Annotated in this window: 225 protein-coding genes and 3 pseudogenes (2 of these 228 running past the window's edge); 140 read left to right on the top strand and 88 right to left on the bottom strand. The window is 67.2% G+C overall.

Translation table 11 applies throughout. From position 1 onward, the window contains the following. Positions 1–138, bottom strand: partial view of a TetR/AcrR family transcriptional regulator gene (locus ACNO8X_RS19615; protein ID WP_043986752.1) — the 5' end (the start) only. It extends 519 nt beyond the left edge of the window; the window shows 138 of its 657 coding nt (coding positions 1–138); it begins with the start codon at positions 136–138; the stop codon falls past the left edge of the window. A 175-nt stretch (positions 139–313) separates the two neighbouring features. Here ACNO8X_RS19615 and ACNO8X_RS19610 point away from each other — a divergent pair, with 175 nt between their 5' ends. Further along, positions 314–1,021 carry a dienelactone hydrolase family protein gene (locus tag ACNO8X_RS19610; protein ID WP_043986751.1) on the top strand — a complete coding sequence of 236 codons (708 nt, stop codon included), beginning with the start codon at positions 314–316 and terminating at the stop codon, positions 1,019–1,021. Between the two features lie 34 nt (positions 1,022–1,055). Continuing rightward, positions 1,056–2,426 carry a cytochrome P450 gene (locus tag ACNO8X_RS19605; protein WP_418002351.1) on the top strand — a complete coding sequence of 457 codons (1,371 nt, stop codon included), beginning with the start codon at positions 1,056–1,058 and terminating at the stop codon, positions 2,424–2,426. A gap of 12 nt (positions 2,427–2,438) precedes the next feature. On the opposite strand, the gene ACNO8X_RS19600 is transcribed toward ACNO8X_RS19605, so the two are convergent. From ACNO8X_RS19600 to ACNO8X_RS19585, 4 genes are all read right to left on the bottom strand, one after another. Further along, positions 2,439–4,568: an Rv1355c family protein gene (locus tag ACNO8X_RS19600; protein ID WP_418002350.1), complete on the bottom strand. Its 2,130-nt coding sequence runs from the start codon at positions 4,566–4,568 to the stop codon at positions 2,439–2,441. Continuing rightward, the gene (locus ACNO8X_RS19595) at positions 4,555–4,863 is read right to left on the bottom strand and encodes a hypothetical protein (protein WP_418002349.1); all 309 of its coding nucleotides are present in this window, start codon (positions 4,861–4,863) and stop codon (positions 4,555–4,557) included. The genes ACNO8X_RS19600 and ACNO8X_RS19595 overlap by 14 nt, the downstream gene beginning before the upstream one ends. A 35-nt stretch (positions 4,864–4,898) precedes the next feature. Further along, a complete protein-coding gene (locus tag ACNO8X_RS19590; RefSeq protein ID WP_418002348.1) occupies positions 4,899–6,770 on the bottom strand; it encodes a putative bifunctional diguanylate cyclase/phosphodiesterase in 1,872 nt (623 codons plus the stop codon). Between the two features lie 151 nt (positions 6,771–6,921). Further along, positions 6,922–7,089 (bottom strand): hypothetical protein, encoded by a 168-nt coding sequence (locus tag ACNO8X_RS19585; RefSeq protein WP_197063757.1) that lies wholly within the window; start codon positions 7,087–7,089, stop codon positions 6,922–6,924. A gap of 245 nt (positions 7,090–7,334) precedes the next feature. On the opposite strand from ACNO8X_RS19585, the gene ACNO8X_RS19580 reads away from it, so the two are divergent. From ACNO8X_RS19580 to dprA, 3 genes are read left to right on the top strand one after another with little or no spacing between them, the layout of a single operon-like run. Beyond that, positions 7,335–7,691: a YraN family protein gene (locus tag ACNO8X_RS19580; protein WP_418005963.1), complete on the top strand. Its 357-nt coding sequence runs from the start codon at positions 7,335–7,337 to the stop codon at positions 7,689–7,691. Continuing rightward, positions 7,691–9,199 (top strand): YifB family Mg chelatase-like AAA ATPase, encoded by a 1,509-nt coding sequence (locus ACNO8X_RS19575; RefSeq protein ID WP_133762477.1) that lies wholly within the window; start codon positions 7,691–7,693, stop codon positions 9,197–9,199. The genes ACNO8X_RS19580 and ACNO8X_RS19575 overlap by 1 nt, the downstream gene beginning before the upstream one ends. Further along, the gene (gene dprA / locus ACNO8X_RS19570; RefSeq protein ID WP_418002347.1) at positions 9,196–10,353 is read left to right on the top strand and encodes a DNA-processing protein DprA; all 1,158 of its coding nucleotides are present in this window, start codon (positions 9,196–9,198) and stop codon (positions 10,351–10,353) included. The genes ACNO8X_RS19575 and dprA overlap by 4 nt, the downstream gene beginning before the upstream one ends. Before the next feature lie 15 nt (positions 10,354–10,368). On the opposite strand, the gene ACNO8X_RS19565 is transcribed toward dprA, so the two are convergent. From ACNO8X_RS19565 to ACNO8X_RS19540, 6 genes are read right to left on the bottom strand one after another with little or no spacing between them, the layout of a single operon-like run. After that, entirely contained in the window at positions 10,369–11,559 is a 1,191-nt protein-coding gene (locus ACNO8X_RS19565) for a cytochrome P450 (RefSeq protein ID WP_418002346.1), read from the bottom strand. A 50-nt stretch (positions 11,560–11,609) separates the two neighbouring features. Further along, positions 11,610–13,262: a bifunctional 3-(3-hydroxy-phenyl)propionate/3-hydroxycinnamic acid hydroxylase gene (locus ACNO8X_RS19560; RefSeq protein ID WP_418002345.1), complete on the bottom strand. Its 1,653-nt coding sequence runs from the start codon at positions 13,260–13,262 to the stop codon at positions 11,610–11,612. Then, positions 13,259–15,136, bottom strand: a complete 1,878-nt coding sequence (locus ACNO8X_RS19555; protein ID WP_418002344.1) for an acyl-CoA synthetase — start codon at positions 15,134–15,136, stop codon at positions 13,259–13,261. Before ACNO8X_RS19555 ends, ACNO8X_RS19560 begins: the two co-directional genes overlap by 4 nt. Next, the gene (locus ACNO8X_RS19550; RefSeq protein ID WP_418002343.1) at positions 15,133–16,071 is read right to left on the bottom strand and encodes a fumarylacetoacetate hydrolase family protein; all 939 of its coding nucleotides are present in this window, start codon (positions 16,069–16,071) and stop codon (positions 15,133–15,135) included. The genes ACNO8X_RS19555 and ACNO8X_RS19550 overlap by 4 nt, the downstream gene beginning before the upstream one ends. Next, on the bottom strand, positions 16,068–17,201 hold the full coding sequence (locus ACNO8X_RS19545) for a VOC family protein (RefSeq protein WP_418002342.1): 1,134 nt from the start codon (positions 17,199–17,201) through the stop codon (positions 16,068–16,070). Before ACNO8X_RS19545 ends, ACNO8X_RS19550 begins: the two co-directional genes overlap by 4 nt. Then, positions 17,198–18,955 carry an FAD-dependent monooxygenase gene (locus ACNO8X_RS19540; RefSeq protein ID WP_418002341.1) on the bottom strand — a complete coding sequence of 586 codons (1,758 nt, stop codon included), beginning with the start codon at positions 18,953–18,955 and terminating at the stop codon, positions 17,198–17,200. The genes ACNO8X_RS19545 and ACNO8X_RS19540 overlap by 4 nt, the downstream gene beginning before the upstream one ends. A 172-nt stretch (positions 18,956–19,127) precedes the next feature. On the opposite strand from ACNO8X_RS19540, the gene ACNO8X_RS19535 reads away from it, so the two are divergent. From ACNO8X_RS19535 to ACNO8X_RS19505, 7 genes are all read left to right on the top strand, one after another. After that, positions 19,128–19,733, top strand: coding sequence for a TetR/AcrR family transcriptional regulator (locus tag ACNO8X_RS19535; protein ID WP_418002340.1), 606 nt, complete (start codon positions 19,128–19,130; stop codon positions 19,731–19,733). After that, complete coding sequence (locus ACNO8X_RS19530; protein WP_418002339.1) at positions 19,734–20,804, top strand: hypothetical protein; 1,071 nt, start codon at positions 19,734–19,736, stop codon at positions 20,802–20,804. It abuts the gene before it with no gap. Positions 20,805–20,841: 37 nt separating this feature from the next. After that, on the top strand, positions 20,842–21,687 hold the full coding sequence (locus ACNO8X_RS19525) for a siderophore-interacting protein (protein ID WP_418002338.1): 846 nt from the start codon (positions 20,842–20,844) through the stop codon (positions 21,685–21,687). A 71-nt stretch (positions 21,688–21,758) separates the two neighbouring features. Further along, a complete protein-coding gene (locus ACNO8X_RS19520) occupies positions 21,759–22,922 on the top strand; it encodes a lactate 2-monooxygenase (protein WP_418002337.1) in 1,164 nt (387 codons plus the stop codon). 471 nt (positions 22,923–23,393) lie between these two features. Further along, complete coding sequence (locus tag ACNO8X_RS19515; protein ID WP_418002336.1) at positions 23,394–24,644, top strand: hypothetical protein; 1,251 nt, start codon at positions 23,394–23,396, stop codon at positions 24,642–24,644. A 36-nt stretch (positions 24,645–24,680) separates the two neighbouring features. Further along, positions 24,681–25,043: a hypothetical protein gene (locus ACNO8X_RS19510; RefSeq protein ID WP_418002335.1), complete on the top strand. Its 363-nt coding sequence runs from the start codon at positions 24,681–24,683 to the stop codon at positions 25,041–25,043. Positions 25,044–25,192: 149 nt separating this feature from the next. Beyond that, on the top strand, positions 25,193–26,620 hold the full coding sequence (locus ACNO8X_RS19505) for a HEPN domain-containing protein (protein WP_418002334.1): 1,428 nt from the start codon (positions 25,193–25,195) through the stop codon (positions 26,618–26,620). A gap of 30 nt (positions 26,621–26,650) precedes the next feature. On the opposite strand, the gene ACNO8X_RS19500 is transcribed toward ACNO8X_RS19505, so the two are convergent. Further along, on the bottom strand, positions 26,651–27,391 hold the full coding sequence (locus tag ACNO8X_RS19500) for a hypothetical protein (RefSeq protein ID WP_418002333.1): 741 nt from the start codon (positions 27,389–27,391) through the stop codon (positions 26,651–26,653). 230 nt (positions 27,392–27,621) lie between these two features. After that, a complete protein-coding gene (locus ACNO8X_RS19495) occupies positions 27,622–27,744 on the bottom strand; it encodes a hypothetical protein (protein WP_418002332.1) in 123 nt (40 codons plus the stop codon). Between ACNO8X_RS19495 and ACNO8X_RS19490 the strand changes: the two genes are divergently transcribed. Beyond that, entirely contained in the window at positions 27,743–28,516 is a 774-nt protein-coding gene (locus tag ACNO8X_RS19490) for a hypothetical protein (RefSeq protein WP_418002331.1), read from the top strand. The genes ACNO8X_RS19495 and ACNO8X_RS19490 overlap by 2 nt on opposite strands. Before the next feature lie 259 nt (positions 28,517–28,775). Here ACNO8X_RS19490 and ACNO8X_RS19485 read toward each other — a convergent pair whose 3' ends face one another. Then, positions 28,776–29,402 (bottom strand): hypothetical protein, encoded by a 627-nt coding sequence (locus ACNO8X_RS19485; protein WP_418002330.1) that lies wholly within the window; start codon positions 29,400–29,402, stop codon positions 28,776–28,778. Between the two features lie 253 nt (positions 29,403–29,655). Between ACNO8X_RS19485 and ACNO8X_RS19480 the strand changes: the two are divergent. Continuing rightward, positions 29,656–29,796, top strand: a pseudogene (locus ACNO8X_RS19480) (alpha-hydroxy-acid oxidizing protein); the annotation flags it as partial. Between the two features lie 68 nt (positions 29,797–29,864). Further along, positions 29,865–30,761 carry a tyrosine recombinase XerC gene (locus ACNO8X_RS19475; protein WP_418002329.1) on the top strand — a complete coding sequence of 299 codons (897 nt, stop codon included), beginning with the start codon at positions 29,865–29,867 and terminating at the stop codon, positions 30,759–30,761. A 56-nt stretch (positions 30,762–30,817) separates the two neighbouring features. On the opposite strand, the gene ACNO8X_RS19470 is transcribed toward ACNO8X_RS19475, so the two are convergent. Then, complete coding sequence (locus ACNO8X_RS19470) at positions 30,818–31,312, bottom strand: M23 family metallopeptidase (RefSeq protein WP_418002328.1); 495 nt, start codon at positions 31,310–31,312, stop codon at positions 30,818–30,820. Positions 31,313–31,598: 286 nt separating this feature from the next. Between ACNO8X_RS19470 and rpsB the strand changes: the two genes are divergently transcribed. Both rpsB and tsf read left to right on the top strand, forming a co-directional pair. Then, complete coding sequence (rpsB, locus tag ACNO8X_RS19465) at positions 31,599–32,420, top strand: 30S ribosomal protein S2 (RefSeq protein WP_418002327.1); 822 nt, start codon at positions 31,599–31,601, stop codon at positions 32,418–32,420. A 1-nt stretch (position 32,421) separates the two neighbouring features. Next, positions 32,422–33,237: a translation elongation factor Ts gene (gene tsf / locus ACNO8X_RS19460; protein ID WP_043393608.1), complete on the top strand. Its 816-nt coding sequence runs from the start codon at positions 32,422–32,424 to the stop codon at positions 33,235–33,237. Between the two features lie 90 nt (positions 33,238–33,327). Here tsf and ACNO8X_RS19455 read toward each other — a convergent pair whose 3' ends face one another. Beyond that, positions 33,328–33,612: an FmdB family zinc ribbon protein gene (locus tag ACNO8X_RS19455; protein WP_418002326.1), complete on the bottom strand. Its 285-nt coding sequence runs from the start codon at positions 33,610–33,612 to the stop codon at positions 33,328–33,330. Between the two features lie 126 nt (positions 33,613–33,738). Here ACNO8X_RS19455 and fmdA point away from each other — a divergent pair, with 126 nt between their 5' ends. Then, a complete protein-coding gene (gene fmdA / locus ACNO8X_RS19450; RefSeq protein WP_043393610.1) occupies positions 33,739–34,992 on the top strand; it encodes a formamidase in 1,254 nt (417 codons plus the stop codon). A gap of 61 nt (positions 34,993–35,053) precedes the next feature. On the opposite strand, the gene ACNO8X_RS19445 is transcribed toward fmdA, so the two are convergent. Beyond that, on the bottom strand, positions 35,054–35,512 hold the full coding sequence (locus ACNO8X_RS19445; protein ID WP_418002325.1) for a MarR family winged helix-turn-helix transcriptional regulator: 459 nt from the start codon (positions 35,510–35,512) through the stop codon (positions 35,054–35,056). Positions 35,513–35,669: 157 nt separating this feature from the next. Between ACNO8X_RS19445 and ACNO8X_RS19440 the strand changes: the two genes are divergently transcribed. Beyond that, the gene (locus ACNO8X_RS19440; RefSeq protein ID WP_418002324.1) at positions 35,670–36,764 is read left to right on the top strand and encodes a substrate-binding domain-containing protein; all 1,095 of its coding nucleotides are present in this window, start codon (positions 35,670–35,672) and stop codon (positions 36,762–36,764) included. A 50-nt stretch (positions 36,765–36,814) separates the two neighbouring features. On the opposite strand, the gene ACNO8X_RS19435 is transcribed toward ACNO8X_RS19440, so the two are convergent. Next, positions 36,815–38,548: a purine-cytosine permease family protein gene (locus ACNO8X_RS19435; RefSeq protein ID WP_418002323.1), complete on the bottom strand. Its 1,734-nt coding sequence runs from the start codon at positions 38,546–38,548 to the stop codon at positions 36,815–36,817. Between the two features lie 289 nt (positions 38,549–38,837). On the opposite strand from ACNO8X_RS19435, the gene ACNO8X_RS19430 reads away from it, so the two are divergent. The 4 genes from ACNO8X_RS19430 to ACNO8X_RS19415 all read left to right on the top strand — a co-directional run bounded on the left by ACNO8X_RS19430 (position 38,838) and on the right by ACNO8X_RS19415 (position 42,690). After that, the gene (locus tag ACNO8X_RS19430) at positions 38,838–40,244 is read left to right on the top strand and encodes an amidase (RefSeq protein WP_418002322.1); all 1,407 of its coding nucleotides are present in this window, start codon (positions 38,838–38,840) and stop codon (positions 40,242–40,244) included. A gap of 208 nt (positions 40,245–40,452) precedes the next feature. Beyond that, entirely contained in the window at positions 40,453–41,058 is a 606-nt protein-coding gene (locus ACNO8X_RS19425; protein ID WP_418005962.1) for a hypothetical protein, read from the top strand. Beyond that, entirely contained in the window at positions 41,058–42,221 is a 1,164-nt protein-coding gene (locus tag ACNO8X_RS19420) for a glutathionylspermidine synthase family protein (protein ID WP_418002321.1), read from the top strand. The genes ACNO8X_RS19425 and ACNO8X_RS19420 overlap by 1 nt, the downstream gene beginning before the upstream one ends. A gap of 19 nt (positions 42,222–42,240) precedes the next feature. Then, the gene (locus tag ACNO8X_RS19415) at positions 42,241–42,690 is read left to right on the top strand and encodes a DUF350 domain-containing protein (RefSeq protein WP_418002320.1); all 450 of its coding nucleotides are present in this window, start codon (positions 42,241–42,243) and stop codon (positions 42,688–42,690) included. A gap of 6 nt (positions 42,691–42,696) precedes the next feature. On the opposite strand, the gene ACNO8X_RS19410 is transcribed toward ACNO8X_RS19415, so the two are convergent. Further along, complete coding sequence (locus tag ACNO8X_RS19410) at positions 42,697–43,122, bottom strand: MarR family winged helix-turn-helix transcriptional regulator (RefSeq protein WP_418002319.1); 426 nt, start codon at positions 43,120–43,122, stop codon at positions 42,697–42,699. Between the two features lie 45 nt (positions 43,123–43,167). Between ACNO8X_RS19410 and ACNO8X_RS19405 the strand changes: the two genes are divergently transcribed. The 4 genes from ACNO8X_RS19405 (at position 43,168) to ACNO8X_RS19390 (ending at position 46,266) form a co-directional block, all read left to right on the top strand. After that, entirely contained in the window at positions 43,168–43,866 is a 699-nt protein-coding gene (locus tag ACNO8X_RS19405) for a class I SAM-dependent methyltransferase (protein WP_418002318.1), read from the top strand. Positions 43,867–43,980: 114 nt separating this feature from the next. Then, on the top strand, positions 43,981–44,736 hold the full coding sequence (gene pyrH / locus ACNO8X_RS19400) for a UMP kinase (protein WP_418002317.1): 756 nt from the start codon (positions 43,981–43,983) through the stop codon (positions 44,734–44,736). A gap of 68 nt (positions 44,737–44,804) precedes the next feature. After that, positions 44,805–45,362, top strand: a complete 558-nt coding sequence (gene frr / locus ACNO8X_RS19395) for a ribosome recycling factor (RefSeq protein ID WP_418002316.1) — start codon at positions 44,805–44,807, stop codon at positions 45,360–45,362. Between the two features lie 31 nt (positions 45,363–45,393). Continuing rightward, a complete protein-coding gene (locus tag ACNO8X_RS19390) occupies positions 45,394–46,266 on the top strand; it encodes a phosphatidate cytidylyltransferase (protein WP_418002315.1) in 873 nt (290 codons plus the stop codon). Here ACNO8X_RS19390 and ACNO8X_RS19385 read toward each other — a convergent pair. Next, positions 46,157–47,122, bottom strand: a complete 966-nt coding sequence (locus ACNO8X_RS19385; protein ID WP_418002314.1) for a DMT family transporter — start codon at positions 47,120–47,122, stop codon at positions 46,157–46,159. The genes ACNO8X_RS19390 and ACNO8X_RS19385 overlap by 110 nt on opposite strands. Before the next feature lie 82 nt (positions 47,123–47,204). Here ACNO8X_RS19385 and rlmN point away from each other — a divergent pair, with 82 nt between their 5' ends. Further along, entirely contained in the window at positions 47,205–48,302 is a 1,098-nt protein-coding gene (gene rlmN / locus ACNO8X_RS19380; protein ID WP_043393645.1) for a 23S rRNA (adenine(2503)-C(2))-methyltransferase RlmN, read from the top strand. On the opposite strand, the gene ACNO8X_RS19375 is transcribed toward rlmN, so the two are convergent. Together ACNO8X_RS19375 and ACNO8X_RS19370 are read right to left on the bottom strand one after the other, a co-directional pair. Beyond that, the gene (locus ACNO8X_RS19375; protein ID WP_418002313.1) at positions 48,299–48,850 is read right to left on the bottom strand and encodes a TetR/AcrR family transcriptional regulator; all 552 of its coding nucleotides are present in this window, start codon (positions 48,848–48,850) and stop codon (positions 48,299–48,301) included. The genes rlmN and ACNO8X_RS19375 overlap by 4 nt on opposite strands. A gap of 25 nt (positions 48,851–48,875) precedes the next feature. After that, positions 48,876–50,216 carry a hypothetical protein gene (locus ACNO8X_RS19370; RefSeq protein ID WP_418002312.1) on the bottom strand — a complete coding sequence of 447 codons (1,341 nt, stop codon included), beginning with the start codon at positions 50,214–50,216 and terminating at the stop codon, positions 48,876–48,878. A 146-nt stretch (positions 50,217–50,362) separates the two neighbouring features. Between ACNO8X_RS19370 and ACNO8X_RS19365 the strand changes: the two genes are divergently transcribed. Genes ACNO8X_RS19365 through ACNO8X_RS19350 form a run of 4 tightly spaced genes read left to right on the top strand, consistent with a single transcriptional unit; the run spans position 50,363 to position 53,632 of the window. Further along, positions 50,363–50,740, top strand: coding sequence for an ArsR/SmtB family transcription factor (locus tag ACNO8X_RS19365; RefSeq protein ID WP_418002311.1), 378 nt, complete (start codon positions 50,363–50,365; stop codon positions 50,738–50,740). Beyond that, entirely contained in the window at positions 50,737–52,374 is a 1,638-nt protein-coding gene (locus ACNO8X_RS19360) for a SulP family inorganic anion transporter (RefSeq protein WP_418002310.1), read from the top strand. The genes ACNO8X_RS19365 and ACNO8X_RS19360 overlap by 4 nt, the downstream gene beginning before the upstream one ends. A gap of 36 nt (positions 52,375–52,410) precedes the next feature. Next, the gene (locus ACNO8X_RS19355; RefSeq protein ID WP_418002309.1) at positions 52,411–52,839 is read left to right on the top strand and encodes an FHA domain-containing protein; all 429 of its coding nucleotides are present in this window, start codon (positions 52,411–52,413) and stop codon (positions 52,837–52,839) included. Positions 52,840–52,894: 55 nt separating this feature from the next. Next, complete coding sequence (locus ACNO8X_RS19350) at positions 52,895–53,632, top strand: YoaK family protein (RefSeq protein ID WP_418002308.1); 738 nt, start codon at positions 52,895–52,897, stop codon at positions 53,630–53,632. A gap of 65 nt (positions 53,633–53,697) precedes the next feature. On the opposite strand, the gene ACNO8X_RS19345 is transcribed toward ACNO8X_RS19350, so the two are convergent. After that, positions 53,698–53,952 carry a DUF2631 domain-containing protein gene (locus ACNO8X_RS19345; RefSeq protein WP_418002307.1) on the bottom strand — a complete coding sequence of 85 codons (255 nt, stop codon included), beginning with the start codon at positions 53,950–53,952 and terminating at the stop codon, positions 53,698–53,700. A 276-nt stretch (positions 53,953–54,228) separates the two neighbouring features. Between ACNO8X_RS19345 and ACNO8X_RS19340 the strand changes: the two genes are divergently transcribed. The 10 genes from ACNO8X_RS19340 to ACNO8X_RS19295 all read left to right on the top strand — a co-directional run bounded on the left by ACNO8X_RS19340 (position 54,229) and on the right by ACNO8X_RS19295 (position 65,168). Then, a complete protein-coding gene (locus ACNO8X_RS19340) occupies positions 54,229–54,735 on the top strand; it encodes a histidine kinase (RefSeq protein ID WP_418002306.1) in 507 nt (168 codons plus the stop codon). Between the two features lie 44 nt (positions 54,736–54,779). After that, complete coding sequence (locus ACNO8X_RS19335) at positions 54,780–55,580, top strand: DUF4097 family beta strand repeat-containing protein (protein WP_418002305.1); 801 nt, start codon at positions 54,780–54,782, stop codon at positions 55,578–55,580. A 65-nt stretch (positions 55,581–55,645) separates the two neighbouring features. Continuing rightward, positions 55,646–56,827: a 1-deoxy-D-xylulose-5-phosphate reductoisomerase gene (dxr, locus tag ACNO8X_RS19330; RefSeq protein WP_418002304.1), complete on the top strand. Its 1,182-nt coding sequence runs from the start codon at positions 55,646–55,648 to the stop codon at positions 56,825–56,827. Continuing rightward, positions 56,824–58,059 (top strand): M50 family metallopeptidase, encoded by a 1,236-nt coding sequence (locus ACNO8X_RS19325; RefSeq protein ID WP_418002303.1) that lies wholly within the window; start codon positions 56,824–56,826, stop codon positions 58,057–58,059. Before dxr ends, ACNO8X_RS19325 begins: the two co-directional genes overlap by 4 nt. A 9-nt stretch (positions 58,060–58,068) precedes the next feature. Beyond that, complete coding sequence (ispG, locus tag ACNO8X_RS19320; protein ID WP_418002302.1) at positions 58,069–59,235, top strand: flavodoxin-dependent (E)-4-hydroxy-3-methylbut-2-enyl-diphosphate synthase; 1,167 nt, start codon at positions 58,069–58,071, stop codon at positions 59,233–59,235. A gap of 73 nt (positions 59,236–59,308) precedes the next feature. Further along, positions 59,309–60,163, top strand: coding sequence for a GNAT family N-acetyltransferase (locus tag ACNO8X_RS19315; protein WP_418002301.1), 855 nt, complete (start codon positions 59,309–59,311; stop codon positions 60,161–60,163). A gap of 145 nt (positions 60,164–60,308) precedes the next feature. Beyond that, positions 60,309–62,123 (top strand): penicillin-binding transpeptidase domain-containing protein, encoded by a 1,815-nt coding sequence (locus ACNO8X_RS19310; protein WP_043986188.1) that lies wholly within the window; start codon positions 60,309–60,311, stop codon positions 62,121–62,123. A gap of 91 nt (positions 62,124–62,214) precedes the next feature. Beyond that, entirely contained in the window at positions 62,215–62,796 is a 582-nt protein-coding gene (locus ACNO8X_RS19305) for a DUF1707 SHOCT-like domain-containing protein (RefSeq protein ID WP_043986187.1), read from the top strand. Between the two features lie 25 nt (positions 62,797–62,821). Further along, positions 62,822–63,679, top strand: coding sequence for a type I methionyl aminopeptidase (gene map / locus ACNO8X_RS19300; protein ID WP_418002300.1), 858 nt, complete (start codon positions 62,822–62,824; stop codon positions 63,677–63,679). Position 63,680: 1 nt separating this feature from the next. Continuing rightward, positions 63,681–65,168, top strand: coding sequence for a cobyric acid synthase (locus ACNO8X_RS19295; RefSeq protein WP_418002299.1), 1,488 nt, complete (start codon positions 63,681–63,683; stop codon positions 65,166–65,168). On the opposite strand, the gene ACNO8X_RS19290 is transcribed toward ACNO8X_RS19295, so the two are convergent. The 4 genes from ACNO8X_RS19290 to ACNO8X_RS19275 all read right to left on the bottom strand — a co-directional run bounded on the left by ACNO8X_RS19290 (position 65,169) and on the right by ACNO8X_RS19275 (position 69,813). Then, positions 65,169–66,749 (bottom strand): amino acid permease, encoded by a 1,581-nt coding sequence (locus ACNO8X_RS19290; protein ID WP_043393683.1) that lies wholly within the window; start codon positions 66,747–66,749, stop codon positions 65,169–65,171. A gap of 103 nt (positions 66,750–66,852) precedes the next feature. Further along, positions 66,853–67,782, bottom strand: coding sequence for a TAXI family TRAP transporter solute-binding subunit (locus ACNO8X_RS19285; protein ID WP_418002298.1), 930 nt, complete (start codon positions 67,780–67,782; stop codon positions 66,853–66,855). Beyond that, entirely contained in the window at positions 67,779–69,152 is a 1,374-nt protein-coding gene (locus ACNO8X_RS19280; protein WP_418002297.1) for a sensor histidine kinase, read from the bottom strand. Before ACNO8X_RS19280 ends, ACNO8X_RS19285 begins: the two co-directional genes overlap by 4 nt. A gap of 1 nt (position 69,153) precedes the next feature. After that, positions 69,154–69,813, bottom strand: coding sequence for a response regulator transcription factor (locus ACNO8X_RS19275; protein ID WP_418002296.1), 660 nt, complete (start codon positions 69,811–69,813; stop codon positions 69,154–69,156). Positions 69,814–70,068: 255 nt separating this feature from the next. On the opposite strand from ACNO8X_RS19275, the gene ACNO8X_RS19270 reads away from it, so the two are divergent. The 4 genes from ACNO8X_RS19270 to ACNO8X_RS19255 all read left to right on the top strand — a co-directional run bounded on the left by ACNO8X_RS19270 (position 70,069) and on the right by ACNO8X_RS19255 (position 74,488). Beyond that, positions 70,069–70,218 carry a hypothetical protein gene (locus ACNO8X_RS19270; protein WP_418002295.1) on the top strand — a complete coding sequence of 50 codons (150 nt, stop codon included), beginning with the start codon at positions 70,069–70,071 and terminating at the stop codon, positions 70,216–70,218. 32 nt (positions 70,219–70,250) lie between these two features. After that, entirely contained in the window at positions 70,251–70,595 is a 345-nt protein-coding gene (locus ACNO8X_RS19265; protein WP_418002294.1) for a hypothetical protein, read from the top strand. A gap of 43 nt (positions 70,596–70,638) precedes the next feature. After that, positions 70,639–71,184, top strand: a complete 546-nt coding sequence (locus tag ACNO8X_RS19260) for an alpha/beta hydrolase (RefSeq protein ID WP_418002293.1) — start codon at positions 70,639–70,641, stop codon at positions 71,182–71,184. Between the two features lie 67 nt (positions 71,185–71,251). Then, positions 71,252–74,488: an SNF2-related protein gene (locus ACNO8X_RS19255; protein WP_418002292.1), complete on the top strand. Its 3,237-nt coding sequence runs from the start codon at positions 71,252–71,254 to the stop codon at positions 74,486–74,488. A gap of 96 nt (positions 74,489–74,584) precedes the next feature. Here ACNO8X_RS19255 and ACNO8X_RS19250 read toward each other — a convergent pair whose 3' ends face one another. From ACNO8X_RS19250 to ACNO8X_RS19235, 4 genes are all read right to left on the bottom strand, one after another. Continuing rightward, positions 74,585–75,724: a HoxN/HupN/NixA family nickel/cobalt transporter gene (locus ACNO8X_RS19250; protein ID WP_418002291.1), complete on the bottom strand. Its 1,140-nt coding sequence runs from the start codon at positions 75,722–75,724 to the stop codon at positions 74,585–74,587. 159 nt (positions 75,725–75,883) lie between these two features. Then, positions 75,884–76,213: an ArsR/SmtB family transcription factor gene (locus tag ACNO8X_RS19245; protein WP_418002290.1), complete on the bottom strand. Its 330-nt coding sequence runs from the start codon at positions 76,211–76,213 to the stop codon at positions 75,884–75,886. A gap of 70 nt (positions 76,214–76,283) precedes the next feature. After that, positions 76,284–77,660: a mycothione reductase gene (gene mtr, locus ACNO8X_RS19240; RefSeq protein WP_418005961.1), complete on the bottom strand. Its 1,377-nt coding sequence runs from the start codon at positions 77,658–77,660 to the stop codon at positions 76,284–76,286. Positions 77,661–77,664: 4 nt separating this feature from the next. Continuing rightward, positions 77,665–78,726 (bottom strand): alpha/beta hydrolase, encoded by a 1,062-nt coding sequence (locus tag ACNO8X_RS19235; RefSeq protein ID WP_418002289.1) that lies wholly within the window; start codon positions 78,724–78,726, stop codon positions 77,665–77,667. A 114-nt stretch (positions 78,727–78,840) separates the two neighbouring features. Here ACNO8X_RS19235 and mqo point away from each other — a divergent pair, with 114 nt between their 5' ends. The 11 genes from mqo to ACNO8X_RS19180 all read left to right on the top strand — a co-directional run bounded on the left by mqo (position 78,841) and on the right by ACNO8X_RS19180 (position 92,044). Further along, positions 78,841–80,337, top strand: a complete 1,497-nt coding sequence (gene mqo, locus ACNO8X_RS19230) for a malate dehydrogenase (quinone) (RefSeq protein ID WP_418002288.1) — start codon at positions 78,841–78,843, stop codon at positions 80,335–80,337. 15 nt (positions 80,338–80,352) lie between these two features. After that, positions 80,353–80,814 (top strand): GNAT family N-acetyltransferase, encoded by a 462-nt coding sequence (locus ACNO8X_RS19225; protein WP_043393698.1) that lies wholly within the window; start codon positions 80,353–80,355, stop codon positions 80,812–80,814. A gap of 5 nt (positions 80,815–80,819) precedes the next feature. Further along, on the top strand, positions 80,820–82,697 hold the full coding sequence (locus ACNO8X_RS19220) for a magnesium chelatase subunit D family protein (RefSeq protein ID WP_418005960.1): 1,878 nt from the start codon (positions 80,820–80,822) through the stop codon (positions 82,695–82,697). A 24-nt stretch (positions 82,698–82,721) separates the two neighbouring features. After that, positions 82,722–83,336 (top strand): cob(I)yrinic acid a,c-diamide adenosyltransferase, encoded by a 615-nt coding sequence (gene cobO, locus ACNO8X_RS19215; RefSeq protein WP_043986179.1) that lies wholly within the window; start codon positions 82,722–82,724, stop codon positions 83,334–83,336. Between the two features lie 76 nt (positions 83,337–83,412). Then, complete coding sequence (locus ACNO8X_RS19210; RefSeq protein ID WP_418002287.1) at positions 83,413–84,789, top strand: cobyrinate a,c-diamide synthase; 1,377 nt, start codon at positions 83,413–83,415, stop codon at positions 84,787–84,789. Further along, positions 84,786–86,012: a uroporphyrinogen-III C-methyltransferase gene (gene cobA / locus ACNO8X_RS19205; RefSeq protein ID WP_418002286.1), complete on the top strand. Its 1,227-nt coding sequence runs from the start codon at positions 84,786–84,788 to the stop codon at positions 86,010–86,012. The genes ACNO8X_RS19210 and cobA overlap by 4 nt, the downstream gene beginning before the upstream one ends. A gap of 55 nt (positions 86,013–86,067) precedes the next feature. Next, entirely contained in the window at positions 86,068–87,603 is a 1,536-nt protein-coding gene (locus ACNO8X_RS19200) for an MFS transporter (protein ID WP_418005959.1), read from the top strand. Between the two features lie 32 nt (positions 87,604–87,635). Further along, the gene (locus ACNO8X_RS19195; protein ID WP_418002285.1) at positions 87,636–89,048 is read left to right on the top strand and encodes an alpha/beta hydrolase; all 1,413 of its coding nucleotides are present in this window, start codon (positions 87,636–87,638) and stop codon (positions 89,046–89,048) included. A gap of 58 nt (positions 89,049–89,106) precedes the next feature. Further along, on the top strand, positions 89,107–89,523 hold the full coding sequence (locus tag ACNO8X_RS19190) for a hypothetical protein (protein ID WP_418002284.1): 417 nt from the start codon (positions 89,107–89,109) through the stop codon (positions 89,521–89,523). 107 nt (positions 89,524–89,630) lie between these two features. Beyond that, a complete protein-coding gene (locus ACNO8X_RS19185; protein ID WP_418005958.1) occupies positions 89,631–90,287 on the top strand; it encodes a VOC family protein in 657 nt (218 codons plus the stop codon). A gap of 11 nt (positions 90,288–90,298) precedes the next feature. Further along, a complete protein-coding gene (locus ACNO8X_RS19180; protein ID WP_043393715.1) occupies positions 90,299–92,044 on the top strand; it encodes a proline--tRNA ligase in 1,746 nt (581 codons plus the stop codon). A gap of 81 nt (positions 92,045–92,125) precedes the next feature. Here the strand turns inward: ACNO8X_RS19180 and ACNO8X_RS19175 are convergent, their stop codons facing one another. Then, positions 92,126–92,593: a ferritin-like domain-containing protein gene (locus tag ACNO8X_RS19175; RefSeq protein ID WP_418002283.1), complete on the bottom strand. Its 468-nt coding sequence runs from the start codon at positions 92,591–92,593 to the stop codon at positions 92,126–92,128. Further along, positions 92,590–93,207: a hypothetical protein gene (locus ACNO8X_RS19170; RefSeq protein WP_418002282.1), complete on the bottom strand. Its 618-nt coding sequence runs from the start codon at positions 93,205–93,207 to the stop codon at positions 92,590–92,592. Before ACNO8X_RS19170 ends, ACNO8X_RS19175 begins: the two co-directional genes overlap by 4 nt. 78 nt (positions 93,208–93,285) lie before the next feature. Here ACNO8X_RS19170 and rimP point away from each other — a divergent pair, with 78 nt between their 5' ends. From rimP to ACNO8X_RS19135, 7 genes are all read left to right on the top strand, one after another. Next, positions 93,286–93,840 carry a ribosome maturation factor RimP gene (gene rimP / locus ACNO8X_RS19165; protein WP_418002281.1) on the top strand — a complete coding sequence of 185 codons (555 nt, stop codon included), beginning with the start codon at positions 93,286–93,288 and terminating at the stop codon, positions 93,838–93,840. Further along, positions 93,837–94,901 carry a transcription termination factor NusA gene (gene nusA, locus ACNO8X_RS19160; RefSeq protein WP_418002280.1) on the top strand — a complete coding sequence of 355 codons (1,065 nt, stop codon included), beginning with the start codon at positions 93,837–93,839 and terminating at the stop codon, positions 94,899–94,901. The genes rimP and nusA overlap by 4 nt, the downstream gene beginning before the upstream one ends. A 26-nt stretch (positions 94,902–94,927) precedes the next feature. After that, positions 94,928–95,275, top strand: coding sequence for a YlxR family protein (locus tag ACNO8X_RS19155; RefSeq protein ID WP_418002279.1), 348 nt, complete (start codon positions 94,928–94,930; stop codon positions 95,273–95,275). Between the two features lie 133 nt (positions 95,276–95,408). Continuing rightward, positions 95,409–98,258: a translation initiation factor IF-2 gene (gene infB / locus ACNO8X_RS19150; RefSeq protein WP_418002278.1), complete on the top strand. Its 2,850-nt coding sequence runs from the start codon at positions 95,409–95,411 to the stop codon at positions 98,256–98,258. Positions 98,259–98,261: 3 nt separating this feature from the next. After that, positions 98,262–98,744 carry a 30S ribosome-binding factor RbfA gene (gene rbfA / locus ACNO8X_RS19145; RefSeq protein ID WP_418002277.1) on the top strand — a complete coding sequence of 161 codons (483 nt, stop codon included), beginning with the start codon at positions 98,262–98,264 and terminating at the stop codon, positions 98,742–98,744. Further along, complete coding sequence (locus tag ACNO8X_RS19140) at positions 98,713–99,720, top strand: DHH family phosphoesterase (protein WP_418002276.1); 1,008 nt, start codon at positions 98,713–98,715, stop codon at positions 99,718–99,720. The genes rbfA and ACNO8X_RS19140 overlap by 32 nt, the downstream gene beginning before the upstream one ends. Before the next feature lie 88 nt (positions 99,721–99,808). Beyond that, on the top strand, positions 99,809–101,134 hold the full coding sequence (locus ACNO8X_RS19135; protein WP_418002275.1) for an MATE family efflux transporter: 1,326 nt from the start codon (positions 99,809–99,811) through the stop codon (positions 101,132–101,134). A 53-nt stretch (positions 101,135–101,187) separates the two neighbouring features. Here ACNO8X_RS19135 and ACNO8X_RS19130 read toward each other — a convergent pair whose 3' ends face one another. Next, positions 101,188–101,937, bottom strand: a complete 750-nt coding sequence (locus tag ACNO8X_RS19130; protein WP_418002274.1) for an enoyl-CoA hydratase — start codon at positions 101,935–101,937, stop codon at positions 101,188–101,190. Between the two features lie 71 nt (positions 101,938–102,008). Here ACNO8X_RS19130 and ACNO8X_RS19125 point away from each other — a divergent pair, with 71 nt between their 5' ends. After that, positions 102,009–102,275 (top strand): DUF2277 domain-containing protein, encoded by a 267-nt coding sequence (locus ACNO8X_RS19125; protein ID WP_418002273.1) that lies wholly within the window; start codon positions 102,009–102,011, stop codon positions 102,273–102,275. Continuing rightward, on the top strand, positions 102,272–102,820 hold the full coding sequence (locus ACNO8X_RS19120; RefSeq protein ID WP_418002272.1) for a DUF1802 family protein: 549 nt from the start codon (positions 102,272–102,274) through the stop codon (positions 102,818–102,820). The genes ACNO8X_RS19125 and ACNO8X_RS19120 overlap by 4 nt, the downstream gene beginning before the upstream one ends. Here ACNO8X_RS19120 and ACNO8X_RS19115 read toward each other — a convergent pair. Then, on the bottom strand, positions 102,809–104,455 hold the full coding sequence (locus tag ACNO8X_RS19115; protein WP_418002271.1) for a CocE/NonD family hydrolase: 1,647 nt from the start codon (positions 104,453–104,455) through the stop codon (positions 102,809–102,811). The two genes, ACNO8X_RS19120 and ACNO8X_RS19115, sit on opposite strands and share 12 nt — an antisense overlap. Before the next feature lie 59 nt (positions 104,456–104,514). Next, complete coding sequence (locus ACNO8X_RS19110; RefSeq protein WP_418002270.1) at positions 104,515–105,096, bottom strand: DUF3558 domain-containing protein; 582 nt, start codon at positions 105,094–105,096, stop codon at positions 104,515–104,517. A gap of 164 nt (positions 105,097–105,260) precedes the next feature. Between ACNO8X_RS19110 and ACNO8X_RS19105 the strand changes: the two genes are divergently transcribed. From ACNO8X_RS19105 to ACNO8X_RS19090, 4 genes are read left to right on the top strand one after another with little or no spacing between them, the layout of a single operon-like run. Continuing rightward, on the top strand, positions 105,261–106,202 hold the full coding sequence (locus ACNO8X_RS19105; protein WP_418002269.1) for a metallophosphoesterase family protein: 942 nt from the start codon (positions 105,261–105,263) through the stop codon (positions 106,200–106,202). A gap of 31 nt (positions 106,203–106,233) precedes the next feature. Beyond that, positions 106,234–106,899: a 4'-phosphopantetheinyl transferase family protein gene (locus tag ACNO8X_RS19100; RefSeq protein WP_418002268.1), complete on the top strand. Its 666-nt coding sequence runs from the start codon at positions 106,234–106,236 to the stop codon at positions 106,897–106,899. Next, entirely contained in the window at positions 106,896–107,795 is a 900-nt protein-coding gene (gene truB / locus ACNO8X_RS19095) for a tRNA pseudouridine(55) synthase TruB (RefSeq protein ID WP_418002267.1), read from the top strand. The genes ACNO8X_RS19100 and truB overlap by 4 nt, the downstream gene beginning before the upstream one ends. A 6-nt stretch (positions 107,796–107,801) precedes the next feature. Then, on the top strand, positions 107,802–108,779 hold the full coding sequence (locus tag ACNO8X_RS19090) for a DUF2804 domain-containing protein (RefSeq protein WP_418002266.1): 978 nt from the start codon (positions 107,802–107,804) through the stop codon (positions 108,777–108,779). Positions 108,780–108,850: 71 nt separating this feature from the next. Here the strand turns inward: ACNO8X_RS19090 and mntR are convergent, their stop codons facing one another. Then, positions 108,851–109,567 carry a manganese-binding transcriptional regulator MntR gene (gene mntR, locus ACNO8X_RS19085; protein WP_418002265.1) on the bottom strand — a complete coding sequence of 239 codons (717 nt, stop codon included), beginning with the start codon at positions 109,565–109,567 and terminating at the stop codon, positions 108,851–108,853. 80 nt (positions 109,568–109,647) lie between these two features. Between mntR and ACNO8X_RS19080 the strand changes: the two genes are divergently transcribed. The 4 genes from ACNO8X_RS19080 to ACNO8X_RS19065 all read left to right on the top strand — a co-directional run bounded on the left by ACNO8X_RS19080 (position 109,648) and on the right by ACNO8X_RS19065 (position 114,942). Next, positions 109,648–110,622: a bifunctional riboflavin kinase/FAD synthetase gene (locus ACNO8X_RS19080; RefSeq protein WP_418002264.1), complete on the top strand. Its 975-nt coding sequence runs from the start codon at positions 109,648–109,650 to the stop codon at positions 110,620–110,622. A 91-nt stretch (positions 110,623–110,713) separates the two neighbouring features. After that, positions 110,714–110,983, top strand: coding sequence for a 30S ribosomal protein S15 (rpsO, locus tag ACNO8X_RS19075; protein ID WP_043393753.1), 270 nt, complete (start codon positions 110,714–110,716; stop codon positions 110,981–110,983). Positions 110,984–111,314: 331 nt separating this feature from the next. Continuing rightward, positions 111,315–113,603: a polyribonucleotide nucleotidyltransferase gene (locus tag ACNO8X_RS19070; protein ID WP_418002263.1), complete on the top strand. Its 2,289-nt coding sequence runs from the start codon at positions 111,315–111,317 to the stop codon at positions 113,601–113,603. A 52-nt stretch (positions 113,604–113,655) separates the two neighbouring features. Next, the gene (locus tag ACNO8X_RS19065; protein ID WP_418002262.1) at positions 113,656–114,942 is read left to right on the top strand and encodes a M16 family metallopeptidase; all 1,287 of its coding nucleotides are present in this window, start codon (positions 113,656–113,658) and stop codon (positions 114,940–114,942) included. A 48-nt stretch (positions 114,943–114,990) separates the two neighbouring features. Here the strand turns inward: ACNO8X_RS19065 and ACNO8X_RS19060 are convergent, their stop codons facing one another. Together ACNO8X_RS19060 and ald are read right to left on the bottom strand one after the other, a co-directional pair. After that, entirely contained in the window at positions 114,991–115,530 is a 540-nt protein-coding gene (locus ACNO8X_RS19060; protein WP_418002261.1) for a DUF4334 domain-containing protein, read from the bottom strand. A gap of 120 nt (positions 115,531–115,650) precedes the next feature. Continuing rightward, positions 115,651–116,757 carry an alanine dehydrogenase gene (gene ald, locus ACNO8X_RS19055; protein ID WP_418002260.1) on the bottom strand — a complete coding sequence of 369 codons (1,107 nt, stop codon included), beginning with the start codon at positions 116,755–116,757 and terminating at the stop codon, positions 115,651–115,653. Between the two features lie 89 nt (positions 116,758–116,846). On the opposite strand from ald, the gene ACNO8X_RS19050 reads away from it, so the two are divergent. Beyond that, positions 116,847–117,371 (top strand): Lrp/AsnC family transcriptional regulator, encoded by a 525-nt coding sequence (locus ACNO8X_RS19050; RefSeq protein ID WP_043393762.1) that lies wholly within the window; start codon positions 116,847–116,849, stop codon positions 117,369–117,371. Here the strand turns inward: ACNO8X_RS19050 and ACNO8X_RS19045 are convergent, their stop codons facing one another. Further along, the gene (locus ACNO8X_RS19045) at positions 117,372–118,274 is read right to left on the bottom strand and encodes an NAD-dependent epimerase/dehydratase family protein (RefSeq protein ID WP_418002259.1); all 903 of its coding nucleotides are present in this window, start codon (positions 118,272–118,274) and stop codon (positions 117,372–117,374) included. A gap of 36 nt (positions 118,275–118,310) precedes the next feature. Between ACNO8X_RS19045 and dapB the strand changes: the two genes are divergently transcribed. From dapB to ACNO8X_RS19025, 4 genes are all read left to right on the top strand, one after another. Beyond that, positions 118,311–119,045: a 4-hydroxy-tetrahydrodipicolinate reductase gene (gene dapB / locus ACNO8X_RS19040; RefSeq protein ID WP_418002258.1), complete on the top strand. Its 735-nt coding sequence runs from the start codon at positions 118,311–118,313 to the stop codon at positions 119,043–119,045. Between the two features lie 10 nt (positions 119,046–119,055). Further along, positions 119,056–119,526: a hypothetical protein gene (locus tag ACNO8X_RS19035; RefSeq protein WP_418002257.1), complete on the top strand. Its 471-nt coding sequence runs from the start codon at positions 119,056–119,058 to the stop codon at positions 119,524–119,526. After that, positions 119,523–119,972: a flavodoxin family protein gene (locus tag ACNO8X_RS19030; RefSeq protein ID WP_418002256.1), complete on the top strand. Its 450-nt coding sequence runs from the start codon at positions 119,523–119,525 to the stop codon at positions 119,970–119,972. Before ACNO8X_RS19035 ends, ACNO8X_RS19030 begins: the two co-directional genes overlap by 4 nt. Positions 119,973–120,118: 146 nt before the next feature. Continuing rightward, positions 120,119–120,598 (top strand): hypothetical protein, encoded by a 480-nt coding sequence (locus tag ACNO8X_RS19025; protein ID WP_418002255.1) that lies wholly within the window; start codon positions 120,119–120,121, stop codon positions 120,596–120,598. Here ACNO8X_RS19025 and ACNO8X_RS19020 read toward each other — a convergent pair. Continuing rightward, the gene (locus ACNO8X_RS19020) at positions 120,592–121,509 is read right to left on the bottom strand and encodes an HpcH/HpaI aldolase/citrate lyase family protein (protein WP_043393772.1); all 918 of its coding nucleotides are present in this window, start codon (positions 121,507–121,509) and stop codon (positions 120,592–120,594) included. The genes ACNO8X_RS19025 and ACNO8X_RS19020 overlap by 7 nt on opposite strands. Before the next feature lie 44 nt (positions 121,510–121,553). After that, complete coding sequence (locus ACNO8X_RS19015; RefSeq protein WP_418002254.1) at positions 121,554–122,294, bottom strand: dienelactone hydrolase family protein; 741 nt, start codon at positions 122,292–122,294, stop codon at positions 121,554–121,556. A 74-nt stretch (positions 122,295–122,368) separates the two neighbouring features. On the opposite strand from ACNO8X_RS19015, the gene ACNO8X_RS19010 reads away from it, so the two are divergent. The 3 genes from ACNO8X_RS19010 (at position 122,369) to ACNO8X_RS19000 (ending at position 124,544) form a co-directional block, all read left to right on the top strand. Next, positions 122,369–123,169, top strand: coding sequence for a thymidylate synthase (locus tag ACNO8X_RS19010; protein WP_418002253.1), 801 nt, complete (start codon positions 122,369–122,371; stop codon positions 123,167–123,169). Positions 123,170–123,238: 69 nt separating this feature from the next. Further along, a complete protein-coding gene (locus ACNO8X_RS19005) occupies positions 123,239–123,703 on the top strand; it encodes a dihydrofolate reductase (RefSeq protein ID WP_418002252.1) in 465 nt (154 codons plus the stop codon). A gap of 37 nt (positions 123,704–123,740) precedes the next feature. Then, positions 123,741–124,544 (top strand): transglutaminase-like domain-containing protein, encoded by an 804-nt coding sequence (locus ACNO8X_RS19000; RefSeq protein WP_418002251.1) that lies wholly within the window; start codon positions 123,741–123,743, stop codon positions 124,542–124,544. Between the two features lie 21 nt (positions 124,545–124,565). On the opposite strand, the gene ACNO8X_RS18995 is transcribed toward ACNO8X_RS19000, so the two are convergent. Then, a complete protein-coding gene (locus tag ACNO8X_RS18995; protein WP_418002250.1) occupies positions 124,566–126,707 on the bottom strand; it encodes a DNA gyrase subunit A in 2,142 nt (713 codons plus the stop codon). 12 nt (positions 126,708–126,719) lie between these two features. Beyond that, a complete protein-coding gene (locus ACNO8X_RS18990) occupies positions 126,720–128,753 on the bottom strand; it encodes a toprim domain-containing protein (RefSeq protein ID WP_418002249.1) in 2,034 nt (677 codons plus the stop codon). Positions 128,754–128,894: 141 nt separating this feature from the next. Between ACNO8X_RS18990 and ACNO8X_RS18985 the strand changes: the two genes are divergently transcribed. Continuing rightward, a complete protein-coding gene (locus ACNO8X_RS18985; protein ID WP_418002248.1) occupies positions 128,895–130,091 on the top strand; it encodes a winged helix-turn-helix domain-containing protein in 1,197 nt (398 codons plus the stop codon). A 6-nt stretch (positions 130,092–130,097) separates the two neighbouring features. On the opposite strand, the gene ACNO8X_RS18980 is transcribed toward ACNO8X_RS18985, so the two are convergent. The 4 genes and pseudogenes from ACNO8X_RS18980 to ACNO8X_RS18965 all read right to left on the bottom strand — a co-directional run. Further along, complete coding sequence (locus tag ACNO8X_RS18980) at positions 130,098–130,502, bottom strand: histone-like nucleoid-structuring protein Lsr2 (protein WP_071285247.1); 405 nt, start codon at positions 130,500–130,502, stop codon at positions 130,098–130,100. Positions 130,503–130,703: 201 nt separating this feature from the next. After that, a complete protein-coding gene (locus tag ACNO8X_RS18975) occupies positions 130,704–131,105 on the bottom strand; it encodes a VOC family protein (protein ID WP_418005956.1) in 402 nt (133 codons plus the stop codon). A gap of 19 nt (positions 131,106–131,124) precedes the next feature. Further along, entirely contained in the window at positions 131,125–132,534 is a 1,410-nt protein-coding gene (locus tag ACNO8X_RS18970) for an APC family permease (protein ID WP_418002247.1), read from the bottom strand. Positions 132,535–132,611: 77 nt separating this feature from the next. Continuing rightward, positions 132,612–133,481 (bottom strand): annotated as a pseudogene (locus ACNO8X_RS18965) (proline iminopeptidase-family hydrolase); the annotation flags it as partial. A gap of 105 nt (positions 133,482–133,586) precedes the next feature. Here ACNO8X_RS18965 and ACNO8X_RS18960 point away from each other — a divergent pair. The 5 genes from ACNO8X_RS18960 (at position 133,587) to ACNO8X_RS18940 (ending at position 138,384) form a co-directional block, all read left to right on the top strand. Next, on the top strand, positions 133,587–134,354 hold the full coding sequence (locus ACNO8X_RS18960) for a FadR/GntR family transcriptional regulator (RefSeq protein ID WP_418002246.1): 768 nt from the start codon (positions 133,587–133,589) through the stop codon (positions 134,352–134,354). Between the two features lie 72 nt (positions 134,355–134,426). Further along, positions 134,427–135,329, top strand: a complete 903-nt coding sequence (gene dapA / locus ACNO8X_RS18955) for a 4-hydroxy-tetrahydrodipicolinate synthase (protein ID WP_418002245.1) — start codon at positions 134,427–134,429, stop codon at positions 135,327–135,329. Then, the gene (locus ACNO8X_RS18950) at positions 135,326–137,005 is read left to right on the top strand and encodes a ribonuclease J (protein ID WP_418002244.1); all 1,680 of its coding nucleotides are present in this window, start codon (positions 135,326–135,328) and stop codon (positions 137,003–137,005) included. The genes dapA and ACNO8X_RS18950 overlap by 4 nt, the downstream gene beginning before the upstream one ends. Positions 137,006–137,180: 175 nt before the next feature. Next, on the top strand, positions 137,181–137,786 hold the full coding sequence (locus tag ACNO8X_RS18945) for a TetR/AcrR family transcriptional regulator (RefSeq protein ID WP_418002243.1): 606 nt from the start codon (positions 137,181–137,183) through the stop codon (positions 137,784–137,786). Then, a complete protein-coding gene (locus ACNO8X_RS18940; RefSeq protein WP_418002242.1) occupies positions 137,779–138,384 on the top strand; it encodes a TetR/AcrR family transcriptional regulator in 606 nt (201 codons plus the stop codon). The genes ACNO8X_RS18945 and ACNO8X_RS18940 overlap by 8 nt, the downstream gene beginning before the upstream one ends. On the opposite strand, the gene ACNO8X_RS18935 is transcribed toward ACNO8X_RS18940, so the two are convergent. Together ACNO8X_RS18935 and ACNO8X_RS18930 are read right to left on the bottom strand one after the other, a co-directional pair. After that, positions 138,370–139,764 carry an ABC1 kinase family protein gene (locus tag ACNO8X_RS18935; RefSeq protein ID WP_418002241.1) on the bottom strand — a complete coding sequence of 465 codons (1,395 nt, stop codon included), beginning with the start codon at positions 139,762–139,764 and terminating at the stop codon, positions 138,370–138,372. The two genes, ACNO8X_RS18940 and ACNO8X_RS18935, sit on opposite strands and share 15 nt — an antisense overlap. Further along, positions 139,757–140,209 (bottom strand): helix-turn-helix domain-containing protein, encoded by a 453-nt coding sequence (locus ACNO8X_RS18930; protein ID WP_418002240.1) that lies wholly within the window; start codon positions 140,207–140,209, stop codon positions 139,757–139,759. The genes ACNO8X_RS18935 and ACNO8X_RS18930 overlap by 8 nt, the downstream gene beginning before the upstream one ends. Positions 140,210–140,785: 576 nt before the next feature. On the opposite strand from ACNO8X_RS18930, the gene ACNO8X_RS18925 reads away from it, so the two are divergent. Then, positions 140,786–141,454, top strand: coding sequence for a hypothetical protein (locus tag ACNO8X_RS18925; RefSeq protein WP_418002239.1), 669 nt, complete (start codon positions 140,786–140,788; stop codon positions 141,452–141,454). Positions 141,455–141,483: 29 nt separating this feature from the next. After that, a complete protein-coding gene (locus ACNO8X_RS18920; RefSeq protein ID WP_418002238.1) occupies positions 141,484–142,161 on the top strand; it encodes a hypothetical protein in 678 nt (225 codons plus the stop codon). Here ACNO8X_RS18920 and ACNO8X_RS18915 read toward each other — a convergent pair. Genes ACNO8X_RS18915 through ACNO8X_RS18905 form a run of 3 tightly spaced genes read right to left on the bottom strand, consistent with a single transcriptional unit; the run spans position 142,158 to position 144,203 of the window. Further along, positions 142,158–143,030, bottom strand: a complete 873-nt coding sequence (locus ACNO8X_RS18915; protein ID WP_418002237.1) for an SAM-dependent methyltransferase — start codon at positions 143,028–143,030, stop codon at positions 142,158–142,160. The two genes, ACNO8X_RS18920 and ACNO8X_RS18915, sit on opposite strands and share 4 nt — an antisense overlap. Before the next feature lie 31 nt (positions 143,031–143,061). Beyond that, the gene (locus ACNO8X_RS18910; protein ID WP_418002236.1) at positions 143,062–143,880 is read right to left on the bottom strand and encodes a mycofactocin-coupled SDR family oxidoreductase; all 819 of its coding nucleotides are present in this window, start codon (positions 143,878–143,880) and stop codon (positions 143,062–143,064) included. Positions 143,881–143,882: 2 nt separating this feature from the next. After that, the gene (locus ACNO8X_RS18905) at positions 143,883–144,203 is read right to left on the bottom strand and encodes a putative quinol monooxygenase (protein WP_418002235.1); all 321 of its coding nucleotides are present in this window, start codon (positions 144,201–144,203) and stop codon (positions 143,883–143,885) included. Positions 144,204–144,384: 181 nt separating this feature from the next. Between ACNO8X_RS18905 and ACNO8X_RS18900 the strand changes: the two genes are divergently transcribed. The 3 genes from ACNO8X_RS18900 (at position 144,385) to ACNO8X_RS18890 (ending at position 148,745) form a co-directional block, all read left to right on the top strand. Continuing rightward, the gene (locus ACNO8X_RS18900; RefSeq protein ID WP_418002234.1) at positions 144,385–147,030 is read left to right on the top strand and encodes a DNA translocase FtsK 4TM domain-containing protein; all 2,646 of its coding nucleotides are present in this window, start codon (positions 144,385–144,387) and stop codon (positions 147,028–147,030) included. A 109-nt stretch (positions 147,031–147,139) separates the two neighbouring features. Then, on the top strand, positions 147,140–147,646 hold the full coding sequence (locus tag ACNO8X_RS18895; RefSeq protein WP_418002233.1) for a DUF4282 domain-containing protein: 507 nt from the start codon (positions 147,140–147,142) through the stop codon (positions 147,644–147,646). Between the two features lie 109 nt (positions 147,647–147,755). Beyond that, the gene (locus ACNO8X_RS18890) at positions 147,756–148,745 is read left to right on the top strand and encodes an IS481 family transposase (protein ID WP_418002232.1); all 990 of its coding nucleotides are present in this window, start codon (positions 147,756–147,758) and stop codon (positions 148,743–148,745) included. Positions 148,746–148,838: 93 nt separating this feature from the next. Here ACNO8X_RS18890 and ACNO8X_RS18885 read toward each other — a convergent pair whose 3' ends face one another. Next, the gene (locus ACNO8X_RS18885) at positions 148,839–149,360 is read right to left on the bottom strand and encodes an amino-acid N-acetyltransferase (RefSeq protein WP_043988194.1); all 522 of its coding nucleotides are present in this window, start codon (positions 149,358–149,360) and stop codon (positions 148,839–148,841) included. Positions 149,361–149,415: 55 nt separating this feature from the next. Here ACNO8X_RS18885 and pgsA point away from each other — a divergent pair, with 55 nt between their 5' ends. The 4 genes from pgsA (at position 149,416) to pspM (ending at position 152,251) form a co-directional block, all read left to right on the top strand. Beyond that, positions 149,416–150,000, top strand: a complete 585-nt coding sequence (pgsA, locus tag ACNO8X_RS18880; protein WP_043394027.1) for a CDP-diacylglycerol--glycerol-3-phosphate 3-phosphatidyltransferase — start codon at positions 149,416–149,418, stop codon at positions 149,998–150,000. 115 nt (positions 150,001–150,115) lie between these two features. Next, positions 150,116–150,439: a transcriptional regulator ClgR gene (gene clgR, locus ACNO8X_RS18875; RefSeq protein WP_043393801.1), complete on the top strand. Its 324-nt coding sequence runs from the start codon at positions 150,116–150,118 to the stop codon at positions 150,437–150,439. Between the two features lie 153 nt (positions 150,440–150,592). Continuing rightward, positions 150,593–151,402 (top strand): phage shock protein PspA, encoded by an 810-nt coding sequence (pspA, locus tag ACNO8X_RS18870; protein WP_020101883.1) that lies wholly within the window; start codon positions 150,593–150,595, stop codon positions 151,400–151,402. A gap of 24 nt (positions 151,403–151,426) precedes the next feature. Then, a complete protein-coding gene (pspM, locus tag ACNO8X_RS18865; protein WP_418002231.1) occupies positions 151,427–152,251 on the top strand; it encodes a phage shock envelope stress response protein PspM in 825 nt (274 codons plus the stop codon). A gap of 3 nt (positions 152,252–152,254) precedes the next feature. Here the strand turns inward: pspM and ACNO8X_RS18860 are convergent, their stop codons facing one another. After that, the gene (locus ACNO8X_RS18860; protein ID WP_260939424.1) at positions 152,255–152,698 is read right to left on the bottom strand and encodes a DUF5313 domain-containing protein; all 444 of its coding nucleotides are present in this window, start codon (positions 152,696–152,698) and stop codon (positions 152,255–152,257) included. A gap of 21 nt (positions 152,699–152,719) precedes the next feature. Next, positions 152,720–153,157 carry a limonene-1,2-epoxide hydrolase family protein gene (locus ACNO8X_RS18855; RefSeq protein WP_418002230.1) on the bottom strand — a complete coding sequence of 146 codons (438 nt, stop codon included), beginning with the start codon at positions 153,155–153,157 and terminating at the stop codon, positions 152,720–152,722. 121 nt (positions 153,158–153,278) lie between these two features. On the opposite strand from ACNO8X_RS18855, the gene ACNO8X_RS18850 reads away from it, so the two are divergent. From ACNO8X_RS18850 to recX, 7 genes are all read left to right on the top strand, one after another. Beyond that, positions 153,279–154,454 (top strand): glycosyltransferase, encoded by a 1,176-nt coding sequence (locus ACNO8X_RS18850; protein WP_418002229.1) that lies wholly within the window; start codon positions 153,279–153,281, stop codon positions 154,452–154,454. 9 nt (positions 154,455–154,463) lie between these two features. Next, complete coding sequence (locus tag ACNO8X_RS18845) at positions 154,464–154,658, top strand: DUF3046 domain-containing protein (protein WP_043393813.1); 195 nt, start codon at positions 154,464–154,466, stop codon at positions 154,656–154,658. Positions 154,659–154,777: 119 nt separating this feature from the next. Further along, entirely contained in the window at positions 154,778–156,133 is a 1,356-nt protein-coding gene (locus tag ACNO8X_RS18840; protein ID WP_418002228.1) for a WS/DGAT/MGAT family O-acyltransferase, read from the top strand. Continuing rightward, a complete protein-coding gene (locus ACNO8X_RS18835; protein WP_418002227.1) occupies positions 156,130–156,924 on the top strand; it encodes an SDR family NAD(P)-dependent oxidoreductase in 795 nt (264 codons plus the stop codon). The genes ACNO8X_RS18840 and ACNO8X_RS18835 overlap by 4 nt, the downstream gene beginning before the upstream one ends. 17 nt (positions 156,925–156,941) lie before the next feature. Further along, entirely contained in the window at positions 156,942–157,721 is a 780-nt protein-coding gene (locus ACNO8X_RS18830) for an SDR family oxidoreductase (RefSeq protein WP_418002226.1), read from the top strand. A gap of 147 nt (positions 157,722–157,868) precedes the next feature. Beyond that, entirely contained in the window at positions 157,869–158,918 is a 1,050-nt protein-coding gene (recA, locus tag ACNO8X_RS18825) for a recombinase RecA (protein WP_418002225.1), read from the top strand. Further along, positions 158,887–159,420, top strand: a complete 534-nt coding sequence (gene recX, locus ACNO8X_RS18820; protein ID WP_418002224.1) for a recombination regulator RecX — start codon at positions 158,887–158,889, stop codon at positions 159,418–159,420. The genes recA and recX overlap by 32 nt, the downstream gene beginning before the upstream one ends. On the opposite strand, the gene ACNO8X_RS18815 is transcribed toward recX, so the two are convergent. Then, a complete protein-coding gene (locus tag ACNO8X_RS18815) occupies positions 159,417–160,277 on the bottom strand; it encodes a hypothetical protein (protein ID WP_418002223.1) in 861 nt (286 codons plus the stop codon). The two genes, recX and ACNO8X_RS18815, sit on opposite strands and share 4 nt — an antisense overlap. A gap of 186 nt (positions 160,278–160,463) precedes the next feature. Beyond that, positions 160,464–161,219, bottom strand: a complete 756-nt coding sequence (locus ACNO8X_RS18810) for a 3-oxoacyl-ACP reductase family protein (RefSeq protein WP_071285277.1) — start codon at positions 161,217–161,219, stop codon at positions 160,464–160,466. Between the two features lie 119 nt (positions 161,220–161,338). Here ACNO8X_RS18810 and ACNO8X_RS18805 point away from each other — a divergent pair, with 119 nt between their 5' ends. Next, entirely contained in the window at positions 161,339–161,959 is a 621-nt protein-coding gene (locus ACNO8X_RS18805) for a TetR/AcrR family transcriptional regulator (RefSeq protein WP_418002222.1), read from the top strand. On the opposite strand, the gene ACNO8X_RS18800 is transcribed toward ACNO8X_RS18805, so the two are convergent. The 4 genes and pseudogenes from ACNO8X_RS18800 to ACNO8X_RS18785 form a co-directional block, all read right to left on the bottom strand. Then, a complete protein-coding gene (locus ACNO8X_RS18800) occupies positions 161,926–162,807 on the bottom strand; it encodes an amino acid ABC transporter permease (RefSeq protein ID WP_418002221.1) in 882 nt (293 codons plus the stop codon). The two genes, ACNO8X_RS18805 and ACNO8X_RS18800, sit on opposite strands and share 34 nt — an antisense overlap. Further along, positions 162,807–163,481 carry an amino acid ABC transporter permease gene (locus ACNO8X_RS18795; protein WP_231575545.1) on the bottom strand — a complete coding sequence of 225 codons (675 nt, stop codon included), beginning with the start codon at positions 163,479–163,481 and terminating at the stop codon, positions 162,807–162,809. Before ACNO8X_RS18795 ends, ACNO8X_RS18800 begins: the two co-directional genes overlap by 1 nt. A gap of 39 nt (positions 163,482–163,520) precedes the next feature. Further along, a pseudogene (locus tag ACNO8X_RS18790) lies at positions 163,521–164,276 on the bottom strand (glutamate ABC transporter substrate-binding protein); the annotation flags it as partial. Positions 164,277–164,344: 68 nt separating this feature from the next. Further along, positions 164,345–165,073, bottom strand: coding sequence for an amino acid ABC transporter ATP-binding protein (locus ACNO8X_RS18785; protein ID WP_260939801.1), 729 nt, complete (start codon positions 165,071–165,073; stop codon positions 164,345–164,347). 162 nt (positions 165,074–165,235) lie between these two features. Between ACNO8X_RS18785 and ACNO8X_RS18780 the strand changes: the two genes are divergently transcribed. Both ACNO8X_RS18780 and ACNO8X_RS18775 read left to right on the top strand, forming a co-directional pair. Continuing rightward, complete coding sequence (locus ACNO8X_RS18780; RefSeq protein WP_418005955.1) at positions 165,236–166,816, top strand: MiaB/RimO family radical SAM methylthiotransferase; 1,581 nt, start codon at positions 165,236–165,238, stop codon at positions 166,814–166,816. Continuing rightward, positions 166,804–167,400: a hypothetical protein gene (locus ACNO8X_RS18775; protein ID WP_418002220.1), complete on the top strand. Its 597-nt coding sequence runs from the start codon at positions 166,804–166,806 to the stop codon at positions 167,398–167,400. The genes ACNO8X_RS18780 and ACNO8X_RS18775 overlap by 13 nt, the downstream gene beginning before the upstream one ends. A gap of 4 nt (positions 167,401–167,404) precedes the next feature. On the opposite strand, the gene ACNO8X_RS18770 is transcribed toward ACNO8X_RS18775, so the two are convergent. Next, a complete protein-coding gene (locus tag ACNO8X_RS18770; protein ID WP_418002219.1) occupies positions 167,405–168,733 on the bottom strand; it encodes a DUF349 domain-containing protein in 1,329 nt (442 codons plus the stop codon). 142 nt (positions 168,734–168,875) lie between these two features. Between ACNO8X_RS18770 and ACNO8X_RS18765 the strand changes: the two genes are divergently transcribed. Genes ACNO8X_RS18765 through hflX form a run of 4 tightly spaced genes read left to right on the top strand, consistent with a single transcriptional unit; the run spans position 168,876 to position 172,817 of the window. Then, positions 168,876–169,571: a hypothetical protein gene (locus tag ACNO8X_RS18765; protein WP_418002218.1), complete on the top strand. Its 696-nt coding sequence runs from the start codon at positions 168,876–168,878 to the stop codon at positions 169,569–169,571. Continuing rightward, on the top strand, positions 169,568–170,482 hold the full coding sequence (gene miaA / locus ACNO8X_RS18760; protein ID WP_418002217.1) for a tRNA (adenosine(37)-N6)-dimethylallyltransferase MiaA: 915 nt from the start codon (positions 169,568–169,570) through the stop codon (positions 170,480–170,482). Before ACNO8X_RS18765 ends, miaA begins: the two co-directional genes overlap by 4 nt. 4 nt (positions 170,483–170,486) lie before the next feature. Beyond that, positions 170,487–171,377, top strand: a complete 891-nt coding sequence (gene dapF, locus ACNO8X_RS18755) for a diaminopimelate epimerase (protein ID WP_418002216.1) — start codon at positions 170,487–170,489, stop codon at positions 171,375–171,377. 27 nt (positions 171,378–171,404) lie between these two features. Then, on the top strand, positions 171,405–172,817 hold the full coding sequence (gene hflX / locus ACNO8X_RS18750; RefSeq protein WP_418002215.1) for a GTPase HflX: 1,413 nt from the start codon (positions 171,405–171,407) through the stop codon (positions 172,815–172,817). A gap of 1 nt (position 172,818) precedes the next feature. On the opposite strand, the gene ACNO8X_RS18745 is transcribed toward hflX, so the two are convergent. Further along, positions 172,819–174,432, bottom strand: a complete 1,614-nt coding sequence (locus ACNO8X_RS18745; RefSeq protein ID WP_418002214.1) for a PE-PPE domain-containing protein — start codon at positions 174,430–174,432, stop codon at positions 172,819–172,821. A gap of 408 nt (positions 174,433–174,840) precedes the next feature. On the opposite strand from ACNO8X_RS18745, the gene ACNO8X_RS18740 reads away from it, so the two are divergent. From ACNO8X_RS18740 to ACNO8X_RS18730, 3 genes are all read left to right on the top strand, one after another. Next, the gene (locus ACNO8X_RS18740) at positions 174,841–176,220 is read left to right on the top strand and encodes a DEAD/DEAH box helicase (protein ID WP_418002213.1); all 1,380 of its coding nucleotides are present in this window, start codon (positions 174,841–174,843) and stop codon (positions 176,218–176,220) included. 167 nt (positions 176,221–176,387) lie between these two features. Then, on the top strand, positions 176,388–177,545 hold the full coding sequence (locus tag ACNO8X_RS18735) for an acyl-CoA dehydrogenase family protein (protein WP_418002212.1): 1,158 nt from the start codon (positions 176,388–176,390) through the stop codon (positions 177,543–177,545). A gap of 174 nt (positions 177,546–177,719) precedes the next feature. Then, positions 177,720–179,948: a hypothetical protein gene (locus ACNO8X_RS18730; protein WP_418002211.1), complete on the top strand. Its 2,229-nt coding sequence runs from the start codon at positions 177,720–177,722 to the stop codon at positions 179,946–179,948. A 66-nt stretch (positions 179,949–180,014) separates the two neighbouring features. Here ACNO8X_RS18730 and lexA read toward each other — a convergent pair whose 3' ends face one another. Next, positions 180,015–180,704 carry a transcriptional repressor LexA gene (gene lexA, locus ACNO8X_RS18725; RefSeq protein ID WP_418002210.1) on the bottom strand — a complete coding sequence of 230 codons (690 nt, stop codon included), beginning with the start codon at positions 180,702–180,704 and terminating at the stop codon, positions 180,015–180,017. Between the two features lie 251 nt (positions 180,705–180,955). Between lexA and ACNO8X_RS18720 the strand changes: the two genes are divergently transcribed. After that, positions 180,956–181,429: a LysM peptidoglycan-binding domain-containing protein gene (locus ACNO8X_RS18720; RefSeq protein WP_418002209.1), complete on the top strand. Its 474-nt coding sequence runs from the start codon at positions 180,956–180,958 to the stop codon at positions 181,427–181,429. Positions 181,430–181,540: 111 nt separating this feature from the next. Then, positions 181,541–182,005, top strand: coding sequence for a transcriptional regulator NrdR (nrdR, locus tag ACNO8X_RS18715; RefSeq protein ID WP_043393836.1), 465 nt, complete (start codon positions 181,541–181,543; stop codon positions 182,003–182,005). A gap of 6 nt (positions 182,006–182,011) precedes the next feature. Here nrdR and ACNO8X_RS18710 read toward each other — a convergent pair whose 3' ends face one another. Then, positions 182,012–183,034 carry an alpha/beta fold hydrolase gene (locus tag ACNO8X_RS18710; protein WP_418002208.1) on the bottom strand — a complete coding sequence of 341 codons (1,023 nt, stop codon included), beginning with the start codon at positions 183,032–183,034 and terminating at the stop codon, positions 182,012–182,014. A 45-nt stretch (positions 183,035–183,079) separates the two neighbouring features. Continuing rightward, positions 183,080–184,021 carry a proteasome assembly chaperone family protein gene (locus tag ACNO8X_RS18705; RefSeq protein WP_043986289.1) on the bottom strand — a complete coding sequence of 314 codons (942 nt, stop codon included), beginning with the start codon at positions 184,019–184,021 and terminating at the stop codon, positions 183,080–183,082. 244 nt (positions 184,022–184,265) lie between these two features. On the opposite strand from ACNO8X_RS18705, the gene ACNO8X_RS18700 reads away from it, so the two are divergent. Next, positions 184,266–185,066, top strand: coding sequence for a trypsin-like serine peptidase (locus ACNO8X_RS18700; RefSeq protein ID WP_418002207.1), 801 nt, complete (start codon positions 184,266–184,268; stop codon positions 185,064–185,066). Here the strand turns inward: ACNO8X_RS18700 and sthA are convergent. Next, complete coding sequence (sthA, locus tag ACNO8X_RS18695) at positions 185,063–186,478, bottom strand: Si-specific NAD(P)(+) transhydrogenase (protein WP_043394046.1); 1,416 nt, start codon at positions 186,476–186,478, stop codon at positions 185,063–185,065. The two genes, ACNO8X_RS18700 and sthA, sit on opposite strands and share 4 nt — an antisense overlap. Before the next feature lie 171 nt (positions 186,479–186,649). Here sthA and ACNO8X_RS18690 point away from each other — a divergent pair, with 171 nt between their 5' ends. Then, the gene (locus ACNO8X_RS18690) at positions 186,650–187,714 is read left to right on the top strand and encodes a DUF4192 domain-containing protein (RefSeq protein ID WP_418002206.1); all 1,065 of its coding nucleotides are present in this window, start codon (positions 186,650–186,652) and stop codon (positions 187,712–187,714) included. Between the two features lie 38 nt (positions 187,715–187,752). Here the strand turns inward: ACNO8X_RS18690 and ACNO8X_RS18685 are convergent, their stop codons facing one another. The 3 genes from ACNO8X_RS18685 to ACNO8X_RS18675 all read right to left on the bottom strand — a co-directional run bounded on the left by ACNO8X_RS18685 (position 187,753) and on the right by ACNO8X_RS18675 (position 190,154). Then, the gene (locus ACNO8X_RS18685) at positions 187,753–188,442 is read right to left on the bottom strand and encodes a metal-dependent transcriptional regulator (RefSeq protein ID WP_260939393.1); all 690 of its coding nucleotides are present in this window, start codon (positions 188,440–188,442) and stop codon (positions 187,753–187,755) included. 188 nt (positions 188,443–188,630) lie between these two features. Next, a complete protein-coding gene (locus ACNO8X_RS18680) occupies positions 188,631–189,590 on the bottom strand; it encodes a sigma-70 family RNA polymerase sigma factor (protein ID WP_043393846.1) in 960 nt (319 codons plus the stop codon). Positions 189,591–189,758: 168 nt separating this feature from the next. Continuing rightward, positions 189,759–190,154 carry a DUF3099 domain-containing protein gene (locus tag ACNO8X_RS18675; protein WP_071285291.1) on the bottom strand — a complete coding sequence of 132 codons (396 nt, stop codon included), beginning with the start codon at positions 190,152–190,154 and terminating at the stop codon, positions 189,759–189,761. Between the two features lie 50 nt (positions 190,155–190,204). Here ACNO8X_RS18675 and ACNO8X_RS18670 point away from each other — a divergent pair, with 50 nt between their 5' ends. Further along, positions 190,205–190,441 carry a DUF3039 domain-containing protein gene (locus tag ACNO8X_RS18670; RefSeq protein ID WP_029105322.1) on the top strand — a complete coding sequence of 79 codons (237 nt, stop codon included), beginning with the start codon at positions 190,205–190,207 and terminating at the stop codon, positions 190,439–190,441. A gap of 10 nt (positions 190,442–190,451) precedes the next feature. Here ACNO8X_RS18670 and ACNO8X_RS18665 read toward each other — a convergent pair whose 3' ends face one another. Continuing rightward, a complete protein-coding gene (locus tag ACNO8X_RS18665; RefSeq protein ID WP_418002205.1) occupies positions 190,452–191,414 on the bottom strand; it encodes a YihY/virulence factor BrkB family protein in 963 nt (320 codons plus the stop codon). Positions 191,415–191,477: 63 nt separating this feature from the next. After that, positions 191,478–191,666 carry a DUF7455 domain-containing protein gene (locus ACNO8X_RS18660; RefSeq protein ID WP_133761845.1) on the bottom strand — a complete coding sequence of 63 codons (189 nt, stop codon included), beginning with the start codon at positions 191,664–191,666 and terminating at the stop codon, positions 191,478–191,480. Between the two features lie 154 nt (positions 191,667–191,820). Between ACNO8X_RS18660 and ACNO8X_RS18655 the strand changes: the two genes are divergently transcribed. From ACNO8X_RS18655 to ACNO8X_RS18645, 3 genes are all read left to right on the top strand, one after another. After that, positions 191,821–192,204 carry a DUF952 domain-containing protein gene (locus ACNO8X_RS18655; RefSeq protein WP_418002204.1) on the top strand — a complete coding sequence of 128 codons (384 nt, stop codon included), beginning with the start codon at positions 191,821–191,823 and terminating at the stop codon, positions 192,202–192,204. Between the two features lie 113 nt (positions 192,205–192,317). After that, on the top strand, positions 192,318–193,898 hold the full coding sequence (locus ACNO8X_RS18650) for a histidine phosphatase family protein (RefSeq protein WP_418002203.1): 1,581 nt from the start codon (positions 192,318–192,320) through the stop codon (positions 193,896–193,898). A 278-nt stretch (positions 193,899–194,176) separates the two neighbouring features. Then, on the top strand, positions 194,177–195,628 hold the full coding sequence (locus ACNO8X_RS18645; RefSeq protein WP_418002202.1) for a histidine phosphatase family protein: 1,452 nt from the start codon (positions 194,177–194,179) through the stop codon (positions 195,626–195,628). A gap of 56 nt (positions 195,629–195,684) precedes the next feature. Here the strand turns inward: ACNO8X_RS18645 and ACNO8X_RS18640 are convergent, their stop codons facing one another. The 3 genes from ACNO8X_RS18640 to ppgK form a co-directional block, all read right to left on the bottom strand. Further along, positions 195,685–196,188, bottom strand: a complete 504-nt coding sequence (locus ACNO8X_RS18640) for a DUF664 domain-containing protein (protein ID WP_418002201.1) — start codon at positions 196,186–196,188, stop codon at positions 195,685–195,687. A 430-nt stretch (positions 196,189–196,618) separates the two neighbouring features. Beyond that, complete coding sequence (locus ACNO8X_RS18635; protein ID WP_418005954.1) at positions 196,619–198,040, bottom strand: RNA polymerase sigma factor; 1,422 nt, start codon at positions 198,038–198,040, stop codon at positions 196,619–196,621. A gap of 191 nt (positions 198,041–198,231) precedes the next feature. Then, positions 198,232–199,020 carry a polyphosphate--glucose phosphotransferase gene (ppgK, locus tag ACNO8X_RS18630; RefSeq protein ID WP_418002200.1) on the bottom strand — a complete coding sequence of 263 codons (789 nt, stop codon included), beginning with the start codon at positions 199,018–199,020 and terminating at the stop codon, positions 198,232–198,234. Positions 199,021–199,091: 71 nt separating this feature from the next. Between ppgK and ACNO8X_RS18625 the strand changes: the two genes are divergently transcribed. After that, complete coding sequence (locus ACNO8X_RS18625) at positions 199,092–199,943, top strand: inositol monophosphatase family protein (protein ID WP_418002199.1); 852 nt, start codon at positions 199,092–199,094, stop codon at positions 199,941–199,943. Between the two features lie 10 nt (positions 199,944–199,953). On the opposite strand, the gene cei is transcribed toward ACNO8X_RS18625, so the two are convergent. Further along, positions 199,954–200,604, bottom strand: a complete 651-nt coding sequence (cei, locus tag ACNO8X_RS18620; RefSeq protein ID WP_071285299.1) for an envelope integrity protein Cei — start codon at positions 200,602–200,604, stop codon at positions 199,954–199,956. A gap of 162 nt (positions 200,605–200,766) precedes the next feature. Here cei and ACNO8X_RS18615 point away from each other — a divergent pair, with 162 nt between their 5' ends. After that, positions 200,767–201,069, top strand: a complete 303-nt coding sequence (locus ACNO8X_RS18615; protein ID WP_029105318.1) for a DUF4193 domain-containing protein — start codon at positions 200,767–200,769, stop codon at positions 201,067–201,069. A gap of 92 nt (positions 201,070–201,161) precedes the next feature. On the opposite strand, the gene ACNO8X_RS18610 is transcribed toward ACNO8X_RS18615, so the two are convergent. Further along, positions 201,162–201,653: a DUF3093 domain-containing protein gene (locus ACNO8X_RS18610; protein ID WP_043394059.1), complete on the bottom strand. Its 492-nt coding sequence runs from the start codon at positions 201,651–201,653 to the stop codon at positions 201,162–201,164. A gap of 25 nt (positions 201,654–201,678) precedes the next feature. On the opposite strand from ACNO8X_RS18610, the gene dut reads away from it, so the two are divergent. Both dut and ACNO8X_RS18600 read left to right on the top strand, forming a co-directional pair. After that, entirely contained in the window at positions 201,679–202,143 is a 465-nt protein-coding gene (dut, locus tag ACNO8X_RS18605) for a dUTP diphosphatase (protein ID WP_418002198.1), read from the top strand. Next, the gene (locus ACNO8X_RS18600; protein ID WP_260939380.1) at positions 202,143–202,886 is read left to right on the top strand and encodes a DUF3710 domain-containing protein; all 744 of its coding nucleotides are present in this window, start codon (positions 202,143–202,145) and stop codon (positions 202,884–202,886) included. Before dut ends, ACNO8X_RS18600 begins: the two co-directional genes overlap by 1 nt. Here ACNO8X_RS18600 and ACNO8X_RS18595 read toward each other — a convergent pair. After that, positions 202,873–203,583, bottom strand: coding sequence for an alpha/beta hydrolase (locus ACNO8X_RS18595; RefSeq protein WP_418002197.1), 711 nt, complete (start codon positions 203,581–203,583; stop codon positions 202,873–202,875). The two genes, ACNO8X_RS18600 and ACNO8X_RS18595, sit on opposite strands and share 14 nt — an antisense overlap. A gap of 185 nt (positions 203,584–203,768) precedes the next feature. Here ACNO8X_RS18595 and ACNO8X_RS18590 point away from each other — a divergent pair, with 185 nt between their 5' ends. Beyond that, positions 203,769–204,140 (top strand): OB-fold nucleic acid binding domain-containing protein, encoded by a 372-nt coding sequence (locus ACNO8X_RS18590; RefSeq protein WP_418002196.1) that lies wholly within the window; start codon positions 203,769–203,771, stop codon positions 204,138–204,140. A gap of 119 nt (positions 204,141–204,259) precedes the next feature. Next, on the top strand, positions 204,260–204,853 hold the full coding sequence (locus ACNO8X_RS18585; RefSeq protein WP_418005953.1) for a DUF3159 domain-containing protein: 594 nt from the start codon (positions 204,260–204,262) through the stop codon (positions 204,851–204,853). Here the strand turns inward: ACNO8X_RS18585 and ACNO8X_RS18580 are convergent. Both ACNO8X_RS18580 and ACNO8X_RS18575 read right to left on the bottom strand, forming a co-directional pair. Beyond that, a complete protein-coding gene (locus ACNO8X_RS18580) occupies positions 204,850–205,509 on the bottom strand; it encodes a potassium channel family protein (protein ID WP_043393866.1) in 660 nt (219 codons plus the stop codon). The genes ACNO8X_RS18585 and ACNO8X_RS18580 overlap by 4 nt on opposite strands. Before the next feature lie 9 nt (positions 205,510–205,518). Beyond that, positions 205,519–206,193: a potassium channel family protein gene (locus ACNO8X_RS18575; RefSeq protein ID WP_133761856.1), complete on the bottom strand. Its 675-nt coding sequence runs from the start codon at positions 206,191–206,193 to the stop codon at positions 205,519–205,521. Positions 206,194–206,297: 104 nt separating this feature from the next. Between ACNO8X_RS18575 and ACNO8X_RS18570 the strand changes: the two genes are divergently transcribed. Beyond that, a complete protein-coding gene (locus tag ACNO8X_RS18570; protein WP_418002195.1) occupies positions 206,298–208,292 on the top strand; it encodes an APC family permease in 1,995 nt (664 codons plus the stop codon). Between the two features lie 13 nt (positions 208,293–208,305). Further along, positions 208,306–209,493, top strand: a complete 1,188-nt coding sequence (locus ACNO8X_RS18565) for a class I SAM-dependent RNA methyltransferase (RefSeq protein ID WP_418002194.1) — start codon at positions 208,306–208,308, stop codon at positions 209,491–209,493. A gap of 4 nt (positions 209,494–209,497) precedes the next feature. Here ACNO8X_RS18565 and ACNO8X_RS18560 read toward each other — a convergent pair whose 3' ends face one another. Continuing rightward, complete coding sequence (locus tag ACNO8X_RS18560; protein WP_418005952.1) at positions 209,498–209,941, bottom strand: GbsR/MarR family transcriptional regulator; 444 nt, start codon at positions 209,939–209,941, stop codon at positions 209,498–209,500. A 120-nt stretch (positions 209,942–210,061) separates the two neighbouring features. Between ACNO8X_RS18560 and ACNO8X_RS18555 the strand changes: the two genes are divergently transcribed. From ACNO8X_RS18555 to dxs, 5 genes are all read left to right on the top strand, one after another. After that, complete coding sequence (locus ACNO8X_RS18555; protein WP_418002193.1) at positions 210,062–210,943, top strand: ABC transporter ATP-binding protein; 882 nt, start codon at positions 210,062–210,064, stop codon at positions 210,941–210,943. Beyond that, on the top strand, positions 210,940–211,650 hold the full coding sequence (locus tag ACNO8X_RS18550) for a fluoroquinolone transporter permease (RefSeq protein WP_418002192.1): 711 nt from the start codon (positions 210,940–210,942) through the stop codon (positions 211,648–211,650). The genes ACNO8X_RS18555 and ACNO8X_RS18550 overlap by 4 nt, the downstream gene beginning before the upstream one ends. A 2-nt stretch (positions 211,651–211,652) precedes the next feature. Then, on the top strand, positions 211,653–212,411 hold the full coding sequence (locus ACNO8X_RS18545) for an ABC transporter permease (RefSeq protein WP_418002191.1): 759 nt from the start codon (positions 211,653–211,655) through the stop codon (positions 212,409–212,411). A 104-nt stretch (positions 212,412–212,515) separates the two neighbouring features. After that, entirely contained in the window at positions 212,516–213,799 is a 1,284-nt protein-coding gene (gene nhaA / locus ACNO8X_RS18540; protein WP_418002190.1) for a Na+/H+ antiporter NhaA, read from the top strand. Positions 213,800–213,835: 36 nt separating this feature from the next. Continuing rightward, the gene (dxs, locus tag ACNO8X_RS18535) at positions 213,836–215,734 is read left to right on the top strand and encodes a 1-deoxy-D-xylulose-5-phosphate synthase (protein WP_418002189.1); all 1,899 of its coding nucleotides are present in this window, start codon (positions 213,836–213,838) and stop codon (positions 215,732–215,734) included. On the opposite strand, the gene ACNO8X_RS18530 is transcribed toward dxs, so the two are convergent. Continuing rightward, positions 215,735–216,283, bottom strand: coding sequence for a hypothetical protein (locus ACNO8X_RS18530; protein WP_418002188.1), 549 nt, complete (start codon positions 216,281–216,283; stop codon positions 215,735–215,737). Between the two features lie 61 nt (positions 216,284–216,344). Further along, entirely contained in the window at positions 216,345–217,043 is a 699-nt protein-coding gene (locus ACNO8X_RS18525; protein WP_418002187.1) for a hypothetical protein, read from the bottom strand. Between the two features lie 268 nt (positions 217,044–217,311). Between ACNO8X_RS18525 and ACNO8X_RS18520 the strand changes: the two genes are divergently transcribed. Further along, positions 217,312–218,241: an alpha/beta fold hydrolase gene (locus ACNO8X_RS18520; RefSeq protein ID WP_418002186.1), complete on the top strand. Its 930-nt coding sequence runs from the start codon at positions 217,312–217,314 to the stop codon at positions 218,239–218,241. A 67-nt stretch (positions 218,242–218,308) separates the two neighbouring features. Beyond that, entirely contained in the window at positions 218,309–218,761 is a 453-nt protein-coding gene (locus ACNO8X_RS18515) for a lipoprotein LpqH (protein WP_418002185.1), read from the top strand. 196 nt (positions 218,762–218,957) lie between these two features. Here ACNO8X_RS18515 and ACNO8X_RS18510 read toward each other — a convergent pair whose 3' ends face one another. Beyond that, positions 218,958–220,205, bottom strand: coding sequence for an HRDC domain-containing protein (locus tag ACNO8X_RS18510; protein WP_418002184.1), 1,248 nt, complete (start codon positions 220,203–220,205; stop codon positions 218,958–218,960). 4 nt (positions 220,206–220,209) lie between these two features. Next, positions 220,210–220,842 (bottom strand): DUF3000 domain-containing protein, encoded by a 633-nt coding sequence (locus ACNO8X_RS18505; RefSeq protein ID WP_260939793.1) that lies wholly within the window; start codon positions 220,840–220,842, stop codon positions 220,210–220,212. Between the two features lie 65 nt (positions 220,843–220,907). Here ACNO8X_RS18505 and hemE point away from each other — a divergent pair, with 65 nt between their 5' ends. The 3 genes from hemE to hemQ are packed head-to-tail and all read left to right on the top strand — an operon-like array spanning position 220,908 to position 224,024. Next, positions 220,908–221,957: a uroporphyrinogen decarboxylase gene (hemE, locus tag ACNO8X_RS18500; protein WP_418002183.1), complete on the top strand. Its 1,050-nt coding sequence runs from the start codon at positions 220,908–220,910 to the stop codon at positions 221,955–221,957. An 8-nt stretch (positions 221,958–221,965) separates the two neighbouring features. Beyond that, complete coding sequence (locus ACNO8X_RS18495) at positions 221,966–223,318, top strand: protoporphyrinogen oxidase (protein ID WP_418002182.1); 1,353 nt, start codon at positions 221,966–221,968, stop codon at positions 223,316–223,318. Positions 223,319–223,322: 4 nt separating this feature from the next. Then, positions 223,323–224,024, top strand: a complete 702-nt coding sequence (gene hemQ, locus ACNO8X_RS18490; RefSeq protein WP_133761868.1) for a hydrogen peroxide-dependent heme synthase — start codon at positions 223,323–223,325, stop codon at positions 224,022–224,024. Positions 224,025–224,027: 3 nt separating this feature from the next. On the opposite strand, the gene ACNO8X_RS18485 is transcribed toward hemQ, so the two are convergent. Further along, positions 224,028–225,407 carry a DUF2252 domain-containing protein gene (locus ACNO8X_RS18485; protein WP_418002181.1) on the bottom strand — a complete coding sequence of 460 codons (1,380 nt, stop codon included), beginning with the start codon at positions 225,405–225,407 and terminating at the stop codon, positions 224,028–224,030. Positions 225,408–225,438: 31 nt separating this feature from the next. Then, positions 225,439–225,792, bottom strand: the 3' portion of a protein-coding gene (locus ACNO8X_RS18480) for a VIT1/CCC1 transporter family protein (protein ID WP_418002180.1). Its footprint extends 726 nt past the window's final position; only the last 354 of its 1,080 coding nucleotides appear in the window; its start codon lies beyond the right edge, outside the window; its stop codon occupies positions 225,439–225,441.

The following is a 225,792-nucleotide window of genomic DNA, read 5'->3' as shown; positions in this document are numbered from 1 at the left end:
TTCGGCGATCATGCGGAACGACGCGGCGGTGATGCCGTGCTGCGCGTACACCGTCAGTGCCGCGTCGAGGATCTTTTCCTCGGTGGATGGTTCTGGGGGTGCGGGCGGCTTGTACGGAAATAGCCGGGTCTCTGCCACACATCGACCATACAGCTATCTTGTGGAAGAATATAGCCGTATCGGTGAGCAGCATATACATACTGCTCCTGTCGAATTTTGAATATCCCCAAGAATGGAAGGGCTCCGAGCGATGGCGGCGTGGCAAACAGCGTGTAACCAGGCCTCCGCCGCCGGCCAATCCCGGTAGCGGACCATGCCCGACATTGTTTATGAGGATGGCACCGGTGGCCCGGTACCCGCTTACCTCGCAGTACCGGGCAACGCCGGTCCTTGGCCGGGCGTGGTGGTCGTACAGGACGTCCTGGGGATGACCGCCGACCTGCGTCGAACGGCCGACCGACTCGCTGAGAACGGCTATCTGGCCCTGGTCCCCGGCCTCTACGGCCGCGGTCCAAAGATCAAGTGCATGATCAGCACCATCTACGCCGCCGTGGTAGGCCGGGGCGGCGCCCAGCAAGCCCTCATCGCTGCTCGCGATCACCTTCTTGCCGACGGGCGCTGCACGGGAAAGGTTGGGCTGGTTGGTTTCTGCATGGGTGCCCAATTCGTCGTCCACCTCTCGCCAGGTGGACTTTTCGATGTCAGTGCACCGAACTACGGTGTCCTCCCGCGTGACCTCGAACCGCTGAAGGAATCGTGCCCGGTGGTCGCCAGTTTCGGCGCCAACGACCGCATCGTGGCCCGCGGCAGCGCGGCCAAGCTTGACGCCGCGCTGGCCCGTGGTGACGTACCGAGGGACATCAAGGAGTATCCGAACGTCGGACACAGCTTCATGAATGATTGGCGGTTGCCCCCGGCGATGCGCAAGATCGAAAGCGCGGTCGGGTTGTCCTACTTCGCCGACGAATCCGAAGACGCCTGGAAACGTATGACAGACTTTCTCGAAAGGCACCTGGCATAGCTCCCGTCTCCGGCTGAAGGGCACTTGCACGGCAATGGCCGATCTCAACGACGCTCTGCCCGATCCTGGCCAGCTGCCCCTGGTTCCCATGAACCCACTGCCGGTGGGCGAACGACTGAAATGGGCCCGCCAGAACCACCACGGGCAGGTCGTACTGCGTGAGGCCGGTGGCAGCATCACGCGAGTAGGGCTTGGACCACGCTGGCTCGGCCCCAGCATCGTGTTCGTCATGACGCCCGAAGGTGCGCGTGATGCGCTGGCGCGCAACAACGACGCATGCGATCGAACGCTCGTCCATCACGAGATGCGGCGGCTGCTCGGGGACAATCTCGCCGATCTGCCCAACGCGCCCTGGCTGTCCCGCAAGAGGACGCTGCAACCCGTATTCACGCGACACAGTGTTGCCGCATTCGGGGCGCACATGTCCGGGGCGGCCGCGACGATCAGCGGCAGTTGGCCCGACGGAGCCCAAATCGACCTGGACGCCGAAGCGCGTCGGCTCACCATGCGAGTCCTCGGACGTTCGGTGCTCGGACTTGACTTGGATGATCGCGCCGAAGCCCTGGCCGATCCCCTCAACGTCGCCCTGGCATACGTCGCCGATCGGGGCATGCGGCCCGTCCGCGCCCCCTGGTGGTTGCCCACCCCGGCGCGACGTCGCGCCCGAGCCGCCACGGAAACGCTCCGCCGGCTCGCCATGGACGTCCTCGAATCCTGCCGCGCTGACCCGACCCGCGATGCGCCCCTGGTACACGCACTGATTGCCGCCACCGATCCCGAGACCGGCAACGCGCTCTCTGACCTGGACATCTGCAACGATCTCGTTGCGTTCATGGTCGCCGGCCACGACACCACGGCCACCACCATCGCGTACGCCCTGTGGGCGCTGGGGCGACACCCTGAAATTCAGGACAAGGTGGCCCAGGAAGTCACCGCCATCGGAGGTCATGACCTGACTCACGAGGATGCGCCCCGACTCGAATACACCACGCAGGTCCTGCGCGAGGCTCTGCGCCTGTGCCCGCCCGTGGTGGTCGCGGGACGGACCGCCCTGCGGGATATCGCCGTCGACGGCTACAAGATCGAAGCGGGCAGCATGGTCCTGGTCGGCATCTTCGGCATGCAGCGCGACCCGAAACTTTGGGCAGACCCACTGCAATTCGACCCCGGCCGGTTCAGCCCGGAGAACATCAACGATCGCGACCGTTGGCAGTACATCCCATTCGGTGCGGGGCCACGAACGTGTATCGGAGATCACTTCGCCGTACTGGAAGCCACCCTCGCGCTCGCCACGATCGTGCGCGCCGTTGAAATCAATTCTCTGACAACGGACTTCCCGCTTGCCGTGCCCTTCACGATGGTCGCGGGCGCGCCGATCCCGGCGCTGACGCGTCGGCGGCGATGAGCCCGGCGATATCTATTCGGATAGCCGGACTCGGGTGACGCTGCGCCGGCTGGTTACGGCCGGCGGTGGGGCGGTGCTCAGCCGCAGGATCAACGCGATCCTTTCGTCGACACAAACGCCGGCGAGGTCGATGAACTCGCGTTGCAGTCTGCCGAGTTCGTCGGCGAACCTGCCGGACAGTTTCTCGAGGTCGGCAGGGTCATGCGCAAACAGCCAGACCGGCGAGATCGGTTGTACGGCCAGGCCGCGCTGCTGCGCGTGTACCCAGACCGACTCAGCGGCCGATCCACCGACGGCATAGTCCCGCAGCGAGCCGCCGGTGACGGTGACGACGGCCAGTGCCGAGCTGCCGGTGACGCGGCTGCGCATCTCATCGCCGAGCGCGTCGCCGGCGTTCCAGTCGGCCAGCTGGGCCATCACTTCGGGCCGGCGCAGCAGTTCGAGCATGACCAGACCGCCATCGTCGAAGCCGAGGCTGTGCACATCGATCCCGGCGTCCGGATCGGGATCGCCAGGCCAGCGCAGCTCGGCGATCATCTCCTGATGCAGGTGCGGGGTGAGGAAGCGGATGCGGTCGGAGGTACCCAGAATCTCTGCGGCCGAAGCCAAATCGGCGGAGTCAGTGATGAGCCGCAGGTGCCCTCCCTCGCGGTCAGCGGCGGCAGTCAAAGCCCCAGCCAGGTCGTCGGTGATCGGCGTGGGAATGCCCTTGTCCCGATTGGTCTCGCGGACCAGCACCGCTCCGTACAGGTCCGCGAGGTCCTGTGAGCCGCCGGCGCCGTACCAGAGTGTGGCGTGCAGTGGTGACCACGACCCGCTGGGATGCTCGTCGACGGTCACGGGTCCAAGGATGCCGTGGTGGGCGGCGGCCACCCGCGCGTTGAAAACAGCCGCTCCCACGGCGACAGCACTGCCCCGGAACCCGACGTCGATTGTCGGGCTGTACTGCGGGGCAAGGCAAATGGCGATCTCGTCCTCGCCGGCTTCGATCAACCACGGCTGAACGTTGCCGCCCGACGGGGCGCGCATCGCGGCGACCGCGACCAGACCTGTGACGCTGGAGGCGACGAGTGGTTGTTCCGGCGGCGAGACGGGTCGGGGTGCGGCCATGACCGGTTCTGCCAACTGGTCGAGGCACGCCCCGATGTCGATGCGGCACCGCCCCGAGCGCAGCTCCTCACCAAGCCCGATGCGGCGCACGGCTTCACTGACCGCTGACGCGCCAATGATCACCTCGGAGGCCACCTGCGGCCAGGTGGCCAGGGTGCGTTCGAGTTCGATCAGCGACGCCGCCGTGCGCGGCGAGAGCTTTTCGGCTTCCAGGTGACGCAGGATGTGGGGAATCTTGTCCTTGCTGCTCATCCCGGGCAACAGTCCGATGTCGAGCGGCCCCAAGAGGCCGTGCAGGATCGGGCGGTTGGGCTCGTCGTCGAACCTCTCGACGTCGACGATGCCGCGGTCACTGGTGGCCATCAGTACCGGAATGCGTCGGTGCTTGGCTGCGACGCGCACGATCGCCTTGATATCGAGCGAATCACACTCTTCGACAAGGACATTCAGTCCGTCGAGGAAGTCATCGACGGTGTCGGTGGTCAGACCTCCGAGGAATACCTCGACCGGTAGATAGGGGTCGAGTTCGGAGATGCGGCGGGCCGCGGCGACTGCCTTGTTGAGGCCGATGTCGAACACGGTGGCCGGTATCCGGTTGAGGTTGGACAGTTCGATGCGATCGAAATCTGCCAGTCGCAGGCGCCCGCAGAGACCTTGGGCGGCCAGGGTGTGAGCGATCACGTGTCCGACGCTCAGGCCGGCGACGCCGACGGTGAGTTCGGCCAGGCGAGTCTGTTCTTCGACGGTGATGCTGTTTCGGTTGCGGTCCAAGCGCAGTGCCTTGAAGCCGACCGGACCCAGGATCGAGACGAGGCTTCGCCGCCACGGGTACCAGGCCCAGCGGCCGGGTTCGTCCAGGAGCGCCGCAGCGGGGTTGGGGCGTAGCCGGCGCAGGTTCTCCAACTCGGTGCCGTGGTGGTCGAGGACCTGGATGTACGGTTCGGATCGAAGTCGACCCAGAGTGGCCGCGTCCGCCGCGTTGGTCGGATCGAGCAATTGCGGGCGGTATTCGTCCGTGTCAGATGGTTGCATTGTCGACTCTCAATTCAGCGCAACGCCCGTCAGCAATGTTCGGGTCGGCTATCCGGTGCGGAGCGGGCCGGACGGGCATTTCATCGGTGTCACCGACCAGCCAGAGGAGAAACGCGTTGATGTGCGCGTTCAAGCACGAATCGACTTGTCCTGCAGCCTCGATCGCCCGCTTGCGCAGTGTTTCGTCGGCGCGATAAATACCGGCAGGCACTCGATGCTGGCTCGGCATTTCCTCACTATTGCATAGGTGGATATCCACCGTCGAGACCGAGAAACGCCAACGCTGCACCACCACTCGGCAGGCTCAACTGCCTGAGGTCTCCGCAGGCTTTACGGGTGTGCACCGGCGCGCATCGGCTGCCGCAGTGTCGGTTTCTTCAAGAGTGCTTCCGTGGCGTCCGCGTCCAGCGGGCCTGACACCAGCGGTCCTTGCGCGTGGCGGTAACCCATGGTGACCAGTCGTTGCGCCGCGGACTCGGTTTCCAGTCCATCAGCGGTCAATTCGAGGCCGAATGCATCGGCCAGGGCGGCGATCGACCGCACGAACAGTTCATTCTCGCCACCACGATCGAGCGTGCGCACAAATTCGCGACCGACCTTCAACGAGTCGATGGGCAGCTCTTTCAAGCTCGGCAGGAAGCTGTATCCGGTTCCGAAATTGTCCAAAGCCAACCGAACCCCAATGCTCTTGAGCGCCAGCAGAATTTGGCCACAGCGCTGTGCCTCGGCGACCAGCAGGTCTTCGGGCAGTTCCAAGCACAGCGCGGCCGCAGGAATGTCGAATTCCGTAAGCGTCGCGGTGAGGTGTTCGGTGAAGCCGTCGGTCACCACCTGGGCGGGAGACAGCTTCACCCGCAGCATCGTCTCATGCGCCAGTCCCGCGCGGCGCCAGCGCTGGAACTGCGCGCAAGCCAGCCGTAAGACCTCGCGCCCCACGGCGCCACCGAAGTTGGTGGCTTCAGCGATCGGCATGAACTCCTCGCGCAGCAGTGGTCCGCGGGTGGGGTGGTTCCACCGCACCACGGCCTCCACCGCTGCAAGTTCTCCACTCTGCAGATCGACCTCGGGCAGATAACGCAGGAACAGCGCGCCGCTCTCTACGCAGTCATGCAGGTGCACTTCGATGTCGGTTTGGAGCGAATATCGTGCCGCCAGCTCGTCGCTGAACGCGATCACCGTGTTGCCGCCGGCGGTCTTGGCAGCAGTCAACGCATGTTCGGCATACCTGAGCAGGTCGGACACCGAGTCGGTTCCCGGAATCCCCACGGCCACGCCGATGCTCACTCGGTGTCGGATGTAGGTCGAGCCCAGCAGCAGCCGTGCTGCCAGCATCTGGCGCAGCTCTTCGGCGTACTTGTAGGCGTCCGCGAGCGTGGTGGGCGCGTTGAGCACCGCGATGATCTCGTCGCCGCCGAGGCGAGCCAGGAATGCCACGTCCGCGGTGTGCTCGCGCAATCGCTGCGTGAGTTCGACAAGAACCCGGTCCCCGGTCTCGTGACCGAGCAGATCGTTGACCGCTTTGAGTTGATCGGGATCGATGTAGAGCGCCGCGACAGGGGCAGGCTGGCCCGCCGCAAGCCGATGCTCGAGGTGGTCGAGCAGACTCCGGCGATTGCGCAGGCCGGTCAGGTCATCGTGCTCGGCTAGGTGCCTGGTGGATTCTTGCGCTTCGACTCGCGCCTTGACGTGAGCGAACATGGTGGCGATGACTTTCAGCGCCGTGATCTCGTCGTCTGTCCACGCAAGGTCGCCGTACTTGATGAAGCCCAGTGTGCCCGTTGTGATGAAGCCGTCGGACCCCTCGGTCGTATCCGCAACGTTCATCGGCACGGCGGCTATCGAGACGACGGGGACGGTGGTGCCTTCTTCGATGCGCTGCTGGAATTCATCCGGCTCGGCGCCCGGTCGCAGGATCACGGGCTCTTCGACATGCTCGGCCAGCGCGAAGACGGGATCGGCGTCCTTGAAGTAGACCGTTCCGATCGGATCAGGGTCCGGGATGTAGGTCCTGATCGGATATTGCGCGATCAGGATTGTCGCTCGAATGGCGTGATCGTTGTGCCGCAGGAACGCGACGTCCAGCCCGAAATGCGCCGCCACGTCGGTCAGAACCTGCTCGCTGGCAGCGACGTAGTTGTCCGCGTCGGCGGCCATCAGGGTATGGGCCACCCCCTCGACAAGGTCGTTGAGGGCGGTCAGCACTTGATCACGGTAACCAACGAATCGGGTTTACACCCGTCAATTTCGTTCGGTCTCACTGCTTCCGCTGGTAAACCTGCTCAACCCGGGGTCAGGGACACCGGACACAAAAAACGGGGCGCCCCGAGTGGGGCGCCCCGAATCTTGTTGCCGGTCAGCGGCTCTGGTGCACGCTGCTGTCGACCTGCGGCGCCTCGGCCCGCGGGTGGATGTCGTTGACCCAGTCGTGGTGCGAGTAGTCCGCCGACGCGGGCGCGGCCAGTCCGAGCACCGCGGCCACCATTCCGTTTGCCACCAGTGCGGCCAGTCCGAGCTTCTTCATTGTCCCCAACTCCTTGTATCTGAAGCTTTGATGCCTGGTTCAACGGGACGGGGGGTGGGGGTATTTCTGCAGATGGGGTGTTGGCAGCAATTGATCGTTTCTCGGCAGTAATCAGTCGGTAACACGCCCTGTGGATGAATCACGCACTGTGGATAACTGGCTGCCGGGCGCCGGATCCGGGGTTGAGGGCGCCCCGTTCTGTCGGTGCCCTTGGCCACGGTTGCGGCATGAACACACCACCACGCATGACCCGGGCCGAGATCGGTGCGCTCGGCGAACAACTCGCGGTCGACCACCTGATCTCACTCGGGATGACGGTCCTGGCCCGCAACTGGCGCTGCCGGTGGGGTGAACTCGACATCATTGCTACCGAAAAGGGCCACGGTGCAGTCGTTTTCGTCGAGGTGAAGACCCGCACCACCACGGAGTTCGGTGGTATCGAGGAAGCAGTGACGCCCGAGAAGGCCCGTCGCCTGCGCCGGCTGGCCAGTGTGTGGCTCGCCGAGCAGAACGCCCACTGGCCCGACATCCGGATCGATGTGGTCGGCGTGCGCCTCGGCGGCCGGGAGCCGGAGCTGGTGCACCTGAAGGGCATCGGCTGATGGCGCTCGGACGGGCCTACTCGGTGGCCATCCGCGGGCTCGACGGGGTCATGGTCGAAATCGAAGCGGACATCACCTCGGGGCTGCCGGGGGTGCATCTGGTCGGCTTGCCCGATGCGGCGTTGCAGGAATCGCGGGATCGGGTCCGGGCGGCGATCACCAACTGCGGCAACAGCTGGCCGATGTCACGGCTCACTCTCGGGCTGTCGCCGGCCACCTTGCCGAAAGGCGGGTCGATGTACGACCTGGCCATCGCGGCTTCGGTGCTGTCGGCGCATTTGAAGATGCACTGGGCACGGCTCGAAAAGACGGTCCTGCTCGGCGAATTGGCGCTCGACGGTCGGGTGCGCCCGGTCAAGGGGGTACTACCGGCCGTCATGGCTGCCAAGCGCGAGGGTTGGCCGTCGGTGGTGGTGCCCGCCGAGAATCTCGCCGAAGCCAGTCTGGTCGACGGCATCGAGGTGTGGGGCGTCCGCACTCTCGGGCAGATGCAGGCGTGGCTCAACGGGAAGGCGGGGCTGGACGAGCGGGTCGACACAACGGCGCCGGCCGCTGACGACAGCGTCGACCTCGCCGACGTGGTGGGGCAGACCCAGGCCCGGTGGGCGGTCGAGATCGCCGCCGCGGGCGCCCACCACCTGATGCTGACCGGGCCGCCCGGGATCGGCAAGACGATGCTGGCTCAACGGCTTCCGGGGTTGCTGCCCGACCTGACCGACGACGAGGCGTTGGAGGTCACCGCCATCCATTCGGTGGTGGGCCTGCTCACCGGCGATACGCCGCTGATCACCCGGCCGCCGTTCGTCGCGCCGCACCACACGTCCAGTGTCTCGGCGTTGGTCGGCGGTGGTTCGGGGATGGCGCGGCCCGGCGCGATCAGCCGGTCGCACCGCGGCGTCCTGTTCCTGGACGAATGCGCCGAGATCGGGGTCAGCGTGCTCGAAGCCCTGCGAACCCCGTTGGAGGAAGGACAGATTCGGCTGGCGCGCCGCGACGGCGTGGCGTGCTATCCGGCCCGTTTCCAGCTGGTGCTCGCGGCAAACCCCTGCCCGTGCGCGCCGCCGAACCCGAGGGACTGCGTGTGCCCGTCGGCCGACCGTCGCCGGTATCTGGGCAAGCTCTCCGGACCGTTGATGGACCGGGTCGATCTGCGGGTCGACATGCATCCGGTACTTGCCGGGGCGTTCGGCGACCACGCTGCGGAATCCACCAGTGATGTCCGTGCTCGCGTCGCGGCGGCCCGCGCGGCTGCGGCCGAGCGCTGGCATGACGTCGGGGTGCGGACCAACGCGGAGGTGCCAGGGCCGCTGCTGCGCCGCAGATTCCGGCCGAGCCGGGATGCCATGGCGCCACTGCGCAAGTCGCTCGATTCCGGGCGGCTGAGTATCCGCGGCGTCGATCGCACTTTGCGGGTCGCGTGGTCGTTGGCGGATCTGGCCGGCCGAGATTCACCGAACCTCGACGACGTCAGCACGGCATTGAGCTTCCGCGAGGGGGATGCACGATGAGTGCCGACGATGCGGAACGACGTGCGTGGGCGTACCTGTCGCGAGTGGCCGAGCCGCCGTGCCCTCGGTTGACGACGCTGGTGGCCGACTGCGGTCCGGTGGAGGCGGCGGACACGATCCGTCGCGGACAGGAGGACAAGGACCTCACCGGGAGCGTGGCTGCCCGGCGAGAGGTCGATTGTGCCGCCCGGGATCTGGAGATTCTGGACCGCCGGGGTGGGCGGCTGATCACGCCCGACGACGATGAGTGGCCGTACCTGTCGTTCATCGCTTTCGCGAACCGAGCGGTGATGGATCGGCCGTCCGGCTATCCGCCCATGGTGCTGTGGGCGTTGGGCCCGGCTCGGTTGGATGATGTCGCCGAACGTGCGGCGGCGATCGTCGGCACCCGGGCGTGCACGTCGTACGGCGAGCATGTCACCGCCGAGATCGCGGCGGGACTCGTCGAACGCGACGCCGCGGTGGTGTCGGGCGGGGCCTATGGCATCGACGGAGCGGCGCACCGTGCCGCACTGGCGTCAGACGGAGTCACTGTGGCGGTGCTGGCCGGTGGTGTCGATGTGCCGTACCCCTCCGGGCATTCCGCGCTGTTGCACCGGGTCGCCACGTCCGGGCTGCTGCTCAGCGAGTATCCGCCGGGGGAGCGGCCGACGCGGTACCGGTTCCTGACCCGTAACCGGTTGGTGGCGGCCTTGTCCGGCGCGACAGTGGTCGTGGAGGCGGGTCTGCGCAGCGGCGCGGCCAACACGGCAGCCTGGGCGCGCGCGATGGGCCGCGAGGTGTGTGCGGTGCCGGGCCCGGTGACCTCGGCTGCCTCGGCGGGGTGTCACGTCCTGCTGCGTAGCGGTGCGACCTTGATCGACCGGGCGGAGCAAGTGGTCGAATTGATCGGCCGGATAGGCGAACTCGCCGACGAACCCGACCATCCCGACACACCGCTGGACGATCTGACCCCTGACCAGCTCCAGGTCTACGAGGCGCTGCCGGCGCGCGGATTCCGCAGCCTGGAACAGATCTCGGTCGGCGCGGCGCTGCCTCCCGAACGCGTACTCGGACCGCTGGCACTGCTGGAGATCAGTGGTCTGGTCGAGAAGCAGGACGGGCGGTGGCGGATCAGGAGGGATATCGGTGGCAGCGCCAAGACGGTCCGCTGACCCGGCTACGCGCGGCTAAGCGGCGATCAGCTTGAGCGGCAAGCGTTCATGGCGGCGGATGATGTTGTTGACCGCCCACTCGGGCGTACCGGTCAGCTCTATCCGGTCTACGCGCTCGAGCAGCGCGTGCAACATCGCGGTTGTTTCCAAACGTGCCAGGCCCTGTCCGGCGCAGGCGTGGGCACCGTGTCCGAAACCGACGTGACGGCCGGCGTCACGTCGGATGTCGAATACCGCTGGGTTTTCCCATTCGCGTTCGTCGCGGTTGGCGGAGGCATAGATCACCAGGACTCGTGCGCCCGAGGGGATTTGCACTCCAGCGATTTCGGCCTGTTGCGCCGCGCACCGCGCGAAGGCGCGCAGCGGTGGCTCGTAACGGACGATTTCATTGACGGCGTTCGCCACGAGGCCGGGCTCGTCCTTGAGCAGTTGCCATTGGTCGGGGTGGCTGGCGAAGAGACTCAACGCGTTGGATATAGCGCTCATCGTGGTATCGATCGACGGGGCGATGTAGTCGACGAGCAACGGCGGGCATTCGTGGTGTGCCAGTTTGCCTTCGTCTGCGGCGGCGAGTAGCTCATCGGCCATGCTGGCCTCGATGACGTTGCGCTCGCGAACCACGCGCCGGGCGAAGCGCAGCATGAGCATAGTTTTGGGTACGGCTTTGATCGCCTGCCTGTTGAGCGGGCCGAGGACATCGAATGTTGCTCCGGCCCAAGCAATCAGGTGATCGCGTTGATCGCGCGGCCAACCGATGAGGTCGGGGACGACGGCCAACGGGAGAGCGGCCGCGAGGTCGTTGACACCATCGATCTCCCCCTTGCCGAGCGCCGCTTCGACGACACTGCGGGCCGCGTCATCGACAGTGCCACTGATCGCGCGCAGCGCACGCGGCAGCATGCGGTGCGCGACGCTCTTGCGGCGTTGTTCGTGCTCGACACCGTCGCTGTTGAGCGTGGTGCCGTGCGACATCCGGTTGGTGATCGGATTGAGTGCCACACCGTGACCCGACAGAAAGTTCTTGTCGTCGCGTAGCACCGCTTTGCACTCGGCGTACCGCGGCAGCGCATACGCCCGTTGCTTCGCCAGCCATACCACCGGGCCGAGGTCACGCAATCCCTGGTAGTGGGGGTAGGGGTCGGTGATGCCGTCGACAGAGTAGATGTCAGGTTCGTAGATGGGTAGGCCAGCAGGTGGGCGTCGCATTGATGTTCCTCTCATGCTTCAGGTGGTGGACGAATGAGTGCGGGCGCGCTTCAGCTGGGCGTTCCGGGATCGGCACCGCGAACCTGCAGTTCGGTGTCCGTGCGGGACGTGGGCGGGTGGGTAGCGCGCGCCCAAGTACGCCGAGTGGACGGCGAAAACCCCGGGATGGCCGCACACAGGTTCCAGACATGTCGCCCTGCACACATCACCGTGCGATCAGGACGGATGATGGCGACGGTCGCACGACCGCGGCGTAACCACCGCTCCAGTTCGCCTCCGGGTTCGGCGACGTGCACGACAATGCCGTGCTCGTCGAGCGCCGCGAGCTGAAATGCCAGCGGGCGCGTCGTGGTGACCACACCGAAGCCATTGCCCAGCAAGGTGTCCAGGCGCCTGCCGTCGACTACAACGGGATTGGGGCAGAGGGTTCCAGCCAGGTGCCGCGGCTTCCGGCTTTTGATTACCAAGGCAGACTGATGCAACCGCGGGGTGGTGCCGTTGGTGAGCTTGTCACGAAGCCCCGGAATCCACTGCAGGCGAGGTGCGACGGCGCGCCGCACCAGGTTTCCGACCTGGCCGCCGGCCGTCATCGCCCATCCCATGCCCAACGCCAGGCCGATCATGGTGCGTGCGTGCGGCTTTCGTTCTTGTTCGTAGGTGTCCAGCAGGGCGGCGGGCATGTCCGCGTTGATGACAGCGGCGATTTTCCACGCGAGGTTCATCGCGTCGCGTAGGCCCGCTCCCATGCCTTGTCCGATGAACGGCGGCGTGAGGTGCGCGGCGTCACCGAGAAGGAAGACTTGGCCGTCCCGCCATTTGTCGGCGAGCTGGGCGCGAAAGGTGTACTCGGTGACCCGTACCAGCTCGAGTTCGTCGTCACCGACGTCGCTGATCCACGGAACGATCAGGGGTCGAAGGGTTTTCAACGTGCTGAAGTCGGCGGCGACCTCCGACGGCAGCAGACGGAATTCCCAGCGGTAGCGGTTGTGCCCGATCCGCATGTACGTCGCGGCTCGAACGGGATCGCACACTTGGTGCACGCCATCCCACTGATCGAGCTGGGCGTCGGTGACCACATCGGCCACCAGCCATCGCTGCTCGAATCGCAGGTCGTCCATCTCTGCGCCGATGGATGCGCGCACGATGCTGTTGGCCCCGTCGCAGCCCAAGACATAGCTGGTTTCGATGGCGTGCTGTGTTCCGGCATCGCGGTCGGTGTAGGTGACCCGGACGCGGCCGGGCTCAAGCTGAGTGACGGCGGTGACGTCCACATTGCCGCGCAACTGCACATTCGGGCGCTTGGTTAGGTTCGCGCGCAGCAGCAATTCCAGCTCGGGCTGGTCGAACATGTTGGCCTGCGGGTAGCCGTGCCTGCTGCGGCTGGGGTCGCGGTCGAACTGCGCCAGCGTGTAATGGTTCTGGTCGAGCAGCCGCAAGCCGAGCGCCGGCCGAGAGATCGCGCGGAACTGCTCGGCCACGCCGATGCGGGCGAGGATGCGATGAATCTCGTCGTCGAGGTGGACTGCCCGTGGCTGGGGATAGACCGATTTCCATCGGTCGAGAACCAGCGTCGGTACACCGACGTCGGCCAGCAGGGTCGCCGCGGCGACGCCGGTCGGCCCCGCTCCGACGACGACAACGGGGACGGATTTTGTTACAGGGTAAGGAATCTGCGCCGACGACGTCGAGACGGGAGCAGTCATGATCGTTCCTTGATGCCCCAGGTGAGTGCATACCGTCCGAGGATCGCAGTGATCGTGTCGGTCTCGGTGTCGGTGCCGACGGTCACGACGATGGAGCCGTCGTCGACTGTGGCTTCGACATCCGCGACGCCGGGCACGCCTGCCAGCGCGTCCATGATCGCGCGGCGGGCGGCGTCGGCGCGCAGCGCGGGCTTGTACGGCTTCCCGACAGCGGTGAGCGGGATGGTATCGATCACGGTCACCGATTTCGGTGCGGCGGCGGCCTCGGCGACCCGCCCGACGGCCCACTGGCGCAACGACTCCGGAGTGACTGTTGCTTCGGGACGCACTGTCACATAGGCGACTGGCACCTCACCGGCGTGGACATCGGGACGGCCCACCGCGGCGACGCCGGTCACGTCGGGATGGGCCAGCAGGACATCTTCGATCATCGCCGGGTCGATGTTGTGCCCGCCGCGGATGATCAAATCCTTGGCACGTCCGGACAGGTGCACGAAATCGTCGTCGTCGATCCAGGCGAGATCGCCGGTGTCGAGCCAGCCGTCGACGAGTTTGCCGTTGCCATCGATCACGAAACCATCGGCGCTGCGGCCGGTGACGTAGCCCGGGAACACGGTGGGCCCGCCGATCGCCAAGGTGCCGATGTCGCCGGGCGGCAGTTCGTGCCAGTTGCCGTCATCGTCGATGCGGACCGTTTTGAGCTGCTGGTAGGGGAGTCTCTGTCCGGCTGACCCAGGCCGGGGGTGGTCGGGAAAGCTGCGCGCGCTCGCGCAGGTCGCCTCGGTCAAGCCGTAGCCCTCCAGTAGGGGTACGCCCGTGTGCGATTCGAAATCGCCGCGCACCGCGTCGGGGAGCGCGGAGGCGCCGACGATCGCCAGCCGCATGCTGGAGATGTCGGCATCGACCGGGAGCTGGCTGAGCACGGAGTACACCGTGGGGACGGCGCTCATCGTGGAGATCTGGTAGCGCTCAACGATCTTCCAGAAGTTCCCGTACAACCCCATGTCCCGGTAGCCGAGCGGCCCGGCCCAGAGCACCTGCTGCCCACGCAGCAGCGGGGCCAGCACGGTCACCACGAGAGCGTTCACATGGAACAGCGGCAATGCCGCGAACAACACCGCAGTTTCGTCGAGCACCGTGTTGGCGGCGATCATCCAGGCGTCGGTTACTTCATTGGCATGGGTGTGCGCGGCCAGTTTTGGTGCGCCGGTGGTGCCACCTGTGTGAAACAGTGCCGCCAGATCGCTGGATTGCGGTGCGTCGCCACGGAATTGCGCGCCGTCGTAATCTGCGGCCAGCCGGGCCAGAGAGCCCACCTTCGCGCCTACGACAGTGGGGATGGCGATCGGGTCAGCACCGGTCGGCCCGATCAGCAGGACGGTGTCGATGAGGCCGTCGGCCACCAGGCGTTCGGCAATCGCCCACGCCGATGCGTCGAGTTCGGAATCGGCGGTGATCAGTATTCGGGCACCGGACCGCCGCACCAGTTCGCTGATGTGCTCGGGCGAGAGTGCGCCATTGATCGGGGCGGCGATACCGGCCAACTGGGCCGCCAGCGTCGCGGTGATGAGCTCGTCGCAATTCGGTGCGATCAGCGCGACCGCGTCGCCGCGCCGAACACCCAAGTCGTGCAACAGGTTGGCGGCTTGGTGCACGTCGTGCAGCAGCTGGCCGAAGGTACGGTGAACCGGCCGCTCCCAAAGCGCGCCGCCGGGCAGGACACTGACTGCGCTCCGGCCCGGCCACAGTTGGGCAGCCCGGACCAGCATCGCGTACGTCGAGTCGGGCAGGCCGCGGTCGGACAGCGGCACCGCCTCGATTTCGGCCAGATCGGTTGGTTCAGAATATTTGGGCCACAACGGGTTCGAGCTCACGCATACCTCACGGTGTTGTGTTGGGCGCCGAGGTCGATCGCGCCGTCGTCGGTGGCGACGGTCGCCTCGACGACGTCGCCGTCGTGCAGATACTTGGGGTTCTTCGCCTGGCTCTTGAAGAAGGCCTTCCACTTCACGGCCGGTGGCAGCAGCGACGCGATGAGTTGGATCGGTTTCGGCGGTGCGCTCAACGCGGTGCCGACGGGCGTTCCAGTCAGGATCAGGTCTCCGGCGCTCAGATCCTGAAAGCGGGTCAGCGACTGCAGCGCCTGCAGCGGCGAATGGATCATGTCGCCGGCGACGAGCATGTCTTGCCGCAGTTGGCCATTGACGCGTAGCTGCAGACGCAGATCGCCGAAGCGCTTGAGCTCGGCCGCGGTCAGCAGCACCAGCGCCGGCCCTACGGGGGTGAACGAGGGGTACGACTTGGCTTCGTAGAACTGAGTCTGCGGCAGCTGGATGTCGCGAGCGGACACGTCGTTGGTCACCACCAACCCGGCCACGTAATCGGACAGGTTGGACTCGTCGATGGTGCTGCCCACCGGGATGTCCGTCCCGATGACCAGGCCGATCTCCACCTCGTAGTCCAGGAACCGCACGTGGCTGGGTTTGACGATCGTGTCGACCGGGCCGGTGATCGACGCCGACGACTTGCGGAAGAAGGTCAGCGGAATCGAGGCCGGTTCCATCCCGGCGTCCCTGACGTGTGAGGCGAAGTTGGTCATCTGGGCCACGACGCGGCACGGTGCGGTCACCGGGGAGAGCAGATCGAGGCTGTCGACCGGCACTGTGCTGGTGTCGGAGGCGGCGGCCTCGATGGCGGCGCGGTCGGCCAGCAGCGCACCGGTCGTGGTCGCGTCGGTCGCGATCTTGGTTGCGCCGGTGGCGGTGTACACCCACCAGGCGTCGGCGGTGCGCAGAACGGAGATGGTCATGACTTGGCAGCTTTCAGTAGGCCCATGAGGCGGTGGATGTCGAATTCGTTGTGGCCGCGTAGAGCGGTGAGCAGTTCGCGGACCTCGCCGCGCGCGTGCCGGGGACTGGTGCCGAGGAAGTCGGCGGTCGCGGGCGGTCCCCATTGCGCCAGGCCAGAAGCGGTGAACTGCGCCCATCCGGGTTCGAGCGTGCTGTCGAACATGTCGCCGTCGGTGAAGTGCTCGACCATGAACCCGTCGGGGTCGCGCCAGTAGTCGAAGATCTGGCTGCCCTGGATGTGTCGCCCGATGCCCCAGGACCGTTGGTAGCCATGGTCTTTGAGGTACTCGCCGCCGGCGGCGAGGGCGTCGAGATCACTGACCTGGTAGGCCGAATGCACGTAGCGGTTCGCGGGCCCCAGCGCCAACGCCAGGGTGTGATGGTCGGTCGGGATCGAGCCGCGGTCGCAGCGGATGAAGCTCATGGTGGGCCCGCGTTCGCGCTGTCCCGGGAAGTACAGGAAGTCGCTGACGATCAAGCCGAGCGTGTCGAGGTACCAGTCCAGTGCCGCACGGTATTTGGTGGTCTGCATGACGACGTGGCCGAGTCGCTGCACGGTCGTCGGTACCCGCGGCGGCCGCTGCATCGCGTTGATCCGGACGACGTCGTCGCCGAAGTTGAGGATGTGAGGTACCTGCGATGGCAGCGGGCTCAGCGGATGGGTGCCAGACACCACGTGTACCGGGATGCCGCTGGGGTCGGTCAATTGCACACCCAGTCCGCCGATCGATTCCGGTAGCGCGGTGACCCGGGAGCCGGTCTTGTCGGCCAGTCGCACCAGGTCTGCGTCGCCCGCGGCGACGAACGCCAGCCCGCGGAACCGGGTCCGCGGGCCACGCCGGATGAGGACGCACGGTGCGTCGGGATCGCTACCGCGCAAGTGCAATTCGGTGTCGGTACGGAGTGCGGTCCCGAAGCCGAACGCATGGGCAAAGGCCTCGGCGCGCGCCAGATCGGGTTTGTCGAACTCCAGCCACGCGACGTCGACGACCTTGGTCAGCGGGTTGCGGGAGCGGCCCGGGTGCTCGCCGCTGAGGGCTCCCTCTGCGCTGTGCAGACCGTTATGCGCACCGATCGTGTTGTTGCTCATCGTGAGTGCTCCTTTCGCGGAGTCAGAATCGAGGCGCCGACCGCGCCGCGGAGCCGGTCGATCACGGCCGCCGCGTCGGTGGGGCCGCTGTTCCCACGCCATGCCACGTGCTGATCGGGACGGATCAGCACCAGGTCACGCTCGTAGAGCTTCCGGGTATGCGCGTCGCGGACATCGACGACGGTCAGCGGGACGCCGCGATCCTCTGCCTCAGCGACCAGTTCCGCGACGTCGACCTCGGCGAAGCGCAGCAGCGTGAATCCGGACCCGAACAGGTCGAACAGTGCCGTGCCGTCCGGCAGGAAGACACTCGGCGGCCGGGCACCAGGCCTGGTGCCCGGGAGGTACCGGTGCGAGGGAATACCAGGGGGATTGCCGGGTTCGGCACAGATGACCGGTGAGTTGTCGTAGCGGTAGCCGTGCTCGATTCCGTCGGCTTCATTTTCCAGGTTGCCGAGATCGAGAATCTCGCGTCCCAGGCGCGCGCGATCACGTTCACCCGCCCAGCCCTCCCCGGAAAGCGATGCGCGGTTTGCCATTTGGATGGCCAGGCGCACCAAAGTGTGCCGGGCGGAGGCATCCCGATTGGCGACCCCGACGGCGCGCCGTTCGGCCGCGTACGCACTGAGCAGGCGGGGGCCGCCCCAGCCGTTGACGACCGCGCCCAGCGCCCAGCCCAACCCGACCGCGTCGCCGACGCCGGTGTTCATGCCGTAGCCGCCGTTGGGTACCACCTGGTGGGCCGAGTCGCCGGCCAGCCACACCCGCCCGTGCCCGTACGAGTCGGCGAGTGAGAGCCGGGGTCGCCACTCGTTGGCAACGATGATGTCGCAATCGAATTCGATTCCGAGCCGGGCGAACAGGAACCGCTTCGGATCGATCTCCTCGGTCTTGACGCCCATGCCGATCAGGGTGTGCAGCGTCCAGGTGTCGCGGTCGTTCTGCGCGATCAAGGTCCAGCCCTCGGGGGACTGGGTATGCCAGGTGGTGCCGAATCGCTCCAGCACCTCGCGCGCGGGGGATGTGAAGTGCACCATGTACACGCGGCCGTCCATCGGTGTCTGTCGTTGTTCTACGAACGCCCGCACCGTCCCCGCGACCACCTTGCGCAAACCGACTTTCCGCGCGGCCAGGCGGCGGATATCGATGTCGTGCAACACAATTCCCAATTCGCGGCGCACGATGCTGCCGGCCCCGTCGCAACCGGCCAGGTAGTCCGCCCGCACGGTGCGGGTCTCGCCAGTCGCGCTGCAATTGATCACCGCGTCGACGCCGTCGGCGTGCTGGCGGAAGGACTGCAGGGCCCACCCGTATCGGACATCGGTTCCCGTCCGCGTCTCCAGAATCGCCTTGAGTGCCGGTTCGAGAATCGCTTGGGAAACCCGCATCGGCGGTTCCAACGTCATGGTGCCGTCGGTACACGCACGGATGGTCTGGCGGCGCTCGGCGACGCCGGGGTAGCGGAACCGAGCCAATTCCCAGCCGCTGAGCTTGGTGACCCAGGCAACGTCGAACGGATGGTCTTCCGGCACAGCCACTTTGCGCAGTTCGTCAGCGATACCGAGCTGCCGGTACAGCTCCATGCTGCGGCCGTTGGTGATGTCCATCTTGGGGTGCGTGGTGGTCGACGGATTGCGTTCGACGAGCAGTGCCTGCACACCGTGTCGCGCCAAGGTGAGCGCCAGCGTGAGGCCAACCGGCCCACCGCCGGCGATCAGTACCGGGACCCGGACAACCGGTGCAGCCTCGTTCATCGCTGATCCCTTCTGATGTAAACAACTATGTACTGAATTGAACAGAAGTGTTCAACACAAGTCAAGAGTGTTTCTTGAACATGCTTGTTCAGAATTGTCAGAGGTTGTGCAAACGGGGCTGCTACTGTTGTGGATTGAACAGGTGATGCAGGATGGTTCGGGGGGCGGTGCCATGACCACGACTGACGACCGGATTGTGACGGCGGCGGTACGGCTCTTCGTCGAGAAGGGCACCACGCAGGTCAGCATCAGCGAGCTGGCTCAAGAGGCCAACGTCGCCCGCGGCACGCTCTACCGAAATGTCGGGTCGATGGACGACTTGTTCGATCGCGTCGTCGGTGAGATCACCGCTGATCTGCATCAGCGGGTCTCGGCTTCCTTTGGGGCGATCGATGATTCCGCTGCGCGGTTGGCCACCGGGATTCGGATGTGGGTGCGCTACGCGCATGAAAATCCGCAGCTGGGCAGGTTCGCCGTCAAGTTCGGCCTCAGCGAGGAAGCGCTGCGTCGGTGGATGGCCGGACCGCCGAGCCACGACGTCGACACCGGGGTAGCGGCAGGCCGCTACATGTTGGGTGACGTGAGTGTCGATAGCGTGGCATCGCTGGTCCAGGGCGCCACGGTCAGCGCGATGTGGATGGTGCTGGAAGGTCATCAAACCTGGCGTGAGGCAGGCACGTCGACGGCAGAACTTGTCTTGCGCGCCTTGGGCATCGACGCCGATGAGGCGCACCGGATCGCGACCGAGCCGCTGCCCGCGCTGCAGCCGTCCGCCTGAATGCCCGCTGTCATGGCCGGCCGCGTGCGCCGCTGCTTCGGGCGGCTCGCTGTCGTCATCATGCTGGCCGGCGCGCTGTCGATGGGCGGCTGCCTATGGCTGCGCTCGTCGCCGATGGCGGTGCCCGTGGTGCCTGAGGGCGGTTACGGTTTCAGCGTCGGCGCTCCTCAATCCTGGATGAGCGACGCAGACGCCGACCGCGAACTCGACGCCGTGGCCCGCACCCGAGCAGAGTGGATGCGGGTGCTGATCGACTGGCACATCGTCGAACCCGTCAAGGGTCAATACAACTGGCACTACGTCGATCACTGGGTGAACGGTTCCGCGAAGCGGGGGCTGAAGGTACTCGGGCTGATCGCCTACAGCCCCACCTGGGCGCGGGCTCCGGGTTCGTATTTCAGTGCGCCACCGGTGAATCCGGCCGACTACGCCGCCTTCGTCACCGCCGTCGTGCAGCGCTACGGCGACCGGGTCGCCAACTGGGAGATCTGGAACGAGCCGAACCTGCCGCTGTTCTTCGGGTTCACCACCAACAGGGCCGCCGTCTATACCGAATTGCTCAAAGCGGCCTACCCCGCGATCAAAGCCGTTCAGCCCGACGCCACCGTCATCGCCGCCGGGCTGAGCCGCGCCACCGGCCCGGACGCACCGACGAAATTCCTCGCCGACATGTACGCCAGCGGCGCGCGGAAGTTCTTCGATGCCACCGCGATGCATCCGTACGTGTTTCCGGGTGGCATCGCCGAGGACGGCGACAACGGCTGGTCGGATCTGGTGCGCGTGCACGACTTGATGACCGTCAACGGCGACGGTGACAAGAAGGTGTGGATGACAGAACTGGGCGCCTCGACGTGCGCGCCGCAGGCCCGCGGCGTCAGCCAGGACGAGCAGGCGCGTCAGATTCTGCAGGTGCTGTCCGGGGTCGCCGGGGCCGGTTGGAGCGGACCGGCGTTCATCTTCGCGGTCCGCGACACCGACACCGCCAAGCGCGACGACCTCGAATCCAACTTCGGCGCGTTGCTGACCTCGGACTGGAAGCCCAAGTTCACCGCGGCGGTGCTGGCTCGGTAGCCCACCACCGCGGGCGCGCCGCTCGTATAGTCGAGGCGTGGCAGGCCGTCCGATTCATACGTTCGAAGTACTCCGCACCCAGCGCCTGACCCCGCACATGATTCGTGTTGTGTTCGGCGGCAACGGGTTCGACACTTTCAGTCCGAAGGAATTCACCGATTCCTACGTCAAGTTCGCCATCGTGCCCGCGGGTGTACAGGTGGCTGGCCTGCCGGAGCCGCTGACCCTGGACAGCTTCGAGGAGCTGCCGGCGGACCAGCGCCCGACCGTGCGGACCTACACCGTGCGGCGCGTCGACGTGGAGCAGCGCGAACTCACCGTCGACTTCGTCGTGCACGGAGATACCGGAGTCGCCGGACCGTGGGCGGCGTCGTTGGCGCCCGGCGACCCGGCGTATCTCATGGGGCCCAACGGGGCCTATTCGCCGAACCCGGCCGCCGACTGGCACCTGCTGGCCGGCGACGAAGCCGGGTTGCCGGCGCTGACCACCGCGTTGGAAGCGTTGCCGCCGGGCGCAATCGGCCAGGCCTTCATCGAGGTCGACGGACCCGACGACGAGCTCGACCTGACCGCGCCCGCGGGCGTGAAGATCCAGTGGATCCATCGCGGCGGCCGCGCGGACCTGGTGTCCGACGATCAGGCCGGGGACAACGCGCCACTCGTCGCAGCGGTGCGGGCGGCTGACTGGCTGCCCGGCCAGGTCCAGGTGTTCGTCCACGGCGAGGCGCAGGCCGTCATGCACAACCTGCGGCCGTACCTGCGCAAGGAGCGCGGCGTCGGCGCCGAATGGGCGTCCATCTCCGGTTACTGGCGCCGGGGTCGCACCGAAGAGACGTTCCGGCAGTGGAAGGCTGAATTGGCCAAGGCCGAAGCCGAGGCATAGCCGAAAGCCGAGGCGCGGGCCGACGCTAGTGTGCGATTCTCAGCCGAAGTTGCAACAGAAGGGCGGGCCCGATGGCGTTCGGTGACTACCAACTCGAGATCTACCTGCAGGGTCTGGGCGGTGTCGTCCCAACGCTGCCGATCTCGTTCGCGGAGCTCGAGGAGCGCGCCCAGGCCGCGATGCCGCCGTCGATCTGGTCGTACGTGGCCGGCGGCGCCGGTGACGAGCGGACGCAGCGCGTCAACGTCAGCGCCTTCGACCGCTGGGGCCTCATGCCGCGCATGCTGGTCGGGGCCACCGAGCGCGACCTGACGATCGATCTCTTCGGCCTGAAGCTGCCCTCGCCGCTGTTCCTCGCGCCGATCGGCGTCATGGGCATCTGTGCCCGCGACGGCCACGGTGACCTGCACGCCGCGCGTGCCGCCGCCCAGACCGGCGTCCCGATGATGGTCTCGACGCTCACCAGCGATCCGTTGGAGGCCGTCGCCGCCGAATTCGATGACACCCCAGGCTTTTTCCAGCTGTACACCCCGAAGGACCGGGACATGGCGGCCAGCCTCATCAGCCGGGCCGAAGCTGCCGGGTACCAGGGCATCGTCGTCACCCTCGACACCTGGGTGCCCGGGTGGCGCCCCCGCGACCTGTCGACGGCCAACTTCCCGCAGCTGCGTGGCCACTGCCTGTCCAACTACACCAGCGACCCGGTCTTCCGGGCCAAGCTGCCCGCGCCGCCCGAGCAGAATCCGCAAGGCGTGGTGATGCAGTGGGTGCAGGACTTCGGCAACTCCCTGACCTGGGACGACCTGGCCTGGCTGCGGTCGCTGACGAAGCTTCCGCTGTTGGTCAAGGGCATCTGTCATCCCGACGATGCGCGGCGCGTGCGGGACGCCGGGGTCGACGGCATCTACTGCTCCAATCACGGCGGTCGCCAGGCCAACGGTGGCATTCCGGCCATCGACTGCCTGCCAGGCGTGGTCGCGGCCGCTGACGGCCTGCCCGTGCTGTTCGACTCCGGCGTCCGCAGCGGCGCCGACGTGGTCAAGGCGCTGGCTCTGGGGGCAACGGCTGTCGGCATCGGCCGGCCGTACGCGTATGGCATGGCACTGGCCGGCACGGCCGGCGTCGTGCATGTGCTGCGGTCCTTGCTGGCCGAGACCGACCTGACCATGGCCATCGACGGTTACCGCTCACTGGCGGACTTGACCCCGGACGCGCTGCGCCGCGTCGACGTCTGACTGCGCGCGACGGAACCCTCTTTCATCGCTCAGCACTCGTGATGCCGACGTGAATGTGGAACATCTGACTTTCCACGGCGACAAGCGCCTCTACGTGCCGTACCGGATTGGTTCTGCCGAATCCGCGCCGGAATTGGGCCCGGAATGCCCATATGCTGGGGCACGGGGACTTTCAGGGGGAAGCAAGATGGCGGATGTAGTCAGAGTCGATGCGGCGGGTCTGCACACGCTGGCCGGGAAATGCGACACGGCCGCTACGGCTCTGACTGGTGCACCGCGACCGGCGGTCTCCGGGTCTCTTCACCAGGCCACGACCGCTGCTGTCGAACACGGCCATGCTCTCGTGCAGGCCGCAGCTGCATCGCTGGCAGGCCGCGCGACGGCAACCGGGACCAAGCTCCGTGCCGCATCTTCCACGTACGCCAGCACCGACAACGCATCGGCTCAGAGCATTCGCGCCATCGAGATCTGATGTCCGGCGTCAGCGGAGTTGGAACGCCAACCCGGTCGCAGATCGAGAGCTGGGACGTCGGCCACCTGGAGTCCGCTGCGACCCACTGGTCGACCACTGCCGAGCAGTGGGAGGGCCACTTCGACAGCATCCAGCAGGGCACTCTTCGCCCCGGCGGCACGACCTGGGAGGGCCACGCAGCCGACGCCGCGCAGGACCGGGCCTGGGCTGATCTTGTGAAAGTGCGTGGCCTCGCCGATGGGCTGCACTCAGCCTCAGGGTTCGCCCGCAACGGTGCAGACGACATCGCCTGGGCTAAGCGACAGGCAGTCAGCGCGATCAACGAGGCCGAGGAGGCCGGGTTCACCGTCGGTGAAGATCTCTCCGTCACAGACCGCTCCGTGCCGTCGCTGCTGCGTGACAGCCAGGACCGGCAGACGCAGGCCAAGGAATTCGCCCACGACATCCAGAGCAAGGCACACACCCTCGCCGCGATCGACAAGGAGGTGGCCGGGAAGATCACCGGCGCATTGGCACCGCTGGGCGAAGTCACCTTCACCGAGACCGTCGAACACCCGGTACACAAGGACCACGATGGCGCGGCGCAGGCAGTCGACTACCACCGCTTCAAAGAATCCCCGCCCCCTCCACCCGGACCCAACGCCGCCGACATCCGCAACGTGCTCGAACAGCTCCCCAAGGGGTCAACCGACGACATCCGCGAGGTGCGCTCGCCAGAAGACCTGCAAAAACTGCAGAAATGGATGACCCAGGACGGCACAGACGGATTCAACCGCTACCGTGACCCCGCCAAGGGCGCGTGGAAGGACCTGCCCGATGGAAGCAAGGTCGGCGAGCGCTTCGCGGCCAACTCCACCGGCAAGTCCGCGCTCGACATCGATCTGCAAAGCCCGGACGGGGCCGAGCACTGGAAGGTTCACATCAATCCCCAGACAGGCGGCGAACCGAACATCCCCGCTCCTAGGACAGCTCCGGTAGAGCCGCCCAAGGCACCGCAAGCCGAACCCCAGGCCCCCAAACCCGCACCGCCCCAGGCAGGTCCAGCAGAACCACGGCCAGCGCCGCCGGTCGAGCCTGGACCCGCAGCCAGGCCCGGACCTGCGGTGCCGATCGAGGGCTGGGGCGGACCGTCCGCTCAACCGTTCGGCCCGCAGCCGGTGCACCCGCCCGGCACGATCAACCACCCGTTCCCGATCCTCGGGGAAGACAACCCTGGCGAGAACCCGCGCGACTTCGAGGGGCACCACTGAGATGATGGCCGTACCAGATAACAGGAGCACGAGGCGATGACCGAACCCACGACAACGGCGCAGGACCTGCTGCGCGCCGACATCCTGGCGAGCGGTCGCGACGACTTCGTGTCCATGGCCGACGTGCGAGGCCGCATCAATCGCCGCAAGCTGGTCACTACCGACTCCGAGCGGCAACAGCTCATGGTCGCCACAATCCGATCGCTGCTCGAAGACGGCCTCGTTGAGGTTGGAGACATCCCCGGTCCGAATGACCCTGGATTTCTGGTGTGGCCGGGCGAGATTGACGCCATCATGGTTGAGCTGACCAAGCGGATCGTCGACCAGTGGGGCGACCCCGACTTGTGGGAGTACTCGACGTGGCTCAACCTCACCGCAGCCGGGCAGTCGGCCGGTTAGCCGCACCTTCAGCCCCACTGGTGCGTCACGCGCTGCGCAGGGGCCATGGGCGTCCCTGCGGGCCGACCTGCTCCAGGTGGGTTGGCCCTTGCCGCTCGGCTTGACCGCGCCTCCGTCACCCCATTCAGGTGCGACGGTAGCGTTCGGCTATGCCGGACAAGGACTTCCAGGGATATTGGTGGATTCCAGGTACCAATCCTGAGGCAAAGGTGCCCGGAGTGCTCACCATCGAGCACAGCGGACGTTCGGAGCTTGCGTTAATTGGCGGGTTCCACGGCGAGCCAGCTGCGGAAATGCGCGGTGGGGTGTTGATCGATCCTGGTGCTGAACAGCTGCGGGAGGTGCCCCTGATCATCGGGACAGCTACCGATGGGACCGAAATCACCTTGGCGGAGTCATTGGTCGTCCAGAGCGGCCGAAATCACCAGCTCGTCCGCGTTGGTCGTGTGCTCGAAGGCGTCCACCTCGAGCGATCGGACGCCGAGGATTTCAAATCCGCGCGCGTGAGGATTGAGAACTTGGACGTCTGGACCAACTTTTTGGCATTTGCCCGCCCCGACCTTCCCGATTGCACAGACCCGACGGCCAGATTGCTGCCCCAGGATCCGGTGGAATTCACTGATGGTGGATTCCAGTTTCGACTCCGGCCCGTCGTTCGCCCCTTTGGTTACGATCTCACCCGTAGTGGTATCGATGTCGTGAGCCACTCGCTGCTGGTCTTGGAGATCGAACCGGCTAAGCCGATTGCATGCGACGCCTTCGACGAAGTCGTGTCGTCGTGGGTGGATCTGGTGTCGTTCGCCACCGGCGAGTCATGCGCGATCACATCGTTCCGGCTCGTGCACCGCGAGCCAAAGGTTCTTCGTGTGCCGCGTCATTCGGTGCAAGAGGATGGCACTACGAAGCGGGACATCGAGACCCTCCAGTTCGATCGAGATGTCATCATGCGGGCGCATTGGAACAAGGTGCCAGACGACTCGCCGGGGCGTGCTTTGAACCAACGCAATTTCACAATCGCCGCAGGGGACAGGCCACTGGACCAGTGGTATGCCGCATGGATGCACCTTCGCAGGCGAGCCAAAAATGCGTTGGATATCTTGCTGAGCCTGACGTACGGCAACAACACATTCCTCCAATCCGACTTGCTGGTGGTTGCCTTGGGCGCTGAGACCTTGCACCGCGATCTGTGGCCAGGCTGCCTGGGGACTTACCCCAGAGACTTCGCCCTCATGATCGAAACCGCCGTCAAAGGCTTGGACGAGGACGACGCCGCGTGGATCCGGGGGGCACTGCGGAACGAACCGTCGTACGCCCAGCGGTTACGCGATCTGGCAAGCATTCCTGCCCAGTCCGCCGTGGAGTTCGCGATCCCAGATGTCGAGGCTTGGGCTCAGCGGCTCGCTACATCGAGAAACGGTTTGGCGCACGGCCTTCGGACAAACGATGTGCAGGTGGAGGAGATGTATAACCTGATGAAGCGAACCCGGTTGTTGTTGGAGCTGGTGGTCATGCAGGAGATCGGGGTGTCTGTCCAGGACCAGACGAACTACGCCGTCGAGCATCAGGTCACAGGCTGAGCGGAGGCGAGCTGCCTCGGGCCAGGGGCGTTAAGTCTTCCAGGTGAATGGCTGTGTTGATCGTGGCCAGGTGCCATCGGCATGCGGCACAAGAACTTTGATCGCGACGTTGTCGGGCCATCGTGCAAATCGTGCGAGTCCGACCCGGCTGCCACCCTCGTAACGCGCGAGCTGCCCGACGTGGTTTCCCTGGACATACATGTCGGCACCTAGACGCCCCTGGTCATCGGCGGGTACGAATTCGCAATCAAATAGTTGCGACTCATCGGCATCTCCGACAGCCGCTGAAATCTGATCTTGGTGGGCGAACTGGCGGCCAGGTTTGATCCAGTCGAACTCGAAGAACGTGGTACCCCGAACCTCTGGCGGGAGGCGTAACCACGCCCTCAGGTCCGCGCCCTCCGAGAAACGAACCAGAAGCTTGAGCAGTGAGCGGTCGGTGCGGGTCTTCGCCGACGCCGAGATGATGAACCCGGCTCTATTGGCTTCGACCACTGCTGGAAAGAGTCTCGCTGAAAAGGCCGCAGGCAGGTAACCCACACGGACGCCATCAACGTCCAACGCGAGCGCCGTGTGGTCATGGGGATTCCCCGGCTCGGGCACAACCTCGACACTGAATTCTGAACCAAGCGGCAGACCTTCAAGAACTTCTACGTTCTCCCATCCGGTTTTTGCGTCCCACGACGTGGTGCCGTCCAGCCGCAGCGGGATAGCTGGTCGGACGTAGTCACTGGCCCGGCGTCGATAATGCCGTTCGTCAGACGAGGTCACGCTCGCAGACAGTACCGCCCGTCAAGTGGCGCGCTGATCGCCGTGCGGCCGCGATTCCGCCCTGATCGCGTTGGGAGGCAGCCACAGCGTCGCAGTCAGCGACGAACGCTGATTGCCGCTGCGGGCGGTGAGTTCAACGACCGCGATCCACGAGCCATCACCTCGCCTGACCCAGGCGATTTGTCGTGCGGGCGTCTCGTAGTCGACGCGCAGGCCCCCCCGGATTTGATTCACATGGCCAGCTTGTCGCGGCGAGTGCCCGATGGTGGCAACCAGCTCGTGTTGACGATCGCCGGCCGGTCACAGCGAAACAGCGTCGAATAGCCGTCGATATCCTCCGACGCTTCGAACATGCGTTTGATTATCGCAGCTGTCATACCCGAATGGGACGATCAGGCAACGTCGAACTGTGAGGCACATAAGGAGAACGACTCGATGAGTGGCCGCGCCGAGTACCGCATGCTCGAAAAGTCCGCTGACGCGCTGGTGCTCTCCAAGCCAGGAACGATTCGGTGGGCATCGGGTCATCCCAATGGCCCGCGATCGGCGACATGGGAGGTGATAGGCGCAGCGACTAAGGACGATGTTTACCTCGGAGCGCGCGCGATGATGGGCACGATGAAACTGAGCCTGCACGAATCAAATGTCTGGCGATTAGCACTCACCCAACCCGTCGCACAAAAGTATCTGAAGCCAGGCGAAGACTCCTTGATCACGCGATATACGCCGACCGCGCCGTTGGCACCGGGCTGGCACTACGCCGCGCGCATCTGCACGCCGTCCACCACATTCGGTCCCGCATTCGCCGAAAGCCGACCCAAGGACCGTCAACCAATCATCTTCGTCAAGTCGCCTTACGAGCTGCTGCATCTCGAATATCACGTGTTGCTCGGCGATAGCGACGCGCCGATGGTGAAGATGAGATACACGAGAACAGTGGGCAGAATGACGTTAACGTCGGGCAAGCAGGTGTTGATCACCGCCAGCCTGCGCAAGATGTCTGCAGCTGTTCAGCAGTTCATAAGCGCGGCCCGATCTGCGGGACAAGTACCAGCAGGAGCACATGGATGGGCCGCAGGTGACGGGGATGGCGTCCCCTTCTTCGTCGATGTATCGGTCCCATAGGCGTTGATCTGGCCCATCTTGGGGGTGGGTAGATCACCTGGATGCTCCGCTATACGGCGAGCGCGTCGTTCGACCACTGGCCGGAACCCGTAGCTGCTACTTGCGGCGCTTGTGCTGTCGGAGCTGACGCTCCGCAGCTCGGCGCTCAGCGCGATTGCTCGCGCCATGTGCAGCCGGTGCGCCCGGCGGGGGTTTCGGTAGACCGCCTCGACGGTCACGTCTTCGTCGTCGATCTGGTCGGCTGTCACGTGCGGCCCCTTCATCGCGTTGTGCGCGGTCGTCCAGACGGTGGGACATAGAGCTTGTCGATGTGCTCGACGCTATCCGCCGACTTCCCAAGTGCGACAAGGTAGCTCTTCACAAAATCCACGTCGTACCCGGCGTTCATCAGGATGTCGATCGGCGGGTAGTACTTTGCAGCGAAGAATCTTTCACGCTGGCGCGCGTAGCCGTTGTATCCCGCGCGATGCAGGTCATTCAGCGCATCGGCTATGTCGTCCGGTACGCCTGGGTGCCGCACGCCGGTTGCAGCATCCAGAGCCCTTGTCGCTGCTACCCATCCGGCAACCTCATGCGGGTGGGCTGTTACGACGCCGAACAGCTGTCCCTCTGCCACTCGCAGTCCGAGTTCCAGCAGCTTTAGCGGCGGGTCAACCGCGACGACTGGGCCGCCACGCTCTGGTTGCTTGCCGCGCGCGAGTCCGATGTTCTTGTTGGAGCTGTAGCGCTGGTGGTAGGCCTCGCCACGCACTGATCCGTGCGGTAACAGCAGCGCACGCTGACCCCAGTTCTTCGAGTGCTCGCGGATGTATTCCTCCACAGCGCCGAAGGAATTGCCAAGACCGCTCTCGCTGCCGTCCGACCACACGTTGTCACTTGGTGCCACGTCTGCAAGTGTCCCAGTCGGCACTGACACCTACGACCTTGGCGGTCAGCATCTCCAATTTGGTATGTCGTCGAGCTCGGGAAATTAGATGTGGGCCGCGAACGATCGTAGACAAGGCCATGACCCTACCCGGCTTCGGGATTTGGATGCGCTAAAAGTGTTGGGGCAGAAACCTATTCATCTTCATCAACACGCTTTACTAGCCCGACCTGCAGACTCTCGATGAGCCAGTCGTTGAAGTTGAACTCGCCGAGGCATGGCACTGGCCGGCACGGCCGGCGTCGTGCATGTGCTGCGGTCCTTGCTGGCCGAGACCGACCTGACCATGGCCATCGACGGTTACCGCTCACTGGCGGACTTGACCCCGGACGCGCTGCGCCGCGTCGACGTCTGAGGTCACAGCTCGGCCACTGAGGGGTGGCGCGACAGGCGCTGGGGTGGCGGTTCTGGGACCGTAGGGGAGTGCACCAGACGGTCCTCTCGGAGTTCGACCAGTACCTCGAACTCGAATGCGGCCGTTCCGAGCACACCCGCCGCGCCTACCTCGGCGACCTGCGGTCGTTGGGGGAATTCCTCGGCGACGACGCGACCATCGGCGACCTGGACCTGATGACACTGCGGTCGTGGCTCGCCGAACAGGCCGGCAACGGCGCGGCCCGGACCACGCTGTCCCGTCGGACATCGGCGGTGAAGACCTTCACCGCCTGGGCGGTGCGACGCGGCCTGCTCGAGACCGACCCGGCGGTGCGACTGCAAACCCCCAAGGCCCGTCGTTCCCTGCCCGCCGTCCTCCGTCAAGACCAGGCCGTCGATGCCATGTCCGCAGCGAATTCCGGTGCGGAGCAAGGTGATCCGATGGCCCTGCGGGACCGGCTGATCGTCGAGATGCTGTACGCCACCGGTATCCGCGTCAGCGAGCTGTGCGGCCTGGACATCGACGACGTCGACCAGAGCCGCCGCGTGCTGCGCGTCCTGGGCAAGGGGGACAAGCAGCGCACCGTGCCTTTCGGTGAGCCGGCCTTTCACGCGCTACGGGCCTGGCTGTCCGACGGTCGCCCCGCGCTGGCGGTCGCGATCTCCGGCCCGGCGCTGCTCCTCGGGGCGCGGGGGCGTCGCCTCGACCCGCGCCAGGCGCGGACCGTCGTGCACCAGACGATCTCGGCAGTGGACGGTGCCCCGGACATCGGGCCGCACGGCCTCCGCCACAGCGCGGCCACCCATCTCCTCGAGGGCGGCGCCGACCTGCGCGTGGTTCAGGAGCTGCTGGGGCATTCGTCGCTCGCGACCACTCAGCTCTACACGCACGTGACGGTGGCCCGGTTGCGTGCCGTGCACGATCAGGCCCATCCCCGGGCGTAACTCCCCGCCGAAGCTGAGCTTGTGTGCGAAATTTTCGCAATTTTTGGCACACAAGCTCATGTTCGAGGTGAGGTGAGGGGCTTGAGCCGGATCGGGGTGGTGGCGAGCAGGCCGAGGGGATCGACGTAGTCGGCATCGGACGACGCGCCCCACATCGCGCCCCAGTGCAGGCAACTGCTGCAGCCGGGATGCCCGGCCACCAGCGTGCCGAGGGCACTACCGGCGGCGACGACGGCGCCGGGACGTACCGCGGCACGCACCGGCTCATAGCTGGTGCGCAGCCCGCCGGGATGCGCGACCGACACCACAGGCCGGCCCGCGAGCTCCCCGGCGAACACCACCGTGCCGGGAGCTGCGGCATACACCGGCTGACCGGCCGAACCAGCCAGGTCGACGCCGCGATGCCCGCGCTGCCAATTGGGTTGCGGTGCGTCGAATGTGCGCACGACGGCCGGCCGCGGCCGCAACGGCCAGTCCAGTCGGCCGTCGGTGGCGTGCGCCACGCCGGTCGAGCAGACCGCGGCGATCACCACCAGCAGGACGATGCGCATCACCCCAGTTCAGCGCGTCGGCGCCGGCTTCGGTAGCCCGAGAACCCCGATCTGTGGATAACCAGCGCTCTGTGGACAAGAGCACCCTGCAAAGCGTGTAAACTTCCCCCTGCAATCCGCATTCGTGGGTTGACTTCGCGCGCCTGCACAGCGGCTCGATCTCGGGTCGCAATCGCATGCCGGGCGGTCCCACCTCGGACAACCGAGTTGGGTCCGGCACGCAGCAGGCGTCAGGGTCCGGCATCACCCGATACCGGACGACAACCGAAACAAGTGAGGCACAACCATGGCCGTAGTGACCATGCGGCAGCTGCTGGATAGCGGCGCGCACTTCGGGCACCAGACCCGACGCTGGAACCCCAAGATGAAGCGGTTCATCTTCACCGACCGCAACGGCATCTACATCATCGACCTGCAGCAGACGCTGACCTACATCGACAAGGCGTACGAGTTCGTCAAGGAGACCGTCGCCCACGGCGGCACCGTGCTCTTCGTCGGTACCAAGAAGCAGGCCCAGGAGTCCATCGCTGACGAGGCCACCCGAGTCGGCATGCCCTACGTGAACCAGCGCTGGCTGGGCGGCATGCTCACCAACTTCTCGACCGTCCACAAGCGCCTGCAGCGCCTGAAGGAACTCGAGTCGATGGAGCAGACCGGTGGCTTCGAGGGTCGCACCAAGAAGGAAATCCTCATGCTGACGCGTGAGAAGAACAAGCTCGAGCGCAGCCTCGGCGGTATTCGGGACATGCAGAAGGTTCCGTCGGCCATCTGGGTCGTCGACACCAACAAGGAGCACCTGGCCGTCAGTGAGGCCATCAAGCTCGGTATCCCGGTCCTCGCGATCCTGGACACCAACTGCGACCCCGACCAGGTCAACTACCCGATCCCGGGTAACGACGACGCCATCCGCAGCGCAGCGCTGCTGACCAAGGTGATCGCTTCCGCGGTTGCCGAGGGTCTGCAGGCCCGCTCGGGTGCCAAGACCGAGGCCGAAGGCGCCGAGCCGCTCGCCGAGTGGGAGCAGGAACTGCTCGCCGGAGCTACGACAGGAACCGAGACCGCGTCTTCTCCGGAAGCCGCCACCGAAACCACCACCACAGAAAGCTGAGATGGCTAACTACACCGCTGCTGACGTAAAGCGACTGCGGGAGCTCACCGGCTCCGGCATGCTCGACTGCAAGAACGCACTGGTTGAGACCGAGGGTGACTTCGACAAGGCCGTCGAGGTGCTGCGCATCAAGGGTGCCAAGGACGTCGGCAAGCGCGCGGAGCGCGCCACCGCCGAGGGCCTGGTCGCCGCCAAGGACGGCGCCCTGATCGAGCTGAACTCCGAGACTGACTTCGTCGCCAAGAACGCCGAATTCCAGGCTCTCGCGGATCAGATCCTCACCGCTGCTGTCGCGGCCAAGGCCAACGACGTGGAGACCCTCAAGGCCGCCACCGTCGACGGCACCACCGTCGAGCAGCTGGTCGCGGACCTGTCCGCGAAGATCGGCGAGAAGCTAGAACTGCGTCGTGCCGCCTACTTCGACGGCACCGTCGAGACCTACCTGCACAAGCGTGCCGCGGATCTGCCGCCGGCCGTGGGCGTGCTGGTCGAGTACAACGGTGCTTCGGAAGAGGCCGCTCACGCCGTCGCGCTGCAGATCGCCGCGCTGAAGGCCAAGTACCTCACTCGTGAGGACGTGCCCGCCGACCTGGTCGCCAACGAGCGTCGCATCGCCGAGGAGACCGCCAAGGAAGAGGGCAAGCCCGAGGCCGCGCTGTCGAAGATCGTCGAAGGCCGCGTCACCGGCTTCTACAAGGACGTCGTGCTGCTGGACCAGCCGTCGGTGTCCGACAACAAGAAGACCGTGAAGGCGCTGCTGGACGAGGCCGGCGTCACCGTGACCCGCTTCGTGCGGTTCGAGGTCGGCCAGCAGTAAGAACTTGAGCAGCCCACCCGTTGCTCTCTGACAAAACCCCGCGCACAAACCCGGCGATCCCGGAGTGCGCGGGGTTTTGCTTTGTCCGGGTCAGGGCCGGGGGAGCTTGCGATGCAACGGATTCGCGGTCACCGGCGCGCGACGGCGGCTCGCAGGCAGGCTTCCGACGACACCGGGGCGGTCGGCCGTGGCGCGGGTGGCGTCCTGGATCCGCATCCCCGGCGAGCTGCCGGCACCTAGCGCCGGCGCTCCGATTCGGCGTTTGGCCTGGCTGCGGCAGCTCGGGCAGGGGACGTCGTCGGGCACGACGGCCATCGGATGCTGTTCGGTGAAGTCCGGGCAACCCTGTCCACACCGGAATAAGTAGGTAGGCACAACGACACCATAAGCCCTCTGCGTCAACGTCATCCGGATGTAACTTGCCCGAACCGCAGACGAGACACCCTCACTATTGAATACTTCCATTCGGAAGCAAGTGTTTGTGTCGCTAGGAGGGTCACCGTGCCGGAACTGCTGTTCCCCTTGGATTCAACGAAGAAGTTCACCGACCAACAGCTCGTCGGCCACAACCGATGGCACCCGGACATCCCGCCGGCGGTCACCGTCAAGCCGGGGGACAGCTTCCGGGCGCATTGCCGGGAGTGGTTCGACGGCGCCATCCGCAATGACGACTCCGCCGAGGACATCCTCAACGCCCCGCTCAAGGGCGTGCACTGCCTGTCCGGACCGTTCGCGATCGAGGGCGCCGAACCGGGTGACCTGCTGATCGTCGACATCCTCGACGTCGGCCCGATTCCGCAGGAAGACTCGGGGCCGCTGGCGGGACAGGGCTGGGGGTACACCGGCATCTTCGCCAAACAGAACGGTGGCGGATTCCTCACAGATCAGTTCCCCGATGCCTACAAGGCGATTTGGGACTTCTCCGGCCAGACGGCGACCTCACGGCACGTGCCCCGGGTGAAGTACACCGGCATCGTGCATCCCGGCCTGATGGGCACCGCACCGTCGGCGGCCCTGCTGGCCAAGTGGAATGCCCGCGAGGGTGCGTTGATCGCCACCGATCCCGACCGCGTGCCGCCGCTGGCATTGCCACCCGAGCCGCAGGACGCGATCCTCGGTTCGTTGCAGGGCGACGCCTTCGCCAAAGCGGCCGCCGAGGCGGCCCGTACTGCGCCACCGCGCGAGAACGGCGGAAACCAGGACATCAAGAACCTCACCAAGGGCAGCCGGGTGTTCTATCCGGTGTTCGTCCCCGGTGCGAACCTGTCGTTCGGCGATCTGCACTTCTCGCAGGGCGACGGCGAGATCACGTTCTGTGGGGCCATTGAGATGGGCGGGTTCATGGACCTGCACGTCGATCTGATCAAGGGGGGCATGGACACCTACGGCGTGCATGAGAACGCAATATTCATGCCGGGCAACACCGACCCGCAGTACTCGGAATGGCTCGCCTTCTCCGGCACCTCGGTGACACTCGATGGCGAGCAGAAGTACCTCGACTCGGATCTGGCTTACCAGCGCGCCTGTCTGCACGCGATCGACTACCTCACGAAATTCGGGTACAGCCCGGAGCAGGCCTATCTGCTGCTCGGGTCCGCCCCTATCGAGGGGCGGCTCTCCGGAGTGGTGGACATCCCGAATTCCTGTGCGACGGTGTACATCCCGACGGCCATCTTCGACTTCCCGGTGGCGCCGTCGGCGTCCGGGCCGTACCAGATCGATCCCGGTATGGGCGCGCCGCACGCCAGCTTTTGATCCCGCAGCCGACAGCCAGTTCCTCGATTTGCTTGGGGGACTGGCTGTTTGGTGGGTTCAGTCAGCCGCGGAGATCCGCTGGGCAGGCCGGCACCTGTAGGGCGCTCAAGAGTTCGGTCAGCGTGTCTGCCGGCAGTGAGCTTGCCGTGCACAGCGCGGTCAGCTGCTCGGACTTGCCCAGCCGCTCGCGAATCTGGCGGTACAACGAACCGCCCCGGCGGGTCTGGTAGACCAACACCCGTCGGCGATCCACCACATCGGCCTTGCGCAGCACCAGATTGTCGTCGACCATCCCGTCGACGAGCCGCGTCAGACTGGGTCCGGGCAACAATGTCGCCTCGGCCAACGCGGTCATCGGCTTTCCGACACCGCCCTCGAGCGCGGCCAGCACGTGCCACTGACGCACCGTCAAACCGGCCAGCTGCTCGGTCACGACGCGGTCGAGTTCGAAGGCGACCGACTTCACCAATCGAGCGAGTTCCTCGATGGTGTCGGCACGGCCGCTGGGCTTGATGTCCATGGTGGCGCCCAGCCTACCGCGATCGGAGCTGTCGTCTCGCCGTGAAACAGCGCTGATCGGCAGGTATGTTCAAATGAATTCTGGTCACCCGGGCGATGGACGTCGTGGTCGTCGCGATCGGTGTGGCGTAGCTGGGTCGGTGTCCCGAGGTGAGGTGATGGTGGATCCGAGTTTTGCGACGATTCCCGTGCGCGCCGACCGGGATGTGGTCGATATCGCGCTCGTGGTGCCGTTGAGCGGGCCGGCCGGGATGTTCGGACCTTCGTGCGAGGCAAGCGCCGAGCTGGCCGCCGAGGACATCAACGCGGCCGGCGGCATCCTGGACCGGCCGGTCCGGATTCATCCGGTCGATGCCGGGGCGCCATTGAGTGATCTGGCCGACGAGCTGGGCCGCCTGGTTGCCCAGGAGCGGATCGACGCCGTGGTGGGGTGGCACCTGTCGAATGCGCGGCGGGTCATCACCCCGCAGACGGCCGGACGGGTGCCCTATGTGTACACCACCTTCTATGAGGGCGGGGAGAGCACCGACGGTGTGTACATGGTGGGGGAAACCCCAGAGCAGCAACTGTTTCCGGCGTTGACGTGGTTGCGCGAGCACCTCGGGCTGAAACGCTGGTGCATCGTCGGAAACGATTACATCTGGCCCCGGCAGACAGCCCGAGTGACCAAGGAGTACATGTGGCGATCGGGCTTCGAATTCGTCGGTGAAGCCTTCGTTCCCTTGGGCGGGCGGGATTTTCGGCCGATGCTCGACGTCATCCGCAGCTCGGAGGCCGACGGTGTGTTGGTGTTGATGGTGGGTGCGGACAACGCGGCATTCAATCGCGCGTTCGCCAGAGCTGGTCTGGACCAGAGTGTCGTCCGCCTGTCGCTGATGATCGGTGAGGACGTGTTGTGCGCCAGCGGACGTGGGGCTACCACCGGCCTGTACACGGCATGCGGCTATTTCGAGAGCCTGCCCACCGAGGTGAACATGGGGTTCGGCTCGCACTATCAACAGCGGTTCGGCGGCGCGGCCCCGGCGTTGAACAACATCGGTGAATCCTGTTATGAGGGACTGTTGTTGCTGACGGCGTTGGCGCAGACGGCCCGCAGCCTGGAGGTGGCCGCGATCGACCGGGCGCGCTCCAATGTCGCGTACCAGGGGCCGCGCGGTGAGGTGGTCATGCGTGGTGCTCATACCCGTCAACCGGTGTACCTCGCCAGCGCCGACGAACTCGAATTCAACGTGATCGTCGAGCTGACTCCATGACCGACGGTCATGACCCCGTCCGGCCAAGCGGGCGGGGTCATGACGGTTCATCAGCTCGACTGTGGTGTCGTGGCGGTTTTCAGTAGATCCACGCTCACCGAATCGTCGTATTCCTCCTTCTTGCACATGTCATGGCAGTCCTTGGTCAGGGTGCAGGTCAGCGAGGACACGGTGCCGTGATGAAAAGGACAGTCGTGCACCATATCCGGCAGCTCGTACCGCTTCTGGTCGACCACGTCCAGCAGTGTCTGGCCCGCCCACAGCGGCTCCTTCTCGATCTCCTCGCGAAGCGGATTGCGCCGCGCCAGGTAGTACTTGCCCTTGGTCGCGATACAGATCACCGGGGAGAGCACGAACGCCAACGTCAGTGCCAGGTACGGCGACCAGGCCGCGAGGAAATCACCGAAAGCGTGATAGAAGGCCATGATCGAGAACACCGAACCCACCAGCATGGAGACGAATCCGACCGGATTGATGCTGTAGAGATAGGCACGCTTGAATTCGACGTAGGACGGGCTGAGCTTGAGCAGCGGCTTGTTGATCACCAGGTCGGCGACGATCGCGCCGACCCAGGCGATCGCGACGTTGGAGTAGAACCCCAGGATGGTGTTGAGCACGGTGAACATGTCGCTGAGCATGAGCGCCAGCGCGATGGCGATGTGCAGACCGAGGTACACCACCCGGCCTGGGTGCACGTGCAGAACCCGGCTGAAGAAGTTCGACCACGACAACGAGCCCGAGTATGCGTTGGTGACATTGATCTTCACCTGGGACAGCAACACCATCAGCGTCGCCAGTGCGAGGGCGGCGACGTCGCTGTGGATGACCGAACCGAACCCGCCGAGGAACTGCTCGATGGGTTCTGTCGCGGCGGCGAATCCGACCTTGCCCGCGACGTAGAAGGCCAGGAAGGCGCCGCAAATCTGTTTGGCCGCACCGAGGATCACCCAGCCGGGTCCGGCCGCGAGGACCGCGCCCCACCATCGCAGTGGCGGTGTTTCCGACTTCTCGGGCATGAAGCGCAGATAGTCGACCTGCTCACCGATCTGGGCGATGAGCGACAGTGCCACGCCGGCACCCGCACCGACTCCGATAGCGGTCACCTGCTCACTACCGCCATTGCCTGCCCAGCTCAGGAACCCGTGGAAGCCTGCGGGATCCGCGGTCGCGATGAAGGCGATCGGAGCGACGAACAGGATCAGCCACAACGGCTGGGTCCAGAGTTGAAACTTCGCCAGCGCTGTCATGCCGTAGAGCACGAGCGGAATGATGATCAGCGAGCCGATGATGTAGCCGACCGCCAGTGGAAGGCCGAACGCCAATCTCATCGCCTGCGCCATGATCGCGCCCTCGAGCGCAAAGAAGATGAAGCAGAAGCTGGCGTAGATGAGGCTGGTCAGGGTCGAACCGAAGTACCCGAAACCGGCTCCGCGAGTGAGCAAATCCATGTCGATGTTGTATTTGGCGGCGTAGTAGGCGATCGGGATGCCGGTCAGAAAGATGGTGACGGCGGCAACCAGGATCGCGACGACTGCGTTGGCCGCACCGTGGGTGACGGCGATCGAGGCCCCGATGGAGTAGTCCGCGAGATAGGCGATGCCGCCCAGGGCGGCCACGGCACACGCCATCGGTGACCATTTACGAAAAGACTTGGGCGCGTAGCGAAGTGAGAAGTCCTCGATGTTGTCTTGGCTTGCCCAGGTGGCGAGGCGGGACCACGGGCCGACGCGCGCCCCGGCTATCGGATGGTCCTGAACTTCGTCTATGGATTGCTCGGTAGTCATGAAGCATGTCCTGTCGAATCCGTCGTAATCGCCAGTGCTGCAAGGCATCAGGCAAACAGGTCGAATGCGGGCGCCGATGACCGGACCGGTCCGCGACCTGTAGCAGCCGGGTCGGACGAAAGCTAACACCAATTACTTCCATATGGCACTAGTTCAAATGGAAAGTTACGCCGGGGAAACTAGGCGTTTACGCAGCGCGTTCAATGGTGCGTGAAGTCGGTGTCCGGACTCACAACGTGAAATCTGGGGGTAAGGCAGACTGGCGGTACTGCTTGGTACCGTGGGTGCTATGACACGCATCAGCACATTCGGTGACGACGCCCTCGGTGACCTCGACGCGGTCGGTGTCGCCGACGCGATCCGCGGCGGTGCGGTGTCGGCGGTCGAGGTGGTGCAGGCGGCGATCGCCCGTACCGAGAAGGCGCAGCCCGAACTGGGTGGCATGTCGTACGAAGCGTTCGAGCAGGCAGTCGAGAAGGCAAGCGCACCACGACCGTTCGGAGGCTTCTTCGACGGTGTGCCGACGTTCATCAAGGACAACGTCGCGGTCCGCGGCTGGCCGACCATGCAAGGCGCCGACGCGTGGACGCCCAGGCCGATGCCGGCGGACGGGGATTGGGCGCGCCTGTATCTGTCGACAGGGCTGGTGGCGCTCGGCAAGTCGCAGTTGTCGGAGTTCGGCTTCAGCGCCTCGGCGGAGCACCCTCGTCTCGGCCCGGTGCGCAATCCGTGGGACACCGCGGTGACTGCGGGCGCGTCGTCGTCCGGGTCGGGCGCCTTCGTCGCGGCCGGCGTGGTGCCCATCGCGCACGCGAACGACGGTGGCGGTTCCATCCGAATTCCGGCTTCCTGCAACGGATTGGTCGGTCTCAAGCCCACGCGTGGCCGGCTGCCGCTGGACCGCGAGACCCGGATGCCGTTGCAGATCGTCGCCAATGGTGTCCTGACCCGCAGTGTCCGGGATACCGCGGCGTTCTACCGGGAGGCCGAGCGCGTCTACCGGAACCCGAAACTGCCGGCGATCGGCGACGTCACCGCGCCCGGGCAGCGCCGGCTACGCATCGCCGTGTGCACCAGCTCGATCGGCCGCGACGCCAGCCCCGAGATCCGGGAGCTGACCATGCAGACCGCGGCCCGGTTGGAACAGCTCGGCCACCGGGTCACCGAGATCGGCAACCCGGCGCCGGAGCGGTTCCGCGACGACTTCCTCTTGTATTGGGCCTTCCTGGCCTTCGCTTTGGTCCGCGGCGGAAAACACACCTTCGGGCCCAGCTTCGACCGCGCCAAGCTGGACAACCTGACCCTGGGGCTGGAACGGAAGGCGGCCCGCAACCTGCATCGGGTGCCGGCCGCCATCGCCCGGCTGGCCGCGTCGCGGCGCATCCCGGCGCGGCTGGCCCGAGACTATGACGTGGTGCTGACCCCGACCCTCAGCGAGGTCACGCCGCCGATCGGACACCTGGACCCGACCGCCGACTACGACCAGATCATCTCGCGACTGATCGACTGGGTCGGCTTCACGCCGCTGCAGAATGCCAGCGGAGCGCCGGCGGTTTCGCTGCCACTGACCCAGTCCGCCTCCGGATTGCCCGTCGGCATGATGTTCGGCGCGGCAGCGGGGCAGGAGGCCACGCTGCTGGCCTTGGCTTTCGAGCTCGAGCGGGAGATCGGATGGCCGTCGCTCGCGGCGCGCTGACCGTGCGCGGCGGACGGCGGCTACTTTTGCAGTAAGGAAGCAGCGCCAACGGCCGCCTCGCCGGCCAGCCAGCCTTATGCTGTCTCACAGGTTGCGTCAATTGGGGGTGTGCATGACTGTCGGGCCCGAGGATGGGGCGCAGAGGCAGCCGTGGAAAGCGTCGGCGCCAGGTACTGGGCCCGACCCCGTCCCGGGGGCCGGACCGAGCATGCCGCCGGCCGATCCCACGCCGAATCCGACTCCGGCATTTCAGCCGAGTCCGCTACCGGAAGATCCCCAGGGTTCGGTCCGCTGGCAGGACCCGGCCACTGCCAAGCCGAGGCAGCCGACCATCGGCGAGGCACGGGCCCGAGACAAGGCGCAGAAGGCGCGCGAAGCCGAAGAAGAGATCGAGCGGGTGAAGGCCGAGAAGGCCCGCAAGCGCGCGGCCACCGGCAAGAAAGTCCTGATCGGTTCGGCGGTCGGCGTCGGTGTGGTGGCTGTCGTCGCCGCCGGCTATGCGATCTTCCACCGCGACGATCAGATCAGCGCGTCATGCGTCAAGGACGGCAGCAACGAAGTGGTGCCGGACAGTTACTGCAGCAGCGGCACGAACTACGGCGGCGGCAGCACGTTCTTGTATATGGGATCGCCGTACCGCTACTACTACGGCGGCTCCAACAGTGGCGTCGGCAGCATCGCGCGCGGGGGCACCCTGACTCTGCCGAAAGGCACTACGGCCACCACGAAATCCGGCACCTCCATCTCGAAGTCCGGCTCATCGGTGTCGCGCGGCGGCTTCGGTTCGTCGAGCCACGGAAGCTCCGGAAGCTGATGCGGCGCGAACGTCACGCCCCGCGGCCGGGGTGGCAGCAGATCATTGCCGGTCAGGGCATGTGCTTCGACACCCCTGCCACCGATGCGCACGGTAATGCCCGCCCATACTGGGACGAGTCGGTGCATTACGTGTTCGACATGGACGAGGTGCTCTCGATCGAGGCCTCGGTCGAGGTGCTGCACTCGATGTGCCTGGAAGCCGTAGAGAACATCGTGCTGACCGAGCGCTACCGCGACTTCGGGTTGCCGGAGTGGAGCTGGCCGCACATCGAAAAGTCTTGGCGGCGTAGCGATCCGCACCTGTACGGCCGCTTCGATCTGCGCTACGACGGCAGTCGGCCGCCGGTGCTGCTGGAGTACAACGCCGATACCCCGACGTCGCTGCTCGAAGCCGCGATCCTGCAGTGGTACTGGAAGACCGACGTCTTTCCCGCCGACGACCAGTGGAACTCGCTGCACGAGAAACTGGTGGAACGGTGGAAGGAGATCCAGGATCAGTTGCCCGGCAGCGAAGCCCACTTCACCTGGTCGTCGGCCGACACCAGCGGCGAGGACAACGTGACGCTGGCCTACCTGCAGGAGTGCGCCGCCGAGGCCGGACTGCACACCGTGGGCCTGGCCATCGAGCAACTGGGCTGGGACAGGGATCTGAATCGGTTCGTCGACCTGGAAGAGGCGCCGATCACGACGCTGTTCAAGCTCTATCCCTGGGAATGGGTCCTCGATGACGAATTCGGCAAGTACGCAGCCGAATCCCTGCCCGAGACCATGTGGATCGAGCCGCTGTGGAAGTCGCTGCTGAGCAACAAGGCCATCCTGGCGGTGTTGTGGGAGATGTACCCGGGGCACCCGAATCTGTTGCCGGCGTACATCGATGACCCGCATGAGCTGACCGAATACGTCCGCAAGCCCAAGCTGGGGCGTGAGGGCGCGAACGTCACGATCGTCGGCGCCGGATACGAAACGCAGACCGGCGGCGTGTACGGCGAAGAGGGCTACGTCTACCAGTTGCTCGACCCACTACCGCAATTCGACGACATGCGCCCCGCGTTGGGCGCGTGGATCGTCGGCGACGAATCGGCTGGACTCGGTATCCGAGAGACCTCGGGTCTGGTCACCGACAACGGCGCAGCCTTTGTGCCCCATCGCATCCCGCAGTGACCGGAAGGAAACGAACTTCATGACCCTCACCGCACTTGGCAACGACTACTGGTCGATCGTCGGGCATGGCGCATCGGCGATCGCGCTGTACGCGATCGTCGGCGGTGCGCTGATGATCCTCGGCTTCTTCGTGATCGACTGGACCACGCCGGGGCCGCTGCGTGAACTGGTGCGCACCGGCCGGCCCAACGCCGCGGCGGTGGCCGCCTCTGGCGTGGTGTCGATGGCCTTCATCGTGGTGCTCGCCATCTACAGCTCGTCGGGTGACCTGGCGAGCGGCCTGATCAAGACCGTGGTCTTCGGCCTCGTCGGCATTGCCGCGCAGGCACTTTCGGTGCGCCTGATCGGCGCCGTCAAGGGTCTCGACATCGGCGAGATGCTCCACGAGGAGAAGTTCTCCCCGGTCGTGCTCGATGTGGCGGCCTCGTATCTGGCGTTCGGCCTGATCGTCGCTGCCGCGATTCTCTGATCGCCGCTATTCGGGCGGTACCAGGCTGGTCAGCGTGTCGCGGAACTGCCGGCGCTGGGTCGGGCTCAGGTCGGCCAGCAGGGCGTCCTCGGCTGCGCGGATTCCGGCGACGGTCTTGCCCAGCAGGGTGCGGCCGGACCGGGTCAGTTCGGTGGGCCGGGACCGTCCGGCGGCGACGGTCGACGGCCGGGTGATCAGCTCGCGGTCCTGCAGCGCACGCACCACGATGTTCATCGCCTGTGGCGATACCCCGACGAACCGTGCCATCTCGGCGTTGGACATGCCGGGGCGGTTGTCCACCATCCGCAGGCAGACGAACTGCGGGAACGTCAGGCCAAGCGGGTCAAGAACATTGGTGGTGATCTCGGCGCGCAGCGCACTGGCGACTCGGTTGAGCAGATAGCCCAGGGGAGCGTCTTCACCTTCGAACATGTCAACTATATTGACATATATCAACAGCATTGATAAACCGGAGGTATGACCAGACCGACTGATGCCATGTTCGAAAGCGCGTACCGCGGCGAGGCTCCCGAGATGGGCGCCCGGCCACCATGGAGCATCGGAACGCCACAACCCGAGATCGCCGCGCTGATCGAAGCGGGCAAGGTGCACGGCGAAGTACTCGATGCCGGCTGCGGCGAGGCCGCCACCGCGATCTACCTGGCCGAGCGCGGCTTCACCACGGTCGGCCTGGACCAGTCGGCCACCGCCATCGAACTGGCCCGCGACGAAGCCGCCCGGCGCGGCGCGCACAGCGCCAGCTTCGAGGTCGCCGACATCAGTGACTTCACCGGATACGACGGCCGCTTCGACACCATCATCGACAGCACGCTGTTCCACTCCATGCCCGTCGAGCTCCGCGACGGCTACCAGCGCTCGATCGTGCGGGCAGCCGCGCCTGGCGCCACCTACATCGTCCTCGTCTTCGACCGCGGCGGCATGCCCGCCGGCCCGGCCAACCCGGTGACCGAGGACGAGCTGCGCGATGTCGTCGGCAAGTACTGGGTGATCGACGACATCTCCCCGGCCCGTATTCACGGCAACATGCCGGCGGGCTTCGCGGCGCCCGGCGCCGACTCGGCACCCGGCGCAGGCTTCGCCGCTCTCGACGTGAGGGACGAGCCGAGCGGACTCAAACCGGTTCGCGCGTGGTTGTTGCAGGCGCACCTGGGTTAGTCCGCACGCCGTCGGGTTCCACCCTCCTTGCCTCCGGCCCGATCGTCATGAGGCAGGATGGAGCCGCTGCCGATCGCGGGGGCAGCTGTGACGTGTGGGGACCGAAGGAGTCTGATGGCCAGCCCAGACAACGAGGCAGACAACGGTGGCCAGGGTTTGATCCGGCCGGCTTATCAGCGGGTGCTGCTCAAGCTCGGTGGCGAGATGTTCGGTGGCGGTGCGGTGGGTCTGGACCCCGATGTCGTCGCTCTGGTCGCCCGGCAGATCGCCGAGGTGGTCCGGGCCGGCGCCCAGGTTGCGGTCGTCATCGGTGGCGGCAACTTCTTCCGCGGTGCGCAGTTGCAGCAGCGCGGTATGGAGCGCACCCGCAGCGACTACATGGGCATGCTCGGCACCGTGATGAACAGCCTTGCGCTGCAGGACTTCCTGCAGAAGGAAGGCATCGACACCCGCGTGCAGACCGCCATCACCATGGGGCAGGTCGCCGAGCCGTACATCCCGCTGCGCGCACGCCGGCACCTGGAGAAGGGTCGCGTGGTCATCTTCGGCGCCGGCATGGGCCTGCCGTACTTCTCCACCGACACCACCGCCGCGCAGCGCGCGCTGGAGATCGGTGCCGAGGTCGTCCTGATGGCCAAGGCCGTCGACGGTGTGTTCACCGCGGACCCGCGCCAGGTGCCCGACGCCCAGATGATCACCAGCATCACCCATCGCGAGGTGTTGGAACGCGACCTCAAGGTCGCCGATGCCACCGCGTTCAGCCTGTGCATGGACAATGGCATGCCGATGCTGGTCTTCAATCTGCTGACCGAAGGCAACATCGCGCGCGCGGTCGCGGGTGAGAAGATCGGAACGCTGGTCTCCAGCTAGGGCTGGGTGGCCGGGCGAGGCACGGGCGAAGATGTCCGGGGCGAGCGGTAGCGACGGGAGAAGATGAAGTGATCGAGGAAACCCTCTTCGATGCCGAAGAGAAGATGGACAAGGCCGTCGCGGTGGCCCGTGATGACCTGGGGTCGATCCGGACCGGCCGGGCCAACCCCGGCATGTTCAACCGGATCAACATCGAGTACTACGGCTCGATGACGCCCATCACCCAGCTGGCGAGCATCAACGTCCCCGAGGCGCGCATGGTGGTCATCAAGCCCTATGAGGCCAACCAGCTCAGGGCCATCGAGGACTCCATCCGGAACTCGGACCTCGGCGTCAACCCGAGCAACGACGGCAGCATCATCCGCATCTCCATCCCGCAGCTGACCGAGGAACGCCGCAAGGAACTCGTCAAGCAGGCCAAGAGCAAGGGCGAGGACGCCAAGGTGTCGGTGCGCAACATCCGTCGAAAGGCGATGGACGAGCTGTCCCGGATCAAGAAGGACGGCGAGGCCGGCGAGGACGAAGTCGCGCGCGCCGAAAAGGATCTGGACAAGACCACCGCCACCTACACGACTCAGATCGACGAGTTGGTCAAGCACAAGGAAGGCGAGCTGCTGGAGGTCTGACGACCTTCCAGCTGTCCGCATCCACACAGTCGTGGCCACCGAAACCGCCCCCACCGGGGAGCCCAAGAAGTCCTCGCGCGCCGGGCGCAACCTGCCCGCCGCCATCTCCGTCGGCGCCCTCCTGGGCGGCACCGTCATCGCCACCCTGCTGTTCGTCCCGCAGCTGTGGGTGGCACTGGTGGCGCTCGCCGTCGCCCTGGCCACCCACGAGGTGGTGCGCCGGCTGCGCGAAGGCGGTTACGCCGTCCCGGTGATTCCGCTGCTGATCGGTGGGCAGGCGATGATCTGGCTGACCGTGCCCTTCCGGGAAGCCGGGGCGCTGGGTGCGTTCGGCGCCACGGTCGCGCTGTGCCTGATCTGGCGGCTGCTGTCGGGCGGTCTGAAAGCCGCGCCGGTCAACTACACGCGCGACGTCTCGGTGACGATCTTCCTGGCCGCCTGGGTGCCGCTGTTCGGCGCCTTCACGGCGCTGCTCATCTACCCGCACCAGGGCGGCTACCACGAAGGCGCCATGCAGGTGTTCTGCATGATGCTGGGCGTCGTGGCCTCCGATATCGGCGGTTACACCGCGGGCGTGCTGTTCGGCAAGCACCCGATGGTGCCGGCGATCAGCCCGAAGAAGTCCTGGGAGGGCTTCAGCGGATCACTGGTGTTCAGCATCATCGTCTCGGTGCTGTCGGTGCACTACCTGGCCGACCGGCCGCTGTGGGTCGGCGTGCCGCTCGGCATCATGCTCGTCATCACCGGCACTCTGGGCGACCTGGTCGAATCGCAGGTCAAACGGGACCTCGGGATCAAGGACATGGGCACTCTGCTGCCTGGTCACGGCGGTCTGATGGACCGGATCGATTCGATTCTGCCGTCTGCAGTGGCGGCGTGGCTGGTGCTGGAGTTGCTGGCCTGACGGTCCGCGCCACGGCGCGCGAATTGAGCCAGCAGGCCAGCGCGCCGAGCACCAGGCCGACCACTACACCGAGGTCGGGCCGCTGGCCCAGCAGCAGCCAGGACAGCACGCCGGCGATCGCCGGGATGACGGCGAACAGCATGGCCACCGCGGCGGCGCCGTAGTGATCGATCGCCCGCACGTACAGCGTCATGCACAACGTGGCGTTGAACAGCACCACTGCGCCGACCGCGAGGACGGCGGTGTGCAGGTTGGTCACGGTCCACGGCATGACGGCGGCCAGGACCGCCACGGGAAGCAATGACGCCGCGTTCTGCAGCGCCGCGGTGGCGCGGAAATCCACGCCACGGCAGAACCGCTGCTGATAGACACCGCCTGCGGCCAGGGCCAGCAGCGAGATGACCAGCAGCACGATCACCGCGTCGACCCCGCCGACCATCAGCAGCCGCTGGGCACACGCGGCGAGCACCGCCAGCGCACCCAGGACCAGCGCGACGACGCGCATCGGCGTCAGCCGTTCGCCCAGGAACACGGCAGCGAGCAGGGCCGTGGCGACGGGGTTCATCGAGATGACCACGGCGCCCAGCACCGCGGGAGCGCCGTGCATCAGTGCCAGGTACAGGCAGATGAATTGCACGGCCTGGGTGAGCAGACCACTGATCACCACGTGCACCAGCCGGGTACCAGTGGGCCATTTCACATGCGCCGCCAGTGCCCACGTGGTCAGGATCGCGGCCGCCAGGCCGAACCGGAAGACCAGCGTCGCCATGGGGGTCAGGGCCGAAACGGCAAGGGCGCCAATGGGATAACCCAATGCGTAGACGAAGGCCAGAAGCGACGCGGGGCGGGGTGGCATGGGGCCATGGTGAGTGGTCGGCGGCGCCAGGTCCAATGATTTTCGTCCGCAGGGGCGAGTCGGTGCGATACTGAAGCCCGTTATGGCCGTTTCCCTTCCTCTGGTTTTCGAAGCACCGCGCCGCGGCATGCCGCCGCGGCACCTTGCCGACCTCGACGCCGACGGCCGCGCCTCGGCCGTCGCCGAGCTGGGATTGCCGAAATTCCGGGCCAAGCAGCTGGCCAATCAGTACTACGGCCGGCTGATCGCCGACCCGCACGAGATGACCGATCTGCCCGCCGCGGTGCGCGATCAGGTGGCCTCGGCGCTGTTCCCCGACCTCATCTCGCCGGTGAAACAGATCCAGTGCGACGCGGGGGAGACGCGCAAGACCCTGTGGCGCGCGGTCGACGGCACGACGTTCGAGTCGGTCCTGATGCGCTACCCGCAGCGCAACACCGTCTGCATCTCGTCGCAGGCCGGCTGTGGCATGGCCTGCCCGTTCTGCGCCACCGGACAGGGCGGTCTGCAGCGCAACCTGTCGACCGCCGAAATCCTGGAGCAGGTGCGCGCGGCGTCGGCCGCGATGCGTAACGAGCACGACGGCCGGCTGTCCAACATCGTCTTCATGGGCATGGGGGAGCCGCTGGCCAACTACAACCGGGTGGTGGCCGCCGTCCGCCGGATCACCGCAGCACCGCCGGAGGGTTTCGGTATCAGTGCCCGCTCGGTGACGGTCTCGACCGTCGGGCTGGCGCCGGCGATCCGCAAACTCGCCGACGAGAAGCTCGGTGTGACGCTGGCGCTGTCACTGCACACCCCCGACGACGAGTTGCGTGACACCCTGGTGCCGGTCAACAACCGGTGGAAGGTCTCCGAAGTCCTCGACGCCGCACGGTATTACGCCGACGTGACCGGTCGCCGGGTGTCGGTGGAGTATGCACTGATCCGCGATGTCAACGATCAGCCTTGGCGGGCAGACCTTTTGGGCAAGAAGCTGCGTAACAAGCTGGGCCCGTTGGTGCACGTGAACCTGATCCCCTTGAACCCGACCCCGGGCAGCGAGTGGGACGCGAGTCCGAAGCCCGTCGAGCGGGAGTTCGTGCGTCGGGTGCAGGCCGCCGGTGTGTCATGCACAGTGCGCGACACCCGCGGTCGTGAAATCGCCGCTGCGTGTGGCCAATTGGCGGCTGAAGGCTAGCTGCTCGGCTCGCGCAGGCCGACGGCATGGCGCAGTTGCGCCAGCAGCTGGTCGGTGTCGTCACTGCGGACCAGGTAATGCGATATCGCGATCCGGATGGCGGTGGCCGCCTTCAGTTCGGCGTTCGGTCCGGAGAGCAGTTTCTGCAGGCGGTTCCGCATGATCGGGAGGACGTTCGGCAGCTGGGCGAGCACGACTTCGGGTTCGATGTCGATGACTCGCACACCGGAATAGGTCTTCTGGTACCGCACGATGAATTGCAGTGCGGCATCGAGCTTTTCGTTGCCCCGCAGCCCTTCGGTGGCCGCGCTCATGCCGTCGACGAACAATTCGCGTTCGTACCGCCCGAATGATTCGAGCAGCGCCTCCTTGGAAGCGAACCAGCGGTACAGCGTGGGGCGGGAAACCCCCGCCTGCATCGCGACCTCGGACAGGCTGAGCTTGGCTTGTCCCTGACGGGCAAGCACTTCCGCGGTCGCCACCAGGATTCGGCTCGGGGTCGAGGCGTCCTCGACGGAGCCGCCCTCGGGGATCGCGGTACTGTCCACGATACCGATGGTACTACCCGGTAACTTAGTCGACGGTTCCGGTGAGCCCGAGTTCGGCCAGCGCCTTGCGGGTGGAATCTGCCAGTGCCGCTTTGGTGTTCGTCTCGCCCGGTTCCCACGCGGTGACCGTCACGATCATCGACGTCGGGGTCTGGCACAACACCAGGAACAGGTGACCATTGAGTCGTTCGAGGTCCACCGGCGTCAGTCCCGGTTCGACCAGGCGGGCGTGGAAATTGTCGGCGTCGGTGCCGTCGGGCCGGTTGAACGCGGGGGGGAACAGGCCCAGGTTCGAGCAGCCGATGGGCTTGCCGACCTTGAGCACCATCTTCTCCAGCCGTCGCACCGCGAACTTCGGCACCAGGGGAGTGAGTGGAAGGGGCGTGAGCATCATCCGGGTCCACTCGTCGACACCGGCGAGTTCGTGCTTGATCTCGCCCCGCAGTTCGCTCAGGTCGGTGCTGACCTTCTCGGGGTCCGCCATCACGGTGATGGTGCTGAGCGCGTTGCCCCGGGTGTCGCCCTCGGTGCGGATGTTGACGGGGAACGAGAGCATGGCTCGGCCGTCGTCGCCCAGTCGTCCCACCACCTGCCCGACCCGGGCGCCGAGGGCGGCGAACAGCACATTGCTGGTCCCGCCAAGGGCTTTCGCGCGCTGGTGCCACTCGTCGATATCGATGTGGATGGTGACGAACGGCGGCGTCACCGGCGTGGTGATCCCGCTGGACACCGCCGCCGTCACCGATTTGGCCGACGCCGCCAGGTCGCCCTTCTGATCGCGGGCGATCTTGGCGGCCCCGACCACGGCCGTGAACCAACTGGGTACCGAGCGCATTGTCTGGCGGAGATCTTCGCGCAGGGCCTCGCGTCGGGTCCGGGATGCGGGTATCGGGTAGCCGAGGTCGCGGGGTTCGCCGTTGACCGCGTCGGCGACGGCTTCGGCGATGGCCAGGCCGTCCCCGACGGTGTGCGACACCACGAGCGACACGGCCGCGCCGCCGCCTTCGAGCTGCTGCACGCCGAGGTGCCACGGTGGGCCATGCTCCGGGTCCACCGGAATGTAGCCGCGTTCGTTGACCCAGTCGTTCAACTCGGCGACGGGCCGTGTCCCGGTGCCGATGTCGAGACCGAGCGGTCCGGTCGAGCGGACCCACCGGTGCCGCCCGAACGGCAGCGGCGACCGTTCGATCCGGCGGCCCAACAGGCCGCCGCTACCCAGATTGCGGTGCAGGCGACGCAGGCCATCCAGGTCGACAGGATGTTCGTAGATCCAGGTGTATTGGATGAGCGGGCCGCGGCCCAGCGCCCGTAAGCCGGTGAAGGAGGCTTGGTCTCCCAGATCGATTGTGTTGTCGGCTACGGCCATGGCGCGAATGTTACCGAGCCCACAAACTTTCGCTTCGCGAGCCTGTGCGTTGTCTGGCAGAAGCTGATCTGGTGAATCTGCCGGACGGGACTCGCGCGCTATGATGGATTGAGAATTTTCTCAATCCATCAATTAGGGGGCGGCAGATGGTCGACAGCGTGCTCGATGGTCCCGAACGGCCGCTGTACGAGATCAAGGCGAACCTCTTCAAAGCGCTCGCGCATCCGGCCCGCATCAGGGTGTTGGAGATCCTGTCGACTTCCGACGGCCCGACGCCGGTGAGCGACATCCTCGCGGCCAGCGATATCGAACCGACGCTGCTCTCGCAGCATCTGGCCGTGCTCAAGCGGCATCACGTGGTCAGTGGGTATCGGGCCGGCAACGCGGTGTACTACACGTTGGCGCATCCGAAGATCGCCGAACTGTTGCTCATCGCGCGGACGTTCCTCGCCGATACCCTTGCCGCGCAACGCGATCAGCTCGATGCCGTCGGCGCACTGCCGCCGATCGGCACCAGCCGATGACCACGGTCGCCGGCGACCGCATCACCCGGTTGCTGCCGTCGCGCCAGGACTATGCCGGCCTGAGTCGCTCGTGGCGGCGTGACGTCCTCGCCGGGGTGACGGTCGGGGTGGTCGCATTGCCGCTCGCGCTGGCGTTCGGAATCAGTTCGGGTGTCGGCGCGGCTGCCGGTCTGGTCACCGCAGTCGTGGCTGGGCTGGTGGCCGCGGTGTTCGGCGGATCGCATGTTCAGGTATCGGGGCCGACCGGGGCGATGACGGTGGTACTGGCGCCGATCGTGGCCCAGTACGGACTGGGCAGCGTCGCCGCGGTGACCATCCTGGCCGGGGTCATCGTCGTGGTGGCCGGCATCACCGGCATGGGGCGCGCGGTGACCTTCATTCCGTGGCCGGTCATCGAAGGATTCACCCTCGGCATCGCCGTCATCATTTTTCTGCAGCAGGTCCCGGCCGCATTCGGGCAGGCGGCACCCGCCGGGCGGTCCCCGCTGGTGGCCGCGGGCCTGGTCGTCTCGCACCTCGACGTGGGGGCGGCACGGCCGGCCCTCCTCGTCACGGTGCTGGTGGCGGTGTTGATGATCGGGCTGCCCAGGCTGCACCCAGCGGTGCCGGCGTCGTTGGTGGCGGTTGTAGCGGCTACGGCCATCGTCGTGGGCACTGGATTGCCGGCGGCCCGGATCGGGGCGCTGCCGTCGCGATTGCCCACGCCGGTATGGCCGCACGCTGATCTGGCGGTGCTGCACTCTCTGTTCGGTGCGGCACTGGCGATCGCCGCACTGGCCGCGATCGAATCACTGCTGTCGGCACGGGTCGCGGCGACGATGTCCCCGACCGGGCCCTACGACCCGAACCGGGAACTGGTTGGGCAGGGACTGGCTTCGGTCGTTTCTGGGATGTTCGGTGGCATGCCGGCGACCGGGGCCATTGCCCGCACCGCGGTCAACGTCCGGTCCGGCGCGCGGACCCGCGTCGCGGCGATCGTGCACTCGGTGGTGCTGCTGGCCGTGGTGTACCTGATCAGTCGACTGGTGGGGACCATCCCACTGGCGGCGCTGTCCGCGGTGTTGATGGTGACGGCGTTCCGGATGATTTCACCGCACACGGTGACGCGGATTCTGCGGTCCACGCGTTCGGACGCGGTGACTTTTCTGCTGACCGCAATTGTCACTGTCTGTTTCGACCTGATCCAGGCCGTCGAGATCGGTATCGCGGCAACGGCGTTGTTTGCGCTGCGCGCGCTGGCCCGGCGCAGCAGCGTCACACGCGAGGAGCTGCCCGGTCCCTATGTGCCCGGCGACGAACGTATCGCCCTGCTGCGGCTCGACGGGGCGATGTTTTTCGGTGCGGCCGAACGGATTTCGACCGCCATCACAGACGGCAACCACCCTGATACGTCGGTGGTGATCATTCGGCTGTCGCAACTCGGCATGCTCGACGCCACGGGCGCGCACACGCTGACGCAAATCGTCGAAGACCTGGAGGAGCGGGGCATCACCGTGATCATCAAAGGTGTCCGGCCCGAGCACCGAGACCTTCTCGCGGGTGTCGGCATCATCGACTCCCTGCGTCATGAGAACCATCTCATCGAGACGCTGGACGATGCCGTCGCCCATGCCCGCAGCCACACCATCAAGTAGCGCTTCGAAAACTCAGACAGGCAAAGGAAACCCGATATGAATCTGGCCGATCACGCGCGCCTCGGCGACGACGTCACCGTCCACACCACCGCGATCCACCGCGTAATCGGCGAAGGTGCCAAGGGGCATGCCGGGCACCAAAGGGTGTCCGAGGTACACCCGGGCTCGGGGGTCCTGGCGATCACCGGCGGCCCCGGTCCTGGCGGCCAGTTCCTGCTGGTCGACGATGTTGTCGCCGCCGGTCGGCACCCCGACAGTGCCGTGTTTCTCGACGACATCACCGTCAGTCGTCATCATGCTGAAATCCGTTGGCTCGATGGCGAATACTGGATCGTCGACGTCGGCAGCCTGAACGGCACGTCTGTGAACGGAGTCCAGGTCCCGTCGCTCCCGCTCACCAGCGGTGACGAAATCCAGATCGGCAAGTTCCGGCTCAGCTTCACCTGCCGGCCGCAAGGCCGGTGACCGCGCTGGGACCGATCTGAGCCGTCCGTCGACCCGCGCCGTACATAATGTGCCGGTGGATCAGCAGTCACCCGACAGGGTTGTGAGCAAGGAAGACGCCATCGGACCGGAGGCGCGGTTGTCGTGGCTGCTGTCGTGGTTGGCCGGCATGATCGGTGCGGTCGCGTTCCTGCATAGTGCCGGATACTTCGTCACCTTCATGACGGGCAATACCGAACGGGCCGTGCTCGGCTGGTTCGACGTCGCGGAACGGCAGAAGGTGTCCGGAGCGGGGCCGCTGGCGGCGTTGTGGTTGATGGCCTGCTTCCTGGCGGGGGTCTTCGTGGCGTCATTCCTGCGGCGCAGGTACTGGCAGAACCATCCGCACGGTGCCACCGCGCTGGTCACCATCGGCTTGTTGGTGGCGTCCGTGGTCGAGCTGTACGAGGACGGCTGGTACTACGAGGACGTCAACTTCACGGGCATCCTGATCATCTGTTTCTCGGTGGGCGCGTTGAACACGAGCTTCGTCAAGCGCGGCGAAGTGGCGGTGCCGCTCAGCTACGTCACCGGAACGGTCGTCAAACTGGGCCAGGGGCTCGAGCGCCACATCTGCGGCAGCGGCACTGTCTACGACTGGCTGGGCTACCTCGCTTTGTTGTCGTCGTTCATGATCGGCGCGGCCGTGGGTGGTGGGCTGGCCGACCGGATCACCGGCCCGCAGCTCATTGGCACGGTCGGCTTGATCTGCGGCGCAACGACACTCGTCACGTTCTTCCATTCGGACCGCCGGCACCGGGAGCCCACCGCCTGAAAACCCGGCAACGACAAAGGCCACGAACTCGAAAGAGTTCGTGGCCTTTGTCGTAAGGACTTAAGTCAGCGGATCCAGCCGCGACGACGCAGCCACCAGCCGCGGATGACGATGGTGAACAGCAGGATGGAGAACCCGATCAGCCAGACATCCTCGACGTGGCCGACGTGGTTACCGCGGAGCATCACCAGCAAGAAGATGGCGGACAGGATGCCACCGACCTGAACCACGCCGCGGTTCATCTTGGACCAGCCCCACTCTGCCGAGGGGACGTCCTCGACATCGACGCCGGTGCTTCGTTCGACCTCGGTGGTGGCCACGGCTACTCCTTAACGATCCGATGGATTGCGGTCATTCTTGCATACGACGCTCGGTCGTAGTCGCGCGACGATCTAGCGGCGAGGGACGAGCCGCGTTGAGGAGTGCGACAAATCGGCTGTAGTCGCGCGACGATCTAGCGGCGAGGGACGAGACGCGTTGAGGAGTGCGACAAGTCGGCTGTAGTCGCGCGACGGGCAGCAGGTGGCGTGCGGTCGGCCAAGTGTGGCGTCATCTTGACGCTTGCGGTGACACCATAGTGATGTCATAGTGGTGTCATGGACCTGCAACCCTACGTCGACGGAGTACGGATCGAGCTGGAGATCGCCGCGGCGGCCGGTGGTGCCGAGGCGGCTGAACTCGCCGAGCGGCTCAGCGCACCGCTCGATTCCGCTCTTCGCCTGGCGTTGCTCGAGGCGCTCTCCGAGGCAGCCGAACACATCACGCGTGAGTTGGCGCCGGCGTCGGTCGACGTGCGATTGCGCGGCCGCGACCCGGAATTCGTCGTGACCGGGACCCCGGCCGACGCGGACCCTGAACCGCCGGTCGCCGCCGATGCGGACCTGGCCGACGGCGCCGTCAGCGCTCCGGCCGGCGACGACAGCGGTACCTGGCGCGTGACCCTGCGGTTGCCCGAGGCTCTGCGCGGCGGTGTGGACGCCGCGGCGCGGCGCGACGGGCTGTCGGTCAACGCCTGGTTGGTTCGCGCCGTCGGTGCCGCGCTCGGCGGGCCGGCGCCACGCGATCGAAAACACGGCAACACCATCAGCGGCTGGGTCCGCTGACGAAAACAGCAGACAAGAAACCCCACCACCGACAGGAGAGCACCATGCGAACGTTTCCGACGTCAGACCCCATCACCGCCACGATCGAACTCGCGGCCGGCGCTGTACGCATCGCCGCCGCCGACCGGACCGACACCGAGGTGCGTGTCACGCCACGTGACCCGATGCGGGCCGCCGACGTCCGGGCGGCCGAGCAGGCAAACATCGATTTCTCGAACGGTGCGCTGACGGTGATCGTCGGCAGAAAGCTGCTGTCGCTGTCCCGCGGCGCCGTCAACGTCGACATCGCGTTGCCGGCGCTGTCCAGGCTCTCGGTCTCGGTGTCGTCTGCTGATCTGCAGGTCGATGGCCCGGTCGCGGACTGCCGGTTCAACGCCGCCAGCGGCAGCGCTGTCCTCGACTCTGTACAGGGAAATATCAAGGCCGCCACGGCATCCGGTGACATCGCTGCCCGCCGGGTGCTGGGGCACGCCACGGTATCCACTGCCTCGGGGGACCTGTCGATCGACGATCTGGACGGCAACCTGAAGTTTCAGGCAGCCAGCGGCTCGGCCACCGTCGGGGCATTGCGCGGAGCCGTGCACAGCCGGACCGCGTCCGGATCGCTGACTGTGGCAGGCGCCGAGTCGGGATCGGTATCGGTGGCCACTGCCAGTGGCTACGTCGAGGTCGGCGTGGCCGAGGGGACCGCGGCGAACCTCGATCTGGACAGCCGGTCCGGGAAGGTGCACAGCGATCTGACCCCCGCCGCCGGCCCCGAAGGCGACGACCGTCGGTTGGCCGTGCATGCCCGGACCGCCTCGGGTGACATCGCCATCCGGCGCGCCACAGCAGTGCCCGCCTGACGCGGATCGCCGGTTGGTTCCGTCGCCGCTGATCCCGATGTGCCACCACCGACGCCGAAGGCCGGGTGGGGCGGCACAATAGAGAGGTGAGTGAGCGGCTACGAGTCCTGGTGCTCGGCAGTACCGGGTCGATCGGTACCCAGGCCCTGGAGGTGATCGCCGCCAACCCCGACCGGTTCGAGATCGTCGGCCTGGCGGCCGGCGGCGGCAATGCCGAACTCCTGGCGCGGCAGCGCGCCGAGACGGGCGTCACCAATATCGCGGTGGCCGACCTCGCCGCGGCCGAGCGCATCGGCGACGTCACCTACGCGGGCGCCGACGCGGCCACCCGGCTCGTCGAGGACACCGAGGCCGACGTCGTCCTGAACTCGCTGGTCGGGGCGCTGGGTTTGAAGCCGACGCTGGCCGCGCTGCATTCGGGTGCTCGGCTCGCACTGGCGAACAAGGAGTCGCTGGTCGCCGGTGGGCCGCTGGTGCTCAAGGCCGCACAGCCCGGGCAGATCGTGCCCGTCGACTCCGAGCATTCGGCGCTGGCCCAGTGCCTGCGCGGCGGCACGGGTGACGAAGTGGCCCGGCTGGTGCTCACCGCGTCGGGCGGCCCGTTCCGCGGTTGGGCGGCCAAGGACCTGGAGGACGTGACCCCCGAGCAGGCCGGCGCCCACCCGACGTGGTCGATGGGGCCGATGAACACCCTGAACTCGGCGTCGCTGGTCAACAAGGGGCTGGAACTCATCGAGACCCACCTGCTGTTCGGCATCGACTACGACCGCATCGACGTTGTGGTGCACCCGCAGTCCATCGTGCATTCGATGGTCACGTTCACCGACGGTTCGACGCTGGCGCAGGCCAGCCCGCCCGACATGAAGCTGCCCATCGCGCTGGCGCTCGGCTGGCCGGCCCGGGTCCCGGGTGCCGCCCTGGCCTGCGACTGGACCAAGGCCTCGACCTGGGAGTTCGAGCCACTGGACGACGACGTCTTCCCGGCGGTCCGGCTGGCCCGCGAGGCCGGAACCCGCGGTGGTTGCCTGACCGCGGTGTACAACGCGGCCAACGAAGAGGCAGCGGCAGCGTTCCTCGACGGGCGCATCGGGTTCCCGGCGATCGTGCGGACCGTGTCCGACGTGCTGGGCGCTGCGGATCAATGGGCCGCCGAACCCGCTACCGTGGAAGACGTACTTGATGCGCAGGATTGGGCCCGGGACCGGGCGCGGCGCACCATCGCACAGGAGGTTGTGCCCGCCCGATGATGTTCGTGATCGGTATTGCGCTCTTCGCGCTGGCCATTCTGGTGTCGGTGGCCCTGCACGAGTGCGGCCACATGTGGGTGGCCCGGGCCACCGGGATGAAGGTGCGGCGGTACTTCGTCGGCTTCGGCCCGACGCTGTGGTCCACGTACCGGCCCAACCGGCTCGGCACCACCGAATACGGCCTCAAGGCCGTGCCGCTGGGCGGCTTCTGCGATATCGCGGGCATGACGTCGGTCGACGAGATCGCTCCCGCGGATGAGCCGTACGCGATGTACAAGCAGAAGGTGTGGAAGCGCGTCGCCGTGCTGTTCGCCGGACCTGCGATGAACTTCATCATCGGACTGGTGCTGATCTACGGCATCGCGGTGACGTGGGGCCTGCCGAATCTGCACCAGACGACGACCGCGGTGATCGGTGAGACCGCTTGTGTGGCCCCGCAAATTGCCAAGACGGGCGACAACCCGTTCGGTCCGTGCCCGCATCCGGGGGCCGGTCCCGCCGCCGCGGCCGGCTTGAAGGCCGGGGACACCGTGGTGAAGGTCGGCGACAAATCGGTGAGCACGTTCGAGGAGATGGCGAAGGCCATCCGCGGCCTCAGCGGCACTGTGCCGGTTGTCTACCAACGCGGCGGCCAGACGTTCACCACCACCGTCAGCGTCGAGCAGACCCAGCGATTCACGGTCAAGGACTCCGACACCGCGGCGACCGTCGGCGCCATCGGCGTCACCGCGGCGGCGCAGCCCGGACCGACGCAGTACAACGCATTGACCGCCGTGCCCGCGACCTTCACCTTCACCGGTGACCTGGCCGTCGAGCTGGGCAAGTCGCTGGCGAAGATCCCGACCAAGGTGGGTGCGCTGATCCACTCGATCGGCGGCGGCGAGCGCGACAAGGAAACCCCGATCAGCGTGGTCGGCGCGAGCATCATCGGCGGCGACACCGTCGACCACGGGTTGTGGGTGATGTTCTGGTTCTTCCTGGCGCAGCTGAACTTCGTCCTGGGCGCGGTGAACCTGCTGCCGCTGCTGCCGTTCGACGGCGGACACATCGCGGTCGCAGTCTTCGAGAAGCTGCGCAATATGATTCGCGCGTCCCGCGGCAAAGTCGCCGCGGCTCCGGTGAACTACCTCAAGCTGATGCCGGCCACCTATGTGGTCCTGGTGGTGATCGGCGGCTACATGCTGCTGACCGTCACGGCAGATCTTGTGAACCCCATTCGAATCTTCCAGTAGGAGACCGTGATGACCTCCATCGGTTTGGGTATGCCGGGCGTCGGCAGCGAGCCCCCGGCCCCGCCTACCCTGGCGCCGCGCCGTCAGACCCGACAGCTGATGGTGCGCGGCGTCGGCATCGGTAGCGACTACCCGATCGCGGTGCAGTCGATGTGCACGACCAAGACGCACGACGTGAACTCCACGCTGCAGCAGATCGCCGAGCTGACCGCGTCGGGCTGTGACATCGTCCGCGTGGCCTGTCCGCGGCAGGAAGACGCCGACGCGCTGGCCGAGATCGCCCGGCACAGCCAGATCCCGGTGATCGCCGATATCCACTTCCAGCCCAAGTACATCTTCGCGGCCATCGACGCCGGTTGCGCCGCGGTACGCGTCAACCCGGGCAACATCAAGGAGTTCGACGGCCGGGTCAAGGAAGTCGCCAAGGCCGCCGGCGCCGCGGGCATTCCGATCCGCATCGGCGTCAACGCCGGTTCGCTCGACCCGCGACTGCTGGAGAAGTACGGCAAGGCCACCCCGGAGGCGCTCGTCGAGTCGGCGCTGTGGGAGGCCTCGCTGTTCGAGGAGCACGGCTTCGGCGACATCAAGATCAGCGTCAAGCACAACGACCCGGTGATCATGGTGGAGGCCTACCGCCAGCTCGCCGCCAAGTGCGACTACCCGCTGCACCTCGGCGTGACCGAGGCCGGTCCGGCGTTCCAGGGCACCATCAAGAGCGCCGTCGCGTTCGGCGCGCTGCTTAGCGAGGGCATCGGCGACACCATCCGGGTATCGCTGTCCGCACCGCCGGTCGAAGAGGTCAAGGTCGGCAACCAGATCCTGGAGTCGCTGAATCTGCGGCCCCGCGGCCTGGAGATCGTGTCGTGCCCGTCGTGCGGCCGCGCCCAGGTGGACGTCTACAAGCTGGCGAACGCGGTGTCGGCCGGGCTCGACGGGCTCGACGTGCCGCTGCGCGTCGCCGTCATGGGCTGCGTGGTGAACGGCCCGGGCGAGGCGCGTGAGGCCGACCTCGGGGTGGCGTCCGGTAACGGCAAGGGCCAGATTTTCGTCCGCGGCCAGGTGATCAAGACGGTCCCCGAATCTCGGATCGTCGAGACCCTGATCGAAGAGGCGATGCGAATCGCGGCCGAGTCCGGCACCGATGCGAGCGGTTCGCCCGTCGTAACCGTAAGCTGAGCACAGCCTTGTGATCGCGGTCACGGGCAAGCCTCAACAGTAGATCAGGTCACACTCGCAAGAAGGTCGGTGAATGTCGGCACCTCCACTTTTCCGGATCGCAGATGCGCGCCGGATATCAGTGGTGCGCGAAGTCGCCCAGGTGCAGCAGGTCTTCGACGAGGATCCGGTGGGCACCTGCATGGTGGCCGCCCGGGTGGCTGACCACGGCCTCGATCCGGTGGCCATCGGCGGCGAGCTGTGGACCCGCAGCCAGGCCACCGAGTCGCTGTGCTTCGCCGGGGTGAATCTGATCCCGATGCGGGGGACCGCGGCCGACATGATGGTGTTCGCCGACAAGGTGATGAGTGCTCCGCGCCGGTGTTCGTCGTTGGTGGGCCGCGCGGAGTTGGTGCTGCCGATGTGGCAGCAACTGGCGCAGGTGTGGGGCCCGGCCCGCGAGGTCCGGGACTGCCAGCCGCTGCTGACGCTGTCCGATGCCCCGCAGTGCACGCTCGATCCCGCGGTGCGTCCGGTCCGGATGGACGAGTTGGACGCGTATGTCGTTGCGGCAGTGGACATGTTCATCGGCGAGGTCGGTGTGGACCCGCGTCTTGGCGACGGTGGCCGCGGCTATCGTCGCCGGCTGGCGGGGTTGATCGCTGCCGGCCGGGCGTGGGCGCGGATCGAGGACGGCCAGGTGGTGTTCAAGGCCGAGATCGGGGCGCAGACGTCGCGGGTCGGTCAGATCCAGGGTGTGTGGGTGCATCCGGACTGGCGTGGCCGCGGTCTGGGTGCGGCGGGCACCGCGACCTTGGCGTCCGCGGTGCTGCGCACCGGCCGGACCGCCAGCCTCTACGTCAACGATTTCAACGGTCCGGCCCGCGCGATCTACCGGCGCATCGGGTTCACCCAATTGGGTACGTACGCCACGGTGCTGCTGGACTGACCGCTCGTGCGCGGACATGAATGTCCGCGAAATGCGGCGTGCCGCGGGATATCTGCGTGCGCTCGCGGATCTCACAAAACTGTCACGGTTGCGTCTCGGTGTGCCTCCCCGAGACCGGCTTGTCACACTTCTAACATCAGTCCCAATGGCAACGCACACATCATCCGTTTCACGCTCGGCCGCGTTGTTGTCGGTCGTGGCGGTCGCAGGAGCGATGACGGCCTGCACCCCGAAGCCCAACGGCCCCGAGCCGACCGCGCAGGCGTTCTTCGCTGCCCTCGGCCGCGGGGACACCGGTGCTGCCGCCGACCTGTCCGACAAACCCAACGACGCACGTACCGCGATCAACCAGGCCTGGTCCGGTCTGCAGGCGACCAAGCTCGACGCGCAGGTGCTCGGCTCCAAGTACACCCAGGACACCGGCAAGATCACCTATCGGTACACCTGGCACCTGCCGAAGGACCGCACCTGGGCCTACACCGGGCAGCTCAACATGATCCGGCAGGACGGCCGCTGGCAAGTCCGTTGGGGCAGCACGGATTTGCATCCGAACCTGGGGGAGCACCAGAGCTTCCAGCTGCGGGCCGACCAGCCCGTCCGGGCCTCGGTCAACGAGCTCGGCGGCACGAACGTTCTGGTACCTGGGTACCACTACAACTATGCGCTCAATGCCCGTTCCGCCGCCGGTGACCTCATGCGGACCTCCCGTGTGGTCGCCGACGTGCTGCGGCAGTTCGACAACACCATGGACGCCCAGCGGCTCGCCGAACAGGCCAGCTCGTCCACCGGACCGCTGAACCTGATCACCCTGCGCCGCGAGGACAACGACAAGGTGTCGGGGGCCCTCGGTCATCTGCCCGGCGTGGTGATCACCCCGCAGCCGGAGATGGTGCCCACCGATCCCCGGTTCGCGCCGGCCATCGTCACCGAGGTCAAGAAGCAGGTGGCCGACCAGCTGATCGGCCAATCCGGCTGGCGCGTGGTCAGCGTCAACCAGAACGGCGCGGACATCGACATCCTGAACGAGGTTCAGGGCAAGCCGGCCCCGTCGATCACCATCAGCCTGGACCGCAACGTGCAGAATGCCGCCCAGGATGCGGTGAACATGGTGGGCCGCAAGGCGATGATCGTCGCGATCAAGCCGTCCACCGGGGAAATCCTGGCCGTGGCGCAGAACGCGGCCGCCGATACCGACGGCCCGACCGCCACCATGGGCCTGTACCCGCCGGGGTCGACCTTCAAGATGGTCACGGCAGGCGCCGCCATCGAATCGGACATGGCCGGACCCAACACGCTGCTGGGCTGCCCCGGCACCATCGACATCGGGCAGCGGACCATCCCGAACTACGACCGGTTCGACCTCGGCGTGGTCCCGATGTCCAGGGCCTTTGCGAACTCGTGCAACACCACCTTCGCCGAGCTCGCCAGCCGGATGGCGCCGCGCGCCCTCACCAACGCCGCGGCGCAGTACGGCATCGGCGCCGACTATCAGGTCGCCGGGATCGATACCGTCACCGGAAAGGTGCCGCCCACCGTGAACCTCGCCGAGCGCACCGAGGACGGCTTCGGCCAGGGCAAGGTCCTGGTCAGCCCGTTCGGGATGGCGCTGGCGGCGGCGACCGTCGCGGCCGGGAAGACCCCACTGCCGCAGCTGATCGAGGGCCGCCCGACCACGGTGTCGGGCAACAGCGGGGCGATCAGCCCGAAGATGCTCGACGGCCTGCGACCGATGATGCAGCTGGTGGTGACGAACGGCACCGCCAAGGATCTGCGGGGCAGCGGCGATGTGCGCGGGAAGACCGGCGAGGCCGAATTCTCCGGCGGCTCGCATGCCTGGTTCGCCGGCTACCGCGGTGACATGGCCTTCGCCGCCCTGATCGTCGGCGGCGGCGGGTCAGAGACCGCGGTCCGCATGTGCCGCGACATGTTCAAGGGCTTGCCGCCCGACTACCTCGCCTGACCCGGGTCGCTCCGCTCCTGCCCACCGCACCTCGCCTGACCCGGGTCGCTCCGCTCCTGCCCACCGAATCCGGCCTGAGTAGCCTGTTTGGATGACCAACGGCGACGAGATCGCGGTCCTGCGCGTCTCTGACGCGGACCGCAACGGCACGCTCCGGCGGCTGCACAACGCGGTGGCGCTCGGGCTCATCGACATGAACGAGTTCTCCGAGCGTTCCGCGCTGGTTGCGATGGCTCGGCAACAGGGCGAGCTGGCGGTGCTGGTCGGTGACCTGCCCGCGCCGAACGCCATCGTCACGGGCTCGGCGGATCGCGTCGAGCTGCGCGGGGTCATGGGGTCGCTGAAGCGCCAGGGTGAATGGGTCGTGCCGACCCGGCTGGCGCTGGTCCGCCGCGTCGGCTCGATCGACCTGGACCTGACCCGCGCCCGGTTCGGTGGGCCCATCGTGGTCATCGAGCTCGATCTCAAATTCAGCTCCCTGGACCTCCGGCTGCCGGAGGGCGCCAGCGCGTCCATCGACGACGTCGAGGTGGCCGTGGGCAGCGCGACCGACCACCGCAAGGACGCGCCCGCCGACGGGACCCCGCACGTCATCCTGACCGGGCGAGTGGTCTTCGGGTCGGTCGACATCCGCGGGCCGCGCCGGACGTGGTTCGGGCGCGGAGACCGCTAGTTCCGGCGATCGCTAAGCTGGGACGATGTCTGTTCGTACCGCGCTTCGCCCCGGCGAGGTGTCTGCCACCCTGCCGGTGCCCAAGTCGATCCCGCGTCCGGAGTACGCGTGGAAGCCGACGGTGCGCGAAGGCAGCGAGCCTTGGGTGCAGACCCCTGAGGTGATCGAGAAGATGCGGGTCGCCGGCCGGATCGCGGCCCAGGCACTCGCCGAGGCCGGCAAGGCCGTCGCACCCGGGGTCACCACCGACCACCTGGACCGGGTGGCGCACGAGTACATGCTCGACCATGGCGCCTACCCGTCGACGCTCGGCTACAAGGGATTTCCCAAGTCCTGCTGCACCTCGCTGAACGAGATCATCTGCCACGGCATCCCCGACTCGACGGTGATCGAGGACGGTGACATCGTCAACATCGACGTCACCGCCTACCTCGACGGCGTGCACGGCGACACCAACGCCACCTTCCTGGCGGGCGACGTGTCGGAGGAGCACCGGCTGCTGGTCGAGCGCACCCACGAAGCCACCATGCGGGCCATCAAGGCCGTCAAGCCGGGGCGGCAGCTGTCGGTGGTCGGCCGGGTCATCGAGTCGTACGCAAACCGGTTCGGCTACAACGTGGTTCGCGACTTCACCGGCCACGGCATCGGTGAGACGTTCCACAACGGCCTGATCGTGCTGCACTACGACAAGCCCGAGGTCGACACCGTGCTGGAGCCGGGCATGACCTTCACCATCGAGCCGATGATCAATCTCGGTTCGTTGGACTACGAGATCTGGGACGACGACTGGACCGTCGCGACCGTGGACAAGAAGTGGACGGCGCAGTTCGAGCACACCCTCGTGGTGACCGACGACGGCGCCGACATCCTGACCCTGCCGTGACGTGACCGGCGCACTGCTGGTTGCGGGCACCACGTCGGACGCCGGTAAGTCGATGGTGGTGGCCGGGCTGTGCCGGTTGCTGGCGCGCAAGGGCGTGCGGGTAGCGCCGTTCAAGGCGCAGAACATGTCCAACAACTCGGCCGTCACCGTCGAAGGCGGTGAGATCGGCCGGGCCCAGGCGATGCAGGCGCGTGCGGCCGGGTTGGCGCCGAGTGTGCGGTTCAACCCCATTCTGCTCAAACCCGGTGGGGACCGGACCTCGCAGCTCGTGGTGCGCGGCGTCGTCGCCGGTACGGTGGCGGCGGGGGACTACTTCACCCGGCGGACCCAGCTGGCCGGCGTCGTCGCCGACGAATTGGCCTCGCTGCGAAGCGAATTCGACGTGGTGATCTGTGAGGGCGCGGGCTCGCCCGCCGAGATCAACCTCCGCGCCACCGACGTGGCCAACATGGGCCTGGCACGGGCCGCGGATCTGCCGGTGGTCGTGGTCGGCGACATCGACCGGGGCGGGCTGCTGGCGCACCTGTACGGCACGGTGGCGGTGCTCGAGCCCGAGGATCAGAAACTGATCGCCGGGTTCCTGGTCAACAAGTTCCGGGGCGACCCGACGCTGCTGGAACCCGGTCTGCGGCAACTGGAATCGCTGACCGGACGCCCGACCTACGGCGTGATTCCGTACTGCGACGAGCTGTGGCTCGATGCCGAGGACTCGCTGTCGGTGACGGCGCGCGGACAACTGGGCCGGCCCCCGGCGCCGCGGGGTGCTGAAGCACTGACCGTCGCCGCGATACGGCTGCCACGGATCTCGAATTCCACCGACGTCGAGGCCCTGGCGTGCGAGCCCGGCGTGCACGTGCGCTGGGTCGACACCGCCGCGGAGTTGGCCGGCGCCGACGTGGTCGTGCTGCCCGGCAGCAAGGCGACGGTCTCCGACCTGAACTGGCTGCGCGACCGCGGACTGGCGGAGGCCGCCACGGCACATGCCCGGTCCGGCCGGGCTGTGCTCGGCGTGTGTGGCGGATTCCAGATGCTGTGCACGACGATCCACGACACCGTCGAATCAGGGGTGGGCCGGGTACCGGGGCTGGGCCTGCTCGACGCGGACATCGAGTTCGACGCCGACAAGACCCTGAAGCACTGGGATACCCCGTTGTACGGCTACGAGATTCACCACGGTCGCGTCGCGCGTTGCGCGGAACCGGACTGGCTGGGCGTGGGCATCCGGCGGGGGCAGGTGTACGGCACCCACTGGCACGGGCTGCTGGACAACGACGCCGTGCGCCGGACCTGGCTCGCCGAAGTGGCGACGGGCTGCGGCAGGGACGGCTTCGTGGTGGCCGACGATGTCAACGTCGCGGCGCTGCGCGACGCTCAGCTCGACGTGATGGCCGATCTGCTTGCCGCACATGTGGATATCGACGCGGTGCTGAAGCTCGTCGAATCCGGTGCGCCGCAGCGGCCGATCATCGTCAACAGTCTGCTGCCGTGATCAGCCGGGCTCGGCCACCGGCTCTACTGACGCCACCGGCTCCTCGACCTGCTTGATGGGACCGGTGAACCAGTTCTTCACCGACACGTGCCAGTAGATGTACAACAGCAGCAGGACGCCACCGACCAGCAACGGTGTGTAGTTGACGAACTTCCATTCGAAACTCGGGTCCCACGGCACCCCGCCCAGCGACGTCGGGAACATCGCGATGATCGAGGTGATCGTGATCTCGGCCAGTGCGACAGGTGCCATCCACCGGTGGTGGCCGCGCAGATTCCAACTGCCCGTTTCGAATTCGTCGCCGGCACGCCAGCGGTAGTAGATCGGCACCGCAAAGCACAGGTACACCCCGACCACTCCGATGGAGACCACGGCGTAGAACGCCACCGGGGTGGGTGTGCCGTTGATGTCGACCTTGACCAGCGCCGGCAGGGTCAGTGCGGCGGCCACGACGGCGGTGATGGTGACGCTGTGCGTCGGCACCCGGTGCTTGTTGACCTCAGACCACCACCGATGGCCGGGTACCGCGCGGTCCCGGCTGAACGCGAACAACATCCGGGACGCGCTGGTCTGACAGGCGACGGCGCAGAAGAACTGACCGGCCGTCGAGATGAACAGCACCACCACCGCCCACTTCGAACTCATCGCCTGGTTGAAGATGGCGGCCACCGCGCCGCCGCCCTTGGATACCGCGTCGGCATCCTGGACCGCGAACAGGAAGGCCAACAAGAGAATCCAGCCGCCGACGGCCGAGTAGAAGATGGACCGCCAGATACCCTTGGCGGCCGCGCCGGCCGCGCTCTTGGTTTCTTCCGACAGGTGTGCCGACGCGTCGTAGCCGGTGATGGTGTACTGCGTGAGGATCACCGAGATCGGCAGCACGACGAACAGCCAGCCGGCGCCCGAGGTGGCGCCGCCGAACATGCCGCTGTTGTTGATGGTCTTGGCGAAGACGTCCGAGAAACTCGCGTGGTGGCTCGGCACGAAGATCAGAATCCCGATGACGGCGGCCGCGCCGAAGACATGCCACCACACCGAGACGTTGTTGATGATCGCCAGCAGGTGGCTGGAGAAGATGTTGATCAGCGCCGAGATGCCCAGGATGCCCACGAAGATGACGAACGTCCGCGTGAGGCTGTACCCGGCCAACCAGTCGGCGCTGAGGGTGCCCAAGGTGAGGTCGATGAATGTCGCGCAGCCGTAGGCCACGGACGCCAGGATGGCCACCAGGCCGATCAGGTTGAGCCAGCCCGCATAGAAGCCGGCCTTCGCTCCGCCGAGTTTTGCTGCCCACCAATAGATTCCGCCGGAGGTCGGGAAGGCCGATACCAGTTCGGACATACAGAGGCCGATGACGAGGATGAAAGTCGCAACGATCGGCCAGCCCCAGGCGATGGCGGCGGGTCCGCCGTTGTTCCAGCCCAGGCCGAACGACGTGAAGCATCCCGACAGGATGGAGATGATGGAGAACGAGATGGCGAAATTGCTGAAACCGGACCAGGAGCGCTGCAGCTCCTGGCTGTAGCCGAGCTTGGCCAGTAGCAGCTCGTCTTCGGTAAGTGCTTCGTGTCCTTCTGGCACTGCGGCCTCCTTAGGCGCCCCGGATGCTGAAGAACAATAGGTTGCCTCCGGGGTTCGCGCTGGCCAACTGGCGCGGTCGATTCGACGACGCAACGGTGCGCGCTCAGCCGTGCAGAACGCGATATTCCTCGATGGCGCCGGGGTGCAAGGGGATTCGGCCGGTCTGGACCATCGACGGCGGTTGCAGGTACTGCAGGCCACGCACTTCGGGTGGCATGAGCTGCGTTGCATCCGTTGCCAATACGTCGACTGCGGCGGCCGCCAACGAGTTCGGCAGGTCGGGTCGGCACAGCAGCAGGTCGGGCGTGCCGATGGTGTTGACATCCGCCGGCACATAGGCGCCGGCGGGCGCGCGCTGCAGCAGATACGGGTAGGACGCCATTTCCGACATCGCGGTGACCCACGGCGTCAGGTCGAGAATGCGCAATGGCAGCGTGGCATTGAGTTCGGCGAGGGCCGGTGTCGGTATCCCACCCGACCAGACCATGGCGTCGATGCTGTGGTTGCGCAGTGCGGCGATGGCGTCGCCCAGTCGCAGGTCGACCCGGAGGATCCGGTCGGTCAACTTCGCCGCGTCGAACAGCACCTTGGTCACGGCCGCGACACCGGAACCCGATGGTCCTGTTGAGACTCGCAGTCCCGCAAGGTCGTTCAGCTGACGAACGTGGCTGTCTGCGGGCACGACCAGCTGCACGTAGTTCTCGTAGACTCTGGCCACCGCGAGCGGCGCGCCGGCGGGGGGTTCGGCTCGCAGATATTGCTCGATGACGTCGGCCTGGGCCAGTCCCATGTCGGCCTCGCCCGACTTCAGTCGATTGATGTTGTCGACGCTGCCCGCGGTCGACTGCACCGTGACAGTGATGCCGGGATAGCGGACCCGCAGGCGCTGAGCGAACAACTCGCTGACCGCCAGATACAGTCCGCCCCGGTCGCCTGCGGCCAGCCGGATGGTGCCCTGCGTGCTGTTCGGCAGGCAGCCCGCCGCGACGGTCGCGGCCGCGGAGGCGAGGAACGCGCGTCGGGTCAGCATCATGATGCGCTCGCCGGCAGGTGGTAGTGGACCGCGAGGCCGCCGTCAGGGGACCGGGTGACCGACGCCAGTCCGCCGTGCGCGGCGGCGATCTCGGTGGCGATGGCCAGTCCCAATCCGGTGCCCTGACTGTCGGTGTGCCCGCGCCAGAACCGGGTGGCGGCATGGGCGATGGTGTCGGCGGGCAGGCCCGGGCCGTCGTCGCTGACGGTGAGATCGATGCCGCTGTCGGTGGGGACCGTCGACACCGTGACGGTGGTGCCGGTACCGGAGTAGCGCAAAGCGTTGTCCAGCGCGATGTCCAGCAGTTGTTCCACATCGTGGCGCGGCATCTGCACCGCCAGATGCGGGTGGGCCGTGTCGAAGCGCAGCCGCTGATCATTGCGGTCGGCGGTGGCCTGCCAGAAGTCCAGCCGCTGCTCGGCGACGCTGTCCAGATCCGTCGAATCATGAACTGCCGCAACCAGACCGGACTTGTGGCTGTGGCTGGCCTGCTCGGCGCGCGCCAGCCGGAGCAACTGGGCCAGCAGATTCTCGAGACGGTCCAGCTCGGCCGACAGCGAATCGTAGGTCGGTCGTCCGGATTCGGCGACGTGGTCTTCGAGGGTGTCGGCGCGCAGGCGGATGGCGGCCAGCGGGTTGCGCAACTGGTGGGAGGCGTCGGCGATGAGTCGGCGTTGGTGATCGAGCGAGGCGTGCACCGCCTGCGCCATCGCGTTGAACGCCGACGTGAACCGGCGCAGCTCAGGCGGTCCCGACACCTGAGCCGGTTGGCCGGCGATGCCGCCGGCCATGTCCTCGACGGCGCGCTCGAGCCCGACCAGCGGCCGCAGCACCCACCGGGTCAGGCTCTGGGCGGCGACGGCCGCGAGCCCGAGCAGCACGATGCAGCCCGCCGCGATCCACAACCAGTCGGTGGTGATGTCGCGCGCGGCCACGGTCGGGTCGACGTTCAGCACCACGGCGCCGACCAGCTCACCGTTGCGCCGAATTCCCTTGGCTTCCAACATCGACCGCCGGTCCCACGGCATGATCCGCGCCCGGGGCGCGTCGGGCGCGTCGGACAGCGCGCGCTCGGCGGCAGTCGTCACCCCCGGATCAGTGGCGGTCAGCCCGCTGGCGGCCATCGTGCGGCCGTCCGCATCGACGATCAACGCGCCTTCGCCGTACACCTGGCGGTAGCGGTCGACCAGCTCCGTATCGGGTGCGTCCGTGGTGGCGGCGATGTCGGCCAGCGTCGCCAGTTGTCGCTCGCGTTCGGTGTGCAGGACGTTGGTGCGGTGATCGGCCAGGCTCAGCGCCAGCGGGATCGCCAACGCCGCCGTCGCGATGAGCAGCAGCGTCATCAGCAGCGCACGAACCCGCAGCCCCACGTCAGCGGTCCAACCGGTACCCGAAGCCGCGCACGGTGTGCAGCGGTATCCCGGTCAACTTGGCCCGAATCTGGCCGACGAAGAAATCCAGCGACCGCGACCGGCCCACCATCGCGGTGCCCCAGCACTCCAGCATGACCTCTTCGCGGCTGACCGCCTCGCCCTGACGGGCGGCCAGCGTGGCCAGAATCTGGTACTCGGTCTTTGTCAGCGGCTGCACCTGGCCCCCGACGGTGACCTCGTGGCGGTCGCGGTCGATCGTCACCGGCCCGGCAGCGACGGACGGGTGGGCGACCGGACCGGCACCGCGCTGTACCCGCCGCATGACGGCCTCGATCCGCGCCAGGAGCACGGCCTTGCGCACCGGCTTGACCAGGTAGTCGTCGGCCCCGGCGCGTAGCCCCAGCACCACCGCGCCGTCGCTGTCGCGGGCCGTCATGATGATCACCGGCGCCGTCGACGCCCGGCGCAACGTGCGCAGCACGTCCAGCCCATCCATGTCGGGCAGGCCCAGATCCAGTAACACCAGGTCACAGCCCTTGACGCGATTGAGCGCGTCGTCGCCGCGCGTGGTGTGCGTGACGGTGAGCCCGGTCTGTTCCAGCAGCTCGACGAGGGCAGCCGCGACACCCTGGTCGTCCTCGACGAGCAGCACGCGCATGCGCCTGATGGTAGGTGGCCAGGTCCGGGAACTGCCGACTTCGCCATGAATCTGAGGATCGTGCGAGGAAAGACCCGGCGCGGGCCGAGCCCCATTCCCGTCCGCTCGGTGCAGCGAAAACATGTGCTCATCAACAGAACTGAGGAGGTCACGATGTACCCGAACACCTATTTCACCCGGGCGACGGTCTCCGTTATGGCAGCCGCCGTGGTCGCTCTCAACCCTCTCGGGTCTTCCTGGAGCGCAACTGAATTCATGCCTGCGTCAGACGCCGTGGCGACCGGCCATTCCTGCGATGTCGCCGTGATGGCGAACACGCAGTGCCAGGACGGGCAGCACCGGCACGGGACAGCGCCGACGGTCGGCCGGGCGTACCGAGACCTGACCTCGCGGCCGACGGCCTGAGCGACGAGAGAGACGAGAGAACGGAGCAGATGATGAACGCTGTACTCGCGGTCGATGCGACCGAATTGGCGACAAACGCCGGCGAGCAATCGTCCTGGATTCCGATGCTCGTGTGCTTCGCGGTCGTGGGGATCATCGTCGGAATGGCCATCCTGATGGGCCGGCGACAGCCCGCCCGTCGCGCGGGCACGCGGCGTCGGGCGGGGATGGCCGGTGGCGCGGGCTACGGCTACGCCGGCTCCGGTGACGGCGGCTGGGGCGCCGGTGGGTCCGGATGTTCGGACGGCGGTGGCTCCAGCAGCTGCGGGGGTGGCTCCAGTGGCTGCGGCGGCGGAGGTTGCGGCGGTGGCGGGGGCTGTGGCGGAGGCGGCTGCTGAATATCGGTACCTCCGGTCCCGCCGCGTTCGCTACGGTGGCGTCATGCCAATCATCCCGACCGTCGACGGCTTCGGCGCCACCGTCGACGTGTCCGGCCCCGACAACGCCACGACCGTCGTCATGCTCGTCACGAAGCAGGCAACGGCCGGCCACGGAGCCCTTTGCGAGTTGTTGCACACCGCGTCACTGCGCACCGTGGTGATCGAGGCCGACGACCGGCTCACCGTGAATTCGGTTGTCGACATTCTGGATACGCTCGGGGTGAAGTGGGCCCTGCTGTTCGCCGCCGGCGGCGCGGGCGAGCTGGCCTGGCGGCTGGCAGCCACCCGACTGGACCGGTTCACCGCCCTGGTCGCGATCGACGGCAGCCATCCGCGAGCCACCGAGGAGACGGGCGACGTGTGCCCGCCGGTGGAGATCAACACCACCGTGGTGGTGACCAGTGCCGATGCCCGGGCGCGGGCACAGGCCGGACAGCGCTTCATCTACGGCGAATTCCGGCTGTCCGAGCTGGTGGGCAGACGCAGCGCCGACGAGTTCACCGCGCAGGTGGCCAACGAGATCGTGCTGCGCAGCAGCACCTGGTGAAGGGCCGCTCGGGGCGAGCGAAACGACGGGAGAGGCCCCTGTCGGTCCTGGCCGTTATCGTGACGAGATGGACGGCACGGACTCGACGGCCGGGCTAGCGCTCGCGCCACACGAGTTGCTGCGTGCGTTCAACGCACAGACGCTGGCCCGCGGCGAGACCTATGCGAACCAGGGGCGCGTCGTCACGGCCAGGTACGCCCCCCTCGACGGGACGCTCACCGGCTCCTGCTTGGGCTCGACATCCGAGTACTACGAGGTCGAAGTGGCGCTGTCCGGTGCCCACACCAGCCTGGAGATCGAGTACGCGGTCTGCACGTGCCCGGTGGGGCGCTACTGCAAGCATGCCGTTGCCCTGTTGTTGGCGGCGATTCCGCGCGCACCCGACCGGGCGGCCCCGCAACGCTGGCAAGTGGTGCTCGGTTCGCTGCTGGACGAGATGACCGACACCGATACCGACACCACCGGCAATCCGTTGGCCCTGGAGTTCGGGATGCTACCGGCCGGGCGGTACCACACGACGCCCATCGCGACGCTGCGGCCGCTGACGGTCGGCAAGCGCGGCAATTGGATCAAAACCGGGATCACCTGGCGGCGCCTGTTCGATACGGCTGACCCGGGCGAGTTCGACCGAGGGCAGTACAGCGCGCTGCGAGCGCTCGTCCTCGGCGTGCCCGGCTACTACCCGTACAGCAGTGACCAATTGGTGCTTTCCGGTGTGGGGCAAAGCTTTTGGGGTGACCTGGACCTCGCGGTGGCGGCCGGCCTCACCGTGCTGCCCGGCGCCGGGATCAGGGCCGTGCAGATCGCCAAGGACGTCCAGTTGCGGCTGGACTTCACCGTCTCCGACACCGGTGGCGCGCAGATGTCAGCGGTGCTCGTCGTCGACGGCGAACCGCGGGCGCCCGACGGCGTCGGGCTGGTGGGCACACCCACACCGCATGGCATCCATCAACTGGTGGACGGCATCCTGCATCTCGGGGCCTTCGCGCCGGTGCCCGGTCCCACACTGCTCAAGCTGATCGCGAACGACGAGAAAGTGCAGATTCCGCCCGAGGCATTGTCCGACTTCGCGGTGGACATGTTGCCGCGGCTGCGCCGGACCGTCGCCGTCGACATGGTGGAGGGACTGTTCGCGGAGCCGGACATCATGGGGCCGATCCCGGTACTGACTATCACGGCCGATGAGATCGATGGCCTCGTGAAGTGGCGGACCCGGTACGAGGTCAACGGGCAGCGTCAGGAATTCGACGCGGTGGGCGTCACGCGCACGAGCGGTATCCGGGACACCGCCGCCGAGGATGCGATGTGGCGGGCGGTCGCGCCGGCGCTGGAAGCGGTGTCCGGACTGTCCGCGGCGGACGACCCGCTGGCCTCGCTGCTGCTGTCGCGCCGGCTGTCCCTGACCCAGATCGCGGTGCTGTGCCACGAGGTGCTGCCGCAGCTCGCTGATTACGAACAGCTGGTCATCGAAATCGACGAACGGGTCGCGACGTTCCGGCGCTCGGTTGCCGGAGCGCAACTGGGGTTCGGTACCGCGTCCTCCGACGAGGCGCCGGCGCAGGACTGGTTCGACCTGCACATCGCCATCGATGTCGACGGCTACCCGGTGGCGCTGTCTGCCGTCATCGCCGAATTGGCTTTGGGCGCAACACACATGCTGCTGTCGAACGGGGTGTACTTCCGGCTCGACACCCCCGAACTGCTCAAGCTGCGGGCCCTGATCGAAGAGGCCCAGGCGCTGGGAGAGCTCGACGGCGACCGGGTGAACGCGTCATCCATGAACGCGACGTTGTGGGACGAACTGTTGGGCCTCGGCGTCGTCGACCGTGAACTCGCGCAGTGGCGGGACAACATGGCCCGGCTGGCTGCGGCGCAGCCTCCCGTTCCGGTACCCACGCCTGCCGGACTGCGGGCCGAGCTGCGCGACTACCAGCGCGACGGGCTCAATTGGCTGGCGTTCCTGTGGGACAACGGGATCGGCGGTGTGCTGGGTGATGACATGGGTCTGGGTAAGACGGTCCAGACCCTGGCTCTGATCAGCCGCGCGGTGGAGCAGGGCGCGGGCAAGTTCCTGGTGGTGGCGCCGACCAGTGTGGCCGGCAACTGGGCCGCCGAATGCGCGAAGTTCGCACCCGGCCTCACCACGGTCGTGGTGTCGAGCACCGAGGCCCGTGGCGCGGTGCCCATCGCCGAGCAGGTCGCCGCGGCCGACATCGTCGTCACGACCTACACACTGCTGCGTATCGACAACGACCGATATCGGGAAATCGCCTGGGCCGGAATGATTCTCGATGAGGCGCAATTCGTCAAGAATCATCACAGCAAGACGCACCAGTGCGCGCGTCGCCTCGACGCGCCGTTCAAGCTGGCCATCACCGGCACCCCGATGGAGAACAACCTGATGGAACTGTGGTCGCTGTTGTCGATCACGGTGCCCGGTCTGTTCCCCAGCCCCAAGATTTTCGAGCGCTACTTCCGCAAGCCCATCGAGTCCGACGGCGAACCGGGGCGCCTGGCGGTACTGCGGCAGCGGATCAAGCCAGTGTTGTTGCGCCGCACCAAGGATCAGGTGGTCAAGGAGCTGCCGCCCAAGCAGGAACAGGTGCTGGCCATCGAACTGTCGGCCAAGCACCGGAAGATCTATGACACCCGGTTGGCGCGGGAGCGGCAGAAGGTGCTCGGGCTGCTGGGGGAGTGGGAGAAGAACCGCTTCCAGATCTTCCGGTCGCTCACCCTGCTGCGCCAGCTCAGCCTGCACCCAGGGTTGGTCGATCCCGACGCGATGGAGGCCGGTTCCACCAAGGTCGAGTTCCTCATCGAACAACTGGACCAGTTGGTCGCCGAGGACCACAGCGCGCTGGTGTTCAGTCAGTTCACCGGATTTCTGGCGGTGCTGCGCGAGCGTCTGGATGCCGCCGGCATCGCGTACAGCTACCTGGACGGGTCGGTGGACGCGCGCAGGCGGGCGGAGGCCATCGACGACTTCAGCTCAGGCCGGACGCAGGTCTTCCTCATCAGCCTGAAAGCCGGTGGCTTCGGGCTGAACCTCACCGCCGCCGACTACTGCTTCCTGTGCGACCCGTGGTGGAGCCCGGCGGCCGAAGCGCAGGCCGTCGACCGCGCGCACCGCATCGGCCAGCAGCGCCCGGTGAACGTCTATCGGCTGGTGTCCGAGAACACCATCGAGGAAAAGGTGATCGCGCTGCAGGAGCGCAAACGCGCCCTGTTCGCCGCGGTGATCGACGACGGCGACATGTTCGGCACCGCCATCACCGCCTCCGACATTCGCGAACTGCTGGGCTGAGTCGGCGGGCTTTCAACCTTTCAACACTGACCGGCCGCGGGCGGGGTACCCGGGGAAGGTTGCGATCCCCGGCGACGCCGGAAGCCGCCGATGTAGCTAACTGGTGAGTCGTGCCGACCAGCGCGCCTCGACGTTGCCGAATCGCCACACGCCCAGCGCGGTGAGCCATGAGACGACGAAGAGGATGACGATCCCGTAGCCGACGAAGTCGAGGTTGACGTTGGCGATCCAGGCCAGGGGCCCGGTTTCGATTCCGAGGCGTCCGGCGATGACACCGACGAGTTCGATGGTGCCGATCACCAGTGCGACGGCGACGGAGATGGACGTGATGGTCAGGTTGTAGAAGACCTTGCGCACGGGTTTGGCGAAAGCCCAGCCGTAGGCGTAGTTCATGAACACGCCATCGGTGGTGTCCATCAAGCACATTCCGGCAGCGAACAGGATCGGCAACACCAGGACGGCGTAGAAGGGCAGGTTGAACGCTGCAGCGCCACCGGCGAGCACGAGCAGGCCGACTTCGGTGGCGGTGTCGAACCCGAGTCCGAACAGCACACCGATGGGGTAGATATGCCAGGGTTTGGTCACGGATTTCGTCAATCCACCGAGGAAGCGGTTCATGAATCCACGGGAGTTGAGGTGCTTTTCCAGCGCCGCCTCGTTGTAGTGGCCGTGGCGCATTTCCCGGAAGACTTTGATGATGCCCAGCAGGGCAATGAGATTCAGGATGCCCAGTATCCACAGAAAGACGCCCGAGACTGTCGGCCCGATCATGCCGGTGATGGTGTGCAGCGTGGACTGTTCGTCTTCGACGGGCCCGACCAGAGCCTTGACGCCGAGCGCCAGCAGGAGGGACAGGGCAAACACGATGGTCGAGTGGCCGAGGGAAAACCAGAACCCTACCGAGAGCGGTTTGCGATCCACACCGTCGTCGAGGTTGTCCGAGATCAACTTGCGGGTGGTGTTGTCGACCGCGGCGATATGGTCGGCGTCAAATGCATGCCGTAGGCCGAGTGTGTAGGCCAAGATTCCCACACCCACCGTGAAGACCGGATGGTCGCCGCCCAAGTGGTAATTGTTGGGCACGACGAACTCGAACAGCACGACGAAACCCACCACGTGCAGTGTGACTATCAACCCGTACATCCCCCACAGGGATGTACGGTCGGCCCGTGACAGACTCCGGCGGAATTGGGTGAGTCCAGGTGCGGATTGGTCGTTCACATCGCTGACGGTCATCTGGGCGTTCCTCGTCGCGGTAGCTTCTCAATGCGGGCGCCGTCGGGTGGGGCCGCACCGGACCGCTCGGTCTTTTTTTGCGGGTAAACCAACAGGAGCACGTGCAGGTGAGGCTATCCGCCACCTGTTCATCTGTCCACATGAACAGGTGTTTCGGAATCAGCCGTGCTGCGCGCCGAGCCAGTGCAGCAGCTCGTGCACGGTGTCATCGTCCAGGCGGTAGCTGACGGTGCGCCCGACTCGGGTGGCTGTCACCCAATGCTGGCTGCGTAGAACGCGCAATGCCTGGGAAACCGAATTCTCAGATCGGCCGACCGCGGCGGCGAGATCGCCCACGCAGATTCCGGGAACGCGGTGCAGCGCAAGCAGGATGTCCAGCCGGTGTGGATCTGCGAGGAGCTCAAACCGTAGCGACCAGGCCGCCGTGTCGACGTCGACACGAGCAGACTTGGCCGAATCGACCTTCGCGGCTGCATCTGGGTCGCTCATCGGCACAATCTAGCCATTCTGTTCACCGGCGGGGATTGACTTCACCGGCGGGGATTGACTCGGCCCACGGCTAAACCAGTCCCAGCAGCGCGTTTTCGATGACCTCGGACAGTGCCGGATGAATCCAGTACTGGCCGCGGGCCACGTCCTGCGCCGTCTGTCCGAACGACATGGCCTGGATCAGCGGCTGAATCAGGGACGAGGCCTGATAGCCCATGAGGTGTGCGCCCAGAATCTTGCCGGTGCCGCGCTCGCCGATGAGTTTGACCACGCCGGTGGTGTCTTCCATGGCCCAGCCGTAGGCGGTGTCGCCGTAGTCCTGCACCTTGACCACGACGTCGAAACCGGCTGCCCGCGCCTCGGCTTCGTTCATGCCGACCATCGCGACCTGCGGGTCGGTGAACACCGCGGCGGGCACGAACCGGTGGTCGCTGGCGACCAGCTCGCTGTCCCAGTCGCGCAGCAGGTTTTCTTTCACGGTGCGGGCCTCGTGGTTGGCCACGTGCTTGAGCTGATGGTGCGACGACACATCACCGAGGGCGAAAATCCCACGCGCCGTGGTGCGTTGGTACTCGTCGACCACGACGTAGCCGTCGTCGTCCAGCTCTACGCCGGCCAGATGCACATCGAGCAGGTCGCCGTTCGGCACCCGGCCCGTCGCGACCAACAGGGCGTCGGCCGTCAGGGTTTCGCCGTCGTCGAATTCCAGCACGACGATGTCACCGTCCTGGCGGGCGCCGACCACGTTCTCATGGGTGCGCACGTCCCATTTCTTGGAGACGACAGCGCCGAAGCGCCGGCAGATCTCTTCGTCGCAGCGCTTGAGCAGCCGGTCGCCGCGCAGCACGATGGTCACTTTCGACCCGAGCGCCGAGAACACATGCGCGAACTCCACGGAGATGAAGCCGCCGCCGACGATCACGAGATGTTCGGGCAGCGACGGGATTCGCATGATGTCGTCGCTGGTGAAGTAGGGGGCGCCGGAGTCGGCGATGGCCGGGGGAATCGAGCTGCGCGAGCCCGCGGCGATGACCACCCGGTCGGACGTGAACTCGTCGCCGGCGGCGGTTCGCAGCGTGTACCGGCCGTCGGGCAGGGTCGGGCCGAAGCGAGTGTGGCTGCCGTACACCGTGATGTTCGGCAGGCTGCGGCGATAGTGCTCGCCGCCCGACGCGATCGGATCGATCCTGCCGAAGACCCGCTTGACGATGTCCGGCCAGCGCACGCCGTCGATGTGGGAGTCGACGCCGTAAGTGGCGCTGTGCCGGATGGTCTGGGCCACGTCGGCGGCGTAGACGAACATCTTGGTGGGGATGCAGCCGACGTTCAGGCAGGTGCCGCCGAACGTGCCCTGTTCGCAGATCGCGACCTTGAGGTCGTCGTACCGCTCGTCGAGAACGCTGTTGCCCGAACCGGTTCCGATGATGGTCAGGTCGTAATGCTGCATGACGTCAGGCCTGTTCATGTTGCGTGGTGGAGGAGACCGACCGGGTGAGGTACCCGTCCAGCCAGTGGTTCAGCTCATCGAACGCGACGGCGCGCGGCGCCGGCAGCGACAGGAACACATCGTGTTTGGCGTCGGTGACCGGGACGATGGTGCTGCGGTTGCCGACGCAGCCGGCCCACCGGGCGATCTGCTCGACGTCCAGCACGGCGTCACCGCGGTCCATCCCGGCGCCGGTGGTGGTCTCGGCCACCGTGTGGTCCGACCGCAGGATCAGGTTCGGCACCCCGACGTCCAGCCCGCGGTGCAGCCGCAGCTGGCCCTGCCGGATGGCGTTGATCCAGCCGATGGTGACCGGGAAGCCGCCCAACGGTTTCCAGTCCAGGTTGTAGTCGAACTCCCCGCCGTGATCGCGATGCAGGCTCGTGCCGTAGCCGCCCTCGGTCGGCTGCCGGATCACCGCCAACTTGCGATACCGGGCCAGCGCCCGCAGCGCGCCTGACACCGGCGCCGACCGCAGGACCGCCGGCCCGTGCAGATCGAAGAACGGGCTGTTGAGAACGAGGCCGGTGACATGGTGGGACGCCAGCGCGCCGGCGCTGCGCAGGTGGTCGGCGAACAACGTCGCGATCAGCCCGCCCGCGGAATGGCCGTACAGGCATACCCTGGCGCCGGCAGTGTCCGCGGCGATCAGCTGCAGGGCCCGACGCAGCTCCTCGTAGTACGACGCCAGGTCCGTGGTGAAGTGCGGGGTCTGCCCGGGGCGCCGCGACCGTCCGCATTTGTGCAGGTCTATCGCGTAGAACGCGATACCGCGTGCGGCGAAATGGTCGGCGAGCTCGGTGTGGAAGAAGTAGTCGGTATAGCCATGAACGACCAAGACCGCGTGCGCGACCCGCCCGGGCTGCCCGCGCCGCACGACGGTGGCGACCAGGTCGCCCTCTCCGTCGGGGTCGGGACCCAGTGCGATGGTCTGCTGCCAGTACCCGGGCAGCACGTCCGGCTGCCACTCGGGTTGTCCCTGTGGCTCCTGCGGCGTCACAGGCTCAACCCTAACTGCGACGAACATCATGGTCGATGGGAGGAGATAGCGCGTCAACGGCGAAGTCGGTCGCGATAACCTTGAGCACCGAGCATCCGTCAATACCGGCGGGTAACCCGAGTGCGAAGGACGAGCGATCACGTGTCGAATGCAAACGTAGCTGGGAGCGCACAGACCGACGTCGTCCTCGTGGGCGCGGGAATCATGAGCGCCACCCTCGGGGCCCTGATCCGGCTGCTGGAGCCGGAGTGGTCCATCACCATGATCGAGCGTCTCGACGGAGCCGCCGCCGAGAGCAGCGACCCGTGGAACAACGCCGGCACCGGCCACTCGGCGCTGTGCGAGCTCAACTACACGCCACAGAACGCCGACGGCACCATCGACATCACCAAGGCCGTCCACGTCAACGAGCAGTTCCAGGTGACCCGGCAGTTCTGGGCGTACGCCGTGGAGAACGGCGTGCTGCCGGACGTCAAGAGCTTCCTGAACCCCATCCCGCACGTCAGCTTCGTGCACGGCGCCGACAGCCTCGACTACCTGCGCCAGCGCCGTGAGGCGCTGGTCGCCAACCCGCTGTTCTCGACGATGGAGTACATCGACGACAAGGACGAGTTCGCCCGTCGGCTGCCGTTCATGGCCGAGCAGCGCGACTTCGCCGAGCCGGTCGCACTGAACTGGACCACCGACGGCACCGACGTCGACTTCGGTTCGCTGTCCAAGCAGCTCATCGGGTTCGCCGCACAGCGGGGCATGACCACGATGTTCGGGCACGAGGTGACCAACCTCAGCAAGCAGTCCGACGGCAGCTGGAAGCTCAACGTGGTCAACCGGCGCAGCGGCGACCGGCAGAAGATCAACGCCAAGTTCGTGTTCCTCGGCGCCGGTGGCGGCGCGCTGCACCTGCTGCAGAAGGCCGGCATCCCGGAGGCCAAGGGCTTCGGCGGGTTCCCGGTCGGCGGCGCCTTCCTGCGTACCGACAACCAGGACCTGACGGTGGCGCACCAGGCCAAGGTGTACGGCCAGGCGTCGGTCGGTGCCCCGCCGATGTCGGTGCCGCACTTGGACACTCGCATCATCAACGGCCAGTCGTGGCTGCTGTTCGGTCCGTTCGCCGGCTGGTCGCCGAAGTTCCTCAAGCAGGGCTCGATCACCGATCTGCCGCTGTCGGTCAAGCCCAACAACCTCGCGTCGATGCTCGGCGTCGGCGTCACCGAACTGGGCCTGGTGAAGTACCTGCTCGAGCAGCTGGCCCTCAGCGAGGGCGAGCGGGTGGATTCGCTGCGTGAATTCGCCCCCAGCGCAGTCGATTCCGACTGGGAGCTGGACGTCGCCGGCCAGCGCGTGCAGGTGATCCGCCGTAAGGGCATCGGTGGCGTGCTGGAGTTCGGCACCACGGTCCTGACCGCGGAGGACGGCCGCATCGCCGGTCTGCTCGGTGCGTCGCCGGGTGCCTCCACCGCGGTGCCGGCCATGATCGAGGTGCTGGAGCGTTGCTTCGGTGACCGCTACCAGGCCTGGCTGCCCAAGCTCAAGGAGATGGTGCCCTCGTTGGGCGTCGACCTGTCCGGTGAACCCAAGCTGTACCGCGAGGTGTGGGACTGGGGAACCAAGGCGCTCAAACTCGACCAGCCGGCCTGATCCGCAGGTGGTCGCGTGAGCGTCGCGCCGAGGCGCAGCTGGGCCAAGGATCTCGATGCCGCAACGCTCTACGAGCTACTGAAGTTGCGGGTCGAGGTCTTCGTGGTGGAGCAGGCCTGCCCGTACCCCGAACTCGACGGCCGCGACCTGCTGGCCGAGACCCGGCATTTCTGGCTGGAAAGCCCTGACGGGCAGGTCATTTCGACACTGCGCCTGATGGAAGAGCATCCCGGCGGGGAGAAGGTGTTCCGGATCGGCCGGGTGTGCACGAAACGCACCGCCCGCGGTCAGGGGCACACCACCCGGCTGATGCAGGCGGCCCTCGCCGAGGTTGGCAGCTACCCCTGCCGAATCGACGCCCAGACCTATCTCGAGGAGATGTACACCCGGCTCGGATTCGTCCGGGACGGTGAGGAATTCCTCGAAGACGGTATTCCCCATGTGCCGATGGTCCGGCACGGATCGGAGAGTCGGTGAGTGCCGTGACGGCGCCGTACCCGTTCAGTGCCCTCGTCGGGCAGGACCGGCTGCGGCTCGCGCTGGTGTTGTGCGCCGTGCGCCCCGACATCGGCGGTGTGCTGATTCGCGGCGAGAAGGGCACGGCCAAATCGACTGCGGTGCGCGGTCTCGCCGAGGTGCTGGCGGCCGTGGATGCCGATGCCCGCCTGGTCGAGTTGCCCATCGGTGCGACCGAGGACCGCGTGGTCGGCTCGATCGATCTGCAGAAGGTGTTGCGCGACGGCGAACATGCCTTCTCGCCGGGCCTGCTGGCCCGCGCGCACGGCGGCGTCCTCTACGTCGATGAGGTGAACCTGCTGCACGACCACCTGGTCGACGTGCTGCTCGATGCCGCCGCGATGGGCCGGGTCCACATCGAGCGCGACGGTGTTTCGCATTCGCACGAGGCCCGATTCATGTTGGTGGGCACCATGAATCCGGAAGAGGGCGAGCTGCGTCCGCAGCTGCTCGACCGGTTCGGCTTGACCGTTGACGTCTACGCCTCCCGGGACGTCGATGTCCGGGTCGAGGTGATCCGACGCCGGATGTCCTATGAAGCGGACCCTGCCGGGTTCAGCGAGCGGTACGCCGCCGACGATGTCGAACTGGCCGGCCGGATCGCCAAAGCCCGCGCCGCGGTGGCCACAGTGTTGTTGCCCGACAACGAGTTGCGCCGGATCGCGGCCTTGTGTGCGGCGTTCGACGTCGACGGCATGCGCGCCGATCTGGTGGTGGCCCGCACGGCCGTCGCACATGCCGCGTGGCGCGGCGCGACCGGGGTGAGCGAAGCGACGGGGAATGACCTGGTGGTGACCGAGGAAGACATCCGGGTCGCGGCCGAACTCGCGCTGCCGCACCGGCGCCGGCGCGATCCGTTCGACGACCCGGGCCTGGACCCGCAGCAGCTCGACGACGCGATGGCCCAGGCCGATGCGCAGGCGCAGACCGACCCTGAGCCTGATCCCGATCCGCCAGGTGGCGGGGTCTCCGCGGAGGGCTCGGAAGAGGCCGCACCGCAAGGAAACTCGGCCGGACCCGGCAGCGCGTCGCGGCCCAGCGCCCCACCGTCGGCGACGTTCCGGACCCGGGCGCTCGTCGTACCCGGGGTCGGGGAGGGCGCCCCGGGCCGTCGGTCCCGGGCCCGCAACCGGACGGGCACCCCGATCTCGGCCACCGACGATGCCCAGGCCGGGCACGGTGTGCACGTCTTCGGCACCCTGCTGGCCGCGGCGGACCGTCGTCCGCAGCCGGGCCGCCTGCAGGTGGCGCCGACCGATGTCCGGCACGCGATTCGCGAAGGGCGCGAAGGCAATCTGGTGATCTTCGTGGTCGACGCCTCAGGCTCGATGGCGGCACGGGACCGCATGTCAGCAGTCAGTGGCGCGACGCTGTCGCTGCTGCGCGACGCCTATCAACGCCGCGACAAGGTCGCCGTCGTCACCTTCCGGGGGGCCGAGGCGGCGCTGCTGCTGCCGCCCACCTCGTCGGTGCACATCGCCAGCCGGCGCCTGGCACGTTTCGACACCGGCGGGAAAACCCCACTGGCCCAAGGGCTGCTGGCCGCGCGCGACGTGGTGTTGCGGGAGAAGACCCGCGATCGTGCCCGTCGGCCGTTGGTGGTCGTGCTGACCGACGGCCGCGCGACGGGCGGACCAGATCCGCTGGGCCGGACCCGGACCGCTGCCGGACTCCTGGTCGCGGAGGGGGCGGCCGCCGTGGTCGTCGATTGCGAAACCTCTTATATTCGACTGGGATTGGCGCAGCAGCTGGCCGGTCAACTGGGTGCGCCCGCTGTGCAACTGGAGCAGTTGCGCGCCGACAGCCTGGCCCGAGTGGTCCGGGCCGGGCAAGCCGCGGCATAAGAGAATTCGGCAGGAAGAAACGTTATGCCACAAGGACAACCGTCGGCCGTCCCCAACGACGGGCTGACCACCAAAGCGCGCCGCAACGCGCCGATCCTGGCGGTGCACACCGGCCCGGGCAAGGGGAAGTCCACCGCGGCCTTCGGCATGGCGCTGCGCGCCTGGAACCAGGGCTTCGATGTCGCGGTGTTCCAGTTCGTCAAGAGCGCCAAATGGAAGGTCGGGGAGGAAGCGGCGTTCCAGGCGCTCGGCCGGCTGCACGACGAGCAGGGCGTCGGGGGAGCGGTGCAGTGGCACAAGATGGGCTCGGGCTGGTCGTGGACCCGCCGGCAGGGTTCCGACGAGGACCACGCCGCCGCGGCCGTCGAAGGCTGGGCCGAGATCTCACGCCGGCTGGCAGCAGAGCAGCACGACTTCTACGTCCTCGACGAGTTCACCTATCCGCTCAAGTGGGGCTGGTTGGACATCGACGAGGTGGTGTCGACGCTGACCTCCCGCCCCGGCACCCAGCACGTGGTGATCACCGGCCGCGACGCCCCGCCGCAGCTCCTCGACGCCGCCGACCTGGTGACCGAGATGACCAAGGTCAAGCACCCGATGGATGCCGGCCGCAAGGGCCAGCGCGGCATCGAGTGGTGATTTCGCTGCCGAGCAGACACAAAACGGTCGTTCTTCGTCCGAAAACGACAGTTTTACGTCTGCTCGCGAGGAAAAAGTGACCACCTCTCCTACGCCGGCGGTGGTGATCGCGGCGCCGGCGTCGGGCAGCGGCAAGACGACCGTCGCCACCGGTCTGATGGGTGCGCTGCGCCGCGGCGGGCATCGGGTCAGCGCGGCCAAGGTCGGACCGGACTTCATCGACCCCGGCTACCACGCGCTGGCCACCGGCCGGCCCGGCCGCAACCTGGACCCGGTCCTCGTCGGTGACGACCTGATCGGGCCGCTCTACCGGCACGGCAGCGTGGGCGCCGACATCGCCGTCATCGAGGGCGTCATGGGCCTGTTCGACGGGCGCATCACCGATCAGCCGATGTCCCCGGCGCCGGGATCGACGGCACACGTCGCCGGTTTGCTCGGGGCACCGGTGGTGCTGGTCGTCGACGCGCGTGGCCAGAGCCAGAGCATTGCCGCTCTGCTGCATGGCTTTTCGACGTTCGACCGGGCGGTGCGGATCGCCGGGGTGATCCTCAACAAGGTGGGGTCGCCGCGGCATGAACAGGTCCTGCGCCAGGCCTGTGAGCAGGCGGGTGTCCCGGTGTTCGGCGCGATCCCGCGGGACAGTGGACTGGAGATTCCGTCCCGGCACCTCGGCCTGGTGACGGCCGTCGAGCATGGCCGTCGGGCGCACGAGGCCGTCGACGTCATGACCGAACTCGTCGCCCGCCACGTCGATATAGAAGCCATCGTCCGGTGCACGGGGATCGGGGCGTTGGCGCCGGCATGGGTTCCTGAACTGGAGCCGATATCGAGCGCCACCGCGGCTGTGACAGTAGCTGTGGCCGCGGGCAAGGCCTTCAGTTTCGGGTACGCCGAGCACGCCGAGCTCCTCGGCATGGCCGGTGCCGAGGTCGCGGCCTTCGACCCGCTGACCGACCCGCTGCCGGACGGGACCCGGGCGCTCGTCATCCCCGGTGGTTTCCCCGAGCAGTTCACCGCCGAACTGTCCGCCAATGCCGTTGTCCGGCAACAGATTGCCGCGCTGGCCGCGACAGGCGCACCGGTCCACGCCGAATGCGCCGGGCTGACCTACCTGGTCGACGACCTCGACGGACACCCCATGTGTGGCGTGCTGCCCGGCTCGGCGCGCTTCACCGAGCGGCTCACCCTCGGCTACCGGGACGCTGTCGCGATGGTGGACTCCAGCATGCACGCCGCGGGCGAGCGCGTCACCGGCCATGAATTTCACCGCACCACAGTCGAATTCACCGACGAGCAGCCGCCGGCCTGGGTTTTCCGGGGCGCCGGGCAGACCACCGTGCACGACGGGGCCGTCCGCGGCGGCGTGCACGCCGGCTACCTGCACACCCATCCGGCCGCGCACCCGCACTCGGTGCGTCGGTTCGTATCCGCGGCAACTAAACTCGCCGAGTGACTCAGAACGCCTACCTCGTCGGCCTGCGCCTCACCGGTAAGAAGGTCGTGGTCGTGGGCGCCGGCAGCGTCGCCCAGCGCCGCCTGCCGCTGCTGATCTCCAGTGGCGCCGACGTGCACGTTGTCGCGCCCGTCGCCACCCCGGTGGTCGAAGCGCTGGTCGACAACCCCGACGGCACCGGCATCACTCTCACATCGCGGGAATTCCAGAACGACGACCTCGACGGCGCCTGGTACGTGCTCGCCGCGACCGACGACGAGGCCGTCAACGCTGCGGTGGCCGACGAGGCGGACCGGCGCCACATCTTCTGCGTCCGCGCCGACGCCGGCCTGGAAGGCTCGGCGGTGACCCCGGCGTCCTTCGAGTACGACGGCCTGACGGTCGGCGTGCTGGCCGGTGGGGAGCACCGGCGCTCGGCGACGCTGCGCACCGCGATCCGCGAGGCCCTGCAGCGCGGCGCCATCGGCGACGCCACCGAACCCGACAGCTACAGCGGAGTGGCCCTGGTCGGCGGTGGGCCGGGGGACCCCGAGCTGATCACCGTCCGCGGCCGCCGGCTGTTGGCCCACGCCGACGTGGTGGTCGCCGACCGGCTGGCCCCGCAGGAGCTGCTCGCCGAACTCGGCCCGCACGTCGAGGTGATCGACGCCGCCAAGATTCCGTACGGCCGGGCGATGGCCCAGGACGCCATCAACGCCGTCCTGATCGACCGGGCCAGTGAAGGCAAGTTCGTGGTCCGGCTCAAAGGCGGCGACCCGTTCGTCTTCGCGCGCGGTTACGAAGAGGTGCTGGCATGCGCCGATGCGGGCATTCCGGTGACCGTCGTACCCGGTGTGACCAGTGCCATAGCGGTTCCGGCCCTGGCCGGCGTTCCGGTCACCCACCGGGCGGTGACGCACGAATTCGTGGTGGTCAGCGGCCATGTCGCGCCGGGACACCCGGAATCGTTAGTGAATTGGGACGCACTGGCCGCGATGCGCGGCACCATCGTGCTGCTGATGGCCGTCGAGCGGATCGAACTTTTCGCCAAGGTGTTGCTGCAAGGTGGCCGACCTGCGGAAACACCGGTCCTGGTGGTCCAGCACGGGACGACGGCGGCGCAGCAGACGTTGCAGACCACGCTTGCCGACGCGCCGGAAGACATCCGTTCGGAGGGGATCCGACCTCCCGCAATCATCGTGATCGGGGACGTCGCGGCGTTCGCAGGGTTAAAGAAATCTTAAGATTACTGTAAGGTAGCTTTTCATGACGGCTCTCAACGACGCTGAGCGCACCGCCATGGCACACAGCCGCCGCGAACCGCTCTCCATGCACGTGGGACAAACCGAGGACGAGCGAAAGAGCTGGTATCCAGCTTGGCTGCCGTCGCCCCGCTTCCTTTCCGCAGTCATTGCCATCGGTGGCATGCAACTGCTCGCCACGATGGACAGCACTGTCGCCATCGTTGCCCTTCCTAAGATTCAGGATGAGCTCGGCCTCTCTGACGCCGGCCGCAGCTGGGTGATCACCGCTTACGTGCTGACCTTCGGTGGTCTGATGCTGCTCGGTGGGCGCCTCGGCGACACCATCGGCCGCAAGCGCACCTTCATCGTCGGTGTCGCGCTCTTCACCATCGCTTCCATCCTCTGCGGCGTCGCCTGGGACGAGACCACCCTGGTCACCGCCCGACTGCTGCAGGGTGTCGGTTCGGCCATCGCGTCGCCGACCGGCCTGGCGCTCGTCGCAACCACGTTCCCGAAGGGCCCGGCCCGTAACGCCGCGACCGCGATCTTCGCGGCCATGACCGGCGTCGGCTCGGTGATGGGACTTGTGGTCGGCGGTGCCCTCACCGTCTTCTCGTGGCGCTACGCATTCCTGGTGAACGTGCCGATCGGCATCATCATGATCTACCTGGCCCGCACCACCCTGACCGAGACCAACCGCGAGCGCATGAAGCTGGACGCAGCCGGCGCCATCCTGGCGACCCTGGCCTGCACCGCGGCGGTGTTCGGCTTCTCGATGGGCCCGGAGAAGGGCTGGATGTCCCCGCTGACGCTGGGCTCCGGTGCCGCGGCTGCCGTGCTGTTCCTGGCGTTCCTGTTCGTCGAGCGTTCCGCCGAGCACCCGGTCGTTCCGTTCAACCTGTTCCGGGACCGCAACCGCGTGGCGACCTTCGCGGCCGTCTTCCTGGCCGGTGGCGTGATGTTCACGCTGACCGTGCTGATCGGCCTGTACGTGCAGGACATCATGGGCTACAGCGCGCTGAAGGCGGGCATCGGCTTCATCCCGTTCGTCATCGCCCTCGGCATCGGCCTGGGCCTGTCCTCGCAGCTGGTGGCGATGTTCTCACCGCGAGTGCTGGTGATCGCCGGTGGCGTCATGGTGCTCGCCGCGATGATCTACGGCTCCACCCTCAACGGCGGCATTCCGTACTTCCCGAACCTGGTCATCCCGATCACCGTCGGTGGTTTCGGTATCGGCATGATCGTGGTGCCGCTGACCGTGTCGGCCATCGCCGGCGTGGCGCTCAGCGACATCGGCCCGCTCTCGGCCATCGCGTTGATGCTGCAGAACCTCGGTGGCCCGGTGGTGTTGGCCATCATCCAGGCCGTCATCACCTCGCGCACCCTGTATCTGGGCGGGACCACCGGTCCGGTCGCCAAGATGAATGAGGCGCAGCACACCGCCCTCGACCACGGTTACACCTACGGCCTGCTCTGGGTCGCCGCGGTGGCAGTGATCGTCGGTGTGGTGGCGCTGTTCATCACCTACACCGCCGACGAAGTCGCGGCGGCGCAGGACACCAAGGACGCGCTGGACGCGGGAGAGCTTTAAGCCCGCGCAGTTTCTTCCTGGAGAATTTCGGCGTGCCTTCGTTCGTCACCCATGCGTCGCTGACGCATGGGTGGCTGCCTTTCACCATCCAGCTGCTGACTTTCGCGGCACTGTGCTACGCGGTCGGGCGACGGTCTCCGCAATGGCGCGTCAGGCGGCTGCCCGTGGCCTTGGCCGTCGGCGCCGCGTCCGCTGGCGCCCTGTACTGGTACATCACCTCGCTCGGTATCGCCGGTGACCCGGCGCCGGTGGGGCTGTGGATCTGGACGGCGCTCGGCGGGTTCGCCGCCACGGTCCTGATCCTCGGCTGGCGCGGGTCCCACTGGCGGCGCCGCGGAATGGCCTTGGTGGCCGTGCCGCTGTGCGCAGTCTGCGCGCTGCTGATGCTGAATCTGTGGGTCGGCTACTTCCCGACGGCGTACGTGGCGTGGCACAAGTTCACCGTCGGCAAGGTGCCCGACGAGGTCGACCGCTGGACGGTGACGGCCATGCAGCTCAAGGGCATCCGGCCGGCGCGTGGGGTGGTGGTGCCGATCTCGACCAGCTCGCAAGAATCGGGTTTCGCCCATCGCGCCGAACTCGTCTACCTGCCGCCGGCCTGGTTCGCCAGCAATCCGCCTCCGCCGCTGCCGACGGTCATGATGATCGGCTCGCAGCTGAACACCCCGGCGGATTGGATCTGGGCGGGCAACGCCAAGGCGACGATCGACAACTACGCGGCGGCGCACGGCGGTGAGGCGCCGGTGTTCGTCTTCGCCGACGCCACCGGTTCGTTCAACAACGACACCGAATGCGTCAACGGCAGCCACGGCAACGCGTCGGTCCACCTGACCAAAGAGGTGGTGCCCTACCTGATCTCGAACTTCGGCGTCAGCCCCAAGCCCGAGAACTGGGGCATCGTCGGCTGGTCGATGGGCGGCACCTGCGCGGTACAGCTGACCACGCGCCATCCCAACCTTTTCAGCGCGTTCGTCGACATCGCCGGCGATCTGAGCCCGAACATCGGCACCAAGGACCAGACCATCGCGCGGCTGTATGGCGGCGACGCAGCCAAATGGGCTGAGTTCGATCCGAGCACCGTGATGCGCCAGTACGGCCGCTACCACGGCATCTCCGGCCTGTTCGAGATCCCTGGCACCGCCGCCGCGTGCAATGCACCCGGCCCCGGCGTCCCGCGTGATGCACGCGCGAACCCGGAGGGCCAGGACATCGCTGCGGGCACTCTCTGCGAGATTGCCCAGCAGCACGGGATCAACGCCGAGGTCCGGGCACTCCTCGGACTGCACGACTGGGGCTTCGCCAACGAGTCATTCGCTGATTCGCTGCCGTGGGTCGCGGGGAAGATCCGGACGCCGAAGGCTGGGAGTGCGCCCGGCACGCCGGCGAGGCCCGACACCCCGGGCCCGACGACTGCGGCCGGCCCGCACGCCGCTCCGACGCTCTAGCCGGTCGTCATCTTCGCCCGGTGGTCGGGGCTCCAGGTTCCGCTGCTACACATGGCGTATGACGGCTACTGGCGCTCGGACGATGCTCATCGCGACCGTGCTGGCCGCCACCGCGGTCACCGCGTGCCAGCGGCCACCGGCTCCCGGCCCACAGGCCGGTGCGGTGTCGGGGGCCCCGGTTCTCAACACCGTCACCGCTGCGGAAGTGGTGAAGGACATGGGCGCGGCGGGCCTGGCCGTGTCGAACCCGCGGGACGTGGCCGAGCAGAAATGTCCAGACATCAGGTGCATCGAGGCCATCGAGACGGACACGGTCACGGTGCTGGTGTTCTCCACCACGGGCGCAGCCGCGAGCTACTCCGGCGCCACGCCGAGCACCTTCGAGGCGATGAACATCGTGGTGCAGTTCGGCCCGTCGGTCACCGCGGCGGACAAGAGTGCCTACGAGCGCGTGGTGAACCAGGCGCTGCTCTGAGAGTGACCGCCGACAGCGCGAGAATCTGACCGGCACCCGGCACCGCAGTGCTATGCAGGAGGCATGACTGCCAGGGGTTGCGACGTGGTCGCGGGGACCGAATCATGATGCTGCGCCATGAGATTTCCGATGCGGTGAGTCCGCTGGGCTGGCGTTTGGTGCTGGGTGCGGTGTACGCCGAGGTGCTGACGTCCGGCCTGGCAGCTGCCGCGGCGCTGGCGACGGCGGTGGTCGAGAAAACCGGCTCAGCGTCGCAGGGGCACCTGACCATCGATATACGTGCCGACCGCGTCGTGCTGCGAGTGCGCTCGGCCGAGGGCGTCACGGCGCACGACATCGCGCTGGCGCGGCGCATCTCGGAGTGCCTTGCCGCGCGCGGCGAAATGACCACGGGGGGCGGGGTATCGGTGCAGGCCCTCGAGATCGCGATCGATGCCCTCGACATCCCCGCGGTCCGCCCGTTCTGGCGGGCCGTCACCGGCTATGTGGACGAAGCGGGTCCGTCGGATCTGAGCGGGGGACTCGTCGACCCGACCGGTCGCGGCCCGGCGCTGTGGTTCCAGCAGATGGACGTCCCGCGGCCGCAGCGCAACCGGATCCATCTCGACGTCGACGTTCCGCACGACGAGGCCCCGGCACGGATCGCGGCGGCGCTGGCCGCGGGCGGTGTGCTGCTCAGTGACGGGGCAGCCCCCGCATTTTGGGTGCTCGCCGATGCCGAAGGCAATGAGGTGTGTGTCTGTACCTGGCAGGGCCGCGACTAGGCTGGCCTCCCGTGATCACCCGCATGTCCGAGCTGTTCCTGCGCACCCTGCGCGACGACCCCGCCGACGCCGAAGTGCCGAGCCACAAGCTGCTGATCCGGGCCGGCTACGTCCGCCCCATCGCGCCCGGCCTGTACAGCTGGCTGCCGCTCGGCCTGAAGGTGCTGCGCAAGATCGAGGCCGTCGTCCGCAGTGAGATGAACGCCATCGGCGCCCAGGAGATCCTGTTCCCGGCGCTGCTGCCGCGGGCGCCCTACGAGACCACGGATCGATGGACCGAGTACGGCGACAACCTGTTCCGTCTGCAGGACCGCCGCAAGAACGACTACCTGCTGGGACCCACCCACGAGGAGATGTTCACCTTGACGGTCAAGGGGGAGTACTCGTCGTACAAGGACTTCCCGCTGCGGCTGTACCAAATCCAGACCAAGTACCGCGACGAGGCGCGTCCCCGCGCCGGCATCCTGCGCGGCCGCGAGTTCATCATGAAGGACTCGTACTCGTTCGATATCGACGACAGTGGACTCAAGGACGCCTACGAGGCGCACCGCGAGGCCTACCAGCGCATCTTCGACCGGCTGGCGGTCAAGTACGTCATCGTGTCCGCGGTGTCGGGCGCCATGGGCGGCAGCGCCTCCGAGGAGTTCCTGGCCGAGAGCGAGGTCGGCGAGGACACCTTCGTGCGCTGCGTGCAGTCCGGTTACGCGGCCAACGTCGAAGCTGTCGTCACCGCGGTGCCCGAGTCGCTGCCGATCGACGGCCAGCCCGCGGCCGTCGTGCACGACACTCCCGACGCCCCGACCATCGCCACCCTGGTGGACTGGGCCAACACGGCCGGTCTGGGCCGCGAGATCACCGCCGCCGACACCCTGAAGAACGTGCTGCTGAAGGTGCGTCAGCCGGGCGGCGAATGGGAACTGCTCGGCATCGGTGTGCCGGGTGACCGCGAGATCGACGAGAAGCGCCTCGGCGCGGCGCTCGAGCCCGCGGAGTACGCGCTGCTCGATGACGCCGATTTCGCCGCCAACCCGTTCCTGGTGAAGGGCTATGTTGGTCCGAAAGCCTTGTTGGACAACGGTATTCGCTTCCTGGTCGACCCGCGGATCGTCGACGGCTCGTCCTGGATCACCGGCGCCGACGCGCCGAACAAGCACATCGTCGGAATGGTCGCGGGCCGTGACTTCGTGGCCGACGGCACCATCGAGGCCGCCGACGTCCGCGACGGCGACCCGTCACCCGACGGTGCCGGGCCGCTGGTGTCGGCCCGCGGCATCGAGATCGGGCACGTCTTCCAGCTGGGCCGCAAGTACACCGACGCCTTCAGTGCCGACGTGCTCGGCGAGAACGGCAAGCCGGTGCGGCTGACCATGGGCTCCTACGGCATCGGGGTGTCGCGCATGGTCGCGGTGATCGCCGAGCAGCACCACGACGAGCTCGGGCTGCGCTGGCCGAGTTCCGTCGCGCCTTTCGACGTGCACGTGGTCATCGCGAACAAGGACGCCGAAGCCCGCACCGGTGCGACCGAGCTGGCCGGCCAACTCGACCGGCTCGGCCTCGACGTGCTGTTCGACGACCGCACCGCCTCGCCGGGCGTGAAGTTCAAGGACGCCGAGCTGCTGGGTGTGCCGTGGATCGTCGTGGTCGGCCGCGGCTGGGCAGACGGCACCGTCGAGCTGCGCAACCGGCACACCGGTGAGAAGACCGAGGTTCCGGCCGACGGCGCCGCGGCCGCGATCACGGCAGCACTGGCGGGATAGCCCGACCGCCGAACGGCCAGTTGTTGCACGCGTTTTGCGGAAAAGCCGTGCGATAACTGGCCACTCGGCGCAATGAGTGGACTACTCGGCGCCGCCGGGGAATGCCACGACGGCCGGCGTCACGCCGAGCACCGCGCGCCACCGCGCGGCCAGCACCGCGCTGTCGGTGAGAGCCTTGACGGCTAGGGCCCGGTCTTCGGAGGTGGTGGCCTGCTCGGCGACCGCGCGCCAGGCGACGGCGGTCTCCTCTTCCATCTGCAAGGCCAGCTTGGCCGCGTCGCCGGGGTTGTTGGCGTCGATCGGGAGCTGATAGCCCGCGGCGGGCAGTGGCGCGGGCACCGAGCGTCCCGCCAGTGCGGTGATGGCGGCTTCGCGGTTCGCCCGATGCCGGGCCATGGCCTGGGCGACCAGATCATTGACGTCGGGTGTGGTGTGCGCCGACACCAGGCCGTAGCCGTAGATGGTGCCGTGCTCGGCAGCAACCGCGTCGTACAGCGCGGCGTCGGCAGGGCTGCCCGGCCGCGTCGGGGTGGGTTGCGGGCTGGTCATGGTGCCTGCCCGGCAAGCGTGACGGTGTGTGCCGCGGTGCAGGCGGCGGAGATCGACGCCAGCAGACCGGCGCGGTAACCGGATTGACCGGCTGCGGCTCGGCCCGTGCTGTCAGCCGCCTGTTCCAGCGCCGCAACGACTTCCTGAGGTGTCGGGGGCGCCGGTGGCGGCGTGGCGCTGGTGGTCGCGGCCGGGGTCGCCGACGTCTCGGTGGTGGACGACGGTACGGCCGGCGGCGGGCTGCCCATCCGGGTGAGTTCGTCGGCCAGTGCCCGGGCGTGCGCGTCCCGCAGCGCCGCGACGGCCGTCAGTGCCGCCGCCACTTGGGGCGGCACGCCGGTGGTGGCGGAAGTGGCCAGCTGACTGTCCTTGCGGGCCCGGTCGAGTTCGGCGTTCAGGATGTCGAGGGCGGGATCGCGCTGCGGTGCCGATCCGCAAGCCGACACCGCGCCGCCGAGCAGCGCCAGTGCGGCCGTGCCCAGCAGGACACGCCGTCGGCTGACGGTGGTTTCGGTGTGCGGCACAGCCACATCCTGCCATTGCCGATACCGGCTGCCCGGCACCGTCCGGCTGGATGTTCTCCGGTGCCGCAGCCGCGATTGCCATTCGGTCATGCGCTGCTGGCGTATCGTTGGTACCGGGTTCACCCTTCTGGGGGCCCTGTCCGCACAACTCAAGATGAGGAGCTCGCCGTGGCCCGGGACACGCCGGAACAACCGCTGCCACCCAGTCGGTTACCGACCACAGGCCAGGTGCTTGAGCTGCTCAGCAGTGCTTTCGCGGACGCCGGATACGACATCGAGGACGTGCGGGTGGACGCCGCCGCACGCCCCCCGCGGATCGTCGTGGTGGCCGATGGTGACTCGGGTCTGGACCTGGATGCGGTCGCCGACCTGTCGCGCGTCGCAGCCGAGCTGCTGGACCAGGTGACCGCCGATTCCGAGCCGTATGTGCTGGAGGTCACCTCGCCCGGTGTGGAGCGTCCGCTGACCGCGGAGCGGCACTACCGCCGCGCCCGTGGTCGCAAGGTCGAGCTGACCCTGGCCGACGGCAAGTCGCTGACGGGCCGGCTGGGCGAGCATGACGGCAGCGCGATCCAACTGGTCGTCGCCAACCGTGGCGTGCTGTCGGTGACCACCGTCGAGCTCGCGGATATTACGAAAGCTGTTGTACAGGTTGAATTTTCACCACCCAATCGCCGGGAACTGGAGCTGGCGGGTATGACCGGAGAGGGGGCCGAGGGATGAACATCGACATGGCGGCACTACATGCCATCGAGGCGGACAAGGGAATCACGGTCGACGTCGTCGTCGACACCATCAAGACGGCGCTGCTGACTGCATACCGCCACACCGAAGGGCACGAGCCCGACGCGTACATCGACATCGACCGCAAGTCGGGCATCGTGCGGGTGATCGCGCGTCAGACCGACACCGACGGGACCGTCATCCACGAGTGGGACGACACCCCAGAGGGATTCGGCCGGATCGCGGCGACCACCGCGCGGCAGGTCATCCTGCAGCGGCTGCGCGACGCCGAGAACGAGAAGAATTACGGTGAGTTCTCGGCCCGCGAGGGCGACATCGTCGCCGGCGTGATCCAGCGCGACGCCCGGGCCAACGCCCGCGGCCTGGTGGTGGTCCGGGTCGGCACCGAGGCCAAGGGCTCCGAGGGTGTGATCCCGGCCGCCGAGCAGGTGCCGGGGGAGAGCTACGTGCACGGCGACCGCGTGCGCTGCTACGTCGTCGGGGTGGCCCGCGGCGCCCGCGAACCCGTCATCACGCTGTCGCGGACCCACCCGAACCTGGTTCGCAAGCTCTTCTCGCTGGAGGTCCCCGAGATCGCCGACGAGTCGGTGGAGATCGTCGCCGTCGCACGTGAGGCCGGACACCGGTCCAAGATCGCCGTCGCGTCGCGGGTGCCGGGGCTGAACGCCAAGGGCGCCTGCATCGGACCGATGGGTCAGCGCGTGCGCAACGTGATGAGCGAGCTCTCGGGCGAGAAGATCGACATCATCGACTACGACGAGGACCCGGCGAAGTTTGTCGCCAACGCGCTGTCGCCGGCCAAGGTCGTGTCGGTGACGGTGATCGACGAGTTGCAGCGCGCGGCGCGGGTCGTGGTGCCCGATTTCCAGCTGTCGCTGGCGATCGGCAAGGAGGGCCAGAACGCGCGTCTGGCGGCGCGGCTCACCGGTTGGCGCATCGACATCCGCAGCGACGCCGACGGTGCGGGTGCGCCGGCAGGGGGTCGGGAGGCCGACGCCGGCGGCCGGTCGGCAGGCCATGGTGGTGGCCGCGACCGCTGAGGCGAGAACCCGCAGTTACCGGCGGCGTGTCGGGGCCGCGACCGCGATTGAAGTTCAAGGGCCCCGAGACGGTAGACTGCACTGTGATCCAGCGCGAGACTCCGACAGCCCCGGTGCGTACCTGCATCGGCTGCCGGAAACGAGAGCTGGCCGTCGACTTGCTTCGAGTGGCAGCTGTACGCGACGGGGACGGTAAATGCGCCGTCTCGGTCGATTCAGCGGGTAACCTGCCGGGTCGGGGTGCGTGGTTGCACCCCGTTCAGCAGTGCCTCGACGCGGCAGTTCGGCGGCGAGCATTCGCCCGAGCGTTGCGCATCACCGGTTCGCCGGACACCTCTGCGGTCGAAGAGTTCTTCAGTGCCATACCGGCCTGATGGGCCCTGAACACCACAGCAACCAGAACAGGTAGCGAAGAACATGAGCACACCGTGAAGTCCCGATGACCATGCGTCATAGCTAAACCGAGGCGCGGCCTACTACCGCTGACGCCTCACGATGAGGAGAGAAGTGGCAGCAGGTAAGGCACGCGTACACGAGTTGGCCAAAGAACTCGGTGTGACCAGCAAGGAAGTACTCGCCCGGCTGAGCGAACAGGGCGAATTCGTTAAATCTGCGTCCTCCACTGTGGAGGCGCCCGTCGCACGCCGGTTGCGTGAGGCGTTCGGCGGCGGCAAGCCCGCCAAGTCCGAGGCGCCGGCCGCGCCCGCGGCCGCCCGGCCGTCGGGTGCCCCGAAGCCCGGCGCACCCAAGCCGGCACCCGTCGCGGCACCCGCCGCACCTGCACCGGCAGCGCCGGCCGCAGCTCCGGCAGCAGAGGTAGTCGCACCGTCGGCACCTGCCGCCGGTGGACCCAAGCCCGGTGCGCCCAAGCCTGCTGTTCCGCAGCCCCAGGCACCGGCCGCGCCGGAGCCGGCAGCGCCCGCCGCTTCGGCGGCTCCGGCCCAGCCGCGTCCGGCCACCCCGGGTGCTACTCCGGGTCCGCGACCCGGCGCACCCAAGCCGGCCCCGCGGGCTCCGCGCGTCGGCAACAACCCCTTCTCTTCCCAGCAGCCGGTCGACCGGCCGGCACCGCGTCCGCAGGCCGGCCCCGGTGGACCCCGTCCGGGCCCCGGCGCCGGTGGCCCCCGTCCGGGTGGCGGCCCGCGTCCCGGTGTCACGCCGGGCAACATGCCTCCGCGTCCGCCAGGTGCCCGTCCGGGTGCCGTCGGTCGTCCGGGCGGTCCGCGCCCCGGTGGCGGTCCGCGTCCGGGTGGCGGCGCAGGCGGCCCTCGTCCCGGCGGTGCCGGTGGCGGCGGTAACTACCGCGGCGGTGGCGCCGGCGGTGGTGCTGGTGCCGGCGCAGGTGCTGCTGGTGGCTTCCGTGGTCGCCCCGGTGGCGGCGGCGCTCCCGGTGGCGGTGGCCCCGGTGGTGGCGGCGGTCGTCCCGGTCAGCGCGGCGGTGCAGCGGGTGCCTTCGGGCGTCCCGGTGGCGCGCCCCGTCGTGGCCGTAAGTCGAAGCGCGCGAAACGCGCCGAATACGAGAACATGCAGGCCCCGATCGTCGGTGGCGTGCGGTTGCCGCATGGCAACGGCGAGGTCATCCGCCTCGCTCGCGGCGCGTCGCTGAGCGACTTCGCCGAGAAGATCAACGCCAACCCGGCTTCGCTGGTGCAGGCGCTGTTCAACCTGGGCGAGATGGTCACCGCCACCCAGTCGGTGGGCGATGAGACCCTCGAGCTGCTGGGCGGCGAGATGAACTACGTCGTGCAGGTCGTGTCCCCGGAGGACGAGGACCGCGAGCTGCTCGAGTCGTTCGACCTCACCTACGGCGAGGACGCCGGCGACGAGGACGACCTGGCCAGCCGGCCGCCTGTGGTCACCGTCATGGGCCACGTCGACCACGGTAAGACCCGACTGCTGGACACCATCCGTAAGGCGAACGTCCGCGAGGGCGAAGCCGGCGGCATCACCCAGCACATCGGCGCGTACCAGGTGCTGACCGAGCTGGATGGCAACGAGCGTCTGGTGACGTTCATCGACACCCCGGGTCACGAGGCGTTCACCGCCATGCGTGCCCGTGGTGCCAAGGCCACCGACATCGCGATCCTGGTGGTCGCCGCCGACGACGGCGTCATGCCGCAGACGGTGGAGGCCATCAACCACGCTCAGGCCGCTGATGTGCCGATCGTGGTGGCGGTCAACAAGATCGACAAGGAAGGCGCGGATCCGCAGAAGATCCGGGCGCAGCTGACCGAGTACAACCTGGTGGCCGAGGAGTACGGCGGCGACACCATGTTCGTGGACATCTCGGCCAAGCAGGGCACCAACATCGACGGTCTGCTCGAAGCAGTGCTGCTGACCGCGGATGCCTCGCTCGACCTGCGGGCCAACCCCGACATGGAAGCCCAGGGTGTGGCCATCGAGGCGCACCTGGACCGCGGTCGCGGTCCGGTCGCCACGGTGCTGATCCAGCGCGGCACGCTGCGGGTCGGTGACTCGATCGTCGCCGGTGACGCCTACGGCCGCGTCCGTCGCATGGTCGACGAGCACGGTGAGGACGTCCACGAGGCGCTGCCGTCACGTCCGGTCCAGGTGATCGGCTTCACCTCGGTGCCCGGCGCCGGCGACAACCTGCTGGTCGTCGACGAGGACCGCATCGCCCGCCAGATTGCCGACCGGCGCAGCGCGCGCAAGCGCAACGCGCTGGCCGCACGTTCGCGCAAGCGCATCAGCCTGGAAGACCTGGATTCGGCGCTGAAGGAAACCAGCCAGCTGAACCTGATCCTCAAGGGCGACAACTCGGGCACCGTCGAGGCGCTCGAGGAGGCCTTGATGGGCATCCAGATCGACGACGAGGTGGAACTGCGCGTCATCGACCGTGGTGTCGGTGGCGTGACCGAGACGAACGTCAACCTGGCTTCGGCTTCGGACGCGATCATCATCGGCTTCAACGTCCGTGCCGAAGGCAAGGCGACCGAGCTGGCGAACCGCGAGGGTGTCGAGATCCGGTACTACTCGGTGATCTACCAGGCCATCGACGAGATCGAGAGCGCGCTCAAGGGCATGCTCAAGCCGGTCTACGAGGAGAAGGAGCTCGGCCGCGCCGAGATCCGCGCCATCTTCCGGTCGTCGAAGATCGGCAACATCGCTGGTTGCCTCGTGCAGTCGGGCCTCATGCGGCGTAACGCCAAGGCCCGCCTGCTGCGCGACAACATCGTCATCGCCGAGAACCTCACGGTGTCCTCGCTCAAGCGTGAGAAGGACGACGCCACCGAGGTGCGCGAAGGTTACGAATGCGGTCTGACGCTGACCTACAACGACATCAAGGAAGGCGACGTCATCGAGACGTACGAACTCGTCGAGAAGGCTCGTACGTAAGCGATGGCAGATCCAGCACGCGCCAAGCGATTGGCCAAGCGCATCTCGACGATCGTCGCTTCGGCGATCGAGTACGAGATCAAGGATCCGCGGCTCGACGGCGTGACGATCACCGATGCCAAGATGACCGGTGATCTGCACGACGCCACGCTGTACTACACCGTCATCGGGACCAGCCTCGACGAAGAGCCGGACTATGCCGGCGTCGCGGCTGCCCTGGAGAAGGCCAAGGGTGCGTTGCGCACGAGAGTCGGTGCGGGGACCGGAGTTCGCTTCACCCCGACACTGACTTTCGAGCGCGACACCGTGCCCGATGCGGCTCTGAAAATGGAGGAGCTGCTGGCCCGGGCCCGTGCCGCTGACGAGGATGTGGCGCGGATCCGCGAGGGTGCCACGCACGCCGGTGACGCCGATCCGTACCGTGTCAGTGAGGACGCATCCGAGGACCCCAAGGATGAGGGTGACGGCGATCGAACCGACGACTGAGACTCGGCCGCAGGGCGCGCGGGTTGACGCGCGCGGTGCGGCCGATCTACTCGGTGCGGTCGACAGTGTCAGCGTGGTCGCCCACGTGTACCCCGACGCCGACACCATCGGGGCGGGCCTCGCGCTCGCATTGGTCCTCAACGAATGTGGCAAAGACGTGCAGGTCGGCTTCGCCGCACCCGCGGCGGTGCCGGAGTCGTTGCAGACTCTGCCCGGCGGGCACCTCTTGGTGCCGCCGGACCAGATGCGTCCCGATGCCGACCTGGTGGTCACCGTCGATATCCCGAGTGTGAACCGGCTGGGGTCGTTGGCCAAGCTGGCGGATCCCGAACGGCAGGTGCTGGTGATCGATCACCACGCCTCGAACCGGTTGTTCGGCACTGCGAATTATGTTGACCCGTCGGCAGATTCGACCACCATGCTGGTGGCCGAACTACTCGACGCCTGGGGTAAATCGATCGACCTGCCGGTGGCGCATTGTCTGTATGCCGGGCTGACCACCGACACCGGTTCGTTCCGGTGGGCCAGCGCCCGCGCCTACCGCTTGGCGGCACGACTGCTGGACATCGGTGTGGACAACGCCGCGGTCAGCCGAGCGCTGTTCGACACCCACCCGTACTTGTGGCTACCCATGTTGTCCCGGGTGCTGTCGACGGCGTGCCTGGTGCCCGACGCCGCCGCCGGCAAGGGTCTGGTGTACGCCGTTGTGTCGCACGAGGAATATGCGGCTGCGCGATCGGAAGAGGTCGAGAGCATCATCGACATCGTGCGCACCACGTCTGAGGCCGAGGTGGCTGCGGTGCTCAAGGAGATCGCGCCAGGTGAATGGTCGGTGTCGCTGCGCGCCAAGACCGAGGTCGACGTATCAGTGCTGGCCAGTACCTTCGGCGGCGGTGGTCACCGGTTCGCGGCGGGCTACTCACCGACCGGTAGCGCCGACGACGTCGTCGCGGCCCTCATCGCCGCTCTGAGTTAGTGTTTTCCCCTTCCCCGCGAGCGGCCGTGTTTGTACCCCGACACGCCGTGTTTGGCGTGCATTTGCGGGCCGCTCGCGGCCGACGAGCGTGCGCGTCGTGACCACCGAGGTCACCGGTCGACGCATCGCGGGGCTGGCCTTCCCCGCGCTCGGGGTGCTCGCCGCCGAGCCCATCTACCTCCTGCTGGACACCGCTGTGGTGGGCCGGTTGGGCGCGCTGCCACTGGCCGGCCTGGCGGTGGGCGGGCTGATCCTGAGCCTGGTCGGTTCGCAGCTGACTTTCCTGTCGTACGGCACGACGTCGCGTTCGGCCCGCAGCTTCGGTGCCGGTGACCGCGCCGGTGCCGTTGGGGAGGGTGTGCAGGCGACTTGGCTGGCACTGGCCCTGGGCGTGCTGATCGTGGTTGTGGTGGAGGCGCTGGCGCCGGTACTGCTGACGGCCATCGCCGGCTCCGGTGGCGGCATCGCCGCGACGGCTCTGCCGTGGTTGCGCATCGCGATCCTGGCGGTGCCGGCCATCCTGGTGTCTCTGGCCGGCAACGGCTGGCTGCGCGGCGTGCAGGACACGGTCCGGCCACTGCGGTATGTGCTTGTCGGCGTGGGTATTTCAGCGGTGCTGTGCCCGCTGTTGGTCTTCGGATGGCTCGGGTTTGCGCGGCTCGGCCTGACGGGCTCGGCGGTGGCGAACCTGATCGGGCAGTGGATCGCCGCGGCGTTGTTCGGGTATGCGCTACTGTCCGAACGGGTTTCGCTGCGGCTACGGCCCGACGTGCTGCGCGCCCAACTGACCATGGGCCGCGATCTCGTGCTGCGGTCCCTGGCCTTCCAGGTGTGCTTCCTGTCCGCGGGTGCGGTCGCGGCCCGGTTCGGTGCGGCTGCCGTCGCCGCTCATCAGGTGGTGCTGCAGCTGTGGAATTTCCTTGCGCTGGTGCTGGATTCGTTGGCGATCGCGGCACAGTCGCTGGTCGGCGCGGCTCTTGGGGCGGGGGAGCCGGGTCACGCCAAGACGGTGGCGTGGCGCGTGACGGTGTATTCGGCCGCCGCCGCGGCGGTGCTGGCCGCGGTGTTCGCGCTGGGCTCCGGCGTGCTGCCGGCAGTGTTCACCGCCGACCACGCCGTGCGGGCTCAGATCGGCGTTCCGTGGTGGTTCATGGTGGCCCAACTGCCCATCGCCGGAATCGTTTTCGCGCTCGACGGGGTGCTGCTGGGCGCAGGCGACGCGAAGTTCATGCGCAACGCCACGCTGATCAGCGGGCTCGTCGGCTTCCTGCCATTGATCTGGTTGTCGCTGGCCTTCGGCTGGGGCCTGGCCGGCATCTGGTCCGGGCTGAGCACCTTCCTGGTGCTACGGCTGGTCTTCGTCGGCTGGCGTGCCCTGTCCGGCCGTTGGCTGTACGAGCCCAGCCCAACGTGAAGTAGATCGCGAGGATCTTGAGATCCTTCGCGATCTACTCCACGTTCGGCGGTTTAGACCTGAGTGCGGCCGCGCTGCATGACGGCGTCGCGGTTGGCGGCGATGTCGTTGCCGCTGGAGGAGTCCATCCACTTGCGGGCCGATGCGGCTTCGATCCAGAGTCCGGCGTCGGTCTGCGAGCCGTCGATGCGGTGGTACGAATCCAACAGTGCGCGCACAGCGTTCTGGTTGTTGCCGACGATCGAGGCCGCGACGCGGCGCGCGGTCGGGAGCAGCTCGTCGTGCGGCACCACCTCGGTGACCAGCCCGGCCCGCAGCGCCTCGCCGGCCGACAGATAGTCGCCGGTCAGGCTCATCCGGCGGGCCAGTCCGACGCCGGCCTTCTGCGGCAGTCGCACACTCAGACCCCAGGTCGGCAGCAGGCCGACCCGCGCGTGGGTGTCGGCGAATTTGGCGTTCTCCGAGGCGATCAGGATGTCGCAGTACAGCGCCAGCTCCAGGCCACCGGTGACGGCCGCGCCGTTGATGGCGCCGATCACGGGCTTGGTCATGTTCGGCCACTTCGGCGAGATGTCCGGCAGATCAGCGCCCTCGCCGAGCTCCTTGAGGTCGAGGCCGGCACAGAACACCGGGTCCGCGCCGGTCAGGATCACCACGTCGACGTCGGGATCGGCCTCGGCCTGGCGCAGCGCGCCGTAGAAGGCGTCGCGCAGCTCGTAGGACAACGCGTTCCGGGACTTGGGCCGGTTCAGCGTCAGGGTGCGTACCCGGTCGGTGGTGTCGATGAGTAGAACGTCGGTCACGTTGGCTCCTTGCTTGGCGGTCACCCACCGACACCGTAACTTGCGGCCCGAACCGGCCTATCGTGGAGGCCATGTGCCGCAACATCACCGAACTGCGTGGCCTGGAACCGGCCGCCACGGCCGAGGAGATCGAGGCCGCCGCGCGTCAGTACATCCGCAAGGTCAGCGGGATCACCCGACCCACCGCCGCCAATGTCGACGCCTTCGAAGCGGCAGTCGCAGAGGTCACGGCCGTCACCGAGAAACTGCTGAGCCAGCTGCCGGCCCGTCGGCAGCCACCCAAGACGGTGCCGCCGCTGCGGCGACCCGAGGTGCAAGCGAGGTTGGCCGCCAAGTGAATTCGCCCGCGCTCAAGGAGTGGGGCGCGGCGGTGCAGGCCCTGCTCGACGGCCGTCAGACGGTACTGCTGCGCAAGGGCGGCATCGGGGAGAAACGATTCGAGGTATCGGCGCCGGAGTTCGTGTTCTTCCCGACGGTCGAGCACAGCCACGCGGCACGGGTCCGGCCCGAGTTCAGCGACCTGCTGGACCGGGCGGCGGGGGACAGCACCGACACCGACATCCTGCTGCGCGGCGGCGCGAAAGTCGTTGCCGCCGTGGCAGTAGAGCGACCGGAGCAGCTGGACGCCATCGCCGATCTGCACATCTGGACTGCTGAATCCGTGCAGAACGACCGGCTGGATTTCCGGCCCCGGCACCGGCTGACGGTGCTGGTAGCGCAGGCGAAACCCCTTGTGGCGCCGATTCGGTTGCCCCGCACTCCCGATTACGCGGGCTGCCGCAGTTGGGTGGACGTGCCCGTCACGCCCGAGTGGGGCCCGCCGGTGTACGACGACGCGACGCTGGCCGCCATCTCGCAACGGGTGCGGGATTCAGTCGGCTGACAGCGCCACCTTCGGCAGTAGCAGCCGGGACACTCCGCCCGCGCCGTGATGCACCGTGTGCGTCGCCGGGACCATGCGCTCACCCGAGACGACTGGCTCGCCGGTGCCGAGGTTGCGGTCGTACCGGGGGTGGCAACCGCCCGCGACCACCACCCGCAGCCGGGACCCGGCCGGGATCCGGTGCGCGACGGCGTCGAGCTCGAGTCGCAGTGTCTCGGGCTCACCCAAAGATGTTGCGAGCCTGCGGAATCCGTCGCTGACGTTGCGGGACTTGCCTTGTGCGTCGACCTCACTGAGCCGGACGAAGATATCCCGGTTCGGGTTGTCGCACGACAGCGCCAGTTCGATCACCGGGTTGCCGATCAGGTACAGGTCCTCGGCCAGTGGATCACCGGTGAAGTCGACGACGTCGGGCCGCCGGCTCAGCGCGGAATCCTCCTGATAGCCCGCGGCCGATGACAGCAGCCGGCCGCCGAGCGTGGGGGTGGGCGCGGCGGGATCGAACGTGAATCGCGACGGCGGCGCGGTGTCGGCGGGCGCGGTGGCACCGAGGCGGTGCGCGGGCTGCAGGTACAACTCGAGTTCGGTGGCGACCGGTGGCCAGTCCGGCATGGCCAGCCAGCCCTGCCCGTTGACCTCGACCCGCACCGCGGGGCGTTCAGGGGCGGGGGTTGCCTCGGCCAGATGGGTGTCGAGCCAGGCCAGTGATTCGCGCAGCACCATGGCGCCACCGCGGGTCATCACCTGGCTGTGGGTCCACGACCCGATGGTGACCGCGGTGGGCACGCCACGCTGGTGCAGGTGCTGAAACTGGGCCAGGGTCTGCTCGAGGAACAGGTCCTGCCAGCCGCCGATCAGCAGCACCGGCACGTCGACCTTGTCCAGGGTGTCGGCGAGGGCCATGTTCTCCCAGAACGGATCAGTGCCGTCGGGGTGGCTCAGCCACGATTCGTACCAGGTCGCTCCGGAACCCAGCAGCTGACGTCCGGCGGCGCCGGCCGGCGCGTGGCCGTGGGTGCGGGAGACCAGGCGCGGTGCCCGGAATTGCCGGACCCCGACGGCCAACCGCGCGTCTTCCTGGTGGGCCATCATGTCGCTCCAGCCCAGGAAGTTGTCGAGCGTGAATGCGCCTGTGCCCCAGGTCGACTCGGCGAAGTCGTGGGGGCCGACGGTGATGATCGCGGCCTTCAGCTCAGGCGGGGGATCGGTGAGCAGCGCCCACTGGGTGAAGCCCAGGTACGACAACCCCATCGTGGCGAACGACCCGGTGAACCACGGCTGGTCCCGCAGCCAGGCGGCGGTGTCCACGGCGTCGGCGATCTCGTTGACCATGGGTTCGAAGTCGCCACCGGAGCCGAACGTGCCGCGCACGCTCTGCAGCAGCACGTGATAGCCGCGGCGGGCGTACGTCGCGCCGAATACCGGACCGAACGGGAAGCCGCGGCCGTAGGGGCACCGCACCAGCAGGGTGCCCTTGGCGGTTCCGGTGGGGGCGAAGTGGCTGCCGACCAGGTCGACGCCGTCGCGCATCGGGGTGGTGACGCGGCTGACGGTGTAGTCCGTCGTCGGAGGCGGGACGTCGAGGACGCGGCTCAGCAACCGGGAGCCAAGACGGGCGATTCGGGAGCTCACCATTCGGATGGTACCGATCCGTACCGTCGCGCGCCGTCCTCGAGCTCAGGCGCGACCCGAAATCAGAACTTGTAGAACGGCACCAGCTGGTTGGCGCGCTGCAGGTTGGTCTGCAGGCAGTCCGGCCGGTCCGGCGACTCGATAGGCGAGTAGAACATCGACTGGTTGATCAGGCCGTAACTCGTCTTGAAGGTGATCATGCAGGTCACCCACCAGCGGTCATTCCAGTCGGTCGGCTTCATGATCCAGTACTGCGCGGCACGGTGCCCGCCGATATTCAGCTCGACGGCGTCGGCCGGCAGCGTCTGCTCGTACGTCCGCCAGACGATCGGCTCGACCGCCATCTGGTAGTTACCGGCGTCGTAGTGGCAACGCAGGCCGTCTTCATGGTCGGGCGGGGTGAAGCCCAGGCCCATGGCGTTGATGGCGTCGAGCGGGATCTGATCGCACGGATCGAACGGGCTCGGGTTCGTGGTGGAGATGATGGGCGACTTGATGCTGCTGGTCGCGCTCATCGGGGCGGAAGTGGAGCGCAATTCGACGGCGTCGCCGCCGGTGGGCGTCACGGGGTTGGTCTGTGTGACCACCACGCCTGCTGTCGCGAGCGCACACAGCGCTGACACCAGACGCAGTTTTCTGGCCATCGCTGCCATGACACCCCTCTTAGCTCTGAGCAATACTGCGGGGAGTCTACAAGTCGCCTGGGTCACACCGGACAGGATGGGAGAACCTGTTCTAGTTTCTCCCACTGCGCGGGACGGTTGGCACGACAGCGGGGGTTGCTACCACCCAAGTACCCTGGATTTTTGTGTCGACCCAGCCGACCCTTTGGGCAATCAGTGACCTGCACATCGGGCACACCGGAAACAAACCGGTCACCGAATCGCTGCACCCGGCGTCGCCGGACGATTGGCTGATCGTCGCCGGCGACGTCGCCGAGCGTACCGACGACATCCGGTGGTCGCTGGACCTGCTGCGCAAGCGCTTCGCCAAGGTCATCTGGGTGCCGGGCAACCACGAACTGTGGACCACCACCAGGGATCCGATGCAGATCTTCGGGAAGTCCCGCTACGACTACCTGGTCGACATGTGTGACCAGATGGGCATCGTCACCCCCGAGCATCCGTTCCCGGTGTGGACCGGCCCGGGCGGCGCGGCGACGATCGTGCCGATGTTCCTGCTGTACGACTACAGCTTCCTGCCGGCCGGCACCGCGACCAAGGCCGAGGGCCTGGCGCTGGCCAAGGAGCGCAACGTCGTCGGCACCGACGAGTTCCTGCTCTCGAGCGAGCCCTACGCGACCCGGGACGCGTGGTGCCGCGACCGGCTGAACATTACCCGCAAGAAGCTCGACGACCTGGACTGGATGGAGTCGACGGTTCTGGTCAACCACTTCCCGCTGGTGCGTGAACCTTGCGACGCCATGTTCTATCCGGAGTTCTCGCTGTGGTGTGGCACCACCGCGACCAAGGACTGGCACACCCGCTACAACGCCATCTGCTCGGTGTACGGCCACCTGCACATCCCGCGCACCACTTACTACGACGGGGTGCGGTTCGAGGAAGTCTCCGTCGGTTACCCGCGAGAGTGGCGGCGCCGCAAGCCCTATCGGTGGATGCGCCAAATCCTGCCGGACCCCCAGTACCCACCTGGCTACCTCAACGACTTCGGTGGCCACTTCGAGATCACCCAGGAAATGCGGGAGCACGCGCAGAAGATGCAGGACCGAATCAATTCGAGGCGTTTGTGATGAGCGCTCGCGCGAAGAACGGGGTGGCACTGTGAGCGACGCGCTGCTTGCGCAGGTGCTGCCCGACGTGGTGGCCAGTGCCGAGAGGTATTCCGACGCAGTCGATCTCGTGCCGCTGCCCGAGGAGGAGCCGCTGATCGCCCGGTCGGTGGCCAAGCGCCGCAATGAGTTCATCACCGTCCGGCAGTGCGCCCGTGAGGCATTGGGCAAGCTCGATGTGGGCCCGGTCCCGATCCTCAAGGGCGAGAAGGGCGAACCGTGCTGGCCCGACGGGATCGTCGGCAGCCTGACGCACTGCGAGGGCTTTCGCGGCGCGGTGGTGGCGCGGTCCACGCAGGTGCGGTCGGTCGGTATCGACGCCGAACCGCACGGGGTGCTGCCCAAGGGCGTGCTCGGCGCTGTGGCGTTGCCGGAAGAGCAGAGCGCCATCGGGACGCTCGAAGGCGACCTGCATTGGGACCGAATCCTGTTCTGCGCCAAGGAAGCGACGTACAAGGCCTGGTTCCCGCTGACGCACCGGTGGCTGGGATTCGAGGACGCGCACATCACCTTCACGCTGGATTCGACGGGCAGTGCGGGCACGTTCCTGTCCCGGATTCTCATCGACCCGGCAGCCGAATCCGGGCCACCGCTGATCGAACTGCCTGGGCGTTTCACGGTGTCCAACGGGCTTGTCCTGACGGCGATCTCGCTGTGAAAGCGTCGAAGCCCGCCCCACCACCCGGCCTGGTGATCGTCGACAAGCCCGCCGGGATGACGAGCCACGACGTCGTCGGCCGGTGCCGGCGGCTGTTCGGCACCCGCAAGGTCGGGCATGCCGGCACGCTCGATCCCATGGCCACCGGTGTCCTGGTGGTGGGCATCGAGCGGGCCACCAAGATCCTGGGCCTGCTGACGGCCACCGACAAGACGTACATTGCGACCATCCGGCTCGGTCAGACCACGTCGACCGAGGACGCCGAAGGTGAAGTGCTGCAGACGGTTTCCGCCGCCCAGGTGACCGACGACCAGATCGAGGACGCGGTGGCGGCGTTGCGCGGCGAGATCGATCAGGTGCCGTCGGCGGTCAGTGCCATCAAGGTCGACGGCGAGCGGGCGTACAAGCTGGTGCGCGAAGGCAAGGCGCCGGAACTGGCGGCGCGCCGGGTGCGGATCTCCCGATTCACTGTTGACGCGGTGCGGCGCGTCGAGGAATTCGTCGATGTCGACGTGACTGTGGACTGCTCGTCGGGCACCTACATCCGGGCGCTGGCCCGTGACGTCGGCGCGGCGCTCGGTGTCGGTGGTCATCTGACTGTGTTGCGACGCACCAAGGTTGGCCGCTACGGGCTGGACGAGGCGCGGACGTTGGAACAGCTGACTGACGCCGCCGATTTGAGTTATTCGCTGGATGCGGCGTGTCTGCTGGGGTTCCCGCGCAGGGACCTGACCGATACCGAGACCGAAGACACCCGGCACGGCCGGGCTCTCGCGCCGGCCGGCATCGAAGGCACCTACGCCGCGACCGCCGCCGACGGGCGCGTGATCGCACTGCTGGAGGACGGGCCCAAACGCACCAGCAGTGTCGTGGTGCTGCGTCCGGCGACGTTGTAACGGCGCATGGCCAGCCGCGAGCGCGAGATCACGACGCCCGTCGATCTGTGTGCGCCGTCAGGGAAACTCAATCCGGACGCGGTGGGCTGGACCCGAACCCCGTTGCACCGCTGCAACTTACGCGGCTGGGGCCGCACCAAGCGCTGGGAGTACTGGTGCGTCACCACGCCGACGCACCTCGTCGCGGTCACCGTTTCCAGCCTCGACTACCTCGGCGTCAACAACATCTACTTTCTCGAATACGGTGGGCGGGAGATCAATCGCAACGGTGTGCTGCCGCTGGCTCGCGGTGTGACGTTGCCGACGAGCCTGGGCGTCGGCCCGGCCAGTGTCCGCGGCGCGGTCGCCATCGACATCAGCGAAGACTCCCACGGAACCCGAATCCAGTTCTCCTGCAACACCGCTCATGGTCAGTTGACTGGCGACCTGACGGTGTCGCTGCCGCCGGGGCACGAGACGCTCGGGGTCGTGGTGCCGTGGAGTGACCGAAAATTCCAGTACACCGCCAAGCACACCGCGCGGCCGGCGTCGGGCACGGTGCGCCTCGGCGAGCAGACCTACGACTTCACGGGCGGCTGGGGCGTGCTCGACCACGGCCGGGGCCGGTGGCCGGCGCTGGTCCGCTGGAACTGGGGCGCGGCGTCCGGCCACGCCGACGGCCACGTCGTCGGCCTGCAACTGGGCGGCAAATGGACGGTGGGCACCGGCATGACCGAGAACGCCCTCTGCGTCGACGGACGGCTCACCAAAGTCGGCACCGAACTGGAGTGGACGTACGGCGACTTCCTCGCGCCGTGGTCCATTCGCACACCCGACTCCGATGAGGTCGACCTGGTCTTCACGCCGTTCCACGACCGAAACCCCTCACCCGGTACCCATCAGTGCTTCGGCCACTACGACGGACGCATTCGCACCGACGCCGGACAGACGATCACGGTCGAGCACCTACTCGGCTGGGCCGAACAGGTCAGCCTGCTCTGGTGACTTCCGCCGAGCGGCCAATTACCGCACGCAAATCGCGAAAAAGCGTGCGATAACTGGCCGCTCGGCGTGAGTCAGGCGACGACCCAGATCGCTTCGGCCGCGGGGTTCCCCAAGTCGACGGTGGTGGCGTCCGCGTCGCCATCCGCAGCGTCCGCGGCGCTGACTGCCACCGAGATCATCCCGGCGAAGTCCCGCCGGGCCACCACGCGCAGGTGGGAATCGAGCGTGATCCCGACGCTGTCGAAGTACCGCAGCATCTCGGGGTCGTGATCGGAAATCCGGGCCACCGTGCCGGCGTCGCCGTCCGCGCAGGCCGACAGCTGCCGGGCCGGGGGAGTCGGCACGCGGCCGTCGGCCGCCGGGATCGGATCGCCGTGCGGGTCCCGGGTCGGGAAGCCGAGCTTGGCGTCGATGCGGTCGAGCATCCGGTCCGACACGGCGTGCTCCAGCACCTCGGCTTCGTCGTGCACCTCGTCCCAGCCGTAGCCGAGCTCGCGCACCAGGAACGTCTCCATCAGCCGATGCCGCCGAACCATGGCCAGCGCCGCGCTGCGCCCGATGTCGGTCAGCGTCACGGCGCCGTACTTCTCGTGGTGCACCAGGCCTTGGTCGGCGAGCTTGCGGATCGATTCGGACGCCGTCGACGCCGACACCCCGATGCGTTCTGCCAGCATCTTTGTGCTGACTTTCTCCCGCGACCACTCCTGCGCGGTCCAGATGACTTTGAGGTAGTCCTGGGCGACCGGGGATAGATCTGGCGGATTGCCAGCGTCTTCTGCAGGACTCACAGCACAAAGTTTAGGCAATCGTCACCTGATCCGGGGATCTCACGGTGCCTGCCGTAGCGGCGCGCCGTAGGCTTGCGGTCGTGCAGCGCTGGCGTGGGCAGGACGAGATCCCCACGGACTGGGGCCGATGTGTGGTCACCATCGGGGTGTTCGATGGCGTACATCGTGGACATGCGGAGCTGATCAGCCATGCCGTCAAGGCCGGCCGATCCCGCGGCGTGCCCACGGTGCTGATGACGTTCGATCCGCATCCGATGGAAGTGGTCCTGCCGGGCAGTCATCCCGCGCAGCTGACGACGCTGACGCGCCGGGCCGAGCTGGTCGAGGAACTCGGCGTCGATGTGTTTCTGGTGATGCCGTTCACCACCGACTTCATGAAGCTGACCCCCGAGCGCTACGTGCATGAGCTCCTCGTCGAGCGCTTGCACGTCCTCGAGGTCGTGGTCGGTGAGAACTTCACCTTCGGCAAGAAGGCCGGCGGCAACGTGCCGCTGCTGCGCAAGGCCGGGGAACGGTTCGGGTTCGCCGTCGAGGGCATCTCGCTGGTGGCCGAGCATCACCGCGCCGAGACCGTCACGTTCTCGTCCACCTACATCCGGTCCTGCGTGGACGCGGGCGACATGGTGGCCGCGACCGAAGCGCTGGGGCGCCCGCACCGGGTGGAAGGCGTCGTCGTCCGCGGCGACGGCCGGGGCCGCGGCCTGGGTTTCCCGACCGCCAACGTCGCCCCGCCGATGCACTCGGCGATCCCGGCCGACGGCGTCTACGCCGCGTGGTTCACCGTGCTCGGGCACGGCCCCTCGGTCGGCACTGTGACACCGGGGGAGCGTTACCAGGCCGCGGTATCGGTGGGCACCAATCCGACGTTCTCCGGGCGCACCCGCACCGTCGAGGCCTTCGTGCTCGACACCGAGGCCGACCTGTACGGCCAGCACGTGGCGGTCGATTTCGTCTCGCGCATCCGCGGCCAGGAGAAGTTCGATTCGGTGGATGACCTGGTCGTGGCCATGGATCGCGATACGCAGCGGGCTCGCACGATTCTGGCTGCGCAGTAGCTTCCTGCTAAACTCCCCGACGCGTGTGCTGCAGTTCGCGGCGGCTGCGCTCTTGATTGTTCTTCGCGGACCGAATTGATGGAGTTGTTTCGTGGCACTCACTACCGAGCAGAAAAAAGAGATCCTGGGCCAGTACGGCCTGCATGAGACCGACACCGGTTCGCCGGAGGCTCAGGTCGCCCTGCTGACCAAGCGCATCTCGGACCTGACCGAGCACCTCAAGCAGCACAAGCATGACCACCACAGCCGGCGTGGCCTGCTGCTGCTGGTCGGCCGTCGCCGCCGGTTGCTCAAGTACGTCGCGCAGGTCGACGTCGCGCGGTACCGCTCGCTGATCGAGCGTCTGGGTCTGCGTCGCTGACGCACCACTGATTCATCACCATCGCCAGGTCTGCTCCTGCAGGCCTGGCGATGGCCATTGGTACGGGTAGTAACATGAATTTGTTTTGGGCCCGAGTGCTCAAAACATCGGCACGTCACACCAGCGTCCGCCTGAACCTCGTGGGGCGGTCTTCGGTAGTGGCTGCCGGGGCATGACCCCGGCCGCTTCGATCGACGGCCGTCAGCAGTTTGCGGGATGGTTTTCGGGTTTTCTGGATGCTCGCGTGTGACGATGCGACAGCTGTAACAAAGAGGATCCAGAAAAACGGAACCCGCATAGGGCGGGCCCCAGAGAGGTTATTGCGACATCCATGTCTGCAGTTGAAATTGAAGACGGCGTATTCGAATCGACCGCCGTTATCGACAACGGGAGCTTCGGCACCCGCACCATCCGCTTCGAGACCGGCCGGCTCGCTCGCCAGGCCGCCGGCTCCGTCGTCGCCTACCTGGACGACGAGACCATGCTGCTGAGCGCCACCACCGCCAGCAAGAACCCCAAAGACCACTTCGACTTCTTCCCGTTGACCATCGACGTCGAAGAGCGCATGTACGCCGCGGGCCGCATTCCCGGCTCGTTCTTCCGCCGCGAGGGCCGGCCCTCCACCGACGCGATCCTGACCTGCCGTTTGATCGACCGGCCGCTGCGCCCGTCGTTCGTCTCCGGCCTGCGTAACGAGATCCAGGTCGTCGTCACCGTCCTGAGCCTGGACCCCAAGGATCTGTACGACGTGCTGGCGATCAACGCCGCATCGGCGTCGACCCAGATCTCGGGCCTGCCGTTCTCCGGTCCCGTGGGTGGCGTCCGCGTCGCCCTCATCGAGGGCCAGTGGGTTGCCTTCCCGACCGTCGAGCAGCTGGAGACCGCTGTCTTCGACATGGTCGTCGCCGGCCGCGTGGTCGACGGCGATGTCGCGATCATGATGGTCGAGGCCGAGGCCACCGACAACGTCATCGACCTGATCGCCGGTGGCGCGGGTGCGCCGACCGAGGCCGTGGTGGCCGAGGGCCTGGAGGCTGCGAAGCCGTTCATCGCCGCACTGTGCAAGGCGCAGCAGGAGCTGCACGACGCCGCCGGTAAGGAGACCGCCGAGTACCCGCTGTTCCCCGACTACGCCGACGACGCCTTCCAGGCTGTGGCCGCCGTGGCCAGCGATGCGCTGGCTCAGGCGCTGACCATCGCCGGCAAGCAGGAGCGCGACGATCGCACCGACGAGATCAAGGTGGAAGTTCTGCAGCGCCTCACTGTGGACTCGGAGACCTACGCCGGCCGCGAGAAGGAGATCGGCGCGGCGTTCCGCTCGCTGACCAAGAAGCTGGTTCGCCAGCGCATCCTGACCGACCACTTCCGCATCGATGGCCGTGGCATCACCGACATCCGGGCCCTGTCGGCCGAGGTCGCCGTGATCCCGCGGGCACACGGCAGCGCGCTGTTCGAGCGCGGCGAGACCCAGATCATGGGTGTCACCACGCTGGACATGGTCAAGATGGCTCAGCAGATCGACTCGCTGGGACCCGAGACCAGCAAGCGCTACATGCACCACTACAACTTCCCGCCGTTCTCGACCGGTGAGACCGGCCGCGTCGGTTCGCCGAAGCGCCGCGAAATCGGCCACGGCGCGCTGGCCGAGCGGGCCCTGATGCCGGTGCTGCCGAGCATCGAGGAGTTCCCGTACGCCATCCGCCAGGTCTCGGAAGCGTTGGGCTCCAACGGTTCCACCTCGATGGGTTCGGTCTGTGCCTCCACCCTGGCCCTGCTGAACGCCGGTGTGCCGCTGAAGGCCCCGGTCGCCGGTATCGCCATGGGTCTGGTCTCCGACGAGGTCGACGGCGAGACCCGCTACGTCGCGCTGACCGACATCCTGGGCGCCGAAGATGCCTTCGGCGACATGGACTTCAAGGTCGCGGGCACCAAGGAGTTCGTCACCGCCCTGCAGCTGGACACCAAGCTGGACGGCATCCCGTCCAAGGTGCTGGCCGGCGCCCTGGCCCAGGCCAAGGACGCGCGTCTGACCATCCTCGAGGTGATGGCCGAGGCCATCGACGAGCCGGACGAGATGAGCCCGTACGCGCCGCGCATCACCACCATCAAGGTGCCGATCGACAAGATCGGTGAGGTGATCGGGCCCAAGGGCAAGGTGATCAACCAGATCACCGAGGAGACCGGTGCGAGCATCTCCATCGAGGACGACGGCACCGTGTTCGTCGGCGCCTCGAACGGCGAGGCGGCGCAGGCGGCGATCGACAAGATCAACGCCATCGCCAACCCGCAGCTGCCCAAGATCGGTGAGCGGTTCCTCGGCACCGTGGTGAAGACGACGGACTTCGGTGCGTTCGTCTCGCTGCTGCCGGGCCGTGACGGTCTGGTGCACATCTCCAAGCTCGGCAAGGGCAAGCGCGTCGCGAAGGTCGAGGACGTCGTGAACGTCGGCGACAAGCTGCGCGTGGAGATCGCGGACATCTCCGCGGACAACCGTGGCAAGGGTCAGAAGATTTCGCTGATCCTGGTGGATGAAGACGGTGCAGCGGCGGCTGAGGCTCCCGCTGAAGCTGGATCCGATTCGGAGACTGCGCCGGCAGATGCCGCGACTGCAAACTCCTAGTAAGAATCTGCGCAACGGCCGGGGTCCTGCTGTGTCCTCTGAGACATCGCTTATGGCCCCGGCCGCTGTGCGCAAGACCAATCTCCCCGGCGGGCTGCGCGTCGTCACCGAACACCTGCCGCACGTTCATTCGGCATCCATCGGAGTGTGGGTCAACGTCGGCTCGCGCGACGAAGGGCCGAGTGTGGCCGGCGCGGCGCACTTCCTGGAACACCTGCTGTTCAAGTCGACCCCGACGCGCACGGCCGTCGAGATCGCGCAGGCCATGGATGCCGTCGGTGGGGAATTGAACGCCTTCACCGCGCGTGAGCACACTTGCTACTACGCGCACGTGCTGGACAGTGACCTCGAACTGGCCATCGACCTGGTGTCCGACGTCGTGCTCAATGGCCGTTGTGCCGCAGCGGATGTCGAGCTGGAGCGCGACGTGGTGCTCGAAGAGATCGCCATGCGCGACGACGACCCCGAGGACACCCTCGCGGATGTCTTCCTCGGGTCGATGTTCGGCTCGCATCCCGTGGGCCGGCCGGTGATCGGCAGTGTCGAATCGATCGCGTCGATGACCCGGAACCAGCTGCACTCGTTCCACGTCCGCCGGTACACGCCGGACCGGATGGTGGTCGCGGTCGCCGGAAACATCGACCACGACCAGGTGGTGTCGTTGGTGCGCAGGCACTTTCGGCCGCACCTCGTGCGTGGCCGCAAGCCGGTGCCGCCGCGCAAGGGTGCCGGCCGCGTGCCCGGCACGCCGACGCTGCAGTTCGTCAAGCGTGACTCCGAGCAGGCGCACATGTACCTCGGTGTGCGCACGCCGGGCCGCAACTGGGAGCACCGGTGGGCGCTGTCGGTGCTCAACACCGCACTCGGTGGCGGGCTGAGTTCCCGGCTGTTCCAACAGATCCGGGAGAACCGCGGGCTGGCCTACTCGGTGTACTCAACGATCGACACGTTCTCCGACGCCGGTGCGCTGTCGGTGTATTCGGCGTGCCTGCCCGACCGCTTCGAGGAGGTGGTCCGCGTGACCACCGACGTGCTGGAAGATGTTGCGCGCGAAGGCATCACTGCCGACGAGTTGCGCATCGCCAAGGGCTCGATGCGTGGCGGTCTGGTGCTGGGCCTGGAGGATTCCGGTTCCCGGATGCACCGTATCGGCCGTGCCGAGTTGAACTACGGCAACCACAAGTCGATCTCGGACACCCTCGCGTCGATCGAAGCGGTGACGCTCGAAGAGGTCAATACCGTTGCGCGCGAACTGCTGACGCGGCCCTTCGGCGCCGCGGTGCTCGGCCCGCACCGGTCGAAGCGCTCACTGCCGAAGCAGCTGCGCTCCATCGGCTAGCGACTTGTGCACGAAAATCCGCGCGAACCGCGGATTTTCGTGCACAAATCACCCTTCCCGGCGCAGCACGAAGAAGTACGGCTGTGATTCGCCGCGGAAGTCCATGGCCCCCAGTACCGCGTCGTCGGACAGCTTGCGGAAGACATCGTTGATCGGCAGCTGGTCGTAAACCATTGTCGCGGTGTCGACTCCGCGGTACCGCGTGGTGCGCAGCCGCGCCTTGGCCGAGCGGGCCTGCAGCACCGGACGCAGGGCAGCGATGGGCTTGGCGGCCGGAATTCGTTGTAGCAGCGGCACTTTGGTCACCAGGCCGAGGCCGGCGAAGGCGAGCGCCGGATTGAGTGGCCACAACGTTTGACCTGAGGCATCCGGGAACAGCAGCGGATGCACGGTCTCGGCGTCGACGAACTGCTTGCCCCACCAGCCGCTGGTTTCCAGCAGCCCGTCCATCGGGTGCCCGGTGGGCACTTCCGCGCCGTGCCAGGTGCCGATCATGAAGTCGGGTTCGACGGCCGGCGCGGCGTCGAAGATCTCGAGGGCCGCGGCCGTCGTCGTCGGCGGTGTGGGTAGTAGTTCCTGCAAGAGCATGTCACGACGATACTTGACACGTGTCAAAAATCCAGTGCCGGTCCGGGTGAAAGTCATCGCCCGGCCGACGCGAAGGCGCGCCGGTCGGGCGATGGGTATCGAGCTTCGGGTGTCAGGGCGTCAGAGCACGACGTCGCCGAGCGGCAGACCCAGGTCCGCGGCGACCTGGCCGCACAGCAGCTGACCATCGTGCGTCGACAGGCCCTTGGCCAGCGCGGCGTCGCCGCGGCACGCCGCCTGCCAACCCTGGTCGGCGAGCTTGAGCACGTACGGCAGGGTCGCGTTGGTCAGTGCGTAGGTCGACGTGCGCGGCACGGCGCCGGGCATGTTGGCCACGCAGTAGAAGACCGAGTCGTGCACGGCGAAGGTCGGGTCGTCGTGGGTGGTGGGCTTCGAGTCCTCGAAGCAGCCGCCCTGATCGATCGCGATGTCGACCAGAACGGAGCCCGACTTCATGTGGGCCACAGTCGAATTGGTGACGAGTTTCGGGGCCTTGGCGCCCGGGATCAGCACCGCGCCGATGACCAGGTCGGCCTGCTTGACGGCGTCTTCCAGGTCCAGGCTCGAGGAGTACCGGGTGTGGATTCGCCCGTTGAACTCGGCGTCGATCCGACGCAGGGTGTCCAGGTTGACGTCGAAGACCGTGACGTGTGCGCCCATGCCGCTGGCGATCTGTGCGGCGTGGAAGCCCGCGGTGCCGCCGCCGATGACGACGACGTTGGCGGGGGCAACGCTCGGCACGCCGCCCATCAGGACGCCGCGGCCGCCGTGGCTGCGCATCAGGTGGTAGGCGCCGACCTGGGCCGACAGCCTGCCTGCCACCTCGCTCATCGGGGCGAGCAAGGGCAGGCGGCCGTCGGCTGTCTGGACGGTTTCGTAGGCGATCGAGGTGGTGCCGGACGCCAGCAGGGCGTCGGTGCATTCGCGCGAGGCGGCCAGGTGCAGGTAGGTGAACAGGGTCTGGCCCTTGCGCATGCGGTGGTACTCGGCGGCGATCGGCTCCTTGACCTTGAGGAGCAGATCGGACTCGGCCCAGACCTGGTCTGCGGTGGTGACGATCTGTGCGCCGGCGGCCTTGAAGTCGTTGTCCGCGATCGCAGAGCCTTCGCCGGCTCCTGCCTGGATCAGCACCTCATGGCCGTGCTTGACCAGTTCGGCGACGCCGGCCGGGGTGATGGCCACCCGGTACTCGTTGTTCTTGATTTCGGTCGGGATACCGACGTGCATCTGGGGTTCTCCTCGGGGCGGATCAGGTGATGTCCCAAGTGTGAATAAACGTCGGCTGACCTGCAATATCTGTGATTATAATTCTCAACATGGCGCCTACTTCTGAACGATCTTCGAAATCCGAGGTTCCAGCGGCCTCCCGGCCGAAGGATGTTCAGCCCGTCGAACTCGATGACGTGGACCGCCAGATCGTGACCGCTCTGCACGCCGATGCGCGCATGCCCAACAGCGCACTTGCCGAGCTGGTCGGGATCGCCGCGTCGACCTGCCACGGCCGGGTTCGGCGGTTGCAGGAGCTCGGGGTGATCCGCGGTTTCCACGCCGACATCGACCCCGCCGCCCTCGGGTTGGGCCTGCAGGCGATGATCTCGGTGAGCCTGCAATCAGGTGCCCGCGCACGTATTCGCGACTTCATTGCCCACATGTGCAGGCTGCCGCAGGTGATGGACGTCTACTTCCTGGCCGGCGCCGACGATTTCATCCTGCACGTCGCGGCCCGCGACACCGCGCACCTGCGCGCGTTCGTGGTGGAGCACCTCAACGCCGACGCCGACGTGGCAGGCACCCAGACCTCGCTGATCTTCGAGCACCTGCGTGGCGCCTCGCCGCTGTGACTAGGTGCTGACCAGTTCCGGGTGGAACTTGGTCACCAGCCGGCGGATGCCGTCGCGCCAGTCCACCGAGGTGCCGCCGATCAGTTCGTGCATGCGCGTGGTGTCCGTCGGGCCGCCGCGCAGCGCATTCGGGTCTTCGGTGAACACCGGTTCGCGGCCGACGAGTTCGCCGATGTAGGCACACCATTCCTGCAGGCTCACGGTCTGATCGCCGCACCAGTTCACCGTGGTGGCGGGCACCGACGCCGCGTCCAGCAGCTTGGGCAGCGTCGCCAGGATGTCGTCTTCGTGGATCGGGTTGTAGCGGGCCGGGCCGCCCGGCGGTACCTGGATCGGGATGCCCGCCAGGATCATCTCCATCTGGTAGTACGGCCAGCCACCGTTGTCGCCGTAGGGGACGTTGAACCGGGCGATCACCGCGGGCAGGCCGAGAGCGCGGGACATGGTGCGCACGACCGTCTCGCCCGCGATCTTGGAGATCGAGTAGGTGGGGAACAGGTGCTTGTGGTTGTCGCCCAGCGCGGCTGACTCGGTGCGCGGCTCGTCGTCGGGCGGGTCGTACACCGCGGCCGACGACGTGTGCAGGAACGCTTTCGCCTTGCGGCAGTGCGCCATCAGCAGGCCCACGGACTCTGCGTTGGCGGCCAGGTCCTTGTCCCATCGGCCGGTCTTGGCCACCGCCAGGTTGATCACGTAGTCAAAATCGGATGGCAGCGCGCTGAAGTCACCGACTGCGAGGTTGACCGCCGCGCAGCGGACCCCGGCCTGCTCCAGGGCCTCTCGGGAGCGTGGGTCGTTGAACCGGGCGACACCCCATACCTCGTTGTCGACCGCCAGGGCTGTGGCGATCGGGGTGGCCACTTGGCCGGTGACTCCGGTGATGAGGATCTTGGCGCCGCGCATGGGGCCGATAGTAGGGCGGCCGCTAGGGTTGACCTCATGCGAGTCGGAGTTCTGGGTGCCAAGGGCAAAGTCGGTGCAACCATCGTCGAGGGCGTGGAAGCCGCCGATGACCTGACGTTCACCGTCGGCGTCGACGCCGGTGACGAGTTGAGCCTGTTCACCGACAGCGGCACCGAGGTCGTCGTCGACTTCACCCACCCGGACGTCGTGATGGGCAACCTGAAGTACCTCATCGACAACGGCATTCACGCCGTCGTCGGGACCACCGGCTTCACCGAGGAGCGCCTCGCCCAGGTTCGCGAGTGGGTTGCCGCCAAGCCCGGCGTCGCGGTGCTGATCGCCCCGAACTTCGCCATCGGCGCGGTGCTGTCCATGCACTTCGCCAAGCAGGCCGCCCCGTTCTTCGAGTCGGTCGAGGTCGTCGAGCTGCACCACCCCTACAAGGCCGACGCTCCGTCGGGCACCGCTACCCGCACCGCGCAGCTGATCGCTGAGGCGCGAAAGGGCTTGCCGCCCAACCCCGATGCCACCAGCACCGGCCTGGAGGGCGCACGTGGCGCGGACGTCGACGGCATCCCCGTGCACTCGGTGCGGCTGCGTGGCCTGGTGGCGCACCAGGAAGTGCTGTTCGGCACCCAGGGAGAAACGCTGACCATCCGGCACGACAGCATCGACCGCACGTCGTTCGTGCCCGGTGTGTTGCTCGGTGTTCGCGAGGTCGCCAAGTACCCCGGGCTGACCATCGGCATCGAAACCCTGATGGGGCTGTGACGGGCCGGTGATGACCAAACCGAGCTCGCAGGTATTCCGTATCCAGCTGGTGGTCGCATTCCTGTGCCTGGCGCTGGTGGTCTACTTCGTGATGCTCGGGCGCTCCGGTGTCATCCTCATGCAGTCCGGCGAAGCCGCGGCGATCGGGCTCGGCATCGGCATCTTCGTGCTGCCGCTGATCGGCCTGTGGGCCATGGTCGCCACACTGCGGGCCGGTTTCGCACACCAGCGGCTGGCCAGGCTGGCTCACGACGAAGGCGTCGAGCTCGACATCAGTGACCTGCCCAAGCGCCCGTCGGGTCGCATCGAGCGCGACGCCGCCGATGCGCTGTTCGAGTCCGTGCGGGACGAGGTCGAGGCCGCGCCTGATGATTGGCGCGGCTGGTACCGGCTGGCCCGCGCCTACGACTACGCGGGGGACCGGACCCGGGCCCGCGAGACCATCCGCAAAGCCGTCCGACTGGAACAAGCCTCACGATGAAACTCCTTGTCGTGCACCACACTCCGTCTCCGAACTGTCAGGAGATGTTCGAGGCGGTGCTCGCCGGAGCAACTGATCCCGAGATCGAGGGCGTCGACGTGGTGCGCCGACCGGCGCTGACGCTGTCGGCTGCCGACGTACTGGACGCCGACGGCTACCTGCTGGGCTCACCCGCGAATCTGGGCTACATGTCGGGCGCCTTGAAGCACGCGTTCGACCAGATCTACTACCCGTGCCTGGACGCGACGCGCGGCCGCCCGTTCGGCCTCTGGCTGCACGGCAACGAGGGTACCGAAGGCGCCGAGAAGGCCGTCACGTCGATCACCACCGGGCTGGGCTGGGTGAAAGCGGCTGAGTACGTGGTGGTTTCGGGCAAGCCGAGCAAGGCCGACCTGGAGGCGTGCTGGAACCTGGGTGCGACGGTTGCGGCGACGTTGATGGGCTGAGCCAGACCGAGGTCGAGGGCTGCACAGATCCGTTGACCCTGACGTCACGGCGCACCTCACTCGAACAAATGCGGCCTGGCTACAGGATCAACTGTGGAAACCTCGTATGGTGATTGACGTTTGCGTCGACAGGTGAGGAGCCGACCATGGGAATCGCGGATCTGGCGTTGGGAGCCGCGCCGCTGGCCGGAGGTGCGCTGCTCGGAGCCGTCGCGGGCAACCTCAAGCCACCGGACGTGCGCGCCGCGATCAAGGCCGACATGGACCTGCTGGACCGCATCCCGGCCGAGCAGACCGAGCGGCGCGCCGAGTTGCAACGAACGATCGACATGCGGATCGACGAGCTGATCACCGCCGTCGACCGCAGCCGCGAGCTCAAGTCGACGGCGATCGGTTACGCGTTCAACCGCGAGGGCCGGCTGCGCGACATCCTGGTCTTCATCCTGGCTGTGCTGTTCACCATCATCTGGTGGAACCTGAAGCACTCCCGCACCGGTTGGCTGCCGATGTTCATCGCGCTGATCGTCTTCACCGCACTGGCCGGTTGGTACGCGCTACGCGGCATCATCCGGGCGTTTTCGTCGGTGCTGCGTCGCAAGAAGAAGGCCGGGGACGCCGCTCAGTAGTGGTAGGTGTCCGACGGCGCCGACACGTGGTCCGGGTCGTCGCCGAACATCGACGGGTGAATGCCGTACGCCTTCGCCAGGTCGAGGATCTTGTTGGCGCGGGCGATACGCGGCAGGTCCGAGCCGTTGCGGATTTCGCCGCCGTCGCGCTCGAACTCCGCGAAAAACTCCTGTGCCCAAGCGATTTCATCCAGTGACGGGGACAGGCCCTCGTTGACCGTTCCGCACTGCTCGGGGGTCAGGCAGATCTTGCCGGTCATACCGAACTCGATGGACACCGCGGTGGCCTCGCTGAGCTTGCGGCTGCTGGACCCGATGGTCGGGCCGTCGATGGCGCCGGGCAGATGTGCCGCCTTGGCCGCGATGGTGAACCGCGAGCGGGCGTAGGCCAGCGTCGCCGGGTTGTCGCCGAAGCCGGTGTCGCGGCGGAAGTCACCGATACCGAACGCCAGCCGGAACGTGCCCTTGGCCGACGCGATCTCGGTGATGCGCTCGAGGCCGCGGGCGGTCTCGACGAGCGCGACGATCGGCACGTTGGGCAGCCGCTTGGCCGTCTCGGTGACGTGGTCGACGGACTCGACCATCGCCAGCATGATGCCGCCCACCGACGTCTTCGACAGCATCTCGAGGTCATCGGCCCACCACGGGGTGCCGAACCCGTTGACGCGGACCCAGTCGGTGTTGCCCTCGCCGAGCCAGCGCGCCGCGTTGTCGCGCGCCGAGTCTTTGTCCTTGGGCGCTACCGCGTCCTCGATGTCGACGATGACGATGTCCGCGGGGGACCGGGTGGCCGGCGAGAAGCGGTCGAACTGCGCTCCGTTGACCAGCAGCCAGCTGCGCGCGAGTACGGGGTCCAGTCGGGATCCGTGCTCGTTGGCGTCGGGTTCGTAGGTGCTGGGCTGGTCATACACACGTCAATCGTCCCGCACGGCGGGAGCTGGGCCAGCTCCGGGGGTTACTTCAGCGCCGCACCGAACACCCGCTCCATGGCATCCCAGTGCCGCTGCGCCGCGGCCTCGTCGTAGGCGCCGGCGTTGTCGGGCACCGCGAAACCGTGCGCGGCGGGGTAGAACTCGACGGTGTGCTCGACGCCCGCGTCGGTCAGCGCGCGGTCCAGAATCTCGCCCTGCTCGGCGGTGAAGGACCCGTCGTTCTCGGCGGCGCCCACGTAGACGACCGCGCTGATGCGGCCGGCATTCAGGTGCGGGCTGTCGTCGGTGTCGGTGACGAGTCCGCCGCCGTGGAACGACATCGCCGCGGCGACCCGGCCGGGCAGCTTGCCGGCGATGACGACCGACGTCCGACCGCCCATGCAGTAGCCGGTGGTACCGAACTTGTCGCCGCTGACCTCGGGCCGGCCGGCCAGATAGTCGAAGAATGCCGCCGCATCCGCGGCCATGATGTCCTGCGTGACCTTGCGCATCATCCCGAACAGCCGCGCCCGCTCGGTCTCGTCGGAAAACGCGGTGGCCATGTCGAACGGCGCCCACCCGGCGTCGCGGTAGTAGATGTCCGGCACCAGCACCACGTAGCCCAGTGCGGCCAGGCGCGCGGCCATGTCGTCGAAGGTCTGCCGCGGGCCGCCCGCATCCGGGTACATGACCACTGCGGGCCACGGACCGGTGCCCTCGGGGGTTGCGACGGTGACGGCGCAGCTGCCGTCGGCGGTCAAAATCGAGTCCTTGGTGATTGGCATGTCCGGTCCCTCTCCCGTCGCTTCGCTAGCCCCTTAAAGTTCTACTCCGGGGGTGCCGCACGTAAGCTGGCAGCGTGGCTGTGCCGACTCCCTATGAAGACCTGCTGCGCCTGGTGCTCGAGCAGGGCACGCCGAAATCCGATCGCACCGGGACCGGCACCCGTAGCCTGTTCGGCCACCAGCTGCGCTACGACCTGGCGGCCGGCTTCCCGTTGTTGACCACCAAGAAGGTGCACACCAAATCGGTGATCTATGAGCTGCTGTGGTTCCTGCGCGGCGACTCGAATGTGCGGTGGCTGCAGGAGCGCGGCGTCACCATCTGGGACGAATGGGCTTCGGAGACAGGCGAACTCGGGCCCGTGTACGGCGTGCAGTGGCGATCCTGGCCGACGCCGTCGGGCGAGCATGTCGACCAGATCAGCGCGGCGCTCGAGATGCTCAAGACCAACCCGGACAGCCGACGGAACATCGTCTCGGCCTGGAACGTCGGCGAGATCGCCCAGATGGCCCTGCCGCCGTGCCACGCGCTGTTCCAGTTCTACGTCGCCGACGGCAAGCTGAGCTGCCAGCTGTACCAGCGCAGCGCCGACCTGTTCCTCGGCGTGCCGTTCAACATCGCCTCGTACGCGCTGCTGACGCACATGATGGCCGCCCAGGCCGGCCTCGAGGTCGGCGAGTTCGTCTGGACCGGCGGTGACTGCCACATCTACGACAACCACGTCGAGCAGGTGCAGCTGCAGCTGTCCCGCGAGCCCCGCCCGTACCCGGAACTGGTTCTGGCGCCCCGGGATTCGATCTTCGACTACGAGTACGAAGACATCGCGATCGTCAACTACGACCCGCACCCGGCGATCAAGGCTCCCGTTGCGGTCTGACCTCGAACGTGAAGTAGATGGTGAGTTTTCGGCCGAATTTCGCGAACAACTTCACGTTCGGCCGATGCCATGAAGCTGATCTGGGCCCAGGGCAACGGCGGCGTCATCGGCCGCGGCAATGACATCCCCTGGCAGCTGCCCGAGGACATGGCCCACTTCAAGGAGCTGACGCTCGGGCAGACGGTCGTGATGGGCAGGCTCACCTGGGAGTCGCTGCCGGCCAGGTTCCGGCCACTGCCCGGGCGCCGGAACATCGTCGTCAGCCGGGACGCCGGGTACGTCGCCGAGGGCGCCGAGGTCGTCACGTCGTTGCCCGCTGAGGTCGACGGCTGGGTCATCGGCGGGGCGCAGCTGTACGCGCTGACGTTGCCGTCCGCGACGCGGTGCGAGGTCACCGAGATCGATGTCGACGTGCCCGACGGTGACGCGTTCGCGCCGACCATGGACGACAGCTGGACCGTCACGCACGGGGAGTGGCTGACCAGCAAGACCGGCTTGCGGTACCGGTTCTGCAGCTACCAGCGCCGGCCGTAGCCTGCCGGCCTCCGCGCGTACTGGCATCATCTGTGGCATGAAGCGACAGGTGAGTGCTGAGCTCGACGTCGAGGTGACCGAACCGACCACGCTGGAGTTTCAGATCGCGGTCGCTCCACACCCGGGCGCCACGGTCGCGGAGTCGATGTCATTTGTGTTGAACGGCAACGCAATACAGCCCCGCGAGATATGCGGGGCGCACGGAACCCGCATTCATACCTTCGATGCGGCCCCTGGCAACCTCAGCGTCCACTACTCGGCGACGATCGACGGGCACTGCGACCCGGCTCCGGTCACGGACTACGACAGGACGATGTATCTGCGGCCCAGTCGGTACGCCGAAGCGGACAGGCTCTACGGCTTCGCCGCCGCAGAATTCGGCCAGTATTCGGACGCCGCAACCCTGTTGGAGAAGATCTGCTACTGGGTTGGTTACCGGCTGAAGTACGTCCCCGGCTCCAGTGATCCCATCGACGGCGCCGTCGATACCCTGCTGGCCGGACGAGGAGTTTGTCGGGACTACGCCCATTTGGTCGTAGCGCTGCTGCGTGCCGCGAAAGTCCCGGCTCGCCTGGTGGCCGTGTATGCGCCCGGGTGTGTTCCCATGGACTTCCACTCCGTCGCCGAAGCGCTCGTCGACGGTCAATGGCGTGTCGTCGACGCGACCGGACTGGCTCCACGACAATCCATGGTGCGCGTCGCGACCGGACGCGACGCCGCTGATATCGCCTTCTTGGACAACCACAACGGTGCCATCAACCTGAACCGTGTCGCGGTCACCGCCGTCACGGATACCGATCTGCCCATCGACTCGGTCCACGACCTGGTATCGATCACCTGACCGGTCGGCCAAGCCCGCGGGTTACTCTCCCGCGGGCGACACGTCCGAACCCGATCCCTTCACCGACGCCTTCGCGCGTTTCTCGGCGCGCACGGCCCTCCCATTGCGCACAAACCCGGTGGGGGAGACTACCGCCGTAACGAGAATGCTCTCGCCACCGACGAACGGGTGGAACCCGACGCCGGCGCCACCGCGGCCCTTGACCGGGATGTCTGCGACTTCGGTTACCTTCCAACCCTTTTCGGACGTCGACAGGATCGCCTCGCCGTTCCCGCACGTGATCGGCAGGGCGGCGATGACCTCATCGCCCTCGCCCGTCAGTTTCACGCCGGCGACGCCATTGCCTGCCGCGCCTTGCGGATTCACCGAGGCGGGATCGATCCGCAGAACCTTGCCACGGCGCGTTACCAGCGCCAGGTGGTAGCCGGGCGTCAGCACACCCGAGCGCAGCAGCCCGGTGATGTCCGGGGCCACCGGGATGTCGCGGGTCTTGAACGGCAGGCCGTTGCCGTTGGTGAACTTGACGCGCCCGTCGGTCCACACCGCCCACCCCAGGCCCGCGGTGAGCAGGTCGCCGTGGGTGTCGGAGAACACGCCACGATCGTCAAGACGCCAGTTGGCGTTGACCTTTCGTTCGCGGGTGCCATCCTCGTCGGAGCCCGATGCCGTCGGGACGCCCTCGAGATCGAGGACGGTCCGGCGGTCGAATTCGGGTCCGGCGAACAGCTTCGTCGTCTCCTTCAGTTCGTTGTCGATCACCACGCGCCGGGCATCCGGGTTCGACACCAGCTCGGTCAGTTCGGCGAATTCCGCGTCCAGCTTGTCCGCTTCGGCCTGCAGCTCGATGACGTCGAGCTTCGTCAGCCGCCGAAGCTGCAGTGCCAGCACGTAATTGGCCTGCTCCTCATCGATGCTGAACCGTTCCTGCAGCCCCCGCCGGGCGTCGTCCACGGTGTCCGAGCCGCGAATGACCGCGACAGCGGCGTCGATGTCCAGATGGATCTTCATCAACCCGGACACCAGATGCCTACGGGCGGTGACCTTCTCCAGCCGATACTGGCTGCGGTGCAGCACCACGGAGTCGCGCAGGTGCAGGAATGCGCCGATCAGCTCGCGCACCGTCCACCAGCGCGGCACCCGATCCTCGTCGAGCGCGACCAGGCTGGCGGCGAAGGTCGACTCGAGCGGAGTCAACGCGAGCAGCTGGTCGCGGATGGTTTCGGCGGCGTGGCCACGTTTGGCGGTGACGACGATGCGCAGCCCGTTGCGACGGTCGGTCAGGTCGGACATGTCGGCGACACCGGCCAGCTCGCCGGACTCGACCAGCGCCCGAATCCGGTCCTGCACAGTGTTGCTCGCGACACCGGGCGGCAGCTCGGTGATGACGATGTTCTTGCCGTCGACCGACAAGGTGCCGCGCACCGTGAGCGCACCCCGGCCGGTGGTGAGGTACTCGCGCAGACCGGCGCTGCCGACCACCGTCGACCCGCAGCCCCAGTCCGGACCCGGGATCAGCTTGGCGAGCCGATCGTCGGTCATGTTCGGGGTCTTCAGCAGCGCCCGGCAGGCCGCCATGATCTCGCGCGGATTGTGCGCCGGCACCTTGGTGGCCCAGCCTTCGGCGATGCCCACGGCGCCGTTGCAGAGCAACACCGGCCACTGGGCCGGCAGCATCGTGGGCTCGATCCACTCCCCGTCGAAGGTTCGCACCATCGGGACCGCGTGGTCGTCGAGTTCGGCGGTCAGCGCCGCACCGGGCGCCGACAGCCGCATCTCGGTGTACCGGTCGGCAGCGGGGATGTCGCCCTGGATGCGCGGGAAAGCGCCCTGTCCGTCAATGACTTTCACGCGCTGGAACTCGGCGGCCATCAGCGCCGCGGCGCCGTACATCGACGCGCCGCCATGCGGGTGCAGGTTGCCGGTCACGGCCGAGCAGACCTTCGATGACTTCTGCGGCTTGTTGCCGGGCAGCAAGTTCGAGTCGTGCATCTGGTACAGCAGCCGGCGCTGGCCGGGCTTGAGGCCGTCGAACGCCGACGGGATGGCGCGGTCGCTGACGCTGTAGAGCGCGAACGTCAGCTGGTAGTGGTTCCAGTAATCGTCGGCGCTCTGGTCGAGGACCAGGTCCGGATTCTGCTCGGGAAGGTCGAGGGGGGAGGTCACGGTCGAGTCCTTCTAGTCCAGGTCCAGCGCAAGGGTGTCGACGACGGCGGCCACTTCGGCCATCCAGCTGCGCCGGCCCTCGGGCGGCCCGCCGAACAGGGTGTGGTGCAACTTTTTCTCACTGTCGTCGAGGTGCACCCGAATCACGGTGCGCCGCTCCGGATCCAGCACGGTGTTCCAGAAGTCGTCGGCGTCCATCTCACCGAGACCCTTGTTGCGCTGCACTTCCACGCGGCGCTTGGACCTGGCCTTCAACTCGGCGACGGCGGTGTCCCGCTCGGATTCGTCCTGGCAATAGATGCGCTCCTGACCATCCTTGACGACGAACAGCGGCGGCAGCGTCACGTAGACCATGCCGGCCGCGACGAGCGGGCGGTAGAAGTCCAGGAACATCGAGATCAGGCTCGAGTTGATGTTGCCGCCGTCGGGGTCGGCGTCGGACGCGAACAGAATCCGGTCGTAGCGGCACTGCTCGGGGTCACAGTTGTCGCGCACACCGCAGCCCAGGATGCGCTCGATGGAATCGAACTCGTCCTTGACCCGGGCCTTGTTCACCGTGAACCCGTAGACGTTGGGCGGCTTGCCTTTCAGCGGGAAGGCCGCCTGGAAGGTGGCGTCGCGCGCCGCCTTGATGGTGCCCAGCGCGGAATCGCCCTCACACAGGAACAGTTCGGCGCCCGACCCACGGCCGGTCTCGCGGCTGGGCAGCAGCTTCGGCGGCAGCGACAGGTTCGTGCCCAGCCCCTTGGCTTTCGACGCTGCGCGGGACCGCGCCTTCGCGCCCTCGGCGCTGCGGCGCGCCCGGGCCGACTCCAGCGCCAGGCGGGTCCACAGCGACACGGTGTCGGCGTTGGCGGGGTTCGCGGCCCAGACGTTGACGCTGCGCGCCACATCCGGGGCCATTGCGACGTTCAGCGAGCGCGATGAGACCGCCGTCTTGGCCTGCGAGTCCCAGCCCACGTCCGGCGCGCGGGTGTCGACGGCCAACGCGGTGACCGCGGCGAAGTCCTGAGGCTCTGGGCCGTCCTCACCCTTGGCCAGACCCAGGTCCCGGATCCGGGACGCGCGATCGGCCAGGGCTTCGGACAGGCCCTTGATCGCGGCGGTCAGGTGCGACCCGCCACCGGGGGTGCGCACGGTGTTGCAGAACGCGGCCACGGTGGCCGGTTCGGCCGGCCCGGCGGTCAGCGACCAGCGGAACGGCGTGGGGCCGCGCCCGGTGGTGTACTCACCGCGGCCCTCCACGACGGCGCGGACCGCGGGCAGCGGAGTGCCCGCGGAGGTGCACATGAGGTCGAGCAGCGCCTCGGTGCCCCAGGGGCCGTCGAACGGCTGCAGCAGTGCGGGCGGGACCTCCTCGCCGGGCCAGCCCTCGTCGACGACCAACAGGTGGACACCGGGGCACATCCGGGCCGCGGCGTGCGCGCGCAGCAGGACCTCGGCGATGTCCACGCCGGCGTCCGGCACGACGGCCGGGTCGAACAGGATGCGCACGGTGGTGCCGTGGGCGTCGGGTTTGCGGTTGCCCGCGCCGCGCAGTTTCTGGTTGTCGGCCCGGGTGAACTCGGCGTTCGGATCGAATTCCTTGCCCTCGAAGGTGCCGGGGTAGCCGTGGCCGAAGCTCTGCAGATAGGTCTTGCCGGCGCGGCGCACGGTGACATCGGTGCGGGCGGAGATGAACACCGCGGCGGCGGCACCGATGCCGTTGAGGCCGGCCCCGGTGCTGGTGGCGTCGGTGTGGGCGGAGAACTTGCCACCGGCCCGGGCCGTCCCGAGGGTCTTGACGATGCCGTTCTTGCCGGTCACCGGGTCGGAGTCGATGGGCAGGCCGCGGCCGTCGTCGGCGACGCTGACCGATCCGTCGGCATGCAGGGTGATGGTGACGGTCGACCCGCCGTGGCTGGGGTCGGCGACCTCTTCGACCGCGTTGTCCACCAGCTCGCGCAAGGCGGTGTTGAGCACGTCCAGGCCCAGGTTGACCGCCGGTCGCAGCCGGGTGTGCTGAACATCGTCGAGTTCGGTGATGTCCGCAGCGTTGTAGCTCACTGCTGGTCCTTTCCGTCAGGGCTGGGCCGGAAGCGCCCGATGCCCCAATACAGGGTGTGCCGCAGGAATGGTAGGCGGTGGAGCCGACAACCTTGCAGATCCATGCGCGAGTTTGTCGGTGGTCTGCGCCACGATGTGACAGTGGCAGAACTCACCACGGTCCAGGCCCGTCGCATCGCCGTCGCCGCCCAGGGCCTTTACGAGCCCAAGCCGTCCGGTCCGGTAACCCGTGCGCACCTGAAACGTTTGATGTCCAGAATACAAGTGCTGCAATTGGATTCGGTTTCGGTCTGCGTACGGGCGCACTATGCGCCGGTGTTCAGCAGGCTGGGGGCGTACGACCGGGACACGCTCGACGCGCTGGCCTGGAGCCACAATGCGCGGTCGCCGCGGCAGTTCATCGAATATTGGGCGCACGAGGCGGCGTTGCTGCCGGTCGAGGACTGGCCGCTGCTGCGCTGGCGTATGCGCGAGTACACCCACGGTCGGTGGGGCACCGAAATCGTCAAGCGCAACGGTGAGTTGGCCGAGAAGATCGTCGCCGCCATCGCCGAACTCGGGCCGTCGACCGCGGGCCAGATCGAGGCCCACCTCGAGGCCGAGCCCCGCGGTGCCAAAGGGCCGTGGTGGGGGCGCAGCGACACCAAGTGGGTGGCCGAGGCCCTGTGGTCGTCCGGGGTGCTCACCACCGCCACCCGGGTCGGCTTCGCCCGGCACTATGACCTGGTCGAACGGGTGCTGCCGGCAGAGGTGCTGGCCCGCGAGGTCTCCGACGACGAGGCGGTCCGGCAGTTGGTGCTCAAGGCGGCCGGGGCGCTGGGCGTGGGCACCGAGGCCGATATCCGTGACTATTTCCGGCTGGGTGCGCGCCAGGTGAAACCGGCGCTGGCGGCGCTGGTCGCCGAAGGCGAGTTGGAGGCCGTGACGGTCGACGGCACCCCGGCGTACCTGCGCGCCGGGCAGACGGTGCCGCGGCGCGACCGGGGAACGGCGCTGCTGTGCCCGTTCGATCCGCTGATCTTCTTCCGGCCCCGGGTCGAGCGGCTGTTCGGCTTCCATTACCGGATCGAGATCTACACCCCGGCGGCCAAACGTCAATTCGGTTACTACGTCTGGCCTTTCCTGCTCGACGGCCAGCTGGTGGGGCGGGTCGACCTCAAACGCACGGCCGACGCGTTGCACGTCGTCGGTGCGTTCGCCGAAGACGGCCAGGACCGCACCCGAGTGGCCGCGGCGCTGGTTCCGGAGCTCAGGTCGATGGCGACCTGGCTCGGGGTCGGCGACGTGACCGTCGGGGAGCGGGGCGACCTGGTGACCGAATTGGGCCGGAAGGTCTAGCTCGGCCTAGTTGGCCGCGTGGTACGCCTCGACGATGTCGGCCTTGATGCGGCCGCGGGATGCGACGTCGTAGCCGTTCTGCTGCGCCCACTCGCGGATGGCGGTGAGCTCGTCCTTCGAGGTCAGGCCCTTGCCGGCGGCCTTCTTGCCGCGACCGCGGGACGCGCCGCCCTTGGCGGACCGGCTGCTCGGCTCTGCGACCTTCGGGGTCCGGGTGCGACGGCCACCGACCCGGGTGGCGGCGTCCAGATACGGTGCCAAAGCCTTTTCGAATTTCGCCACGTTCGCAGCGGAAAGGTCGATCTGGTAATCAACCCCACGGACTGAAAAGTTAATCCGTTCACCGGAGTCGTCGGTGATCTCAGTGCCGTTAATATCGTCCACCAGCTGGACGACAATGCGCTCGGCCACGAATGTTCTCCTTTTATCGGGGGTCGGCCGGAAGTGTAACGACAAAAGTTCACGATGGCACCCCCGACGTCGTGACGCCGGAAATCCGGGGTCGACTCGGGTGTTTTTGAACGGCTATCCGGCTATGCATCGAGAATTCTCAATATGCGGTAATCGACATGGCGCTAAGATGATTCGGCACTGCACGGGATATCGGCGCCGTCAGTCCAGGTCGTGGTGACAGACCACTTCCAGCATCATGCCGAACGGATCCAGCCAGAACATCGCGAAGTAGGGCGGCGGATATTGCGGGAACGGTTGTGGCCTGTGCAACACCTCGCCGCGGGTCCGCTGTACGAACTGATGGACGCGCTCGACCGCGGACCGGGTCTTGACCATAAAGGCGAGGTGTTGCAGCCCGGTGCGGTGTCGCGAGTGGTCGCCGGGTTCGGTGGACGGATAGAAAAACACGAAGGTGCCGGGTTTGCCGCCGGCCGGGCGAAAGGCGAACTCGTCGTCGGCGGCAATGAATGGCTCAAAACCTACCAATGGCATGAATTCGTCGTAGTAATTCTTCGCCGCCCTGAGATCGGGCACGTTGACGCCGAGATGGCCGAGTACGATCCGACACCAATGCCGGGCGCTAACCGGTAGCGTCCTGTTGCAGTTCTTCGCCGAGCACGGGCACGCCGCGGCCGCGCAACTTGTTGACCGAGAAGACCACCGTGCCGATGCCCAGCCACACGATGCCGCCGATCTTCGCCAGCGAATCCGCGTTGAACAGCACATAGCCGATGATCAAGAAGCCCAGCGTAGGCATCACGAGGTGCAGCAGATAGTTCTTCGACTTCTGGCGGCCGAGGTAATACCAGACGACCGATACATGCAGCAGGCAGAAAGCGAACAGCGCACCAAAGTTCACCAGTGACGAGATCAGCGCTATCTGACCGACGAAGAACAGCACCAGCACCACGCTGATCGCGCTGACCACCAGGATCGCCGCGATCGGCACCTTGCGGGAACTGATGGTCGACAGGAACGCGGGCAGTTGGCGGTCGCGGCTCATCGAGTACAGCAGCCGGCCGGTCGCCGCTTGCGCGGCCATCGCGTTGGCGAAGCCGACCGCCAGCACATTGACCACGAAGAACGCGTTCATCCATCCGGTGCTGGATGCCGCTTCGACCAGTTTGAAGAATGCGTTGCCCGCCTCGTCGTCGCTGAACGACGCACGACCACCTGCCAGCAGGCTGGCCAGCCAGGTCTGGCCGATGAACAGGAAGGCCACGAGGAACAGCGCGCCGATCATCGCCTTGCCCGCTGGATTCCGCTTACCCGTCGATTCCTCGGCGAGCGTCGAAATACCATCGAAGCCAAGGAAACTCAGCACGGCGATCGACAGTGCCGCGGCTATCAACGGTGCGCTGACGGTGTCCGGGTTCCAGATCGGTGTGGTGCTCCAACGCACGTTGGGCAACGAATCTCCGTTGATGGCACGTACCGCGATGACGACGAAGATCACCACGAAGGCCAGTTCCAGTGCCAGGAACAACCGGTTCGCCATTTTCAGTGAGTTGATACCCAGCAGGTTGATCACGGTATTGACCAGAACGAATACGAGAGCCCACATCCATCGCTGCGTGCCAGGGAACAAGCCGATCATCGATTCGGCGGCCAACACGTAGAGCAGCGTCGGTATCAGCAGGTAATCCAGAAGAATCGCCCAACCGGCGAAAAAGCCTGCGCCAGGATGGATTCCGCGGCCGACATATGAGAACACCGATCCCGCAAGGGGAAAGGACTTGGCCATCTGCGCGTACGCCGTCGCGGTGAACACCATGGCGATCAGGCCGATGAGATACACCAGGGGCACCATGCCGCCGGCGCTGTTGTAAACGACACCGAAGATCGTCCACGGCGCGATCGGCACCATGAACACCAACCCGTAGACGATGAGGTCGACGGTGGAGACGGACCGATTGAGTTCCTGTTTGTAGCCGAATGATTCGGGAGTGCGCTGAGCTTCGCCTGTGGCGATGCGGGCGGTGGTGGCCATGAAGATCCTGTCGGGTCGGGGGATGGGGTCAGACCCGGGGCGGCTGCGGCCAGATCGTGGTTGGCGAGGAAGGCGGCGACGACGGCGCGGAATTCCGTGGGTTGCTCGAGGTGCGAGCAGTGACTGGTGCCGGGGAATACGTGGCTTGTGGCGCCGTCGATGTGGTCGGCATACGGCTGCCACGCCGTGGGGGTGGCCTCGTCGAATTCGCCGGCGATCACCAGCGTCGGCACGGTGACGGCAGGGAGCCGGTCGATGACGCTCCAACCGCTCAGCGTTCCGACGACATGAAACTCGTTGGGGCCGTTCATCGTGTGGTAGACCGTCGGCTCTGCCTCCATCTGGGCGATGGTGTCGATCAGGTCTTGCGGCATGGGCACCAGCCGGCACAGGTGGCGCAGGTAGAACTCGTTCGTGGCCTCGAGGTACTCCGGATCGGTGACGGTGCCCGCTTCTTCGTGGCGGGTCAGCGCGGCCTGGATTTCCGGTGGCAACTGCGCACGCAGTTCCGCGCAGCCGGCCATCCAGAGCTCCATCGATGCGGGGGAGTTGCAGATCGCCAGCGACGCGAGCCCGGACGGTTGCCGCACCGCGATCTCCGCGCCCAACATGCCGCCCCATGACTGACCCAGCAGGTGGTATTCGTCGATGCCGAGGGCATTGCGCACTGTGTGGAATTCCTCGACGAACAGATCAGGGGTCCAGAACGTGGCGGGCGCATCAGGCAGGTGCGTGCTGTTGCCGCAGCCGAGCTGGTCGTAATGGATGACCGTGCGACCGGTTTCGTCGGCCAATTCGGCGATGTTGCGCACGTAGTTATGGGCCATGCCCGGCCCGCCGTGCAGCACGAACAGCGGAAGCCGTGCCGGGTCCGGTGATTCGGGAGTGGTGATCTGGACCCAGGTCTCGTGTGCGAGGAAGGAAACCGTGCGGTGCGTGATTGGCATGACGGCCAGCATGGGACTTCAATGGTCTCGTCACAAGACCATTCATCGACACTTAACAATCCATGCCGATACTGTCTGACACGAGGGAAGGGAGCCGATCCGGCGATGACACATGTCAACGGTGTGCCTGCTCCCGGCATACTTGATCGCGAGCTCGAGTCGTCTTCGCGGGTCGACGAAATCACCGACCGGCTGGTGACCGCCCTCGCCATCGGCGAATACCTGCCCGGTGCCCGGCTCCCCGCCGAACGCGAGCTCGCAGCCTCTTTACGCGTCGGTCGGATGACGGTGCGCGCGGCGCTGGCCCGGCTGGTGGAGCGCGGCCTGGTGGAGACGCGGCGGGGTCGCGGCGGCGGTTCGTATGTGTTGCAGCAATGGCCGGACTCGTCCACGGCGGCGGTGGCACGCACGCTGCGAATGCGGGTCGACGAGCTCCGTGACCGGTGCGACGCGATCTGCCGGATGCACGGCGCGGTGTGCCGGGCCGCGGCCGAATCGCGGACCGACGCTGACATCGGCGTCCTGCGGCAGCGCCTCGAGGACTACCGCCGCGCCGACAGCGGCCTGGCCGCCCAGCAGGCTGACAGCGCGCTGCACCTGGCGATCATGGATGCCGCTCACAACGTCGTCCTCAAACAGGTGCTGCTCGACCTGGAAGCGTCGATCAGTATCGGCGCCCCGGCTCACGTGTGGGGCGAGCCGGCCACCATGCGGCAAATGGAACAGCGGGCGCTCGGTGAGCACACGACGCTGGTCGACGCCATTGCCAACGGTCACGGAGATGACGCCGAGTCGCTGGCGCGAGCCCATGTGGCCATTGACTTCGAGAACATCTCGGCGGCGATGCGCCGTGCTGGAATGCTCGTCGACTGAGTTCACGGGCCGGCGCCGCCCACGGGGGAGCGGAGGGCGGCTGTCGGCTCGCGACCGGGTAATCTGACCCCCGTGACCACCACCGGAATCGACGTCAGCGCACGCCTGGGCACCGTGCTGACTGCCATGGTGACGCCGTTCGGCCCGGACGGCTCGCTTGATCTGACTGGCGCGAAGAAGGTGGCCAAGCATCTGGTCGATTCGGGTTGCGATGGTCTGGTCGTCTCCGGCACCACCGGGGAGTCGCCGACCACCACGGACGACGAGAAGGTCGCCCTGCTCGAGGCAGTTCTGGAAGAGGTCGGCGATCGCGCTCGCGTGATCGCGGGCGCCGGTAGCTACGACACCGCGCACAGCGTGCATCTGGCCAAGGCCTGTGCCGCCGCAGGCGCGCACGGCCTGCTGGTGGTGACCCCGTACTACTCGAGGCCGCCGCAGGCCGGTCTGTTCGCGCACTTCACTGCCGTCGCCGACGCCACCGAACTGCCGGTAATCCTGTACGACATTCCACCGCGGTCGTCGATCCCGATCGAATGGGACACCATCCGCGCACTGGCGCCGCACCCGAACATCGTGGCCGTCAAGGACGCCAAGGGCGATCTCAATGGTGGCGCGGTGATCATGGCCGAGACCGGTCTGGCCTACTACTCCGGCGACGACGCGCTGAACCTGCCGTGGCTGGCGATGGGCGCCACCGGGTTCATCAGCGTGTGGGGCCACGTCGCCGCCGCCGAGCTGCGCGCGCTGTTGTCGGCGTTCAACTCCGGCGACATCGCCACCGCCCGCAAGATCCAGGTCGGGCTCAGCCCGCTGAGCGAGGCGCAGAACCGGCTCGGGGGCGTCACGATGAGTAAAGAAGCGCTGCGATTGCAGGGCTTGGACGTCGGAAACCCGCGGCTGCCGCAGGTACCTGCCACGGCCGACCAGCTGACTGCGCTCGCCGCGGACCTGCGCGCAGCGTCGGTGCTTGCGTGACCACACCCGATTACGCGCCGCCCGGCCCCTTGGAGCCGGGCGGTCTGCGTGTGACAGCACTGGGCGGCATCGGCGAAATCGGCCGCAACATGACCGTTTTCGAGCACCTGGGCCGGCTGCTCGTCATCGACTGCGGCGTGCTGTTCCCGACGCACGACGAGCCCGCCGTCGATCTGATCCTGCCGGACATCCGGCACATCGAGGGCCGGCTGGCCGACATCGAAGCGCTGGTCCTCACCCACGCGCACGAGGACCACATCGGCGCCATTCCGTATCTGTTGAAGATGCGGCCCGACCTCCCGGTCGTGGGGTCGCGGTTCACGCTGGCGCTGGTTGCCGCCAAGTGCCGTGAGCACCGGCTCAAGCCGAACATGCAGATCGTCGCCGAGGGGCAGCGCAGCACCCACGGGGTGTTCGAGTGCGAGTACTTCGCGGTCAACCACTCGATTCCCGATGCCCTGGCCATCGCCGTGCACACGGGTGCCGGCACGGTGCTGCACACCGGCGACATCAAGCTCGACCAGCTGCCGCCGGACGGCCGGCCCACGGACCTGCCCGGCATGTCCCGCCTCGGCGAGCAGGGCGTCGACCTGTTCCTGTGCGACTCGACCAACGCGGAGATTCCCGGGGTCAGTCCGTCGGAGAGCGAGGTCGGCCCCAACCTGCACCGGCTGATCCGCGGCGCGGACGGCCGCGTCATCGTGGCCTGCTTCGCCTCGAACGTCGACCGCGTGCAGCAGATCATCGACGCCGCGGTGGCCCTGGGCCGCAAGGTGTCGTTCGTCGGCCGCTCGATGGTCCGCAACATGGGCATCGCCAAGGAACTCGGCTTCCTCGACGTCGCCGACGACGACGTCGTCGACATCGGTGCTGCCGAACTGCTGCCGGCCGACCGGGTGGTGCTGATCACCACCGGCACACAGGGCGAGCCCATGGCGGCGTTGTCCCGGATGTCCCGTGGTGAGCACCGCAGCATCACTCTGACGGCCGGCGACCTGATCATCCTGTCCAGCTCGCTGATCCCCGGCAACGAGGAAGCCGTCTACGGCGTGATCGACTCGCTGGCCAAGATCGGCGCTCGCGTCGTGACCAATCAGCAAGTGCGCGTGCATGTTTCCGGACACGCCTTTGCCGGCGAGCTGCTGTTCCTGTACCGCGGCGTGCGGCCGCGCAACGTGATGCCGGTGCACGGCACCTGGCGCCATCTGCGGGCCAACGCCAAACTCGCGATCCGCACCGGTGTGCCGGAGGAGAACGTCGTGCTGGCCGAGAACGGCGTCAGTGTCGACCTGGTGGGCGGGCAGGCCCGGATCGCCGGCGCGGTGCCGGTCGGCAAGGTGTTCGTCGACGGTCTGGTGCTCGGCGACGTCGGTGATGCCACCTTGGGTGAAAGGCTCACGCTGACTTCGGGTTTCATCGCGGTCACCGTCGTGCTCAGCCGAGAGACCGGCAAGCCGGTGGCTCCCGTGCACCTGCACTCGCGCGGTTTCTCCGAGGACCCGAAGGCCCTCGAGCCGGCCACCGAGAAGGCGCAGGCCGCGCTGGAAACCCTTGCCTCCGAACAGGTTGCAGACCCCGCACGCATCGCCCAGGCGGTGCGGCGGGCCGTCGGCAAGTGGGTCGGCGAGACCTACCGGCGCCAGCCGATGATCGTGCCGACAGTGCTCGAAATATAGGCCCACGACAATAAGCCGGGCGCAGTGCATCGGTGCGAGGAAACCCTCATTCCGTACGCCCTGTACCACTAAACTCGGCCCGGTGTCTTTGCCGCGGGGGGATCGAGCCTCTGAGCGCCGTGCGCGCGGCCGGCCGGCCAACGCCGATTTGCGAGCCGCCAGGCGCAAGGAGATCGTGCGATCTGCCTACGCGGTGCTCACCGATCGGGGCTACGACCAGACGACGATGTCGGATATTGCCCGCCACGCCAACGTCGGGCAGGGCACCTTGTACCGGTACTACCCGAGCAAACGGGAACTGCTCGACGACGTTTTCGACTACGCGGTCACCAAAGCTGCGCGGGCGCTCCGGATCGGTTCGTTGGCGAGCCTCGACCTGACCGACTACCACCAGGCGATGGAGCTCATCACGGTATTCGGGACCCGCATGTTCGATCTCGTCGATGAGGATCCTGCGATCGTCCGGCTGCTCACGGTGGAAAGCAGCGCGATCGATCCCGAATTGAGGTTCCGGGTCAGCGGGCTCTTGTCGACAGTGGATGTCGCCTTTGCGGGGTTGTTCGAGACCGCCAACCCCGACTACGCCTCGGCGTATCACCGTGCCACGTGGGCACTGCTGGGCCGCTTGGTGATCGGGTTGTCCGGTCCGGGGTTGCTGATGTCCATGCGGGGGGATACGACGGCCGAGTCGCGCGCGACATTTCTGGCGTCGATCTCGGCTATCGCTGACCGAGGATTGCTGACCGAAGAAGCCGCTGACGGGGAACCCGCCGATGCCTGATAGAGCTGCGCAGCTGTACGCGGCGGCTACCGACTTGTTCATCGAGCGCGGATACCGCGATGTCGACGTCACCGACATCACCGCTCGCTGCGGGGTAAGCCACGGCACCTTCTACAACTACTTCCGCAGCAAGCGGGACGTCCTGGAATCGATCCAGGCTCAGACGGTTCTGGAGCTTTCGGCCGCGGTGGCCGGCGAGCGCGACCCTGCCACGCTGACCTGTCGCGCCGAGTACGTCGCGGACTTCGCCGGTCGAGTGCGCCGGGCCGTGGTCTACATCGCGAAAAACCGCACGCTGGTGTCGTTCGCAGCAATCGCCGCTCCCGGAGTCGATGACCAGGCCTATGAATCGGTGCTCGCCGCCTATGACCACCTCGGTGCGCAGGTGACGGCATTCCTGGAAGTGGGACGCCAGCAGGGATGGATTCGCGATAACGTCGACTCACGCGTTGCCGGGCAGGCGGTGGTGTCGACTGTGTTGATGGCGACGTTTCCGATGCTGGTCGAGGACGGCACCGATGTCGACCCGGAGCCGGTCGCGCAGGCATGCGCAGCGTTTCTGCTTGGTGGGCTGCGTCGGGTGCTACCGGATTCGTGACCGCCAGCGGGCGATCTGCTGTCCCATCTCAGTCGCGGGCTCAGTGTCCAGGGCCCACTCCGAAGCGATGTCGTGCCAGCGGCCCCGCGCCTGCAGCGTGCCGAGCACTGCACACACGCTCATCTCCGTGCGGCGCGAGAACGCGTGCGCGCTCCGCATGCGCTGCTTGAAGATGCCCGACCGGAAATCAGATTGGGGCAGCATCGCCTGCGACAGCGCCTTGTATGCGACCTTGTCGGTGATCTGAACCAGCCCCGGGGTCAGATACCAACCGGCGACGGCCCGCATGTACTGCAATGCCATCTCCGGGGGTAGCGCATTGGCATCGACGATGAATCCCGCCACGTACGCCAGTCTGTGTGCGGTCTGGGCGTCGCCGCGCATGACTGCGGTGAGTACCGACCGTTCCAGGTCAACTTCATCTCGGCTCATCCGCACGTGCAAACCGAAATCGAGGAAACCGACGCGGTTGTCCGGCAGGTACAGAATGTTGCCCGGGTGCGGGTCGGCGCAGAACTCGCCGCTGGTGTAGATGCTGGCGCAGTAGAAGCGGAAGATCGCCTCGCCGATGTGGTCGCGCACCGTCTGATCGACGTCGGCGAGGTGATGCAGTTGGGTGCCATCCAGGTACTCGGTCACCAGGACGCGCTCGGTGCACAACTCGTTGATCGGCTCGGGGATCACGAACACCGGATGATCGCGATGAGCTTCGTAGACGGCGCGGTGGTTGGACAGCTCCTGGCGGTAGTCGAGCTCTGCCGTGATCTGCCTGCTGACCTCGGCTACCACCGCGTTCAGACCCCGGATCGGATAGGACCTCGCGCGTAGGCGGACCAACAAGGCGAGGTTCTTCAGGTCGGCGCGGACCGCACTGCGCGCCCAGGGGTATTGAACTTTGACGGCCACCTCGCGTCCGTCAGTCAGCCTTGCTCGGTAGACCTGTCCCAGCGACGCAGTGGCCAGCGGTTCAGGGTCGATGGTGCGCACCTGGCCGCGCAGTGCACCCCACTCGGAGTCCATCAACCGGAACATCACGGCGTTGTCGACGGCGGGGGCGCGGCTGAACAAGGGGGACAGCCGACGGGAGAATTCGTCTCGGTTCTGTGCGGAACTCAGGCCGAAATTGAGCAGCGAAAGCAGCTGGCCGAGCTTCATCGCCGCGCCCTTCATCGTGCCCAAGGTGGTAGCGAGGTCATCGGCCAAGCGCAGCATCTGTTCGTCGCGGACCTGCGCCTTCTGCTCATCGGATAAGAAGGGCTGGCGAAACGCGCTGGTGGCTCGGCGCGCCGCGAGGCGGGCAGCGACCTGCCCGACACGTGCGCCGCGCGCTGCACGGTCGGTGGGTTGATCACCGGATGTCAATTCGGTCCGCCTAGACATCGATGGACATGGCGCCGAGCGGAATTCCTCGTGGATGGTTTACAACGGGCTCGCCCAGGTTGGCAAGGGAGGCCGTGGATTCCAGCAGGGTCTCGCGGACGTTCGGCGGCAACGTCAAGAGCACAGTCGTGACCTCACGCACGGACTCGTCACGGGCGAGACGCAGCCAGTCCAATTCGTCGTCGAGCGCGCGGGTGTAACCGGAGTCGCGGCCGTTGAGGTATTCAGTTCGGACACCGAAGAATTCGGCCAGCTGCTGCACGGTTTGAGGTGAGGGGCGCGTGCGTATCCCGCGGCGCAGTTGCGACAGGTAAGGATCCGACAAGTCATGGCCGCGGCGTGCCAGCGCTTGCGTCACTTCGCTGTTCCGGTATGGCCCCCGCGCGGGGGGATGGATGGCGTCGAAGAGATTGTTGAGCCGCTCGGCGAACAAGGCGGTGTCCACCGCAGGCTTCCGCGGGCGCTTCCTGTCGTACATGTCTTTCCCCCAAATTGGTGCCGAGTTCGGACGTGCTGTGCACGTGTTGGAACCGGGTGGCCTGGTAGTGGCCGCTTGGGGAGCGCTTTTCGGGCCGGGCGACGACACAACCGATGTTCGCCGATCCAGCCGCGCCAGCTAGGTTAGCTCACCTCGACTTACTTCGCTAGAAATGATCACGAATGACAGGTTGACACGTCAGTCCGATATATGCAATTCTCGGATTTGAACGTGGAATCCGGTCAAACTGGGGAGTAGATGCCGGTCTTTGCGAACTAGGGGGTGGGGTGCTGGTGGACCGCGGGGTGTTCGCTGAAGTGCCACTTGGCTCGACTGTGTTTTTGCTGTGTGGTCGAAGGCAAACACGCTGACACCAACGCTATTTATTGCTGAATTCACGTCGCTTCGGTGTGGCAGAGAATCGTCAACCCGGATGAATGGGTGTGGACGTCGAGTCTGTGGTGTCGGTGACGCGCCGCCGCTGTGCTGGGCCGTCGACATGCGATGGGCTCGGTCATGGGAAACAAGACTGCAATCGGGGGGATGGCTGCCGTCAGCGGCAGCAGAGGGGGTTTCGCTGTGGGGGTTACCGCGAACAAGCTGCTGTGCGATGCCGAGATTGCGCCTGACGGCAGCGTGGTGGTGATTGAAGACGTTGGCGCCAACGGTCTTTCGGGTGTATACGTGCACCAGGATGTTGACGGCGTCGGTGGTACGGCCAGGGCGCTGTGGGTGCATACGATGGGCATCCACGAGTGCGACCTCGCCGGCAAGTTGGTGCGGGTCAGGGTGTACTCGGGCTCGGATAGTCGTGGGCTGGGCATGCCGGCGTTCGACGGGCAGCTCGACATCGCCAGTGGGGTCATGGCCTTGGGCGATCGTCACAATCGAACCCGGCAACTACTCTTCGGCGCACCGGCAGTCGTCCCGGTCAAAGTGTTCCTCGGCACAGAAATCGAGACCATTCGGTTCGGCGATTCCGAGAGTCGTTATCCCGTGTCGGGTCCGAGTGAAGTCAATGTGCTGCTGCCCGAAGACACGGGATTTGTTCATGCGCTCGGATACCCGATGCCGCGGTGGAGCTGGCTTCTTCGGCCGCGCCGACGCGGCCGTGACATATCCCAGCGCGCACATGTCGACGTTGGACCGCTTGTGCCCACCCCCTGCCCGAGTCGGGAAGTGGAACAAGTCCGGCGCGGCGTCGCTCAGTGAATGGGGCAGGAGCCGAAGCGCGTCGCGCTGTGCCGGCACTGAATCGCGGCGGTGCGCATTCGCCATGCTTTGCGGCATTGCCGCTGAATTCGGTTGCTTTGCAACCACTTCCAGAGGTGCGCCCGCTCTACTGGTGGGCTCGGGCATTGCAGCAGGAAGGCTGTCTGCTCCAAGCGGTGTCCTACAGCCCGAACGAACCAGCGGCGGTCGTGACTGTGCGGCTGCCATCTCACCGCGTGGTGCACGTCCGTTGCGCTGGCGACGACCCCGCTGAGCACACTGATCTGCCGAGCGTGCTCGCTGCGGCTATCTGTCAGCTCCACAGTGGCGATTGGGCCGACGACACCAACCGCATGCTCGCGCTGTTGCAGAACCTCCGTCTGTTGATTGAGCCCCGGCCTGCTGCCCGAAACTCGGCGCATATATCGGGCTTGATCAGCCAACCAGCCCGTTCGGTTCGGGTGGCCTACTGGTGGGCCGAGGCGTTACAGGCCCGCGGCTGGCGTTTGTCGGCGCTGGGGCATCCGATGGCGCGGAGCGGCTTCATTGCAGAAATCCCGGAAGGGCCGGGCCAATTCGTGTTGGCGATCTACCCGCGGGATATCCCCGACGACGGGACAGAGGCGAGCGCGCTGGCGAATTCGCTGCAGCGACTGACTTTCGAGCAGCGGCGATACCTCGCGCGGCTGGTCTCCCAGCGGGGCTAGGGCTTCCCGGCCAATGCCGACCACTCCAGGTCGGACGTGGGCAAGGCGCGGCCGGTCGGCCGCACATACCGGTCCCGCACCTGATCCGGTCCGAGCTGGTCAAGCAATCGCCAGCCGTACCCGTCGAGATAGCGCCCGACCTCATCGGGTCGCAGGCCGAACTTCCACACCTGACTGCGCTGGCGAAAGTTGCGATACAGCGACGGCGCGGCGGAGATGTCCACTCCGTCGATGAAGTCGCGCTGCACGTAGGTGAAGTTGAGCCGGCTACCGGCGGGCGCGGATCGCAATTGCTCGAAGGTGCTGTTGATCGCCTCAGCGGTCAGATACTGGGTGACGCCCTCCCAGATGAAGAATGTGCGGGCATCGCGCTGATAGCCCTGGCCGGCCAGCGCGCTCATCAGGTCGTCACGCTCGAAGTCGACGGCGACCAGGTGGACCGACGGTGGGGGAGTGCCGAAAACCCGGCCGAGGATGGCACGTTTGCGCTCGATATTGATCGGCTGGTCGACTTCGAACACCGGGATGATGCTGCGGCGCGACAACCGGCAGCCGCGCGTGTCGAGGCCGGCGCCCAGCACCACCACGGCATCGATCGCACCCAGTGCCGCCACGAGGTTGTCGTCGGCGTACCGCTTCCGGCAGGCCATGTTGGCCCAGATGCCCGGCGCCGACCGATCCGACGCGGCGACCATGGCGCGCCGCACCAGCGACCACCGGGTGGCTGACACCAGAGCGCGAAGCGCTTGCGGCAGAAAAGAAGTCGCCAGGTCGTCGTCGACGAGACGGCGGCCCGGCGGCTCATGCTGCTCGATCGCGGTGAGCGCCATCGGCCCGAAGGCCGTCAGCGCCGCTGGGTTACGAGCCATGTCGGATGCCCTGCTCCTCGTGCAGACGATGTCAGCGTTTGTTGACGAAACCCGCGTCCACCGGCAGGGTCACCCCGGTGATGTAGCGTCCGGCGTCCGACACCAGCCAGGCCACCGTGTTGGCGATGTCCTCGGCGTCGAGGACCTGCACCGGCAGCGCGTTGCTCATGTCCGGTCCGGCCTTCGTCTCTGCCGTCAACTGGCTCAACCACTTCCGGGTGAAGTCGTTGTCGATCATCGGGGTGTCCACCCCGGCCGGATGGATCGAGTTGACCCGGATGTTCTGCGAGGCGAGCAGATTCGCGTACACCCGCATCAGGCCGACCATGCCGTGCTTGGCAGCGGCGTAGCCCACCGACCCGGCCATCGGCGAGGCCAGCCCGACCAGACCCGCGACGGAACTGATCAGCACGATCGAACCGCCGTTGCCGGCCTTGACCATCGGCCGCATGGCCACGTCCAGGGTGTGGAAGACGCCGGTCAGGTTGACGTCGATGACGTCCTGCCAGGCGTCTTCACCCGCCATGGGTGCGATGCCCGCATTCGCGATGACGATGTCCAGCCGGCCGCCGAGCTCCTCGACGCCGGCCTTGAGCGCGGACTTGAGGGCGTCGCGGTCGCGGACATCGGCCTGGCTGGCGACGATCCGGGCCCCGTTCTCCTCGACCAGCTTGACCGTCGCGGCCAGATCGTCGGGAGTGGCCATGGGGTAGGGGACCGACGCGATCTGGTCGCACAGGTCGACGGCGATGATGTCGGCACCCATCGACGACAGTTTCACCGCGTGCGCACGGCCCTGGCCACGGGCCGCACCGGTGATGAAGGCAACCTTGCCGCTCAGCTCACCCACGGTCACTTGCCCCGCAACTGGCCCTTGGCCGGATCGCCGGCGACGACGGGAGCGAGCATCTTGATGTCGGGTGCGCCGTCGAGGTGCTCGCCGATGGCGCCGAACAGCTTGCCGATCGCAGGGGCGGTGCTGTGGGTCTTGAGGGCGTCCGCGTCGGCCCACTGCTCGACGAAGACGAACATGCCGCCGTCGGCCTCGTGCAGCGAGTAGAGCTCACAGCCCGGTTCTGCGTGGACGGCGTCGACCGCCTCGACGCACGCGGCGCGGACCTGATCGACGGACTCGGGCTTGGCCTTCATGGTGGCGACGACAACGACCGGCATGAACGAACTCCTCGATAGATAGCTGAACTAGACAGGTGTCCACGTTAGCTCGGAGCTCTGGGCGGGTGTGACGTGGCTCCCACCGGTAGGTGACCAGCAGATATGCGGTCGAGGTCGTGACCTAAGCGTTACGTGTGTGGCAGATGGTGCAGATGGGGAGAATGCGACTAGGCTGGCAGCCATGGCGAGTAAGACCGCAACGAGCTCAGCTAACCGGGCCAAGGCCGGGTCGGCGAATCGTGGCGCAGCCGGTTCGGGGGCGCGTTCATCGAAGTCAGGCAGTGCAAAGTCGAGTCGGCCGGCACGTCCGCCGGCCCCGAAATCGCCCGCCCGTAAGCCGGCCCGCAAACCGGCACCCCATCCATCTCCGGTCGCTACCGCCGGTGCTGCAGTGGGTCGTGGCGCCCGCGCGGGCTGGTTGATGCTCGCGAAGGGCGCTGGAACCACCGCCCGCAGCGTCGGCCGCGCCCGGGAACTCGACCCCGGACACCGCCGCGACGGCATCGCGCTGGCGCTGCTGGGCGTCGCGTTCCTGCTCGCGGCGAGCTCCTGGTTCGACGCAGCTCGGCCGGTCGGTGCGTGGATCGACTACGGCGTCCGCACAGTCATCGGATCCGCCGTCGTGGTGCTGCCGGTCCTGCTGCTGGCGCTGGCCGTCACGCTGATGCGGACCCATCCGAACCCCGACGCGCGGCCGCGGCTGATCCTGGGCGTTGCCATGATCGGGCTGCCGGTGCTGGGCCTGTGGCACGTCTGGGCCGGTGCGCCCACCGAGCCGGGGGAGCGCCGCGGCGCCGCCGGGTTCGTCGGCTTCGTCATCGGCGGGCCGCTGTCCGACGGGCTGACCGTCTGGATCGCCACCCCGTTGCTCATCATGGGCGTGCTGTTCGGCCTGCTGCTGGTCACCGGCACGACCATCCGGGAACTGCCGGACACGTTGCGCTACATGGTCTCCGGTCGCCTGCACGGCGACCACGACGACGAGTACGACGCGCCGGCCGGCTATGTCGACGATTTCGCCGATGATTTCTCCGACGGCTACTACGACGACCCGACCTATTCGCGGGACGAGCCCGAAGCCTGGCCCGGTTCGGACCAGACCACCGCGGCCATGACGCGGCCACTGGGCCGCACGCCGATGGACAACTACCCGGTCGAGCCTGCAGCCGACGAAGCGCCGACCGCACCCGAGCCGGCGGCCAAGCCGTCGCGTCGCCGCAAGGCACAGAACGTCGCGGACCCGGTGCCCACCAAGGCCAAGGCCCTGGAACAGGCCGCCGACAAGAACAAGGACGACGGCCTGACGCTGGACCGCGTCATCGAGGGCGACTACACGCTGCCCCCGCTGGAGCTGCTGGCCGATGGCGACCCGCCGAAGCGGGTCGGCCGCGACAACGACCGCATCATGAACGCGATCACCGAAGTGATGCAGCAGTTCAAGATCGACGCCACCGTCGTCGGTTTCCAGCGCGGCCCGACGGTCACCCGCTACGAGATCGAACTCGGACCGGGTGTCCGCGTCGAGCGGTTCACCCAGCTGCAGCGCAACCTCGCCTACGCGGTGGCCAACGAGCACATCCGCCTGTTGGCGCCGATCCCCGGCAAGTCCGCGGTCGGTGTCGAGGTCCCCAACAGCGACCGGGAGATGGTGCGGCTCAAGGACGTGCTGAACGCACCGTCCACCCGCAAGGACCACCACCCGATGGTGTTCGGCATCGGCAAGGACGTCGAAGGCCACTTCATCAGCTACAACCTGGCCAAGATGCCGCACCTGCTGGTGGCCGGCTCCACCGGTTCGGGTAAGTCGAGCTTCATCAACTCGATGCTGGTGTCGCTGCTGCAGCGCGCCACCCCGGACGAGGTCCGGATGATCCTGGTCGACCCGAAGATGGTGGAATTCCCGCCGTACCAAGGGATTCCGCACCTCATCACGCCCGTGATCATCGACCCGAAGAAGGCCGCCGCCGCGCTGGCCTGGCTGGTCGAGGAGATGGAGCAGCGCTACCAGGACATGAGCGCCAGCGGTGTCCGGCACATCGACGACTTCAACAAGAAGGTCCGCTCCGGCGAGATCACCGCGCCGCTGGGCAGCGAGCGGGTCTACAAGACCTACCCGTACATCCTGTGCGTCGTCGACGAGCTGGCCGACCTGATGATGCAGGCGCCGCGCGACGTCGAGGACGCGATCGTCCGCATCACCCAGAAGGCCCGCGCCGCGGGCATCCACCTGGTGCTGGCGACCCAGCAGCCGGTGGTCTCGGTGGTCACCGGTCTCATCAAGGCAAATGTGCCGTCCCGCATGGCATTCGGCGTGACCAACGCGACCAACTCGCGCGTCATCCTCGATCAGATCGGCGCCGAGAAGCTCACCGGTAAGGGTGACGCACTGTTCCAGCCGTCCGAAGCGCCCAAGCCCATCCGGGTGCAGGGTGCCTACGTCAGCGACGACGAAATCCAGGCCGTCGTCGCCTTCACCAAACAGCAGGCCCAGCCCGAGTTCATCGACGGCGTCACGGTCAAGACCGTCGAGAAGCGCGATATCGACAGCGACATCGGCGACGACATGGACGTCTTCCTGCAGGCCGTGGAACTGGTCGTGTCGAGCCAGTTCGGGTCGACCTCGATGCTGCAGCGCAAGCTGCGGGTCGGGTTCGCCAAGGCCGGCCGCCTCATGGACCTCATGGAGACGCGCGGCATCGTCGGACCGTCCGAGGGCTCCAAGGCCCGCGAGGTCCTGGTCAAGCCCGACGAACTGGCCGGCACCCTGATGCTGATCCAGGGCGGCTCCGATGCCAACGGATCGATGGGTGACGACCCCGGTTTCTGACCGGTGTTACCCGGATCACACCAACGCGGGCTGACGGTGCGGATAACACCGACGATGGGTGGCAGGCGGCGCCGACTATGGGAGGCTGGTCTCCTAAGGAGGCTTTGCCGTGGTTGACATTTCGCCCGCCGAAGAGCTCGATGCAGAGTTCGAGTCCGGCGGCCGCAGCTGGCCTGCGCTGACGGCGTTCACCGACCTCGGATTCCGGAAATCGACGGCGCAGCACGTGGTTCCGTTGTTGTACGGGCTTGTCATCGCCGGTGCCGTGGTTTTGTATCTGGCGGGCGCCGTGGTGGCGTTCGAGCTGTCTGCGCTTCTCGGCGTGTTCTGGTTGTTCCTCGCCGGCCCGGTCACTTGTGTGGCGATCGTGCTGGTGGTGCGGGTGGTTCTGGAGTCACTGAGCGCGTTCATGGCAATGGGCCAGCAGGTCGACGAGCTGAATGAGCTGGTACTGGAGATCGCCGAGCTGATGATCGGGGTATCGGACAAGATCGACGTGATCCCGACGCTGCCATCGTTCGGCCGTGGTGGCCGGTCCCGCCGCAGGGCCGCGATCATGGACATGCGGGACCGGATCGTCGCGCGCCGGGCAGCCGCGACCGACGCTGCCGACTAGCTGTACTGACCACGGACGTTAGGTACGGCGTGGCGTGGTGACATGAAGAAGACCTCCGAGTGAAGTGCGAGCTGTCTAGGAACGCACCAACTCAATCTCGGAGGTCTTCGTGTCCCACCGTAATGCTCCGCTGTCGGAAACTGGTCGTCTGCGCTTGGCCCGTTGTGTCGTCGAGGACGGCTGGTCGCTGCGCCGCGCAGCCGAGCGATTCCAAGTCGCGGTCACCACAGCGGCGCGTTGGGCGGGTCGCTACCGCGAGCAGGGCCCAGCCGGCATGGTCGATCGCAGTTCACGTCCACAGCGAAGCCCCAACCAGACACCGACTCGTACCGAGCGCCGGATCATCAAAGTGCGGGTCATCCGGCGTTGGGGGCCAGCACGAATCGGCTATCTGCTGGGAATTCATCCCTCGACCGTGCACCGGGTGCTAACCCGTTACGGGGTGGCCAGGTTGCGTTGGCTCGACCGGCCCACCGGCACGGTGATCCGCAGAATTCACGCCGCGCGACCCGGCGAACTGGTGCATGTTGACGTCAAGAAGCTGGGCAAAATTCCTGCCGGCGGGGGCTGGCGGATGCTGGGCCGAACCGCAGGCAATCACAACACGCGCGCCGATAAGAGTTCCGGACGCGTCAGCAAGCACGGTCACCCGATCAAGGGCCATCACTTCCTGCACACCGCGATCGATGCCTACTCACGGCTGGCCTACTCCGAGCTCCTGGCCGACGAGCGCAAAGAGACAGCGTCAGCGTTCTGGGCCCGGGCCAACGCATGGTTTAACCAATGCGGGTTCACGGTGTCGAAGGTGTTGACCGACAACGGATCCTGCTATCGATCTCACGCGTTCCGTGACGCACTCGGGGCCATCGAACACCGCCGAACACGTCCCTACCGGCCCCAGACCAACGGCAAGGTGGAGAGATTTCACCGCACCTTGGCCGATGAATGGGCCTACGCCCGGCTCTACACCAGCGACGCCGAACGCTGCGCCGAGTACCCCCGATGGCTACACACCTACAATCACCACCGCGGCCACACCGCACTGGGCGGTCAACCACCCGCCAGCCGCGTACCTAACCTCTCAGGTCAGTACAACTAGCGGCTGTTCAGTGGCCGAAGCTCTGGGCGAGGTTTGCCAGTTCGCCTGGGATTCGCAAACTGGTCAGGTTCGCTGTCCCGGCCGGCGCTCGCCTCACAGCGTGACCAGCATCCGGGTATTGCCCAGGGTGTTCGGCTTGACGTAGGACAGGTCCAGGAACTCCGCCACACCGGTGTCGTACGACCGGCACATCTCCTCGTACACCTCGGCGGTGACGGGCGTGCCCTCGATCTCCACGAAGCCGTGCTTGCTGAAGAAGTCGATCTCGAAGGTCAGCACGAAGACACGCTGCAGCTCCAGCTCCCGGGCCACGTCGAGCAGCCGTGCCACCACCGCGTGCCCGACGCCCATGCCGCGCACCTTGGGATGGGCCGCGACGGTGCGTACCTCGCCGAGGTCGGCCCACAGCACGTGCAACGCGCCACAGCCGACGATCTCGCCATCGAGGTCGGCCACCCAGAATTCCTGGACCGCCTCGTAGAGGGTCACCAGGTTCTTCTCGAGCAGGATCTTTCCCGCGTAGATGTCGACGAGGGCCTTGATACCGGGGACGTCGGACGTCCGGGCGCGGCGAACCACCAGCCCTGTGGTGGTGGGTTTCGGTGCGTCGCTCACACGTGGAGGGTATCGGCTGCGTATCGCCCGGTAGGTGACCGGATATCCTGTGTCGGTGACAGGCCAGTCAGACACCGATCCGCGCGCCTCGCGTGCCGGCGTGGCGAACATCGCCAATCTGCTGACCGGCCTGCGCATCGTGCTGGTGCCGGTGTTCCTGGCGGCCCTGTTCGCCGGTGATGGACACGAAACCCGTTGGCGGATTGCGGCTTTCGTCGTGTTCGCGGTTGCCGTCATCACCGATCGGTTCGACGGCGAGATCGCCCGCAGCTTCGACATGGTCACCGAGTTCGGCAAGCTGGCCGACCCCATTGCGGACAAGGCCCTGATCGGGGCCGCGCTGATCGGGCTGTCGATGCTCGGCGACCTGCCCTGGTGGATCACCGTCGTGATCCTGACCCGTGAGCTTGCGGTGACACTGTTGCGCTTCGCGGTGATCCGGCGCGGCGTCATTCCCGCCAGCCGTGGCGGCAAGCTCAAGACGCTGGTGCAGGCGGTGGCGATCGGTTTGTTCGTCCTGCCACTGCATGCCTGGCCCGCCCCGTGGCTGACCGCTGCCTGGGTCTTCATGTGGGCCGCGGTGGTGCTGACCGTGCTGACGGGCATCGACTACGTCGTCTCCGCGTTTCGCCGCCCCTGATTCGTCCCCTCGGGAACCAAAGCGGTGCGTCGCCGCGTTGGTGCCTACAAGACCGTGTAGAACGGGTGGTCCGGCCGGGCTGCGCGGCTGTTACTCAGGCTGAAGGGGAAACGCGATGACGACATTGTTGCGTGAGGTGATCGGCGACGTGCTGCGCCAGGCCCGTACCGGTCAGGGACGCACACTGCGCGAGGTGTCCGACGGTGCACGGGTGAGCCTGGGCTACCTGTCCGAGGTGGAGCGGGGCCGCAAGGAACCGTCGAGCGAACTGCTCGGTGCCATCTGCGGTGCCCTGGAGGTGCCGCTGTCGCAGGTGCTGGCCGACGCCGCCGAGCAGATGCTGCACACCGAGCGCGCCGAGGCCGACCGCACGGTGGCCAACATCGACGTCGCGACCAAGGTTGTCATCCCACAGCATCTCGCCATGGCTGTGGCCTGACCGCTATCGAACTCGCCGCGCCGCAATAGTGCATGCGGGCTGCGTCTGGCTGTCCATACCTACTAGGTTGGCTGTAGACGCGCTGCCACCTACGCGGCCGGCAACCTGATAACCGATCCCGAATCACGAACGACACGAAGGCGGACCGATCTCATGGCCAATCCCTTTGTCAAAGCCTGGAAGTACCTCATGGCGCTGTTCAGCTCCAAGGTCGACGAGTACGCCGACCCGAAGGTTCAGATTCAGCAGGCGATCGAAGAGGCCCAGCGCCAGCACCAGGGCCTGACGCAGCAGGCGGCCTCGGTCATCGGCAACCAGCGTCAGCTCGAGATGCGCCTGAACCGGCAGCTCGCCGACATCGAGAAGCTGCAGGCCAACGTCCGCCAGGCCCTGACCCTGGCCGACCAGGCCACTGGCGCCGGTGACGTCGCCAAGGCCACCGAGTACAACAACGCCGCCGAGGCCTTCGCGGCTCAGCTGGTGACCGCCGAGCAGAGCGTCGAGGATCTCAAGGCGCTGCACGACCAGTCGCTGCAGGCCGCCACCCAGGCCAAGAAGGCCGTCGAGCAGAACGCCATGGTGCTGCAGCAGAAGATCGCCGAGCGCACCAAGCTGCTGTCGCAGCTCGAGCAGGCCAAGATGCAGGAGCAGGTCAGCGCCTCGCTGCGCTCCATGACCGAGATCGCCGCGCCGGGCAACACCCCGAGCCTCGACGAGGTGCGCGACAAGATCGAGCGTCGCTACGCCAACGCCATGGGTTCGGCCGAGCTGGCTCAGAACTCGGTGCAGGGCCGCATGATGGAGGTCCAGCAGGCCAGCGTGCAGATGGCCGGGCATTCGCGCCTGGAGCAGATCCGTGCCTCGATGCAGGGCAACTCCCTGCCGTCCGGCGGTGCCGCAGCGCCTGCCACTCCCGCAGCTCCGGCAGCCAACCCGGCGCCGGAGAACCCGCTGTCGCAGTAAATTTCGAGATGTGAGGGGGCAGCGGTGAACGCCCAGTCGTCCGGCCGCCCAGGGGAGACCCGGGGCTGGCAGGCGGTCCTGCAACGCAGCATCGACACCGCTGCCGAATTGTCCGGCCTGGTGGCCCAGCGCCTCGGTGCAGCCGCCGACCCGCGCGCCAGGCTGCTGCGCAAGCGGCGCTGGGCGCTGCGGCTGGGCTGGCTGTTCGCCGGCGCCAGCGCCTTCTGGATCGGGTTGACGGCGCTGCTGGCCGCGTGGAGCACCCCGTTCTGGGTGCTGATCATCACCGGCCCCATCGCCGGTGGTGCCGCGTTCCTGGCCACCCTGTGCTTCCTGCGTTACCGATGGCTGCGCCGCGAACCGCTGCCGCCGGCACGGACCTCGCGGCTGCTGCCGCCCAGGGGCTCGGCGGCGCGCCGTCCGATGGAGACGCTGGCGTCGGCCGAGCGCGGGTTGTACGCACTGCTGAGCGTCATCCAGCGGGGCCAGTTGCTGCCCGCCGCCGAGATCGCCGAAGTGACCGCCGCGGCCAACGTGTCGGCCGCGGCGCTGGCCGGTACGGCCGGGGAAGTGGTCGCGATGGAACGGGCGGCCGGTTCGGTGCCGCAGTCCCGCGGGCATCTGGCGCCGACCATCAAGTCCTACACCGCACAGCTCGATGCGGGCGTACGGCAGTACGCCGACATCGCCACCGCGGCAGCGCAATTGGTGTCAGCGGCGAACAGCGGGTCGAGCTCGGCGCGGTCGATGTCCGAGCAGCGTTATCGCAGTGAACTCGTCGCGGCGACCGACCGCCTCAGCGCCTGGGCGCAGGCCTTCGATGAGCTCGGACGCCTGCGCCACGCCTGACGGTCAGATCGTGGTCGAGCTGCCGGAACCGTCATCGGACCGGCGGCCGTACCGCTCCTCGTAGGCCGCGTGAATGTGGGCGTTCTTCTGGCGCAGCGACTCTTCGAGCAGCTTCGGGTCGATGCCGTGCTTGACCAGCATGTGCCGGCGCCAGATCTTGTTCAGCGCGTGCGAGAAGTAGATCACCGGAATCAGGATGGGCACCGTCGCGCTGAGCCTGATGATCAGGTCCGAGCCGCCCGTGATGCCGAGCAGCTCGGGCAGGAACCAGATCGGGATCAGGATCAGGAACGCCGGGACGAACATGCGGATGACCACCCGCAGCGTCGCGCCCTGGCCGATGAGGTCCTCGGTCACCCAGGCCCGCATCGAGTCGGGCAGCCGGCCGCCGTAGCTGTACTTGATGTACTGCCAGGCGCTGGGCTTCGGGCGATTCTCGTTGGCCATGGTGGCCGATTTTACCGGTGGCTACATAGTCGGCCGCAGGGCCGGGATGGCGGCCCCGAGCAGACCGCGCACCGTGGCCTTGACCATGTCGAACATGTCGAAGTAGTCGCGCCACAGCGTGATCCGGCCGTCGTGCACCTCGAACACGCCGCACACCCAGAACTGCAGGCGCACGGGCCCGATGACGAGCGCATCGGTGCGCTCGTTGAGCACGGTAGAACCCTCTCCGACGAGGCGGTGGAACTTCACCTCGAAACTGACCGGGCTCTTCTTCATGGGGCGGAACAGCTTCATGGCGCGGGCGCGGCCGCGGATGGTGGGCAGCCCGACGTTCTCGTAGACGAGGTTGTCGTCGAGCAGGCTGTCTGCGGTGTCCATGTCCTCGGCCTGCAGGGCATAGAGAAAGGATTCGACGATCTCGGCATTGGTCTGGGTCACTGCCGGTGTGGTCTGTGTCATAAGCCCACCGTAGCCGCGCGACGATCAAGCGGCGAGGGACGAGCCGCGTTGAGGAGTGCGGCCATCAGGCCCAGTGCTCCTGCCCGGCGGTGCCCAGGTGCTGGTGTGACAGGGTGACCCGATGCGTATCGCCGTGGTTGCCGGGCCTGATCCCGGCCATGCCTTTCCGGCGATCGCCCTGTGCCTTCGGTTTCAGGCGGCCGGCGACCGCCCGGTGCTGCTGACGGGCCGGCAATGGCTCGACACCGCGCGGGCGGCCGGCGTCGACGCTCGGGAACTGCTCGGGCTCGACCCCGAGGACGGCGACGACGACCTCGACTCGGGCGCCAAGATCCATGAGCGAGCCGCGCGGATGGCGGTACTCAATGTGCCCGTGCTGCGTGAGCTGGCGCCCGATCTGGTGGTGTCGGACGTCATCACGGTGTGCGGCGGCATGGCCGCTGAATTGCTGGGCCTGCCGTGGGTCGAGCTGACACCGCACCCGCTGTACCTACCGTCGAAAGGGTTGCCGCCGTTGGGCAGTGGCCTGGCGCCGGGTGTCGGCCTGCGCGGCCGGCTGCGGGACGCGACGCTACGGTTCTTCACGTCGCGCTCGATCCGCGAGGGGGACCGGCAGCGATCCACGGCGCGCGTCGGAATCGGCTTGCCCGCAACCGATCCCGGGCCGGCGCGGCGGTTGATCGCGACTCTGCCCGAGCTCGAGCTGTCGCGACCGGATTGGCCGGCCGAAGCCGTTGTCGTCGGGCCGTTGCACTTCGAGCCGACCGCGACCGTGCTGGACATACCGCCGGGCTCGGGCCCGGTTGTCGTCGTGGCGCCGTCGACGGCCACCACGGGGATGCAGGGTCTCGATGAGCTCGCGCTGGCGGCGCTGATCCCCGGGCAGACGCTGCCCGACGGTGCTCGCGTCGTCGTCTCGCGGCTGCGCGGCGCCGACGTGCCGGTGCCACCGTGGGCGGCGGTCGGGCTCGGTCGACAGGACGAACTGCTGAAGCAGGCCGATGTGATGATCTGCGGCAGTGGACACGGCATCGTGTCCAAGACGCTGCTGGCCGGGGTGCCGCTGGTGGTGGTGCCCGGTGGCGGAGACCAGTGGGAGATCGCCAATCGGATTGTGCGACAAGGCAGTGGCGAGTTGATCCGGCCGTTGACCGCGGAGTCGCTGGCGGCGACTGTCGGTCGGGTGCTGTCGACGCCGTCCTATCGGAAGGCGGCCGGGCAGGCCGGTGACAGCGGAGCGGACGTCGCCGATCCGGTGGCTGTGTGCCGTGCGGCGCTGGGCGTCGGTGCTGAGTAGGTTGGTGCGGTGCGACTGACCGAATTCACCCTGCTGATCGAAGACCAGTTCGGTACGGCGCGCGGTGCGGCGTTGGTGAACGACCACGTGCTGGCGGTCCTCGGTGGCCGCACCCCGGCTCAGGCGATCGAAGCCGGCGTCGACCCCCGCGACGTGTGGCGGGCCCTGTGCGCGGACTTCGACGTGCCGCGCGATCAGTGGTGATCACCATCTCGTTTGGTCTCCCGGGACTACGCGCGTCACAGTGTTTGTAGGGCGACGACATGGTGTTTGCCACTCCCGACTCATAGCGTCCTTCGTGTACCCCACGAAGGAAGGACGACGTGAGCATCCGACTGCCGCTGCTGGACTCGACGTTCCTGCGCATCGACACTCCCGACACCCCGATGCACGTCGCCACACTGCAAATATTCGCACTGCCCGAGGACGTCGGCCCCGACTTCGTCACCGACCTGGTGGCCGACTTCCGGGCGCCGCGGCCGCTGCGCAAGCCGTTCGACCAGACCCTTGCCGGCGGTTTGCTGTCCGGGGTGGCTCCGGCCTGGGACACCGTCGAGCAGCTCGACATGGAGTACCACGTCCGGCACACCGCGCTGCCGGCTCCGGGCGGGGAACGCCAGCTCGGCGACCTGATCTCGCACCTGCACAGCACGCGGCTGGACCGCACCCGTCCGCTGTGGACCTGCCACGTCATAGAAGGTCTCGAGAACGGCAGGTTCGCGGTGTACACGAAGATGCACCACAGCGTGACCGACGGCGTCAACGGCGTGCGGCTCGTCACCGAACAGCTCGCCACCACACCCGACGGGCCGTCCCAGGCGCCGTGGCAGCAGCCCGTGGCCGCACCGCCGCGCCGTCGCCGCGGCGGTGCCGGGCAGTCGCTGTCGCCGTGGCGCGCGGTCGGTGAGCTGGGCCGCGGCCTGGCCGGACTGGTGCGGCTGGGTGGTGACGGTGACCCGGTGCGGCTGCCGTTCGAAGCGCCGCAGTCGATCCTCAACGGCCGCGTCACCAACGCCCGGCGCGTCGCCACGCAGCAGCTCGACATGAGCCGCATGCAGGACATCGCGAAACGCCATGCCGCCTCGCTGAACGACGTCTTCCTCGCGGTCTGCGGCGCGGCGCTGCGGCGCTACCTCGCCGACCAGAACGCCTTGCCCGAGCGGTCGCTGATCGCCGGGGTGCCGGTGAACCTGCGCGGGGAAGGCCAGGAAGGTGGCAACGCCGTGGGCTTCCTGTGGTCGGAACTCGGTACCGATGTCGCTGATCCGCGGGAACGGCTCGGCGTCATCCAGCGGTCCATGGCCGCCGCGAAAGACCACCTGCGCGGCATGGCTGGGCCGGTGCGTCCCGTCTTCACCCTGCTGACCATGGCATTGCCGGTCGCGGTGTTGATCAGTGGCCAGGCCACGCGCGTGTACCGGCCGCCGATGAACGTCACGATCTCGAACGTGCCGGGACCGGCCGACGCGCGTTACCTGCGCGGTGCCCGGATGGAGGCGTGTTACCCGGTGTCGCTGGCGTTTCAGGGCCTCGGCCTCAATATCACCTGCATCAGCTACGACGGGCAGCTCAATCTCAGCGTCGTCGGCAGTCGCGACGCGGTGCCGCACCTGCAACACATCGCCGTCTATATCGGCGAAGCTTTGAATGAATTCGACACCGAGGAGGTCGGCCCATGAGCGCCACCATTGCCGTAGTCACCGGAGCCGGGCGGGGGATCGGTCTGTCCATTGCGAAAGCCCTTGCCGCACAGGGACACCGCGTCCTGATCACCGACGTCGACGAGGACGCCGCCGGGCGCGCCGCCGAGACCGTCGGGCGCGGTGCCTGGGGCCTGGCTCAGGACGTGCGCGACGTCGCGAGCCACCAGGGGATCGCCGCGCTGGCCGCGGAACAGGGCCGAATTGCGGTGTGGGTCAACAACGCCGGGGTGCTGCACGCGGGTAACAGCTGGGAGCAGCCCGCCGAGCACGTCGTCCAGACCCTCGACGTCAACGTCCGCGGGATGATGGCGGGCTGCATGGCGGCCGTCAACGCGATGGGTGCGCGCGGCGGCGTCATCCTCAACATCGCCTCGATCTCTGCGCTGACGCCCGTGCCGGGGCTGGCGGTGTACGCCGCGAGCAAGGCCGCGGTGCTGTCGTACACCACCTCGCTGCAGGGCGAACTGCATACCGCCGGTCTGCCGATCCGGGCCCGCGCGCTGTGCCCCGACGTGGTGAACACCGAGATGGTCACCGCTACGACCCACGATCCCGGTGCGGCCCTGCTGTTTTCGGGCCCCAAGCCGCTGGCCGCCGATGACGTGGCAGCCGCCGCCCTGGAACTGATGGACTCCCACCAGATTTTCCGCGTGGTGCCCCGCTGGCGCGGCGTCATCGCGCGCAGTACCGACGTGGCGCCGGCCGCCGGCCTGCGCGCCCTATCCCTGATGAGGACGTTGGGCCTGCGGCGCCAGCGTTCGCTGTGACTGCTCGAGGAGCAACTGTGACCATGAAGACGGTGGCGATCACCGGCGCGACCGCCGGAATCGGTCGTGCGACTGCCCTGCGATTGGACCGCGCGGGCTATCGGGTGGCCGCTTACGGCCGTAATCCAACCGCGTTGGATGACCTTCGCGCGGAGCTGGGACCGGACGCCGTCGTCGCCAGCCTGGATGTTCAGGATGCCGATGCCTGGACCGCTCGGCTCACCGAGCTGGCCGAGGTCACCGGCGGCCGGCTGGATGTGCTGATCAACAATGCCGGCATCCTCAGCTCGGGCAACTTCGTGGATCTTCCGCTGGCAGAGCAGCGCAACATCGTCGACGTGAACGTCGGCGGCACCATGAACGGGTGCTACCTGGCGTACCCGTATCTGCGTTCGACCGCAGGGGCGCAGGTGATCAACCTCTGCTCTGCGTCGGCCATCTACGGACAGGCGGAACTGGCCGCGTATTCGGCGTCGAAGTTCGCGATCCGTGGGCTCACCGAGGCCCTCGAGCTGGAGTGGGCCGACGACGACGTCAAGGTCAGCGCCGTCTGGCCGTTGTTCGTCGCCACCGACATGGTGGCCGGGGTGGACACCAGCAGCACCCGGGCGCTCGGGGTGTCGCTGACTGCCGACGACGTCGCCGATTCGATCCTGAAGACCATCGAGAGCAGGCCCCGACTGCCGCACGGACCGCACCACGCCGTCGGATTGCAGGCCAGGGCGCTGATGGCGGTCGCCGACTTTGTGCCGTCCTGGGTGTTGCGGGAGGTGAACCGACGCGCCACCGGTCATTGATCGGCGTGTCTTCTTGCAGTCGAACAAACGTTCGCTACTGTGGGTCTCAGTTCGACTGAGCTGACTTGTCGGTGGCCTGATCTAGCGTCACGGCCAACCGATCGGAACACCGGTCAACCGAACACCCACAAGGACGGAGATCATCTCATGGCTCAGGCACCGGATCGCGAGAAGGCACTCGAACTCGCGCTGGCACAGATCGACAAGAACTTCGGCAAGGGCTCGGTGATGCGGCTGGGAGATGAGACCCGCCAACCGATTTCGGTCATCCCGACCGGGTCCATCGCGCTGGATGTCGCCCTCGGCATCGGTGGTCTGCCGCGCGGCCGCGTCGTCGAGATCTACGGCCCGGAATCCTCGGGTAAGACCACGGTCGCCCTGCACGCGGTGGCCAACGCCCAGGCCGCCGGTGGCATCGCGGCGTTCATCGACGCCGAGCACGCGCTGGACCCCGACTACGCCCAGAAGCTCGGTGTGGACACCGACGCGCTGCTGGTTTCTCAGCCCGACACCGGTGAGCAGGCCCTGGAGATCGCCGACATGCTGGTGCGTTCCGGCGCCATCGACATCCTGGTCATCGACTCGGTCGCCGCACTGGTGCCGCGCGCCGAGATCGAGGGTGAGATGGGTGACAGCCACGTCGGTCTGCAGGCCCGCCTGATGAGCCAGGCGCTGCGCAAGATGACCGGCGCGCTGAACAACTCCGGCACCACCGCCATCTTCATCAACCAGCTGCGCGAGAAGATCGGCGTGATGTTCGGTTCGCCCGAAACCACCACCGGTGGTAAGGCTTTGAAGTTCTACGCCTCGGTGCGTATCGATGTGCGCCGGATCGAGACGCTCAAGGACGGTACCGATGCGGTCGGTAACCGTACCCGGGCCAAGATCGTCAAAAACAAGGTCGCGCCGCCGTTCAAGCAGGCCGAATTCGACATCCTCTACGGCAAGGGCATCTCCAAGGAGGGCTCGCTCATCGACATGGGTGTCGAGCACGGCTTCATCCGTAAGTCCGGTTCGTGGTTCACCTACGACGGCGAACAGCTGGGGCAGGGCAAGGAGAACGCCCGCAACTACCTGCTGCAGAACCCGGATGCCGCCAACGAGATCGAGAAGAAGATCAAAGAGAAGCTCGGTATCGGTGCAGTGATGACCGATGGTGCGGCTGATGACGTCCTTCCCGCCCCGGTCGACTTCTGAGACCGAGCCGGCGCAGCCGCAGAGGCGTGAGGAGCAGGCGCGGGACGTGTGTCTGCGTCTGCTCACCGCCCGGGCGCGCAGCCGGGCGGAACTCGAAACCCAGCTGACCAAGCGTGGCTTCCCCGAGGACATCAGCGCCCGGGTGCTGGACCGGCTTACAGAGGTCGGTCTGGTCGACGACGTGGCATTCGCCGAGCAGTGGGTGCGCGAACGCCGCACCAATGCGGGAAAAGGCAAGCGCGCCTTGGCCTCTGAGCTGCGGACCAAAGGCATCGACGCTGACGTGATCGCCGAGACGCTCGACAGCGTCGACGCGGGAGAGTGGCGGGTGCGCGCCGAGGAACTCGTCGCCACCAAGTTGCGACGGGAAAGCCTCGACGACGAGCTGAAGGTGACTCGGCGGCTGGTCGCGATGCTGGCACGTCGCGGCTACAGCCAGGGCATGGCCTTCGATGTGGTCAACACCCAGCTCACGCAGGAGCGTCAGCGCCGCACGGTTTAGTCCTTGGATGAGCCCTTGGGCTCAGGGTGCTTGACCTTGGGTGGCGACAGCTTCGGCACCGAGAACTTCGGGACGGAGAACTTCGGCACCGAGAACTTGGGTGCCGAGAATTTCGGCGGCGAGAACTGGCCGGCCGGCGGGTGGACGACGCTATCGGTCGTCGCGTCCGGAAGTTGCGTGGGCTGCTTGGGCGACTTCGGGGGCTTGGGCAGTTTCGGGATGAACGTCGAGACGATCGAATCCTGTTGCACTGTTGGTTTTTTCGGGGTCACTGGAGTGTTCGGGATGACTGGGGTGTCCGGGATGTCGACGGCGGCCGTTGGCTTCGCGGCCGTCATCGTCATCGGCAGCGGGGTATGCAGTGCGTTATGGGTGAACTGTTCCACCGACGTGATCACCGCCCGGGCGAAGTTCACCATCTGCTGCGTGACGTTGAGGCCGAATGCCGTGGTGTCGACCACGAATTGCTGACCAGGCCCCGTGTTGAACGGCGGGAACGCAGACAGTGTGGTCGCCCTGAACTGGAGCTGGAAGACCGCGATGTCCTGAGCGAACCCGATCAGATCGCGGCCGGCTTCGAACTCGATGTCGGCGACCGCGCTCAGCGCTTGTGCGGCGGCGTTCAGTGGCGGCGTGCCACTACCGATGGCCGCCACGAAACTCCCCGGTACCTGCGTCTGGCGTTGGAACAGTGCGGCACCGGTGGTGATCCAATCGGCGAACAGCCCGACGTTGAACACCACCTGCTGGTTGAGCAGATCGAGCGGTAGCGGCAGCGGCTGCGCTGTCAGCGAGATGCCCGGTTCGGTCAGAACGGGCACCGACGGGATGGTGGCGCGCCCTGGTGTCGGCGCCATCGTGAGTACCAAACACGCGGTGCACAGCGCCGCGACGGTTTGGGTTGGAGCTGGAACTGCGGCAAACGCACGAACCGCGACACTCATGACGCCTCCCGGGATCGAGTGAACCTCCAACCAGGGACACGACATGCGTGCCCGCAGGGTTCACCGAGAGGTGAACCCTGCGGGCGGGTCGGTCCGGCGTCAGATCACGAAGCCGCCGTCGATGTTCCAGGTGACGCCCGTGACGAACCCCGACTCGGGATGGGCCAGGTAGGCCACGGCGCTCGCGATGTCGCGAGGCTGCCCGTACTGGCCGACCGCGATGAGCGGGCGCAGCTCGTCGGCGAAGTCGCCCGTGTCGGGGTTCATGTCGGTGGCGACCGGCCCCGGCTGGATGGTGTTGACGGTGATGCCGCGGGGGCCGAGCTCGCGCACCAGGCCTCGCGTCAGCCCGGCGACCGCGGCCTTGGTGAGGGCATAGACCGAGAAGCCGGCAGTCGGCACCCGGTCGGCATTCACGGAGCCGATGGTGATGATCCGGCCCCCGGCGCCCAGGTGCGGCACGGCGCGCTGAATGGCGGCGAACACGGCCTTCACATTGATCGCCAGCATCCGGTCGAAGTCCTCCAGCGGGAACGACTCGATCGGTGCTCCCTGCGCGACGCCGGCGTTGTTGACCAGGATGTCCAGTCCGCCGAGTCGCTCGACGGCTTCGTCCACCGCGGCGGCGACGGCCAGCGCGTCGGCGCTGTCGGCCTTGATGGCGGCCACCTTGGCGCCGGCCGCCTCGAGTTCGTCGACCAGGTCCTGAGCGGCATCGGGCGAGGACTGGTAGGTGAACGCGACCGCCGCGCCGTCCGCCGCGAGCCTGCGCACGGTGGCGGCGCCGATGCCGCGGGAACCGCCGGTGACCAGTGCGCGTCGCCCGGCGAGTGGGGCTTCCGAAGTGGTGCTCATGAGTTCTCCCCGTCGTGGAATGATTCTTTCGAACCGATCGGTTACTAAGTACGTTCAGCACAAGCCGCTACGGTCGGGTGACATTCCGGACTGTGGCCCGGATCACATCGGGAGGGTTGATGGCGATAGGCAGACCGCGCACGTTCGACCCGGAGCGTGTCCTGGACACCGCGATGCGGTTGTTCTGGGAGCACGGCTATGACGGGGTGTCCATCAGCGATCTCACGGCGGCGACCGGTGTCAACCGCCGCAGCCTCTATGACGAATATGGTTCCAAGGCCGAGCTGTTTCGCGCGGCGGTGCGGCGCTACCAGGCAGGTCCCGGCAGCTACGTTGAACGCGCGCTGGCCCTGCCCACCGCGTGGGATACCGCGTATGCCATGGTGCACGGCGCTGTCGACGGGTCTTCCGGGGCGGCGGGTCCGCGCGGATGCCTGCTGGTGCAGAGCGCCCTGGCCGCAGGCGACGAGGCGGCCGAGTTGCATGCGGAGCTCGCCCAGCTGCGCGAAGACGGAATCGCTGAATTGGCCGAACGTTTCACGGCTGCCCAGCCGATGGGCGAACTGCCCGGGGCGGACCCGCAGCTGGTGGCGCGCTGGATCGTCGCTGTCAGTCAGGGCCTGGCAGTCCAGGCCAACGGCGGCGTCGAGCGCGACGAACTGCACGCGGTGGCCGATCAGGCGCTCCGCGCCTGGCCCGGAGCACCTCAGACCGGCGGAGTACCCGGCGCATCCTCCTGAATACCGGTGTTCACCGGGAGCGGATCCGGGGTACGCCGCGACTGCCGCAGCCGCGCTTCCAGGCGGGTCGCCAGCGCCGACAGCGCGAAGTTGAGGCTGATCATCAGCACCGCGATCACGATCAGCGCGGGGATGTAATTGCTGTACGCCGAACCGATGTTCGTACCCTGGCGGACCATCTCGACGAACGTGATCTGATAGCCGATCGCGGTGTCCTTGAGCACCACCACCATCTGCGACACCAGCACCGGCAGCATCGACGTCACGGCCTGGGGGAGCAGGATCAGCCGCAACGTCTGACTGGGCCGCAGGCCCAGCGCCACGGCGGCCTCACGCTGCCCGCGGGGCAGCGCGTACACGCCGGCCCGCACGATCTCCGCGATGACCGCGCCGTTGTACAGCGTCAGTCCCGTGATCACGCCGGCCAGCGCCAGCTGACGAGACGGGAAGACGTCGTACAGCGCGAACAGGAAATACGCGAACAACATCATGATCAGCACCGGGACGGCCCGGAAGAACTCGACGAAGACCGAGCACACCCACCGCACCGCGCGGGCCTCCGACAATCGCCCCATGCCCAGCGCCAGACCCAGCACGAGCGCCAGCACGATCGACACCACCGCCGCCGTCAACGTGCCGACGGCGCCTGGCAGCACGTACGTCGTCCACAGGTTCGCGGTCAGGAACGGGTGCCACTTCGCTTCGGTCAGTTGGCCTTTGGACTCGAACTGCCACAGCACCCAAGCGGCCATCGCGATGATCACCGCGACTATGAGGGCGGCGAACAGCAGGTTGCGCCGCTGCGCCCGCGGCCCCGGGGCGTCGTAGAGAACGGACGATGTACTCATTACCGCACCACCGCGTATCGCTTACCCAACCAACCGAACAACAGTCCCAACGGCAACGTCAGGACCACGAAACCAGCGGCGAAGATCGAGCCGACCGCCAGCAGCGCCGCGGTGTTCTCGATCATCTCCTTCATCAGCAGCGCCGCCTCGGCCACGCCGATGGCCGACGCGATCGTGGTGTTCTTCACCAAGGCGATCAGCACTGAACCCAGCGGGTTGATCACCGCGCGAAAAGCCTGCGGCAGCAGGATCAACCGCAGGTTCTGCCCGAAGCTCAGCCCCAGCGAGCGGGCGGCCTCGGCCTGTCCCAGCGGCACGGTGTTGATGCCCGAGCGCAATGTCTCGCACACGAATGACGCGGTGTAGACCGTCAACCCGAGGGCCGCGAGCCGAAAGTTGCTGTCCACCACAGCCGTCGGAGAATGCGAATCGACCAGCGTGACCCGCAGGGTGTTCCCGATACCGAACGAACAGAACAGGATGATCAACGTCAGTGGGGTATTGCGGACCACGTTGACGTACGTCGTGCCCAGCCAGCGCAGCACCGGCACCGGCGACAGGCGCATCGCGGCCAGTACCGTGCCCAGGATCAGCGCGCCGGCCGCGGCGAGCAGCGTCAGTTGGATCGTGGTCCAGAACGCCTTCAGGATCTTGCCGCCGTAGGTGCCCCACAGATCGACGCGCTTCGCCCCGCCGGCGCCATAGATGTTGGTGTCCAACGGGGGCGGTGGCGGCGCGGACAGTCCGGCCGGGCCCAGATTGCGGTCGAACGCGGCCTGCCACTCACCGGACTTCTGCATCTTCTCGATGGCGTCGTTGATCTTCTGGCGTAATTCCTTGTCGCCCTTGAGCAATCCGATGCCGTACTTCTCGACCGAGAAGGGCTTGCCGATCAGCTTGAACGCACCAGGGGTCTGGGCGGCGTACCCGGCCAGGATCACCTCGTCGGTGCTGAGCGCATCGATGGCCCCGGTCTTCACGGCCTCCAGGCAGGCCGAGTAGGTGTCGTACTGCTGCAGCTGCACGCCCGGGTACTTGTCCTTGATGCGTTGCGCCGGAGTCGAACCCGACACCGAGCAGAGCTTCTTGTGGTTCTGCAGTGATTCGACGCTGGTGATCTCGTTGTTGTCGGCGCGCACCAGCAGGCTCTGCCCGGTGACCAGGTACGGACCGGCGAACGACACCTTCTGCTTGCGGGCGTCGGTGATGGAGTACGTCGCGGCGATGAAGTCGACCTGGTGGTTCTGGATCAGGTTCTCGCGCTGACCCGACGGGGCTTCTTTCCACTCGATGTCGTCGGGCTTGTAGCCGAGCTGCCCGGCCACGTAGGTCGCGACGTCGATGTCGAAGCCGGCCAAGGTGCCGTCGGGCTTCTTCGCGGCCAGACCGGGCTGGTCGAACTTGGTGCCGATGGTGATCTTCTTGCTGCTGGCGCCGCAGGCACTCAGGGTCAGCAGCGCCAGGATCAGGACGGCGACGGCGGCGAGACGGCGGTATCCACGTGTCACCGAACTCTGCCGTATCGATCGTTCCACGATCAGTGGTCCAGGATCTTGCCCAGGAAGTCCCGGGCACGGTTGGACTTCGGTGCGGTGAAGAACTCGTCGGGCTCGGCGTCCTCGACGATGGTGCCGTCGGCCATGAACACCACCCGGTTCGACGCCCGGCGGGCGAAGCCCATCTCGTGCGTGACCACGATCATGGTCATGCCCTCGGTGGCCAGGGACGTCATCACCGACAGCACTTCGTTGACCATCTCGGGGTCCAGCGCGCTGGTGGGTTCGTCGAACAGCATGACCTTCGGGCCCATGGCCAGAGACCGGGCGATCGCGACGCGCTGCTGCTGCCCACCCGACAACTGCGCCGGGTACTTGTCGGCCTGGTTGGCCACCCCGACGCGCTCCAGCAGTTCCAGCCCCTTCGTCCGGGCCTCGTCCTTCGCCTTGCCGCGGACCTTCATCGGCGCCAGGGTGACGTTGTCGAGAATTGTCTTGTGCGCGAACAGGTTGAACGACTGGAACACCATGCCGACCTCGGACCGCAGCGTCGCGAGCTTGCGGCCCTCTTCGGGCAGTAGGTCTCCGTCGATGTGGATCGTCCCCGAGTCGATCGTCTCGAGTCGGTTGATGGTGCGGCACAAGGTCGACTTGCCCGAACCTGACGGTCCGAGCAGCACGACCACTTGGCCACGAGGGACTTCGAGATTGATGTCCTTCAGCACATGCAGCGCACCGAAGTGTTTGTTGACCCCCTTGACCGAGATCATCGGGGTGGCAGGTGTCGTCTCGCCGGTGACCATGCTCACAGACCCTACCCAGGTAAGCCACGGACCGTGGTCTGTCACAGAAACCCGGAAACCCCTCGGCAAATTTGGTATAAACCGCGCCGCCCGTACGATTGGCAGGTGATTTCGACAGCGACTCCGGACGTGGAAGCTGACGCCACGGAGTCTGCTACGGGTTCCGGCGCGGGGCGCACCTATCAGGTCCGCACCTACGGGTGCCAGATGAACGTCCACGACTCCGAACGGCTCGCCGGCCTGCTGGAAGGCGCCGGCTACCGGCGCGCCGACGACGGCGACGACGCGGACGTCGTGGTCTTCAACACCTGCGCGGTCCGGGAGAACGCCGACAACAAGCTCTACGGCAACATCAGCCACCTGGCGCCGCGCAAGCAGAGCGACCCGAACATGCAGATCGCGGTCGGTGGCTGTCTGGCGCAGAAGGACCGCGACACGGTGCTGAGCAAGGCGCCGTGGGTCGACGTGGTGTTCGGTACGCACAACATCGGCTCACTGCCGGTGCTGCTGGAACGGGCCCGGCACAACCGCGAAGCTCAGGTCGAGATCGTCGAGGCGCTCCAGGAGTTTCCGTCGGCGCTGCCCGCCACGCGCGAATCATCTTATGCGGCATGGGTTTCCATCTCCGTCGGCTGCAACAACACCTGTACGTTCTGCATCGTGCCGTCGCTGCGTGGCAAGGAGGTCGACCGGCGTCCGGGCGACATCCTCGCCGAGGTGCAGTCCCTGGTGGACCAGGGCGTCCTGGAGATCACGCTGCTGGGCCAGAACGTCAACGCCTACGGCGTCTCGTTCGCCACGGATGAGCGCTTGCGCGAAGACCCGGAGGCCTGGGCTGAGCTACTGCGCGAGGGCCCTGCCGGCCCTGACATCGAACGGGACCGCGGCGCGTTCGCCAAACTGCTGCGTGCCTGCGGCGACATCGAGGGCCTGGAGCGGGTCCGGTTCACCTCGCCGCACCCCGCAGAGTTCACCGACGACGTCATCGAGGCCATGGCGGCCACCCCGAACGTCTGCCCGACGTTGCACATGCCGCTGCAGTCGGGCTCGGATCGCATCCTCAAGGCGATGCGCCGCTCGTACCGCGCCGAGAAGTACCTCGGCATCATCGAGCGCGTGCGCGCGGCGATCCCGTATGCGGCCATCACCACCGACATCATCGTCGGATTCCCGGGCGAGACCGAAGAGGATTTCCAGGCCACCCTCGACGTCGTCGAACGCGCCCGCTTCTCCAGCGCCTTCACGTTCCAGTACTCCAAGCGGCCCGGCACGCCGGCCGCCGAGCTGCCCGACCAACTGCCCAAAGAGGTTGTCTCCGAACGTTATATGCGGCTCATCGAGCTGCAGGAGCGCATCTCGTGGGAGGAGAACCTGGCGCAGGTCGGCCGGGAGGTCGAGCTGCTGGTGGCCACCGGCGAAGGCCGCAAAGATTCCGCCACCGAGAGAATGTCAGGCCGAGCCCGCGACGGCCGGCTGGTGCATTTCACCCCGGGCGACGCCGACATCCGGCCCGGCGACATCGTCACCACGACCGTCACCGGTGCCGCGCCGCACCACCTGATCGCCGATGCGCCGATCGCCGGCCACCGCCGCACCCGCGCGGGCGACGCGCATGCCGCCGGCCGCAAACCCACCACCGGCGTCGGGCTGGGCATGCCGCAGATCGGCGCGCCCCCCGCCACGCCCGTAGAGCAGGGATGTTCACGATGAACGACACCAAGCCCAACGGCACCAACGGCGAGTTCGAGGAGTTCAAACAGGACATCGACGCCGCCGAGCAGCGCATCGCCCGCGAGATCGATCCCGGCGGCCGCGCCATGGTCGTGGCGATCTGCGTGTTCGTGATCCTGCTGTCGTTCGTGCTGCCGCACACCGGCGGCGTCAAGGGGCTCGACGTGTTGCTCGGCGATCAGGTCGCCCTCGACGCGAAGATTCTGCTGCCGTCGCGGGTGTTCGTGTGGCTGATCCTGGTGTTCAGCGTCGGTTTCTCGATGCTGGCGCTGCTGACCCGGCGCTGGGGTCTGGCCTGGATCGCGCTGGCCGGTTCCGCCGTGTCGTGCTTCCTCGGCATGCTCGCCATCTGGTCGCGCAACACCGTCGTGCACCCGTACCCGGGACCCGGCTTCGGGCTCTACCTCGCGTGGATCGCCGTCATCCTGCTGACGTTCCACTGGGCCCGCGTGGTGTGGTCACGCACCGCGGTGCAGCTGGCCGCCGAAGCACAGCGCCGCGACGCGACCGCCGAGCAGCAGAAGCGCGGGCTGCTCGACGGCCCGGACAGCCCTGGCGCCTGAGCGCCTACTTCTTGATTGCCGCTGAGGCGGCGTCGGCCCACTCACGCCACTGCGCCGCACTGGCCCGCGCCTTCTCGGCATCCTTGGCCTTACCCGCGGCCTCGGCCTTCTCGGCCTGACGCTCGAACTGCTCGGCCCGCTCGCGGAACTGATCGGCCCGGGCCTGCGCCTCGGGGTCCGTCCATCCGCTCTGCGCGGCGTCGCGGATCTTCTTCTCGACGACCCGCAGCCGGCGCTCCAGCTCGGCGGTGCGGTCGCGCGAGGCCTTGCCGATGGCGTCCCACTTGTCGCCGATGGCCCGGAAGGCCGCACGGGCCGCCTCGACATCGCTGATGTCGATCTTCTCGGCCTCGATCAGCAGCTCGGCCTTGGCGTCGGCGTTCGCGTTGAACTCGGCGTCCTTCTCGGCGTTGATCGCGTTGCGGGCGCTGAAGAACGTGTCCTGGGCGGCCTTGAACCGCTTCCACAGCGCGTCGTCGACGTCCTTGGCGGCGCGGCCCGCGGCCTTCCACTCCGTCAGCAGATCACGGAACGTCGAGGCGGTGTTGCCCCAGTCCGTGGAGTCGGACAGTGCCTCGGCGCGTTCACACAGCGCCTCCTTGGCCTGCCGCACGCCCACCCGCTCGCGATCCAGCTCGGCGAAGTGCGAGCCCCGGCGGCGGTTGAACGCCTCGCGTGCGGCCGAATAGCGCTTCCACAGCGCGTCGTCGACCTTGCGGTCCAGACCGGTGATGGTGCGCCACTCGTCGAGGATCGCCCGCAGCCGATCACCGCTGGCCTTCCATTGCGTGGAGTTGGCGCCGATGTCCTCGGCCTCGGCAGCCAGTGCTTCCTTGCGGGCGGTCTGGGTGGCCCGGAGCTCGTCGCGCTTGGCCCGCTCCTCCTGTGCGCTGGCGCCGGCCTGCTCGACGACGGCGGTCAGCCGGGCGGTCAGGGCGTCGACATCGCCCAGCACCGCGGCGGTCGGGACGGATTCGAGCAGCGTCGCGGCGGCGGCCTTGATCTTGCGGGCGTCGCCGCTACCGGTGCCGAGCCGGTGCTCCAGCAGCGCGACCTCGGTGCTCAGATCGTCGTATCGGCGGCCGAAGTGGACGTACGCGGCTTCGGCGTCGCCGGCCTGCCACGAGGCGATGTTGCGCTCGCCGGCGGCAGTGATCAACCACACCGTGCCGTCGTCGTCGACGCGGCCGAACCGGTGCGGATCGCAGGTGGGCGGCGCGGCGGCGGCAGGCGCCGGGGGATGGTTGGGGCTGGGGCTGGGCCGGGGACCGGGGCGCGGCGGACCGGGCCGAGGAGTCGGTTTGGGGGTGTTGCCGGGTTCGGTGGTGGTCATATTCGTGCTCCTCATGCCCGCGCGCAGGGTGACCTACGCTTCTGCCGCGCGACGCGGCGCCGTCATCTGGTACTCGCACGCTATTCAAACAGGTCGACGCGCCGTCTGCGCAGGCGTTTGCCGGACTCGTTAGCGTGGACGCGTGCGTAGCGCCGGCCTGACACATATCGCGATCGTTCCGTCGGCCCCCGTTTTGGTGCCTGAGCTGGCCTCCGGCGCCGCCGTCGAACTGGCCGGCCTGACGGCCGCGGTGCGGTCTGCCGCGCAGATCCTGCCGTCACGTTGGGTGGCGATCGGCGCCGGTCCGCAGGACGCTCACGTGCCCGCTGACGCGGTCGGTACCTTCGCCGGATACGGCGCCGACGTCCGGGTGACGCTCACGCCCGACGCGACCGGCGAGCTGCGGCCACTGCCGTTGTGCGCGCTGATCGCCGGCTGGCTGCGGGGGAGTGTCAGCCCGGAAGCGTCGGTCGACGTGCGGGTGCTCGCCGACGACCTGGCGCCGGAGGCGGCGCTGAAGCGCGGCCGTGCGCTGCGTGACGAGTTGGACGCCGCGACCGATCCGGTGGGGGTGCTGGTGGTCGCCGATGGCGCGAACACCCTGACCGCCGCGGCACCCGGCGGCTTCGACCCCGATTCGGTTGCGCGCCAAGCGCACTGGGACGACGCACTGGCCACCGGCGACGTGGCCGCGATCGCCGGGCTGTCGGGCGTGCTGGGCCGGGTGGCGTATCAGGCGCTCGCGGGGTTGGCCGGAGCGGACCCGAAGGCGACCGAGCTGTACCGCGGCGCGCCGTACGGCGTCGGCTACTTCGTCGGCACCTGGGTGCCCGCGTGAGGCCCATCGCGGTCGTCGGGCCCACCGGCACCGGCAAGTCGGCCCTGGCGCTGGATCTGGCCGAACAGTTGGGCGGCGAGATCGTGAACGCCGACGCCATGCAGCTCTATCGGGGCATGGACATCGGCACCGCCAAGCTGACGGTGCCCGAGCGGCGCGGCATCGTCCATCACCAACTCGACGTGCTCGAGGTCACCGACATCGCGACCGTCGCGAACTTCCAGGCGGCCGCGGCCGCCGACATCGAGGCCATCGCCGCGCGCGGCGCCGTGCCGGTGATCGTCGGCGGGTCGATGATGTACATCCAGTCGCTGCTCGACGAGTGGTCGTTCCCGGCGACCGACCCGACGGTGCGGGCCCGGTGGGAGGACCGGCTGGCCGAGATCGGTGTCGCGGCCCTGCACGGCGAGTTGGCGCGGGTCGATCCCGACGCCGCCTCGTCGATCCTGAACACCGACGGCCGGCGGATCGTGCGGGCATTGGAGGTCGTCGAAATCACCGGCCGGCCCTTCGCGGCGTCGGCGCCGCAGATCGGCACCCCGCGCTGGGACACCCTCATCGTCGGATTGGATTGGGACACAGAGATTCTCGACGACCGGCTGCAGCGCCGCACCGACCTGATGTTCGCCTCCGGGCTGGTCGACGAGGTGGTGGCCCTACAGGCCCGCGGCCTGCGCGATGGGGTGACGGCGGCCCGGGCCCTCGGCTACGCGCAGGTGCTCACCGCGCTGGACGCCGGCGGCGACGAGGCCGCGATGGCCGAGGCGCAGGAGCGGACGTTCATCGGCACGCGCCGCTACGTCCGCCGGCAGCGGTCCTGGTTCCGCCGCGATCACCGCATCACCTGGCTGGCGGGCGACGCGGACGGGAACGCGGCCGAAGTCGCGCGGATCTGGCGCCACGTACGCTGAGGGTGTGCGGTTTTCCAAAGGGCATGGCACCCAGAACGACTTCGTGGTCCTGCCCGACATAGAGGCACAGCTGCCGATCACTTCCGCCATCGTCGCCGCGCTGTGTGACCGGCGCCGCGGACTGGGGGCCGACGGCCTGCTGCGCGTGACGAAGGCCGGGGCGGCGCAGAACGCCGGTGTGTTCGACCAGCTTCCCGACGGGGTCGCCGCCGACGACTGGTACATGGACTACCGCAACGCCGACGGCTCCATCGCGCAGATGTGCGGCAACGGCGTCCGCGTTTTCGCGCATTACCTGCGGGCGTCCGGGCTCGAGCACCGCAACGAATTCGTCGTCGGCTCGCTGGCCGGGCCGCGGCCGGTGGTGCTGCACGCCGCCGACGCGGTCAACGCCGAGGTCACCGTCGAGATGGGCAAGGCCCGTTCGTTCGGCCACGGCAAGGCGGTCGTCGCCGGACGCACCTTCGACGGCCTGGCCGTCGACGTCGGCAACCCGCACCTGGCCTGCGTCGACCCGTCGCTGAACGTGGCCGGCCTGAACGCGCTGGATGTCGCGGCCCCGGTGTCCTTCGACGCCGAGCAGTTCCCCGAGGGCGTCAACGTCGAGATCCTGACCGCGCCGGTCGAGGGCTTGGTGGCGATGCGGGTGCATGAGCGCGGGGTTGGCGAAACCCGTTCCTGTGGAACCGGAACCGTTGCCGCGACGCTCGCGGCGCTGAACCACACCGGCGCCGACACCGGCAGTCTGCGGGTGGTGATTCCCGGCGGCGACGTCAGCGTGACCATCACCGAGAGCACCAGTTTCCTGCGCGGGCCGTCGGTGTTGTTGGCGCACGGTGAACTGGCCGCCGAGTGGTGGCATGAGAATGAAGGAAATTCAGATGCGGCCCGCTGACTTTGCGGGCACCATCGATAACTACTTATGACTTATCCTTTTGATCCCGACAACACCCCTAGCGTCGGCGAACTGGCGCTCGAAGATCGTGCGGCACTGCGCCGCGTCGCCGGCCTGTCGACCGAACTGGCCGACATCTCCGAAGTCGAATACCGCCAGCTGCGCCTCGAACGCGTGGTGCTGGTCGGCGTGTGGACCGACGGGACGTCGGCCGACGCCGACAACAGCCTGGCCGAGCTGGCCGCCCTCGCCGAGACAGCAGGCTCCGAGGTGCTCGAAGGCCTGATCCAGCGCCGCGACAAACCGGACGCCTCGACCTACATCGGCTCCGGGAAGGCCCTGGAGCTGCGCGAGACCGTGCTCGCCACCGGCGCCGACACCGTCATCTGCGACGGTGAACTGAGCCCCGCCCAGCTGAACTCGCTGGAAAAGGTGGTGAAGGTCAAGGTCATCGACCGCACCGCGCTGATCCTCGATATCTTCGCCCAGCACGCCACCAGCCGCGAGGGCAAGGCTCAGGTGTCGCTGGCCCAGATGGAGTACATGCTGCCGCGGCTGCGTGGTTGGGGTGAGTCGATGTCCCGGCAGGCCGGTGGTCGCGCCGGTGGTGCCGGCGGCGGTGTGGGTACCCGTGGCCCGGGTGAAACCAAGATCGAGACCGACCGGCGACGGATCCGCGAGCGCATGTCGAAGCTGCGCCGCGAGATCAAGGACATGAAGAAGATTCGCGACACCCAGAGGCACAGCCGCCGGGCCAGCGACACTCCGTCGGTCGCGATCGTCGGCTACACCAACGCCGGCAAATCCAGCCTGCTCAACGCGCTCACCGGCGCCGGGGTGCTGGTGCAGAACGCCCTGTTCGCTACCCTCGAACCCACCACGCGCCGTGGCCAGTTGGACGACGGCCGGCCCTTCACCCTGACCGACACCGTCGGGTTCGTGCGGCACCTGCCGACCCAGCTGGTCGAGGCGTTCCGCTCGACGCTGGAGGAGGTCGTCGACGCCGATCTGCTGGTGCACGTCGTCGACGGCGCCGACGCCGATCCGCTGGCGCAGATCAACGCGGTGCGCAAGGTCGTGGGCGAGGTGGTGGCTGAATACGACGTCGCGGCACCGCGAGAGTTGTTGGTGGTCAACAAGATCGACGCCGCCGGCGATCTGGCGCTGGCCCACCTTCGGCGGGCCCTGCCGGATGCGGTGTTCGTCTCGGCCCACACCGGTGACGGTCTGGACCGGTTGCGGCTGCGCATGTGCGAACTGGTCGAGCCAACCGATGCCGCCGTCGACGTGACCATTCCCTACGACCGGGGCGACCTCGTGGCTCGCGTGCACGCCGAAGGCCGCGTCGAGGCCACCGAGCACACCGCCGACGGCACCCGGATCAAAGGCTGGGTGCCGATGGCGCTGGCCGCCAGCCTCGGCGAGTTCGTCACCGTCTGAGTCAGGCGGCAGCCTTCGCCGGCTTCTCGGCCTTCTCGGCCTTCTCGGCGGCCGGCTTCGCGGGCTTGGGCGCCTTGGGGGTCTGGGCCTTGTTGCCCTTCTTCGGCTTCTTGGCCTTGTCGGTCGCAGTGGTCTGACCGTCCTTGGCCGGGCCACCCTTGGTGGTCGAGTCGGTGCCGGGCTTCGGGTCCTGCCTCGGGTCGGTGGTGTCGGTGGTCTTCGGGTCGGTGACCTTGGTGTCCGGGGTCTTGGTGTCGGGCGTCTTGGTGTCGGGTGTCTTGACATCCGGAGTCTTGGTATCGGCGTCCTTGGCGTCGGTGCCCTTCGGATCCGTCGTGTCCGTCGTCGACAGCTTCGGGGTCGTGATGGGCGAGAGCTTGGCGTCAGCGGTCGGGGTGGCGGACACCGCCTTCGGCGTGCTCGACACGTTCCGGGCCGCGACCGTCGCCGGGGCCGGCACGGGCGTCGCGGCGATCGGCAACTGCACCTTGCCGCCGGTGATGTCGCTGACCGCGGCCTTGACGCCCTCGCCCGCCGCGTTGATCAGGTCCACCGTCAGCGTGATCGGGTTGATCAGCGGGATCAACCGGAACGGCGCCGGGACGCCGGGGCTCAGGCTGCGGTCGTAGCCGGTGTCGATGAGTACCCGCAGCACCGGGGCGACCAGGTCGACGATCGGCTTGATGATGAAGCTGGTGTGGGTGAAGCCCCCGAATTCCAGGAACGGCCGGACGATCGGCAGGGTCTTGGTCGGGATGGTGATGTAGGTGGTGTCGCCGTACACGGTCTGGTTCTTCGGGTCGGTGAGGGCCGCGTTCAGCTCGGCGGGCGTGTATTCGAGGTCGGGAATCTCGCCGACGTCGCTGTTGGCGTTCGGCGCCAGGTAGGTGCCGTGGGTGTACCAGAATCCGGCGATGGCGTTGAGGTCGGCGAGCAGGTTGATCGGGTACAGCGGGAAGTCGGAGACGCCGTCGTACTCGAACGCGATGTCGGTGGTCTTGATGCCGGTATTGGTGGGTGCGGGCAGGCCGAACGTCGCATCGAGGATCGGCACCGTGCCGAGGAAGGCCAGCCGCTCGAACAGCCCGCCGTTGGGCCTGTTGGTGTTGCCGATCATGACGAACGACAGCGCGTCCTTCTGGGCCTGGGTCAGGCCGCCCAGGGTGGCCTTCTCGCGGCTGACGATGTTGCCGCCCTGCGAGTAGCCGAAGATGATGACGGGGTTTGCCGGCGTCGCGGTGGGCAACGCGGCGGTCAGGGCGGCGTCCAGGTTGGCGATGCCCTCACCAGTCGATACGTTCCATTTGGCGCCGGACAGGCCACCCCAGCCGGGCAACGGAATCGGCCAGAACTGGGCCGGGTAGTCGATGCCGGTCAGCGTGCAGCTCGGCTGTGTGCACAACGGGTTGAACGGCGCGATGTAGTAGTTGTCCGCGTTCTCTTTGTAGCCCGCCACGATGTTGGCGTTGGGTGTGCCGGTGCCCGGGACGATCAGCGCGGTCGCGGCGAGCGTGAACGCGGCCGTCACCATCGACACCACGCCCAGCAGAACCGTGCTCAGCACCGTCAGCATCACGGCCAGCGCTGCGGGGATGGTGCGTCCGAAAGCGCGCATCCTCGCCCCCTTTCGACGTCGCCGACCCCGATAATCGGCTCCTGTTTCGCATCGTCGCACTGCGACCGGACCGGTACCCGGCGTTTGCCGAAAATTTGTCGGGTGTGTCGATTTTTGCCTGCTCGGTGCCCCGATGGTGGTGGGTGAAATCACACCATCGCGATACCTCTTGCGGGGCAAGGTCTTTCGATCCTGGGATGGCCGAATGGGGTGCGGTGGTCAGCGATCCGCCCTGTTCGGCACTAAGCTTTGACCAACATCAGCTGCGCATCCATGCAGGACACGCCCGCTGATCACGTCGTGGAACGGCTGAGAGCCTTCAGTTCCCTCTGCACCAGCATTTCTCGCGGCGACCGATACTGCCGCCGGCATTGTCGACCTACCGTGCCGGAAAGGCTGTCTTTATCCATGTCTGAAGAACAATCGTCGTCGTTCGCTGAACTCGGCGTCCCCGAGGCGCTCGTCGCCTCCCTCGCCGGCCGCGGCATCGCCGCGCCGTTCCCGATCCAGGTCAGCACCCTGCCCGACACTTTGGCCGGCCGGGACGTCCTCGGCCGCGGCCGTACGGGCAGTGGCAAGACCCTGGCCTTCTCCATTCCGCTGGTGTCCCGGCTGAGCGGCGTCTCGCGGCGTCCGTCGCGTCCCACCGGTCTGGTGCTGGCCCCGACCCGCGAGCTGGCCTCCCAGATCGCCGCGACTGTCGAGCCGCTGGCTAGCGCCTTCGGGCTGAAGGTGACCACCATCTTCGGTGGCGTCTCGCAGAACCGCCAGGTCGACGCGTTGCGCGGCGGCGTGGACATCGTCATCGCGTGCCCGGGCCGCCTCGAAGATCTCATGAAGCAGAAGCTGGTCACCTTGGACGCCGTCCAGGTCACCGTCCTGGACGAGGCCGACCACATGGCCGACCTGGGCTTCCTGCCCGGCGTCACCCGCATTCTGGCGGCGACCCCGTCGGGCGGGCAGCGCATGCTGTTCTCCGCGACCCTGGACAACGGCGTCGACAAGCTGGTGCGTCGCTTCCTGTCCAACCCGATCACCCACTCGGTCGACGAGATCGACGCGCCGCCGCCGGCCATGACCCACCACGTGTTCCACGTCTCGGGTGCCGCAGAGAAGAACGCTCTGGTGCAGCGGCTGGCGTCCGGCACCGGCCGGCGCATCCTGTTCATGCGCACCAAGCACCAGGCCCGCAAGCTGGCCCGGCAGCTCACCGAGGCCGGTGTGCCGTCGGTCGACCTGCACGGCAACCTGTCCCAGCCGGCGCGTGACCGCAACCTCGCAGCGTTCAGCGCCGGAGAGGCGCGGGTGCTCGTCGCCACCGACATCGCGGCCCGCGGCGTGCACGTCGACGAGGTCGAGCTCGTGGTCCACGTCGACCCGCCGGCCGAACACAAGGCCTACCTGCACCGCTCGGGACGTACCGCCCGCGCCGGCAGCGCCGGTGACGTCGTCACCGTCGTCCTGCCGGAGCAGCGCAAGGACGCCCAGCAGCTGCTGCGCAAGGCCGGCATCACGGCCCGGCCGCAGGAAGTCGTGGCCGATTCGGCGCCGGTGCAAGCCCTGGTCGGCGAGATCGCGCCGTACCGCGCGCCGGCACCCAAGGAAGCTCCCGCACCCCGAGGCGGCAACCGCCCGGCCAAGACCGCGACCGCGGGTCAGACGCAGCGTCGCCGCCGCAGCTCGGGCGGTCTGCAGGCCCCCGGGCGCGCCCAGTCGCAGTCAGGTCGTACCCAGTCGGGACGGTCGCAGTCGGGTCGTTCGCAGTCGGGACGGTCGCAGTCCCGATAGCCGTACGACGATCAAGCGGCGAGGTACGAGCCGCGCTGAGGAGTGCGGCCGTTCAGCCTGGCCGTACCCAGCCATACCCGGCGGCGCGCCGGGTATGGTCTCCCTCACAACCAACCGCCCGGTTGGGATAAGTTGTTGTCAAACTTATCCGGTACCGGAGGTCTCGCATGGGTGTCATCAAGTACGACCGCACGTTGTTCGAACCCGAGCACGAACTGTTCCGGGAGTCGTACCGCGCGTTCTTGGACCGGCACGCCGAGCCCTACCGCGAGGAATGGGAGAAGGCCAAGATCGTCGACCGCGAGGTCTGGCGCGAGGCCGGTAAGCAGGGCTTTCTCGGCATGGCAGTGCCGGAGGAGTACGGCGGCGGTGGCAACCCGGACTTCCGCTACAACGTCATCGTCAGCGAGGAAACCGCGGCGGGACGGCACAGCGGTCTGGGTTTCACGCTGCAGAACGACGTCATCGCGCCGTACCTGCTGGAGTTGGCCAACGAGGAGCAGAAGCAGCGCTGGTTGCCCGGATTCTGCACCGGCGAACTGATCTGTGCCATTGCCATGACCGAGCCGGGCACCGGCAGTGACCTGCAGGGCATCAAGACCCGCGCGGTCAAAGACGGCGATCACTACGTGCTCAACGGCTCGAAGACGTTCATCACCAACGGCATTCACGCCGATCTCGTGATCGTGGTGGCCTGCACCGACCCCGACAAGGGTGCGCAGGGCTTCAGCCTGCTGATGGTCGAGCGGGACATGGCGGGTTTCGAACGTGGCCGTCATCTCGACAAGATCGGCCTCGACGCGCAGGACACCGCGGAATTGTCGTTCACCGATGTCAGAGTTCCGGCCGAGAACCTGCTCGGGGTGGAGGGCATGGGATTCGTCTATCTGATGCAGAACCTGCCTCAGGAGCGCATTTCCATCGCGGTGATGGCGGCCGCCGCCATGGAGGCCGTGCTGGAATCGACATTGCAATACGCCAAGGAGCGTAAAGCGTTCGGCAAGCCGATCGGCAGCTTCCAGAACAGTCGATTCGTGTTGGCCGAACTGGCGACCGAGGCCACTGCGGTGCGAATCATGGTCGACGAGTTCATTCGCCTGCATCTCGATCGAAAGCTCACAATCGACCAGGCGGCGATGGCCAAATGGTATTCGACGGAGGCGCAGGTCCGCCTGGTCGACCGGTGTCTGCAGCTGCACGGCGGCTACGGCTATATGCGTGAATATCCCATTGCGCGGGCATTCCTGGACTCGCGGATCCAGACCATCTACGGCGGCACCACCGAGATCATGAAGGAGATCATCGGCCGCGGATTGGGCGTTTAGCGAATTGCCGATGCGAATTTATTCGCATATCGAACCGCGACACACTAGGCAGATAACGCCGGATATCCCGCACGATGGGCATGAACTGAAGCAAAGTTGACAGAATCTCTCGATCACGAGAGTTTGTCTGACGGAATTTGTATCCGGAGTTTTGCCAACCGCGGGAGGAATTCGATGACCGGGCTGCGAACCCGTGGCGGATGGGCTGGTGTCGGGGCCCTTTCCGTCGCGGTGGCATTGCTCATGGCTCCGACGGCGATCGCGACACCGGAAAGCGACGCCGCAGACACGGCGATATCCCACACGTGGGACGCCGCGGGCGGTGACACAGGTGAGCTGGGCGCCAAAGACGGTGACGTCTACCAGGTCGGCGCAGGCTATGCGCAGAACTTCGCGGGCGGAAAGATCTATTTCACCGAGGGCACCGGCGCCCATCTGATTTACGGCGCAATTCTCGACAAGTATCAGGCGCTCGGCGGCGCCGCGGACAGCGATCTCGGCTTCCCGACCATCGACGAGGGCGCGGGGAAGGCCACCGACAGCCGGAACAGCACGTTCAGCGCGGCCGACAAGCCGGTCATCTTCTGGACGCCCGACAACGGCGCCTGGGTGGTTCGCGGTGCGATCAACGTCGCCTGGGACAAGCTCGGCGGATCGGCGGGCACCCTCGGCGTGCCCACCGCCGACGAGTCCTGGAAGGGCGATGTCGTCTCGCAGCCCTTCACCGGCGGTGAGGTGAATTGGAACGCCAAGACCAAGGCATTCACCACCACGCCCGCTGACCTGGCAGGCCAGCTGACCGGAGTGGATGTGCCGGGTGATGCGACCTCGGCCATCGCCGCGGCGCGCCGGGCGGCCGGCGGGCCGCAGGGTCCCCTCGGCGATGAGCAGGGTGCCCAGTACAAGGTCGGCGACGGGGTGGCGCAGAACTTCGCCGGCGGCACCATCTTCTATTCGCCGGCCACCGGTGCCCACGCGGTCACCGGCGACGTGCTGGCCAAGTACCGCGCGGCCGGTGGGCCGCAGGGCGACCTCGGATTCCCGGCGAGCAACGAGACCGACGGCGGCGTGTCGCCGAAGAGCCGGATTGCGACGTTCGCCGCCGCGGACAACCCGACGATCTTCTGGACGCCCGACCACGGCGCGTTCGTCGTGCGCGGCGCGGTGAACGCCGCGTGGGACAAGCTGGGCGGTGCCACCGGCAAGCTCGGCGCGCCGACCGCCGACCAAACTGTCAGCGGCGACGTCGTCAGCCAGAAGTTCACGGGCGGCTCGATCTCGTGGAACAAGTCCAGCCGGTCGTTCAGCACCGAACCGGCGGAGCTGGCGTCTCAGTTGAGCGGTCTGCAGGTGCCCAGTGCCGACGTGCCGGGCGGCGTGAGCGCGCAGTCCGACGAGTCCGGCAAGTGGTACCAGTTCCACTGGTGGTGGCTGCTGGCGATCATCCCGCTGTTGCTGGTGGTGGTCGGCATCGTCATCGCAACGCTGCTGCGGCGTCGGCGTCGCGCCGGTCAGGAAGCCTTCGACGACCAGGACGCGTACGACTACGACGACCACGACTTCGGCGACGGGGAGTACGGCGACCCGCAGTACGCGGACGGCGGCGTCGACAGCGAGTACGCCCCGGCCGACGAGGGGGAGTACGGCGACGAATTCGCGGCCGAGGATCAGCAGTTCGACAATCCGCACGGCGGCCCGGCCTTCCAGAGCAACCCGGATGTCATCGACACCGCGCCGACGGTGTACCCCGATTTCACGGCTGAGCAGCCCGCGGACGAGGTGTCCGGGGGCGAGCCCGAGACCGCGGCAGAAGAGGCAGAGGTCGCCGAAGAGGTCCCGGCTGACGAGGTCGACGAGGTGGCGGAGCCTGAGGAACACGGCGCCGACGAGCCGACGGTTTCGGTGCAGCTTCCGGACGCATTGCGTCGTGGTGGCGCGGCGGCGGGCCTGACTGCGGCCGGGCTGGCGGGCTTCGCGGGCCTTCGGCCTCGGAACCCCGGCGACCGCGTGTGGGCTGCGCCGGCTGCCGAAGCGCAAGCCGACGAGCCCGAGCCCGCGGAACAGGTCCTCGAACCTGAGCCGGCCGACGTCCCGGCAGAGGAACCGTCGGCCGAGCCGTCTGCGGACGACACGCCTACCGACGACACGCCTGCGGAGGACGCCGCGGCGGCCGGTCCGGCCAGTGGCAGGCACCATGCCCTGGGGGCGGAAGAGCCCGAGACCGCGCAGATGTCGTTCCGCGTCGCGACCGGTGCACAGCCGCCCGAAGGTTATGACATCAAGGCCAACACCAAGTCAGGCCTGTACTGGGTGCCGGGCGCTCCCGGATACGACGAGGCCGACGTCGAAATCTGGTTCGCCAGTGAGGAATTCGCGGTCACCAACGGATTCGTCCGAGGCTGACGGTACCGACGGCTGAGCCCCGCTGCGAGCGACTGCAGCGGGGCTCAGCTGTCGGTCTGACAGGCGTCAGATCTTGCGGATGACGGTCACGACCTTGCCGAGGACGACCGCGTCGTTGCCCGGGATCGGATCGAACGCCGGGTTGTGCGGCATCAGCCACACCTGGCCCTTGGTGCGCTTGAAGGTTTTCACGGTGGCTTCGCCGTCGATCATCGCCGCCACGATGTCGCCGTTGTCGGCCACGTTCTGCTGCCGCACTACGACCCAGTCGCCATCGCAGATCGCGGCATCGATCATGGACTCGCCAACCACCTTCAGCAGGAACAACGAGCCTTCGCCCACGAGTTCACGGGGCAGCGGGAAGACGTCTTCGACGGCTTCTTCGGCGAGGATCGGGCCGCCGGCCGCGATCCGGCCGAGCACCGGGACGAAGGTCGGTTCGGGTAGCGCATCCGAACCGGCGACATCGGTGGTGACGGTGGCGCCGTTGGTCTCGTCGGTGCCCCGGACATCCACGGCGCGCGGGCGGTTCGGGTCGCGGCGGAGATAGCCCTTCTTCTCCAGCGTGCGCAGTTGGTGAGCCACCGAGGAAGTGGAGGTCAGGCCGACGGCGTCGCCGATTTCCCGGATGCTGGGCGGGTAGCCGCGCGTGGTCACCGACGTACGGATGACGTCGAGGATGGTCCGTTGACGTTCGGTGAGGCTGCTGGACCGTCCGCCTGGGTGGGCGTCCGGGGTTTCGGTGCTGTCGCTCATAGGGACGAATCTAGCCGAGTGCACACGATTCATCAAACATGTGTTCGAGATCGGGTTGGTCGGCGTGTCGCGCCCGAGATCTGGTCGTGACGTGGTGAAAGCGGCGTCGAAGTCGCCGAACGCAACTTGTCGGTGGGTCGTCGTATCGTTCGCAACAGTTCGATCACATGTTCTACCGTTCGAACGTTTGGGCGATATAGTCGAACATACGAGCTATCGAACCTATGTACGAACTCCCGAGAGGAACCGACATGACCACCATCACCCGCGAATACCCGACCGACGTCGTCGTCCGTGCCGTGCCTCGGCGCGCAGATGTGAATCGGCACCGGCAGGCCCGGCTGCGGCCGGCCGGTGCCCGTCCCTCGGGTGCGGCATTCCGGCACCGGGGTACCGGTGTGCTGACCTCCCGCGCCTCGCATCGGCGCAACCCGATCACCCCGTTGACCACGGTGATGCTGGCCCTGGTCGCGGCGGGGATCACGGTGTGGCTGGGCCTGGTGGCGCAGTTCGGGGAGGCCGTCCAGCCGACCGCATCGACGGCATCGGTGCCCGCGCAGCTCGCCGTGGTCCGGGTACAGACCGGTGAGTCGATTCAGCAGGTCGCCCGGCGGGTGGCTCCCGACGCCCCCGTCAGCGCCGTCGTCGACCGCATCAAAGAACTGAACAAGCTGCCGTCGGTCGCCCTGGACGCCGGGCAGACGCTGATCGCCCCGGTCGGCTGAGGTCAGCCCGTGCGCACCCTGATCGGCACGGCGCCCGGCCGCGCCCGAGCGGCACGGGTAGGCTCGAGACCGTTCGAAACGGTCGATTGTCGGTGCGGCGAAGGAGCGGTGATGCACTGTCCGTTCTGCCGGCATCCGAACTCGCGTGTGGTCGATTCACGGGAAGCTGATGAAGGGCAGGCGATTCGGCGTCGCCGGTCGTGCCCGGAATGCGGTCGCCGGTTCACCACCGTCGAGACCGCCGTGGTCGCGGTGGTCAAACGAAGCGGCGTCACCGAGCCGTTCAGCCGGGACAAGGTGATCAAGGGTGTACGGCGCGCCTGCCAGGGTCGGCAGGTCGACGACGATGCCCTGAACCAATTGGCGCAGAAGGTCGAAGATGCGGTGCGGGCCACCGGGTCTCCCGAAGTGCCGAGCCACGAGGTCGGATTGGCGATCCTCGGTCCTCTGCGTGACCTCGATGAGGTCGCCTATCTACGGTTCGCTTCGGTGTACCGCTCGTTCTCGTCCGCCGAGGACTTCGAGCGCGAGATCGAGGCGCTGCGCGCACACCGCGGCGTGACGTCGCCGGGCTGACGGCAGCTAGGTCGCGCTGCGTTCGTCGGTCTCCAGCGCGTCGAACACCGCGGCTTTCATGTCGAACGAGGCGTCCATCGTCTTTGTCGTGACGCCGGCCTGCAGCAGGCCGCGCAGGGCATCGCGGTCGTAGACCGACGGTGCGGTCGTGTCGATGAAATTCTCGACGAGCTCCACGAATCGATCGGGGTCGTCATGAAATGGGAAATGTCCCGAGTTGTCGAAGAACTCCAGCCGGGAACCCGGCATCGCGGCATGCGCCAGTTCTCCGTGGGCGGCCGGGATGACAGCGTCGTGTGTGCCCCAAACCAATTGCACCGGAATGGCTTCGGTCAAATAACATCGGTCCAACATCGTGACGACCTGGCCGCGCCAGTCGACCACCGCACGCAGGGTCCGGCCGAAGGCCGATGAGGCCCTGGGTTCGGGCAGGTCGTTGAGAATCCGCAGCATGTTCGGTAGATCGTGACCCAATCCGGTCGACCCGAGCAGTGCGCCGCCGAGACGCCCGGCGAGTTGAAGCGCGGGTAGCACCAACGGAAGTCGCAACAGCGCCAGGGCCTCGGTACCCAACGGCATCGACGCGACGCGCAGTGCGATGTTCACGTCGCGGGTGACACCGCCGGCACCCACCAGCACCAGACGATCGATCAGTTGCGGGAATTGGTAGGCGAACTGCATGGCCACGCCGCCGCCCAGCGAATGCCCGATGACCGTCACCCGTTCGATGTCCAGCACGCTGAGCAGGTCCCGCATGCCGTTGGCGTACGCCGCCACCGAGTAGTCGGCGCGCGGTTTGTCCGACTGGCCGTGTCCCAGCAGATCCGGGGCGATGACGGTGAACCGCTGGGCCAAGCGTTTCTGGACGGTTTCCCACGTGGTGGAGTTGTCGCCGATGCCGTGGATCAGCAGGATCGCCGGGCCGGAGCCCGCCACCCGAAATGCCCGTCGGTAGCCGTGGATGGTGCGGAATTCCAGGCGGGGTGTCACATCACGCACAGAATGCAGGGTGGGCTTTCCGTCGGGCATCGTCCCAGCTCCTTCCCATCGTGTCGGCGAGGCCGACCGCGTGGGTCAGTCGCCGGCGGTGCCGTCGTCGCCTGGGCGGGGATCGGTGAAACCGTCACCGGACTGTTCGGCGAGGAACTGTTCGAACTGGGCGCCGAGCTCGTCGCCGCTGGGTAGTTCCTCGTCACGTGCCAGCAACGACCGATTCTCCTGAGCAGCGACGAACGAATCGTACTGTTGTTCCAGTGCACTGACCACTTGAGCGACTTCTGAGCTGGCCTCCACCTGCTCGCTGATCTTCGTGTACACCTCGGCGCCCGCCTCCGACAGCGCGTGCAGCGGAATCTGCAGCGACGCGATCCGGGACACCTCACCCAGCAGGGCCTCGGCGGCCGGCGGATACGCGGTCTGCGCCAGGTAGTGCGGCACATGCACGGTGAAGCCCACAGCCTCATGGCCGTGCTGAATCATCCTGTACTCCAACAGGTTCGACACACTGGCCGGAACCTGGACCTCGCCCACCCATGGCGTGTGGTCGGCGATGAGCTCCTTGTTGCCGGCATGAGCGGTCATCGTGACGGGCCGGGTGTGCGGGACCGCCATCGGGATGGCGCCCAGCCCGATGACCTGGCGGACACCGAGCCGTTCGGACAGCAGCCGCACCGCCGTGATGAAACGCTCCCAGCGCAGATCCGGTTCCATGCCGGCAAGCAGTAGGAACGGCGTCCCGGCCGTGTCGTGCAGCGCGTACAGGTTCAGCTCGGGGTCGTCGTACTTGGTGAAGTGATCGGTGGTGAACGTCATCAGCGGGCGGCGCGAGCGGTAGTCGAGCAGTTCGTCGATGGCGAACGAGGCGACCAGCTCGGTGTCGAGCGTGTTCTTCAGGTGCTCGGCGGCCAGCCGGATGGCGTGGCCAGCGTCGGAGAAGCCTTCGAGGGCGTGCACCATCACCGGTCCGCGGCCGTCGGCGGCGGACAACTGGGGTGCGGGAAACTCCAGCTCGTACATGCCGCTCTGCTCGGGCTGGTACTGCTGGCCCTGGCGGTCGTCGGGCCGCTGGCCGCCCGCGTCGGGCGCGTTCCCGTCGTGCTCGCTCACCTTCACACTCCTTGCCGTACTGCGTGCCACACCGCGCTGGATGTGTCTCCTTACAAGTGTCGCGCATTCTCGCGTTGTTCCCGGTGCCGCCCCGCAGTTCGCCATGGTGCACCAGGTGCTGCTCTGACAGTTGGTATCGGGCAAGATCGGTCAGATGTTGGGCACCCGGCTGGTCGTGAGCGCATTCGTCGCGCTGCTGGCCACTGCGTGCAGCCCACCCACGATCAAGGCCGACCCCCGTACCGGTGACGTCGGTGCGGTCACCGCGGGTTCGGCCGCTGTCCCAGGGCCACGCCCGGACCCGCGCGTCGGTGCGGTGTTTCTGGGGAGCGATTCGGTGCACACCTGTAGCGGCGCGGTGCTCGATTCGCTGGCCGGGAATCTGATCATCACCGCAGCACACTGCCTGGATGCGTCGTTCGACGCGACGTTCGCGCCCGGTTACCGCAGCGGCGTCCCCGGGGACTTCTGGCACATCGACGCGGTGTACCTCGACCCGCGATGGGTCCGCCACCAGGACCCGGCCGCGGACTTCGCGATCGCCCGGGTCAGCCGCGGCGGCGCGGCCACGACCGACACGCTGGAACATGCCGCCGGCGGCGGCTTCGTGCTCGGCGCGGCGCCGGGGCCGGACGTTCCGATCACGGTGACGGGATACCCGCTCGGTGACGGCGGCGCGCAGGTCAGTTGCAGCGGGCCGACGTCGCGTCCGGACCGCGGGTTTCCGGCGGTGCGCTGCCCCGGGTTGGTGGACGGCACGAGCGGCTCGCCGTGGGTGTCGGCGGCAGAGATCAGGGGAGTGGTCGGCGGCCTGCAGGGCGGTGGCTGCAGCGGCAACGAGCTGTCGTACTCGTCGCCGTTCGACGTGCAGGTCCAGGTGCTGTATCAGCGTGCCCAGGAGGCTGGCCCCGCAGACCGGGCCACCGGCGCCCCCGACGACGGCTGCAGCACCTAGGTCTTGAACTGATTCAGTGCCCGCAGCTTGTTCATCACGTCGAGGGCCGCGACCTTGTAGGCCTCGGAGAAGGTCGGGTAGTTGAAGACGGCGTCGACCAGGTACTCCACGGTGCCGCCGCAGCCCATCACGGCCTGGCCGATGTGGACCAGTTCGGTGGCGTTGGAACCGAAGATGTGCACGCCGAGCAGGGTGAGGTCCTCGGTCGACACCAGCAGTTTGAGCATCCCGTACGAGTCGCCGGCGATCTGCCCGCGGGCCAGTTCCCGGTAGCGCGACACCCCGACTTCGTAGGGGACCGAGCCGTCGGTGAGATCGACCTCGGTGGCGCCGACGTATGACACCTCGGGAATGGAGTAGATGCCGATCGGCTGCAGCTCGGTCATGCCCTTACACGGTTCGCCGAAGGCGTGGTAGGCCGCCAGCCGGCCCTGGTCCATCGAGGTCGCGGCCAGCGCGGGGAAGCCGATGACGTCACCGACGGCGTAGATGTGGTCGACCTTGGTCTGGTAGTTGTCGTCGACGAAAATCCGTCCGCGGCTGTCGATCTCGAGGCCGGCCTGTTCGACGTCGAGGTGCTCGGTCTGCCCCTGCCGGCCGGCTGAGTACATCACTGTCTCGGCCGGGATCTGCTTCCCGCTGGCGAGCGTGGTCAAGGTACCTGCGGGACCCACGTCCACCGCGGTCACCTCTTCGCCGAACCGGAACGTCACGGCAAGGTCGCGCAGGTGGAACTTGAGGGACTCGATGATCTCGGAATCGCAGAAGTCCAGCATCGTCGGACGCTTCTCGATCACGGTGACCTTGGTGCCGAGCGCGGCGAACATGGACGCGTACTCGATGCCGATGACTCCGGCGCCGACCACCACCATCGACTGCGGCAGGCTCTTGAGGTCCAGGATTCCGTCGGAGTCCAGGACACGCTCTTCGTCGAACTTCACCCCGGCCGGGCGTACGGGCTTGGTGCCGGTCGCGATGACGACGTATCGCGCAGTGATGGTGACGTTCTCGTCGCGGCTGGGGTCCTCGATGACCAGGGTGTGCGCATCGAGGAATCGGCCGTGGCCTTCGAACAGCTCGACCCCGTTGCGCAGCAGCTGGTTGCGGACCACGTCTTGTTCCCGGCCGATGACGTGGGTGGTCCGGCGCAGCAGATCGGCGGGGGTGATCCGCTCCTTCACGCGGTAACTGGACCCGTACAGTTCGCGCTGGCTCATCCCGGTCAGATAGACGACTGCCTCGCGCAGCGTCTTGGACGGGATGGTCCCGGTATTCACGCAGACCCCGCCGAGCATGCGCCCGCGCTCGATCACTGCGACGGATTTTCCCAGCTTGGCGGCGGCGATGGCGGCCTTCTGCCCACCGGGGCCGGATCCGATGACGACGAGGTCGAACTCCTGCGTGGAACCCATGACAGCCAGGTTGGCACGGTGCGGGCGATCACGCAGCCCGATCGTCGGCGAACTTTGCGGAAACACCTCGGTCGGCGCCGGTTATCCACAGATCCGAGTTCATCCACAGACCCGTCCGCCCGGTCGCATCGACCGGCGATTCCTGACGGCCCGCCCTGCGACCTTCTGGGCATGACAACTTTCAGCTCATTCGATTTCCAACTGAACCGGCCCGGCGCCCTGATCGCGGCGGTGCCCGCCGTCCTGGGGTTTGCGCCGGAGAAGTCGCTGGTGCTCGTCACCATCATCGGTGGTGAGATGGGTGCGGTCCTGCGCGTGGACCTGTCCGAAGGATTCTTCAGCGCGCTGCCCGATGCCCTCGGACATCTGTCCGACATGGCCGCCGCGGCGGACGCCGACGCTGCCATCGCGGTGATCGTCGATGAACAGAGCGTCGACTGCCCGATGTGCGCGGACCTGTACCGCGACGTGAGCCACGAACTCGGCGAAGCGTTGTCCGATCACGGTATCGAGCTGTTCGCGGTGCACGTGGTCGACCGCGTGGCGGCCGGCGGCCGATGGCACTGCGCCGACGGTTGCGGGAACGCCGGCGTCGTCGAGGATCCCGAGTCGTCGCCGGTCACCATGGCCGCGGTGCTCGACGGCCGGCGCCTCTATGCCCGGCGCGCGGACCTCGTCGAGGTCGTCGCCGTCACCGATGCACGGCGTGCTGAGGCGTTGCGGCCGGTGATCGAAAAGCGGGCTGCCGCAGTCGATTACCACGGCCGCCCCGATGCCGAGGTGCGCGCCGACGTCGAGCATGCGGTGGCCTGCGCTACTGGTTCGCCGGAGGGGACGCCATTGCCCGACGACGACGCGGTGCGCTTGGCCTGTGCGGTGGCGGACTCGCGGGTGCGGGACACGCTGTACGCGCTGGCGGTCGGCGAGCACGCCGCCGCGGCGGAGTCGGTGTGGGCGTCGCTCACCCGCACCCTGCCCGCACCGTGGCGGGTGGAGGCTCTGGTGTTGCTGGCGTTCAGTGCCTATGCCCGCGGTGACGGACCGCTCGCCGGGGTGGCACTGCAGGCGGCACTGGAGGTCGACAGCGCGCACCGGATGGCCGGCATGCTCGACTCGGCGCTACAGGCCGGCATGCGCCCGGACCGCATCCGTGAACTCGCGCTCACGGGGTACAAACTGGCGGAGCGCCTCGGCGTGCAGATGCCGCCGCGCAGCATCTTCGGCAGATCGGCGTGAGCCGCTCGCGGCGAGCGAAGCGACGGGGGAGTCGGTCCTCAGACCTTCTCGACCCGGACGGCGTGGGCCATGTGGTGCGGCAATTCGACCTGCTCGTGTCCGGGGATGACGATCATGACGCTGCCGTGCTCGGTGGCCTGCACCGTGACACGCGCGTTCGGCACGACGCCGGCATCTTTCAGCCGGGCGATCAGTTCGATGTCACCCTGGACGTGTTCGGTCAGCTGGCGCACCCGCACCGCGACCGGGAATCCGGTGGGCAGCTCGGTGAGCCGGACCAGGCTGACGTCGGTGTCGCCGGACGGGATGACGCCGAGCTCGGCAAGACCCGGGATCGGGTTACCGAACGGGGAGGTGGTCGGGTTGTCGAGCACCTGAACCAGGCGGCGTTCGACGTCCTCGCTCATGACGTGCTCCCAGCGGCATGCCTCGGCGTGGACTTCCTCCCAAGGCAGGCCGATGACGTCGACCAGCAGCCGCTCGGCAAGCCGGTGCTTGCGCATCACCGACACCGCCAGCGAGCGGCCCTTGTCGGTAAGTTCCAGGTGGCGATCACCGGCGACGTGCAGCAGCCCGTCGCGCTCCATCCGCGACACCGTCTGGCTGACGGTGGGGCCGCTCTGCTCGAGTCGTTCGGCAATGCGCGCACGCAGCGGCACCACGCCCTCTTCTTCGAGGTCGTAGATCGTCCGCAGGTACATCTCGGTGGTATCGATCAGATCGTTCATGCCAAATCCTCCAGGGCCTCCGCCGGTGCTCAGCTTACCGGTTTGGCCGGGTCAACAGGCATCCACCACGGCCGACCGACCGTGTGATTCCTGCGGCGACCGGCAGCGGGCGGACCGGCCACCAAAAACGGTGCCCGCCGGGTTATCCGGCGGGCACCAGGGGGTGTGCAGTTGTGGGTGTGGTCCGATCAGCTGGCGTAGGCCCGCAGCCGCTCGGCGCGCTCACCGTTGCGTAGCTTCGACATGACTTCGCGCTCGATCTGCCGGACCCGCTCACGGGACAGGCCGAACAGCTTGCCGATCTGATCGAGGGTGCGGGGCTGGCCGTCGTCCAGGCCGAACCGCAGCCGGATCACCTGCTGCTCGCGCTCGTCCAAGGTGGCGAGCACGTGCCGGATGTCGGTGTGCAGCAGCTCGGAGATGACGGCGTTCTCGGCCGACATCGCTTCCGAGTCCTCGATGAAGTCGCCGAGCGGCGCTTCCTCGTCGGTGCCGACCGGCATGTCCAGGCTCACCGGATCGCGGCTGTGCTCCAGCAGGTCGTTGATCTTCTCGACGGGGATACCGGACTCTTCGGCCAGTTCCTCGTCGGTGGCCTCGCGGCCCAGGTTCTGGTGCATCTCACGCTTGATCCGCGCGAGCTTGTTGACCTGCTCGACCAGGTGGACGGGGAGCCGGATGGTCCGGCTCTGGTCGGCCATGCCGCGGGTGATCGCCTGGCGAATCCACCAGGTGGCGTACGTCGAGAACTTGAAGCCCTTGGCGTAGTCGAACTTCTCCATCGCCCGGATCAGGCCGAGGTTGCCTTCCTGGATCAGGTCCAGCAGCGGCATGCCGCGGCCGGTGTAGCGCTTGGCCAGCGAGACCACGAGGCGCAGGTTGGCTTCGAGCAGGTGGCGGCGCGCGGCCTCGCCGTCGCGGACGATGACCGCCAGATCACGCTTGCGGTTGTCGCCGAGTCGCTTCTTGGTCTCCAGCAGGTGGGCTGCGTAGAGGCCTGCCTCGATGCGCTTGGCCAGTTCCACCTCGTCCTCGGCGTTGAGCAGAGCGGTCTTACCGATGCCGTTCAGGTACACGCGCACCAGGTCCGCGGCGGGACTCTGGGCGTCAAGGTCGGAATCGATACGGCGTGTGGTGGCTTTTGCCATTTGCGGCCTCCTGCTCGTGCTCAGCTCTCGAACTGTCACTTGCTTCAACGCCGAAGCGGTAGGAGAAGTTCCCGAGGCCGTCTCCGCTCATGGCCTCTGACCTGCGGTTTTTCCGCTTCGACCTGAGAATGTCCTTAGAAAGGGGAAAGAAGGAAACTCAGGTATGCGTCAGGGCTCGATATCGCCGTCGATGACCGGGTGCCGGTCCTCGATGGCGGGGCGCTCAGCGGTCGGGAACATGGGTGCCCGCCGGGCGGCGTCGTAGCGGCGCGGCTCCTGGGCACTGCGCGGCGGCCGGTCATTGGCGATGAGCACCGCGATCCAGGGCAGGGGGACGGACGCGATGAGGATGGCCAGCGAGATCAGGCCGTTGTGCCAGATGCTGTAGGCCCAGGCGGCCAGCAACAGCGCCGGCACGCGGAACGACATGATGGTGAGATAGCGGCGGACGCGTGCGCGGTGCTGCTCCTCGTAGGCGGGTGCTGCGCGAGTGATGAGGACCGGCCGACCGTCGTCGTCGAAACTCAGCTCAGGGCCGTGTTTCATCCTTCTACTGTCCCACATCTGGCTCGGTGCCGCCGCGACCGGTTCGCCTGAAGTGCCACAATGAATCCATGCAGACCGACACCCTCGAACGTACCGATTCCGATGAACAGGTCGACGACGGTACGGACGACGACCGACCTAAGCACTTCCACTACGTCAAGAAGGACAAGATCGCCGAGAGCGCCGTCATGGGCACCCATGTCGTCGCGCTGTGCGGCGAGGTGTTCCCGGTGACCAAGTCACCCAAGCCGGGTTCGCCGGTGTGCCCGGATTGCAAGCGCATCTACGAACAGATGAAGAAATAGCCGTAGCCGGTCAGGCCGGCGGATCAGCCTGCTCTACAGGCTGGTCGTTGGTGAGGGTCTCGGCCTTCTCCTCGAGCCATTCGCGCAGGCGCCGGGCATGGGTGTCCGGCGCCGGCCACTCCTCTTCGATCGAGGCGTTGAGTTCGGCGCCCAGCATGATCGCGAAGCCCAGCGCGAACGCGAACAGCAGGAACGCGATGGGCGTCGCCAGCGCGCCGTAGGTGTAGCCGGTCTCGGTGATCCAGGTCAGATAGAACCGCAGTCCCACCGTCGCCACCACGAAGACCACGGTGGCCAGCACCGCGCCGAACAGCAGCCGATGGGTCGGCAGGGGTTTGGGCAGCGACACCCGGTAGAGCACCGTCACGGCCAGCACGATGCCCAGCAGCAGCACCGGCCAGTAGCCGTACTTCATTGCGTTGGACCAGGTCTCGGGGATGTGCTGGGCGATTTTCATCGGCCCGATGGCAACCACCGGGGCGGTCGCGATCACGAACAGCAGCATCACCAGATACAGCCCGAGGGCATAGAACCGCTGCCGCACCGGATGGCGCAGCGGCGTCTGGTCGTGGGCCTCGACAACCGCGTCGACGAATGCCGAGATCGCCGACGAGCCCGCCCACAGCGAGATGACGAACCCGAGGGACACCACCTCGCCGCGGGCGCCGACCGCGATGTCGCGGACGGTCGGCTGGATGATCTCGTTGATCACGTTCGGCGAGAAGAAGTTCTTCGCCGTCCCGATCAGCTGTTCCTGGATCATCGGCAGCGTCTCGGGACCGAACAACGGCGCCACGTACGCCAAGCTGCCCAACATGCCCAACAGCAAGGGTGGTAGGGACAGCGCTGACCAGAACGCCGCCTGCGCCGACTCCGAGAAGATCGAGTCGTCCCAGCTTTTCGCCAGCGCGCGTCGGATAACCCGTAACACGTGATGACGTGTCGGCTTGATCGGCGGCGTCTGGTCGTTCATGACCAGACCAGCATTACCGAAGAGACCCCATCAGGACCGTATTTGAGGTGACCGGCGGGTCACTCAGTCCTCGGCGCTGACCACCAACACGGCGGCCAATTCGACCAGCTTGGATTCGTGCTCGTTCGCGTGGTGTTGGCAGAACAGAAGCTCCATGCCGGACGGCAGGGTAGCGCGAACACGGGCGGCAGCACCGCACCGGTCACAGCGGTCGGCCCGTGTCAGTGTCGGGCCGGTCAGAGTTGCGTTCATGGCTCCTCCTTCTGCTCGTCGCCGCCTGGGCGCTTTGCCGGTTACACATCTCTACTCTCTCAGACGATTTGGATTCCAGCGTTGTTCCCCAGGTGTTCACGGGTGTGTCGTGTCTCACCTATCGTCCGAGTTGCAGGCGCGGCAGGCTGGCCGGATGATCCCGTCGCCCGCCGTCCTGGTCCATCTATGTAGTGAAACGGATTGGGCGGGTGCTCAGTTCGATGGTGAGCTGCGGCCGCCGTCGCTCGACGAGGTCGGGTTCGTCCATCTGTCGGCGCCCGAGCAGGTGCACCTGCCGGCCAACCGGCTCTACCGCGGCCAGTTCGATCTGATCCTGCTGGTGTGTGATCCCGGACGGCTGGGGTCGCCGGTTCGCTGGGAGCCCGGGGTGCCGACGGATCCGGAGTCGATGCTCTTCCCGCACCTGTACGGACCGCTCCCCGCTGCGGCGGTGACCCGCACTGTGCCCTACCGGCCCGACGCAGACGGAGCCTTCGCAGCCCTGCCGGCAAATTTTCCGACGGATGGTTTTGGTTAACGGCAAATGAACGACAGTGTGAGAAACCTGTCCACTGATCGGGAATGTGGCCTGAATCACGGTCACGGGATTGGCACGATCGCGCGCGTAAATATCCCCGAGACGGTGAGGACATGATCAACCACACAAATTCTGAAGTCGCGACCGGCAAGCGCCGTCGCGCACGGAGACTGAAGGGACTCGGCGTCGCTCTGACGGCCAGTGCCCTTCTGGTCATGTCGGCGCTGCCGGCATGGGCGGCCGAGAACATGACCATCACGTTCATTCGGCACGGTCAGTCGACTGCGAATGCGGAGAACCGCATCGATACGCAGGTTCCGGGTCCGGTGTTGACCGCTGACGGTCAGCAGCAGGCCAAGGACATCGCGGCCAAACTCGGTGACCGGAACTTCGACGCCATCTACGCCTCGGACATGGTCCGGACGCAGCTGACGGCGACACCGATGTCGCAGTACCTGGGTCTGCCGATCCAGGTACTGCCGGGTGTGCACGAGATCGAAGCCGGCATGTTCGAAAACGGGCAGGAGCGCGGAGCTGCCGGCCTGGGCTACATCTCGTACCCGCTGGCCTGGGCGGGTCTGAAGATCAACGTGGATCCGGTCACCCATGCGGTGAGCTACGGCTACCTCGATCCGGCGAACCCGAACTACACCGATCCCTCGCGAGCCATTCCGGGTGGAGCGGCTCAGCCGGTGAGCCTGAACGGCAACGACTTCGATGCTCGGGTCAATGCCTCTCTGGAGCAGATCTACAACAATGGCGATCGCAACGCGGCGGTGTTCGCGCACGGCGGCACCATCATGTTCTGGACGTTGATGAACGCCAAGAATCTGTCACCGGAGCAGAAGCTCAACCTGTTCGCGACGGCGCCATTGGGCAACACCGGCGTTGTGGTGGTCGAGGGCAACCCGACCGACGGTTACAACCTGGTGGAGTGGAACGGCATCAAGATCGCCGGCATGCAGAAGGGCCCGATCGAGAACGTGCTGACCCAGGTCCGCACGCTGTCTCGTCAGCTCGGCGGCGTGGTTCAGGATGTCGCGGCGGCGTTCAAGACCGGTGACGTGGGTCAGATCCTCAACGCGATCAACCGCGGTGCGGCCGACGCGCTGTTCTCGACGACCAAGTTCGTCCGCGCCATCAACGCACAGGTCATCGGCGGCGTCACCAACGCCATCGACAACCTGAAGGAGCGCCTGACTCCGCCGGCGGCTCCTGCTCCGGCAGGCGCTCAGACCACGGGCTCGACTTCGGGTGCGGCGGTCTCGCCGGCTGCGTTCAAGGCTCCGGCTCCGGTTGCCGCCAAGACCGCGGCTGCGGCTGCCGCCGGCGACTCGCCGGCCAAGGTTGCCGACGTTCCGGCGTCCACCAACAAGGCCGACGAGCCCAAGGCTGACGCAGACGCCACCAAGGCTGATGACGGCAAGGCTGACGCCGACGCCGCCAAGGCTGATGGTCAGGCCAAGGCTGACGCTGCCAAGGCCAAGGCTGACGCCAAGAAGGCTGCGGCTGAGGAGAAGAAGGCTGCCGCCAAGGCCAAGGCTGACGCCAAGAAGGCTGCAGCTGAGGAGAAGAAGGCTGCCGCCAAGGCCAAGGCCGAGGAGAAGAAGGCCGCTGCTGAGGCCAAGAAGGCCGAAGCCAAGGCCAAGGCAGAATCTGCCAAGGCCGGCGCTGGCGCTGGAAGCACCGACTGACGGTTACCGTCGAGCGATCGGCCCTCTGCTCTCCGGAGCAGGGGGCCGATTTGCGTTTGCCGTCGCCTCGCCAGACTGTGACAAAGCTGCCCACTGGCCGGGATTGTGGTCTGTATCACCGTTACAGGGCTGGCACTGTCGCGCGGGTAAATATGTTTCCGTCGGACAGTGAGGACACCATTAACCACACGAATTCACACGGCGCGACGGGGCATCGCCGTCGTGCACGGGGGCTGAAAGGGCTGGGCGTCGCATTGACGGCCGGTGCCTTTCTGGTCATGTCGGCGCTGCCGGCGTGGGCGGCCGAGAACATGACGATCACGTTCATCCGGCACGGTCAGTCGTACGGCAACCTGTCGGGGCTCGGCGACACGTCGACGCCGGGCCCGGTGCTGACCGACCTGGGCCAGCAGCAGGCCAAGGACATCGCGGCCAAGCTGGGCGACAACAACTACGACGCCATCTACGCCTCGACGATGGTCCGCACGCAGCAGACCGCGGCGCCGATGTCGCAGTACCTCGGTCTGCCGATCAGGGTGCTGCCGGGCATCCAGGAGATCGAAGCCGGCATGTACGAAGGCACGCCGGAACGGGCGGCGCTCTTCGGCTACCTGACGGCTCCGCTGGCCTGGGCGGGCCTGTCGGTGACGCCGCCGCCGAACGTCAGCTTCAACCCGATCACCCCGAACCTGGACGCGTTCATCCCGAGCGCACCGGGTAGCACCACCGGCCTCAACGGCCATCAGTTCGAGGACCGGGTCAACGGCGCCCTGCAGACGATCTACGACAACGGCGATCGCAACGCGGCGGTGTTCTCGCACGGCGGCACCATCATGATCTGGACGATGATGAACGCCAAGAATCTGAGCCCCGAGCAGAAGATCATGCTGTTCACCCAGCACCCGTTGTCCAACACCAACTATGTCGTCGTCGAGGGCAACCCCGAGGACGGCTGGAACCTGGTGAACTGGAACGGCGTCGAGATCGCCGGCATGCAGAAGGGCCCGATCGAGCGGGTGCTGACCCAGGTCCGCACGCTGTCTCGTCAGCTCGGCGGGGTGGTCCGGGACGTTGCCACGGCATTCAAGACCGGTGACGTCGGCAAAATCCTGACCGCGATCAACCATGGCGCGGCCGACGCGTTGTTCTCGACGGCCAAGTTCGCGCGGGCGATCAACGCTCAGGTCATCGGCGGCGTCACCACAGCCGTCGAAAACCTGCAGAAGAAGCTGACCCCGCCGGCTCCTGCTCCGGCAGGCGCCAAGACCACCGGCCCGGCTTCGGACGCGGCGGTCTCGCCGGCTGCCTTCTCGGCTCCGGCTCCGGTTGCGGCCAAGGCTCCGGCCGCGGCTCAGGCAGGCGACTCACCGGCCAAGGTCGGTGACACGCAGGCTGCCGACCCCAAGGCGGACCAGGCCAAGGCCGATACCGCCAAGGGCGACGACGTCAAGGCTGACGCAAACGCCAAGGCCGACGACGGCCAGGCCGATCAGGTCAAGGTCGACGGTCAGACCAACGCCGACGCCACCAAGGCCAAGGCCGAGGCCAAGAAGGCAGCCGCGGAGGCCAAGAAGGCTGCGGCCAAGGCCAAGGCTGCAGAGAAGAAGGCGGCCGCCAAAGCCAAGGCAGACGCCAAGAAGGCAGCGGCGGAGGAGAAGAAGGCCGAGACTCAGGCCAAGGCCGACACTGCCAAGGCTCATGCCACAGCAGGAGCCGGCAGCACCGACTGACGGTTCCTCACAACGAAATCGGCCCCCTGTTTCGCGGAGCAGGGGGCCGATTTGCGTCAGCTCTCCGTTCGCGTGGAGACCAGCAGGTCTCTGGTGATCTCCAGGTGCCCGACGTGCTGCGCGATGTCGTGCAGGATGTGCAGCAACGTCCACTCCGGGCTGGCCGTGGCCAGCACCGCGGCGCGCGTGGTGCCGCCGCGTATCCCGTCGCCCAGCGCGCGGTCCCGGATTCCTTCGGTGACGGCCACCTCGATCCAGCCGGGCAGGCGCTGCTGCAGGGCCGTCAGCCGTTCCAGCAGCTCGTCGACCCGTCCGGTGGCGGTGAACTCGCTGTCGCGGTCCCGCGGGATCCGTTGTCCGGCAATGAAAGAGCCCGCCCAGTAGTCGACCACCCCGATGCAGTGGTTGACGATGGCATAGCAGCTGTTCGCGCCGGGCAGGTCGGGCCGGCGATTGGCGAGGTCGTCACCGAGTGCGGTGAGGACGTCAGCCATCGCTGCGAAGCACTCGGACGAGACGTCCAGCATCGCTTGGCCCAGTGGATGCTCCGAGATCGGCATACGCGAAAGCCTTTCATATGCAGGGCTTTCCCCGCCTCAGGTTTTTGGGCAGTGGGGGAGCCTGACCCCTGGTCAGCAATCTGACGCAAGCGTAAAATTTGACGGTTGGTATCCAATTCGACCCCGACGCCGGAGGCTTTCATGCACACCAAAACTGTTCTGGCTGTTGCCGCTGCGGCGCTGTTGGTCGCGCCCGCCGGTCCGATGCCTCTCGCGCAAGCGGTACAAAGCTCAACCGATACAACGACGTTCAGTCCACAGCCGACGGTCGTCGCGCAACCGATGAACTGTCGCGGCGAAACAGGCGACCACGGTTGCGGCGCAGGCTGGATCTGGAACGGGTACCGCTGCGTGCCCTGCTGAACTTCGCCGAGCAGACGAAAACTGCCCCGAAACGGGAAGTTTCGGGGCAGCTGTTCGATCTGGGGGATTAGTCCAGGTAGTCGCGCAGGACCTGCGAGCGCGACGGGTGGCGCAGCTTGCTCATGGTCTTGGACTCGATCTGGCGGATGCGCTCGCGGGTCACGCCGTAGACCTGGCCGATCTCGTCCAGCGTGCGCGGCTGGCCGTCGGTGAGGCCGAAGCGCAGCCGGACGACACCGGCCTCGCGCTCGGACAGGGTCTCGAGCACCGACTGCAGCTGATCCTGCAGCAGTGTGAACGACACGGCGTCCACGGCCACCACGGCTTCGCTGTCCTCGATGAAGTCACCGAGCTGGCTGTCGCCCTCGTCGCCGATGGTCTGGTCCAGCGAGATGGGCTCACGCGCGTACTGCTGGATCTCCAGCACCTTCTCCGGCGTGATGTCCATTTCCTTGGCCAGCTCTTCGGGCGTGGGTTCGCGACCCAGGTCCTGCAGCAGCTCACGCTGGATGCGGCCGAGCTTGTTGATCACCTCGACCATGTGCACCGGGATACGGATGGTGCGGGCCTGGTCGGCCATGGCGCGGGTGATGGCCTGACGGATCCACCAGGTGGCGTACGTCGAGAACTTGTAGCCCTTGGTGTAGTCGAACTTCTCGACCGCGCGGATCAGGCCCAGGTTGCCTTCCTGGATCAGGTCCAGGAACGCCATGCCGCGGCCGGTGTAGCGCTTGGCCAGCGACACCACCAGACGCAGGTTGGCTTCCAGCAGGTGGTTCTTGGCGCGGTCGCCGTCGCGGCAGATCCACTGCATGTCGCGACGTTGCGCGGCGGGCAGCTTCTCGCCCTTCTCCAGCAGCTCGGACATCAGCTGGGTGGCGTACAGGCCGGCCTCGATGCGCTTGGCGAGCTCGACCTCCTCCTCGGCGTTGAGCAGCGCGACCTTGCCGATCTGCTTGAGGTACGCACGCACGGAGTCGGCGGAGGCGGTGAGCTCGGCGTCCTTGCGGGCCTGCCGCAGCGCCTCGGACTCTTCCTCGTCCCAGACGAAGTCGCCGGAAGCCTTGTCCTTCTCGGACGGCTCCGCGGTGTCGTCGGACTCGTCGCCTTCGGTGGCCTTGGGAGCGGCCTTGGCGCCCTCCGCGGTGGCTTCACCCTCGGCGTCACCTTCTGCGGCTTCGTCCTCGTCGTCGGCCTCGAGGTCGTCGTCGAGTTCCAGGTCGGCGTCGTCGACGTCGATCTCATCGGGTTCGACGGCGAGGTCGTCGACGTCGGTCACGTCGTCGGTGGCGACGCCGTCTTCCGGCTTGGTCGAATCGGCGGCCTTGCGCGGGCCGCGCTTGGCGGGAGCCTTCGCGGCGGCCTTTTTCGCGGGAGCCTTCGCGGCACGCTTGGCCGGCGCAGCCTTGGCGGCGGCCTTCTTAGCGGGGGCTTTGGTGGTGCGCTTCACCGGCTCGTCGGCTGTCTCGCTGGCTTTGGTCGCTACCACGGCCACCCTTTCGGTCTTTCGTACATCGGTGGCGTGGGCGTGCGCCACCGAAAAGCGTCGGCTGTCGAATATTGGCGTCGATCTTCGATCGGATGTTCGCCGCTATCCGTTCAGGCGGCCGCCGTTGACCATTGTAACGACATAGTGCCCAGAAGCCGTATCAGCGGCAGGCTCGGAGCGTTGGCGGGCCGCTAGTGGTGATGCAGAGCGCCGTCGGCGGCCATCGCGGCACCGACGATGCCGGCCGAATTCTGCAGCGTCGCGGCGACCACCGGCGTGCGGTTCTTCAGCAGCGGCACCCACTTGTCGGCCTTCTTGCTGATCCCGCCGCCGACGATGAACAGGTCCGGCCAGATCGCGTTCTCGACCGCTACCAGCACCTTCGTGACCTCCTCGGTCCAGCGCTCGTACGACCAGTCCTTGCGTTCCTTGACCGACGACGCGGCCCGGTGCTCGGCTTCCTTGCCGCCGACCTCGATGTGCCCGAACTCGGTGTTGGGCAACAACACACCGTCGTAGATCACCGCCGAGCCGATGCCGGTGCCGAACGTCAGCAACACGACCAGCCCGCTCACCTCGCGTCCCGCGCCGAACTTCTCCTCGGCCAGCCCGGCAGCGTCCGCGTCGTTGAGCACGGTCACGTCCTGGCCGTTCAACCGCGAGGCGAACATGTCCCGCACGTTGGTGCCGATCCAGCTGCTGTCGACGTTGGCCGCGGTGCGCACGATGCCCTCGGTCACCACGCCGGGGTAGGTCACGCCCAGCGGTCCGGTCCAGCCGAACTCGCGGACGACCGCGGCGACGGTTTCGGAGACGGCTTCGGGAGTGGCCGGCTGCGGGGTGGGGAGCCGGAAGCGCTCACCGACCAGCTGCCCGGTGTCGAGGTCGACGATGCCGCCTTTGACGCCACTGCCGCCGACGTCGATACCCAGCGCTCGATGCTGCGAGCCGTCAGTCGGTCCGGTGGGCGTCTCGGTCATCAGCACTCCTTGGAGGGGGTGGGCAAGAGGGCGCGACCCACACCCTAACCGCGTGTGCTGCGATAGGTGTCATGACTGCACGCGAACCCGAAAGTGGCACCGCACCTGCTGCGCTGCGAGCGCTCGCCGAGCAGTTGGCGACCGAGGCCGCCGGCTTCGTCCGCAGGCGGCGCACCGAGGTTTTCGCAGGTGCTCCGCAGGGTGACGGCGCGGTGCGCACCAAGAGCAGTCCGACCGATCCGGTGACCGTGGTGGACACCGAGACCGAGCGGCTGCTGCGGGAGCGCCTGGCGGCGTTGCGGCCGGGCGACGCGATCTTGGGCGAGGAGGAAGGCGGCGCGGCGCAGGCTCCGGCGGGCGTGCCGGTGTGGGTGCTCGATCCCATCGACGGCACCGTGAACTTCATGTACGGGCTGGGTGCCTACGCGGTGTCCGTCGGCGTGCAGATCGACGGGGTGTCGGTGGCCGGTGCGGTGGCCAACGCGGCCACCGGCGAGGTGTTCTCCGCTGCGCGCGGTCACGGGTCCGTGGTGATCCGGGACGGCGTGTCAACCGCTCTGCATTGCAACGTCATCGACGAACTGCCCATGGCGCTGGTGGCGACCGGGTTCGCCTACGAGCGCGAGCGTCGGCGCCGTCAGGCCGGTGCGGTGGCCGAGCTGCTGGCCGAGGTGCGGGACATCCGCCGCGTCGGGTCGTGCGCCCTGGATCTGTGCATGGTTGCCGCCGGACAGCTCGACGCGTACTTCGAATCCGGTGTGCACGTGTGGGATTGGGCTGCCGCGGCCCTGATCGCCGAGGAGGCGGGCGCGGTGGTGCGGTTGCCCGCGCCCGGCGCGGCAGACGACGACCTCGTCGTCGCCGCGGCACCCGGGGTGTCCGCGGCGCTGGCCGGTCAGCTGGCGCGGGTCGGCTACCGCTAGCGGGTCCCGGCTAGCAGGTCCCGCTGTGGATCTTCGGCAGCAGCGAGGTGTCGGCAGGCTGGGTCGCGTCCGGTTTCAGGCTGGCCAGCATGGCTTCGATGTCGTCGCTGTGGGCGAGCTCGTTGAACTCGGTGCCGATCGCCAGGTCGACGGAGTCGTCGGGTCGCTGGTCCTGGAACAGCTGGGTGCAGGGCGCGACCAGCCACAGGGCGGCGGCGGCGGACTTGCCGGCCGGGCCGAACCGGATCTGGCCCTGGCACTCCATGCGGGTGCTGGCGTACACGGGGTCGTTGCTTGCCGCCGGCTGAGCGAACCCGAGGTCGCGCAGCTCGCCGGCGACCTCGCTGGCCTGGCCGCCCTGGCCGCTGGCGTTGAGCACCTTGATCTTGGTGTCGGCGAGCTTGGCCGGCACCACGTTGACCATCGAGGACTGCGACACCTCGTCGCCGAGCTTCGGCTGGTTCGGCTCGCTCGGCGCCGGTGGGGGATTGCAGGTGATCGCCTGGTGGATTTCGGCGGGCTGGTTGGCGACCACGAGCCAGGCGATCAGCGTCGCGACGGCCAGCACTGCGAACAGCACCGCGCCGGGCACGTAGTTGCGGCGGCGGAACGGCCGGCCGTGCTTGTCGAAGGCTGTGCCCTCGGTGATTTGAGCGACCACATGTGCACTGTAGATGCCCCGCAGCCAGCGTGATTACGAACCATCCCTGGCGTATGTGATGCAAATCACATATAATCGGCGCGCTTTCTGGGCACGAATCATTTGGTAGAAGCGTTCGACGCTGGTACAAAGCTCTGCTGCAAGGTAACGGAGGGGATGACCATGGCTACCGATTACGACGCCCCGCGGCGTTCAGAGACTGATGAGGTTTCCGAGGACTCTCTGGAGGAGCTCAAAGCACGACGCAACGAGGCACAGTCCGCCGTCGTGGACGTCGACGAAACCGACTCGGCCGAAAACTTCGAGTTGCCCGGCGCTGACCTGTCGGGCGAGGAACTCTCGGTCCGAGTGGTGCCCAAGCAGGCCGATGAGTTCACCTGCTCGAGCTGCTTCCTGGTGCAACACCGCAGCCGTCTCGCCAGCGAGAAGAACGGCGTGATGATCTGCACTGACTGCGCCGCCTAGGGATTCACACTCAGGACGGCGAATGGCCGGTCCACACCCGCAGCTGAATCAGTTGCGAGCGTGGACCGGCCATTCGCCGTCTTGCGGGCCGGTCAGCGGCCCTGCAGTGCCGCCAGCACCCGGTCCGGATGACGCGTGCTCACCAGCCAGTACGGCGTGGGGTCGTCCGGATCGTCGAGGACGACGAGGATCAGCGGCCCGACCCAGGCGCGGTGTACGACGTACGCGGCGGGGTCCAGCTGCCGGCCCAGGGCCGCCGACTTCGCCGAACGCGGCACCTCGGCCGACCGGGAGATGACATTCGTGGGGATGTGCGCCGGCCCGACCCACAGCTCGGTCTCGGCGTCCGGTCCGGTTCCGGTGCCCACCACGCGCAGCTCGATGCGCCCCATCCACACCAGCGTCGCCGCGGCGACCGGGAGCAGCACGGCGAACGGCGCCCACGTCGGCACCCCCGACACGCCTTGCACCACTTCCAGCGCGATCAGGGCCGCCAGCCCGAAACCCGGTAACCACCACCACAAAGGCACCGTCAACCGCTCTCGGTAGCGGACCGTTTGGGTGGCTGCTCGCGTGTCTGACACGCGGCCAAGGGTAGTCTGTGGCACCGTGCCCACCTCTCTGGCGGTAGTTCGTCTGGACCGGGATCTGCCGATGCCGGCCCGGGCTCACGACGGCGATGCCGGCGTCGATCTGTTCAGCGCAATCGACCTCGAACTGGCCCCCGGCCGGCGCGAGTTGGTGCCGACGGGGATCGCCGTCGCCATTCCGCACGGCATGGTCGGCCTGATCCACCCGCGCTCGGGATTGGCTATCCGCGTTGGGCTTTCGATCGTCAACGCGCCGGGCACCGTTGATGCCGGGTATCGCGGCGAGATCAAGGTGGCGCTGATCAACCTCGACCCCAGTGAGCCCATCACCGTCCAGCGCGGCGACCGGATCGCTCAGCTGCTGGTGCAGCGGGTCGAGCTGCCCGAGCTGGTCGAGGTCACGTCGTTCGACGAGGCCGGACTGGCTGACACCTCACGTGGCGCGGGCGGCCACGGTTCCTCCGGCGGACATGCGAGTTTGTGATGGCATTCGAATTCAACTCCGAAGAAGACGGCCCCTTCGACATCGAGGACTTCGACGACCCGGCCGACGCTGAGGCGGCCCGCCTGGATTTGGGTGGCGTGCTGGTCCCGGTGCCCGACGGTTCGCAGCTCAACGTCGAGGTCAATGAGCAGGGCGTGCCGAATGCCGTCTGGATCATGACGCCCAACGGCCGGTTCTCCGTCGCGGCGTACGCGGCGCCGAAGACCGGTGGCCTGTGGCGCGAGATCGCCGCCGAGCTGGCGGAGTCGCTCCGGGGCGACAACGCGCAGGCGCGCATCGAAGACGGGCCCTGGGGCCGCGAGGTCGTGGGCCTGCCGGTGCCGCAGCCCGGCCAGGGGCAGGTCGTGATGCGCTTCATCGGGGCCGACGGCTATCGGTGGATGGTGCGTTGCGTCGTCGTCGGTACCGAGGAGACCATCGACGCCATCGCCGACGAGGCCCGAACCTCGTTGGCGGACACCGTGGTTCGCCGCGGTGATACCCCGCTGGCAGTCCGCAGCCCGCTGCCGGTGCAGCTGTCCGAGCCGCTGCTGGAGCAGCTGCGCGCGGCGGCCGCTCAGATGGCGCAGCAGCAGATGGAGCAGGCTCAGCAGGCGCTCGAGCAGCTGCAGCAGCACATGCAGCAGCAGCCCGAAGGTGAGCCCGACGCCCGTCGCAGCGAGCAGGGCTCGGCCATGCAGCAGCTGCGCACCCAGCAGATGGGCACCATCACAGGAGGCTGACGGCCTCCCGCAGCGCGGCCACGCAGGCGTCGCCCAGCACCGTCGGCTCTACACCCATCGCTTCGAGGGTGACGGTCCGCAGCGCGGCCCTGGGGGCGGCCACGGCCCATTCCGCGGCGACCGCAACGGGGTGGACGGCGTCGTCCACTGCCCCGGCCACGCCCATCGGCACCTGTAGCTCAGCGAGTTGTTCACGCGTCGGCCCGCCGTAACCCGCCGCCTCTTCCATCGCGTCCGGCAGGCCCGGCCACTGCGCTGTCCATGACCGCGTCAGTTCGTCCGCGAGCCAGGCCGGGCTGCCCGCGCGCATGCCGGCGACGGCCGCATCCAGCCCGATCTCGCGCAGCTGCTGCGCGGAGTAGCGGGCGGCTTGTGCGGCGGGCGCGCCGTCGGATTCGCCGGTCCAGGCGGGCAGTGCGGCCAGGACGGCAATGCACTGATCCGAGTGGCTCAGCGCCCAGTTCGTCGCCACCGCAGCGCCCAGCGATACCCCGCCGACCATGATCGGGCCCTGCTGCGCGGCGGCGTCGAGCGCTTCGAGATAGCCGGCGATCAGGCCACCCGGCAGCGGTCGTGGCGCGACCACCACGGCACCCGCTTCGAGCAGGGCGCCACCGAAGGCTCTGCGGATGTAGTCGTCGTCAGATCCCGTGCCGGGCAGGAGTACCGCGGTCATCCCTTGCAAGTTGGCCGTCATCCCTCGATGGTGCCCGGCGGTGGAAATGGCGCTCGCAAGGGGGTCGCGCCGGAAGTGCGGTCCAGTGAGCGGGATAACGAAGATATATCCCGCGCCGAAATGGCGAATCGGAACCAAGAGGTCTAGCGTGACGTTGGTTAGATAGCGGGTCCACGGTGGATTCGCAGCAAGTCTCAGGAGAGACCATGGCTACGGCGGAAGGCTATTTGCGCCGGCTCACCCGGCGGCTTACCGAGGACCTCGAACAGAGTGATGTCCAGGAGCTGAACGACGAGGCCCTCAACACCGGCGCCATGCGGGCGGTGGACTGTACACGCGGACAAGAAGTGACGATGGTCGGCACGCTTCGTTGTGTCGAGACCAACGGCAAGGGCTGTTCGGGTGGCGTACGGGCCGAGCTGTTCGACGGCACCGACACGGTCATGCTGGTCTGGTTGGGACAGCGGCGCATCCCAGGCATCGAGTCCGGGCGGACCCTGCGGGTGCACGGGCGGCTGGGCAAATTGGACAGCGGGGCCAAGGCGATCTACAACCCGCATTACGAGATTCAGAAGTGACTTTCCCCGACAAGGGGACCGCGGACAGCGAGCAGGCCGAAGCCGACGTCGAAATCATCGCTGAGGCCCAGGAGGACGACCGCGACGCGAAGCTGACGGCGCACGTCCTGTTGGAGCAGATGGGCGGCATCAGCGGCCTCATCTATTCGTCCCTGCCGGTCCTCGTCTTTGTCCCGGTCTCCAGCTTCTTCGGGCTGGCTGCCGCGATCTATTCAGCGCTCGGTGTCGCCGGCCTGGTCCTGGTGTGGCGGCTGGCGCGCCGTGAATCGGTGCAGCCGGCGGTGTCGGGCTTCATCGGCGTGGGGATCAGCGCGCTGATCGCCTACCTGATCGGCGCCTCGAAAGGCTATTTCCTGCTTGGCATCTGGTCGTCGCTGATCTACGCCGGGGTGTTCACGATCTCGATCGTGATCCGCCGCCCATTGGTCGGCTACGGCTGGAGCTGGGTCACCGGGCACGACCGCAGCTGGCGTGACATCCGGCGTGCGGTGCTGGCGTTCGACATCGCGACTGCGGTCTGGGTGCTGGTGTTCGCGGCGCGGTTCCTGGTCCAGAACCACCTGTACGGGCAGGACCAGACGGGCCTGCTCGGAGTGGCGCGTATCGCCATGGGCTGGCCGCTCACCGCGGTCGCCGCGCTGGCGTCCTACCTGGCCATCCGGACGGCCCAGAAGGCCCTCCGGGACGCCGAGCATCACGTCACCGAGGACTAGCTCGGATTCAGCACCTGGTTGCGCAGCTCCTGCTCGACCTCGGCGACCGCGACGAACAGCAGTTCGTCGCCGCCCTCGAGCGGCTCGTCGGACTCGGGCACGATCACGCGCGGGCCGCGCAGGATCGTCACCAACGTCGCGTCGCGCGGCAGCTGCAGCCGCTTGACCGCCTTGCCGCCCCACGGGGTGTCGTCGGGCAGCGTGATCTCGACCAGATTGGCCTGGCCCTTGCGGAAACTCATCAGGCGGACCAGGTCGCCCACCGACACGGCTTCTTCGACCAGTGACGCCAGCATGCGCGGCGTGGACACCGCGACGTCGACGCCCCAGCTGTCGTCGAACAGCCACTCGTTGCGCGGGTCGTTGACCCGGGCCACGACGCGGGGGACCGCGAACTCGGTCTTGGCGAGCAGGCTGACCACGACGTTGGCCTTGTCGTCGCCGGTGGCGGCGATGACGACATCGAATTCGTGCAGTTTGACGGACTCGAGCAGCGACAGCTCGCACGCGTCACCCAGACGCCACTGCGCGGCAGGGACGGCGTCGACGTCGATGTGATCCGGATTGCGCTCCAGCAGCGTCACCTCGTGGTGATCGACCAGCTCCCGCGCGATGGAGCGGCCGACGGCGCCGGCGCCCGCGATTGCGACCTTCATGTGCGCTCCCTAGTGGCTTTCGACGTCGTCGCCGGGCGGCAGTGAGGCGATGGCGATGGCTTCGGCGACGCGGCCGGACACCGCGGCCATGTACACCTGATCGCCGGCCTGGATGACGGTCTTGGCGTCCGGCAGCACGCCGCTGCCGAACCGGATGAGGAATGCGACACGGCCGCCGGTCGCGGCTTCCAGCGCGGTGACGCGGTAGCCGACCCACTCCTCGTGCAGGGACAGTTCGGTGACGCCGACGTTGCCCGACGGATCGCGCCACTTGGTGGTCTCGGTCTCGCGGGTGAGCAGATTCAGCAACCGGTCGGTGGTCCACGGCACCGTGGCGATGGTCGGGATGCCCAGCCGCTCGTACACCGCCGCGCGCTTGGCGTCGTAGATGCGCGCCACGACGCGCTGCACGCCGAAGGTCTCGCGCGCGACCCGCGCCGAGATGATGTTCGAGTTGTCGCCGGACGACACGGCGGCGAACGCGCCCGCCTCTTCGATACCGGCCCGCTCCAGCACGTCGCGGTCAAAACCCATGCCCAGCACGCGTTCTCCGGGAAATTCGGGGGACAGCCGATGGAAGGCCGTCTTGTCTCGGTCGATCACGGCGACCTCGTGGCCGATGCGGGCCAACCCGTCTGCCAGCGATGCGCCAACCCGGCCGCAGCCCATCACGACTACTCGCACCAGCCGATCCTTTCTGGGCCAGGAACCGGCCCCGAAGCGAATTTCATGCCTCAGCTCAGTCCGAACGCTACAACCCGAGCCCCGGGGGCTTACCCTTGGCTCTCGTGTCCAAGCTTTCGACCGCTACGCGACGGTTGGTGATCGGCCGACCCTTCCGAAGCGACAAGCTCGCCCACACGTTGCTGCCCAAACGTATCGCTCTTCCGGTGTTCGCGTCGGATGCGCTGTCGTCCGTCGCCTACGCGCCGGAGGAAATCTTCCTGGTGCTGTCGGTTGCCGGTCTGTCGGCCTATTCGATGGCGCCGTGGATCGGTCTCGCGGTCGCCGCGGTCATGCTCATCGTGATCGCCAGTTATCGGCAGAACGTGCACGCGTATCCATCCGGCGGCGGCGACTACGAGGTGGTCACCACCAACCTCGGGCACACCGCCGGGCTGACGGTGGCCAGCGCGCTATTGGTCGACTACGTACTGACCGTCGCGGTGTCGACGGCGTCGGCGATGTCCAACATCGGGTCGGCCGTGCCGTTCGTCGCCCAGAACAAGGTGCTGTTCTCGGTATTGGCGATCCTCATCCTGGCGTCGCTGAACCTGCGCGGTATCCGGGAGTCCGGTACCGCGTTCGCGATACCGACCTACGCCTTCATGATCGGCATGTACCTCATGTTGGCGTGGGGCTTCATCCAGATCTTCGTGCTCGGCCACCCGCTGCGGGCCGAGTCGGCCGGCTTCAGCATCAAGTCCGAGCACGGCGACGTGCTGGGCTTCGCCATGGTGTTCCTGGTGGCCCGCGCGTTCTCGTCGGGCTGTGCCGCCCTGACGGGTGTGGAAGCGATCAGCAATGGCGTACCCGCCTTCCAGAAGCCCAAGTCGCGCAACGCCGCAACAACGCTGCTGCTGCTCGGCGCCATCGCGGTGTCGTTGTTCATGGGCATCATCTTGCTGGCGAAGCAGATCGGCCTGAAGATGGCCGACAGTGTGGACCAGCTGGTGGGTGCGCCCGCCGACTATCACCAGAAGACCGTGGTCACCCAGCTGGCGGAGGCGGTGTTCCAGGGCTTTCCGCTGGGTCTCTACGCCATCGCCGGGGTGACCGGCTTGATCCTGGTGTTGGCCGCCAACACCGCGTTCAACGGTTTCCCGGTGTTGGGCTCGATCCTGGCGCAGGACCGCTACCTGCCGCGGCAGCTGCACACTCGCGGTGACCGGCTGGCGTTCTCCAACGGCATCCTGTTCCTCGCGTTCGCCGCCATCGCGTTCGTCGTCGCGTTCAACGCCGAGGTCACGGCGCTGATCCAGCTGTACATCGTCGGCGTGTTCGTGTCGTTCACGCTCAGCCAGATCGGCATGGTGCGGCACTGGAACCGGTTGCTGCGCACCGAGACCGACGGGTCCGAGCGGCGGCGTATGTACCGTGCGCGGGTCGTCAACACCATCGGGTTCCTGTGCACCGGCTCCGTGCTGTTGGTGGTCATCGTGACCAAGTTCCTGGCCGGTGCCTGGATCGCGATTCTGGCGATGAGCGCGCTGTTCGTGCTGATGAAGATGATCCACAAGCACTACGACACCGTCGCCAAGGAACTGCGTGCCCGATCCGGGCCGGACGAGGACGTGGTGCTGCCCAGCCGCAACCACGCGGTGGTGCTGGTGTCCAATCTGCATCTGCCGACGCTGCGGGCCCTGGCCTACGCCAGGGCGACCCGCCCGGACGTGCTGGAGGCCATCACCGTCAGCGTCGATGACGCCGAGACACGCGAGCTGGTGCACAAATGGGAAGACAGCGACGTGTCCGTCCCGCTGAAGGTCATCGCCTCGCCGTACCGCGAAATCACCCGGCCCATCCTCGATTACGTCAAGCGCATCACGGCCGACTCGAAGCGCACCGTCGTGACGGTGTTCATCCCGGAGTACGTGGTGGGCCACTGGTGGGAGCACATCCTGCACAATCAGAGCGCGCTGCGGCTCAAGGGCCGGCTGCTGTTCATTCCCAACGTGATGGTGACTTCCGTTCCGTGGCAGCTGAATTCGTCGGAGCGCGTGAAGGTGACCATGACTCCGGGTTCGGCGCCGGGCGACACGAGACGGGGCATCATCGAATGACCGGCATCATTGAATGACTGAGGTAACAGTGACCGTTGGCCCGCCGGCCAACGGCGGCAGCTGCGTGGCGCGGCACGACGGCCGCGTGATCTTCGTCCGGCACGCGCTGCCGGGTGAGGTGGTGCGCGCCGAGGTGACGTCCGAGCGCGGGGCGTACTGGCACGCCGATGCTCTCGAGGTCCTCGAGGCGTCTCCCGACCGGGTGGATTCGTTGTGCGCGATCGCCGGGGCGCAGGGATCCGGTTGCTGCGACCTGGCTTTCGTCGATCCGGCCGCGGCGCGGCGGCTCAAGGGCGAGGTCGTGGCCAATCAGCTGGCCCGGCTCGGCGGGCACGAGGCCGGTGACCTTGTCGCAGCGGAAGTCGGCACCGTCGGCGCGACCGGGTGGCGCACCAGGGTGCGCCTGGAAGTCGGCGCGGACGGCCGAGCCGGCTTCCACCGGTACCACAGCGACGAGCTGGTGACCGACCTGTCGTGTGCTCAGGTGCCGGCCGGGATGCTGGATGAGCTGCCGCTGCAACCGCGGGGTTCGCACCTGCACGTGGTGCTCGACGACGCCGGGCAGCGGCACGTCGTGCGGTCCGGTCCGCGGGGCGGCAAGAAGAGCAAGGCCGGCATGACCGAAGTGGTCTCGGGCGAGTACGAAGCCGTGCAGCGCGTCGGCGATCAGGAATGGCTCGTTCCGGTCACGGCCTTCTGGCAGTCCCACCGCGACGCCGCCACCACCTACAGCGCGCTGGTCGCCGAATGGGCCGAGCTCTCCAACGGGCAGACTGCGTGGGATTTGTACGGCGGCGCAGGCGTTTTCGCCGCGGCGCTGGCCGGCTCGGTGGGGGAGTCGGGCCGGGTGCTGACGGTGGACACCTCACGCGGATCGGCGCGCGCGGCCCGGGCCGCGCGCGGGGATCTGGGTTGCGTCGAGGTGGTGACCGATTCGGTGCGCCGGGCGCTGGCCACCCAGCGGGTCGCGGCCGATGTCGCCGTGCTGGATCCGCCGCGCACCGGCGCCGGACACGAGGTCATCGACCAGCTGGCCGCCGCCGGGGTGCCGCGGGTGATCCACATCGGTTGTGAGGCAGCCTCTTTCGCCCGCGATATCGGCCTGTACCGCGGACACGGGTACCAGGTGACGAACCTGCGCGTCTTCGATTCGTTCCCGTTGACGCACCACGTCGAGTGCGTGGCTCTGTTGACCCGGTAGCTGCTTACGAGCCCGGCCGGTTGTGGAATCGGTCGAGCAGTGCGGGGATCTCGGCAGACAGGAATGCGTAGAAGTCCCGCATCTGGGTGAGACGGTGGTGGGCCAGGCTGTCGGCCGGCGCGGCGGCGATGCCCGTGTCGGCAGCGGACTGCATGGCCGTCAGCGTGACGTTCTGACTGGTGAACAGCACCGCCCAGGCGTCGTCGCGCAGCCGGTAGTGATCTTTGCGGCTGCCGCGTACGGGTACCCGTTCGGCCAGGCCGACCGAGGTCAGCATCTTGAGCGCACCTGAGATGGCGCCGGCACTGGCTTGGAGCTGCTCGCCGAGCTCGGTCATGGTCATCGTGGCCTGTTCGGTGAACAGCAGCGTCGCCAGCACGCGGGCGGTCATTCGCTGCAGTCCGAGACCGGTCAATACCAGGGCGAGTTGCTCGGCGACGTCCTGCAGATCGGCGTCCTGTGACACGGGTTCCCCTCAGGCCTCAATTGTTTCACTAATTTCTGAAACATCAGTATAGTCTGAGGCGCGAGCTTTCGCGGCACTCTGGCTGAAAGGGGCCGGCACGACATGGTGCACACCGGGTCAGCGGAGGTCATCCGCGTCCGCGGACTGACCTACACGTATCCGAAAGCGGACGTACCCGCCGTCCGCGGCATGGATTTCACCGTGCGGCAAGGCGAGATTTTCGGGTTTCTCGGTCCCAGCGGTGCGGGCAAGTCGACGACACAGAAGCTGCTCATCGGGCTCCTGCGCGGGCACGGTGGCGAAGCGACGGTGTGGGGCCGCGACCCGCTGGACTGGGGGCCGGACTACTACGAACGCATCGGCGTCTCGTTCGAACTGCCGAACCACTATCAGAAGCTGACGGGGCTGGAGAACCTGCGCTTCTTCGCCTCGCTGTACGCGGGGGCGACCGCCGACCCCATGGAGCTGCTCGACGCCGTCGGTCTCGCTGACGACGCCGGGACCCGCGTCGGCCGGTACTCCAAGGGCATGCAGATGCGGCTCACCTTTGCCCGGGCGTTGCTCAACAATCCCGAGCTGCTGTTCCTCGACGAACCGACCTCCGGGCTGGATCCGGTCAACGCCCGCAAGGTGCGCGACATCGTCCTGGATTTGAAAGCGCAGGGGCGCACCGTCTTTCTCACCACCCACAACATGGCGACCGCCGACGAACTCTGCGATCAGGTCGCCTTCGTGGTCGACGGCCGGATCGTGGCGATGGACGCGCCTGCCGAATTGAAGATCGCACGCAGCAGGCGGTCGGTGCGGATGGAGTTCCGTGGTGACGATGGTGTGCTGCACGCCGCCGACTTCGGTTTGGATGGGTTGGCCGACGACCCGGCGTTTCACGCGGTGTTGCGGGACCGGCACGTCGAGACCATCCACAGCCTTGAGGCGAGCCTCGATGACGTCTTCGTCGAGGTCACCGGAAGGCGGTTGACGTGAACAGGTTTCGCAGTGCTGTGCGCCTGGAGCTGTTGCTGCAGGTCCGGCAGCGATTCCTGCATGCCGCGGTGTTCTCCGGACTGATCTGGCTCGCGGTGCTGTTGCCGATGCCCGCGGGTCTGCGTCCCGTCGCGGAGCCATACGTGCTGCTGGGTGACACCTCGATCATCGGGTTCTTCTTCGTCGCAGGCACCGTGTTTTTCGAGAAGCAGGAACGCACCATCGGCGCCGTCGTGTCGACCCCGATGCGTTTCGGCGAGTATCTTGCCGCCAAATTGACTGTGCTGCTGGCTGTTTCGTTGTTCGTCGCTGTCACGGTCACGACGTCGGTGCACGGTATCGGCCAGCTGTCCGCGCCGCTGCTGGTCGGCGTGACGCTCGGGACGCTGTTGATGCTGTTGGTCGGGTTCACGACCTCGCTGCCGTTCGCCTCGGTGAGCGATTGGTTCCTCGCTGCGACCATTCCACTCGCGGTGATGAATCTGCCGATCCTGCACTATGCCGGGATCTGGTCGCATCCCGTGCTGTATCTGATCCCCACCCAGGGGCCGCTCCTGCTGTTCGGGGCGGCATTCGGTCAGGTCGAGCTGACGCCGTGGCAGATCGGCTACGCCATCGGGTATCCCATGGTGTGCGTCGCAGCGCTGGCCTGGACGGCGCGGGTGCTCTTCGACCGTTATGTCGTCGCGAAGTCGGGAGGCATGTAGCGATGTCCCACGGAACCACGGTCCGCGCACTGATCGCCTTCGGCCGCAACGACCTTCGCGGCACCTACCGGGACCCGCTACTGGTGATGATTGTCATCGCTCCGGCGATTTGGACCACCGGCGTCGCGGTGCTCACGCCGATGGTCGCCGATATGTTGGCCCGCCGCAAGGGATTCGACCTCGCCGCCTACTATCCGCTGATTCTCACGGCGTTCCTGTTGCTCACCAGCATCATCATCGCCGGTGCGCTGGCCGCCTTTCTGGTGCTCGATGAGGTCGACGCCGGAACGCTGACCGCGCTCCGGGTGACACCGGTACCGTTGTCGACTTTCTTCGGCTACCGGGCGGCCACTGTCATGGTGGTGACTACCGCGTACGTCATCGCCACGATGTCGTTCAGTGGCATCCTCGGACCCGGCCTGCTCGCGCCCCTGGTGCCGATCGGCCTACTGGCCGGCATGTCTGCAGTGGTGACCCTGTTGCTGATTGTGGCCATGGCCGGGAACAAGATTCAGGGGCTGGCCGCGGTGCGGGGCCTGGGCATGTTGATAGCGGGTCTGCCGTGCCTGCCATGGTTCATAGACTCCGGCTGGGGCCTGTTGTTCGGGGTGCTACCGCCGTTCTGGCCGGCCAAGGCTTTCTGGGTCGCCAGCGGCCACGGGGTGTGGTGGCCATATGTCCTGGGCGGTGGCGTGTACAACGGGATGCTGGCGTGGCTGCTGTTCCGGCGCTTTTTGTCCAAGAATTCCTGCGGCGGTTGAGGCCCACCGTCGTGCTCGGTCGGCGATGACTGCACGGTAGGTTAGCGGTCAGGTGTGCCGGGAAGCCTGGTCGGCGCCGTTCAACGCTGCCCAGGAGTCTCGTGATGATCAACCGCAATGAGGGGCCGCGCAGGCGTCTGCTGACCCGCGCCACCTGGCCCGAGACGCAGCGGTTTGCGGAGATTCTGCGCAAAGAGACCGTCGGCGGCATCCTGCTGTTGCTCGCTGCCGGTGTCGCCCTGGTGTGGGCGAATTCGCCTGCCGCGCAGAGTTATCACGCGTTGTCCGAGTTCGCGGTCGGCCCGCAGTCCTGGCACCTGCGGCTCAGCCTGTCGGCCTGGGCGGCCGACGGGCTGTTGGCGATCTTCTTCTTCGTGGTCGGTGTCGAACTCAAACGTGAGTTCGTCGCCGGCGACCTGCGCGACCCGGCGCGGGCCGCGCTGCCCATCGCGGCGGCCGTCGGCGGCATGCTGGCGCCCGCCGGCATCTTCGTCGGCCTGAACCTGTGGTTGGGGCACCCGGAGAATCTGGACGGCTGGGCGGTGCCGATCGCGACGGACATCGCGTTCGCCCTTGCCGTCCTCGCAGTGATTTCCACGCACCTGCCCACCGCGCTGCGTACCTTCCTGCTGACTCTCGCGGTGGTCGACGACCTGCTGGCCATCATCGTCATCGCCTGCTTCTATACCGACCACCTCAACCCGGCGGCGTTGGCGCTGGCCGTCATTCCCGGCGGGCTGTTCGTGGCGGCCGTGCAGCGCGGCATCCGGCACTGGTGGCTGCTGCTGCCGCTGGCCGCGGCGACCTGGGCGCTGGTTCATGCGAGCGGCATCCACGCCACGGTGGCCGGGGTGCTCCTCGGATTCGGGGTGCCGGTCCTGGGCAAGCACGCGTCGGCCGAGGCGTTCGAGCACGCGCTGCGGCCGTTGTCCGCCGGGGTGGCGGTGCCGGTGTTCGCGTTCTTCGCCGCGGGCGTGAGCGTTGGCGGCTGGCCCGGTCTGGTGGACGCGATCACGCACCCGGTGACCGCCGGCGTCCTCTTGGGGCTGGTGTTCGGCAAAGCCATCGGTGTGTTCAGCACCACATTCCTGCTGGCGCGATTCACCGGTGCCGAGCTCGACGAGGGACTCGGCTGGCTCGACGTCGCCGGGGTGGCGCTGCTGGCCGGGATCGGGTTCACGGTCTCGCTGCTGATCGGTGAGCTGGCGTTCGGCGCCGGTACCCCCGCCGGCGCTGACGCCAAGATAGGCGTGCTCGCGGGTTCGGTGATTGCCGGGATGCTGGCGGCGGTGGTGCTGATGTCCCGCAACGCCGCCTATCGCCGCATTCACGAACGTGAGACCGCCGATGACGACGGCGACGGCGTGCCGGACATCTATCAGCCTTGACCGGCTGTACCCGTGGTGCGTGCGTAGACTGTCGGAATGCTTGAACAGGTCCGCGGCCCCGCTGATCTGGCGCACCTATCGCAGCCGCAGTTGACCGAACTCGCCGCCGAAATCCGGGAGTTCCTGGTCCACAAGGTTGCCGCCACCGGCGGGCATCTCGGCCCCAATCTGGGTGTCGTGGAGCTGACGCTTGCGCTGCACCGGGTCTTCGACTCGCCGCACGATCCGATCATCTTCGACACCGGCCACCAGGCCTACGTGCACAAGATGCTGACCGGCCGGTGCCCCGACTTCGAGACGCTGCGCATGAAGGGCGGCCTGTCCGGCTATCCGTCGCGCGCCGAGAGCGAACACGACTGGGTCGAGTCCAGCCACGCCAGCACGGCGCTGTCCTACGCAGACGGGCTGGCCAAGGCCTTCGAACTGTCCGGCTATCGCAACCGCCACGTCGTCGCCGTCGTCGGTGACGGTGCACTCACCGGCGGCATGTGCTGGGAGGCGCTGAACAACATCGCCGCCGCGAACCGGCCCATCGTCATCGTCGTCAACGACAACGGCCGCAGCTACGCGCCGACCATCGGCGGCCTGGCCGACCACTTCGCGGCACTGCGCCTACAGCCCGCTTACGAGAAGGCGTTGGAGCGGGGCAAGAACGCGCTGCGCGGCATGCCCGTCCTCGGCGAGTTCTGTTACCAGTGCGTGCACAGCATCAAGGCCGGCATCAAGGACGCGCTGGCGCCGCAGGCGCTGTTCACCGATCTGGGGCTCAAGTACGTCGGGCCCATCGATGGTCATGACGAGCACGCCGTCGAGGCGGCGTTGCGGCACGCCCGTGGGTTCAACGCGCCGGTGATCGTGCACGTCGTCACCCGCAAGGGCATGGGTTATGCGCACGCGGAGAACGACGAAGCCGAGCAGATGCACTCGACCGGCATCATCGACCCGCACACCGGGCGGTCGACTGCTGAGTCGGTGCTCGGCTGGACGTCGGTGTTCTCCGAGGAGCTCATCAAGCAGGCCACCAAGCGGCGCGACATCGTCGCGATCACTGCCGCCATGCCAGGTCCGACGGGCCTGTCCGCATTCCGGCAGCGCTTCCCGGACCGGTTCTTCGACGTCGGTATCGCCGAGCAGCACGCGATGACGTCGGCCGCCGGCCTCGCCATGGGCGGCATGCACCCCGTCGTCGCCATCTACTCGACGTTCCTGAACCGGGCATTCGACCAGATCATGATGGACGTGGCGCTGCACAAGCTGCCCGTCACCATGGTGCTCGACCGCGCGGGCGTCACCGGCAACGATGGCGCCAGCCACAACGGCGTGTGGGACATGTCGATGCTCGGCATCGTGCCCGGCATGCAGGTCGCGGCACCGCGCGACGCCGCCCGACTGCGTGAGGAACTGGCTGAGGCCCTGGCCATCGACGATGGCCCGACCGCTGTTCGGTTCCCGAAAGGCGCTGTCGGCGACGACATTCCGGCGGTCCGCCGCCAGCATGGCGTCGACATCCTGACCGAGCCTGCCGACGGCCTGTCCGACGACGTGCTGCTGGTCGCGGTCGGCGCGTTCGCCCGGATGGCGCTGGTGGTGGCCGATCGGCTGCGCAAGCAGGGCATCGGTGTGACGGTCGTCGATCCGCGCTGGGTGCTCCCGGTCCCCGCTGCCATCGCCGATCTGGCCAAGGCTCACAAACTCGTCGTGACGCTCGAGGACAACGGCGTCGCCGGCGGTATCGGCTCCGCGGTATCGGCATCGTTGCGCCGCGCCGAGATCGACGTGCCGTGCCGCGACGTCGGTGTGCCCCAGGAGTTCCAGGAGCACGCCACCCGCAGCGAGGTCTTGACGTCCATCGGTCTGACCGATCAGGACGTGGCCCGCCAGGTCACCGGCTGGGTCGCCGCCCTCGGCAGCTCCGTCGACATCTCCTCGCAGTAGTCAATCTCCCGCGAGCGTGCGTGTTTGTACACGCAATTGCGGTGTGTCGCGGGCATTTTGGGGCCGCTCGTAGGCGGTGAGGGGGACGTGGTTCACCGACCTGACTGCACGGCGATTCTGGGCTCGATTTTCCGCCACCAGGTCAGGCTCGCGGCAACCGCGGCCTACACGTGGAGGGCGATTGCTTTGCCTATCGGGGATCAGTGCCCAGGCGACAGCGACGCCGGCGGGAATGCCGATCAATGGAGTCCATCGTCGACGCGCCGCCAGAACTGCGGTCACCACGGCGGCGACGATGCCCGCAATCAGACACATCCATGGAATCGCGATCAGGAAGTTCTGACCGCGCGCGGACAGCTTGCACACCCAATCGGTGCTGCCGTCGTGGCAGCCGTCGGTAGTCATCGCCAGCGGAAGCATCAGGAGGAATGCAAGGCCGAAACCGACAACCCCTAGGACGCCTACGATTCCCCCGAACCAGGCCCATTGCCTCGAAAACTGTGGGCGAGTTGGCTTGTCGCAGGCTGACTGTTCGGGCTCATTGGTCATTCGAAATGGTGCTTTCTTTTCAACTCACCGCTCACCACAGCGGGATCAAGCGCCCACGGCGCTAGTCCCTGTCCTCGCGATCGACCTTGCCCCGGATCTCCGCGTAGGCCGCCGCAAGTGCGGTGATCTTGTCGACCGACGACGACGGCGCGTCCGACGGTGCTGCCTCGATGCCGTACAGCTTGGCGGCCATGCGACTGCGGATGTCGTCGCGCTTTTCGGCGAGCTGCGCCCGCGCGCGATCATCGCGCAGCGACTGGTCGATTTCCTCGGCCTTGTCGGCGCACATCCGGAGGTCGTCGACCCGCTGCCGGGATCGGGCTTCCAGTTGCCGCGCCTTCGTCTGGGCGTCGTCCAACATCGCCAGATCGTCTGAGCGAGGGTCGGCGAGGTCGCTTAGCTCTTTGATCAGGCCGTTGAGTTCTATTGTGGCTCGGCAATTTTCGCGGATCGTCGTCAGGTCGCTGGTGAAGTCGAGGTCGTTGCCGAGCCAGCCGCCCGTCGCCGCTTCCGAACGCTCGATCCGGTCGATGGCTGCCTGCGCGCCGTCGAGCATCGCGAGACCGTCGACTCCGAACTCTTCGGCAAGCCGGGCGCGTTCGATTTCTTGTGGTGACAGTTCGCGCGTGATCGAAGAGCCGGCCCGGCCACCGATCACGATGTGCGTGATCAACAACCCGATGGCGGCGATGCCAAGGGCGGGCACGAGTGCGATGCCCTCCGTCGCGATGCCGACCGCGATCACCACGACGAACGACACCAGCCAGGCCTTGGTCATCACGGAGCCACGAGATGGCCGGCCCGGCACTTTCCGGTCGGCCGAGGACGTCACGGCCGCCCCGAAAGCGGCGCCTCCGACAACCATGACGACGGCGAGGATGACTGTCACGACCACGAGCGGTAGGAGGAGCCGAATCATCCCGATGTCCTTCTCTGATTGATGCTGTCAATCGTAGTTCGGCGGGCCAACTTGCCTGGTTGCCGCGGTACAGGGGCGTCACCATCCCCGCACGCCTAGGCTCAACCCCATGCACGCCGAACTCGAAGCCTGGAAGTCCGCCGGCCAGTATTTCGACTACCTCGGATTCGACATCTTCTATCGTCAGGACGGTCTGGAGCTCGGCACTGGTGCGGTGCTCCTGCTCATCCACGGCTACCCGTTCAATTCCTGGGACTGGTCGTTGATCTGGCCGACGCTGACCGACAAGTTCACCGTGATCGCGCCGGACATGATGGGCATGGGCTTCTCCGCCAAGCCGAGCGCGTACCAGTACGCGGTGCACGACCATGCCGATATGCACGAGGCGCTACTGGCGCATCTCGGGGTCGGCTCGATCCATATGATGGCCCACGACATCGGCGACTCGGTGGGTCAGGAGCTGTTGGCCCGCAACCACTTCGGTGATCAGTCGTACGGGAAACTGATCATCGAATCGATCACCTGGCTCAACGGCGGTTTGTTCAACGAGGCGTACACGCCGCGGCTGCTTCAGAAGGCGATGTCGCAAACTCCGTTGGGCGGCATCATGAGTCAGTTTCAGGGCACGCCGCTGTCGCGCCGACTGGCGGACCCGACCATCAACGAGATGTTCGGCGTCAACACCAAACCGTCGAAGGAACTGATGGACAAGTTCCACGAAATCCTCGACTACAACGACGGCAAGAAGGTCATGCACCAGGTCGGCCGCTTCATCAACGATCGCTACACCTACCGCAATCGCTGGGTGCGTGCCATGCGCGAGACGGCGATCCCGATGCGGCTGATCGACGGCCCGTCCGACCCGAACTCCGGCGCCCACATGGCCCAGCGATACCGCGAGGTCATCCCGAACCCGGACGTGGTGATGCTGGCCGACGATATCGCGCACTGGCCGCAGATCGAGGCGCCCGAGGCGGTGCTCGAGCACTTCCTGGAGTTCGTCACCCCGATGCTGTGGCGGCCGATCGACCACCGTTGACCTGGCGTCCAGGGCGACGACACGCACTTCGCACGCGCACATAAGAGCCAGCTGGTTCACTTGCCACATGCGCGTCCACCGCCCGGATCTCGTGGCGCTGCTCGCTGTTCTGTTGATCAGTGCGTGCGACGCGGGCACGCCGACCGTCACCTCCATCGTGTTCGACGGCGAGGCGCACACCATCGACACTGGCACGGTGGTCTGCACCAGGCAACTCGCCGGCGGCGGCTTGGTCATCCTGGCCCAGGGCAAGACGCGTCAGCTGGTTCGGATCCAGCTCACCCAGGTCGGCCGCGTCGTCGTGCAGAAGGTCGGGATGCGCGACGGCGACGTGACGGGTTTCATCGCCGACCCGCAAGAGGTCACCGGAATCAAAGTCGACGACACCTACACCGTCAGCGGGCGCATGCCGCCGAATCCGGGTGAGTCCCAATGGCATACGTTCAAAATCCAGACCACGTGCCCCGGTTATCAGGACGCGCATCCGCATGACACTGTCCCGGCGATCGGGTCGCCTTGATCAGTTGAGCCTGGGTGGCCGTGGATACAGGATCAACGCTGAGCTGAGCCGGACCCGCGTTGATCCTGAGCTGGCGGCGCAATCCACTCGCACTTTTGCACCCAGGATTCAGGGTCAACGGCCGGTGTTCGCGGGAACGCATTGACCCTGAGCCGGCTGAGCGGCCCACTCGAACTTTCGCGCCCTCGTTGCAGGGTCAACCCAAAGCAGCGACCAGGACCGGGCCGCACAGCTCCCGTTGCCACGGCCGGGCGCCGGCCGCGGCCAGGAACTCGTCTACGGCCTCGGCAACAGAAGCAACCGGCTGCCAATCCCAGCACAGCCGCCGCACGGTCTCCGGCGTCACCAAGTTTTCGGAAGGCACTGAAACCTTTTCGGACAGTTCGGAGAGCCCGCCGCGGCAGGCTTCCAGCCGCTCGAACGCCTCGGGTTTGCGACGCGACCACCGGGCCGGTGGCGGGAGCCCGTTGTTCGGCTCCGAGGCCGGGGGATCAGCCTCGCGGGCCCGGGCCAGCGCGTCGAGCCAGACCTGTGCACTGCGCTTCTGCCGCGAGCCGCCGAAAATCGGTAGCGCCGTGAGCTTTTCGATGGTGTCGGGATTGGCGACAGCGGCGGAGATGATCGCCGCGTCGGGCAGGATGCGGCCGGGCGCGATATCGCGCCGCTGGGCGATCACGTCGCGGGTCTGCCACAGCTCGCGCACCGCGGCCAGCGCCTGGCCGTTGCGGACCTTGTGGATGCCCGACGTCCGCCGCCACCGGTCGCGCCGGGTCGGGCTGGGTTCGACGGTCCGCATGTGCTCGAATTCCTGTGCGGCCCATTCGGTCTTGCCCTGCGACTGCAGCTCCGCAGCCACTGCGGCACGCAACTCCAGCAACACCTCGACGTCCAGCGCCGCGTAATTCAGCCAGTCCGCGGGCAACGGGCGCTTGGACCAGTCGGCGGCACCGTGGCCCTTCTTCAAGCCCAGGCCCAGAAGTCGCTGCACCATGGCCGCCAGGTTCACCCGGTCATAGCCGGCCAGCCGGCCGCCCAATTCGGTGTCGTACAGCGACGGCGGCGTCATGCCCAGCTCGGCCAGGCACGGCAGATCCTGGTCGGCCGCGTGCAGAATCCACTCGTCCGAATTCACCACCTCGGCCACCGGCGCCAGCGCCTTCAACGGATCGATGCCATGGCTGACGGGGTCGATCAGCACCGTGCCCGCACCGGCGCGGCGAATCTGGATCAGGTAGGCGCGGTTGGAGTACCGGAAGCCCGATGCGCGCTCGGCGTCGATGGCGAACGCGCCGTGCCCGGACGCCAAAAGCTCGCCGGCACGGGCGATGTCGCTCGCATAGATGGCAACAGCGGGCACTCCGTCGGCGGGCGCCAGCAGGGGAGTGACGTCGGGATCGTCGGCAACTTGGTCGGCGACGGTCCCGTCAGGATCAGGTTCAGTCATGCGGTCACGCGCGCGTGCGCGAACCCAGATCGGTCACGCCGGCAGGCGGCAAGCCGGCGGCGTGTTCGAGCACCTCGCAGAAAGCCTGCACGTGCGGTCCCAGCTCCAGTGACGTCGCGGTCCACGACGCGCGCAGCTCGAGTTGGTGGGCCCGCGGCGGCCCGGAGATGTCGCCGTAGCGCACCGACGTCGTCGCGGTGACGGTGCCGCCCAATGCGGTGACGCCGTCGGCGTGCGACTCGAGCGCATCGACCAGCCAGCTCCACGCCACCTCGGGCAGCAATGGGTCGACGGCCTCGGTGGAATCCAGGTCGGCCTGGATGTAGGCGACGAGACGCATGGTGCCGTCCCATGCTTCAGCGCCTTCGGGATCGTGCAGCAGGATCAGACGTCCGAAGGCATCGCCCTCCGAGCTCTCCGGGACGACGGAGGCGTCAGGATGACGTACCTCTGCGCCCAGCGCGTAGCTGAAGGGAGCCAGCCGCTGCGGCGGACGGATCGGGCCGAGTTCGATCTCCTGGCGCACGGTGGCGGCGTTCATTGCCGCAACAGCAGTGCGGAACTGGGCCGGCTCGGCGGAGGTCACATTCTGGGACGCTAGCCCGATCCGGCCGGTCGCGTAAGCAGGCGCGCCGATAGCCCAACATTTGGCTGCGCGACAGGGTATAAGCGATCGATCCGGGCATGGCAGCATTAGCAGTGATGAGCACCCGTCGTGAACTGCCGCAATCGCCCTATCTGGCTGCCGCCAACGGCCGCACCCCGGACCGGACCCCGGTGTGGATGATGCGGCAGGCCGGCCGGTCCCTGCCCGAATACCGCGCCCTGCGCGCCACCCACACCATGCTCTCGGCGTGTTTCAACCCCGAGCTGGTCTGCGAGATCACCATGCAGCCGGTGCGCCGCCACGGCGTCGACGCCGCCATCTTGTTCTCGGACATCGTGGTGCCGCTGAAGGCCGCCGGGATCGATCTGGACATCGTGCCGGACGTCGGCCCGGTGATCGCCAACCCGATCCGCACCCAGGATGACGTCGAGGGCATCAAGCCGCTCGAGCCCCATCAGGTGGCGCCCGTGGCGGAGGCGATCGGCCTGCTGACCAAGGAACTGGGTGACGTGCCGCTGATCGGTTTCGCGGGCGCGCCGTTCACGCTGGCCTCGTACCTGGTGGAGGGCGGCCCGAGCCGCAACCACGAGAAGACCAAGGCCATGATGCTCGGCGAATCCGCGACGTGGCACGACCTCATGGAGAAGCTGACCGACCTCACCATCGAGTTCCTGCGCACCCAGCTGGCCGCCGGCGTCGACGCGATCCAGCTCTTCGACTCCTGGGCCGGCACCTTGTCGCTCGCCGACTATCGCGACTACGTGCTGCCGCACAGCTCCCGCATCTTCGCCTCGCTGAAAGAGGAAGGCGTCCCGATGACGCACTTCGGCGTCGGCACCGCCGAGCTGCTGGGTGCCATGGGCGAAGCCGGGGCGACGGTCGTCGGCGTCGACTGGCGCACCAACCTCGTCGACGCCGCGGGCCGGGTCGGCCCGGGCAAGGCTTTGCAGGGCAACCTCGATCCGGTCGTGCTGCTGGCCGGTTGGCGCGTGGTCGACGACGCCGTCCGCCAGGTCGTCGCGGACGGGCGCCGGGCCGTCGCGGCCGGTGCCGCCGGGCACATCTTCAACCTGGGTCACGGCGTGTTGCCGTCGACCGATCCCGGTGTGGTCACCGAAGCGGTGGCGCTGGCGCACTCGCTGTGAGTCTGTAGATGAGCAAGACGTATTGCGTTGTCGGCGGCGGCATTTCGGGTCTGGTCGCGGCGTACCGGCTGCGCCAGGCCGACCCGGCGGCACGCATCACCGTCTTCGATCCGGCGGACCGGCTGGGTGGTGTGCTCCGCACCGAACGGCTGGCCGGCCAGTCCATGGACGTCGGTGCCGAGGCCTTCGTGGCCCGGCGGCCCGAGGTCACGTCCCTGCTGCAAGAACTGGGCCTGCGACAGATCGGCACGACGGGTGTCCGTCCGCTGATCTGCGGCGGCGGCCGCCAGCACCCGATGCCTGACGGCACCATGCAGGGCATCCCCGGACCGGGCGCCAACCTGCGTGGGCTGGTCGACGACGCGACGCTGGCCCAGATCGCGAGCGAGCCCTCCCTGCCGCTGCACTGGCAGCTCGACGCAGACCCGACCGTCGCGCAACTGGTCGGCGACCGCTTCGGCAGCCAGGTAGTGACGCGGTCGGTCGACCCACTGCTGTCCGGCGTGTACGCCGGTTCGTCCAAGACCATCGGCATCCGCAGCGCGGTGCCCGCGTTGGCCGCCGCGCTGGATCGTGGTGCCCCGAGCCTGACCGCCGCCGTCGCGTCGGTGCTGTCGGCCGCCCCGCCGACGAGCGCGTCGGTCTTCGGCGCCGTCGACGGCGGCTACACCGTCCTGGTCGACGAACTGGTGCGGCGCACCGGCGCCCAGTGGGCGCAGGTCGGCATCGAAGGGCTGACGCCGGTCGGCCGCGCCTGGCAGCTGCGCGACGACGAGGGCAAGCACTGGTCGGCCGACGCGGTGGTGCTGGCGTTGCCGGCACCGCGGGTGGCCAGGCTGCTCGCCGACATTGCGCCGAGCAGCGCTGCGATGGCCCGGCTGATCCCGGTGGCTTCGGCGGCGGTCGTCGCCCTGGCGCTACCGGGTGGGACGCCGCTGCCACAGCAGTCCGGAGTCCTGATGGCCGCGGGAGAAGCGTTGCACGCCAAGGCGATCACCCTCACGTCGCGCAAATGGGGACGCGGCGGCAACGTGGAACTGCTGCGGCTGTCGTTCGGCCGGTTCGGTGACGACCTCGCGCGCAACGTCGGCGACGACCGGCTGCTGGCGTGGTCGCTGGAGGACCTGCGGACGCTGTTCGGCATTACCGCCGAGCCGGTGGACTACCTGGTGCAGCGCTGGATCGACGCCATGCCGCAATACGGTCCGGGGCACCTCGAACTGGTCGACGAGTTGCGCGCCGGACTGCCCTCGGGGCTGGCCGTCGCGGGTGGATACCTGGACGGTATCGGGGTGCCGGCGTGCGTCGCGTCGGGAACCCGGGCGGCCCGAGAGTTGGCCGGTACCGGCGTGGCACGATAGAGCCATGGCCAAGCTCGACTACGACGCCCTCAACTCGATGACCAGGTACATGATGATCTCGGTCTTCGCCGTGCAGCCGGATGAGCTGCCCGCGGACGAGAAGTCGCGGGCCGCCATCGCCGCCGACACCGCGGCCTACCTCAAGAAGCGCGAGGACGCGGGCGTCGTGGTCCGCGGGCTCTACGACGTCGCCGGCTTCCGGGCCGACGCCGACTTCATGATGTGGACCCACGCCGAGCGCGTCGAGGACCTGCAGGCCACCTACACCGGCTTCCGTCGCACAGCGCTCGGCGCTGCCACCGAACCGGTGTGGAGCGTCGTCGCGCTGCACCGTCCGGCCGAGTTCAACAAGAGCCACCTGCCGGCGTTCATCGCGGGCGAGGACCCGGGCGACTACGTCTGCGTCTACCCGTTCGTGCGGTCGCTGGATTGGTACCTGCTGGCTGACGAGGACCGCCGCCGGATGCTCGTCGAGCACGGTATGGCCGGCCGCGAATACCCCGATGTGCGCGCCAACACCGTGCCGGCCTTCGCGCTGGGTGACTACGAATGGATCCTCGCCTTCGAAGGCCCGGACCTGGCCCGCATTGTCGAGCTGATGTGGAAGCTGCGCTACACCGATGCCCGTCGCCACGTCCGCGAGGAGACCCCGTTCTTCACCGGCCCGCGGGTCGGCATCGAGCAGCTGGTCGCCAACCTGCCCTGACGGTTACAGGTCGGACTCTGCGGTCACCCGTCCGGCCGCGACGGCGTCGCGCAACGCCGTGAAGTCGCGCTCGTTCTGGTCGGCGTAGGTCTCCGCGAATTTGGTCAACGCCCCATCCGCGGTGTCGCTGCTGCCCAGATAGCCGGCGATCGCGATGCGATCGCCGGTGCGGGCGTGGGCCCGGGCCAACGCATGGCCGCAGGATCGTCCGTAGTAGGCCAGCAGTTTCGGGTTTGACGTCTGCACCGACACCGCACCCTTCCAGTCGTGCAGCTGACGCACGTAGTAGTCCGCCTCGTAGCCGTCTGGGCCGACAGCGTGCAGCCACCCCAGCAGAATGTCGCTGCTCGCCTGCATCAGCCGCTGCCCGACCGAAACCCGTTGGGCGGCATTCGGATACGTGCTGGCGCCGAGAAAGCGTTCCAGGACAGAGGGCTGGGCCTCCTTCATCTGCAGCAACAACGGGTCGTCGGAGTCGCGCCCGACCAGCAACACGATCCACGCCCGCAGGCCCACACTGCCCACGCCGACCACCTTGCGCGCCATCGTCACATACCGGAAGCGGTCGATGAGCACACGTCGGCTGTCCACCAGGCTGTCGCGGTAGCACTGCAAGAACGGGGTCGTGTGTTGCTCGTATTGGTGGGCCTGGTCGACGCCGACCAGTTCCTCGATGGGGACGACGAGCGGCGGACGGCTGATGAGCCGGCTCTGACCGTCTACGGTTTCGGTCAGTTTTGCGACCGCGTGGAGACTGTCATGGGCGCGGGCCTTGGCCGCGGTCTGCTGGATCTGTCGCGCGAATTTGGTGTCGACGCTGTTCTGCAGTTCGGCATCCACGGTGGTTTGGGTGTACCAGGCCTCCAGTTCGCCCATAGCGGCCAGCTCCTGCATGCGGGTGCGGTAGGCGCTGGCGCAGCTGCGGACCACCTCCGCGCGATCGTCGGCCTTGAAACCGTTGTCACGACCGGCAATCGCCAGGCTCGCCACCAGCCGCTTCACGTCCCATTCCCATGGCCCGGGCAGGGTTTCGTCGAAGTCGGTGACGTCGAACACCAGATTGCGTTCGGGTGAGCCGAACAGACCGAAGTTGCACAGGTGGGCATCCCCGCACAGTTGCGCGGTCAGTCCGGTGTGGGGACCGGCGGCCAGATCGGCCGCCATGATGAGGGCCGCGCCGCGATAGAAGGCCAGCGGTGAGGTCAGCATCCGCCCGTATCTGATCGGGACGAGTTCGGCGATCCGGGAGGCGGCCTGCGACTGCAGCAGCGCCACCGGGTCTGGGCGGTCGGCGGTGATGTGGACCTCGGCCAGAGCAGTTCGGGGCAACTTGTCGCGGGCGGCTCGGCCGGCGGCGCGGCGTTCCTGCACAGATTGGTTCATCCCGTTGTCGCCCTTCGCTCGATGCTGCCGCTCAGCCGACTGCGGTGCCGAACAGCAGACCGAGCAGGTAGGTCACCGCCGCGGCGCCGTAGCCGATCATCAACTGACGCAACGCCCGTCGCAGCGGCGGTCCGCCGGAGAGCAGGCCGACGATCATTCCTGTCGTCAGCAGCGCCAGCCCGACCAGGACTGCCGAGATGACGACGGCGGCGAGGCCGGTGAGTCCGAACAGGTAGGGCAGCACCGGGACCAGCGCGCCGGAGGCGAAGAACAGGAAACTGGACACCGCGGCGCGCACCCCGGTGCCCACGGCTTCGTGCTTCTCGGTGGACACCTCGCCCAGCGGCGAGTCGGCCAGCGCGCCCGCCCGCAGGCTCGCGAACAC

Source organism: Mycobacterium sp. PDNC021 (assembly GCF_048282635.1).
Classification (GTDB): Bacteria; Actinomycetota; Actinomycetes; order Mycobacteriales; family Mycobacteriaceae; genus Mycobacterium; species Mycobacterium llatzerense.
Note: the sequence above shows the minus strand (reverse complement) of the source record. Positions and strands in the feature narration are given on the sequence as shown.

Bases quoted from the DNA above. Each gene is read 5' to 3' on its own strand.
- ACNO8X_RS19610 (WP_043986751.1), top strand. From the start codon at position 314: ATGCCCGACATTGTTTATGAGGATGGCACCGGTGGCCCGGTACCCGCT.
- ACNO8X_RS19605 (WP_418002351.1), top strand. From the start codon at position 1,056: ATGGCCGATCTCAACGACGCTCTGCCCGATCCTGGCCAGCTGCCCCTG.
- ACNO8X_RS19600 (WP_418002350.1), bottom strand. From the start codon at position 4,568: ATGCAACCATCTGACACGGACGAATACCGCCCGCAATTGCTCGATCCG.
- ACNO8X_RS19585 (WP_197063757.1), bottom strand. From the start codon at position 7,089: ATGAAGAAGCTCGGACTGGCCGCACTGGTGGCAAACGGAATGGTGGCC.
- ACNO8X_RS19580 (WP_418005963.1), top strand. From the start codon at position 7,335: ATGACCCGGGCCGAGATCGGTGCGCTCGGCGAACAACTCGCGGTCGAC.
- ACNO8X_RS19575 (WP_133762477.1), top strand. From the start codon at position 7,691: ATGGCGCTCGGACGGGCCTACTCGGTGGCCATCCGCGGGCTCGACGGG.
- dprA (WP_418002347.1), top strand. From the start codon at position 9,196: ATGAGTGCCGACGATGCGGAACGACGTGCGTGGGCGTACCTGTCGCGA.
- ACNO8X_RS19565 (WP_418002346.1), bottom strand. From the start codon at position 11,559: ATGCGACGCCCACCTGCTGGCCTACCCATCTACGAACCTGACATCTAC.
- ACNO8X_RS19560 (WP_418002345.1), bottom strand. From the start codon at position 13,262: ATGACTGCTCCCGTCTCGACGTCGTCGGCGCAGATTCCTTACCCTGTA.
- ACNO8X_RS19550 (WP_418002343.1), bottom strand. From the start codon at position 16,071: ATGACCATCTCCGTTCTGCGCACCGCCGACGCCTGGTGGGTGTACACC.
- ACNO8X_RS19545 (WP_418002342.1), bottom strand. From the start codon at position 17,201: ATGAGCAACAACACGATCGGTGCGCATAACGGTCTGCACAGCGCAGAG.
- ACNO8X_RS19540 (WP_418002341.1), bottom strand. From the start codon at position 18,955: ATGAACGAGGCTGCACCGGTTGTCCGGGTCCCGGTACTGATCGCCGGC.
- ACNO8X_RS19535 (WP_418002340.1), top strand. From the start codon at position 19,128: ATGACCACGACTGACGACCGGATTGTGACGGCGGCGGTACGGCTCTTC.
- ACNO8X_RS19530 (WP_418002339.1), top strand. From the start codon at position 19,734: ATGCCCGCTGTCATGGCCGGCCGCGTGCGCCGCTGCTTCGGGCGGCTC.
- ACNO8X_RS19520 (WP_418002337.1), top strand. From the start codon at position 21,759: ATGGCGTTCGGTGACTACCAACTCGAGATCTACCTGCAGGGTCTGGGC.
- ACNO8X_RS19515 (WP_418002336.1), top strand. From the start codon at position 23,394: ATGTCCGGCGTCAGCGGAGTTGGAACGCCAACCCGGTCGCAGATCGAG.
- ACNO8X_RS19510 (WP_418002335.1), top strand. From the start codon at position 24,681: ATGACCGAACCCACGACAACGGCGCAGGACCTGCTGCGCGCCGACATC.
- ACNO8X_RS19505 (WP_418002334.1), top strand. From the start codon at position 25,193: ATGCCGGACAAGGACTTCCAGGGATATTGGTGGATTCCAGGTACCAAT.
- ACNO8X_RS19490 (WP_418002331.1), top strand. From the start codon at position 27,743: ATGCGTTTGATTATCGCAGCTGTCATACCCGAATGGGACGATCAGGCA.
- ACNO8X_RS19495 (WP_418002332.1), bottom strand. From the start codon at position 27,744: ATGTTCGAAGCGTCGGAGGATATCGACGGCTATTCGACGCTGTTTCGC.
- ACNO8X_RS19470 (WP_418002328.1), bottom strand. From the start codon at position 31,312: ATGCGCATCGTCCTGCTGGTGGTGATCGCCGCGGTCTGCTCGACCGGC.
- rpsB (WP_418002327.1), top strand. From the start codon at position 31,599: ATGGCCGTAGTGACCATGCGGCAGCTGCTGGATAGCGGCGCGCACTTC.
- tsf (WP_043393608.1), top strand. From the start codon at position 32,422: ATGGCTAACTACACCGCTGCTGACGTAAAGCGACTGCGGGAGCTCACC.
- ACNO8X_RS19445 (WP_418002325.1), bottom strand. From the start codon at position 35,512: ATGGACATCAAGCCCAGCGGCCGTGCCGACACCATCGAGGAACTCGCT.
- ACNO8X_RS19440 (WP_418002324.1), top strand. From the start codon at position 35,670: ATGGTGGATCCGAGTTTTGCGACGATTCCCGTGCGCGCCGACCGGGAT.
- ACNO8X_RS19435 (WP_418002323.1), bottom strand. From the start codon at position 38,548: ATGACTACCGAGCAATCCATAGACGAAGTTCAGGACCATCCGATAGCC.
- ACNO8X_RS19430 (WP_418002322.1), top strand. From the start codon at position 38,838: ATGACACGCATCAGCACATTCGGTGACGACGCCCTCGGTGACCTCGAC.
- ACNO8X_RS19425 (WP_418005962.1), top strand. From the start codon at position 40,453: ATGCCGCCGGCCGATCCCACGCCGAATCCGACTCCGGCATTTCAGCCG.
- ACNO8X_RS19420 (WP_418002321.1), top strand. From the start codon at position 41,058: ATGCGGCGCGAACGTCACGCCCCGCGGCCGGGGTGGCAGCAGATCATT.
- ACNO8X_RS19415 (WP_418002320.1), top strand. From the start codon at position 42,241: ATGACCCTCACCGCACTTGGCAACGACTACTGGTCGATCGTCGGGCAT.
- ACNO8X_RS19410 (WP_418002319.1), bottom strand. From the start codon at position 43,122: ATGTTCGAAGGTGAAGACGCTCCCCTGGGCTATCTGCTCAACCGAGTC.
- ACNO8X_RS19405 (WP_418002318.1), top strand. From the start codon at position 43,168: ATGACCAGACCGACTGATGCCATGTTCGAAAGCGCGTACCGCGGCGAG.
- pyrH (WP_418002317.1), top strand. From the start codon at position 43,981: ATGGCCAGCCCAGACAACGAGGCAGACAACGGTGGCCAGGGTTTGATC.
- ACNO8X_RS19385 (WP_418002314.1), bottom strand. From the start codon at position 47,122: ATGCCACCCCGCCCCGCGTCGCTTCTGGCCTTCGTCTACGCATTGGGT.
- rlmN (WP_043393645.1), top strand. From the start codon at position 47,205: ATGGCCGTTTCCCTTCCTCTGGTTTTCGAAGCACCGCGCCGCGGCATG.
- ACNO8X_RS19370 (WP_418002312.1), bottom strand. From the start codon at position 50,216: ATGGCCGTAGCCGACAACACAATCGATCTGGGAGACCAAGCCTCCTTC.
- ACNO8X_RS19365 (WP_418002311.1), top strand. From the start codon at position 50,363: ATGGTCGACAGCGTGCTCGATGGTCCCGAACGGCCGCTGTACGAGATC.
- ACNO8X_RS19360 (WP_418002310.1), top strand. From the start codon at position 50,737: ATGACCACGGTCGCCGGCGACCGCATCACCCGGTTGCTGCCGTCGCGC.
- ACNO8X_RS19355 (WP_418002309.1), top strand. From the start codon at position 52,411: ATGAATCTGGCCGATCACGCGCGCCTCGGCGACGACGTCACCGTCCAC.
- ACNO8X_RS19340 (WP_418002306.1), top strand. From the start codon at position 54,229: ATGGACCTGCAACCCTACGTCGACGGAGTACGGATCGAGCTGGAGATC.
- ACNO8X_RS19335 (WP_418002305.1), top strand. From the start codon at position 54,780: ATGCGAACGTTTCCGACGTCAGACCCCATCACCGCCACGATCGAACTC.
- ACNO8X_RS19325 (WP_418002303.1), top strand. From the start codon at position 56,824: ATGATGTTCGTGATCGGTATTGCGCTCTTCGCGCTGGCCATTCTGGTG.
- ispG (WP_418002302.1), top strand. From the start codon at position 58,069: ATGACCTCCATCGGTTTGGGTATGCCGGGCGTCGGCAGCGAGCCCCCG.
- ACNO8X_RS19315 (WP_418002301.1), top strand. From the start codon at position 59,309: ATGTCGGCACCTCCACTTTTCCGGATCGCAGATGCGCGCCGGATATCA.
- ACNO8X_RS19310 (WP_043986188.1), top strand. From the start codon at position 60,309: ATGGCAACGCACACATCATCCGTTTCACGCTCGGCCGCGTTGTTGTCG.
- ACNO8X_RS19305 (WP_043986187.1), top strand. From the start codon at position 62,215: ATGACCAACGGCGACGAGATCGCGGTCCTGCGCGTCTCTGACGCGGAC.
- map (WP_418002300.1), top strand. From the start codon at position 62,822: ATGTCTGTTCGTACCGCGCTTCGCCCCGGCGAGGTGTCTGCCACCCTG.
- ACNO8X_RS19285 (WP_418002298.1), bottom strand. From the start codon at position 67,782: ATGATGCTGACCCGACGCGCGTTCCTCGCCTCCGCGGCCGCGACCGTC.
- ACNO8X_RS19275 (WP_418002296.1), bottom strand. From the start codon at position 69,813: ATGCGCGTGCTGCTCGTCGAGGACGACCAGGGTGTCGCGGCTGCCCTC.
- ACNO8X_RS19270 (WP_418002295.1), top strand. From the start codon at position 70,069: ATGCCTGCGTCAGACGCCGTGGCGACCGGCCATTCCTGCGATGTCGCC.
- ACNO8X_RS19265 (WP_418002294.1), top strand. From the start codon at position 70,251: ATGAACGCTGTACTCGCGGTCGATGCGACCGAATTGGCGACAAACGCC.
- ACNO8X_RS19260 (WP_418002293.1), top strand. From the start codon at position 70,639: ATGCCAATCATCCCGACCGTCGACGGCTTCGGCGCCACCGTCGACGTG.
- ACNO8X_RS19255 (WP_418002292.1), top strand. From the start codon at position 71,252: ATGGACGGCACGGACTCGACGGCCGGGCTAGCGCTCGCGCCACACGAG.
- ACNO8X_RS19250 (WP_418002291.1), bottom strand. From the start codon at position 75,724: ATGACCGTCAGCGATGTGAACGACCAATCCGCACCTGGACTCACCCAA.
- ACNO8X_RS19245 (WP_418002290.1), bottom strand. From the start codon at position 76,213: ATGAGCGACCCAGATGCAGCCGCGAAGGTCGATTCGGCCAAGTCTGCT.
- mtr (WP_418005961.1), bottom strand. From the start codon at position 77,660: ATGCAGCATTACGACCTGACCATCATCGGAACCGGTTCGGGCAACAGC.
- ACNO8X_RS19235 (WP_418002289.1), bottom strand. From the start codon at position 78,726: ATGTTCGTCGCAGTTAGGGTTGAGCCTGTGACGCCGCAGGAGCCACAG.
- cobO (WP_043986179.1), top strand. From the start codon at position 82,722: ATGCCACAAGGACAACCGTCGGCCGTCCCCAACGACGGGCTGACCACC.
- ACNO8X_RS19200 (WP_418005959.1), top strand. From the start codon at position 86,068: ATGGCACACAGCCGCCGCGAACCGCTCTCCATGCACGTGGGACAAACC.
- ACNO8X_RS19190 (WP_418002284.1), top strand. From the start codon at position 89,107: ATGACGGCTACTGGCGCTCGGACGATGCTCATCGCGACCGTGCTGGCC.
- ACNO8X_RS19185 (WP_418005958.1), top strand. From the start codon at position 89,631: ATGCTGCGCCATGAGATTTCCGATGCGGTGAGTCCGCTGGGCTGGCGT.
- ACNO8X_RS19175 (WP_418002283.1), bottom strand. From the start codon at position 92,593: ATGACCAGCCCGCAACCCACCCCGACGCGGCCGGGCAGCCCTGCCGAC.
- ACNO8X_RS19170 (WP_418002282.1), bottom strand. From the start codon at position 93,207: ATGACCGAATGGCAATCGCGGCTGCGGCACCGGAGAACATCCAGCCGG.
- nusA (WP_418002280.1), top strand. From the start codon at position 93,837: ATGAACATCGACATGGCGGCACTACATGCCATCGAGGCGGACAAGGGA.
- rbfA (WP_418002277.1), top strand. From the start codon at position 98,262: ATGGCAGATCCAGCACGCGCCAAGCGATTGGCCAAGCGCATCTCGACG.
- ACNO8X_RS19140 (WP_418002276.1), top strand. From the start codon at position 98,713: ATGAGGGTGACGGCGATCGAACCGACGACTGAGACTCGGCCGCAGGGC.
- ACNO8X_RS19125 (WP_418002273.1), top strand. From the start codon at position 102,009: ATGTGCCGCAACATCACCGAACTGCGTGGCCTGGAACCGGCCGCCACG.
- ACNO8X_RS19115 (WP_418002271.1), bottom strand. From the start codon at position 104,455: ATGGTGAGCTCCCGAATCGCCCGTCTTGGCTCCCGGTTGCTGAGCCGC.
- ACNO8X_RS19110 (WP_418002270.1), bottom strand. From the start codon at position 105,096: ATGGCCAGAAAACTGCGTCTGGTGTCAGCGCTGTGTGCGCTCGCGACA.
- ACNO8X_RS19090 (WP_418002266.1), top strand. From the start codon at position 107,802: ATGGCCAGCCGCGAGCGCGAGATCACGACGCCCGTCGATCTGTGTGCG.
- ACNO8X_RS19070 (WP_418002263.1), top strand. From the start codon at position 111,315: ATGTCTGCAGTTGAAATTGAAGACGGCGTATTCGAATCGACCGCCGTT.
- ACNO8X_RS19065 (WP_418002262.1), top strand. From the start codon at position 113,656: ATGGCCCCGGCCGCTGTGCGCAAGACCAATCTCCCCGGCGGGCTGCGC.
- ACNO8X_RS19060 (WP_418002261.1), bottom strand. From the start codon at position 115,530: ATGCTCTTGCAGGAACTACTACCCACACCGCCGACGACGACGGCCGCG.
- ald (WP_418002260.1), bottom strand. From the start codon at position 116,757: ATGCACGTCGGTATCCCGACCGAAATCAAGAACAACGAGTACCGGGTG.
- ACNO8X_RS19050 (WP_043393762.1), top strand. From the start codon at position 116,847: ATGGCGCCTACTTCTGAACGATCTTCGAAATCCGAGGTTCCAGCGGCC.
- ACNO8X_RS19045 (WP_418002259.1), bottom strand. From the start codon at position 118,274: ATGCGCGGCGCCAAGATCCTCATCACCGGAGTCACCGGCCAAGTGGCC.
- dapB (WP_418002258.1), top strand. From the start codon at position 118,311: ATGCGAGTCGGAGTTCTGGGTGCCAAGGGCAAAGTCGGTGCAACCATC.
- ACNO8X_RS19035 (WP_418002257.1), top strand. From the start codon at position 119,056: ATGACCAAACCGAGCTCGCAGGTATTCCGTATCCAGCTGGTGGTCGCA.
- ACNO8X_RS19030 (WP_418002256.1), top strand. From the start codon at position 119,523: ATGAAACTCCTTGTCGTGCACCACACTCCGTCTCCGAACTGTCAGGAG.
- ACNO8X_RS19025 (WP_418002255.1), top strand. From the start codon at position 120,119: ATGGGAATCGCGGATCTGGCGTTGGGAGCCGCGCCGCTGGCCGGAGGT.
- ACNO8X_RS19015 (WP_418002254.1), bottom strand. From the start codon at position 122,294: ATGCCAATCACCAAGGACTCGATTTTGACCGCCGACGGCAGCTGCGCC.
- ACNO8X_RS19005 (WP_418002252.1), top strand. From the start codon at position 123,239: ATGAAGCTGATCTGGGCCCAGGGCAACGGCGGCGTCATCGGCCGCGGC.
- ACNO8X_RS19000 (WP_418002251.1), top strand. From the start codon at position 123,741: ATGAAGCGACAGGTGAGTGCTGAGCTCGACGTCGAGGTGACCGAACCG.
- ACNO8X_RS18970 (WP_418002247.1), bottom strand. From the start codon at position 132,534: ATGGCCACCACCGCCCGCATCGCCACAGGCGAAGCTCAGCGCACTCCC.
- ACNO8X_RS18960 (WP_418002246.1), top strand. From the start codon at position 133,587: ATGACACATGTCAACGGTGTGCCTGCTCCCGGCATACTTGATCGCGAG.
- ACNO8X_RS18940 (WP_418002242.1), top strand. From the start codon at position 137,779: ATGCCTGATAGAGCTGCGCAGCTGTACGCGGCGGCTACCGACTTGTTC.
- ACNO8X_RS18935 (WP_418002241.1), bottom strand. From the start codon at position 139,764: ATGTCTAGGCGGACCGAATTGACATCCGGTGATCAACCCACCGACCGT.
- ACNO8X_RS18925 (WP_418002239.1), top strand. From the start codon at position 140,786: ATGGCTGCCGTCAGCGGCAGCAGAGGGGGTTTCGCTGTGGGGGTTACC.
- ACNO8X_RS18915 (WP_418002237.1), bottom strand. From the start codon at position 143,030: ATGGCTCGTAACCCAGCGGCGCTGACGGCCTTCGGGCCGATGGCGCTC.
- ACNO8X_RS18905 (WP_418002235.1), bottom strand. From the start codon at position 144,203: ATGCCGGTCGTTGTCGTCGCCACCATGAAGGCCAAGCCCGAGTCCGTC.
- ACNO8X_RS18900 (WP_418002234.1), top strand. From the start codon at position 144,385: ATGGCGAGTAAGACCGCAACGAGCTCAGCTAACCGGGCCAAGGCCGGG.
- clgR (WP_043393801.1), top strand. From the start codon at position 150,116: ATGACGACATTGTTGCGTGAGGTGATCGGCGACGTGCTGCGCCAGGCC.
- pspA (WP_020101883.1), top strand. From the start codon at position 150,593: ATGGCCAATCCCTTTGTCAAAGCCTGGAAGTACCTCATGGCGCTGTTC.
- ACNO8X_RS18860 (WP_260939424.1), bottom strand. From the start codon at position 152,698: ATGGCCAACGAGAATCGCCCGAAGCCCAGCGCCTGGCAGTACATCAAG.
- ACNO8X_RS18855 (WP_418002230.1), bottom strand. From the start codon at position 153,157: ATGACACAGACCACACCGGCAGTGACCCAGACCAATGCCGAGATCGTC.
- ACNO8X_RS18850 (WP_418002229.1), top strand. From the start codon at position 153,279: ATGCGTATCGCCGTGGTTGCCGGGCCTGATCCCGGCCATGCCTTTCCG.
- ACNO8X_RS18835 (WP_418002227.1), top strand. From the start codon at position 156,130: ATGAGCGCCACCATTGCCGTAGTCACCGGAGCCGGGCGGGGGATCGGT.
- recA (WP_418002225.1), top strand. From the start codon at position 157,869: ATGGCTCAGGCACCGGATCGCGAGAAGGCACTCGAACTCGCGCTGGCA.
- recX (WP_418002224.1), top strand. From the start codon at position 158,887: ATGACGTCCTTCCCGCCCCGGTCGACTTCTGAGACCGAGCCGGCGCAG.
- ACNO8X_RS18815 (WP_418002223.1), bottom strand. From the start codon at position 160,277: ATGGCGCCGACACCAGGGCGCGCCACCATCCCGTCGGTGCCCGTTCTG.
- ACNO8X_RS18810 (WP_071285277.1), bottom strand. From the start codon at position 161,219: ATGAGCACCACTTCGGAAGCCCCACTCGCCGGGCGACGCGCACTGGTC.
- ACNO8X_RS18805 (WP_418002222.1), top strand. From the start codon at position 161,339: ATGGCGATAGGCAGACCGCGCACGTTCGACCCGGAGCGTGTCCTGGAC.
- ACNO8X_RS18800 (WP_418002221.1), bottom strand. From the start codon at position 162,807: ATGAGTACATCGTCCGTTCTCTACGACGCCCCGGGGCCGCGGGCGCAG.
- ACNO8X_RS18785 (WP_260939801.1), bottom strand. From the start codon at position 165,073: ATGATCTCGGTCAAGGGGGTCAACAAACACTTCGGTGCGCTGCATGTG.
- ACNO8X_RS18775 (WP_418002220.1), top strand. From the start codon at position 166,804: ATGTTCACGATGAACGACACCAAGCCCAACGGCACCAACGGCGAGTTC.
- ACNO8X_RS18770 (WP_418002219.1), bottom strand. From the start codon at position 168,733: ATGACCACCACCGAACCCGGCAACACCCCCAAACCGACTCCTCGGCCC.
- hflX (WP_418002215.1), top strand. From the start codon at position 171,405: ATGACTTATCCTTTTGATCCCGACAACACCCCTAGCGTCGGCGAACTG.
- ACNO8X_RS18745 (WP_418002214.1), bottom strand. From the start codon at position 174,432: ATGCGCGCTTTCGGACGCACCATCCCCGCAGCGCTGGCCGTGATGCTG.
- ACNO8X_RS18740 (WP_418002213.1), top strand. From the start codon at position 174,841: ATGTCTGAAGAACAATCGTCGTCGTTCGCTGAACTCGGCGTCCCCGAG.
- ACNO8X_RS18735 (WP_418002212.1), top strand. From the start codon at position 176,388: ATGGGTGTCATCAAGTACGACCGCACGTTGTTCGAACCCGAGCACGAA.
- ACNO8X_RS18730 (WP_418002211.1), top strand. From the start codon at position 177,720: ATGACCGGGCTGCGAACCCGTGGCGGATGGGCTGGTGTCGGGGCCCTT.
- lexA (WP_418002210.1), bottom strand. From the start codon at position 180,704: ATGAGCGACAGCACCGAAACCCCGGACGCCCACCCAGGCGGACGGTCC.
- ACNO8X_RS18720 (WP_418002209.1), top strand. From the start codon at position 180,956: ATGACCACCATCACCCGCGAATACCCGACCGACGTCGTCGTCCGTGCC.
- nrdR (WP_043393836.1), top strand. From the start codon at position 181,541: ATGCACTGTCCGTTCTGCCGGCATCCGAACTCGCGTGTGGTCGATTCA.
- ACNO8X_RS18710 (WP_418002208.1), bottom strand. From the start codon at position 183,034: ATGCCCGACGGAAAGCCCACCCTGCATTCTGTGCGTGATGTGACACCC.
- ACNO8X_RS18705 (WP_043986289.1), bottom strand. From the start codon at position 184,021: ATGTACGAGCTGGAGTTTCCCGCACCCCAGTTGTCCGCCGCCGACGGC.
- ACNO8X_RS18700 (WP_418002207.1), top strand. From the start codon at position 184,266: ATGTTGGGCACCCGGCTGGTCGTGAGCGCATTCGTCGCGCTGCTGGCC.
- sthA (WP_043394046.1), bottom strand. From the start codon at position 186,478: ATGGGTTCCACGCAGGAGTTCGACCTCGTCGTCATCGGATCCGGCCCC.
- ACNO8X_RS18690 (WP_418002206.1), top strand. From the start codon at position 186,650: ATGACAACTTTCAGCTCATTCGATTTCCAACTGAACCGGCCCGGCGCC.
- ACNO8X_RS18685 (WP_260939393.1), bottom strand. From the start codon at position 188,442: ATGAACGATCTGATCGATACCACCGAGATGTACCTGCGGACGATCTAC.
- ACNO8X_RS18680 (WP_043393846.1), bottom strand. From the start codon at position 189,590: ATGGCAAAAGCCACCACACGCCGTATCGATTCCGACCTTGACGCCCAG.
- ACNO8X_RS18675 (WP_071285291.1), bottom strand. From the start codon at position 190,154: ATGTGGGACAGTAGAAGGATGAAACACGGCCCTGAGCTGAGTTTCGAC.
- ACNO8X_RS18670 (WP_029105322.1), top strand. From the start codon at position 190,205: ATGCAGACCGACACCCTCGAACGTACCGATTCCGATGAACAGGTCGAC.
- ACNO8X_RS18665 (WP_418002205.1), bottom strand. From the start codon at position 191,414: ATGAACGACCAGACGCCGCCGATCAAGCCGACACGTCATCACGTGTTA.
- ACNO8X_RS18660 (WP_133761845.1), bottom strand. From the start codon at position 191,666: ATGAACGCAACTCTGACCGGCCCGACACTGACACGGGCCGACCGCTGT.
- ACNO8X_RS18655 (WP_418002204.1), top strand. From the start codon at position 191,821: ATGATCCCGTCGCCCGCCGTCCTGGTCCATCTATGTAGTGAAACGGAT.
- ACNO8X_RS18650 (WP_418002203.1), top strand. From the start codon at position 192,318: ATGATCAACCACACAAATTCTGAAGTCGCGACCGGCAAGCGCCGTCGC.
- ACNO8X_RS18645 (WP_418002202.1), top strand. From the start codon at position 194,177: ATGTCGGCGCTGCCGGCGTGGGCGGCCGAGAACATGACGATCACGTTC.
- ACNO8X_RS18640 (WP_418002201.1), bottom strand. From the start codon at position 196,188: ATGCCGATCTCGGAGCATCCACTGGGCCAAGCGATGCTGGACGTCTCG.
- ppgK (WP_418002200.1), bottom strand. From the start codon at position 199,020: ATGACCGAGACGCCCACCGGACCGACTGACGGCTCGCAGCATCGAGCG.
- ACNO8X_RS18625 (WP_418002199.1), top strand. From the start codon at position 199,092: ATGACTGCACGCGAACCCGAAAGTGGCACCGCACCTGCTGCGCTGCGA.
- ACNO8X_RS18615 (WP_029105318.1), top strand. From the start codon at position 200,767: ATGGCTACCGATTACGACGCCCCGCGGCGTTCAGAGACTGATGAGGTT.
- ACNO8X_RS18600 (WP_260939380.1), top strand. From the start codon at position 202,143: ATGGCATTCGAATTCAACTCCGAAGAAGACGGCCCCTTCGACATCGAG.
- ACNO8X_RS18595 (WP_418002197.1), bottom strand. From the start codon at position 203,583: ATGACGGCCAACTTGCAAGGGATGACCGCGGTACTCCTGCCCGGCACG.
- ACNO8X_RS18590 (WP_418002196.1), top strand. From the start codon at position 203,769: ATGGCTACGGCGGAAGGCTATTTGCGCCGGCTCACCCGGCGGCTTACC.
- ACNO8X_RS18585 (WP_418005953.1), top strand. From the start codon at position 204,260: ATGGGCGGCATCAGCGGCCTCATCTATTCGTCCCTGCCGGTCCTCGTC.
- ACNO8X_RS18580 (WP_043393866.1), bottom strand. From the start codon at position 205,509: ATGAAGGTCGCAATCGCGGGCGCCGGCGCCGTCGGCCGCTCCATCGCG.
- ACNO8X_RS18565 (WP_418002194.1), top strand. From the start codon at position 208,306: ATGACTGAGGTAACAGTGACCGTTGGCCCGCCGGCCAACGGCGGCAGC.
- ACNO8X_RS18555 (WP_418002193.1), top strand. From the start codon at position 210,062: ATGGTGCACACCGGGTCAGCGGAGGTCATCCGCGTCCGCGGACTGACC.
- ACNO8X_RS18545 (WP_418002191.1), top strand. From the start codon at position 211,653: ATGTCCCACGGAACCACGGTCCGCGCACTGATCGCCTTCGGCCGCAAC.
- nhaA (WP_418002190.1), top strand. From the start codon at position 212,516: ATGATCAACCGCAATGAGGGGCCGCGCAGGCGTCTGCTGACCCGCGCC.
- dxs (WP_418002189.1), top strand. From the start codon at position 213,836: ATGCTTGAACAGGTCCGCGGCCCCGCTGATCTGGCGCACCTATCGCAG.
- ACNO8X_RS18530 (WP_418002188.1), bottom strand. From the start codon at position 216,283: ATGACCAATGAGCCCGAACAGTCAGCCTGCGACAAGCCAACTCGCCCA.
- ACNO8X_RS18520 (WP_418002186.1), top strand. From the start codon at position 217,312: ATGCACGCCGAACTCGAAGCCTGGAAGTCCGCCGGCCAGTATTTCGAC.
- ACNO8X_RS18515 (WP_418002185.1), top strand. From the start codon at position 218,309: ATGCGCGTCCACCGCCCGGATCTCGTGGCGCTGCTCGCTGTTCTGTTG.
- ACNO8X_RS18510 (WP_418002184.1), bottom strand. From the start codon at position 220,205: ATGACTGAACCTGATCCTGACGGGACCGTCGCCGACCAAGTTGCCGAC.
- hemE (WP_418002183.1), top strand. From the start codon at position 220,908: ATGAGCACCCGTCGTGAACTGCCGCAATCGCCCTATCTGGCTGCCGCC.
- ACNO8X_RS18495 (WP_418002182.1), top strand. From the start codon at position 221,966: ATGAGCAAGACGTATTGCGTTGTCGGCGGCGGCATTTCGGGTCTGGTC.
- hemQ (WP_133761868.1), top strand. From the start codon at position 223,323: ATGGCCAAGCTCGACTACGACGCCCTCAACTCGATGACCAGGTACATG.
- ACNO8X_RS18485 (WP_418002181.1), bottom strand. From the start codon at position 225,407: ATGAACCAATCTGTGCAGGAACGCCGCGCCGCCGGCCGAGCCGCCCGC.